The sequence below is a fragment of the Pseudomonas sp. TE21435 genome, assembly GCF_056279265.1.
In genome coordinates this window covers 1,581,532-1,810,677 of the sequence record NZ_JBWBQZ010000001.1, presented here as the reverse complement: position 1 = coordinate 1,810,677, position 229,146 = coordinate 1,581,532, and the positions used below count along the sequence as shown (strand labels likewise).

Sequence of the window (229,146 nt, the reverse complement as noted above, 5' to 3'; positions counted from 1 at the left end):
CAAGCGCTGCGCCCCAGGATGGGGCGTTCAGCGCGGTCCTCCCGGGAGCAAGGCCGGAGTGAGGGGACCCCGGAGCGAAGCGTAGGGGCCGGATGAATGGAGCGAGGATTTTTTGGTTCCTTTTTGATCCTTCAAAAAGGGACCCGCCGTAAGGGCGGAAAGGTGATTATGCGTCACCATCGCAATTGAATGCGCATATAACTTTCGAGACGCACGCTGTGTAAGTCAAAGTCAAAGTCAAAGTCAATCGGCATCGGTTTTTATAGTTGTAAGCGCATTCATTTGCGATGTCGACGCACAGTCACCTTTTCGCCTTTACGGCGAGTTCCTTTTTGTCGTGGCAAAAAGGAACCAAAAACCGTGCGCTCCATTCATCCGGCCCTCCGCTTCGCTCCGGGTTCCCTCACTCCGGCCTTGCTCCCAGGAGGACCGCGCTGAACGCCCCATCCTGGGGCGCAGCGCTTGACGGGCATCCATGCCCGTCACCTCCCTCCGCAAGACCTGCGTTCGGCCTCCTGAAGTCGCGAAGTTACGGGCGGCGTCTGGGCTGACGCAGCTGTCGCTAGCTGGGTATGGCGCTAGACTCCTGATCGGCAACGGCAACGGCAACGGCAACGGCAACGGCAACGGTAACGGCAACTTGCCCAGGTGCTGCTTTGATTGACGTCATCCCGCGCCTGGGTAAGGCTAGCCTTTTTCCCAGGCATGAGGCTGACAATGCTGATCGATCCTCGCAAGGCCACGCTGTTGGTCGTCGATATCCAGGAAAAGCTCATCGGCGCGATGAGCGATCCTGAGGGCACGGCGGCCCGCGCCCGCTGGCTGCTGGCGGCAACCGCCGAACTCGAGCTGCCCACCGTGATCTCCGAGCAGTATCCCAAGGGTCTGGGCCACACCCTGGCCACCCTCAAGGCCGCGGCGCCAGCCGCTGAGATTGTCGAGAAAATGCACTTCTCCTGCGTCGCCGCCGAGTGCCTGCCGCCCAGCCTGCTGGCGCGCGAGCAGGTGATCGTCTGTGGCATGGAGACCCATGTCTGCGTGCTGCAGACCGTGCTCGGCCTGCTGGCCCTGGGCAAGCAGGTGTTCGTGGTCGAGGATGCCTGCGACAGCCGCACCCCGGCCAGCAAGGCGGCGGGCCTGGCGCGCATGCGCGATGCCGGGGCGCAGGTGGTCACCCGCGAGATGGTGCTGTTCGAATTGCTAGGAAGCTCCAGCCATCCGCTGTTCCGCCAGATCAGCAAGACCTACCTGGTGGGGGAGCAACCCTGAACGGGCGTCTGTTGGCCTTCGGGCTGCTGGCACTGGGCCTGCTGCAGGGCTGCGCGGGGCGCCGCGAAGAGGCGCCGGAGGCCGACCCGGCCAAGGTCCGCGCCCAGCTCATGCGCCTGCTGCCGGCCCAGGTCAAGGACCGCCAGGGTTGGGCCGAGGATATCCAGGTGGCCTTTCAGGCCCAGGACATCAGCCCGAGCAAGAGCAACCTGTGCGCCGTGCTGGCGGTGACCGAGCAGGAGTCCACCTTCAATGCCGACCCTCAAGTGCCAAACCTGGGCCGCATCGCCCGGGAAGAGATCGACCGCCGGGCGGCTCGGCTGCATGTGCCCCGGCTGCTGGTCGATGGCGCCCTGAGCACGCCTTCGGCCAACGGCAAGACCTACCAGCAACGCCTGCTCGCCGTGCGCAGTGAAAAGCAGTTGAGCGCCCTGTACGACGAGGTGATCGGTGGCCTGCCGCTGGGGCGTTCGCTGCTGGGCGGGCTGAACCCGGTGCGCACCGGCGGGCCGATGCAGGTCAGCGTGGATTTTGCCGAACAACACGCCAAAGGCTATCCCTACGACCACCCGGGCAGCATTCGCCAGGAAGTGTTCAGCCGCCGTGGCGGGATGTACTTCGGTATCGCCCATCTGCTGGGCTACCCCACCCATTACCCGCGCCAGCTGTACCGCTTCGCCGACTTCAACGCGGGTTGGTACGCCAGCCGCAACGCCGCGTTCCAGGCGGCGCTGAGCCGGGCCAGTGGGGTGCCGCTGGCGCTCGACGGCGACCTGATCGCCCCCGGTGCGATCATGCCCGGCACCACCGAGCAGGCGGCGCGCAAGCTGGGGGCGAAGCTGGGGCTGCGTAATCCGCAGATCAGGGCGCAGTTGGAGAAAGAGAACGACTTGGCGCTGGAGGAGACCGAGCTGTACCGCAAGGTCTTTGCCCTGGCTGAAGCAAAGGCCGGCAAGCCCTTGCCAAGGGCGGTGCTGCCGGGGATCGAGCTGAAAAGTCCGAAGATCACTCGCAAGCTGACCACGGCGTGGTTTGCCGGAAGGGTGGATGAGCGTTATCAGCGTTGCATGAAGCGTTGACGTGGTTCATGCAGGAGCGGCACCGCCGCTCCTGCAAAAGCTTCAACTGTTGCCAAGCGCCTTGACCACCTGCTCGACACTGGCCTTGAGCCCGGCGACGGTATCGTCCGCGTCGCTCTCCACCACCAGCAGCTTCGCCCCGGCGGCGGCGATCACTTCGGCTACCTTGGCATCTGGCTGGCGATGGTGCAGCACCAGCGCGACGTCCTGCGCCTTGAGGTTGTCTTCAAGCGCCTTGAGCGCCGCTTCATCCCACTTGTCGTCGGCCGGCAGCGCCTGCTCGACCACGTCCAGGTTCAGCCCGCTGGCCAGGTAGCCCAGGCGTTCGGACAGGCTGACTACGGTCAGGTTGTCGACCTCGGCCAGGCGCGTCTGGCTGTTGGCGGTCAGCTCCAGCATCTGCCGCTTGATGCCGGCCAGGTTGGCCTGGATCTTCGCTTTGTCCGCTGGCGAGAGGCGCTCCAGGTCATTGGCCACGACATCGGCCATGCGCCCCAGGTTGGTCGGGTTGAGCCACGGGTAGGCGGCGAAGGCTTCGTCGCCCTTGACCGCGATGCCGGGCAGGGCGCCGTCCACCGGGCGCGCGGCGTCGATCTCGACGATCCGGATGTTGCTGCGCCGGGCCATGGGGTAGAGCGGGTCGTCGCGCCAGATCGAGCGCACGCCGATCACCGCGTCGGCCTGTTGCGCCACCTTGTGCAGGCTGGCGCCGCCGCGGCCGCTGAAGTACGAGGGCTGGCGGCTGGCCGGAAGGTTGGCCGGTGCGGCGCGCTTGAGCTGCACCGAGGTGCCGTCGAGCAAGGCGCTGGCCAGGCTGTGGGTCACCGGCAGGGTGGTCAGTACGTCGGTGGCGCCCGCCAGCAGCGGCATGCCGCTCAGGGCCAGGGCCAGGGTGAGTTTCTTCAGGGTCATGCCGGGTTTCCTTGCAGGCGTGGGACGAGGGCGCGGGCCAGGGCGCAGAGGGCGAAGCAGATCCCGGCGACCAGGATGATCGCCGCGCCCGAGGGCACCGGCAGGTCGAAGACGATCGGCAGCAGGATGCCGAGCAACGTGCTCAGGGTGGCGATGATTACCGAGACGAAGAAGAAGCCCTTGAGCGACTGGCTGACCAGCCGCGCCGCCGCCGCCGGAATCACCAGCAGGGCGCCGACCAGGATCGCACCGATCACCTTGACCGAGGCCACCGTGACCAGGGTCACCAGCACCACGAACAGGTAGTCGAGGGTCTTCACCGCCACCCCGCGCACCGCCGCCAACTGCGGGTTGAAACTGGCCAGCATGATGCGGTTGTACAACGGCAGGGCCAGGGCCAGCACTAGCACCGCGACGATGCCCAGCACCAGCAGGTCGTGGGCGCTGACGGTGAGCACCGAGCCGAACAGCACGTTTTCGAGGATGTGCACGTTGATCTTGCCGGCCAGCATCAGCAACAGGCTCGCGCCCAGGGCCAGCGACACCGAGAGGAACACGCCGATCAGGGTGTCCGGCGACAGGCCGGTACGGTTGCGCAGGAAGTTGAGCAGGATGCCGAACAGCAGGCAGTAGCCGAACAGGCTGCCGTACGGGCCGGTGTAGGGCTCGCCGAGCAGGATGCCGATGGCTACTCCGGTGAGCGCCGCGTGGCCGACCGCCTCGGAGAAGAAGGCAAAGCGCTTGACCACCACCAGGGTGCCCAGGCCGCCGAGTACCGGGCCGATCATCAGGCCCGCCAACAGGGCGTTGACCACGAAGCCGTAGGCCAGTGCCTCCGGCAGATAGCCAGCCGTGGCCCAGTCCTGGACCAGCTGGCGCAAGGTTTCGAAACTCATCAGGCAAGGCTCTCGCTGCGCGGGTGAACGGAGAACAGCCCGAGCAGGCGCTCGGGAGTCAAGGCCTGGGCCGGCGGGGCGTCGAACAGCACCTGGCGGCTCAGCCCGGTGACGCGGTCGGCCAGGCGCAGCACCGCTTCGAGGTCGTGCTCGATCCACAGCACGGTGGTGCCGGCCTGGCGCCAGCCGTGCAGCAGTTGCTCGAACACCTGGATACCGGCCTCGTCGAGGGCCGACATCGGCTCGTCCAGCACCAGCAACTGCGGCTCGGGGATCAGCCCCTGGGCCAGCAGCACGCGCTGGCGCTCGCCGCCGGAGAGGGCGCCCATGCGCCGCTTGCGCTTGTCGAGCATGCCCACCCGTTGCAGCGCCGCGTCGATTTCCGGGCGCACGCGCCGCGACAGGCCGAGGAACGCCGGACGGCGCTGGCACATGGCGGCCATGAAGTCGTCCACGGTCATCGGCAGGCCGCGGTCGAACTCCAGGGCCTGGGGCACGTAGCCGATCACCTCGCGCTCGCCGGGCCAGTGCAGGGTCAGCTGGCCCTGGTGCGGCATCTGCCCGAGCAAGGTCTTGATCAGCGAGCTCTTGCCGCCGCCGTTGGGGCCGACAATGGCGTGCACGCTGCCCGGGGCGACACTGAAACGCACGTTTTCGAGGATGCGCGTGCGGCCGAGGGTGAGGTCGATGCCGTCGAACTCGATGCGCGGCCCGCAGGCGCTGGTGAAGTTGGCGGCTGCGGTCACGTGCGGTTCTCCTGGATGGCCTGGACCACGGTGTCGAGGTTGCGCTTCATCTCCACCTCGTACTTTTCCTTGGTGTAGTCGCCGTAGGAAATGTGGGTGAGCGGGTAGATGCGCACGCCGGACTCGCGGTGGATGGTGTCGACATAGGCCGAGGGGAAGTCCATCTCCGAGAAGATCACCTTCACGTCCAGCGCCTTGAGCTGGTCGATGGTCTTCTTCAACTGCGCCGGGCTCGGCTCGATGCCGTGGGCAGGCTCCACCACCGCGGTGACTTCCAGGCCGAAGTCGCGCACCAGGTAGTCGTAGGCGGCGTGAATGGTGGCCACGCGGAAGGTCGCGTCCGGCGCCTGGGTGACCTTGGCCAGGGCCTCGGCACGCAAGCCACGCAGGCGCTTGGCGTAGGCACGGGCGTTCTGCGTATAGAACTTGGCGTTGTCGGGGTCTAGCTTGCCCAGTTCGCGGGCGATGTTGTTGACCTGGGCGATGGTGGCGCTGATCGACAGGAAGGTGTGCGGGTTGACCACCTTGCCGGCGCCGCGGGCGGCGATGCCGGTGGCCGCCAGCAGGGGCACGTTGGCGTTGGACTCGATGGTCCTGATGTCGGGCTTTTCGCTGGCGGCGATCATGCGGTCGGCGAAGTCGTCGTGGCCGACGCCGTTGAGCACGATCACGTCGAGGCTGCCGATGCGCTTGATGTCCTCGGCGCGCGGCTCGTAGGCATGCGGGTTGAAGCCGGCCGGGATCAGCGGCACCACTTCGGCCTTGTCGCCGACAATGTTGCTCACGTAGCTGTAGTAGGGGTGCAGGGTGATGCCGATGCGCAGGGGCTTGCCGTTGTCGGCGAGGGCCAGGGCGGGCAGGGCGCAGGCCAGGAGCAGCGCCAGGGTGTGGCGGGCGAAGCGGAGCATGGGCAGGTCCTTAGTGACGGTGTTGGCGGGTGACCCCGGCGTCGTAGTGGGTGACGATCTGCTGCCAGCCGGCGGCGATCAGCGCATCGCTGTCCAGCGCGTCCGGGGGCAGGGCGGTGCTGTCGCGGCGCAGCCAGACATCCGGCTGGGCATCGCTGGCGGCTGGCAGGATCACCAGGAAGCTGCCGGCCACCTGGGCGTCCTGGCTGCGTCCCAGGTAGGCACCGTTGGCCAGCAACGACCACTGGTGGCTGCCGCGGCTCTGGCTGCTGGCGTCGCTGACGAAGGGTGGCAGCCCCTCGTCGGCCAGGGCTTGGGCATCCGGGGCGACGCCATTGTCCTCGCGCAGTGCGCGGATCTCCTCGACGGCCACCCACAGGTCGGTGTGGATGCCCTGTTCGGCGGCATTGAGGTCGCGGCGGGCGTCAAGCTGGTGGGCGGCGATGGCCTGTTCATCCTCGCGTTCGCCGCGCACGGCCACCACGCTTGCGGCCAGCACCACGATCAGCACGGCGGCCAGCAGCACGTAGAGGGTCTCGTGCCCGGCACCGGCCGGGCGCACCACCTGGGCGCGGCTCATGGCGCACCGATGTCGGCGTGGTCGACTTCCACCACGTGGCCGGGGCCGGCGTCGAACAGCACGTAGAACTCGCCGTCGGGGCGCTTGAAGGTCAGGGTCGAGTCATCGCCGAGCTTGCTCGCCACCAGCACTTGTTCGTCGTAGCCGATCACGTCCAGGGTCACCCCCGGTGCGCCGCTGCCGTCGGAGAAACCGCCCTTGCAGGTGATCTGCTCGCCGTGCTCGGTGCACTCGCACATGGGGTTGTGCGCCAGCGCCGGGGTGGCGGCCAGGGCCAAGAGGGGCAGGGCCAGCCTGCGCATCAGCTGTTTCATTTGTTGCCTCCTTGTTTTTCAAGCCAGGCCGCGGTGGCGGGGGATGCCTTGGCCAGCGGCACCGAGGCCTGGTACATCTTGCCGTCCCAGCCTTCGATGGTGATCCAGATGTCGGCGTCGGGGCGGGTGCGTGGCGGGATCGGCAGCGAGGTGCCCATGCGCGCCGGTGCGCCGAAGAAGATCGTGCCGGCGGCGCGCAGGCTGCGCGGCTTGCCCACCCGCAGGTAGATGGCCTTGGCGCCGTCGTTGCAGTTGCCGCAGGCGGCGTTGAAAGCCTTGAAGTAGCCGGCCGGGCCTTCGGCACGCGGGGCTTCGTCGCGCAGCTCGGCCAGGTCCAGGGTCCAGCGCCCGACCTGGACGTCCTGGATGATGTTGGCGCCCAGGCCGCTGTCGCCGCGGAACAGGCTGGCGTCGGCGAAGTACTTGGGCATGAAGCCCAGCGGCACGAGGATCAGCAGGATGTTCAGGTGAAAGCGCCATTTCAGCCACAGCTGCTTCAGGCCGCTGGGCGGCAGGGTGTCGGTCTGGCTCAAGAGTGGGCCTCCAGGGTGATTGGGCGCGCCGGGCGTTCGCCGCGCTTGAGGGCGGCGCGGGTGGCCTGGGCGGTGCGTTTGGTCCAGATCAGCAGGCCGCTGAACACCATCAGGGTCAGCACCAGGCCGAAGAAGAACCAGATCAGCTTGATCGCCAGGCCACCGAAGTCACCGGTGTGCAGCGGGCGCATGGATTCGGTGACGAACTCCAGGGCCGAGCGGTCGCCGAGCAGGAACTGGGCGTCGACGTTGCGCGTGTAGGGGTTGACCTCGGCGGTCTGGAACATCAGCGGGTACCAGCCGCGGCCGCCCATGCTGTAGTGGCTGTAGGCGGTGGCGGGCAGCGAGATGAAGCTGACATCCAGGCCCGGGACCGCCTGGGTGGCGATGCGCGCCGCCTCGTCCAGGTCGATGCGTGGCGCCGGGCTGCCGTCGGGGGTTTGCGGGACCTGCTGGCGGGCGATCACCGGCGTGACGGGCTCGCTGGAAATCGTCACGTGGTTGTCGCCGAGGATCGCCTGGATCAGGAACCAGGTGCCGGTGATGGAGATCACCGCGATGAACCAGATCGACCACACGCCGGCCAGGCGGTGCAGGTCGCCCCAGAAGATCCGCCGGCCATGGCCGGTGCGCACGGGCTTGAAGAAGCCGCGCCAGAATTTCTTGTACACCACCAGCCCGGTGACCAGCGAGGCGAGCATCGGCAGCCCGAGCAGCGACACCAGGTACCAGCCCCAGCTGTAGCCGTTGGTGAAGGGCACCAGCCACCAGCCGTGCAGGGCGCGGGTGAAGGCCTCGAAGTCGAAGTCCGGGCGCTGGCCCTGGATGGCCCCGCTGTACGGGTTGACGTAGAGCAGCGCGTGGGTGCCGTCGGCGCGGGTCACCGAGGCCTGCAGGGCGAAATGCGAACCGTCCGGCTGGCTGAAGAAACGCACCGCCAGGTCCGGTTCGGCCTTGTGCATCGCGTCGAGCACTTGCTGGTAGCTCAGGCGCTGGCTGTCGTCGTCGGGCTTGCTGGCGCGCACGTCGGCGTTGGCCAGCCAGACGATTTCCTGGCTGACCACCGCGAGCATGCCGGTGAAGCAGACGATCAGGACGAAGAACCAGATCGGCAGGGCAAGCCAGCTGTGCACCAGAAACCACAGCTTGGAATTGGATTTCTTTCTCGATTGTCGGGCCATCGGTCGGTCTTCTGCATAAAAAAATACGGTCGAGTCTGTGCTCAACCTGGAGGGCTGCATAAGTAAGGACGAATGAGAATCAGAAAGCTGCCAAAGCAAATGAAAGAAAATGTTTCAAGAACTGGACGTGACCTCCGTTGCAACCGGCTGCTTGGCCGTGCGCGCCTGCTTTTGGCTGCGCTTGAGCGCGTTGGCGGTGGCCAGGGCGGTACGTTTGCTCCAGATCAGCAGGCCGCTGAGCACCATCATGCTCAGCAGCAGGCCGAAGAAGAACCAGATCAGCTTGGTGGTCAGGCCGGCGAACTCGCCGGTGTGCAACGGGCGCATGGATTCGGTGACGATTTCAACCGCCTTGCGATCGCCCAGCAGGCGGCTGGCTTCCATCTTGCCGGTATAAGGGTTGATTTCGGCTTTCTGGTACACCAGTGGATACCAGCTCATGCCACCGATGCTCAGATGGGCATAGGCGTTGCTGGGGAAGCCGACGTAGTCGACGGTGAAGCCCGGGATTTCGCGCTGGGTGATCCTGACGGCCTCGTCCGGGCTGATCATCGGCGTCGGACTGCCGTCGGCGGTCAGTGGCACCGTCTCCCGTGCCACCACCGGCACGATGGGCTGGCTGGAGATGGCGATATGGTTGTCGGCGAGCAGGGCCTTGATCAGGAACCAGGTGCCGGTGATGGAAATCACCGCGATGAACCAGATCGACCAGATGCCGCTCAGGCGGTGGAAATCGCCCCAGAAGATCCGCGCGCCCTGATTGAACCGCAAGGTTGGCTTGAAGAAACCTTTCCAGAAACGTTTGTAGATCACCAGGCCGGTGACCAGCGAAGCCAGCATCGGCAGCCCGAGCAGTGACACCAGGTACCAGCCCCAGCTGTAGCCATTGGTGTGCGGCACCAGCCACCAGCCGTGCAGGGCGCGGGTGAATTCCTCGAAGTTGAACTGCGGGGGAACGCCCTGGATATGCCCGGTGTAGGGGTTGACGTAGACCCTCAGCGTGCGGCCGTCAGGGTAAGTGACATCCGACAGCATGGCGAAGTGTGACTCGCTCAGGGTCATCAGGCTGGCCACGGCGATGCCGGGCTCGTCGCGCTGCATGGCCACCAGCAGCTCGTCGTAGGACAACCGCCGGGCGTCATCCGAAGGCGGATTGGCGCGGGTTTCCGGATTGGCCAGCCAGACGATCTCCTTGCTGATCACCGCCAGGGTGCCGGTGACGCAGACGATGAGCACGAAGAACCAGATGGGCAGCGCCAGCCAGCTGTGCACGAGGAACCAGATTTTCGAGCGTGACTTTTTCGACATGGGTACACAGTGTCAATGGCGAGTTAAGGGGCGGATTGCCCGGCCGTATCAGAAAGAGACGCATGAGCAGGGCAAAACCTGATGGGTCAATTGCAAGCAAGTGTTTCCAGGTTGCCCTGCCTGTTGCTGCAGGTTCCTGCGCCGGGACTAATTTGCCTGCTTCCCGAAACGTCCCCCTATCACCGGATGCGAGCGTGCCCCTGGGCCGTCGCTCCCTTTTCCTTAGGTGTGTACAGGAGGCCCGTCATGGGTGTTGCTGTGGGATTTACAGTGCGTCCGCTCTTGCCGGAGCAGGGACGTTTGCCATTGCTGGTGGAGGCCGGTGACGACGACACCAGCCTGCTGGACGTGTTCGATGAGCTCAAGGCGCTGGTGGACGAGCACCTGTTGCGCGATGGCGGCATCCTGTTCCGCGGTTTCCGCCTGGAGGGCGCCGAACAGTTCCGTCAGTTCGCCGCCAGTTTCGGTCATCCGCTGCTCAACTACGAGTTCGGCTCCACGCCGCGCACCAACGTCACCCAGGGGGTCTACACCTCCACCGAGTATCCGGCGCACCAGCATATTCCGTTGCACAACGAGCAGGCGTACTCGCGCGATTGGCCGATGAAAATCTGGTTCTACAGCATGATCGCGGCAAAGTCCGGCGGCCAGACGCCGATTGCCGACAGTCGCGAGGTCTATCGCAGGGTGCCGGCGCACATTCGCGAGCGCTTCGTCAGCAAGGGCCTGATGTACGTGCGCAATTTTGGCAACGGGCTGGATGTGTCCTGGGAGGATGTGTTCAATACCGAGGATCCGCAGGAGGTCGAGGCCTACTGCAAGGCCCATGGCATCACCTGTGAATGGAAGGATGACGGTGAGCTGCGCACGCGCCAGGTATGCCAGGCGGTGGCCGAGCACCCGGCCACCGGCGACAAGGTCTGGTTCAACCAGGCGCACCTGTTCCATATTTCCAACCTGCCGCCCGAGGTGCGGGAAAGCCTGCTGGACATCGTCGACGAGGAAGACCTGCCGCGTAACGTCTACTACGGTGACGGTTCGCCCATCGAGGATGAGGTGCTCGACGAGATCCGTGCGGTGCTCGAGGACTGCAAGATCAGCTTCCTCTGGCAGGAAGGCGACGTGATGATGCTCGACAACATGCTCGCCGCCCATGCCCGCGCGCCGTTCGAAGGCCCGCGCAAGGTGATCGTGGCGATGGCCGAGGGGCACTCGCTGGACCAGGGTTGAGGGGGCGGGAGAGTTGCAGCGCCTGTGAGATCGAGCGCCGCCCGCACGGCGCTCGATCTCGCAGGCGCCGCCTCGCTCAAGCTAAATCATCCCCCCGCCCATTCGTTCTTGTTGATGCGCCCGGACCTTCCGGTCGCGCCGCCGATCAGCAAGGACCCCACACATGAATGCCGCAGACGCCCAGAAACTTTCCCGCCGTTTCATCGAGTTGCCCCTGGACAAGCGTCGCTTGTTCCTCGAAGGGATGCGACGCGAGGGTATCGATTTCGCGCAGTTGCCCATGTCGTCCTGTGTCGGCCTGAGCGAGCGCGACGGCCTGTCCTACGCCCAGCAGCGCATGTGGTTCCTCTGGCAGCTGGAACCCCACAGTGCCGCCTACAACCTGCCGATGGCCGTGCGCCTGGAAGGTGAGCTGCAGGTCCAGGCGCTGGAGCGGGCCTTCACCTTGCTGGTCGGCCGCCACGAATGCCTGCGCACCACCTTCGCCCAGGACGGCGAGCGCGCCGTGCAGCGGGTAGCCGAGCCAACGCAGGTAGGCATCCAGCTGTTCGACCTGGCCGATCTGCCCGAAGCCACGCGCTGGGAGCGCGCACACCAGCAGATGGCGGCCCAGGCGACCCAGGCCTTCGACCTTGAGCGCGGGCCGCTGTTCGGCATCGCCCTGCTGCGCCTGGCGCCCCAGGAGCATGTGCTGCTGCTGACCCTGCATCACATCATCGCCGACGGCTGGTCGATGAACGTCCTGATCGACGAGTTCATGCGCAGCTACGACGCCCTGGTGGCGGGGCGCGAGCCTGCACTGGCGGAAATCAAGGTGCACTACCGTGACTACGCACTGTGGCAGCGCAGCTGGCTGGAGGCTGGTGAGCGCGAGCGCCAGCTGGACTACTGGCGCGAGCAGCTGGGCGACGAGCACCCGTTGCTGGAGCTGCCGACCGACCGGCCTTATCCGGCCCAGCCCAGCCACCTGGGCGAGCGCCTGGAGCTGGTGCTCGACGCTGGCCTGCGCGAAGATCTCAAGCAACTGGCTCAGCAGCACGGCGTGACCCTGTCCACGGTGCTGCTGGCGGTGTTCAAGACCCTGCTGTACCGCTACAGCGGGCAGGCCGACATCCGCGTCGGCGGCCTGATCGCCAACCGCAACCGCAGCGAAACCGAGGGGCTGGTCGGCTTCTTCGTCAATACCCAGGTGCTGCGCAGCCAGTTCAGCGCGCAGACGCCGTTCAGCGACCTGCTGCGCAGCCTGCACCAGGCCTCGGTCGGTGCCCAGGCGCACCAGGACCTGCCGTTCGACGCGCTGATCGAAGCCCTGCAGCCCCAGCGCAGCCAAAGCCACACGCCGCTGTTCCAGGTGATGTTCAACCACCAGCCGCTGGTCACCGACCTCAAGGATGTGCGCCTGGACTGCGGCCTGCGCGTGGGCTACCTGAGCGCCGAGCAACTGGCCGGCAGCCGCCGCCAGCATGCGGCCACCAGTGACCTGATGCTCGATACCCGCGAGGAGGGCGAGCAGGTGTTCGCCGCCTTCACCTATGCCACCGATATCTTCGATGAAACCACCATCAGTGCCCTGGCCGGGCACTGGCGCAACCTGCTGCGCGCGGTGTGCAACGATCCGCGCCAGCGCCTGGGCGAGCTGCCGATGCTGGCCGAGGTCGAGCGCCAGGCGTTGCTGTGCCCGGTGGCCGATGTGGCGCCGTGGGAGCCGGTGCAGCGCCTGTTCGAAACCCAGGCCGCGCGCAGCGGCGAGGCCCTGGCGCTGATCCTGGCCAATGGCGCCGAGGCGCCGTCGATGCGCTATGCCGAGCTCAACACCCGGAGCAATCGCCTGGCCCATTTCCTGCGTCGCCAGGGCGTTGGCCCCGACAGCCTGGTCGGCGTGGCCCTGGATCGCTCGCTGGACCTGGCCGTGGCCCTGCTGGCCGTGCTCAAGGCCGGTGGCGCCTATGTGCCGCTGGACCTGCAGGCCCCATCCGAGCGCCTGGACCACGTACTCGAGGACAGCGGCCTGCAGTGGCTGTTGAGCACTTCCGGGCAGTTGCCCGGCTTGCCGGCGCGGGAGGCAGTGCGTTGCCTGTGCCTGGACCAGCTGGCACTGGCGGACGAGCCGGCCGCTGACCTGCCGCTGACCGTCGTGCCCGATAACCTGGCCTATGTGATCTACACCTCCGGCTCCACCGGCCGGCCCAAGGGCGTGGCGATCAGCCACGGCGCCTTGAGCGAGTTCATCGCCCGCGCCATCGACTACAGCGACCTGCGCGAAGGCGACCGGGTGCTGCAGTTCGCCACCAGCAGCTTCGATGGTTTCGTCGAGCAGTTCTTCCCGCCGCTGTGCCATGGCGCCTGCGTGGTGCTGCGCGATACCCGCCTGTGGGACAGCGCCGCCCTGCACGAAGTGCTGATCGAGCACGGCGTGACTCTCGCCGACCTGCCGGCCGCCTACTGGTACTGGCTGGTGCAGGACTTCGCCGCGCGTCCGCCGGCCAGCTACGGCGCGCTGCGCCAGATCCACGTCGGCGGCGAGGCAATGGCGGTGGACGGGTTGCGCCTGTGGCAACTGGCAGGGCTGGGCCATGTGCGGCTGCTCAACACCTATGGTCCGACCGAGGCCACGGTGGTTTCGACCATTCACGACTGCACCGGGCTCGGCCACGAGGCGGTGTCCTGGCGTGGCATCCCCATTGGCCAGGGTCTGGCGCAGCGTCGCCTGTACATCCTCGATGATGACCTCGAACTGCTGCCCCAGGGCGCGGTGGGTGAGTTGTACATCGGCGGCCCGGGCCTGGCCCGTGGCTACCACGGCCAGCCGTCACTGACTGCCCAGCGCTTCGTCGCCGATCCGTTCGCCCAGGGCGAACGCCTGTACCGCACCGGCGACCGCGCGCGCCTGGGCAGCGATGGCGCCATCGAATACATCGGCCGCGTCGATCACCAGGTCAAGGTGCGCGGTTTCCGCATTGAACTCGGCGAGATCGAGGCGCGCCTGCAACAGTGCCCGGGGGTTCGCGAAGCGGTGGTGCTGGCCTTGCCGATGACCGGCGGCCTGCAACTGGTTGCCTATGTGGTGCCTGACGCCGCCGAACAGGATGCCGCCGAACAGGCGCGCTTGCGCCAGCAGGTACGCAGCCTGCTCAAGGCCCGCCTGCCCGAGTACATGGTGCCCGGCCACCTGCTGCTGTTGCCGCGCCTGCCCCTCACGCCCAGCGGCAAGCTGGACCGCAAAGCCCTGCCGGCGCCGGACCCTAGTGCGCTGCAGGCCGAGTACCGGGCGCCGCAGAGCGCCGTCGAGCAACAACTGGCGCAGATCTGGATGCAGGTGCTGAACGTGCCGAAGGTTGGCCTGGACGATCACTTCTTCGAACTCGGCGGGCACTCGTTGCTGGCCGCCCAGGTGCTGGCGCGGATCAAGGATCAGCTGGGCCTGGTGCTGCCGTTGCGCAGCCTGTTCGAACAACCGGCGCTGGGTGACCTGGCCGCCGAGCTGGCGCGGCTGCAGGGCGGCGATACGGATGATGACTGGGCGGATATGGACGCGTTCCTGGGTTCCTTGGAAGGGGTTGAGGCATGAGTGGCAACATGGCGGTACGCATTGCGAAACGGTTCGTCAGCCTGCCCCTGGAGCAGCGCCGGCAGTTCCTCGCCAAGCTGCGTGAGGACGGCAAGGACTTCAGCCTGTTGCCGGTGGTCGAGTCACGGCACGACTTCGCCAGCATCCCCTTGTCCTTCGCCCAGCAGCGCCTGCTGTTCCTCTGGCAGCTGGAGCCGCACAGCGCGGCGTACAACATGGCTGCTGGCCTGCGCCTGAGCGGCCGGCTTGATGTGTCAGCACTGCAGCGCTCATTCGACTACCTGGCGACGCGCCACGAGGCGCTGCGCACGGTGTTCCAGATCGAGGGCGAACAGCCGTGCCAGGTGATCCTCGATCATCTGGCCGTGCCCCTGGAACAGGTCGACCTCACCGCCATCGCCACTGACCAGCGTGAGGCCGAGCTGGCCACGCGGGTGCGCGAGGCCAGTCACCAGCCGTTCGACCTGCTGCACGGCCCGCTGCTGCGTGCCACCCTGTACCGGCTGGCGGCCGAGGACTATGTGCTGCTGGTGTGCATGCACCACATCGTCTCCGACGGCTGGTCGATGGATGTGATGGTCAAGGAGTTCGTGCACAGCTACCAGGCGTTCAGCCAGGGCCAGGCGCCGCAGTTGCCGGCGCTGGCGGTGCAGTACGCCGACTACGCCATCTGGCAGCGCAGCTGGCTGGAGGCCGGGGAGGGCGAGCGCCAGCTCGACTACTGGCGCCAGCAGCTGGGCGAGGAGCAACCGCTGCTGGAGGTCGCCGCGGACTACCCGCGTCCACTGACCCAGAGCTTCGATGGCCAGACCCTGGGCTTCGACTTTGGCGTCGAGCTGTCCCGACGCCTGGGCGGCTATGCCCGCGCGCAGGGCATGACCCTGTTCATGCTGGTGCTGACCGGTTTCTCGCTGTTCCTGTCGCGCCAGGCCGGGCAGCGCGATATCCGCATCGGCGTGCCCAACGCCAACCGCGGCCGTGCCGAGGTCGAGGGGTTGATCGGCTTCTTCGTCAACACCCAGGTGCTGCGCTGCCAGGTGGACGAGCGCCTGAGCTTCGATGACCTGCTGGCCCAGGTGCGCGAAGCGGTGCTCGGCGCCCAGGCGCATCAGGAACTGCCGTTCGAGCAACTGGTGGACGCATTGGTGCCGGAGCGCAACCTCGGCCACAACCCGCTGTTCCAGGTCAAGTTCAACCAGAACGTCGGCATGCAGCGCCAACGCTCGCTGGCCTTGCCGGGCCTGAGTGTCGCCGAGTACCCGCTGGACAAGGTCGGCACCCACTTCGACCTGGCGCTGGACATCACCGACGACGGTCAGTTGATCCATGGCGAAATGACCTTCGCCAGCGACCTCTACCAGCGTTCGACCGTAGAGGCCTTCATTCCGGCCTTCATCGAGTTGCTGGGCCAACTGCTCGACGCCCCGCAGTTGCCGCTGCACCGCCTGGCCGCGCCGCTGCGCAGCGAGCAGGCGCCGCAGCGTGAGGTGCCGGCGCTGGTGCTGGAACACTGGCAGCAGCAGGTGCACCGGCAGCCCGAGGCGCTTGCCGCTTGCAGCCTTGAGCACAGCCTGAGCTTCGCCGCCCTGGACCAGGCCGCCAACCGCCTGGCCCATCACCTGCAACAGCAGGGTGTGGTCAGCGGCCAACCGGTCGTGGTGCTGATGGAACGTTCGCTGGACTGGCTGACCTGCATGCTTGGCATCCTCAAGGCTGGCGCCGTGTACATGCCGCTGGACACCAAGGCGCCTGAAACGCGCCTGCGGCAGATGCTCGACGCCGCGCAAGCCAAGGTGCTGCTGTGCGCCGCCGGCGATGCGCGACTGGCCAGCCTGGCCGCCGCCGATCGCCTGACCTTGGCCTATGTCCCCGAACAATGGCAGGACCTGCCGGCCAACGCGCCGGCGCTCACACTGTGGGCCGAATCGCCGGCCTACGTGATCCACACCTCCGGCTCCACTGGTCAGCCGAAGGGCGTACTGGTCAGCCATGGCGCCCTGGCCAGCTACGTCGCCGGCCTGCTCGAACGCCTGGCGCCTGCGCCGGGGGCGAGCATGGCGCTGGTCTCGACCATCGCCGCCGACCTGGGCCACACCGTGCTGTTCGGTGCCCTGTGTTCCGGACGCCTGCTGCATGTACTGCCCGAGGCGCTGGGCTTCGACCCGGACGCCTTCGCCCGCTACATGGCCGAACACCAGGTCGGTGTGCTGAAGATCGTCCCCGGCCACCTGGCGGCGTTGCTGCAAGCCGGCAACCCCGCCGATGTGCTGCCCGAGCATGCACTGATCGTCGGTGGCGAGGCCTGCACGCCAGCCCTGGTGGAGCAGGTACGCCGGCTCAAGCCGGGCTGCCGCCTGATCAACCACTATGGCCCGAGCGAGACCACGGTCGGCGTGCTGACCCATGAAGTGGCCGCGCTCGCCGAGGGCGCCCGTGCCGTGCCGGTGGGCGAGCCCTTGCCGGGCACCCATGTGCTGCTGCTCGACGATGTGCTCAACCCGGTGGCCGACCAGGTCGCCGGTGAGCTGTACATCGGTGGCGCCAGCGTGGCACAGGGTTACCTGGGCCAGCCGGGCCTGACCGCCGAACGCTTCCTGCCGGACCCGACGCGGCCTGGCCAGCGCCTGTACCGCAGCGGCGACCGGGTACGGCGCAATCGTTCCGGCCAAGTGGAATTCATCGGTCGCGCCGACGACCAGGTCAAGGTGCGCGGTTATCGCGTCGAGCCGGCCGAGGTGGCACGGGTACTGCGAGGGCTGGACGGGGTCGCCGAAGCGGTGGTCCTGGCGCAGCCGGTGGAAGGCGACGAAAGCCGTCTGCAGCTGGTCGGCTGGTGCGTGGGCCAGGGGCTGCAGGGTGAAGCCTTGCGCCAGCAACTGCAGGATCGGCTGCCGGACTACATGGTGCCGGCGCAGGTCCTGGTCCTTGACCGCCTGCCGCTGACCGCCAACGGCAAGCTGGACAAGCGCGCCTTGCCGGCGCCGGGTGTCGCCCGGCGTCAGTACACCGCGCCGGTCGGCGAGATCGAAGAGGCCCTGGCGGCCATCTGGGCCGAGGTGCTCAAGCTCGACCAGGTCGGCAGCACCGACAACTTCTTCGAGCTCGGCGGCGACTCGATCCTCAGCCTGCAGATCATCGCCCGGGCCAAGCGCCAGGGCATCAAGCTCAGCCCCAAGCAGCTGTTCGAGAAGCAGACCATCGGCCAGCTGGCGGCGGTGGCCAAGCGCATTGAGAAAAAGGCCGTGGCGGTGGAGCAGGTCAGTGGTTCGATGCCATTGCTGCCGATCCAGGCACGCTTCTTCGAAACCGCTATCCCCGAGCGCCAGCACTGGAACCAGGCCCTGCTGCTCAAACCGACCCAGGCCCTTGGCGCTGACCACCTGCAAGGCGCATTGCAGGCGCTGGTCGCTCAGCACGACGCCTTGCGCCTGCGCTTCACCCAGGGCGAGGCCTGGCAGGCCGAATTCCAGCCCACCAAGGCCGACGATATCCTCTGGGTTCGTCAACTGAGTGACCTGGCCGAGCTGCCGGCGTTGGCCGATCAGGCCCAGCGCAGCCTCGACCTGGCCCAGGGGCCGCTGCTGCGGGCGCTGCTGGTAGAACTGCCCGAGGGCCAGCAGCGCTTGCTGCTGGTGATCCACCACCTGGTGGTCGACGGTGTGTCCTGGCGGGTACTGCTGGAAGACCTGCAACTGGCCTACACGGCCCTGGCCGCCGGCAAGGCCGTGACGCTGGCAGCCAAGAGCAGCTCGCTCAAGGCCTGGGCCGAGCGCCTTGGCGCCTATGCCCGCAGCCCGGAACTGCTGGCCGAGGCCGAACACTGGCTGCGCGGCCTTGAAGCCGCTGGCGGCGAGTTGCCCCGCGATAACCCGGCGGGCGCCCAGACCAATCGTCACGTCGCCCATGCCTCGTCACGCCTGGACGCCACGCTGACCCGCAAACTACTGCAAGTGGCGCCCGCCGCCTACCGCACCCAGGTCAACGACCTGCTGCTGGCGGCCTTGTCACGGGTACTGTGCGACTGGACCCGAGAGGATTCGGTACTGATCCAGCTCGAAGGCCATGGCCGCGAAGACCTGTTCCCGGAGCTGGACCTCAGCCGCACCCTGGGCTGGTTCAGCAGCCTGTTCCCGGTACGCCTGACGCCGGCCCAAGGGCTTGGCGAGGGGCTGTGCGCAATCAAGGAACAACTGCGTTCGGTGCCGAACAAAGGCATCGGCTATGGTGTGCTGCGCTATCTCGGCGAGCCCGATCTGCGCGAGCGTCTGGCGGCATTGCCGCAGCCACGGGTGACCTTCAACTACCTGGGCCAGTTCGACGGCAGCTTCGCAGAGGTTGAAGGTGCCCTGTTCACCCCGGCCAGCGAGGGCAGTGGCGCCACACAGGGCCTGGACAGCCCACTGGGCAACTGGCTCGGCATCAACGGCCAGGTCTACCAGGGCGAGCTGGAGCTGGACTGGAGTTTCAGCCGCGAGGTCTTCCATCCAGAGACCATCGAGGCCCTGGCGCGCCGCTACGAGCAGGTGCTTGCCGAATTGGTCGAGCATTGCGCCCAGGCGCCGCACCAGGGCGTCACGCCATCGGACTTCCCGCTGGCCGAGCTGACCCAGGCGCAACTGGACAGCCTGCCGCTGGCGGCCGGGGACATCGAAGACCTCTATCCGCTGTCGCCGATGCAGCAGGGCATGCTGTTCCATAGCCTCTACGAGCAGGACGCGGGCAACTACATCAACCAGTTGCGCGTGAACGTGCAGGGGCTGGACGTGTCGCGCTTCCGCGCGGCCTGGCAGGCGGTGCTGGATAATCACGAAGTGCTGCGCAGCTGCTTCCCGCAGGACCTGCCGTTGCCTGTGCAAGTGGTACGGCGCCAGGTGCAGGTGCCGTTCGTCGAGCTCGACCAAGCCCATGATCCGCACGCAGTGGCCCAGGCCGAGCGCCAGGCCGGCTTCGATCTGGCCAGCGGCCCGCTGCTGCGCCTGACATTGATCCGCACGGCTGACGGCGGCCATCACCTGATCTACACCAGCCACCATATCCTGATGGACGGCTGGAGCAGCTCACGCCTGCTCGGCGAGGTGCTGCAGCGTTACAGCGGCGTCGCCCCGAGCGCCAGGACCAGCCGCTACCGCGACTATATCCAGTGGCTGCAAGGCCAGGACCAGCAGGCCAGCGAAACCTTCTGGCGTGCCCAGGTGGCCGAGCTGGACGAGCCAACGCGACTGGTACAGGCGTTCAAGTCCTCGGCCCAGGGACAAGGCCATGGCAGCCTGGCGCTGCGCTTCGAGCCGCAACAGACCCAGCAGTTGGCGGACTTCGCCCGGGAACAGCGGGTTACCCTCAACACCCTGGTCCAGGCCGCGTGGCTGTTGCTGTTGCAGCGCTACACCGGCCAGGCCAGCGTGACCTTCGGCGCCACCGTGGCCGGCCGCCCGGCGGAGCTCGCGGGCGTCGAGGAGCAGCTGGGGTTGTTCATCAACACCTTGCCGGTGGTCGCCAGCCCACGCCCGGAACAGACCGTCGGCGACTGGGTGCAGCAGGTGCAGGCGCTGAACCTGGCTCTGCGCGAGCACGAACACACGCCGTTGTACGAGATCCAGCGCTGGGCCGGCTGGAGCGGCGAAGCACTGTTCGACAACATTCTGGTATTCGAGAACTACCCGGTTGCCGAGGCGCTGCAACAGGGCGCGCCGCAAGGCCTGCAGTTCGGCGAGGTGCAGAACCAGGAACAGACCAACTACCCGTTGACCCTGGTGGTACAGGTGGGTGAGCGCCTGGAGGCGAGCTTCAGTTTTGATCGCCAGTGCTTCAGCGAGCTGGCCATCGACCAGTTGGCGGGGCACTTCCAGCACCTGCTCGCGCAGTTGGCGGCTGATGGTCGGCGTGCCCTGGGTGCGCTTAGCCTGCCGGTGGAAGACCAGCAGGTGGTTGCCAGCTATCCAACTACGGCTTGCACCCAGGAGCTGATCGAAGCGCAGGCGGCACGCACACCTGAAGCGATCGCCGTGACCTTCGCCGGCCAGGCGCTGAGCTACGACCAGCTCAACCGCCGCGCCAACCGCCTGGCGCACAAGCTGCGCGCGCAGGGCGTGGGGCCGGATGTGCTGGTGGGCATCGCGGTGGAGCGCGGTTTCGAGATGATCGTCGGCCTGCTGGCGATCCTCAAGGCCGGTGGCGCCTATGTGCCGCTGGATCCGGAGTATCCGCAGGACCGCCTGGGCTACATGATGGAAGACAGCGGCATTCAGTTGCTGCTGACTCAAGGCCATTTGCTGGCCGGCCTGCCGGTGCCGGCGCACGTACGCAGCCTGTCTCTCGAAGATGATCTGGCTGGCTACAGCGACGAAAACCCCGAGCACCTGACCCAGCCGGACAACCTGGCCTATGTGATCTACACCTCGGGCTCGACCGGCAAACCGAAAGGCACGCTGCTGCCGCACCACAACCTGCTGCGCCTGTTCAAGGCCACCGATGCCTGGTTTGGTTTCGGTGCACAGGATGTGTGGACGCTGTTCCACTCGTACGCCTTCGACTTCTCGGTGTGGGAGATCTTCGGTGCGTTGCTGCACGGCGGTCGCCTGGTGATCGTGCCGCGTGAAGTGACCCGTTCGCCGGAGGACTTCCACCAGTTGCTGGTGGAGCAGGGCGTGACGGTGCTGAACCAGACCCCATCGGCGTTCAAGCCGCTGATGCGCGTGGCTTGCGACAGCACTACCGACCTTTCGCTGCGCTACGTGATTTTCGGCGGCGAAGCCCTGGATGTGGCTGCACTGCAACCGTGGTTCGAGCGTTTCGGCGAGGGTTGCGACAACCTGATCAACATGTACGGCATCACCGAGACCACGGTGCACGTGACCTACCGGCCGATCCGCTTCGCCGACACGCAACAGGCGGGCAGCCCGATCGGTGCGGCAATTCCGGACCTGTCGATGTACGTGCTGGACGCCGATTTCAACCCGGTGGCCAAGGGCTGCACCGGCGAGCTGCATGTCGGCCACGCCGGCCTGGCGCGCGGTTACCACAACCGCGCCTCGCTGACCGCCGAACGTTTCGTGCCGGACCCGTTCTCCAGTGAAGGCGGGCGCCTGTACCGCACCGGCGACCTGGCGCGTTACCGCGAACAGGGCATGATCGAGTACGTGGGCCGGATCGACCATCAGGTGAAGATCCGTGGCTTCCGTATCGAGCTGGGCGAGATCGAAGCACGCCTGCAAGAACATGCAGCAGTGCGGGAAGTGCTGGTGCTGGATATCGACGGGGCAGGAGGCAAGCAACTGGCCGCCTACCTGATCGCCCAGGATGCGAAGGCAGACCACGCAGTCCTGCGCGACACGCTGAAACAGCACCTGAAAGCCAACCTGCCGGACTACATGGTGCCGACGCATTTCCTGGTGCTGGACCAGTGGCCATTGACCGCCAACGGCAAGCTGGACCGCAAGGCCCTGCCCAAGCCGGATGCCAGCCAGCTGCAACAAGGCTACGTGGCCCCACGCACGGCGCTGGAGCAGCAACTGGCGGCGATCTGGGCCGAGGTGCTGAAAGTCGAGCAGGTGGGCTTGCACGACAACTTCTTCGAGCTCGGCGGCCACTCGTTGCTGGCCACCCAGGTCACCTCGCGAATTCGCCAGCGCCTGAATGTGGAAGTGTCGCTGCGCAGCCTGTTCGAATCCGCCGACCTGCAGGCCTTCGCCCAGGCCGCTGGCGAAGGCGCGGCCAGCCAGGCGCCGGCGTTCAGCGTCGTGGACCGCAACCAGCCGCTGGCCTTGTCCTACGCCCAGCAACGCCAGTGGTTCCTCTGGCAGCTGGAACCGGGCAGTGCCGCCTACAACATCCCGTCGGCCCTGCGCTTGAAGGGCGAACTGGATATCGAGGCACTGCGCAGCAGCTTCGCCGCGCTGGTCGCCCGCCACGAAACCCTGCGCACCACCTTCCGCCAGCAGGGCGACAGTGCCGAGCAGGTGGTGCATGCGCGTCTGCAAACGCCGCTGGACATCACCACGGCGGCCCTGGACGAAGCCGGCGTGCAGGCCTGGGTCGAGACCCAGGTGCGCCAGCCGTTCGACCTGCAACACGGCCCGTTGCTGCGCGCCCGCCTGCTGCGCCTGGGCGCCGACGAGCATGTGCTGGTACTGGTGCTGCACCATATCGTTGCTGACGGCTGGTCGATGCCGATCCTGGTCGACGAACTTGTGCGCGGCTATGAAAGCCACCTGCAAGGCCAGGCCCCGCAACTGCCGGCGCTGGCCTTCCAGTACGCCGACTACGCGGCCTGGCAGCGCCAGTGGATGGAAGCCGGCGAACAACAGCGCCAGCTCGACTACTGGCAGGCGCGCCTGGGCAGCACCCAGCCGATCCTCGAACTGGCCACCGATCGCCCGCGCCCTGTGGTGCAGCAATATGAGGGTGCGCGCCTGCCGGTGGACCTTGAGCCAAGCCTGGTTGCCCAGCTCAAGACGCTGGCCGGGCAGCATGACGTGACCCTGTTCATGCTCCTGCTGGCCTCGTTCCAGGCCTTGCTGCATCGCCACAGCGGCCAGTCGGACATCCGTGTCGGCGTGCCGGTGGCCAACCGCACCCGGGCCGAGACCGAAGGCCTGATCGGCTTCTTCGTCAACACCCAGGTGCTGGATGCGCGCTTCCAACCGCAGCTTCGTTTCGACGAATTGCTGCAACAGGTCAAGCACACCGCCCTGGGCGCCCAGGCACATCAGGAGCTGCCCTTCGAGCAATTGGTCGAAGCCCTGCAGCCCGAGCGCAGCCTGAGCCACAGCCCGCTGTTCCAGGTGATGTTCAACCACCAGACCCAGGTGCTGGGTGAATCCCGCGTACTTGCGGGCCTCAGCCTGCAGGGGCTGGTGTCGGACAAGCAGACCGCGCAGTTCGACCTGACCCTGGACACTGCCGAACACGAAGGCGGCCTGAGCGCGACCCTGACCTACGCCACCAGCCTGTTCGAGCCGGCGACCGTGGCGCGCATGGCCGAGCACTGGCGCAACCTGTTGCAGGGCATCTGCCAGGACGCCGGGCAGCGCGTCGCCGAACTGCCGTTGCTGAGCCGCGAGGAGCGCGAGCGCACCCTGTACGCCTGGAACGACAGCGCCGCCGACTACCCGCGCGGACAGACCGTCCAGCAACTGATCGAAGCGCAGGCCGCCCGCACACCGCAGGCCGTCGCCGCAGTGCTGGGCGAGCAGTCGCTGAGCTACGCGCAACTGAACCAGCGCGCCAACGCCCTGGCCCACCACCTGCGCAGCTTGGGCGTCGGCCCCGATGTGCTGGTGGGGATCGCGATGGAGCGCAGCCTGGACATGCTTGTCGGCCTGCTGGCGGTGCTCAAGGCCGGTGGCGCCTACGTGCCGCTGGACCCGCAGTTCCCCGAGGACCGCCTGGCCTACATGATGGAGGACAGCGGCATCGCGCTGCTGCTGACCCAGAGCCCCCTGCTGCAACGCCTGCCGATCCCGCCGCAGGTGCGCAGCCTGTGCCTGGACCAGGCGCTGCCGGGCGAGTACAGCCAGGACAACCCGCGCCCGCTGGCGCACCCGGAAAACCTCGCCTATGTGATCTACACCTCCGGCTCCACCGGCAAGCCCAAGGGCGTGACCATCCGCCACGACGCGCTGGTCAACTTCCTCTGCAGCATGGCGCGCCAGCCGGGTATCGATGCTCATGACAAGGTGCTGTCGCTGACCTCGCTGTCGTTCGACATCGCCGGCCTTGAGCTGTACCTGCCGTTGCTGCGCGGAGCCTGCGTGGTGCTGCTGGGCGAGCAGGTGAACAAGGACCCGCAGGCGTTGCTGGCGGTGATCCAGGCCCGGGCGGTCAGCGTCGTCCAGGCCACCCCGTCGACCTGGCGCATGCTGCTGGACGCCGCGGCGCCCGGCGCCTTTGCCGGCAAGAAGGTGCTGTGCGGCGGCGAGGCACTGAGCGCCGAGCTGGCCCAGCGCTTGATCGCCCAGGCCGGGCATGTGTGGAACGTCTACGGCCCGACCGAGACCACCATCTGGTCGGCCTGCCATTACCTGACCGACAGCGACGACGTGTGGCTGGGACGGCCGCTGGCCAACACCCGCCTGCACGTGCTCAGCGACGAGCTCGACGTGCTGCCGCAAGGGGCGCGTGGCGAGTTGCTGATCGGCGGCGACGGCTTGGCGCGGGGCTACCACAACCGCCCGGGCCTGACCGCCGAGCGTTTCGTGCCGGACCCATTCGCCAGCGAGCCGGGCGCGCGCCTGTATCGCACCGGCGACCTGACCCGCTACCGCGAGGACGGGGTGATCGAGTACGTCGGGCGCCTGGACCACCAGGTGAAGATCCGTGGCTTCCGTATCGAACTGGGCGAAATCGAGGAGCGCCTGCTGTTGCACCCGGCGATCCGCGAGGCCGCGGTGATCGATATCGATGGCCCGGCCGGCAAGCAATTGGCGGCCTACCTGGTGCTGCACGATGCGCAGCAAAGCGTGGAAGCGCTGCGCGGCGAGCTGCGTGCGCACCTGAAAGCCGGCCTGCCGGACTACATGGTGCCGAGCCATCTGGTAGGCCTGGCGCGCATGCCGCAGACCCCCAACGGCAAGCTCGACCGCAAGGCCCTGCCGCTGCCGGATGCCAGCCAGTTGCAGGCAGCCCACGTGGCACCGGTCACGGAGCTGGAGCGCAAGCTGGCGGCGATCTGGGCCGAGGTGCTGCAGGTCGAGCGGGTGGGCCTGCAGGACAACTTCTTCGACCTCGGCGGGCACTCGCTGCTGATCGTCCAGGTGATCGGCCGGGTGCGCGAGCAACTGGGCGTCGACCTGAGCCTCAACGAGCTGTTCGAGCAGGCCACGCTGGCCGACTTCAGCCAGGTGGTGGAGCGCAAGTCGGGGCAGGTCGCCAACGCCCATGACGAGCTGACTAAATCCTTGGAGGCCTTGAAACGTCTTACTGCACAGGAAATAGATAATCTGATCGCTTAGCGGGAGACATTCAAAGTGCAAGAGCTGCTCGACTCCGTAAAGTCGCTGTCCACCAGGGAGCGCAAGGCATTGGCAGCCTTGCTCAAGCGCCAGGGTGTCAACCTCTACGGGGTCACCCCGATCTTCAGAAGGGACTCGGCGGACGGGGCAGCGCTTTCCTATGCACAACAGCGCCAGTGGTTCCTCTGGCAGCTCGACCCGCACAGCGCCGCCTATAACATCCCGGCGGCGCTGCGGCTCAAGGGCGCGCTGGATGTCGAGGCGTTGCAGCGCAGCTTCGACAGCCTGGTGGCGCGCCACGAAACCCTGCGCACCACCTTCCGCCAGGAAGGTGACGGCGCGCTGCAGATCGTCCATCCGCCAATGCCCGTGGCGCTGGCGGTGGAGCCCTTCGTGCCTGCGGATTCGACGGATCTGCAGGCAGCCATCCGCGCGCGCGTGGAGGCCGAGGTGCAGCAGTCGTTCGACCTGGAGCATGGTCCGTTGCTGCGGGTCAGGCTGCTGGTGCTGGGGCCTGAAGAGCATGTGCTGATCCTGACTGTGCACCATATCGTTTCCGATGGCTGGTCCACGCCGATCCTGGTGGACGAGCTGATCCGCCTGTACGAAGGCTTGCGCCTGGGCTCGCCGGTAACCCTGGCCGAGCTGCCGATCCAGTACGCCGACTACGCCCTGTGGCAGCGCGACTGGATGGAGGCGGGCGAGCAGGAGCGTCAGCTCGGTTACTGGCGCGAGCAGCTGGCGGGCGAGCAGCCGCTGCTGGAACTGCCTGTCGACCGCCCGCGGCCGTCGGTGCAGAACTTCCAGGGCGCACGCCTGGCCATCGATATCGATGCCTCCCTGGCGCAGGGGCTCAAGGCCCTGGCGCGCCAGCAGGGGGTAACCCTGTTCATGCTGTTGCTGGCCTCCTTCCAGACCCTGCTGCATCGCTACAGCGGGCAGGCCGACATCCGTGTCGGCGTGCCGGTGGCCAACCGTACCCGTGCCGAAACCCAAGGGCTGATCGGCTTCTTTGTCAACACCCAGGTGCTCAAGGCCGAGTTCGCGCCGCAGACCACCTTCGCCGCGTTGCTGCAGCAGGTGCGTGAAACCTCGCTGCAGGCCCAGGCGCACCAGGACCTGCCGTTCGAGCAACTGGTCGAGGCGCTGCAGCCCGAACGCAGCATGAGCCACAACCCGCTGTTCCAGGTGCTGTTCAACCACCAGGCCGAAAGCCCGGGCATGGTCCGTGAGCTGGGCGGGTTGCAGGTCGAGGGATTGAGCTGGGAAGGGCAGACCACCCAGTTCGACCTGATCCTCAACACGGCCGAGCACGAGGGTGGGCTGATTGCGGCGTTCACCTACGCCACCTCGCTGTTCGATGCGGCCACGGTCGAGCGCATCGGCCGGCATTGGCGCAACCTGCTGCAGGGCATCTGCGCGGATCACGCCCAGCGCGTGGCACAGTTGCCGTTGCTCGATGCGGCTGAGCTGGGGGCATGGACGGCTGATGTGCGGTGCTACCCGAGCACCGAGTGCGCCCATGCGCTGATCGAGCAGCAGGCGGCGCGCACACCCGAGGCGATCGCCGCGACCTTCGCCGGGCAGGCGCTGAGCTACGAGCAGCTCAACCGCCGCGCCAACCGCCTTGCGCACAAGCTGCGCGCGCAGGGCGTGGGGCCGGATGTGCTGGTAGGCATCGCCGTGGAGCGCGGTTTCGAGATGATCGTCGGCCTGCTGGCGATCCTCAAGGCCGGGGGCGCCTATGTGCCGCTGGACCCGGAATACCCGCAGGACCGCCTGAGCTACATGATGGAAGACAGCGGCATTCAGTTGCTGCTGACTCAAGGCCATTTGCTGGCCGATCTGCCCGTGCCGGCGCACGTGTGCAGCCTGAAGCTGGAAGATGATCTCACCGGCTACAGTGACGAAAACCCCGAGCACCTGACCCGGCCAGACAACCTGGCCTATGTGATCTACACCTCGGGCTCGACCGGCAAGCCGAAAGGCACGCTGCTGCCGCACCACAACCTGCTGCGCCTGTTCAAAGCCACCGATGCCTGGTTCGGCTTCGGCCCGCAGGATGTGTGGACGCTGTTCCACTCGTACGCCTTCGATTTCTCGGTGTGGGAGATCTTCGGTGCGCTGCTGCATGGCGGCCGCCTGGTGATCGTCCCGCGTGAAACCACCCGTTCCCCGGAAGACTTCCACCAGTTGCTGGTGGAGCAGGGCGTGACCGTGCTGAACCAGACCCCGTCGGCATTCAAACCGCTGATGCGCGTGGCCTGTGACAGTGCATCCGACCTTTCGCTGCGCTACGTGATCTTCGGCGGCGAAGCCCTGGATGTGGCCGCGTTGCAACCGTGGTTCGAGCGCTTCGGCGAGGGCTGCGACAACCTGATCAACATGTACGGCATTACCGAGACCACGGTGCACGTGACCTACCGGCCGATCCGCTTCGCTGACACGCAACAGGCGGGCAGCCCGATCGGTGCAGCGATTCCGGACCTGTCGATGTACGTGCTGGACGCCGACTTCAACCCGGTGGCCAAGGGCTGCACCGGCGAGCTGCATGTCGGCCACGCCGGCCTGGCACGCGGTTACCACAACCGCGCCTCGCTGACTGCCGAGCGCTTCGTGCCGGACCCGTTCTCCAGCGAAGGCGGGCGCCTGTACCGCACCGGCGACCTGGCGCGTTACCGCGAGCAGGGCGTGATCGAGTACGTGGGCCGGATCGACCATCAGGTGAAGATCCGTGGCTTCCGTATCGAGCTGGGTGAGATCGAAGCACGCCTGCAAGAACATGCAGCAGTGCGGGAAGTGCTGGTGCTGGATATCGACGGGGCAGGGGGCAAGCAACTGGCCGCCTACCTGATCGCTCAAGATCCATCAGCCGACCATGCAACCCTGCGCGACACGCTGAAGCAGCACCTCAAAGCCAACCTGCCGGACTACATGGTGCCGACGCACTTCCTGGTCTTGGACCAGTGGCCACTGACCGCCAACGGCAAGCTGGACCGCAAGGCCCTGCCCAAGCCGGACGCCAGTCAGTTGCAACAAGGCTACGTGGCCCCGCGCACGGCGCTGGAGCAGCAACTGGCGGCGATCTGGGCCGAGGTGCTCAAGGTCGAGCAGGTGGGCCTGCACGACAACTTCTTCGAGCTCGGCGGCCACTCGTTGCTGGCTACCCAGGTCACCTCGCGCATCCGCCAGCGCCTGGACCTGGAAGTCCCGCTGCGCAGCTTGTTCGAATCCGCCGACCTGCAAGCCTTCGCCCAGGCCGCCGGCCAAGGCGCGGCCAGCCAGGCACCAGCTTTCAGTGTCGTTGACCGCAACCAGCCGCTGGCCTTGTCCTACGCCCAGCAACGCCAGTGGTTCCTCTGGCAGCTGGAACCGGCCAGCGCCGCCTACAACATCCCTTCGGCCCTGCGCCTGAAGGGCGAGCTGGACATTGAGGCACTGCGCAGCAGCTTCGCCGCGCTGATCGCCCGCCATGAGACCCTGCGTACTACCTTCCATCAGGAAGGTGAACAGGCCTGGCAACGCATCCATGCCGCAGGTGACTTCGACCTGCCGGTCGAGACGGTGGCAAGCGAGGCGCTGCAGGCGCGAGTTGCGCAGGAGACCGCGCAGCCGTTCGACCTGGAGCACGGCCCGTTGCTGCGCGCCCGCCTGCTGCGCCTGGCCGCCGACGAGCATGTGCTGGTACTGACCCTGCACCATATCGTCGCCGATGGTTGGTCGATGCCGATCATGGTCGATGAAGTGGTGCGTCTGTATGCCGGTTACCGTCAGGGCGCCGAGGCGCAGCTGCCGGCCCTGGCGTTCCAGTACGCCGATTATGCCGCCTGGCAGCGCCAGTGGATGGCGGCGGGCGAGCAGGCGCGCCAGCTCGACTACTGGTGCCAGCAACTGGGCGACGAGCAACCGGTGCTGGAGTTGCCTGCCGACCGCCCACGCCCGTTGCAGCTGAGTCATGCCGGGGCACGCCTGGATATCCACCTGGAGCCGGAGCTTGCCGAGGCGCTGAAAGCCACCGCACGGCAACAGGGCGTGACCCTGTTCATGCTGTTGCTGGCCTCGTTCCAGGTGCTGCTGCACCGCCTCAGTGGTCAATCGCAGGTGCGCGTCGGCGTCCCGGTCGCCAACCGCAACCGTGCCGAGACCGAAGGCCTGATCGGCTTCTTCGTCAACACCCAGGTGCTCAAGGCTGAGTTCGCGCCGCAGACCACCTTCGCCGGATTGCTGCAACAGGTCCGGCACACCGCCGTGCAGGCCCAGGCGCACCAGGACCTGCCGTTCGAGCAACTGGTCGAGGCGCTGCAGCCCGAACGCAGCCTGAGCCACAGCCCACTGTTCCAGGTGCTGTTCAACCACAAGGCGGAAAACTCCGGCATGGCCCAGGAACTGGCCGGGCTGCGGATCGAGGGGCTGGGTTGGGAAGATCGCAGCACCCAGTTCGACCTGGTCCTGAACACGGTCGAGCACGACGCGGGGTTGAACGCCATCCTGACCTACGCCACTGCATTGTTCGATCCGGCCACTGCCGAGCGTCTGGGTAGGTACTGGCGCAATTTGTTGCAGGGCATCTGCCAGGACAGCGCCCAACGCGTGGCGCAGTTGCCATTGCTCGATGCGCTCGAGTTGGAGGAGTGGCAAGCGAATGTACAGCGTTACCCAAGCACCGAGTGCGCTCACGCGCTGATCGAGCAGCAGGCGGCGCGTACGCCTGAAGCGATCGCCGTGACCTTTGCCGGGCAGGCGCTGAGCTACGACCAGCTCAACCGCCGTGCCAGCCGCCTGGCACACAAGCTGCGCGCGCAGGGCGTGGGGCCGGATGTGCTGGTAGGCATCGCCGTGGAGCGCGGTTTCGAGATGATCGTCGGCCTGCTGGCGATCCTCAAGGCCGGGGGCGCCTATGTGCCGCTGGACCCGGAATACCCGCAGGACCGCCTGAGCTACATGATGGAAGACAGCGGCATTCAGTTGCTGCTGACTCAAGGCCATTTGCTGGCCGATCTGCCCGTGCCGGCGCACGTGTGCAGCCTGTCTCTCGAAGATGATCTGGCTGGCTACAGCGACGAAAACCCCGAGCACCTGACCCAGCCGGACAACCTGGCCTATGTGATCTACACCTCGGGCTCGACCGGCAAGCCGAAAGGCACGCTGCTGCCGCACCACAACCTGCTGCGCCTGTTCAAAGCCACCGATGCCTGGTTCGGCTTCGGCCCGCAGGATGTGTGGACGCTGTTCCACTCGTACGCCTTCGATTTCTCGGTGTGGGAGATCTTCGGTGCGCTGCTGCATGGCGGCCGCCTGGTGATCGTCCCGCGTGAAACCACCCGTTCCCCGGAAGACTTCCACCAGTTGCTGGTGGAGCAGGGCGTGACCGTGCTGAACCAGACCCCGTCGGCATTCAAACCGCTGATGCGCGTGGCCTGTGACAGTGCATCCGACCTTTCGCTGCGCTACGTGATCTTCGGCGGCGAAGCCCTGGATGTGGCCGCGTTGCAACCGTGGTTCGAGCGCTTCGGCGAGGGCTGCGACAACCTGATCAACATGTACGGCATTACCGAGACCACGGTGCACGTGACCTACCGGCCGATCCGCTTCGCTGACACGCAACAGGCGGGCAGCCCGATCGGTGCAGCGATTCCGGACCTGTCGATGTACGTGCTGGACGCCGACTTCAACCCGGTGGCCAAGGGCTGCACCGGCGAGCTGCATGTCGGCCACGCCGGCCTGGCACGCGGTTACCACAACCGCGCCTCGCTGACTGCCGAGCGCTTCGTGCCGGACCCGTTCTCCAGCGAAGGCGGGCGCCTGTACCGCACCGGCGACCTGGCGCGTTACCGCGAGCAGGGCGTGATCGAGTACGTGGGCCGGATCGACCATCAGGTGAAGATCCGTGGCTTCCGTATCGAGCTGGGTGAGATCGAAGCACGCCTGCAAGAACATGCAGCAGTGCGGGAAGTGCTGGTGCTGGATATCGACGGGGCAGGGGGCAAGCAACTGGCCGCCTACCTGATCGCTCAAGATCCATCAGCCGACCATGCAACCCTGCGCGACACGCTGAAGCAGCACCTCAAAGCCAACCTGCCGGACTACATGGTGCCGACGCACTTCCTGGTCTTGGACCAGTGGCCACTGACCGCCAACGGCAAGCTGGACCGCAAGGCCCTGCCCAAGCCGGACGCCAGTCAGTTGCAACAAGGCTACGTGGCCCCGCGCACGGCGCTGGAGCAGCAACTGGCGGCGATCTGGGCCGAGGTGCTCAAGGTCGAGCAGGTGGGCCTGCACGACAACTTCTTCGAGCTCGGCGGCCACTCGTTGCTGGCTACCCAGGTCACCTCGCGCATCCGCCAGCGCCTGGACCTGGAAGTCCCGCTGCGCAGCCTGTTCGAATCCGCCGACCTGCAGGCCTTCGCCCAGGCCGCAGGCGAGGGTGCGGCCAGCCAGGCCCCCGCCATTACCGTGGCGAATCGCAACCAGCCGCTGGTGCTGTCGTACGCCCAGCAGCGTCAGTGGTTCCTCTGGCAACTGGAGCCGGATAGCGCCGCCTATCACATCCCTGCAGCCTTGCAACTGAAGGGGCGGCTGAACCCCGAAGCGTTGCGTCAGGCCTTCGAGAGCCTGATCGCTCGCCATGAGAGCCTGCGCACCACCTTCGATCAGCAAGGTGGCGAGGCGCAGCAGCGTATCCACGCGCCCGCGACGTTCACCCTGGTCATGGAATCGCTGCAGGACACCTCCACCGAGGCGGTCCGCGAGCGCGTGGCTCGTGAGATCCAGCGCCCGTTCGACCTGACCCAGGGGCCGCTGCTGCGAGTACGCCTGTTGCGCCTGGCCGAGGACGATCACGTGCTGGTGCTGACCCTGCATCACATCGTCGCCGATGGCTGGTCGATGCCGATCATGGTCGATGAAGTGGTCGACGCCTACCTGGCCTTGAGCCAGGGCCGGCAACCCGAACAGCCGGCCTTGCCGGTGCAGTACGCCGACTATGCCGTCTGGCAGCGCCAGTGGATGGAGGCCGGCGAGCAGGCCCGCCAGCTGGACTACTGGCTGGCGCAGCTGGGCGGCGAGCACTATGTGCTGCAACTGCCCACCGATCATCCACGGCCCACTGTGCAAAGCCACGCCGGTCGCAGCCTCGCCATCGAGGTACCGGCGCCGCTGGTCCAGGCTTTGAAGGCGCAGGCGCGCCAGCAAGGGGTGACGCTGTTCATGCTGCTGCTGGCTTCGTTCCAGAGCTTGCTGCACCGCCAGACCGGGCAGGCCGACATCCGTGTCGGCGTGCCGATCGCCAACCGCACCCGGGCTGAGACCGAAGGCTTGATCGGCTTCTTCGTCAACACCCAGGTGCTCAAGGCGCAGTTCGAGCTGCACACGACCTTCAGCGCGTTGCTGCAACAGGTCAAGCACGCCGCCTTGCAGGCCCAGGCGCACCAGGATCTGCCGTTCGAGCAACTGGTCGAAGCGCTGCAGCCGGAGCGCAGCCTGAGCCACAACCCGCTGTTCCAGGTGATGTTCAACCACCAGGCCCAACGCTCGGACCAGGGGCGCGAACTGCCTGGGCTGAGCATCGAAGGCCTGAGCTGGGGCAACCCCACGGCGCACCTCGACCTTGCCCTGGATACTTTCGAAAGCGAGGACGGCCTCGGCGCGACCCTGACCTACGTCAGCGACCTGTTCGAGCACGCCACCATCGAGCGCATGGCCGCGCACTGGCTCAACCTGTTGCAGGCAGTCAGCACCCAGCCTGCCCAGCGGATCGTCGAGCTGCCGCTGCTCGATGAGGCGCAGCGCCAGGTCATCCTCGGGCAGTGGAGCCGCCACGAGGCGGTCTACCCTGACCAGCGCACCGTGCAGCAGCTGATCGCCGACCAGGCCGCGCGTACCCCGCACGCCACGGCGCTGATCTGCGAAGGGCAGCAGCTCACCTACCAGGCCCTGGACCTGCGCGCCAACCAGCTGGCCCATTGCCTGCGCGAGGCGGGCATCGGCCCGGACGTACGCGTGGGCATCGCCCTGCCGCGCAGCCTGGACATGGTGGTCGGCCTGCTGGGCGTGCTCAAGGCCGGCGGCGCCTATGTGCCGCTGGACCCCGACTACCCGCACGAGCGCCTGGCCTACATGATGGAGGACAGCGGCATTGCCCTGTTGCTTGGCCACAGCGCCCAGTTGCAAGCCCTGGCGGTGGCACCGCAGGTGCGCAGCCTGTGCCTGGACAGCGAGCCGCTCGATGCCTGGCCGAGCCATGCGCTGCCGGCGCTGGGCGACCCCGACAACCTGGCGTACATCATGTACACCTCCGGCTCCACCGGGCGCCCCAAGGGCGTCGGCATCAGCGCTGCGGCGCTGAGCCGACATGCCCATGTCGCCCAGGGTTTCTGCGGCCTGTCGGCGGCCGACCGGGTGCTGCAGTTCTCCACCTTCAACTTCGACGCCTTCGTCGAGCAGCTCTACCCGGCGCTGATCTGCGGCGCCAGCGTGGTGCTGCGCGGCCCGACGCTGTGGGACAGCGAGACCTTCTACCGTGAAGTGGTGACCCAGGGCATCACCTTCGCCGACCTGCCGACCGCCTACTGGTATCTGCTGGCCAAGGACTTCGCGGCCAAGGGGCCGCGCGACTATGGTTCGCTGCGGCGCATCCACATGGGGGGCGAGGCCATGGCCGCCGATGGCGTGCTGGCCTGGCAACAGGCCGGGCTAGGCCATGTGCGGCTGCTCAACACCTACGGGCCGACCGAGGCCACCGTCAGCGTCATGAGCCACGACTGCAGCGCCTATGTCACCGGCGAGCAACCCCTGCCGGTGCAGATCCCGATCGGCAAGGCCCTGGGCGGTCGCTCGATCCACCTGGTGGACGCCGATGCCGACCTGGCCCTGCCGGGCGCCATCGGTGAACTGCTGGTCGGTGGCGAGCTGCTCGCCCGCGGCTATCACAATCGTCCGGGGCTGACCGCCGAACGCTTCATCCCCGACCCGTTCGCGACAACGCCGGGCGGGCGCCTGTACCGCACCGGCGACCTGGCACGCTATCGCGAGCACGGCGTGGTGGAGTACGCCGGGCGTATCGACCATCAGGTGAAGATTCGCGGCTTCCGTATCGAGCTGGGCGAAATCGAGGCGCGCCTGCGCGAGCACCCGGCGGTGCGCGAGGTACTGGTGGTCGATATCGATGGCCCCGGCGGCAAGCAACTGGCGGCCTACCTGGTACCCAACACCATGCCCGAGGCCGAGGACGCCCTGCGCGCCGAGCTGAAGGCGCACCTGGGCGCCAGCCTGCCGGACTACATGGTGCCGATGTACCTGGTGCTGCTCGAACGCATGCCGTTGCTGCCCAACGGCAAGCTCGACCGCAAGGCACTGCCGGCCCCCGATACCCGCCAGTCGCAGCCGGCCTACGTGGCCCCGGTCAGTGAACTGGAACAGCAGTTGGCGGCGCTCTGGGCCGAGGTGCTGCAGGTCGAGCGGGTGGGCCTGGGCGATGACTTCTTCGAGCTGGGCGGGCACTCGCTGCTGGCGGCCCAGCTGATTTCCAAGATCAACTCGGGCCTGGGCATCGACATCCCCCTGCGCCTGCTATTCGAGAAACCGCAATTGAATGATTTTGCCCAGGCCTGTGCCAGCACCGGCTTGTCGTTGAGCGAGGACGGCTTGTCCGATATCGAAAGAATGATGAATGAAATGGCGGGCGTCTGAGATGGACAAGAGCACAGCAGAACGTATCGCCAAGCGCTTTGTCGGCCTTGCCCTGGAGCAGCGTCGGCAGATCCTCGACAAGATGCGCGAGACCGGGCAGAGCTTTCGCTTGCTGCCCATCGCCGTGACCCGTCACGACAGCCCGCGCATCCCGCTGTCCTATGCCCAGCAGCGCATGCTGTTCCTCTGGCAGCTGGAGCCGCACAGCAGCTTCTACAACGTGCCGATGGCAGTGCGCCTGAGCGGTTCACTGAACCAGCAGGCTCTGGCCCAGGCTCTGGACGCGCTAGTGCAGCGTCATGAGAGCCTGCGCACGCGGTTCGTCTCCGAGCAGGGCGAGTTCCACCAGCAGGTCCTCGAACAACCGGGCGTTGGCCTGGAGGTGCGCGAGGTGCAGGCCGGGCCGGGCGAGGATATCGAGCAGTGCCTGCGTACTGCGGTGCGTGAGGCACTGGATGAACCCTTCGACCTGCTCGAAGGCCCGTTGCTGCGGGTCCGGCTGTTGCGCCTGGCACCGACCGAGCACGTGCTGACGGTGTGCATGCACCATATCGTCTCCGACGGCTGGTCGGGCGAGCTGATGGTGCGGGAGTTCGTGCACCTGTACGAAGCGCTGTCGCAAGGGCGTGACGCCAATCTGCCGCCCCTGGAGGTGCAATACGCCGACTACGCGATCTGGCAACGCGCGTGGCTTGAGGCCGGCGAGGGCGAGCGGCAGTTGCAGTACTGGAAGCAGCAGCTGGGCGATGAACACCCGGTGCTGGACCTGCCGCTGGACCACGAGCGCCCGGCGCACCCCAGCTACCGTGGCGCGACCCTGCGCAGCGATGTGCCGGCGGCGTTGTCGGCCAAGCTCAAAGCCCAGGCGCGCAGCCAGGGCCATACCGTGTTCATGCTGACCCTCGCGGCCTTGGCCGTGACCCTGTCGCGCTACAGTGGCCAGGCCGACATCCGCATCGGCGCGCCCAACGCCGGGCGCAACCGCAAGGAAGTCGAAGGCCTGATCGGCTTCTTCATCAACACCCAGGTGCTGCGGGTGCAGGTGGACGAGCGCCAGAGCGGCGCGGCGCTGCTGGAGCAGGTGAAACAGGTGGTCAGTGGCGCACAGTCGCACCAGGAACTGCCGTTCGAACACCTGGTCGACGCCCTGGCGCCGGAGCGCAACCTGGGCCACAACCCGCTGTTCCAGGTGAAGATCAACCAGAACATGGCCGATACCGAGGCCGGCGCCCAGGCCCGGCAGACGCTGGGTGAGCTGAGTGTCAGCGGTTATTCGGTCGAGGGCAGCGATGCGCGCTTCGACCTGGCCTACGACTTCACCGAGACCCCCGACGGCCTGCAAGGCTACTTCACCTACAGCACCGACCTGTTCGAAGCCGCGACCATCGAGCGCATGGCCGCTTCGTTCCAGGCCGTGTTGCGTACGCTTGTCGAGCACCACGACGCGGTGTTGCTCGATCACCCGGACGCCCAGGCTGAGCAGGTTGAAACCGCTGCCCAAGGCTGGCCGCAGCAGGATTTTCTCGCCCTGTGGCGTCAGGGCCTGCAAGCCGGGGCCGGGCAGCCGGCATTGCGCGCGGGGGATCGTACGGTCACCTATGCCGAGCTGGAGCAGCAGGCCAACCGTTTCGCCCATTACCTCAAGGCACAGGGTATCGCCCCGGGCATGACCGTGGCGCTGTGCCAGGAGCGCTCCATCGAGTGGGTGACCAGCCTGCTGGCGGTGCTCAAGCTGGGCGCGGTGTACCTGCCCCTGGACAGCCGCCAGCCGGCCGAGCGCCTGCAGCAGTTGCTGCAGGCCAGCGCCGCGCGGCTTTTGGTGCATGCCCAGGGCGACGTCCAGGCGGCGGGGCTGGGCGTGTGCCGCGCCGTGGCCTATGACGCTTTACTGTATGGCGACTGCGACGACCAGCCACCGGCGGTGCGTATCTTGCCGCAGCAGGCGGCCTATATCATCTACACCTCGGGTTCCACCGGGCAACCCAAGGGCGTGGTGGTCAGCCACGGGGCGCTGGCCAACTATCTGCAGGGCGTGTTGCAACGCCTGGACGTGCAGCCCGGTGCCAGCCTGGCGATGGTATCCACCGTGGCCGCCGACCTTGGCCACACCGTGCTGTTCGGCGCGCTGGCCTCGGGCCGGCTACTGCACCTGCTGGGCCACGACCAGGGCTTCGACCCCGATGCCTTCGCCAGCTACATGGCCGAGCACCGCGTCGATGTGCTGAAGATCGTGCCCAGCCACCTGCAAGGCCTGTTGCAGGCCGCGCAGCCGGAGCGGGTGTTGCCCGAGCAATTGCTGATCCTCGGTGGCGAGGCCAGTTCCTGGGCCTTGATCGAGCAGATCCGCCGCCTGAAGCCCGGCTGCCGGATCATCAACCACTACGGCCCGACCGAGACCACCGTGGGCATCCTTACCCACGAAGTCGGCGCGCGCCTGCCTGGCTGGCGCAGCGTGCCGGTGGGCCGGCCGCTGGACAACGGCCAGGCGCGGGTGCTGGACGCCTACCTCAATCCGCTGCCCGAGCGCGTGGCCGGCGAGCTGTACCTGGGCGGCCAGGGCCTGGCCCAGGGTTATGTCGGCCAGCCGGGCCTGACCGCCGAGCGCTTTGTCCCCGATCCGTTCGGTAACAACGGCCAGCGGCTGTACCGTGCCGGTGACCGCGTGCGCCTGGACCAGGGCGTGCTGGAATACCTGGGCCGTGGCGACGACCAGGTGAAGATCCGCGGTTACCGGGTCGAGCCGGGCGAGGTCGGCCAGGTGCTGCAAGGCCTGCCCGGCGTGGCCGAAGCCGTGGTGCTGGCGCTGCCGCTGGACAGCGACCCCACGCGCCTGCAACTGGTGGCCTGGGCCGTGCCGTCGGCGGGTGTCGAGCTGCAGGCCGAGGCCCTGCGCCAGGCCCTGCTGGCGCGCCTGCCGGAGTACCTGGTGCCGGCGCAGGTGCTGCTGCTCGAGCGCCTGCCGCTGACCGCCAACGGCAAGCTGGACAAGCGTGCCCTGCCCAGACCGGGGGGGGTGGCCAAGCAGCGCTTTGTCGCGCCGGTGGGGGAAATCGAAGAGAAACTCGCCGCGATCTGGTGCGAGGTGCTCAAGCGTGAGCAAGTGGGCAGCACCGACAACTTCTTCGAACTGGGTGGCGACTCGATCCTCAGCCTGCAGATCATTGCCCGCGCCAAGCGCCAGGGCATCAAGCTCAGCCCCAAGCAGCTGTTCGAGAAACAGACCATCGGCCAACTGGCGGCGGTGGCCAAGCTGATCGAGAAGAAGCCAGCGGCCGAGGTGGTCGAGCAGGTCAGCGGCAGCCTGCCGTTGCTGCCGATCCAGGCGCGGTTCTTCGACAGCGCGATTCCCCAGCGCCACCACTGGAACCAGGCGGTGCTGCTGACCCCGCGCCAGCCGTTGACGGTGGCCTTGCTGCAACCTGCGCTCAAGCTGCTGCTGGAACAGCACGACGCCCTGCGCCTGCGTTTCAGCGAGGACGAGGGCCAGTGGCAAGGGCAGTTCGCGCCGCTCGATATGCAGGAACTCCTGTGGGTACATCAGCTGGACGATGCCGCACGCCTGCCGGAGCTGGCCGATGAGGCCCAGCGCAGCCTGGACCTGAAGAATGGCCCGCTGCTGCGCGTGGTACTGATTGACCTGCCCGAGGGGCAACAGCGCCTGCTGCTGGTGATCCACCATCTGGTGGTCGATGGCGTGTCCTGGCGTGTTCTGCTCGAAGACCTGCAGCTGGCCTGCCAGGCACTGCTGGCCGGCAAGGCGCCGGTGCTGCCGGCCAAGAGCAGCTCGCTCAAGGCCTGGGCCGAGCATCTGCGCGCGCATGCCCGCAGCCCCGCGCTGGTGGCCGAGCTGGCCTACTGGCAGGCGCAGTTGCAGGGTGTCAGCGACGTCCTGCCTGGGGCGAACCCGCAGGGTGGCCAGCAGCGCAAGCATGAAATCTCGGTGCGCACCCACCTGAACGCCGAACTGACCCGGCAACTGCTGCAGGAGGCGCCGGCCGCCTACCGCACTCAGGTCAATGATCTGCTACTGACGGCGCTGGCGCGGGTCATCCGCCGCTGGACCGGCGAGGCGCACGCGCTGATCCGCCTGGAAGGCCATGGCCGCGAAGACCTGTTCGATGACCTCGACATCACCCGTACGGTCGGCTGGTTCAGCAGCCTGTACCCGTTGAAGCTGACCCCCGCCGATGACCTGGGCGCGTCGCTCATGGCGGTCAAGGAGCAACTGCGCGCCGTGCCGGCCAAGGGCATTGGCTACGGTGTACTGCGTTACCTGGGTGACGCGCAGGCCCGCGAAACCCTCGGCGCCCTGGCCCAGGGCAGCATCGTGTTCAACTACCTGGGGCAGTTCGACGGCAGCTTCGACAGCGAGCAAGGTTTGTTCACCCCGGCGCCGGAAGGCGCGGGGCAGGGGCAAAGCCCGGAGGCGCCGCTGGGCAGCCTGCTCAGCATCGATGGCCAGGTCTACGCCGGCGAGCTGGCGCTGGACTGGAGCTTCAGCAGCGCCGTGTTCGAACGTGCGCAGATCCAGCGCCTGGCCGACGAGTACGCCGAGGAGCTGCGCCTGTTGATCGCCCACTGCACCAGCCCGGGCGTGGCGGGTGTGACGCCTTCGGACTTCCCGCTGGCCAGCCTCGACCAGCGCCAGCTGGCGGCGCTGCCGGTGGCGGCGGGCAACATCGAAGACATCTACCCGCTGTCGCCGATGCAGCAGGGCATGCTGTTCCACAGCCTGTACCAGCAGGAGGCGGGCAACTACATCAACCAGACTCGCGTCGAAGTGCAGGGTCTGGACGTACCGCGCTTCATCGCGGCCTTGCAGGCTACCGTGGACAACCACGAAGTGCTGCGCAGCAGTTTCTTCAGTGGCTACGACCAGTCCTTGCAAGTGGTGCAGCGCCAGGTGCGGCTGCCGCTGGTCGAGCTCGACTGGCGTGACCAGGCCGATCTGCCGAGGGCGTTGCAGGAATGGGCCAAGGCCGACCTGCGTGCCGGTTTCGACCTGGCCAGCGGTCCGCTGCTGCGCCTGGCGGTGATCCGCAGCGCCGAACAGCAGTACCAGCTGGTGCTGACCAACCACCATATCCTGCTCGATGGCTGGAGCAGCTCGCGCCTGTTCGGTGAGGTGCTGCAGCGTTACGCCGGTTTCACCCCGGCAGGCAAGAACAGCCGTTACCGCGACTATATCCAGTGGCTGCAACGCCAGGACCAGGCCGCCAGCGAGCGCTTCTGGCGCGAGCGCACGGCGGAACTGGACGAGCCCACGCGGCTGGCCCAGGCCTTCAGGTCCGAAGCCCAGGGCCACGGGCAGGCCGAGCATCAGATCAGCCTGGATGCACAGCGTACCCAGCGCCTGGGCGAGTTTGCCCGGGACCAGCGGATCACCCTCAACACCCTGGTCCAGGCCGCGTGGTTGTTGCTGTTGCAGCGCTACACCGGGCAGGCCTGCGTGACCTTCGGCGCCACCGTCGCCGGCCGCCCGGCCGAACTGCCGGGCGTCGAGGAGCAGTTGGGGCTGTTCATCAACACCTTGCCGGTGGTCGCCAGCCCGCGCCCGGAGCAGACCGTGGGCGACTGGGTACAGCACGTGCAAGGGTTGAACCTGGCCCTGCGCGAGCACGAGCACACGCCGCTCTACGAGATCCAGCGCTGGGCCGGCTGGAGCGGCGAGGCGCTGTTCGACAATATCCTGGTGTTCGAGAACTACCCGGTGTCGGAGGCGCTGCAGCAAGGCGCTCCCCAGGGATTGGTGTTCGGCGAGGTAGCCAGCCAGGAGCAGACCAACTATCCGCTGACGCTGGTGGCTCAGGTGGGCGAAAAACTGTCGGCCAGCTTCAAGTTCGACCGCGCCAGCTACGCCGAATCGGCTGTCGGGCAGATTGCGGTACACTTCGTCGAATTGTTAGAAGGGTTGGCGGACTCGTCGCAACGGGCTTTGGGTGAGCTGGTGCTGAGCACAGCGCCGCTACAAGTGATCGACAGCTATCCGAGCTCGGCCTGCGCCCATGCGTTGATTGAGCAGCAGGCGGTGCGTACGCCTGAAGCGATCGCCGTGACCTTCGCTGGGCAGACGCTGAGCTACGACCAGCTCAACCGCCGCGCCAACCGCCTGGCGCACAAGCTGCGCGCGCAGGGCGTGGGGCCGGATGTGCTGGTGGGCATCGCGGTGGAGCGCGGTTTCGAGATGATCGTCGGCCTGCTGGCGATCCTCAAGGCCGGTGGCGCCTATGTGCCGCTGGACCCGGAATACCCGCAGGACCGCCTGAGCTACATGATGGAAGACAGCGGCATTCAGTTGCTGCTGACTCAAGGCCATTTGCTGGCCGGCCTGCCGGTGCCGGCGCACGTACGCAGCCTGTCTCTCGAAGATGATCTGGCTGGCTACAGCGACGAAAACCCCGAGCACCTGACCCAGCCGGACAACCTGGCCTATGTGATCTACACCTCGGGCTCGACCGGCAAACCGAAAGGCACGCTGCTGCCGCACCACAACCTGCTGCGCCTGTTCAAGGCCACCGATGCCTGGTTTGGTTTCGGTGCACAGGATGTGTGGACGCTGTTCCACTCGTACGCCTTCGACTTCTCGGTGTGGGAGATCTTCGGTGCGTTGCTGCACGGCGGTCGCCTGGTGATCGTGCCGCGTGAAGTGACCCGTTCGCCGGAGGACTTCCACCAGTTGCTGGTGGAGCAGGGCGTGACGGTGCTGAACCAGACCCCATCGGCGTTCAAGCCGCTGATGCGCGTGGCTTGCGACAGCACTACCGACCTTTCGCTGCGCTACGTGATTTTCGGCGGCGAAGCCCTGGATGTGGCTGCACTGCAACCGTGGTTCGAGCGTTTCGGCGAGGGTTGCGACAACCTGATCAACATGTACGGCATCACCGAGACCACGGTGCACGTGACCTACCGGCCGATCCGCTTCGCCGACACGCAACAGGCGGGCAGCCCGATCGGTGCGGCAATTCCGGACCTGTCGATGTACGTGCTGGACGCCGATTTCAACCCGGTGGCCAAGGGCTGCACCGGCGAGCTGCATGTCGGCCACGCCGGCCTGGCGCGCGGTTACCACAACCGCGCCTCGCTGACCGCCGAACGTTTCGTGCCGGACCCGTTCTCCAGTGAAGGCGGGCGCCTGTACCGCACCGGCGACCTGGCGCGTTACCGCGAACAGGGCATGATCGAGTACGTGGGCCGGATCGACCATCAGGTGAAGATCCGTGGCTTCCGTATCGAGCTGGGCGAGATCGAAGCACGCCTGCAAGAACATGCAGCAGTGCGGGAAGTGCTGGTGCTGGATATCGACGGGGCAGGGGGCAAGCAACTGGCCGCCTACCTGATCGCCCAGGATGCGAATGCAGACCAGGCAACCCTGCGCGACATGCTGAAACAGCACCTGAAAGCCAACCTGCCGGACTACATGGTGCCGACGCACTTCCTGGTCTTGGATCAGTGGCCGCTGACCGCCAACGGCAAGCTGGACCGCAAGGCCCTGCCCAAGCCGGATGCCAGCCAGCTGCAACAGGGCTACGTGGCCCCACGCACGGCGCTGGAGCAGCAACTGGCGGCGATCTGGGCCGAGGTGCTCAAGGTCGAGCAAGTCGGCCTGCACGACAACTTCTTCGAGCTCGGCGGCCACTCGTTGCTGGTGATCACCCTGGTGAACAAGGTGCGCGAAGCCTTCGCCATCAACATCAGCCTGCATGAGTTCATGCTGATGGCCAGCTTCGAGGAACTGGCCAACTTCATCGGTGGCGGCAAGGATCGCCTGAAATCGCCGGTGATCAACCTCAACGGCTGCCAGCGCCAGCGCCCGGCGCTGTTCTGCCTGCCGCCAGGTGGCGGCGGTGCCTACGCCTACTACCCGCTGGCCAGCCGCCTGGCCGATGAGCGCCCGGTGTATGGCCTGGTCAACCGCTGCTATGCGGAGCCGGGCTGGGTGGACGAATCCTGGGCGGCGATGGTCGGCTATTACGTCGAGCAGATCCGCCGTACCCAGGCCAGCGGCCCGTACCATCTGCTGGGTTGGTCCATGGGTGGCGCGCTGGCGCTGGAGGTGGCTCACGCCCTGGAGCAGGCCGGCCAGCAGGTCGGTTTCGTCGGCCTGGTCGACACCCTGCTGCCGCAGGAGGTATCCGGTCTCGACGCCGAGCCCGTCGAAGTGGTGCAGGTGGCGCGGGCGGACGAGAGCCTGCTGCGTGGCTTGCTGGCCTTTGCGCCGGGCGTCGGCGAGGCGCGGATCGCTGGCTTCATCGAGGAGGCCGAGCGTCTGCCGGCCGAGGTCGACAGGACCGAGTGGGTCATCGAGCAGGTGGCCGCCGCGGGGAATGTCAGCGCCGAACGCCTGCGCAGCATCCACGAGGATGTGCACTTGCAGCGGGAGATCGTCGATGGTTTCGCCGTGCTCGACCGCAACGCCGAACTGAGCCAGGCATTCCGCCTGCGCCCGCTGGCGGTCCAGGTGGACTGCTGGTGGGCGAGTGAAAGCCGCAGCGCCGAGCGGATACGCCTGGGCGAGGCGGGGCTGCTGGCCCAGGCTTCGGTCAATGGCCTGGCCAGTTCGACGGTGATCGCCGATGGGCATGAGGGTGTGATCAACGCCGTCGCGTTCACCGACGGGCTGTTGCAGCGGCTTGCCGACAAGGCGTAAGGGTTACTGTTGCGGCGTGGAGTTATTGACCAGGTGCTAGCCGCGAGCCTTGCAGCGCCTGACAGATCGAGCGCCGCCCGCGCGGCGCATCGCTGGCAAGCCAGCTCCCACATCTGTTTCGGGCCAATCAATCCTTTGAGTTCATCGCTGTCCGCCCTGGTGCCTGCCTTGAGACAGGTGGGGCGCCAGCAGTGCGCGCACTGAAACCGCGTCGAACCAACAAGGCGTAAAGCCGCGGCGGTGCAGGCATAACTGGCCCGAAATAAATGTGGGAGCCGGCTTGCCGGCGATGCGCCGCGCGGGCGGCGCTCGATCTGTCAGGCGCTGCAACGCTTGCGGTGGACACCTGCTCGCCCTGATGCGGTCAACAACCCTCGCGCCCAAAGACCCTGCCCCTTGATGTTCGCAAGTAACCAAACCCGGCAACCGTTTCAAGGCGCATTCATATGCGGATACACTCGCCGACTCACTATCACAAGGATGTGCCTGATGCCCGAACCTTCCAACCTGTTGGCCTTTGCCCTGATCAGCCTGGGCATGGTGCTGACCCCCGGCCCCAACATGATCTACCTGATCTCCCGCTCCATCTGCCAGGGGCGTGGCGCCGGCCTGGTCTCGCTGGCCGGGGTGGCCATGGGCTTTGTCTTCTACATGCTCTGCGCAGCGCTCGGGATCACCGCGCTGGTCATGGCCGTGCCGTTCGCCTACGACGCCCTGCGCATCGGCGGTGCGCTGTACCTGCTGTACCTGGCCTGGCAGGCGCTGCGCCCGAGCGGGCGCTCGCCGTTCCAGGTGCGCGAGCTGCCAGCGGACAGCCCCAGGCGGCTGTTCATGATGGGCTTTGTGACCAACCTGCTGAACCCCAAGATCGCGGTCATGTACCTGTCGCTGATGCCGCAGTTCATCGAGCCGGGCCATGGCAGCGTGTTGCTGCAGTCGCTGGTACTGGGCGGCACACAGATCGCCATCAGCGTCACGGTCAACGCGCTGATCGCGGTCATGGCGGGGTCGATCGCCGTGTTCCTGGCCGGTCGGCCGGTGTGGCAGCAGGTGCAGCGCTGGCTGATGGGCACGGTGCTGGCCGCCCTGGCCGTGCGCATGCTGGCCGAAGGGCGCCGTTGATCACGTCCGGCGATCCGATGGAACGTTTTGCCAACGGGCGGTTTCCTACCCTCATAGGAAAGATAACGTGCCCGGGACTACCGAGACATGAAAGCTCGCCAGGAGAGCAAGAAGGCCAACCTGCAACCATTGCCGGCATTCATGGGCGGCGGTGGCGAGGTCAGCTGCCTGTTGCAGGCGATGGACTGGCGGCACTCGCCGCTGGGTGCGCCGGACCAATGGTCGCCGGCATTGCAGGCGATGGTGGCCATGCTCCTGCCTGCCCAGGCGCAGATCGTGTTGTTCTGGGGCCCGCTATACATCGCGCTGTACAACGATGCGTATTGGCCGACCATCGGTGACAAGCATCCCGGCGCGCTGGGGCAACCCGCCAAGGCGCACTGGAGTGAGCTCTGGGACGACCTCGAGCCTTTGCTGCGCGGGGTGCGTGAAACCGGCGTGACATTCTCTGCCAGGGATCGGCCGTTCTACATTGTGCGCCACGGGCCGGGCGAAACGGCGTACTTCGATGTCTCCTATTCCGCGGTGCGTGAAGTTGACGGTTCCGTGGGGGGCGTGCTGTGCATCGTCACCGAAACCTCGGAGCGGGTGCATTTCCAGCAGCGCCAGGCATTTCTCCAGGAACTGCGCCAGGCCTTGCCCGGCCTGGGCCAGGCCGAGCGCATCGAAGCCCACGCGGTGCGCCGCCTGGCCAAGGAATTGGGCGCGGCACGGGTCTGCTTTGGTGAAGACTTGGGCGATGGGCGCCGTTATCGGGTCGCCCAGGAGTGCGCCGCGCAGGTGCCGCCGATCACCGGCCTCAACCAGTACGCGGCCTTGGACCCGGCACTGCGCGAGGCGCTGCTCGCCGGCCAGGTGGTGCAGCGTAACTATGCGGCGAACAACATGGCGCCAGCGGGCTTCAAGGGTCTGTGCGCCACGCTGCATGCCCCGGTGCTGCGTGCCGAGCGCCTGGAGGCGATGCTCGCGGTGCATTTCCACACGCCCCATGCATGGACCACCAGCGAATGCCTGCTGGTCGAAGAGGCCGCCGGCCAAGTGTGGGCGGCGATCACCCATGCCCGTTCCGAGCGCGCCTTGCATGTGCTCAATGAAAACCTCGAGGAGCGGGTGGCGAACATGATGACCCATCGCGAAGCCTCGTTGGTGCAGCTGCACGAGGCACGCAAGATGGAAATGATCGGCCAGCTGACCGGTGGCATCGCCCATGACCTCAACAATATGCTCACGCCGATCATTGCTTCCCTGGAATTGCTGCGCCGCCACCCCCAGCCGGAACGGGCCGAACGCCTGATCGACGGCGGCCTGCAGGCGGCGGAGCGGGCGCGCAACCTGGTCGGGCGCCTGCTCAGCTTCGCCCGGCGCCAGACTCTCAAGCCGGTTACGGTGTCACTGGCAGTGCTGGTGGAGGACATGCACGAACTGATGGCGCGCTCCTTGGGGCCGACCATCGCGCTGCAGGTCAATATCGACAAGGCTTTGCCAGGGGTTCTGGTGGACCCGCACCAGTTGGAGCTGGCCCTGCTGAACCTGGTGGTCAATGCCCGTGACGCAATGAGCGAAGGCGGCCAGCTGACCATCCGCGCTGGCGCCGAGGAAGCCGGCATGCCCAGGCCGCCTGGGTTGCAGGGCGGGCAGCAGCTATGGCTGCAGGTCAGCGACACTGGTTGTGGCATGAGTGAAGAGGTATTGGCGCATTGCGTCGAGCCATTCTACTCGACCAAAGGGGTGGGCCGGGGCACTGGCCTGGGCCTGCCGATGGTGCAGGGGCTGGCATTGCAGTCCGGTGGTGGCTTCGGTATTCATTCCCGGCCGGGCCAGGGGACCGAGGCGACCTTGTGGCTGCCGGCCAGTGAGAGCAGCGTGGCGGCGCGCATGACCGAGCCTGTCGAGGCGGTCCGGGCGCAACGGCCGACCCGGGTGTTGCTGGTGGATGACGAACCCCTGGTGCGCCAGGCAACGCTGATGCAGCTACAGGCGCTGGGGTATGAAGTAACGGAGGCTAGCGGGCCTGTCCAGGCCCTGGTGCTGCTGGAAAAGGGCCTGGTGCCCGACGTGTTGCTGACCGACCATGTGATGGCCGAGATGACCGGCGTGCGCTTCGCCCAGCAGGTGCGCGAGCAACTGACCCAGCTGCCGGTGCTGATCATCACCGGCTACACCAACCTCACACCGCGTGAACTGCATGGGTTCGGCGTGTTGCGCAAGCCGTTCCGCCAGGATGAGCTGGGGCGCAGCCTGACACGCTTGCTGGCGGCGCGGGGGTGATTCGACTGGGCAGGGCGTTTTGCCAATCGCCTGCCCAACGCGCCGCTCACTGCCTTCCCAGCACGTCCCCCAGCATCCGGCACACCTGCTCGGCCGAATAGGGCTTGGCCAGGAAGGCGAAGCCCTGGTGGCCACCTTCGGCAATCGCCTCGCTGTAGCCGGAGGTCAGGATCACCGGCAGATGGGGTTGGCTGCGCCGCAGCTCCCTGGCCAGGGCCAGGCCGCCCATGCCAGGCATCACCACGTCGGAAAACACCGCGTCGAATCCGCCTTGTGTCGAAGCGATCTGCTTCAGCGCATCCTCTGCCGAGATCGCCCAACTGATTCGGTAGCCATGATCGCGCAGGATCTGCGCGGTAAAACTGCCGACATCGGGGTTGTCCTCGACCACCAGGATATGTCGGCGCTCGCCATTGGGCGCCAGCGTCGGCAAAGCGGTGCTGACTTCGGCATCGGCCTGGGCCACCTGGGGCAGGTACAGGGTGAAGGTGGTGCCCAGGCCTTCGCGGCTGCTGACCTGGACATCGCCCCCCGACTGTTTGACGAAGCCGAACACCTGCGACAAGCCGAGCCCGGTGCCCTGGCCGGCGGCCTTCGTGGTGAAGAACGGGTCGAAGATGCGCTCCAGCAGGTGCGGGGCAATGCCCACGCCGCTGTCGACCACCGAGATGGCAGCGAATGGCCCGGCCTGGGGGGCCTGGCCACGCAGCGCCGGCAGCTGCTGGTTGGCTTCCAGGCGCAGGCGCAAGGTGCCCACGCCGGCCATGGCGTCGCGGCCGTTGATCATCAGGTTGATCACCGCGGTTTCCAGTTGGCCGAGGTCTGCGTGCACGTGGCAGGGCGTGTCGGGCAGTTCCAGGCTCACCTGGATGCGCGCGCCGGTGGCGGTATCGAGCATTTCGGCCATCGCCTCGAGCCTGGGGCCGGCGTCGAATACCTGTGGGCTGAGCGCCTGGCGGCGGGCGAAGGCGAGCAGTTGCCCGGTCAGCTTGGCGCCGCGGTCGACGGTGTCGGACACGGTCTTGAGATAGCGGCTGCGCCGGTTCTCGTCGAGGTCCGGGCGCTGCAGGAAGTGGATGGAGGAGCGGATGATGGTCAGCAGGTTGTTGAAGTCATGGGCCACGCCCCCCGTGAGCTGGCCGATGGCCTCGAGCTTCTGGGTCTGGCGCAGGACAGCCTCGGTATGCAGCAACTGGCTGGTGCGCTCTTCCACGCGTTGTTCGAGGGTGGTATTGAGGGCCTCCAGGGCGGTCAGTGCCTCGCGCACCTCGGCGTTGGCCTGGACCCGCTGGATATGCGCCCAGCAGCGTTCGGTCACTTCGCCGATCAAGGTCTGTTCGTAATCGGTCCAGGCCCTGGGCTGCTTGTCGTGGATGGCCATCAGCGCGGTCAGGCGGCCCTCCTTGATCAACGGCATGCAGATGGTCGCGGTGATGCCGATGGCCTGGAAGGTCGCCGACTCGGGTGCCGGCAACTGGCTGAGATTGTCATCGATCACCAGCGCCAGGCCTGCGCGCAGGCGGCTGACGGCCAGCGCGCCGAAGTCGGCCAGGCGGTACTGGCCGATCAGCCGTGGCGAGCCCGGTGCGACCCAGTCGCCACAAATGGTGAAGCCGTCCTCGTCGGGCGCCATCACCGCATAGGCGCAGCTGGACAACTGCAGGTGCTCGCCAAGCAGGCGAGTGGTGGTGGCCATGATCCGTTCCGGATCGGTGGCATTGGCGGCAGCCCGGCCGAGGCTGTCGAGGAAGTTCAGACGGCGGTTGGCGACCACGCTCGCGGTGGTTTCGGTGACCGTGTCGAGCATGCCCACTACCTTGCCGTCGTTGTCGCGCACCGGGCTGTAACAGAAGGTGAAATAGGCGCGCTCCGGGCTGCCATGGCGCTCGATCGTCAGCGGGAAGTCCTCGATGTACACCGCCTCGCCGGCGAGCGCGCGCTGGGCCAGGTGACGAATATTGCTCCAGGCTTCCTGCCAGACATCGCTGAAGGGCCGGCCCAGGGCGGTCGGCTTGCCGCCCAGGATCTCGCTGAAGGCGTCGTTGTGCAGGGTGATCAACGCATCGCCCCAGAGCACGGCCTGGGGAAAGCGCGAGGCCAGGCACAGGGCGACGCTGGTCTTGAGTACGTCGGGCCAGCTATCCAGCGGGCCGAGGGGCGTGGATGCCCAGTCGTGGTTGCGGATGCGCGCGGCCATCAGCCCGCCGCCGTCTAGCCATTTCGCCATGAACGTTGCTGGTCCTTTTGCGTGAGACCATCAGGGTGCACCGAGACGCGACGCTTGGCGAGGAATTTGTGTGCGCCATCGTCAGCGGATGAAGTGCACCTTGCCGGTATCGTCGTTGCCCATGTAGATGCCGTACACGCCGGCCTGGCGCTCGAGGATGTAGCGCTCGAGGATCTGCCGGATCGCCGGGTAGTAGATTTCGTCCCAGGGGATCTGGTCCGGTTCGAAGAAACGATAGTCCAGGGTCTCGGGCCCGTATTCGCCGGTTTCCTCGGTGACCACGGCGCGGAAGATGATGTACACCTCGCTGATCCGCGGCACGCTGAAGATCGAGTAGGGCGAGACGATGTCGGCGCGCACGCCGCTCTCTTCCCATACCTCGCGCAGCGCCGCCTGTTCGGTGGTCTCGCCAGCTTCCATGAACCCGGCCGGCAGGGTCCAGGTGCCGGGGCGCGGCGGGATGGCGCGCTGGCACAGCAGGTACTTGCCGTCGCGCTCGATGATGCAGCCGGCGATGATCTTCGGGTTGATGTAGTGGATGTAGCCGCAACCGGCGCAGTGAAGACGTTCGTGGGTGTCGCCGTTGGGGACGCCCCGGGCCAGTTCCGTGGTGCAGTGCGGGCAGTAGCGCGGGGCGGTGGGCATGGTCAGCGGCCTATGCGAGGGTCCTTGAGGGGCAGGGGGGCGACGATATCGCGGACCTTGGCGTTGTCGTCCTGCTTCTGGCGCAGGTAGTCGAGGGCGACCTTGGCAGCGGCGCGTACATGGTCGACCGAGGCCTGGTGGGCGGCCTGGGGATCGCCGCCCTTGATCGCATCGACGATCTTTTCCATCTCGAGGTTGCTGGCGCCCCGGCGGTTTTCCTGGGACACCGAGGTGGCGCGCAGGTAGCTGATGCGCGCCTGCAGCTGGCGCAGCTGCTGGGCGGCGACCTGGTTGCCCGAGCCTTCGAGCAGCACGTCGTAGAAGCCTTGCACCGAGTCGAGCACCTGTTGCAGCTCACCGTCCTCCAGGGCCTCGCGGTTGACCTCAAGGGCGCGCTCCAGGGCACGGATGTCCTTGGCCTTGGCGTTGAGGGTAAACAGTTGCACGATAAGGCCTTCGAGCACGCAGCGCAGCTCATAGATGTCGCGGGCGTCCTCCAGTGTGATGATGGCCACCCGTGGCCCCTTGGCGTCGGCGAACTCCACCAGGCCTTCGGACTCCAGGTGACGCAGGGCCTCGCGCACCGAGGTGCGGCTGACGCCAAGGCGCTCGCAAAGGTCGCGTTCGACCAGGCGGTCGCCCGGCAGCAGGTGGAAGTTCATGATCGCGCCGCGCAGTTTGTCGAGCACGATTTCACGCAGGGTGACGGGGTTGCGGTTGACCTTGAAGCTGTCGTCGAGGGGCTGGCGTTTCATCAGGGGCGCTCTTAATGCGGCTGTTGCGCCAACATCGCGGAATGCCTCGAACCCGGGCATTCCTTGCGGTGGTTCACACAGCCCGCTGTTAACGGGTTGCCTGCGCGTCGGCTTCGGCGAACGCCTCGCGGGCCAGGCGGAAACTGTCCACCGCCGCAGGTACGCCGCAGTAAATGCCGACTTGAAGCAGGATCTCGCGAATCTGTTCGCGGCTCAGGCCATTACGCAAGGCGCCGCGGATGTGCAGCTTGAGTTCGTGGGGCCGGTTGAGCGCGGAAATCATTGCCAAGTTTATCATGCTGCGCTCTTTGAGCGACAAGCCTTCGCGGCCCCAGACGTGGCCCCAGCAGTATTCGGTGACCAGCTCCTGGAGTGGCTGGGTGAAGGCGTCGGCGTTCTCGAGCGAGCGCTTGACGTATTCCTCGCCGAGCACCTGGGTGCGGATCTGCAGGCCTTTTTCGTACTTTTCGTTGTTCATGGCCAAGGTCCTGTGTGACTGAATGGAAAATGGGGGCTGGGGCCGCAAAGCGGCCCCAGCGGATCTCAGCCCAGCGGCGGCAGCGCGCCGAGCTTGCCCTTGTGGTACACCATGGGCGTTACCGGCTGCTCGGGCAGCACCAGGTTCTTCACCTGGCCAACGATGATCGCGTGGTCGCCGCCATCGTATTCGCGCCACAGTTCGCACTCGATGATCGCCGTGGCCTTGGTGAGCAGCGGGTTGCCCAGTTCGCTCAACTGCCAGTCGATGCCCTTGGCCTTGTCCTTGCCTTTGCCGGCGAAGGCATAGGCCTCGGCGGTCTGGTCGGCGGACAGCAGGTGGATGGCGAACCGCTTGCTGTCGCGCAGTATCGGGTAGGTGTCGGAGGCGTAGTTGGGGCAGAAAAGCACCAGTGCCGGCTCGATCGACAGCGCGCTGAACGCGCTGGCGGTGATGCCGACGATGCCGCCGTCGGCGTCCAGGGTGGTGACCACGGTGACGCCGGACGGGAACGAGCCCATCACGTCTTTGTAGATGCCGGGTTCGATCATGGTGGCGTTCTCCTAGCGCATCACGAAGGGGTCGGGCATGGGCGCGGTGGACAGGTTGATCCACACCGTCTTCAGCTCGGTATAGGCCAGCACCGAGTCGATGCCGCTCTCGCGGCCATAACCGCTGTTCTTGAAGCCGCCAATGGGGGCCATTGCCGAGACGGCGCGGTAGGTGTTGACCCAGATGATCCCCGAGCGCACGTCACGGGCCAGGCGATGGGCGCGGCCCAGGTCGCGGGTCCAGATACCGGCGGCCAGGCCGAACTGCGAGTCGTTGGCCATCGCCAGGGCCTGCTCCTCGGTCTTGAAGCGGATCACCGCGGCGACCGGGCCGAACACTTCTTCCTGCATGATGGTCATCGAGTTGCTGTCGCATTCGAACAGGGTCGGCTCGTAGAACCAGCCGTCACCTTCGACCTCTGCACGTTTGCCGCCCATGCGCAGGGTGGCGCCCTCGGCCTTGGCCGCGGCCACCAGGCCTTCGATCACCGCCAGTTGCTGGGCGGTGGCGATCGGGCCCATCTCGCTGCTGTCGTCCTGCGGGTTGCCGATGCGGATACTTTTGGCGCGGGCGATCAGGCGTTCGACGAACTCGTCGAAGATCTCGTCCTGCACCAGCAGCCGCGAGCCGGCCACGCAGCTTTGCCCGGAGGCGGCATAGATGCCGGCTACGGCGCCGTTGATGGCGCTGTCCAGGTCGGCGTCGGCGAAGATGATGTTCGGTGACTTGCCGCCCAGCTCCAGCGACAGCTTGGCGAAGTTCTCGGCGCTGCTGCGCACCACGTGGCGGGCGGTGGCAGCGCCGCCGGTGAAGGCGATCTTGCGCACCAGCGGGTGGCGGGTCAGCGCCGCGCCGGTGCTTGGGCCGTAACCTGTGACCACGTTGACCACGCCAGCCGGGAAGCCGGCTTCCAGAGCCAGGCGGGCCAGTTCGAGGAGGGTGGCGGAGGCGTGCTCCGAGGGCTTGAGCACGATGGTGTTGCCGGCGGCCAGGGCCGGGGCCAGCTTGATCGCGGTGAGGTACAGCGGGCTGTTCCACGGGATGATCCCGGCCACCACGCCGATCGGCTCGTGCACGGTGTAGGCAAACAGGTCCGGCTTGTCCAGCGGCAGGGTGCCGCCTTCGAGCTTGTCGGCCAGGCCTGCGGTGTAGTGGAAGAACTCCGGCAGGTAGCCGACCTGGCCGCGGGTTTCGCGGATCAGCTTGCCGTTGTCGCGGCTTTCCAGCTGGGCCAGGTGTTCCTTGTTCTCGGCAATCAGGTCGCCGAGGCGGCGCAGCAGCTTGCCTCGGGCGGTGGCGGTGAGGCCGCGCCAGGCCTTGCCTTCGAAGGCGCGCTGGGCGGCCTGCACGGCAAGCTCGACATCGGCTTCGCCGGCATCGGGCAGTTGCGCCCAGGCCTTGGCGGTGGCCGGGTCGAGGCTGTCGAAGGTCTTGCCGCTCTGGGCATCGCGCCATTGGCCGTCGATGCACATCTGGAAACGAACGAGGGTCATGCGACTATCCCCTTGGCGGATTCGGAGAGGGTGCGGGCCTGCCTGAGGAAGTCCAGCAGCATCTTGTTGACTTCGCGCGGTGCTTCCACCGGCATCATATGCCTTTGCTCGGCGAGGACCACGCTCTGCGCGCCGGGAATCCGTGCGGCGAGTTGGCGGGTCATGGCCGGAGTGGAACCGCTGTCGAGCTCGCCCGTGGCGATCAGCGTCGGCACCTGGATGTTGCCCAGGTCGGCTTCGCGGTACATGTCCTGGGTGGCGAACAGCGAATAGGTGGTGTGGTAGCCCTGCGGGTCGTTGCTCGCCAGGATCTGGCGGATGGCGGCGACCTGGGCCGGGTTGGCGGCCTTGTACTCGCGGCTGAACCAGCGCTCGAGCGCGGCGTCGACGTTGGCGTCGGGGCCCTGTTCAAAGGCTTGCGCGGCGCGTGCGATCACCCCGGCGCTCTGCTCGGGGGTGCGGTTGAACACGCTGTTGAGTATCACCAGCGCGGCCAGGCGTTGCGGGTAGTTGAGCGCGAAGGCGCGGGCCACCAGGCCGCCCATGGAAAAGCCGATCACGCAGGCCTGGGCGACCTGCAGGTGGTCGAGCAGTTCAGCAAGCTGCTCGGCATAGCCCTCCAGCGGCGTATCGGCGCTGGGCACGCGGCTCTGGCCATGGCCGAGCATGTCGTAGGCGATGACGCGGTAGTCGTTGGCCAGGCCGACGATCTGCCCGCCCCACATTTCCTTGTTCAGGCCCACGCCGTGGATCAGTACCACGGGCTGGCCCTGGCCCAGGTCCAGGTAACTGGTCCCGGCCGGTGTACGTTCAGCGACAGGCTGAATCATGGAGGGCGCTCCTTGAAGGTCGGGCGCGGCGGGTATGCACGCCACGCCCAGGCCCGTCTTGGTTGTTGTTATTGAGCGTTGGCCTTTTCGGCAGCCAGTTCTTCCAGGTCGATGTAGCGGTTGCCAATGCGTGGGTGCAGGCGGCCACCGTCGGCGGCGCCCAGCACCACGACGATCTCGTCGGCACGTGGAGCATCTTCGATCTGCATTTCCAGGGTGATGTAGTGCGAGCGCAGGCCTTCGTCGTCCTTCTGCATCATCGGGATCTGGATCGAGGTGCCGGGGCCGCCGCGTTTGTTGGTAAAGCTCAGGTAGCTCTTGGCCTGCACGGCTTCGCGGTAGTGGTTGCCGAAACGCAGGGTGTGGATTACGGCCGAGGCGTGCTCGATCTCGCCGTCGGCGCCGACCACGGCAGCTTTGCCGTAGGCCTCGATCTTGTCGGCTCCGCCGATGGCGGCGGTCAGGCGCTCGACCATCAGCGCGCCCAGCGCGGAGCAGTTGGCGCGGATTTCCGGCTTGAGGTCTTCGACGAAGCCGCGACCGGCCCATGGGTTCTTGATCACCACGGCCAGGCCGACCATGGTCACCGGCTTGTCGGTGGCTTTGCCGCCTTCGATGCGGGTCTCTTCGGAGTAGGTGACGATCTTGCGGATTTCGAAACTCATGGGGGCTCCTGGTTAGGGTTATCAGCTCTTGTTGTCTGATGGTATACCATAATATTTGATGTGCAAGAGGCGGTCGAAAATTTCTCTCAACGGAGGACGAAAGGCTGTGTGCCTGGCTTGGGTTTGGAGGCGATGCATCTATCGCGCGCCGCCCGCGCGGCGCATCGCGGATGAATCCGCTCCTACATTTGTTGCAACGTGCCAAACCTGTGAGGCCATGTTTGCCAGCCCTGGCGCAAGGCATGAAGCATGTGGGGCGGCAGAGACGCTCACCGAGAAACCGCGCCGTGCAAACAAAGCTGGCAACTGTGGCCTGCCAGGCATGGTCACGTTGCAGCAGATGTAGGAGCGGATTCATCCGCGATGCGCCGCGCGGGCGGCGCTCGATCTCACAGGCGCAGAACCTGCCCCGACGAACATTTCAAGGCGCCCCGCAAAAAAAACCGCCCACGTCGGCCACTGGGGCCAACGCGAGCGGGCTGGTTCCCGCAATCAATCAGGCAAAGGGAATTCAGGCGAAGGCCGGCACCACTTCCTTGATGAACAGCTCCAGCGACTTGCGTTTCTCGGCATGGGGCAGGCTGTTGTCGCACCAGAAGCTGAACTCGTCGACGCCGAGCGCCTGGTAGTACTTGATGCGCGCAATGATTTCTTCCGGCGTGCCGATCATGGTGTTCTTGCGAATGTTCTCCAGCGCGAACGCTGGCACCTCGGCGAACTTCGATTCCGGGCTTGGTTCGAGGAAGCCGTTGACCGGCACGGTCTTGTTGCCAAACCAGGCATCGAAGGTGCGGTAGAAGCGTGAGATGGCCTGGGCACCGACCTTCCAGCCGTCCGGCTCGGCCGGGCTGTGCACGTGGGTGTGGCGCAGCACCATCAGTTGTGGGCGCGGCACGTCCGGGTTGTTGTCCAGCGCGGCCTGGAACTTGTTCTTCAGGTCCAGCACTTCCTCGTCGCCCTTCATCAGCGGGGTGACCATGACGTTGCAGCCGTTGGCCACGGCGAAGTTGTGCGAGTCAGGGTCGCGGGCGGCGATCCACATCGGCGGCATGCCCGGCTGTACCGGCTTGGGCACGCTGGTGGAGGTGGGGAAGTTGTAGATCTCGCCTTCATGGGCATAGTCGCCTTGCCACAGCTGGCGCACCGCCGGGACCATCTCGCGCAGGGCCTTGCCGCCATCGGTGGCCGGCATGCCGCCGGCCATGCGGTCGAACTCGAACTGGTAGGCGCCACGGGCCAGGCCCACTTCCATGCGGCCATTGCTGATCACATCGAGCAGGGCGCATTCGCCGGCGACGCGGATCGGGTTCCAGAAGGGCGCGATGATGGTGCCGGCGCCCAGGCGGATTTTCTCGGTGCGTGCGGCCAGGTAGGCCAGCAGCGGCATCGGGCTCGGCGAGATGGTGTACTCCATGGCGTGGTGTTCGCCGATCCACACGGTGCTGAAACCGCCGTCTTCGGCCATCAGGGTCAGTTCGGTGAGGTCTTCGAACAGCTGGCGGTGGCTGACCTGCTCATCCCAACGTTCCATGTGTACGAACAGCGAAAATTTCATGGGGCTTTTCCTCGGAGCTTTGTTGTTTTCGCCCGCCGTGGCAGGCGCTCTAAGTGGAATCAGTCGTCAGAGTCTCAGGCGAAGGCCGGCAGGCTGGCCATCTTGCCGCGGCAATAGACCATCGGGCGGGGCGCCTCCTGCGGGACGATCAGGTTGTGTACCTTGCCGACCATGATGGCGTGGTCGCCGCCTTCGTATTCACGCCACAGTTCGCATTCGATCACGGCGGTGGCGCCAGCCAGGATCGGGTTGCCCAGTTCGCTCAGGGTCCACTCGATGCCGACGGCCTTGTCCTTGCCTTTTTTCGCGAACGCATACGCCTCGGCCTGCTGTTCACCGGAGAGCAGGTGAATGGCGAAGCGCTTGTTCTTCATCAGTACAGGGTAGGAGTCGGAGCTGTAGTTGGGGCAGAACAGCACCAGTGGCGGGTCCATTGACAGGGAGGAGAAGGCGCTGGCGGTGAGGCCGACGATCGAGCCGTCGTCGTCCAGGGTGGTGATGACGGTCACGCCGGAGGGGAAGGAGCCCAGGACGTGCTTGTAGACGGTTGCGTCGATCATCTCGTGTACCTCTGAAAAGGCTGCGGTGGTCCGCGGTTTTTATCGTTGATGTGTCTGATGGTATACCGTAATACCTATATTGCAAGAGGAATTTTCCGTGCGCTGGAGTTCGCGATAAACGGCGCAAGCCCCCGTAATCACGGGTCTTGGTGTAAACCTTCGGGCTGCAAGTCAGTGTATGGAGCGGATCAGTTGTGGTGAAAATGAGCGGCGCAGTGTTGTCAAACTCTTGGAATACCATAATATGGTCTTCAGCTGAGAGGCCGCCCCGAGCGGTTTCCATACAACGATAAAAACGACCTTTCGAGCTGAATCCTATGTCCCAACCGTCGTCGCAACACCATCTCGTCGAGCAACACACGGTCGATTACGTGCCACCGTCCGAGCGCCATGGGAAGGCGCGCGACCTTTTCACCCTGTGGTTCAGCACCAACATCGCGCCGCTGCCGATCGTCACCGGGGCCATGGTGGTCCAGGTGTTCCACCTGAACTTGCTGTGGGGGCTGCTGGCCATCGTGCTGGGGCACCTGCTGGGCGGGGTGGTGATCGCCCTGGCCTCGGCGCAGGGGCCACAACTGGGCATTCCGCAGATGGTGCAGAGCCGCGGCCAGTTCGGGCGCTATGGTGCGCTGCTGATCGTGTTCTTCACCGCATTGATCTACGTCGGTTTCTTCATTTCCAACATCGTCCTGGCCGGCAAGTCGATCCACGGCATCGCCCCTGGCGTGCCGATGCCCGGCGCCATCGTCATCGGCGCCCTGAGCGCCACCGCCATCGGGGTGATCGGCTACCGCTTCATCCATACGCTGAACCGCGTCGGCACCTGGGTGATGGGCTCGGCGTTGCTGGCGGGTTTCATCATGATGTTCGCCCAGGAGCTGCCGGGCGACTTCTTCAGCCGTGGCGCGTTCAACCTGTCCGGCTTCGTCGCCACGGTGTCGCTGGGCATCATCTGGCAAATCAGCTTCTCGCCCTATACCTCGGACTACTCGCGCTACCTGCCCCGTGAAGTCGGCATCGCCAAACCGTTCTGGGCCACCTACCTCGGGGCCACGCTGGGTACCATCCTGTGCTTCAGCTTCGGTGCGGTGGCGGTGCTGTGCGTGCCGGAAGGCACCGATGCCATGGTGGCGGTCAAGCAGGCCACCGGTTGGCTGGGCCCGGTGCTGATGGTGCTGTTCCTGCTCAACATCATCAGCCACAACGCCCTCAACCTCTACGGTGCGGTGTTGTCGATCGTCACTGCGATCCAGACCTTCGCCGCCCACTGGACGCCGAGCATCAAGCTGCGGGTGCTGCTGGCGGGGGTGATCCTGGTGGGCTGCGGTCTGGTGGCGTTGAACGCCTCGGTGGACTTCATCGGCCAGTTCATCGGGCTGATCCTGGCGCTGTTGCTGGTGCTGGTGCCGTGGGCGTCGATCAACCTGGTGGATTTCTACCTAATCAAGCGCGGCGCATACGACATCGCCTCGATCTTCCGCGCCGACGGCGGCATCTACGGGCGTTTCAATCACCACGCGATCATCGCCTATGCCTGCGGCATCCTGGTGCAGCTGCCGTTCGCCAATACGTCGCTGTATGTTGGGCCGTACTCGAACATCGTCGAGGGGGCCGACCTGTCGTGGCTGTTCGGGCTGTTGGTGACAGTGCCGCTGTATTACTGCCTGGCGACGCGGGCTCAGCCGGAAAAGGCGCAGCGGGTGGTCGGCGTCAAATCCTGAGGTCCGCGCCAAACTCATCGCGGGGCATGCCAGATCCTGCGCAACCCTTGCAGGAGCGGGTGTGCCCCGCGATGTTCGTCAGGCCGTTCAGAGCTTGAACTGCGCGACCAGCCCATTGAGCTCCAGCGCCAGCTGCGACAGGTCCTGGGCCGATGCGCTGGTCTGGTTGGCCCCGGTGGTCGTCTGCATTGCCAGCTCGCGGATATTCACCAGGTTGCGGTCCACTTCCCGGGCCACCTGCGCCTGCTCCTCGGTGGCGCTGGCGATCACCAGGTTACGCTGGTTGATCGAGGTGATGGTCCGCGAGATGACCTCCAGAGCCTGACCGGCCGACTGCGCCACCTCCAAGGTGCCGCTGGCGCGGCCCTGACTGCTGTGCATGGCGCTGACCGCTCGTTCGGTGCCGATCTGGATGCCGCCGATCATCTGCTCGATCTCCGCGGTGGACTGCTGGGTACGGTGGGCCAGGGCGCGCACTTCGTCGGCGACCACGGCAAAGCCACGGCCTGCCTCGCCGGCGCGGGCGGCCTCGATGGCGGCATTGAGCGCCAGCAGGTTGGTCTGGCCGGCGATGGCGCCGATCACATCCAGTACGCGGGTAATGTCGTTGGCGCTGTTGGCCAGCTGTTCGATCTCTGCGGCGGTGCCAGTGACGTCATCGACCAGGTGCTGGATCGAGGCGAGGGCCTGGTTGACTTGGTCTCTGCCGTCACGGGTGGTCTGGTCCGCGCCCTGGGAGGCTTCGGCAGTGCTCACGGCGTTGCTGGCCACCTCCTCGACGGCGCTGGTCATCTGGTTGACCGCAGTGGCGGCCTGGTCGATCTCGGTGCTCTGCTGCAGCAAGCCACGGCTGGTGTCCTCGGTGACGCTGTGCAGCTCCTCCGAGGCCGAGGCCAGGCGGTTGGAGGACGCGGCGATCTTGCCAATAGTGTCGCGCAGGCTTTGCTGCATGCGGCGCAGGGCGTGCAGCAGCAACGCCGGTTCGTCCTGGCCAATGACCACGATCTCGTGGGTAAGGTCGCCGGTGGCGACACGTTCGGCCACGATGACGGCCTCGGTCAGCGGCGCCACGATGCTGCGAGTGAACAGAGTGGCGATAGCGATCAATACCAGTACGATCAGAACCATCGAACCGATGATCACGGTGAGCGCTTGATCACTGACCGCGTCGCTACGCTGCGAGGCGGCTTGCGCTCCCTTGTAGTTGTAGGCCACCAAAGTCGCCAAGGTTTCCATCATGCGGTCGGCGCGTTGGATCAATGGGCCATTGATCAGGCGCCGGGCTTCTGTCACGTAGCCGGCGCTGATGTTGCGCAGCACTTCTTGCTGCTGCTGGGTGTATTGTTGGCGCGCAGTGATGAAAGCATTGAACAGGCTGCGGTCCTCGGCGTCGAAAATGGTCTTTTCATAGTCCTTCAGGTCCTGCTGCACCGCGTCCTCGATGCTGTTCAGCAAGTTGCCGCTGGCATTGTCGTCACCGTCCTGCTCCAGGGCGGTACGCAGCGTCGCTGCGCGTTCCTGGGCGAGGGTGCCGGTGATTTCGTTGAGGGCAATCACCGCTGGCAGCCAGTTGCCGCGGATTTCGTCGGTGGCATCGTTCATCTGCCGGGTCTCGTACAGCGCCACCAGCCCCATGGCCATGACCAGGGCCGCCAGCAGGGTGAACAGGCTGGTCGCCCGTTTGCCGATCTTCATGTTTCTCAACAGCATGGGTGTTCCTTGACGTGTGAATGCAAACGTCAAGAGCATGGGCTGGGGGAGGAGCAGGGGGTAGTCGCCAGGTCCTACGCGCTATAGCGTTTTTTCCTGTTCGTCAGGGTTGGAATGCGATCGCGGGGCAAGCCTGTCCCTACAGCAACCTTGCAGTTGATCTGTAGGGGCGCGCGTGCCTCGCGTGCAGTTCTTGCACCTCAGACCTTGAACTGCGCCACCATCCCATTCAGCTCCACCGCCAGGCGTGAAAGGTCCTGGGCCGCCGCGCTGGTCTGGTTGGCGCCAGCCGAAGTCTGCATTGCCAGGTCGCGGATGTTCACCAGGTTGCGGTCCACTTCCCGCGCCACCTGGGCCTGCTGCTCAGAGGCCGTGGCGATCACCAGGTTGCGCTGGTTGATCGTGGCGATTGCCTCTGCGATCAGCTCCAGGGCCTGGCCGGCCGACTGCGCCACTTCAAGGGTGCCGCCGGCGCGGCCCTGGCTGCTGTGCATGGCGCTGACCGCACGCTCGGTGCCGGTCTGGATGCCGTCGATCATCTGCTCGATTTCCGCCGTGGACTGCTGGGTGCGATGGGCCAGGGCGCGCACTTCGTCGGCGACCACGGCGAAGCCGCGGCCCGCCTCGCCGGCACGGGCGGCCTCGATGGCGGCGTTGAGGGCCAGCAGGTTGGTCTGCCCGGCGATCGAGCCGATCACGTCGAGCACCTGGCTGATCTGGTTGGCGTGGCTGGCCAACTGCTCGATTTCTTCGGCGGTGCCGGTCACGTCATCCACCAGGTGCTGGATCGACACGAGCGCCTGGTTGACCTGGTCGCGACCATCGCGGGTGGTGCGGTCGGCGCCCTGGGAGGCATCGGCGGTGCTCACGGCGTTGCTGGCCACTTCTTCGACGGCGGCGGTCATCTGGTTGACCGCGGTGGCGGCCTGGTCGATCTCGGCACTTTGCTGGTGCAGGCCGCGGCTGGTGTCCTCGGTGACCGTGTGCAGTTCCTCGGAGGCCGAGGCCAACTGGTCGGAGGAGGCGGCGATCCGCCGCAAGGTGTCGCGCAGGCTGTGCTGCATGCGGCTCAGGGCGCGCAGCAGCAAGGCCGGCTCGTCGCGGCCGAGCACGGTTATCTCGCGGGTCAGGTCGCCGGTGGCGACGCGCTCGGCCACGGCGACGGCGTCGGCCAGTGGGACGATGATGCTGCGGGTGAGCAGGGTGGCGATGCCGACCAGCGCGAGCAGGATCACGGCGATGGCGGTGATGATCAGGGTAAAGGCTTCGTCGGACGCCGCGCTGCTGCGCTGCGAGGCCTGCTCGGCGCCCTGGGTGTTGTAGGCGATCAGCTCGGCGAGGGCCTTCATCATGCTATCGGCGTATTCGGCCAGCGGGCCGTTGACCAGGCGGCGGGCCTCATCCAGCTGGTCGTTGCCGGCGGCGTTGCGAATGGCTTTCTGCAGGCCGTGGTAACGCTCGCTCAGGCCAATGAAGGTATCGAACAGGGCGCGATCGTCGGCTTCGATGATGGTGTGCTCGTAGGCCTTGAGATCGCTTTCGAGTTGCTGGTTGACCTGGACGATCTTGTCCAGGGTGGCGTGGCGGGCGCTGCTGCTGTCCTCCAGGACACTGCGCAAGGTGAGGGCACGGGCCCGGCCCAGGTTGCTGCTGACCTCGCCCAGGGCGAGTACCGCAGGCATCCAGGTGATGCGGATTTCGTCGGTGGCGCTGTCCATCCTGCGGGTTTCGTAGAGGGCGACCAGGCCCATGGCCAGGACCAGGATCCCGAGCAGGGTGAACATTCCTGCTGCCCGAATGCCGATCTTAACGTTCCGTAACTGCATGCGACGCTCCTTGACGGTGGCTGCAGGCGTCAAGAGCGCGGACGGACCGGGCTCGGCTGGTAGGGCTCTCGATGCACTGCGAAAGGGTTATATCCTCACGGTTCATGTTGTTTTTTCAGAATGATGACACAGTGCCACTATTTTTGACCAGTCGTTCAATCAAAGTTCGGCTCCCCCGGTATGTCGTCACTTGCTGACCATTAGTATTCATTCCGTCGCAAAAAGGGCCGCAGAGCGGCCCTTTTATGATCATGCAACGATCGGGATCAATGGGTCGGCAGCCGCCAGCGCCTGGGCGCGATCCGCTGCCGGGGGGTAGATCCACACCGTGTTGATCTGGCGCTTGAGGTTCTTGCCGTCCTGGCCCTGCAGGTGCAGTTCGCGTTCCCAGCCTTCGCTGTAGGCCGCGCCCCATTCTCCCAGGTCCAGGCAGGTGACGTACTTGGGCTGGCGATAGATCACCGGCTCTACACCGAGCAGGTCGGCCATGGCGTTGTTGCCAGAATGGCGGCCCATGGGAATGGCGTGCTGGCAGGTCATCAGCGCGTGGTTGCCCTTGTCATCGACGGCGGCGCAGGCGACATCGCCGGTGGCGTAGATGTAGTCCTGGCCAACGACTTTCAGGTGACCGTCGACTTTCAGGCGGCCCAGGCTGTCACGCTCGCCTGCGATCTGGACGGTCAGTGGGCTGGCCTTGACCCCCACGGTCCAGATCACGGTCTTGCTGGCGATGTATTCGCCGTTGTCCAGGGTCACGCCTCCCGCATCCACCGCCACCACCGAGGTGCCCGTCAGCCATTGCACCCCGGCCTGCTCGCTGGCGCTGACGATGGCCGGGGTGATCCCGGCGCCGAGTGCGGCGCCGATGCTGGGACCACGGTCGATCAGCACCACGCGGGCCTGGCCTGCGCCGAGGATGGCGCGCAGCCGGGATGGCAGCTCGGTGGCCGTTTCGATACCGGTGAAGCCACCGCCGCACACCACCACGGTGTTGCGCGCCGGGGAGGCGGGCAGGGTGGCCAAACTGTGCAGGTGCTGCTCCAGGCGAGTGGCCGACTCGATCTGGTCGACATCGAAGGTGTGCTCGGCCAGGCCTGGGACGGCAGGGCGGGCCACTTGGCTGCCGGCGGCGAGGATCAGGCGATCGTAGGCGAGCTGGTGCTGGCGGCCGTCGGTGTCGCGATAGCTGACCTGGCGGGCGTCGCTGTCGATGGTATCGGCGATGCCGTGGATGAACTCCACGCCCACCACGTCGAACAGCGCCTCCAATGGCGCCTGCAAGCTGTGCACGTCGGCTTCGTAGAAGCGTGGGCGAATCCGCAATTGCGGCTGCGGGGCCAGCACACTGATGCGCACGTCGCCGCGCTGGGCCTGGTCGAGCAGGCGGGCGGCGCTCAGGGCGCTCCAGACACCGGCAAAGCCGGCACCGATGATCAGGATACGAGAGGTCATGAAGGTGCTCCGCAAGGTAAGAAAGGGCTTCGACGAAGCATGTGCTGCTTGCCGAATAACTACGACTGTATTGGTCGCAGTTTAATCCGGCAAGTGTTTTTTACGCATCGGGTTGTTCGCCAACCGCCATGAAACGCGCAGATACCTTGTGTTTACTGGCGTAAAGCGGGGTCTTGATCGGCCAGTGCGACGACGGGCGGCTACGCCCGGCTTTGCTTGCCAGCGCTGAAGGGCGTACTATTTGCGACAAAGTCAGTCGGAGATTCATATGTCCCTCTACAGTGCAGGCGTCGAGTACGGCATCCACTGCCTGCTGTTTCTGGTGGACGAGCGTGGCGACAGCCGCGAGTCCAGCGTGCGCGACCTGGCCGAGCTGCAGGGGGTGCCCCAGGAGTACCTGGCCAAGGTCTTTACCAAGCTCGCCCGGGCCGGGCTGGTGGCCGCGACCGAAGGCGTGCGCGGCGGGTTTCACCTGGCGCGGCCTTCCGACGAAATCACCGTGCTGGATATCGTCACGGCCATCGATGGGCCGAAGAAGCTCTTCGATTGCCGGGAGATCCGCGAGCGCTGCGCGGTGTTCGAGGGTTCGGCGCCGGGCTGGGCGACCGAGGGCACCTGTGCGATCCACGCGGTGATGCTGGGGGCGCAGAAACGCATGGAGGAGGCGCTGGCCCAGCAGACCATCCTCGACCTGGCGCGGCGGTTCGGGCGCAAGGCGCCGGCCGAGTTCGGGCAGAAGGTCAATGACTGGATGAGCGAGCGACGCGACGGGAAAGTCAGTGGTGGCGATATTCCGCTACAGGCGGTTTGACCCTGCATGGTCCGGGCCGCCACGGAAAATGCTGCTCAACCCCCAGGTAAATCCTTGCCTGGGTGATCCGCCCGCGCGCCTCAAGGCGAGGTAAGCTGACAGGAAAATCCCGCGCGCCGCCCACGGCGCCAGAGAGGTCAGCGTGGCTTCCTACACCTTGCGCCAACTGAAGTACTTCGTCACCACCGTGGAGGCCGGCAGCGTCGCCGAGGCCTCGCGCCAGTTGTACATCGCCCAGCCTTCGATCTCCACGGCGATCAAGAGCCTGGAAGAGAGCTTCGGCGTGCAGTTGTTCATACGCCATCACGCCCAGGGCGTGTCACTGACGCCCAGCGGCAAGCGTTTCTACGCCAAGACCCGGTCCCTGTTGCAGATGGCCCACGAGTTCGAGCAGAACGCCCTGGCCGATAACGACACGGTGGCCGGGCAGATTGACATCGGCTGCTTCGAGACCGTGGCGCCGCTGTATTTGCCGCGGCTGATCGCAGGCTTTCGCGAGCGCTACCCAGGGGTGGACATCCGCCTGCGCGACGGCGAGCAACAGGACCTGATCCAGGGGCTGACGGCCGGTACCTTCGACCTGGCGTTTCTCTATGACCATGACCTGGACGGCACCATCGAGACCGAGCCGCTGATGCCGCCACAGAAACCCTATGTGCTGCTGCCGGAAAAGCACCGCTTCGCCGGCCAGGCCCAGGTGTCGTTGCGTGACCTGTGTCCCGAGCCGATGATCCTGCTTGACGTGGCGCCCAGCCGCACCTACTTCGTCAGCCTGTTCAACGAACTGGGGCTGACGCCGAATATCGTCTTCAGTTCGCCGTCGATCGAGATGGTCCGGGGCATGGTGGGGCAGGGCTTCGGTTTCTCGCTGCTGGTCACCCGGCCGCACTCGGAGTTCACCTACGACGGGCAGCGACTGGTGACACTCGCAATCGCCGAGCCGGTGACGCTGTCGGGGTTGGCGGCGGCGCACCTCAAGCGTGTGCAACTGACCAAGCCGGCGCAACTGTTCGTGGAATTCTGCCGTGAGGAGCTGGCACGGATGTAGGTGCTGACCGCCCGTCGCCTGTAGGACGAAGAAGACCGAACGTTGCCCGGTCAGTGGTTTCTTCCACTAAGGTGCTAGAGGCATTGAGCTGTTGTCATCGTCGGGGCGAATGGACCTGCGTCCCATCATGGGCAATTTCAATTGGCATCCTGCCCGTCGCGGGCGTACCACACCAAACAGGCCATCCAGTACAAGAGAGGGTCGTACCATGTCGTTGATTGGCGTATCGATGCTTGAGATGCGGCAGATGATCGAACAGGCCTGCCTGCCCGACTGCTGCGAGGTGAGCTGCCCGGACGGCCAGCACCTCACCATTCGTCTGGGCCAGGGCTCGAGCCTGGACGAGTGCCTTACCGTGACGGGCGTGCCGATTGCCAGCCTCAATACCTGCCATGACCTGCTGGGCCTTGTTAGTCGGGTCAAGGCACAACGTGATGCCCCGCCGGGGGCCCGCAAGGCGATTGCCTGAGGTCATTGCAGCTCGAGCAGCAGATTGATGCCGCCGTCGCCGCATTTGACGTGTTCACGGACCACGCCCCGATAATTGCGCCCCTCCCAGGCGAAGGCGACGCTGTGCGCCTTCTCCACCTTGCCGGGTAGCGGTGGTTCGATATGCAGGCGCAGCGCGGGGCGGCCCTGCAGGCTGAGGGCGGCCAACTGGACCTGACACATGGCGCGCTGGGCCACTGGGCCGAACAGGGTATCGCGGACGAAATCCAGCTCCAGGCAAGCGCAAGGGGCACGACAGGGCATCTTCATGGTGGCTTTCCGACGAAAGAGGCATACCTCGAAGATTTGAAGCCTAAAGGCGCGAGACGTTCAAATTATTTCAGTTGGCCCTGGCATTGCACGGTTCCCGTGGGCGCCGGCTTGCCGGCGATGGGCCGCAAAGCGGCCACTCTACCCCTGACACAATGGCGTCGGTGCCTGGCGGGCTAGCCTGGCCCCTTCAGCGGATTAACGGTGCGCCGAGAATCTCCAGCACTTTGTCGCGCAACTGGTCGATGCTGAACGGCTTGCCGATCAGGTGCATGCCCGGGGGCACGTTGAAGCTCTCGGCGTAGCCACTGGCAAACAGCACCGGCAATGCCGGCCGGCTTTCCCGGGCCTTGGCCGCCAGTTCCTCGCCGCGCAGGTCGGGCAACCCCACGTCGGTCATCAACAGCGCCAGCGGTTGCGTGGGATCCTCGATGATCTTCAGGGCCGCGGCAGCGCTGTCGGCCTCAATGGCGGCATAGCCCAGTTCGTCGAGCACTTCGACTATCAGCATGCGAACGATGTCGTCGTCTTCGACTACCAGAAGGTGCATTGTGTGGATCCTGTTTCGATGGATTGTCTCTACTCTGTGCGCAGGGCCATGGCAGAAGTTCCCAAGCTTAACGGCATGGACAAATAGATGGAACGATTGCCATAGACAGGCTTCAAATACTGGCTAAATGCCCTGCCAGTTCCGCGAAAGCTGGTTAGACTCGCTGTATTCGCGGTCGGTCTGGCGCAGGGCAACCCTTACACGATGTAGACGCCGGTCTGTTCAATGGATTTATTTCGCTCGGGCACTTTCACATGATTCAAGCAGCCTCGATGGACCAACGCAGTTTTCGCAAACTGCTGAGCCGCAACGTCGGCCTGCCCCTGGGAGTGGGGCTACTGGGCGCCGTGGCCTTTGTCGCGGTGATCTACTACCTGCTTTCGGCCATGCAGTGGGTCGAGCACACCGATCGGGTGATCGGCAATGCCAACGAGACGATCAAGCTGTCGATCGACATGGAAACCGGCATGCGCGGCTATCTGCTGACAGGCGAAGAGCGTTTCCTTGACCCCTATGAAGTGGCAAAGCCACGCATCTTCGGCAGCCTGGACAGCCTGCGGGCAATGGTGGCTGACAACCCTCAGCAAGTCGACCGCATCGACCGCATTGCGGCGCTGCAGCGCGAGTGGAACACCTTCGGCAACGAAGTCATCAGCCAGCGGCGCAGCCAGCAGGGTGATGTGGTGTCGTCGATTGGCCGTGGCCGCGGCAAGCGCCTCACCGACGAGATCCGCAAGGAGTTCGAGACCTTCATCAACACCGAGCAGCAACTGCGCACGACGCGCAACGAGACGGTCAGCACGGTCACCATGACCGCGATCTCGGCGTTCGTGCTGTTCATCGTGGCCCTGAGCGCGTTGCTCGCCTACCTGGGGCGGCGTGACCTGCTGGCCTTGTCATCGAGCTATGTCGAGAACCTGGAAGCCCAGCAACGCGCCGCCGAGCGCCTGGAACAACAGGCCTGGCTGCGCGCCGGGCAGACCCAGCTGGCCGAGCAGGTGCTGGGTCAACTGACGCTGCCAATGCTCGGCGACAATATCCTGCGCTTTTTCGCCGGTTACCTGGGCAGTGTGGTCGGTGCGCTGTATGTGCGCGATGAACATGGCCAACTGGTGCGGGTCGCCGCCTATGGCCTGGATGCCGAACAGCAGGGCAGCGAACCGCGCGTGGGCGATCATGCCGGCCTGCTGGGCGAGGCGGTTGCCCAGGCGCGGCTGTTGCGCCTGGACGAACTGCCGGAGGACTACTATCGCCTGAGCTCGGGTCTGGGCCGTGGCTTGCCGCGCAGCGGCGTGGTGGTGCCGTCGCAGGACGATGGGCGGGTCAACGGCGTGCTGGAGCTGGGATTCCTGCGTCCACTGCAAGAGCGCGACGTGGAATTGCTGCAGCGAGTCGCCGAAAACCTGGGCATCTCCATCGAAAGCGCCCGCTATCGCCAGCGCCTGCAGGAAGTGCTGGCCGAGACCCAGCAGCTCAACGAAGAACTGCAGGTGCAGCAGGAGGAGCTCAAGACCGCCAACGAGGAGCTCGAGGAGCAGTCGCGGGTGCTCAAGGAATCCCAGGCCCACCTGGAGACCCAGCAGGCCGAACTTGAGCAGACCAATGAGCAACTGGCCGAGCGCACCGAGGCCCTGGACCGCAAGAACAGCGAGCTGAACCAGGCCCAGGTCGAGTTGCAGGCCCGCGCCGACGACCTGCAGCGCTCGAGCAAGTACAAGTCCGAGTTCCTTGCCAACATGTCCCATGAACTGCGCACGCCGCTCAACAGCTCGCTGATCCTGGCCAAGCTGCTGGCCGAGAACGCCGAAGGCAATCTCAGCGAGGAGCAGGTGAAATTCGCCGAGTCGATCTATTCGGCTGGCAACGACTTGCTCAACCTGATCAACGATATTCTCGACATCGCCAAGGTCGAGGCCGGCAAGCTGGAAGTGCGCGCCGAAAGCACCCCGCTGGAGCGCCTGGTCGAAGGCCTGCAGGGCATGTTCCGGCCGTTGGCGCAGGACAAGGGCCTGTCCTTCGCCGTGCAGCTGGAGCAGCCGTTGCCGGCGTCCCTGTTCACCGACCGTCAGCGCCTGGAACAGATTCTCAAGAACCTGCTGTCCAACGCCATCAAGTTCACCGAGCGCGGCCAGGTCAGCCTGCGCATCAGCCACCAGACGGGCCTGGGCATCGTCTTCGCGGTGCGCGACACCGGCATCGGCATTGCCGCCGACCAACAGCAGGCGATCTTCGGCGCCTTCCACCAGGTCGATGGCACCAGCAACCGGCGCTATGGCGGCACGGGCCTGGGCTTGTCCATCTCCCGTGACCTGGCCCACCTGCTTGGCGGACAGATCAATGTCGACAGCAGCCCGGGGCAGGGCAGCGTGTTCAGCCTGATCCTGCCCGAGCACTTCGAGCCCTCCGCGCAGCAGGTCGAGGTGCACAGCCTTCGCCCGGCGGTCGACGAACTGCCGCCGCCACCGCCAGTGCCGACACCCGTGCGCAGCGAGCGTCCGACCCCGGCCTTTGCCGATGACCGCGAGCGGGCGCCGTTCGGCAACCGCTGCATCCTGGTGATCGAGGACGAGCCGAATTTCGCCCGCATTCTCTTCGACCTGGCCCACGAGCTGGGTTACAGCTGCCTGGTTGCCCATGCCGCCGACGAGGGCTTCGAGCTGGCCGCCCAATACTTGCCCGACGCTATCCTGCTGGACATGCGCCTGCCTGACCATTCCGGGCTCACCGTGCTGCAGCGCCTGAAGGAGCAGGCCAGTACCCGGCACATTCCGGTGCATATCATTTCGGTCGAGGACCGCGTCGAGGCTGCCATGCACATGGGCGCGGTGGGCTACGCGGTCAAGCCCACCAGCCGCGAGGAACTCAAGGCAGTGTTCGGTCGTCTGGAGGCCAAGCTCACGCAGAAGCTCAAGCATATCCTGCTGGTGGAGGACGACGACCTGCAGCGCGAGAGCATCGCCCGCCTGATCGGCGACGACGATATCCAGATCACTGCCGTAGCCATGGCCCAGGACGCCCTGGCGCTGCTGCGCGAGAACATCTACGACTGCATGATCATCGACCTCAAGCTGCCCGACATGCTCGGCAATGAGCTGCTCAAGCGCATGACTGCCGAGGACATCCGCAGCTTCCCGCCGGTGATCGTCTACACCGGGCGCAACCTCACCCGCGAGGAGGAGGCCGACCTGCTCAAGTATTCGCGCTCGATCATCATCAAGGGCGCGCGTTCGCCCGAGCGCTTGCTCGACGAGGTGACGCTGTTCCTGCACAAGGTCGAGTCGCAGCTGTCCAACGAACGCCAGCGCATGCTCAAGACCGCCCGCAGCCGCGACAAGGTGTTCGAGGGGCGCAAGATCCTGCTGGTGGACGATGACGTGCGCAATATCTTCGCCCTGACCAGCGCCCTGGAACACAAGGGCGCCATCGTCGAGATCGGGCGCAACGGGCGTGAGGCCATAGAATGTCTGGAAGCCAATGACGACATCGACCTGGTGCTGATGGACGTGATGATGCCGGAAATGGACGGCTACGAGGCGACCCGGCTGATCCGCCAGCAACCGCGCTGGCGCAAGCTGCCGATCATCGCCGTGACCGCCAAGGCGATGAAGGACGACCAGCAGCGTTGCCTGCAGGCTGGGGCCAACGACTACCTGGCCAAACCGATCGAGCTGGACCGCCTGTTCTCGCTGATCCGGGTCTGGCTGCCGCAATTGGAGCGAATCTGAAATCTTGACCAGTGAACGCAATACCGATATCGAGATCCGGCTGCTGATCGAGGCGATCTACCTCAAGTACAGCTACGATTTTCGCGATTACTCCGGCGCCTCGATCAAGCGCCGGATCCTCCATGCCGTGCGCCAGTTCGACTGCCGCACGGTATCGTCGTTGCAGGAGCGGGTGCTGCATGACCCGGGCATGTTCCTCGAGCTGCTGCAGTACCTGACGATCCCGGTCAGCGAGATGTTCCGCGACCCCGGGCACTTCCTGGCACTGCGCAACGAAGTGGTGCCGCTGCTGCGCACCTGGCCGTCGCTGAAGATCTGGATCGCCGGTTGCAGCACCGGCGAGGAGGTGTACTCCATGGCCATCCTGCTGCGCGAGGAAGGCCTGCTCGAGCGCACCATCCTCTATGCCACCGACATCAATCCACACTCGTTGGAGCGGGCCAAGCAGGGCATCTACTCGATGCAGAGCATGCGTGAGTACGAAGAGAACTACCGCAAGGCCGGAGGCCGGCGCGACTTTTCCGAGTACTACACCAGCGCCTATGGCAACGCCATCATGGACGCCAGCCTGCGTGACAACGTGACCTTCGCCGATCACAGCCTGGCCACTGACAGCGTGTTCTCCGAGACGCAACTGGTGTCGTGCCGCAATGTGTTGATCTACTTCAACAAGGGCCTGCAGGACCGTGCCCTGGGGCTGTTCCACGAGTCGCTGTGCCACCGCGGTTTCCTGGTGCTGGGCAGCAAGGAGTCGGTGGACTTCTCGGCCTACGGCGAGCGTTTCGAGCCGTTGGTGCGGCCCGAGCGGATCTACCGCAAGACATGAACAGCGTGCGTGCGATTGTCATTGGCGCCTCGGCGGGTGGCGTGTCGGCACTGTTCAGCGTGCTCGGCGTGCTGCCCGACGATTTTGCCATCCCGGTGTTGTGCGTGCTGCACCTGCCCGATGATCGCCACAGCCAGCTGGCCGAGGTGCTGCAACGCCGCCTGCGCCGCCCGGTTCGCGAGGCCTTCGACAAGGCGCGGATAGAGCCGGGGCTGATCTATGTGGCGGGGCCGGGCTATCACCTGTCGGTGGAGCGTGATTGCACCTTGTCGTTGAGCCAGGAGGAACCGGTGCATTTCTCGCGACCGGCCATTGATTTTCTTTTCGAGTCGGCCGCCGACGCCTATGGCTCGGAACTGCTCGGCGTATTGCTCACCGGGGCCAATGAAGACGGTGCCCGAGGGCTTTTGCGCATCAGACAAAGCGGTGGCCGGACGGTCGTCCAGGACCCCCGCGAAGCACAGGTCGCGTTGATGCCGGAGGCCGCCCTGGCCCTGCACGACCCGGACCATATTCTTTCCCTGAGTGGTATCGGGCAGTTGCTCGCTACCCTGGAACCCAGCGCATGCTAAGCCACATCACCGCGAAACTGCTGATCGTCGACGACCTGCCGGAAAACCTGCTGGCTCTGGACGCCCTGATCCACGGCGATGACCGCGAGGTGTACCAGGCCCAGTCCGCCGACGAGGCGTTGTCGCTCCTGCTCGAGCACGAGTTCGCCCTGGCCATTCTCGATGTGCAGATGCCGGGCATGAACGGTTTCGAGCTGGCCGAGCTGATGCGCGGCATGGAGAAGACCCGCAACATCCCCATCGTCTTCGTCAGCGCCGCCGGGCGCGAGATGAACTATGCCTTCAAGGGTTACGAGAGCGGGGCGGTGGATTTCTTGCACAAACCACTGGAAACCCTGGCGGTGAAGAGCAAGGTGTCGGTGTTTGTCGACCTGTTCCGTCAGCGCAAGGCGCTGGACCGCCAACTGCAGGCCCTGGAGCAGGGCCGCCAGGAGCAGGAACTGTTGCTCAACCAGTTGCAGCTGGCCCGTGGCGAGCTGGAGCGGGCGGTGCGCATGCGCGACGACTTCATGTCGATCGTCTCCCATGAGGTGCGTACGCCACTCAACGGGCTGATCCTGGAAACCCAGTTGCGCCGCATGCACCTGTCCCGCGGCAACCTCGCGGCGTTCAGCGAGGACAAGCTCAAGGCCATGGTCGAGCGCGACGAGCGTCAGATCAACAGCCTGATCCGCCTGGTCGAGGATATGCTCGATGTCTCGCGGATTCGCACTGGCAAGCTGTCGATCCGGCCGCGCACCTTCGACCTTGGCCAGCTGGTACGCGGGCTGGTGGAGAACTTCGCCGCCCAGGCCAGCGCGGTGGATACCGTCATCGAGCTGCAGCGTTGCGATGCCTTGCAGGGCGAGTGGGACGAATTCCGGATTGAACAGGTGGTGGCCAACCTGTTGTCCAATGCCTTGCGCTACGGCAATCGCAAGCCTGTGCAGGTGCGGGTGTTCGAAGAGGATGCCATGGCCTGCGTGCAGGTGCAGGACCAGGGTATCGGCATCGATGCGCAGAACCAGCAGCGGATCTTCCAGCAGTTCGAGCGTGTCGCCGCGCAGCAGGCCAGTGGCGGCCTGGGCCTGGGGCTGTACATTTCCGAGCAGATCATCCTCGCCCATGGCGGGCGGATCCAGGTCCACAGCCAGGTTGGAGCAGGGTCGACGTTCACCGTCCAGCTGCCGCTATCGGTGTTGCCGCACGCCTGTGACCAGACCCGGGCAACCTCTGCGTAAAGCTGCGGTCTGATAGCCAACCTATTGAATTCGAAGGCGTTGTCATGAGTGAAGATGCACAAGACGTGGTACTGGTGGTCGAGGACGAGCCGGCGATCCGCATGATCCTGCGCGATTACCTGGCAGGCGAGGGCTACCACGTGCTGGTGGCCGAGGATGGCGAGCAGGCGTTCGCGATCCTGGCCAGCAAGCCGCACCTGGACCTGATGGTCACCGATTTCCGCCTGCCGGGCGGGATTTCCGGGGTGGAGATCGCCGAGCCTGCCGTGAAACTGCGGCCTGACCTGAAGGTGATCTTCATCAGCGGCTACCCGGCGGAGATTCTCGAGTCCGGCAGCCCGATCGCACGCAAGGCGCCGATCCTCGCCAAACCGTTCGACCTGGATACCCTGCACGAGCAGATCCAGGCGTTGCTGCGCTAGCTGCGAGCACGTGGCCGGTTAAAGTGGGAGCGGGCTTGCCCCGCGACGGCGCGCATGCAGGATGGCACCAGCGGGGCCGGTGATCGCGGGGCAAGCCCGCTCCCACGCAGCCCTGTGGAGCCTGTGACGAGGCTTACCCGATCTGCGTACGCAGCAATGCCATGGCCCGGTCAACCTGCTGTTCGTCGTTGAGCAGGCTCGGTGCGAAGCGGATCACCGGTCCTGCGTCGCGATCCACGGCATCGACCATGACCTTGTTGGCGTTCAGGTAGGCGGCGACGGCATCGGGATCGCGATCCTTGATGCGGAAGAAGGTGAAGCCTGCGGAGAACTCGCGGCTGGCCGGAGTTACCAGCTCCACGGCGCGGTGTTCGGCGAGCCGCGCCTTGAGGTAGTCGTTGAGCTGGTAGATACGCGCCTGGACATCGGCCTTGCCCAGCTCCAGGTGCAGCTTGAAGGCCTCGCCCAGCGCCCAGCGGTGCTCAAAGGCGTGGTACCCGCCCGGGGTCATGATGGTGCCAAAGTCCTCGTTGCGCGAAAAGGTGGCGAAGGTCGGTGTCAGGTGCTGCATCTGCTCGGACGCCGCGCAGATGATCCCGGTCCCGCGTGGGCCGAACATCCACTTGTGGGTGCCGGCGATGAAGTAGTCGCAGTTGAAGTCGGCGAAGCGGGCGTTTTCCACGCCGAAGCCATGCACGCCATCGACCACGTAGACAATGCGCTCGGCCTCGTCGCGGTTGCGGTTGTGCTGGCGCACCAGCTCGCCGATGGCGCCCACCGGCAGCTTGACGCCGCTGCCCGAATGCACCCAGGTCATGCCCAGCACCCGGGTTTCAGGGCGAATGCTGCGGTCGATCACGCTCAGCACCCGGTCGGTGGACACGTCGCCCGGCTTGTCGAACAGGCGCAGCTTGCGCACCTGGGTGCCATGCTGGCGCTGACGGAAGGCCAGGCAGTTGTGGGTCGAGTAGTGCTCGTGCTCGGTGGTCAGGATCTCCTGGTGCGACGCCACGTGCAGGCCGCCGTAGATCATGCCCAGGCCTTCGGTGGTGCTGCCGGTGAGGGCGACCTGACGGGGGCGCACGTCCAGATAGCGGCCTGCCCACTCGCGGACCTCATCCTCGCGCTGCCATTCGTACTGGCTCTCCCAGTCCATGCACACCGCAGGGTTGTGGTCGAGGGTGGCGCGGTGGCGGTCGATCGCATCCTGTACCGGCCGCGGGTGGGCGGTGATCAGGAAGTTGGCGAAGTGCGCGACATCCGGCGCCAGGGGGAACAGTTGGCGCAACTGACGCCATTTGTCCGGGCCCTGCAATGACGCCGGGGTGGCGGTGGCGGCCAGGGCGCTTGGCAGCAACGGCAGGCTGGCCGCCAGGGCGGCGGCCTGCTTGAGGAAGGCGCGCCGATCAGTCATGGCGGGTTTCCTGGGCGGTATTGGCGAGCTGGGCCACGGGGTTGGCGGCTTTCTGCACCTGCCCCCAGACGCGCAGGAAGTTGCCTGCCCAGAGCTTGGCAATATCGGTTTCGGAATAGCCACGGGTCAGCAGTTCGGCGGTCACGTTGCGGATCTCGCCGACGTTCATGAAGCCAGTAACGCCGCCGCCATCGTTGAAGTCGGAGCTGATACCGACGTGGTCGATGCCCATCTTCTTCACGGCGTAGTCGATGGCGTCGACATACTCCTTGAGGCCGGCGCGAGGCTCCTCGTCGACGATGGCGTACAGGCTGCTGGCGTATTCGCCGAAGCGCGCCTCCGGCCAGATGGCGATGATCGGGTCGCCCGGCATCAGTGCGTTGGTCAAACCTTGCAACGGCTGCAGGTCGAAGCGTGCGCGCAGGGCTTCGAGTTTTTCCAGGGTCGGCTTGCTCAGGGGCTTGAGGTAAGTGGTGAAGGCCACCACCTGAAGCACGCCGCCGCTGTCCTTGATCAGTTGCATCTCTTTGTCGGACAGGTTGCGCGGAATGTCCACCAGTGCCCGTGGCGCCGAATGCGAGGCCACGAACGGCGCGCGGCTCAGGCGGGCGACGTCTTCCAGGGCCAGGGTGGACATCTGCGACACATCGATGATCACCCCCAGGTCGTTGAGCCGCTTGACCGCCTGCTCGCCCAGTGGCGAGAGGCCGCCGAAGGCGTCGGGGGTGTCGTTGAAGAATGGCAGTGGCCGCGAGGAATCGGCCCAGGCGTTGTTGCCTGTGTAGCTGAAGCCGAACATGCGCATGCCACGCTTGGTCCACAGGTCGAGCTGTGACAGGTCGCTGCCCAGTGGGTAGGCGTTGAGCATGCTGATGAAGATGGCGAATTTGCCTTCGCCGTTCAGGCGCCGGAAGTCGTCCGGTGTGTAAGCGATGCCGACCTGGTTGGGGAAGTCGCGCACAATGCCGCTGATGATCTTGTAGCGCACTTCCTGCTGGTTGCGGGCCTCGTCGATGAAGCCAGGGGTGGGGCGGTGTGGCGCGTTCGGGCCGTTCCACAGCTCCGGCCAGCCGAAGACGGTCAGCGCCGCGCCGGACAGCCGGCCTTTGGCCGCCTTGGCCAGGTCGAACTGGCCACGGCCGTCCTTGTCTGCTTCGTAACCGGTGCTGCCGTAGCCCAACGGCACGGTGACATGGCTGTCGAAGGAGAGCATGTGCTCATGCAGGTCGTTGGCCTGCTGCACGATTGCACGGGGGTAGCCGCCGTCCTGTTTCCAGAAGTAATAGCCGGCGGCTCCACCCAGGGCGGCCACCAGGGCCAGGGGCAGGCCGATGTACAAGGCTTTGCGGGAGCGGGTCTTGGTCATTGCCATCTCGTTGCAGGGCTGATCGGTTCCGGCCTGGCGGCGCGGTGGGCGCTAGGGCAGGGCTCGGGTATCAGGTGGACGAATGGCGGGCGGGTAAATTTATCGGTGGGCGAGCATCAAGTTTGCGCGCGTGGCGCCGATACTCCAGTCATTGAAAGGACCCACCGTGGAGGATTAAGGAATGGTAGGTATCAACAACGTCAGCAGCAGCATCGCCACGCAACTGGTCAAGGGGCAGGCCAAAGAAGACGAGAAGTCGCCGGCTACTGTCGCGGTAGACCTCAAAGGCACCGGCGAATCAGGCAAGCCTGCCGGCGCAAAGAAGGCCGAGGATGACGAGGGTAGCGGCGAGCCGTCGTACATTCAGCAAATGCGCGAGATGATCAGGCAATTGCAGAAGCAGATGGCCGAAGAGCAGCGTCAGCTGGCGAAGATCGCCGCGCAGGAAATGGACGACACCACGAAAGCGACGATGATTCTCGCCAAGCAGTCGAGCATTGCCACCTTGAGCGGGCAAATACAGGCAGCGACCGCGAAGTTGCTTGATGCACTGACTAAGACCGGCGGCAACAGTGCCGGTGGCATGGTATCCACCCAGGCCTGAAAACGCCCGGTTTCAGCCCACAACGCCCCGCTTGCGCGGGGCGTTGTCGTTTCAGTCCTGCGCCAGGCGCGCACGCTGTCTTTCGCTCTTGTATTGCATGGCCACCGCCGGCGCCGGCTTGGCACTGCCGGTTTCCAGCCACTGGCGCATGCGGCTGGCGTCGGCGAAGTGGGTGTACTTGCCGAAGGCGTCGAGGATCACCATGGCCACCGGCCGGTTGTCCATCTTCGTCAGCAGCACCAGGCAGTGCCCCGCCTCGTTGGTGAAGCCGGTCTTGGTCAGCTTGATGTCCCAGTTGCTCTTGTTCACCAGGTGATCGGTGTTACGGAAACCCAGGGTGTAATTGGGCTTGCGGAACGCCACGGTCTTTTCGCGGGTGACCGACAGCTCGCTGAGCATCGGGTACTTGCGCGAGGCCATCAACAGCTTGGCCAGGTCCTGGGCGGTGGAGACGTTCAAGGTCGACAGGCCGGTCGGCTCGACGTAGCGGGTGTGGCTCATGCCCAAGCTGCGGGCCTTGGCGTTCATCGCCTTGATAAACGCGCCGTAGCCACCGGGGTAGTGGTTGGCCAGTGAGTTGGCCGCACGGTTTTCCGACGACATCAGGGTGATCAGCAACGTCTCGCGACGGTTCAGCTCGCTGCCCAGCCGTACCCGGGAATACACGCCTTTCATCTCCGGGTTGTTGGCGATGGTCATGGTGAGCATCTCGTCCATGGGCAGCTTGGCGTCGAGCACGACCATCGCGGTCATCAACTTGGTGACCGAGGCGATGGGGCGCACGCGATCGGCGTGGCTGGAATACAGCTCCTTGTTGGTGTTGAGGTCGATCAACAGGGCGCTGCCGGACGCCAGATGCAGTTTGCTCGGGTCACGCTGGACCTGGGCCGGGGGTTGTGCAGCAGCGGTCGACGGTAGGGTCGCGGTTCCTGTGAGCAACAGCAGCAGGCTGAGGATGGACAGGGAAGTTTTCACGTTGAGGCTCACTAAATGTTGGTATGTCGTTGGCTGTGCAAGGGTTTCCCCCAAAAAACCGTTGCATTCTGGAGTATGGTCGAACGGCTGTCGAATGCCTTATATCCAAAGGGCGTAACGTGAACGAAATTTAATCCTGTACCAATTCTGTACCAATTACCGCCGATTCCAGCTTGGCAAGCTCGGACCAGTCACTCGCTGAATTCGTTGAAGTGGGGAAGACGCTGGCGGGCAGCGCCGATTTGAGCTATTGCTTCGATCTTGATCAACCACTCAAGGCGCGTGAGATGAAGCGATTACTGCTGTTGGCTTTGCTGGTAGCGTCAGGCGCGGCTCAGGCTGGTATTCCACTGCTGAACGCAACATGCCCTGGGAAAATTGAAGTCCACGCGGACGAGGGCGGCCCGATCTACATCAATGGCAAAGAGGGCAAACTGAAGAAGTTCAACGAGAACTACTTCGAAGCCAAAGCCAGCGGAGTGACCATTTCGCTATCGATCAACCCGGACGGCTCCCCGAGCGTCTCATACACCGGAAGGAACCGGGCCAACGGCATTTGCCAGGTGAAGGCGCAGGGCTCTTAGGCTCTGTATGAAAAGCCTTGATACTCGGTGATGCCGCGTTGAAAACAGCCTGGTGCGCCAGCCCGGTCGGAATGCTCATTTACAACCCGTAAAGTCGAGCGCGACTCCGACCGTTCCTCGGCTGTTTTCGCCTTGCCTGACCTTCGTCCAAAGGCTTTTCATACAGCGCCTAGATCGAAGTTACGATCGCAAGAGCCAGCTGCTCATCAGACATATAAGGTTGGCTGTAGGCTGAATGGTAGTACCGGACAGCTTGCTCAAATTGAGCTCCCCGTATCTCGCCACCTGAACCGATAAACGCCAGTGCGTCGGCTTTTGCCGATTTCATATTGGTATTCCAGACCGTCAGCGCCGTGGTCCCCCCAACAATCATAAAGGGGAGTAGTGTCGTGCCATACGTCGCACTTTCGAATGGATCACTCGTTTCGTGCGCCATTGTAGGAGCGCAAGCACAGGCCAATAAAATCATGCCTAGAGTTCTCAAGAGGTCCATCCCCAACTTGCTTCCTGCTGCCCGGTAGAAGGGCGCTACCATAGCAGGGAAACAGGTTTCTGGCGTTACGCTCTGTACGTAAAGCCTTGATGTAACGTCAAGCAAATTTAACCCGGCGCGCTTGGCGCCGCCCCTCCATGGTCAACCGGACGACCTGCCATGACACTCGGTATCGATTTCACCGACCAGGCGACCAGCCTGCATCACGATGCAATTCTAAAACCCTTGCGCGCATTCAACGATGGCGTGATCGGCTCGCCCGGCGCGGCCACTGTCGCCTGGACGCTACGCGATCCTGCCAACGATGAAATCGTCGGTGGCCTTTATGCCAGGCTCGGCGGGGGCTGGATGTTCGTCGAACTGCTGGTGGTGCCCGAGCGGATGCGCGGGCAGGGCTGTGGGCGTGAACTGATGGCCAGGGCCGAGGCTCTGGCGAGGGAGAAGGGCTGTGGCGGGATCTGGCTCGACACCTTCAGCTTCCAGGCGCCGGACTTTTACCGCAAGCTGGGGTTCGAAGTCTTTGGCGAGATTGCCGATTTCCCGCCTGGGCATACCCGCTATTTTTTGCACAAGCGCTTGGCCTGGCTCGCGGGGACTTAACCAACCCGCAACCAGATCGCCGAGGCGTCGTCGCTCATCTTGAAGCGCGGATAGCGCAGGCAGGCCGCATCGTCGTGCTCGATGCCACGCAACGTGCGCGCCAGGTCATCGAGGCCATGAGCCAGCAGGCGCTCGATGAAACCGGCCGGGTCGTAGGCCCGGTAGGTGTCGAACAGCGCCGCGAAACCGTCGCTCATCAACAGGATATCGTCGCCTCGGGCCACTGGAGCGCGGCTGTAGAGCGTCCCTTCCCGGGACAACTGGGCATCGATGCCTAGCACGGCGCGGGGGCGTTCACGGGCTACCCGTCGGTCAGCCAGCACAGCGGGGGTGCGCACGCCATGGGCGCCGGTGCCGGGGCCAAGTGCCGTAGCCTCGGCACGCTCGGCCTCGCGGTCGGGCTCCGGGGTGAGGAAGTGAATGCCGCGCGCGCTGCGGTGCAGCACCACGCAGTCGGCCAGGTGCGCGCAGACCAGCTCTTCGCCTTCCAGCGCCACGGCGGCAAAGGCGGCACGTGGCAACTCCCAGGTGGCCACGGGCTCACGCTGGCGGTCTTGCAGATAGGCCTGGGCGATCGAGTCGAAGACTGACGCGCAGACCTGCCGCAGCGGCCCCGACGCCATGGCGAAGGCACGCTGGGCCGTGGCCGAGAGCCAGGCCGCGCCGCCGCGCTCACCCAGCAGGCCTGGGGCGCCGAGGTCGGTGGCGCCGTCGATCACCCAGGCATGACGGTCGGCACTGCCGAGGCGGTCGTCATTGGGCACATCGGTCTTGCCGGCCAGGCTCAGGGACTGGATCAGGTCGAAATGCATGGAGAACTCCGGATCGATGGGGTGCGACAACCTTGAACGCTGGGCCACCGAGCGTCAAATATCAGGGCGTGGGTGGGCGGTCCCAGCAGTCGCTGTCCAGGGCGCAGACGCCGTACTGCCGGTCCATCTGCGCCATGCGCCGCAGGTGGGCGTCGATGATGTCGCGGTTTACTTCGCTGTCGATGATGTAGCGGCTGTAACGATCGATCAGGCGGAGCTTCCAGTCCTCGCGAGTGGCTGCGTCCAATGTGTCGGGCGCGTTGGCCAGGCGTTGCAGGGTGAGGTCGTCGACGCGCTTGAGCTGATCGGTGAAGGTGGCGATGTAAAGGGCACGCTGCGCTTCCTTGTGGCGCAGGGTGTCGGCATCGAAAGCATCGAGGTTACGTTGCCATTGCGTCCAGTAGGCGTCCGGCAGCTGAAGATCGCGCTTCTGGCGCAGCTTGGCGACGACCTGCGCATTGCTCTGGCGCGGTGCTGGTTGGCGGTTCTGGCTGGCCAGCGGATCCCGGGCGAGCGCCTGGGCGATCCAGGCATTGCGCGCCTCGCTGTCCGGCAGAACCGGGCCCAGTGGCGGGGCGTTGTCGTTGGTGGCGCGAGGCAGGCCATTGCAGCCGGTGAGTGACAGGAACAGCGACAGGATCAGCAGGGCCGGGAGGTTGTAACGCAACTTGAATCTTCCTTGAGTAACCGCACAATCAGGGCGGATGCACGAGAGGTATCGGCGCTTGCGCGGCTGACTTGAGCGCTCAGCCGAGGTGCTTGGCCATTTCCGTGGTAGGCGCCCAGCCCATGCCGGCGTAGACCGGGCGGCCCACCTCGGTGGCATGCAGGACGGCAAAGCCCAGGCCGCGCCGGGTGAACTCTGCCTCGGCCAGACGCATCAGTTTCGACGCCAGTCCCCGGCGGCGATGGGAAGGTTCCACGTAGACATTGAGCACATAGCCGCGCTGGTCGTGACAGGGATGCGCCGGGTGCGGCGGCCAGTCGATCGACATCAGGCCGATGGCCGCCACCGGCTGCTCGTCATCCAGCAGCACGAACCCGTAGTAACGACCATCGGCCAGGCGCGGTTGCAGCCAGGGCCGGAAGTGTTCGGTCATGGTTTGCAGGTTTAGAGGGTCGCCACCGGCCTCCAGGAACATGGCCTCGCGTTGGGCGCAGACCATGGCCTGGTCGCCCGGCAGCAAGCGGCGCAGGACCAGCCCGGGAAAGTCGCTGGTGGTGGGCAGTTCGTTCATGGCAGCTCCCTTGGTTACAGCCTTCGATCCTAGGCGTGGCGGACAATTGCCGTTAGACACAGATGGCGAGCAAACCCGGCATACAGCACCCTTGTTGCTGTCTGCGTTCATTTCAAAGTGTTCGCCACGAAGGCTTCTGCGCCTATGAAATCGAGCGCCGCCCGCGCGGCGCTCGATTTCATAGGCGCTGTAAGGGTTGCGGCGGGCACCTGGAGGCCTGCTCTTCACCGAGCAGGACCTGTGGCGGCAAGCGCCAGGTTGCGCTGGTACCTCCTACCTGGCGTTCAGCCAGCGCGACGCTGACGCCGTGCAAGCCGCACGGGTCGCCTCCTGAGCCAGGGGAGCTGACTGGTCAGCCGTTGATCGCGCTTGCCCAGGGCAGGTGGATCCGGGGACTAGACTCGTGGGCAGTGAGACCCGCCCAGGAGAGCGCCCATGACCGCCAAGAACACCGTTTGCCTGTGGTACGACAACGACGCCGAGGACGCGGCGAACTTCTACGCCAGCACCTTTCCCGACAGCCGCGTGACCGCGGTGCACAAGGCGCCCGCCGACTACCCTTCGGGCAAGGCGGGCGACGTGATCACCGTCGAGTTCACCGTGATGGGCGTGCCCTGCATCGGCCTGAACGGCGGCAAGGCGTTCAGCCACAGCGAGGCGTTCTCGTTCCAGGTGGCGACCGACAGCCAGGAAGAGACCGACCGCTACTGGAACGCCATCGTCGGCAATGGTGGCAGTGAAAGTGTCTGTGGCTGGTGCAAGGACAAATGGGGCCTGTCCTGGCAGATCAGTCCACGGATACTCACCGAGGCCGTTGCCAGCGCCGATCACGGCGTGGCGAAGCGGGCGTTCGAGGCAATGCTACAGATGGGCAGGATCGATATCGCCGCCATCGAGAAAGCCATCAAGGGCTGAACCGAGGGGCGCCTCAGTGCACGCGCTTGCGTTCGCTGACGCATGCCCTCGCTTGCTCGGCCAGCGTATCCAACCGTGCGTCGCGCAGCCGTTCGGCCTCGACCATCGTCGCCTCGCCCTGCTGTTTGAGCAGGTAGGCATGGATCTGCCGCACCTCGACGGTCTGGTAGATCGGCGCGATGTCCAGTCGCCCGATCAGTGCGTCGCTGGCCTTGCCGGTACTGCTCATCAATACCTGCGGCCCGGCGCTGGCGACTACCTGCAGGCCCATGTTCTCGAACCACGGCACTTGCTGGGCAAAGGCGCTCAGCTCGACACAGGGATAGCGGCCACGCACGGCATCCAGCAGGCCACGGGCGATGCCTTGGCGGCGGTGGCTGGCGTCCACGGCTAGGTAGGCGAGGGCGCAGGCTTGCGGGTTGTCCTGGGCCGGCAGTGCCAGGGCAAAGCCGAGCAACCGGTCCGGCGCGTCGGCATCCAGGGCGAGGGTCAGTTCGACCCGCAGGCCGCGGTTGCCGTCCAGGGCCATCAGGTACTGGTGCACCTCCAGGCCGACACCATATTGGTACAGCGGGTACAGCGGGTTGTCCGGGCTGATGGCGACGCTGCTGAGCTGACCGACATGGTCGATCACCAGTTGGCGGATCTGGTTCTGGAAGGATTCGGGCGGCACGCCGTCAAGGCGGCTGAGGATGAACATCGCGGGTGGAGCTCCGGCAAGGTGTGAAACACCCGCCCCGGACGAGGCGGGTGTCCATTCTACCCGCAGATGCTAGCGCAGCCCAGCCAGCATCAGGTCGAGGTTCTGCACGGCGGCGCCCGACGCGCCCTTGCCCAGGTTGTCGAACACCGCGGTCAGCAGCACCTGGCCGTGCTCGGGGTTGGCGTACAGGGCCAGGCGCAGGTCATTGCTATCGTTCAGCGCCTGCGGGTCGAGCGCCGCGGCCGCGCCATGCTGGTGCAGGGGCATGACCTGCACGTGCCGGGCACCCTGGTAGTGTTGTTCCAGGCAGGCTTGCAACTGCTCGGCGCTGACGCCGGGCAGCAGGCGCAACTGCAGGGGGATGCTCAGCACGATGCCCTGGCGGTAGTCGCCGTAGCCAGGGACGAACACCGGCCTTGCGCTGAGCCCGGCGTGTCGCTGGATCTCCGGCACATGCTTGTGGGCCAGTTCCAGGCCGTACAGCTGCAGCGTCGGCAGGTAATCATCGCTGCGCCGTTCATGGCGCTCGACGGCGGCACGGCCACCGCCGGAGTAGCCGGAAATGGCATGGATGCTCAGCGGGTAGTCGGCGGGCAGCAGGCCGGCCTTGACCAGCGGATGCAGCAGGGCGATGGCACCGGTAGGGTAGCAGCCGGGGTTGCTGACCCGGGTGGCCGTGGCGATGCGCTCGGCCTGCTCGGCGTTCAGCTCCGGCAGGCCGTAGACCCAGCCTGGTGCTGTACGGTGCGCCGAGCTTGCGTCGATCACCCGCACCGCCGGGTTGCGCAGGGTGGCCACGGCCTCGCGGGCGGCTTCGTCGGGCAGGCAGAGCAGGGCGATGTCGGCGCTGTTGATAGCCTCGCTGCGACGCGCCGGGTCCTTGCGCTCGGCCTCGGGCAGGGTTAGCAGGCGCAAGTCATCGCGGCCTTGCAGGCGGGCATGGATTTGCAGGCCGGTGGTGCCTTGGTCGCCATCGATGAAGACGAGGGGTTGGTGCATGTCGAATATCCGGTGACGAGGGTGATGGCTAATCCTCGCCGCTTACTGGACGAAAGAAAATTTGAATATCATGATGGTCACGTTCAGTAATCCTGAATTGATAGCCGCTCCTGCGAGATCCCATGCGAGAAATCAGCCTCGACCGCCTGCGCACCCTGGTGGTGATCGCCGACTGCGCGTCCTTCGCGCAGGCCGCACGCCAGCTCAACCTGGCGCCCCCGACCATCAGCCTGCATGTGGCCGAACTGGAGGCGCGCATCGGTGCCCCATTGCTCACCCGCACGCGCGGCCAGGTTCGCCCCACGACCGTCGGCGCGACGCTGCTGGCCCGCGCCCGGCGCCTGCTGGCCGATGCCGACCAGGCGCTGGACGAGGTGCGTCGCCAGGTCGAGGGCCTGACCGGCCGGGTGCGCCTCGGCGCCTCGACCGGCGCCATCGCCCAGCTGTTGCCCCAGGCCCTGGAAACCCTGCGGGTGGACCACCCCGGGATCGACGTGCAGGTCCAGGTGCTGACCTCGCAGGCCTCCCTGGCGCGTCTGCGCGAAGGCACCCTGGACATCGGCCTGGTGGCGCTGCCGCAGGTGGCGGGCAAGGGCTTGAGGATCACGCCGTGGCGGCGCGATCCGATCATGGCCTACGTGCCCGCCGACTGGCAGCCGCCGGCGCGGGTCACCCCGGCTTGGCTGGCCGGTAGGGCGCTGATTCTCAACGACAGCACCACCCAGCTGTCGCGGGTCACCTCGGAGTGGTTCGCCACGGCGGGGCTGTACCCCGAGCCGCGAATCGAGCTGAACTACAACGATGCGATCAAGAGCCTGGTGGCCGCCGGGTACGGCGCCACCTTGCTGCCGCAGGAAGGTGAGGTGCGTCAGCCGCAGGCGCGCATTGCCCAACGGCCGCTGCGGCCAGGTTTGTGGCGCCAGCTGGGCATCGCCTGCCGCGAAGGTGAGGTGGAGCGGGCGACCGGGCATGTACTGGAGGCACTTGGGCGGTTGCGCCAGTGACATTTTCAAGGGTCCTGCGGATCGTGCCCCAACGATTGCAGAAACAATGAGAACAGCTCCGGTTGCGACGAGATGTCCAGCTTGGCGTAGAGGTGCCGGCGGTGCACCTTGATGGTCTCCGGTGAAATGGCCAGCCGCTCGGCCATGGCTTTCGATGAATAACCGCGCAGGATAAGCCGGGCGATCTCCAGCTCGCGCTCCGACAGCACCTTGGCACCGAACAGGCTCATGGCGTCGCGCACCTGGTGGGCCATGCCCGCCGCTGGCGCCGGGCGCAGGCTGTGCTGCTGCCAGTGCTGGGTCATCAGCGCGACCACCCACGGACATACCAGCGCCAGCAGGCCGTGGCTGGCGCTGTCGAACCGTTCGCGCCGGCCCAGCGACAGGGACAGGGCGCCGCTGTCGCCGAGCTGGACGATGAACTGCACCTCGTCCTCCAGGACATGGTCGTGGAAGTACTTGAGGTAGTACTCGCTCTGGCGGAACTGGTCCGGCGCCACTTCTTCCAGGCGATGCAGGCCATCGCCGATGCACTCCTGGCAGGCCTGGTAGAACGGGTCGAGCTGATACAGGCCACTCAGGTACAGGGCCATGGCCTCGGGGTTGCCTTCACCCCGCGCGTCGAAAATTTCCAGTGCCCGGGGCAGCCCGGTACGGGGGTAGAACATCGCCAGGGCATTGTCGAATGCCAGCCATTGCTGCAGCAGCAGGAGCAACTGGCGCCAGAAGCGCGGCTGGCCGATCTGCTCGACGGTGCGGGCAAGGCCAGCGTGGGCGCTGGCTTCGGTGAACAGGTGGTGCATGGGCCCCCGTGGCTTACGCCAGTTGCAGGTCAGGTATATCGCAGATTTCCCGATCGCAATGGGTGCGTGGGAGCGGGCTTGCCCCGCGATGGCGTCGGATCAGGCAACCCTGAGTCATCGCGGGGCAAGCCCGCTCCCACAAGTTTCGACCTGCGATTGCGCAGTCTCGGGAGGTTTCCCGCTCCCCGTCAAGAGGCGTACCCCCTAAGGGTAATTGGCCGAAGGCTTGCCCAGGCCTACAGTCCGGCCCAGGTCCAGCGGCCGCGCGACCGGTTTTCCCCTCACAACCAATAACAATCAGAGGAAAAACGCCATGAGCTCCAGCGAAGAGCCCGCAAGCGCGCTCAAGCAGCGCCTGGGTGTGTTCGACGTGGTCGCCATCACTGTTTCCGCGGTGACCCCGGCCAGTTCCGTGTTCGTCATTGCCCCGTTCGCCATCCAACAGGCCGGCAGTGGTGCGTTTCTGTCCTTCATCATGGCCGGTGCGCTGGCGTTGATGTTCGCCTGGTGCTACGCCGAACTGGGGCGCGCGCACAGCTCTGCCGGCGGCGAGTATGTGTACGCCAAGCGCGTGTTCGGCGGGCTGGCGGGCTATGCCACCTTTCTCACCGTGCTGGCCTCGATGCTGTTCATTCCGCCAGTGCTTGCAGGTGGCGCCGCCACCTACCTGAACAATGCCCTGGGCACGCGTTTCGACACCCAGACCGTGGCGCTGGTGATCGTCGTCTCCAGCTATGCGCTGGGTATTCTCAACATCCGCCTGAATGCCTGGATCACCGGGGTGTTCCTGTTCTGCGAGGTCGCCGCGCTGCTGGTGATCGTGATTCTGGGGTTCGGCAATGCCAGCCAACCGGCGGCGAGCCTGTTGCAGCCGCAGATGCTCGAGCAAGGGGTGCTGACGGCGGCACCCTGGGCACTGGTGCTGGGCGCGGTGGGCATGGCGCTGTTCGCCTTCAATGGCTATGGTGGCGCTGTGCTGCTGGCTGAAGACATGAAGGACCGTGGCCGCACCGTGCACCGGGCGGTGCTGTGGTCACTGGCGGTGGTGGTGGCGATCGAGGTGATCCCGCTGGCCGCGCTGCTGATCGGCGCGCCGTCGCTGCAGGCGATGCTGGCCAGCGGCGATCCGATCGGCTACTTGCTGACCGCCCATGGCAACGAGACCCTGGCACGGCTGGTCAGCGCGGGGATCTTCCTCTCGGTGTTCAACGCCATCGTGGCCATTGTCATCCAGGTCGGCCGGGTGGTGTACAGCAGCGGGCGCGACGCGATCTGGACGCCCACGTTCAACCGCGCCTTCACCCTGATCCATCCGCGCTGGGAGTCGCCGTGGCTGGCCACGCTGTTCCTCGCCGTGCCGTCGGCCTTGCTGAGCCTGTCCGGCAGCCTGGAGGAACTGACCTCGTTCACCGTGCTGCTATTGCTGCTGATCTACCTGGTGGTGGCCGCATGCGCCCTGTGCAGCCGGGTACTGCGCCGCGACCGCGAGCATCCGTACCGTATGCCGCTGTGGCCGTTGCCGGCGCTGCTGGCGGTCAGCGGCGCCGGCTGGCTGCTGGTGACCCTGCTGCGCGAGGCGTCCCTGCGCGACCTGTTGATCATCCTCGGGCTGCTGGCCGTGTCGGTCACGCTGTACAGCACCCACGGCCGGCTCAGCCCGACCTTCCAGAAATTGTGAGCATCCAAGGAGTACACATGCGTGCGCGTCAACTGGGCATCACCCTCGGCCACGGCACCCCGGGCCCGTTCAATGCCATCACCGACGTACCGGGGGTGCGGGTCGGCCACAGCACCCTGATCGACGAACACCGCCCGGCGCCGATCCGCACCGGGGTGACGCTGATCGAGCCCCGCGCAGGCGCGGCTCGTCAGCAGCCCTGTTTCGCCGGCTGCCACGTGCTCAACGGCAACGGCGACGCCACGGGCCTGGAGTGGATCCGCGAGGCCGGTTTGCTGACCACGCCGATCGCCATCACCAATACCCACAGCGTCGGCGTGGTGCGCGATGCGCTGATCGCCGCAGAGCGTGAGCGCCTGCCGGACGAGGCGGTGTACTGGTGCATGCCGGTGGTGATGGAAACCTACGATGGCCTGCTCAATGACATCTGGGGCCAGCACGTGACCCCGGCGCAGGTGCGTCAGGCACAGGAAGCGGCCATCTCGGGGCCGGTGCAGGAAGGGCCGGTGGGCGGTGGCACGGGGATGATCTGCCACGAGTTCAAGGGCGGCATCGGCACCGCCTCGCGGCGCCTGGAGGACGGGCAGGGCGCCTGGACCGTAGGCGCCCTGGTCCAGGCCAACCATGGCCAGCGGCGCGAGTTGCGGGTGGATGGCTACCCGGTGGGGCGTCAGCTGGGGCATTTGCCGTCGCCTTTCGCCGAACCTGTGACCGGCACCCCGGGGATGGGCTCGATCGTGGTGGTGATCGCCACCGACGCGCCACTGCTGCCACATCAGTGCCAGCGCCTGGCCCAGCGCGCGTCGATCGGCATCGCCCGTACTGGTGGCGGCACCGAGGACTCCAGCGGCGATATCTTCCTGGCGTTCTCCACCGGCAACCAGAATCTGCCGCCGGCGGACTATGCACGCAAGGGGCTGGAACAATGCACCGAGTTGCGCATGCTCAACAACGACCATATTTCGGCGTTGTTCATGGCGGCGGCGGAAGCGGTGGAGGAGGCGATCGTCAATGCCTTGCTGGCGGGACGCACGATGCAGGGCAAGGGAGGCGTGGTGGTGCCGGCGCTGGACGGGGATACCTTGCTGACGGCATTGCATGAAGCCGGTTGGAAACCTCGCGACTAGCGTGGTGGCCATCGCGGGGCAAGCCCGCGATGGCCTCGTCGGCACCTACTGGCGAACGCCTGCCAGGGCGCTGCTGGTGCTGCGCGAAACGCGCAAGGCCACCAGGCTACCGACCACGATCAACCCGGCCAGCGCATACAGCGCCGCATCGGTCGAGCCGGTCTGGTCCTTGATGAAGCCCACCAGGTAGGGGCTGAGGAAGCCGGCCATCTGTCCCACCGAGTTGATGATCGCCAGGCCCGCCACGGCGGTGCCGGCGGTGAGAAGCGCGGTCGGCATCGGCCAGAACATCGGCAGTCCGGTCAGCGCGCCCATGGTGGCGATGGACAGGCCGAGGATGGCGATGGTCGGGTGGGCGGCGAAGTTCACCGCGATCAACAGACCCAGCGCCCCCATCAGCATCGGTACCACGAGGTGCCAGCGGCGTTCGTTGCGCAGGTCCGCCGAGCGGCCGACGACAATCATGAACACACCGGCCAGCAGGTATGGGATGGCGCTGAGCCAGCCGATCAGCAGGGGGCTGTCGAAGCCCATGTTCTTGATGATCGACGGTAGCCAGAAGTTGATGGCATAGACACCGCTCTGGATGCAGAAGTAGACGAAACCGAAGGTCCAGATCAGCGGGTTGCCCAGCACCGACATCACGCTGTCGCCGCGGGTGGCCGGCTTGCCGGCGGCGTCGGCTTTCAGGTCCGCCTCGATCAGCTGGCGTTCGGCCGGGCTCAGCCAGCGGGCGCTCTGGTAGCCGTCGCTGAGCAGCACGATGGCCAGCGCGCCCAGCACGACGGTGGGCAAGCCCTGGATCAGGAACATCCACTGCCAGCCGGCCAGGCCGTGCTGGCCCGCGGCGAAGTGGTCGAGGATCCATCCGGAGAACGGCCCGCCCAGCAGCCCGGACACCGGGATCGCCGACATGAACAGGGCCATGATGCGGCCGCGCCGGTCCGCCGGGAACCAGCGCGAGAGGTACAGCACCACGCCCGGGAAGAAGCCTGCCTCGGCGGCGCCGGTCAACAGGCGCAGGGTGTAGAACTCGGTGGGGGTGGTGACGAACAGCAGGCAGGTGGACAGGCTGCCCCAGGCGATCATCATCAGCGCGATCCAGCGCCGCGGCCCGAAGCGGTTGAGCGCCAGGTTGCTGGGCAGGCCGCAGAGCACGTAGCCGATGAAGAAGATGCCGGCGCCGAGGCCGTACACGGTTTCGCTGAATTTCAGTGCGTCGAGCATCTGCAGCTTGGCGAAGCCGACGTTGACGCGGTCGAGGTAGTTGAACAGGTAGCAGATGAAAATGAACGGGATCAGCCGCAGGGTGATGCGCCGGTAGAGCGCGTTGCGGGTGATCTCGTTGCCTTGGTCAGGGGCGGGGCTGTGTGCCATGATCGGGTTCTCTGTTGTTATGGTTGTCACCGCGTCGCCTGTGCCGGCGCTCGCCTGGAAAAGTCTCGGGCAGTGTAGCGCGGCTGTCTTTGTGCTTTTGCACAGCTTCAGGCATGGGCTGCTGTGCCCCCGACCAAAGCCCAGGCCCCGCACGAAAGGTATCTGCACTCGCCCATACTGCGTTGAAACGGGGCTCGGAATGCTCATGTACTCCAGTACACTGCGCTTCCTCCCCCCCGTTTCGCCTTGTCTGGCCTTCGCGCAGACACATTTCGTACAGAGCCTGAGGATTCTTAAATGTTCGAGCTGGACCACGACCTGGCCCAGGACATCGTCGACCGGGCGATGGCCATCCTGCCGTGCAACGTCAACGTGATGGACAGCCAGGGGCTGATCCTGGGCAGTGGCGAGGCCGAGCGCATCAACACCCGCCACGAAGGCGCGCAGCTGGTGCTGGCCAACGGGCGCATCGTCGAGCTGGACGTCGAGGCGGCCAAGTGCCTCAAGGGCGTGCAGCCCGGCGTCAACCTGCCATTGATGCTTGATGGCCGGCTGATCGGCGTGCTCGGCCTGACCGGTGACCCGCAACAGTTGCGCACCTACGGCGAGCTGGTGCGCATGACCGCCGAGATGCTCCTGGCCCAGCGCCATCTGCAGGTGGAGCAGCAGTGGCGTCGCCAGCGCTGCGACGACCTGCTGGCACTGTTGCTGGGCGGCAGCGGCGACTCGCCGCGGCTGGTCGATGAAGCCCGGCAACTGGGGCTCAAACCGAACCTGCCACGCATTGCCTGCCTGTTCGAGTTGCGTGGCGGCCCGCCCGCCGAGGCGCTCTCGGCCTGGCTGATGAGCCGCTACCCGGACAGCTGGTGTGTCAGCCCTGCGCGCCAGTCGCTGCTATGGTGCCGGCCGGCCGGCGTGCCGCTGGACGAACCGCGCCTGCTCGAACGCCTGCAGCGCCACGGCTGGGACGTCGAGCGCCTGGCCCTGGGCAGCCCGGCGCAGAGCCTGGAGCAACTGCGCCGCAGTTACCGGCGGGTGCGCGACCTGCTGGCTTACGGCCGTGAGGTGCTGCCCGACGAGCGCCTGCTGAGCCTGGCCCGCTATCGCCTGCCGGCGCTGCTGTGGCGGCATCGCAACGACGATGCGCTGGACGAGCTGCTCGAACCCTTGCAGCGCATTCGCGCCAAGGATGCCAGCGGGCAATTGCTGCTCACCTTGCGCGCCTGGTGCGCCCATGAGGGGCAGAGCCAGGCCTGCGCCGAGGCGCTGGGTATCCACCGCAACAGTTTGCGCTACCGGCTGGAGCGCATTGCCGAGGTGGGGGAGGTGGATCCGTTGCGCATGGAGGGGATGCTGAGCTTGTACCTGGGGTTGCAGCTGTTGCCGGCGGACTGACGGCTGGCAAAGGCATTCGCCCAAACAACCGCCCCTGGGTTTTGTGCATCCGACCGAGGCCAGTGCACCGCGCACCTGTCAGCATGCGCGGAACAGGACAGGAGAATCCCCATGAAAATCGTCATCGCCCCCGATTCGTTCAAGGACAGCCTCGATGCCTCCGGCGTCGCCCGCGCCATCGCCAGCGGGCTGGCCGAAGTGTGGCCGGCTTGCGAGCGCATCGAATGCCCGATGGCCGATGGCGGTGAAGGCACCATGCAGGCGATCGTCGCCGCCAGTCAGGGCGAGCTGCGCCGCCAGGTGGTGCGCGGCCCGCTGGGCGAGCCCGTCGAGGCCGGGTGGGGTTGGCTGGCCGAGAGCCGCACGGCAGTGATCGAGATGGCCCAGGCCAGTGGCATCCAGCTGGTGCCCAACGGGCAGCGCGACGCTTGCCGCAGCAGCACCTGGGGCACCGGCGAGCTGATCGCCGCGGCGCTGGCGGCCGGCGCTTCGCGGATTGTGCTGGCCATCGGCGGCAGCGCCACCAATGACGGCGGCAGCGGCATGCTGCGTGCGTTGGGCCTGCGCCTGCTGGATGCCCGGGGCGAGCCGTTGGCCGAGGGTGGCCTTGCACTGGCGCAGCTGGCGCGCATCGACGCCAGCGGCCTGGACCCACGCTTGGCGCGGGTGCAGGTGGATGTTGCCGCCGATGTCGACAATCCGCTGTGCGGCGCCAATGGCGCCTCGGCGATCTTCGGCCCGCAGAAGGGTGCCAACCCCGAGCAGGTGCAGGCCCTGGACCAGGCCCTGGCGCGGTTCGCCGATCATTGCGCGGACGTGCTCGGCAAGGATGTGCGTGATGAGCCAGGCAGTGGCGCGGCCGGAGGCATGGGCTTCGCAGCCAAGGCGTTCATGGGCGCGCAGTTCCGCCCAGGGGTCGAGGTGGTCGCCGAGCTGGCCGGGCTCGATGCCCTGGTGCAGGGCGCGGATCTGGTAATTACCGGCGAAGGGCGTTTCGATGCCCAGACCCTGCGCGGCAAGACGCCCCTCGGGGTGGCGCGGGTGGCCAAGCGCCACGGCGTGCCGGTGGTGGTGCTGGCGGGCACGCTCGGTGCGGGCTACGAGCAACTGTATGGGCAGGGCATCGATGCGGCCTTCGCCCTGGCCAGCGGGCCGATGAGCCTGGAGCAGGCTTGTGCCGAGGCGGGGGCGTTGCTCAAGGCGCGGGCCGCGGATGTGGCGCGGTTGTGGCAGGTGGCGCGCCAAGGCTGACGGCTTCGGGTGTTCCTCTCAACGCTTGCAACGCCTGTCAGATCGAGCGCCGCCCGCGCGGCGCATCGCGGATGAATCCGCTCCTACATCTTTTGCAACGTGGCCATGCCTGATAGGCCATGGTTGATAGCCTTGTTGCTCGACGCGATTTTTCGGTGGGCATTGCTGCTGCCCCACCTGTCTCAAGCCTTGCGCCAAGGCTGGCAACCATGGCCTGACAGGTTCGGTACGTTGCAACAAGTGTAGGAGCGGATTCATCCGCGATGCGCCGCGCGGGCGGCGCTCGATCTGACAGGCACTGCAACTCTAACGTCGAGCATCCCGCCTCAGGCGGCGCTCCTTTCATGAATACGCAACAGCCCGACTCCACGCAGCAAAGCGCTGACGCTTTCAGCCCCTCCCGATGAATATTTATTTAGCCTCCTAATCAAAGCTTTGACATTCACTGCCTAGGCAGTAATATTTTCACACAATTGCCCGAGCAGACCGCCGATGTCCCATTTCACCCCGGAAAACTTCCAGACCTGCGCCATCGGCATGCTGCTCGGCCGCGCCGCGCTGCTCAAGGACCGCATCCTCGACTGGCACCTCGAAGCCGACGGCGTCACGGCCGCCCAGTTCAAGGTGCTGATCATCGTCACCCAGTACCAGGTCGATACCCCGGCCGAACTGTGCCGCTACCTGGGTCTGGACAGCGGCTCGATGACCCGCATGCTCGACCGCCTCGAGCAGAAGGGCTTGATCCTGCGCAACCGCTGCCCCGACGACCGCCGCCAGGTGCGCCTGGCCCTCACCGCCGACGGTCAGCGCCTGGCCGACCGCCTGCCCCAGGTCGGCGCGGCGGCAATGAACGAACTGGTCGGTGTGCTGCAGCCCGAGGAGCTCAAGACCCTTGAGCAACTGCTCGCCAAAGTCCTGCTCAGCGCCGGCGACCCCCTGACGATCCGCCGTTTCGGCGATCGTTGATCCCAGTCACGCATTTTCCAAGGTATTGTCATGGCCACTCCCGCTGACACCTCCACCCCGGCACCCGCGCCTGACAACTCGGGCAAGCGCAAGGCCTGGCTGCTCGCCCTGTTGCTGATCCTGATCCTCGCCGGGGCCGGCACCTGGGCCTGGTACAGCCTGGTCGGGCGCTGGCACGAAAGCACCGACGATGCCTACGTCAATGGCAACGTCGTGGAAATCACCCCGCTGGTGACCGGCACCGTCACCAGCATCGGCGCCGACGATGGCGACCTGGTGCATGCCGGCCAGGTATTGCTGCGCTTCGACCCGGCCGACAGCGAGGTTGCCCTGCAGGCTGCCGAGGCCAAGCTGGCGCGTACCGTGCGCCAGGTGCGCGGGCTGTACAGCAATGTCGACTCGCTCAAGGCGCAGTTGCAGACCCGCCAGGCCGAGCTGCAGAAGGCCCAGCAGGACTACAACCGGCGCAAGGTGCTGGCCGACAGCGGTGCCATCGCCGCCGAGGAAGTCGCCCACTCCCGTGATGACCTGACCGTGGCCCAGGCCGCCGTCAACAGTGCCCGCCAGCAACTCAACACCAGCACCGCGCTGGTCGACGACACGGTGGTCTCGTCGCACCCGGAAGTGATGGCCGCCGCCGCCGACCTGCGCCAGGCCTACCTGGACCATGCCCGCACCACGCTGGTGGCGCCGGTCACCGGCTATGTCGCCAAGCGCACCGTACAACTGGGCCAGCGCCTGCAGCCGGGCACCGCGACCATGGCGGTGATCCCGCTGGACGAGGTGTGGGTCGACGCCAACTTCAAGGAAACCCAACTGCGCGACATGCGCATCGGCCAGCCGGTGGAAATCACCGCCGACCTGTACGGCAGCGAAGTGACCTACTCCGGCACCGTCGACAGCCTCGGCGCCGGCACCGGCAGCGCCTTTGCCCTGTTGCCGGCGCAAAATGCCACCGGTAACTGGATCAAGATCGTCCAGCGGGTACCGGTACGCATCCATCTGGACCCTGAACAGCTGAAGACCCATCCGCTGCGCATCGGCCTGTCCACCGTCGCCGAAGTCGACCTGCACGACCAGAGTGGCCCGGCACTGGCCCAGCAACCGCCGCAGCAGGCCAGCTACACCACCGAGGTGTACGACCGCCAGCTGGTCGAGGCCGATGACCTGATCGCCCGGCTGATCCACGAAAACAGCGCCACCGGCAAGACGGCCCAGCGATGAGCCAGGCGGCCGCCGCGCAGTTCACCCCGCCGAGCCTGCTGTTGACCACGATCGGGCTGTCCCTGGCGACGTTCATGCAGGTGCTCGACACCACCATCGCCAACGTGGCGTTGCCGACCATTTCCGGCAACCTCGGCGTGAGCTCGGAGCAGGGCACCTGGGTGATCACCTCGTTCGCGGTGAGCAACGCCATCGCGCTGCCGCTGACCGGCTGGCTGAGCCGGCGTTTCGGCGAAGTGAAGCTGTTCATCTGGGCCACGCTGCTGTTCGTGCTGGCGTCGTTCCTGTGCGGTATCGCCCAGTCGATGCCCGAGCTGGTGTTCTTCCGGGTGCTCCAGGGCGTAGTAGCTGGCCCGCTGTACCCGATGACCCAGACTCTGCTGATTGCCGTGTATCCGCCGGCGAAACGGGGGATGGCCCTGGCGTTGCTAGCGATGGTCACGGTGGTCGCGCCGATTGCCGGGCCGATCCTTGGCGGCTGGATCACCGACAGCTATAGCTGGCCGTGGATCTTCTTCATCAACGTGCCGATCGGCCTGTTCGCCGCCGCCGTGGTGCGCCAGCAGATGCGCACGCGCCCGGTGGTCACCAGCCGCCAGCCGATGGACTACATCGGCCTGCTGACCCTGATCGTCGGTGTCGGCGCCTTGCAGGTGGTGCTGGACAAGGGCAACGACCTGGACTGGTTCGAGTCGTCGTTCATTGTCATCGGCACGTTGATCTCGGTGGTGTTCCTGGCGGTGTTCGTCATCTGGGAGCTGACCGACCGCCACCCGGTGGTCAACCTGCGCCTGTTCGTGCACCGCAACTTCCGTATTGGCACCCTGGTGCTGGTGGGCGGGTACGCGGGGTTCTTCGGCATCAACCTGATCCTGCCGCAATGGCTGCAGACCCAGATGGGCTACACCGCCACCTGGGCGGGCCTGGCGGTCGCGCCGATTGGCCTGTTGCCGGTGCTGATGTCGCCGTTCGTGGGCAAGTACGCGCACCGTTTCGACCTGCGCCTGCTGGCCGGCATCGCCTTCCTGGCGATCGGCACCAGCTGCTACATGCGCGCCGGCTTCACCAACGAGGTGGACTTCCTGCACATCGCCCTGGTGCAGCTGTTCATGGGCATCGGCGTGGCGTTGTTCTTCATGCCGACCCTGAGCATCCTGCTGTCGGACCTGCCACCGCACCAGATCGCCGACGGTTCGGGGCTGGCGACGTTCCTGCGCACCCTGGGCGGCAGCTTCGCCGCGTCGCTGACCACCTGGATCTGGATACGCCGGGCCGACCAGCATCATGCCTACCTCAGCGAGCACATCAGCACCTTCGAGCCGGCCACCCGCCAGACCCTGGAACAACTGGGCGGTGCCAGCCCGCAGAACTACGCGAAGCTGGAGCAGATCCTCAACAGCCAGGCGTACATGATGTCGACGGTGGACTACTTCACCTTGCTGACCTGGGTGTTCGCCGGGTTGATCCTGCTGGTGTGGCTGGCCAAGCCACCGTTCACGGCCAAGGCCGCGCCGGCGTCGGCGGGGCATTGAGAGCAACCTGCGGGGGCGGCCCGACAAGCCCCCTTTTGCGGTGGGGCCGCAGGTTTTCAAATGATGGCATTTCCCCTAATCTTGTAGGTCTTTTCCGGACTACTTGGCAGGCTCATGGACAAGGTCATCGTCATCACCGGCGCTAGCCGGGGCATCGGCGCCGCTACCGCGTTGCTGGCGGCGCAACAGGGTTACCGCATCTGCATCAACTACCACGCCGATGACCAGGCCGCCGAGGCGATGCTGGCGCAGGTCCGCGCGCTGGGCGCAGAGGCCATTGCCGTGCGCGCCGACGCCAGCGTCGAGGATGAAGTGGTACGGCTGTTCCACTTCGTCGACCAGGAGCTCGGGCCGGTCACCGCGCTGGTCAACAACGCCGGGACCATCGGCCAGCAGAGCCGGGTCGAGGAGATGTCGGAGTTTCGCCTGCTCAAGGTGATGAAGACCAATGTGGTCGGGCCGATGCTGTGCGCCAAGCATGCCTTGCTGCGCATGGCCCGACGGCATGGCGGGCAGGGCGGGGCGATCGTCAATGTGTCGTCGGTGGCCGCGCGCCTGGGCTCGCCCAACGAATATGTCGACTACGCCGCGTCCAAGGGCGCGCTGGATACCTTCACTCTCGGCCTGGCCAAGGAGGTGGCGGGCGAGGGGGTACGGGTCAACGGCGTGCGCCCGGGGTACATTCACACCGGCTTCCATGCCCTGAGTGGCGATCCGGACCGGGTCGGCAAGCTCGAGCCCGGCCTGCCGATGGGGCGTGGCGGCAAGCCTGAGGAAGTGGCCGAGGCAATCATGTGGCTGCTGTCGGACAAGGCCTCCTATTCGACCGGCAGTTTCATTGACCTGGGCGGCGGGCGCTGACCGGGGTCATCCGGCGCTCAACAAATGGGCCACCGCGTCGGTAATGGCCGTCAGTTCGAACGGTTTGCGCAGTACCTGCGTACGTGGGGGCAGTTGCCCATCGGCGAGCGCCGCGCTTTCGTCATAACCGGTGATGAACAGCACCGGCAACGCCGGATGCAAGGCACGGCTCGCCTCAGCGACCTGGCGACCATTGAGGCTGCCAGGCAAGCCGATATCGCTGATCAACAATTGTGGAACCAGCCCCCCTTCGAGCATAGTCAGCGCCGCGGCACCGTCGCCTGCGCTATGCACTTCATGCCCGAGTTCCTCCAGCAGCTCACCGATCACCAGGCGCAGGGCAGCCTGGTCCTCAACCAGCAGGATGCGTGCCTGCCCGAGGTGCACCAGCGGTGTGGCCTGCGGCAGCGCCTGCGGTAGCGCTGGCGCCTCATGGTGGTGTGGCAGGTAGAGTTCGACCCGCGTACCTTCGCCCACGGTCGAGCGGATCCGCAACTGGCCGCCGGACTGGCGTACGAAGCCGAACGCCATCGACAGCCCCAGCCCGGTTCCCTGGCCGAGCGGCTTGGTGGTGAAGAACGGGTCGATTGCCCGTTCGATCACCTCCGGCGCCATGCCGCGACCATTGTCCTCGACATTCAGTTGCAGGTAGTCGCCTGCCGGGAGGTCGAGCGCTGCGGCACTCGCTTCGTCCAGATGCCGGTTCTCGCAGCGTATCTCGATTCTTCCTCCATTGGGCAGGGCGTCGCGGGCATTGATGCACAGATTGAGCAGGGCGCTTTCCAGTTGCGGGGGATCGATGAAGGTCGGCCAGAGCTGCGGTGCGCAAGCGACACTGAGATCAATGGCCGGTCCCACGCTACGGCGGATCAGATCCTCCATGTCGAGGACCAGCGCGCCAACTGCGGTAGCCCGTGGCAACAAGGTCTGGCGTCGCGAGAACGCCAGCAGGCGATGCACCAGTGCCGCAGCCCGTCGTGCCGAATCGCTGGCGGTATCGAGCAAGGCAGGGATCTCTTCGTGGCGTGCCTGGCCCAGGCGTTGGCGCATCAGCTCCTGGGCGCCGAGTATGCCACCGAGCAAGTTGTTGAAGTCATGGGCGATGCCGCCGGTAAGCTGGCCGACGGCTTCCATCTTCTGCGCCTGACGCAAGGCCTCCTCGGCCTCGAGCAGGCGCTTCTGCTCGTTGGCCTGACGGCTGATGTCGTAGACGAACAGGTAGGCGCCGACAACACCGCCGTCGGCGTTGCGCAGGGGGTTGAAGCGCAGTTCGAAATAGTCGCCGGTAGTTGCCGCGCCCATATTCGATCACTTCGATGAAGCTTTCGCCCGCCAGCGCCCGGTGCCAGAGCGCCACCGAGCGCTGGTACTCATCGGGGAAACCGTCCAGGCAATCGGCCAGGCGATCACCTGCCTTAAGCGTGCGCCCGAAAAGAAACTGGAAATCCTTGACCGCACGGGTATTCACAGCAAGAAAACGTAGCGAGGTGTCCACCACCTGGACGCGCGCCACGCTGTGCTCGACCAGTTCGGCGAACAGGCTGCGTTCGGCCAGGGCGTCAGCCACGCGTTGTTCGAGATGGTCGTTGAGCTGTTGCAGTGCGGTTTCCGCCCGACGTCGCTCGGTAACGTCCTGGAACAGCACCGCCACCTGATTGCGCTCGGCGGGCTCGATACGGAAGGTGGTTACCGCCAGGATCCTGCCGGTGGCCACCAGTTCCTGTTCGAACTGCAATGGTTGGCCAGTGCGCAATACCTGGCCGTAGCGGGCCACCCAGTCGTCGGCCTCGTCGGGCACCATCTCCCGCAGCTTCTGTCCGACTACATTGGGTATGCCGGCATGGCGGGCGTAGGCGGCGTTGGCGACGACATGGATGTAGTCGCTGAGCGGCCCATGGGGACCGTCGAAGAACTCGATGACGCAGAAGCCCTCGTCCATGGTGTCGAACAAGAAGCGATAAAGGCTGTTGTCGATGTCCTTGCGTTGGGCGAGCTGGCTTTCGAGTTCGGCATTGCGCTGGCGCAATGCCTGGATTTCACGTTCGGGCATGCAGGTGTCCGGAGTTCGGCGTTGGGCGTGAACCAACTGTATCCTGCATGCCCATCGGCGGCTAGAACGAACGCACGATCCGCCCGAGGGTCTCCATGGCCTGCTCCGCGCCATCGCCCCAAGGGCTGCCATAGTTCAGGCGGATGCAGTTGCCGAAGCGCCGGGTCGGCGAGAAGATCGGCCCCGGTGCGATGCTGATGCCCTGGGCCAACGCCATGTGGAACAGCTTCAGCGCGTCCATCTGTTCGGGCAGTTCCAGCCACAGGAAGTAGCCGCCGGAAGGCTGGCTGACCCGGGTCTGCGCCGGGAAATGGCGGGCGATGGCGGCGAGCATGTTGGCCTGCTGGCCCTCCAGCGCGTAGCGCAGCTTGCGCAGGTGGCGATCGTAGCCACCGTGCTGCAGGTAGTCGGCGATCGCCGCCTGGGCCGGCATCGAGGCGCACAGCGAGGTCATCAGCTTGAGCCGCTCGATCTTCTGCGCAAAGCGCCCGGCCGCGACCCAGCCGATGCGATAGCCCGGGGCCAGGCTCTTGGCGAACGAGCCGCAATGCATCACCAGCCCTTCGGTGTCGAAGGCCTTGGCCGGCTTCGGCGCCTGCTGCGAGTAGTACAGCTCGGCGTAGACGTCGTCCTCGATCAGCGGCACCTGGTGGCGGCGCAGCAGCTCGACCAGTTCCTGCTTCTTGGCCTCCGGCATGCTCGCGCCCACCGGGTTCTGGAAGTTGGTCATGCACCACACGGCCTTGACCGGGTGCTTGTCCAGGGTCTGGGCCAGCACGCCGAGGTCCATGCCCTCGCGCGGGTGCACCGGGATTTCCACCGCCTTGAGCTTGAGGCGCTCGAGCACCTGCAGGCAGGCATAGAACGCCGGTGCCTCGATGGCCACCAGGTCACCGGGCTGGGTCACGGCCTGCAGGCACAGGTTCAAGGCCTCCAGCGCGCCGTTGGTGATCAGCAGCTCTTCCATCGGCAGCATCAGCCCGCCGACCATGTAGCGCAGGGCGATCTGCCGACGCAGTTGCGGGTTGCCCGGCGACAGGTCGGTGACCACCATGCGTGGGTCCATGGCCCGGCTGGCGCTGGCCAGCGAACGGGACAGGCGCTGCAGCGGGAACAGGCTCGGGCTGGGGAAGGCCGAGCCGAACGGCACGGTGTGCGGGTCCTTGATCGAGTCGAGGATCGAGAACACCAGGCCGCTCACATCCACATCGGTGGACTCGCTGGCCGGCGCCTGGGGTTGCGGCTCGCAGAACGGCCGCGGCGCGTGGGCGTTGACGAAGTAGCCAGAGCGCGGCCGCGCGCGGATCAAGCCGCGGCGTTCCAGCAGGTAGTAGGCCTGGAACACGGTGGACGGGCTGACCCCGTGGGTCTGGCTGGCGTAGCGCACCGAGGGCACCCGCTGGCCGGGGCCGAGCACCCCGGAGCGGATCAGTTCGGCAATGTCGTCGGCGAATCGTTCGTAGCGTTTCATTGTGTTTTTGGCAGGCAAGGTGAGTGTCAGTGTAAGGGATCAGCGATTCATCGGCGCGACGAAACGGCTGTGTGCAGTGCTGCGGATCCCCGGCTGGTCGCTGTCCTGGATCTCGAAGGTCAGTTCCTGGGAGCTGCTGGTCGGGCGATCGGCAAGCATCGCCACCGACACCGGCAGTTCGCTCATCTCGCCGGAGGCCAGGGTGAATTCGGTGCGGCCGTGCAGCTCGAAGCCGTCGGCGTCAACCAGGCGCAGACGATAGTGCTGGGGTTCCTGGGTCTTGTTGATGATCTTGAGCAGGTAGATGTTCTCGATCTGGCCCAAGGCGTTCTCGCGGAACAAGCCACGGTCCTTGATCACGTCCATCGATACCATCGGGCGCATCTGCAGGGCGACCACCAGGGCGCCGATCATCACCGTCAGCGCGGCGGCGTAGCCGAGCAGGCGAGGGCGCAGCCAGTGGGTCTTGCCGCCTTGCAGGTTGTGTTCGGACTTGTAGCCGATCAGGCCGCGCGTATAGCCCATCTTGTCCATCACCCCATCGCAGGCGTCGATGCAGGCGGCGCAGCCGATGCAGGCCATTTGCAGGCCTTCGCGGATATCGATGCCGGTGGGGCACACCTGCACACACAGGGTGCAGTCGATGCAGTCGCCCAGGCCCTGGCTGCGCGCGTCGCTGCCTTTCTTGCGCGGGCCACGGGCTTCACCGCGGCTGGGGTCGTAGGCCACTGCCAGGGTGTCCTTGTCGAACATCACGCTCTGGAACCGTGCATAGGGGCACATGTGCATGCACACCGCTTCGCGCAGCCAGCCGGCATTGAGATAGGTGGCGGCGGTGAAGAACAGCACCCAGAACAAGGCTACCCCACCCAGCTCGAAGGTGAACAGTTCGGCAGCCAGCGGGCGGATCGGCGTGAAGTAGCCGACGAAGGTCAGCCCGGTGAGCACGCCGATGGCCAGCCACAGGCCATGCTTGAGGCCGCGACGGGCGATCTTCTCCGCGCCCCACGGCGCGGCGGCCAGCTTGATGCGCTGGTTGCGGTCGCCCTCGGCGATCTTCTCGCACCACATGAACAGCCAGGTCCAGGTGCTTTGCGGGCAGCTGTAGCCGCACCACACGCGCCCGGCGAACACGGTGATGGCGAACAGGCCGAAGGCGCAGATGATCAGCAGCGCCGACAGCAGGATGAAGTCCTGCGGCCAGAAGGTCGCGCCGAAGATATGGAACTTGCTGTCGGCCAGGTCCCAGAGCACGGCCTGGCGGTCGCCCCATTGCAACCAGGCGGTGCCGAAGAACAGCACGAACAGCAACCCGGCGAAGGCGATCCGCAGGTTGCGGTAGAAGCCGGTGAAACTGCGTGTATGAATGCCACCGGCCACCTGGCTTTTGCTCTTGTGGGTGGTGGGGGCAATCTCGATGACTCGGAAGGGGATTCTGTCGCTCATGGTTCGTCGCTCATCAGGCCTCGATCAGGCCAGTGCACTATGGCCCTCGATCTGTTTTCAGCACAGGCCCAGGTATCGAGATAAAAACCATATCAGATGAGAGGTGAGTTTGTTGAAGCCTTGTATTTCGGTGCTTGGCGTACTGGATTGCAGATGCCTGCGGCTATCCACCGCACCTTTGTTTAGTGGTATTGGCCGCTTTGCGCCCCATCGCCGGGCTGGCTGAAAGAGAATCGCCGGATCGTATCGCGCTTCGACAGGCTCGCGAAAAGCTATGCCGCCACGAGGTCACCACCCAGAACGCAAGCGCCCCCCGCTCTCTTAAAGCTGCATGACGGCGAGCGCCCTGCGCAGAGGCTCGTCGGATATCTGGATAGGGCCGTGAAATGGCACGTCCATGTCCAATACGAGGTACACGGAAGCCGAAATAAGCAATGAAGAAATGATGAACATCGCTATTACCATCGAATTATGGGGCGCGCGGTATCCAAAACTGGCGAAAATGAGCGTCAACCAAGCAGCAAGCATCCCGATAAGCGGGCCGGGAATTGCCCCCTCTGACTGCTCGACGATCCTCCAGCGTTGCTCGATGAGCGAATGATATTGCTGACGAATATCCTGCAGCATCGTTTCATGGTAACGGTCCGGCGGCTTAATAACGGCCAAAGATTTTCCTATGTCATCCAAGTATTTAGCTGCTTCGCTGTTACGATGTTGCAGCGCCTCGTCCCCCCGGTACGGCGTCGCGATAGCGTGCTCAAGATAGATGATCAGTCGGTTGCGAGTCTCTTGGGCCGAATCGCCATAGCCCCGCAGTGTCCGATCAAAAATGATCATGCTGGTTGCATACCCATGGAAGTTTGCATCAATGGACTCGAAGGTATTTTTGGCAGAATTGATCATCAAGCCAAAGACCAGTGATGTCATCACCACAAAAATGTTAGCTACCAGGCGAATTACTGTATTTGTGTCTTCATCCCTGTGGTGGGATGCCAGCTTTGGGTACCACAGCATCATGAGCAGCGAGGCGGCGACCAAGCACCCAAAAATGGCCAGTGCGATCCAGAGAGCGTTCATGCATCAGGGACCTGATCAATCTGAGTCAAGCCTTAAAAGATAGACCGTGACTGACCGCTATGATTGGAAAGCTGCTGGCCGTGGATGGCCGCTTCCGACCCAGGCAGCCATTCTGCATCGGCAGTAATCGGCCAGCAGGCCCGCGAGGGTGCGGGGCCACGCTGAACGGTTGAGCCGGGAACTATTGCGTTGCGGCACGCCCATGTACAGGAAGGTGAGGAATGGTCTGTCCGAGGGCAATGGCACTGGCTTCAAGCTTCACACGCTCTGCTTCCAGAAAAACATACGTGGCTTGCAAGGTGGTTATTTTCGTCTGAATTTCGGCCATCTTGCTGGCGACCAAGGCCGCGCCTTGCGCGCAATTGATCGTATTACCCCGCCTGGCAGCAAGAATGTCGCCAATCTCGGCGAGTGAAAAGCCCACGCCCTGGGCACTCTGAATGAAGGCCAGATCAACAACGGTCTGATCGCTGTAGCTGCGATAGTTGTTGGCCTGTCGATGGGCCACGATAAGCCCGAGTTGTTCGTAATAGCGCAATGCATGGCGGCCAATGCCACTGCGGCGCTCCAACTCTCCAATGTTCACAGTAAAAATTCCTTGACTGTAGAGCAGGCTCTACACCTTAGCCTGGGCCCATCATCCAAACAAGGATTCAGGCATGAGCGTGGAATGTTTCGTCACAGGCGGCAGTGGGTTTGTAGGTCAACATTTACTGGCTCGTCTTACCGCGACAGGGCACAAGACCTGGGTGCTTATGCGCACCCCTGCAAACATCGAGCGCCTCAGGGAGCAGGTAGGCCGACTGGGCGGTAACCCTGCCTGTATCCATGCCGTTGAGGGCGATATCAGCAGAGAGGGGCTTGGGCTCAGCGAGGCAGACGAGCAGCGCGTGTCTTCGGCCTCTGTGGTCTTCCACCTCGCGGCGCAATTTTCCTGGGGGCTGACAATGGAGCGCGCCCGCGAAGTCAATGTGCAAGGGGCGCTGAGAGTCGCCAGGCTTGCGGCGAGCCAGCGCATCCGCTTGCTGATGGTGGGGGGCTTCATGCTGCAAAACCTTAGCCACCTTGCCAGTATCGGGGTTGACAATGAGTGCCCTGAAAACACGAACTGGCCCGTGGTCTACGGCCGTGCAGGTGGCTACGAAGGCAGCAAGCTCGAGTCCCATTTTGCGGTCATCCGTTACATGCAGGAAGCGGGCGCGGATTACACAATCGTTCATCCTGCTACGGTGTGTGGCCACAGCGAGAGTGGGCACATTCTGGAAGGACAACCTTTGGCCGAACTCATTCGAAACCTGGCACAAGGCCGGTTCAAAGCTGTTCCCGGTTCCACCAGGCACTGGTTGCCATTAGTCAGCGTCGATTACCTGGTGACAATGATGACTTGCGCGGCGTTCGACCCCTCGATGGCCAACCAGCAGGTCCTGGCACTCTATGAGCACACACCGAACTTGCAGGGGCTGCTAGGGCAGATAGCGAAAACGCTGAAGATCAAGGCACCCCGCCGCCATGTAGCGATAGGGTTGCTGAGATGGCTTTTGACAATTCCCGGACTGGCGGCCCGATTCGCGATCAGCGCCGAGTCATTGAATTTTATTCAGACGCAACGCTTTGATATGAGCCATAGCAGGCAATTGGAACTGAAGTATCGGTTGACACATCCCGACATGGCGCGAGCTTTGGAAAAGACAGTGCGCTACGTCAAAGATTACTTGCCCCATTGAAGCAACCACCTCAGACAAGGTATGGCATGTATAAGATGGGAGGCTGGACCGTTGGACTTTGACGAGAAAATGTTCATGTCATGCGCGCTTCGTGACGTTCCATGATCTGAATGCCCTGTTCAGTCAGCGCTTGGCGTACCGCCACTTGATAGCTTTCTATTGCTTCACGCAACCAGATTTCAAACTTCTGACTTGCGGGAGAACTTGGTCTTTTGGGTTTGAAGAGGGTGTAGTTCTGAGCGCTGACCAGGCCAAGTGGGTAGGGCACGATAAGCTCGCCTGCGCGGATGGCAGGCATGGCCAGGAAGCTGTCGCCGATCGTCAGGCCACCCCCGGATGCCGCGACAGACAGGCACAGGGTGGTTTCGTTGAACGTTGTCTGCCGGCGCCGTGGGCCGCCGGGGTCGAGCCCGGTCAGGGCGCACCACTCGTCCCAGATGTCGTAATTTGCATCGATCAGGTACGGCGCATTGCAAGGCTTGCGGCCTTCGCACAAGTACGTCTGGGCGAAATCGCGGGTGCAGACCAGCAGGTCGATCCAGCGGCATAGCTCAGAGGCTTCCAGTCCGCCGCCGACCTTGGCGCCGTGCATGCCATAAAAGATACGGAAATCGAAGTCTTCGTCGAGACGGAAGGTCGCGTTCTTCTCCGCAGTGATTTCCACGGAGATGCCGGGGTTGGCGACCAGGAATTTTCCCACCTGGCCGGCCAGCCAGCTCGAGGCGAAATCGCGGCATACCAGCACCCGGAGCTGTTCGCCCTGGCGTGCACGGCGGCTTATGGTATCGGTGGTGAGCTGAATCAGCTCGAAAGCTTGCTGCAGGGCAATGAACAACTCGCGCCCGGCCGCTGTCAGGCGGATGATATTGCCTGTGCGCAGTAGCAGCGGGCAGCCCATGTCGCTCTCCAGCTGAGTGACCTGCTTGGACACAGCGGGGCGCGTGACATTCAGCTCCTGTGCGGCGCAGGAGATGCTGTTTAGCCGGGCAACGGCCTCGAAGGCACGGAGCGCGGTAAGGGACTGGTGCTTTCTCAAAAGGGGAGGCTCCGTAACCTGAGGTGACGCAGGCAGAAATCTTGTCACTTGTCTGTATGGGAGCCCGACCCTAGCCTGAATGTCAATCTCAACGCGCAAATCCGAGGCTTCATCATGCTTCTTCCGATCCGCTTTTCTTCTATTGGTCCCGCTGGCTGGCAGCGGTTGCCGAACCAAGCCCTTGAACATGCCGAACTGATCGAAGGCCGGCCGATGGGCCTTGATCATGCCTACTTCAGCCGCAGCGAGCCGCTAGTGAAATCAGGTATCTGGCGTTGCGAACCGTATACCGAACACTACGAAAGCTATCCGGCCGACGAATTCATGGTGGTGCTGGAGGGCGAGGTCACGCTTGAGGGAGAGGGCTTCTGCGAAACCTATGCTCCAGGCGATTGCTTCCTGGTACCCAAAGGCTTTCGTGGTATCTGGCGTCAGCCAGTGCCGATGCGCAAGTTCTACGTGATCGTCGGCTAGCCCGCCCAGGCAAACCGCCACGTCTTTAACTCGACCCAAACCCTGGACGTTGCGCGGGCATTCCCGCGCACTGCGGGTGGGCCTGTCTCCAGCTTCACGACGGTGGAAACTTGTACCATGTCGACTTCTGAGCAAACCTCGATTTCCAGCGCGCATGACGAAGGGCGCTATGACTACATCATCGTCGGCGCCGGTGCCGCCGGGTGTGTACTGGCTAACCGCCTTGGCGAAAACCCGGGCGTGCAGATACTGGTGATCGAAGCCGGTGGCAGCGACAACTCAGTCATCGTGTCGATGCCGGCGGCGTTGTCGATCCCGATGAACACCAAACGCTTCAATTGGGGCATGAAAACCGAGCCGGAGCCCGGCTTGGATGGCCGGCAGGTGAACCTGCCGCGTGGCAAGGGCCTAGGCGGCTCCTCGTCGATCAACGGCATGTGCTGGGTTCGAGGCAACCCCATGGACTATGAACTATGGGAAGCGTTGGGGGCCGAGGGCTGGCGCTGGTCGAACGTGCTTCCGTATTTCCAGCGCCTGGAAAATGTCGAAGGCGGTGGGCTGTTGCGCGGCACTCAGGGCCCAATGCGAATTACCCGGGGGCTTCAGACCAATCCGCTGTATCAGGCCTTCGTCAGAGCGGGCAACGAAGCGGGCTACGCCGTGACCGACAACATGAACAGCCGCCAGCATGAAGGCTTCGGACCGATGGAGATGAACGTCGGCGACGGGCGTCGGATGAGCGCTGCGGTTGCCTACCTGCGGCCGGCCATCGCCCGCGGCAATGTGCGCGTGATCAAAGGCGGCCTGGTGGACCGGGTGATGTTCATGGGCCAGCGAGCCACCGGGGTGGTGTTTTCGGTGGGCGGCAAGCTCGCCAGGGCCATGGCCTCGCGAGAGGTGATTTTGTCGGCGGGTGCCATTATGTCCCCGGTGATCCTCAAACGCTCAGGCATCGGCCCGGCGCAAGAGCTGGCGCAGCATGGCATCCCCGTGATCCACGACGCCCCCGAAGTAGGCGAGAACCTGATGGACCACATGGAACTCTACCTGCAAATGGAGTGCACCCAGCCGGTCAGTCTGTTCCCCACCCAGAGCCTGCTAGGCAAGGCGAAGATCGGCATCGAGTGGCTCGCCACCCGGCGCGGGCTTGGGGCCACCAACCATTTCGAGAGCGGCGGGCATATTCGCAGCCGGGCGGGCATCGTTTATCCGGACATCCAGTTTCACTTCCTCCCGCTGGCCATCTCCTATGATGGGCAGACGCTCGCCAAAGGACATGGGTTCCAGGTGCACGTGGGCACCAAACGCTCGAAAAGCCGGGGTTGGGTCAGGCTGCGCGACACCCTCCCACAGAGCCTGCCGCGGGTACGCTTCAATTACATGACTCACCCCGACGATTGGGCGGAATTCAGGGCCTGCGTGCGCCTGACCCGGGAGATTTTCGCCCAGCCGGCCTTTGCGCCCTATCGGGGCCGGGAATTGGCGCCGGGCGCGGCCGTGCAGGATGATGCCGCTATCGATGCATTTCTCAAGCAAAAGCTTGAAAGCGCCTACCACCCTTGCGGGACCTGTCGCATGGGCAGCGACGATGCTGCGGTGACCTTCCCGGATGGCAGGGTCCGCGGTGTCGACGGGCTGCGCGTGGTAGACGCCTCCCTTATGCCGGCGGCCACCGCAGGCGACTTGCAGGCCCCCACCCTGGTGCTGGCCGAACGGTTGTCCGACCTGATCCGCGGCCGTCACCTGCCCGAAGCGCAAGGGGCCGCATTGCTGGCCGACCCGCAATGGGCCACCCGGCAGCGTGGCCGGGAGATCTCCCGCGATTACGCCCGCGAACGCGATCGGCTGGCCGCCGCACTGCTGGCCAATGCCAAGGGGCAACCGCTGGCGATGGTCGCCGGTTGAGCCAAGGTGTGAATCCCAGTATTGCCATCGACCCATGAGGGATACCACCGAGCGATCGATAAACGCACTATCAAAGATGCACGCATGATCAATCTCAACCAGGAAAACAAGAACATGAGAATGACATCCAATGGGCAAAGTGCCTCGGTGAGGCCTGCGGTTGCGCAGGCCCGAACCGACGGTGCGGAACGGCGCTCCGTAGATTTCGTACCGGTGTCTGAGCGTCACGGCAGCGTGCGACACCTAGGGGCAGTCTGGATCGTTGCCAACATCAACCTGACCGCAATGGCGACCGGCGTTACCACGCTGGCGCTGGGAGGGCCATTATTCTGGACGTTGGTCGCGACTGTGTGCGGCTCACTGTTCGGCACGCTGTTCATGGCGCTACATTCCTCGCAGGGACCGCAATTAGGACTTCCGCAGTTGGTTCAATCCCGCGCGCAGTTCGGCTTCTTCGGCGCCGCGATCACCGTCTGGGTCTTCGCCCTCGTCAACTACTTCAACTACAACGTCGCCGATGCCATCCTGGCGGGGTCAAGCCTGCATTTTCTGCTGGGAATTCCAACCGCCTGGGGGTTCCCGATCGCGGTACTGTTCGCGGGCACGCTAGCGTTGTATGGCTACCGCTGGATCCACCGGGTCAACCGCTTCCTGGTCGTGCCGCTCGGATTGACCATCGTGGTACTGACCTTCGCCGCGGTGGCCCGAAGCGCGATTCCCGCGGGGGCGTTCGAGCCAGGCCCCATCGAATGGCATGCCTTCGCCACCACTTTTGTCATCGTGGCGGGCTTCCAGCTTGGCTGGGCGCCTTATGTGTCGGATTACTCCCGTTACCTGGCCCCCAGCATTTCCACGCGCTCCTCGTTCCTGTGGACCTACCTGCCGTCGGCGATATCGGCGCTGTGGGTGATCGGCCTGGGCTCGCTGCTCGCGGCGGCCACGCCCGGCGCCACGGTGATCATGGCGATCGCGAATGGTGGCGACAGCTTGTTCGCGGGGGGCGGGCGGCTTGCGGTCGCGCTGCTATTCGTTGGCCTGCTGGTGGTGATGGCGCTCAATGCCTATGGCGGCAGCCTGACCCTGATCTCGATCGTCGACTGCTTCCGCCGAGTGCGGCCGTCGCTGGCAATGCGAGCTGTCACGATTGTTGCGATGACGCTGTCGGTGTGGGGAATAGCGGCAATGGTCGGCGAGGATCGGTTCAACGTGTTTTACGGAAATGTCCTTGTATTCCTTGCCTACCTATTTACTCCCTGGACGGCTATCAATCTGGTGGACTTCTACCTGGTACGCAAAGGCTGCTACTCGATCCGCGAACTGTTTAATCCCGCGGGTATCTACGGGCGATGGGGGTGGCAAGGAAATGTCGCATATATCGGCGCGCTGGCGGTGATGGTGCCGTTCTTTGTCACTGCGCCTTACACCGGATGGGTCGCCCGGCAAATGGGTGAAATCGACCTCTCGATGTTCGTGGGCCTGGTGGCTGCCAGCGCACTTTATCTTCTTACTTCTCGAACCCTTGATCTGGGCAACGAACGTCGCCTGGTGGACAAGGAACAACAAGTCAGCGAGCGATGAATATGAAAACAACCGGCTGGATTTGGGACGAACGCTTTACCACGCACGATACCCGGGCCTGGAGCCTGCCTTGGCAGGAGCCGATCGACCACCCGGAGAAGGGCGATACAAAACGCCGCTTCGCAAGCTTGGTCAAACGCAGCGGCCTTGAGAAAAACCTTGTTGCGTTGCCCTTCAGCCCGGCCTCGGAGGCCGACCTGCTGCGGGTGCATACGCCGGCCTATGTTGATCGAATTCTCAACCCGGTCGGCCCTGCGTGGAGCGATGCGGGCGATGGCGAAACACCTGTGGGACCTAATTCGGCAGACGTCGCTAGGCTCGCGGCAGGGGCAGTTATCGCGGCGTTCAAGGCGGTCGTGGCGGGCACAGTGAGCAACGCCTACGCACTCATCCGGCCACCAGGGCATCACGCGCTTGCGGGCCAGGGCATGGGTTACTGCATCTTCCACAACACGGCGGTCGGCATTCGCCATCTTCAGCACACGGGCGAAGTGGAGCGGGTTGCGGTTATCGACTGGGATGTTCATCACGGCAATGGTACCGAGACCCTGTTCTACGACGACCCGTCGGTAATGACGATCTCCCTGCATCAGGACAATCTGTACCCCATCGGGCGTGGGAAGGTCGATGACATCGGCACCGGCGCAGGCCTGGGCGCTAACCTGAATATTCCGCTTCCAGCAGGGTCCGGGCGAGGTGCCTACGTGGGGGCGTTCGAGCGTGTGGTTCTCCCGGCAATCCGCCGCTTCCGGCCGGACCTCATTGTGATCGCGAGCGGCTTCGACTCGGCGGCGATGGATCCCTTCGGGCGTCAGCTGTTGCACTCCGAAGCCTATCGGGAACTGACCGCACTGGTGATGGGCCTGGCCGATGAGGTGTGTAGATCGCGGGTTGTGGCCGTGCACGAGGGTGGCTATGACCCGTTGATGGGACCGTTCTGCGGTCTAGCCGTCGTCGAAACCCTTGCCGGGCTTCGCACGGCCGTCGAGGACCCTTGGATCGGTACGGTCGTGAATCTGCCGGAGCAAGCCTTATTACCCCATCATGACGCGGCGATATGTGCGTGCGAGCCACTTCTGGCAGGTGTTCCGGTTGGCCGTGAGCTTCCCCGATGACACTGGGAGTCGGCGCTTGAAGTAGGTTCAACGAATGAGCCATTGCCCCTGCACGGCATCATGCAGGGGTGTTTCTCCATGGCGAGGTTCACCGCCCAGCGGCGATGTTGGCTCGAGTAATGGCTAAAATGCGTTTGAACGCCGTGCTGAATGCGCAGGCGCGAATCGCCGAGATCTCGCGCACCGTGTTTTCGCAACCCTGCACCAGGATGATCGTTGGCTGTGCCTGGAAGAAGCCAGCGGGGGGCGCCCAAGAAGGTAAGACACCCACTATGGGGTGACCGAGGGCTTCGGTAATACCCCAGCAGCTTTCGCTAATCTTTGCGGCCGCTGAAAGCACGAGTGCGCTTGCAGTTGACCGAACCAGCCATTGCCGTACAATCGCGCCCCCAAAAATCAGCAGGCATGGCGAGAGGGAGCTTCAATGCAACGGGTGATGATCGTTGGCCAGCCTGGGTCTGGGAAAAGTACCCTGGCGCGCAAGCTTGGCGAGCGCACGGGCTTGCCGGTCGTGCATATCGACACGATTCACTGGCAGCCAGGGTGGGTTGAGCGAAGCCCTGACGAGAAGACGCGTCTTTGCCGTGAGGTCGAGGCCCGTGAGCGCTGGATCTTCGAAGGCGGGCATTCGACCACGTGGAGCAACCGTCTGGCCCGCGCAGATATGTTGATATGGATCGATCGGTCGGCGGCGCTTCGCTTCTGGCGCGTGTTCTGCAGAACGACGCTCAACCGCGGTCGTTCACGGCCTGACTTGCCGGACGACTGCCCGGAACTGCTGGCCAACCTGCCGGAGTTCTTCAGGTTCATGTGGCGGACGAAAAACTCGGCCAGGGAGAAGATGAAGCAACTCGTGACAAGGGCACCGTCGGGTTGTCGCGTGGTCTGCCTGCGGTCCAATCGAGATACCGAAGTTTTTCTCGCGAGCCTGGGAACATTGCCTGATCAGGTGGCGCGAGGTCATTAGAGGCCCGTTCTCGTTTGCTTGGCGGCAGATGCCTTTGAGGCGTATTACAACGTTTTAACCTGCCCAAGGATGGCCCATGCATGGCGCTGACCAGCAAAATCACGATCTACAACCCTGAATGGCCGCAGCGGTACGAGGTGGGCAAAGTGGTTTTGCGGCCGTTGATTCTGGATTGAAACCGATTTGCTTTCAGCGCCGCGCAGAAAGTTGTTGCGGCGCCAGGAATGCGTCGTGGAAGTAATTGTGGAACGCGTGCATCGCCGGGCTGAATTCCCGCTCGCGATGCCAGGCCAGGCCGACGCTCATGGGGGTGACCTTGTCGGTGATGGTAACGGTTTCGATGCGTTTACCCTCCAGCGACCACGGACGGTGTACCAGGTCGGAGAGGATCGCCACGCCGCTGCCGTTGGCCACCATGCTGCGCACCGCTTCCACGGAGCTGGTGCGGATTCGCACGTTGGGCTGCTGTCGGGCATGTTCCCAGTAGCGCATGGCGCTTTGTTCGGCTTCGTCGACGGTAAGCAGGATGAAGGGCTCCTGTGTGACGTCGGCAAGGCTCACGGCCGAGTGTTCGCACAGCGGGTGATGGCTGGGCAGCCACAGCCGGCGCTCGGAATTGAACAGGGTTTTCGAGACGATGTCCGGGTGGGTCAGGTTCGAGGTCAGCACCACCGCCATGTCGAATTCGCCTTCCAGCAGGCCTTGCTCGATGGCCTGGCGCTCCCGTTCGTGCACTTCGATGGCCACGTCCGGGTGCCAGTGTTCCAGGCGTTGCAGATGGTGCGGCAGGAAGTAGCCGATCACCGTGTAACTGGCCGCTACCCGCAACAGGCCGGTGGCGCGAACGTCCGGCAGTGGGCTGTTAAGGGCATCGTCGACGCTGCGCAAGATCACGTAGGCCCGATTGAGAAAGTGCCGTCCGGCATCGGTCAGGCTCATGCCCTGGGCCGAACGCTGGAACAGTAGCGTGCCGAGCATGCCCTCCAGCTCCTTGATCGCTGTGGTCACCGCCGACTGGGAAATATTCAAATGAATCGCAGCCTGGGAGATTTGCCCGATCTCGGCCGTGGCGACGAAATAGCGAACCTGGCGCAGGGTCAGTGACATGAACACTCCGCTTGATGAGGTATCTGATTTTCAGAAGATATCCCCTCTGATAATAGATCTTCCCAAGGGGGTGGCTGGAATTTAACGTGCTCTGCATGAAGTCACAAGCGTCAGGAGCAAGTGTCATGCAGGCAGTAGATTTCAATTCGGACATGGGCGAAGGCTTCGGTCCGTGGACTATCGGCGACGGCGTCGACAACGAACTGATGGGCTTCATCAGCTCGGCCAACATCGCCACCGGTTTCCATGCCGGCGATCCCGGCACCATGCGTCGCACTGTCGAGCAGGCCAAGCGCCTGGGCGTGGCCGTCGGTGCCCATCCGGGCTTTCGCGACCTGGTCGGTTTCGGCCGCCGTCACATCAATGCACCGGCCCAGGAGCTGGTGGACGACATGCTCTATCAGCTGGGCGCCCTGCGTGAACTCGCCCGGGTTCAAGGCGTGGCCCTGCAACACATCAAACCCCACGGCGCGCTGTACATGCACCTGGCCCGGGACGAGGAAACGGCGCGTTTGCTGGTGGAAAACCTGCAGCGCCTGGAGCCCGAGCTGCTGCTGTATTGCATGCCTGACTCGGCGATCTGGCGTATCGCCACGGAGCTAGGCCAACCGGTGATCCGCGAGTTCTACGCCGACCGCGAATACGACCTCAGCGGCTCCATCGTCTTCACCCGCAATGTGCGTGCCTACGACCCCGCGCAAGTAGCTGCGCGGGTACTGCGTGCCTGCCAGGAAGGCGTGGTGCGCACGGTGGAGGGTGAAGACCTGACGATCGAATTCGACTCCATTTGCTTGCACAGCGATACACCCGGAGCCCTGGTACTGGTCGAGGCTACCCGTAATGCGCTCGATGGCGCGGGGATCCAGGTGCGCGCACCGCGATAACGCACCCGAAGACACCTGGCACGCAGACGCCAGGGCTTACTCGACACACAGATTTTTTTGCCTGCCTTTCTACAACTATTCCAAGAGGAACAGACATGGCGCAGCACACAGTCATCACCCCGTTGCCGGGGACCTTCTACCGCAAAGCTACCCCGGACTCGCCGAACTACGTCGAGGCGGGTGCCCAGGTCAGCGCCGACACGGTGATTGGCCTGATCGAGGTCATGAAGCAGTTTTCCGAACTGACCGCGGGTACAGCAGGGCGTCTGGACGCGTTTCTGGTCGAAGACGGTGATCCGGTGGAGCCGGGTCAGGTCATCGCTACACTCGAAGACGCGTGAGGGCACGACCATGACCCAAGGCATTGGTAAACTGCTGATCGCCAACCGCGGCGAGATTGCCGTGCGGATCATCCGCGCCGCGCAAGCGCTGGGGATTCCCACTGTGGCGGCGTGCAGCGAAGCAGACGTCGATTCCCAGGCCGCACGCATGGCCGACGAAGTGCACATCCTCGGCCCGGCCCGCGCCGACAAGAGCTACCTCAATGTCGAAGCGCTGCTCGGTGCCCTGAAGGCCACCGGCGCCAACGCGGTGCACCCAGGCTACGGCTTTCTCTCGGAGAACGCCGAATTTGCCGAAGCGGTGCAAGCCGCCGGGGCGATTTTCGTCGGCCCAAGCCCCGAGACCATCCGGCGCATGGGCGACAAGGCCGAAGCCCGGCGCACTGCGCAAGCCGCGGGTGTGCCGGTGGTGCCCGGCTCCCCGGATGAACTGTTCGATGTGGAGTCGGCGCTCAAAGCCGCCGAATCCGTCGGCTTCCCGCTGCTGATCAAGGCCTCGGCCGGTGGCGGCGGGCGTGGGATTCGCCTGGCGGAAAACCCGCAGCAACTGAGCGAAGAATTCCCCCGTTCCCAGCGCGAAGCCCAGGCCGCCTTTGGCAATGGCGCGGTGTATCTGGAGCGCTTCATCGGCAAGGCCCGGCATATCGAAGTGCAGGTGCTGGGCGATGGCAAGCATGCGGTGCACCTGTTCGAACGGGAATGTTCGCTGCAACGCCGTCGGCAGAAGATCTTCGAAGAAGCGCCGTCGCCGGTCCTCGACGCGCAGCAGCGCGAGGCCCTCTGCGCGAGTGCCGTGCGCCTGACCGAGGCCCTGGGCTATCAGGGCGCGGGCACCCTTGAGTATCTGTACGACGACGCCACCGGAGAGTTTTTCTTCATCGAGATGAACACGCGGATCCAGGTGGAACACCCGGTCAGCGAGCTAATCACCGGCATTGATCTGGTTCAGGCCATGTTGCGCATCGCCGGCGGCGAACCGCTGGGCCTCAAGCAAAGCGATATCCGGCTCAACGGCGCGGCCCTGCAAATGCGCCTGAACGCCGAAGACCCGGCGCGGGATTTCTTCCCAAGCCCGGGTCTTGTGCAAGCGCTGAACTGGCCGGAAGGCGAGGGCGTGCGCGTAGACAGCCATCTGTATGAAGGCTACCGAGTACCGCCATACTATGACTCGCTGCTGGCCAAGCTGATCGTCCATGGCAGCGATCGCGACGAGGCCCTGGCCCGCGCGCGACTGGCCGTGGAGCAGACCACGCTCACGGGCATGGCCAGCACCTTGTCTCTGCATGGCGAGTTGCTGGAGCAACCCTGGCTGCACACTGCCGATTTCCACACCGGCACTTTGGAAACCTGGCTGGCCGAGCGCCGCAGCGGAGGTGCAGCATGAGCAGTCCGATTCGCTACAGCTTTGGCGCCGACGAGCATCTGTTTGCCGAAGTCAGCGACAGCATGTCCCTTGAAGCCTTCTTCAAGGGCATGGCCGTCACCCGTGCGGTGGAGCGCTTGGCCCTCGATGGCGTGCTCGACGTGTGCCTGGCCAACGCCTCGTTCCAGATCCGTTTCGACCCGGACCGCATCGCCCCGGCCGATCTGCTCGAAGCGGTGAAGGGCGCCGAAGCCGAGGCCGTGGCCGAGCGCACCCTGCATACCCGGATCATCGAAATCCCGGTGCTCTACAACGATCCGTGGACCCACGAAACCCTGATGCGCTTTCGCGACCGCCACCAGGACCCGAACGCCACGGATCTGGAGTACGCCGCGCGCATCAACGGCCTGGCCGACGTCGAGGCGTTCATCGCCGCCCACAGTGGCGCGCCGTGGTTCGTTTCGATGGTGGGCTTCGTGGCGGGCCTGCCGTTCATGTTCCAGATGGTCGAGCGCGAACGCCAGTTGCAGGTGCCCAAGTACCTGCGACCGCGTACCGACACGCCGAAATTGACCCTGGGCCATGGCGGCTGCTTCGGTTGCATCTACTCGGTGCGTGGCGCCGGTGGCTACCAGATGTTTGGCGTCACTCCGGCACCGATCTATGACCCGCAGCAGAACCTGGGGTACCTGAAGGAACACATGGTGTTCTTCCGTCCCGGCGACATTGTGCAGTTCAAGTCGATGGACCGCGCTGCCTATGACCACGCCGTGGCCGAGGTCGAAGCCGGACGCTTCGACCTGCGCATCCGTCCAGTGGAGTTCTCGCTTGATGCGTTCCTCGCCGACCCGATCGGCTATCCCAAGTCGCTGCAGGAGGTGCTGGCATGATCAAGGTACTCAAACCCGGTCTGGCCACCTCAGTGCAGGACCTCGGCCGCGAGGGCTACTACCATCTGGGTATCCCGCCTTCCGGGGCACTGGACCAGTACGCCCTGAGCGCGGCCAACCAGTTGGTGGGCAACCCGGCCAATTCGGCGGCGCTGGAGTGCACCTTGCTGGGGCCGGAGCTGGAGTTTCAGCATGACGCCCTGGTGGCGGTATGTGGTGCGCAGATGACGCCGAAAGTCGATGGCGTGGACATGCACTTGGACACCGCCTTCGAAGTGAAGGCCGGACAAGTGCTGCGTTTCGATTTTCCCAAGGCTGGCGCGCGGGCTTATCTGGCGGTGGCCGGCGGTATCGATGTACCGGTGGTGCTCGGCAGTCGTTCCACCTACGCGCTGGGGGCGCTGGGTGGTTTTCAGGGGCGCAGGCTGGTGATTGGCGATGAACTGCCGATAGGCGCCGCCAGCGGCAAGGGGCGTGTCGGGGCGAGTCTGCCCATGGCGTTGCGACAGTCGCTGGGAGGGGAGATCACCCTGCGGGTGGTGCCGGGGCTGTACTACGATCGCTTGACCCTGGCGGCGGCGGACAGCTTTTTCGCCGAAGCCTGGACCGTCGGCTCGGAGGCAGATCGCATCGGCTATCGCTTCAAGGGTGGCAGCCCGCTGAGCTTCCAGCCTCGCGAGCAGCCGTTCGGCGCCGGCTCCGATCCTTCGAACATCGTCGACAGCTGCTACCCGATCGGCTCTATCCAGGTGCCGGCAGGGCTCGAGCCCATCATTCTGCACCGCGATGCAGTGTCCGGTGGCGGCTACGCGATGATCGGCACAGTGATCAGCGCCGACCTCGATCTGGTCGGCCAGATGCAACCCAACCAGAAGGCCCGCTTCGTCGCGGTGACGCTGGAAGAGGCGCTGCAAGCCCGACGCTCCTACAAGAAAAAACTCAGCTGTTTGAGCAAGCTGTTCCCTTGCTGATCTGCCGCCGCACTGCGCGGGTAAAGCCAAAAAGGCAAGCCAACGCCGCCCCTCGGTACGGGGCGGCTGCCTGAGCTTGAGCCGCTGACGTAAAGAACTAGCGACTGGCAGTCGACCTTTCTAACCAGTCAGCACGAGTCATCTCCCATACTTCGACATCCATCCGTCCAGATACGAAATCTCCTGCCCGCACGTCTACCAAGCGCATACCCTCATGTTTCGAGACCCTGCGAGATGCGTCGTTGGCAACCGCTTTGGGAACCTGCATGACCGGACGCGACAGTGTCTCGAACCAATAGGCATTGATGATCTGGCATGCCTCGCGCATGTAACCCTTTCCCCACCACTGTGGGGCGAGCCAGAAGCCTCTGTTGTTTCCAGGCTGATCATACAAACTGATGCTACCCAGGGTGCAGCTGGCATCGTCGCGCATGCGGATCATCCAGTGCCATTCACGACCTGCTGCCATGGCGGGCAGGGCGATATCTCGGACATAGACCAGCGCCCCGTCTTCTGGATACGGCCATGGGACACGACTGTCCAGGTAGCGAACTACCTCCCAGCAGGGGAACAGCTCCTGGATGATGGGCGAATCCTCTAACTGGAGGGGGGTGAGAACCAGCCGATCAGTAATAAGTGTCGGAAGACAGTCCATGACATTCGTTCCTGGGCATCCCTGTGAGATTTTGATTATCTGTACCGGGCTGGTTTGTGTCGACCGCTTCTGGCCGTGATCTGCTCTCCGCCAGGGGCAGCTATAGGGCGAGAGCAGTTATCCGCGTCTGGCTGCTTTCGACCCATAGCTGCCCTCTTCGAGCGACATCTTCACTTATGGAAGAGCAAGCTCTTACCCTAATGCGGCGGCAAATGCTTCTGGCGTGGGGCTCTCCTGCCATTGTGCGATTGCTCCCGGCAGCACCAGCCATGGCTGCTTGCGCCGAGTCCAGATATGCGCAACCGGCTCGAAGCGCTCAGCCCCTTCCAGGATGCCGGCCCGTACCACTCGCATGCCGGGTGCTGCCGTCGTCTCGTTGAACAGCCGGGTATGACATGTACCGCAGGCATGTTGGGTAGACGTTTGACCTTGGTGTTCATGCTCAAAGATCGCCGTTTCGCCAGACACCTGAACAGCCGAAGCCGCGCTCAGCATGTGCAGACCAAACGCACTGCCGCTCCAGCGCTGGCAGTTCAAACAGTGGCAGGCATACAGCGGCGGCAATTGCCGCGCCACGATCTCAAGGGTGACTTGCCCACATCGGCACTGACCGGTGATTCTCATGCGTTAGTTCCTTACAATGACGCCCGGAAAAATGTGGGCGAATGATCGCTTTTCACGGGCTCGGGCAGAAGATCAAATTAGGAGCAACTGTTGGCCAAGAATGTATGAGCGGTATTGAATGGGAAAGCCAGCGTGTATTTCTCGCCGTGTTGCGCTCTGGTAGCCTGAGCGGCGCGGGGAAGCTGCTGGGTATCGCCCAGGCCACTGCGCGCCGGCGCCTCGACTGTCTTGAACACGCTCTCGGTGTGAGTCTGTTCACCCGCACACCTCAAGGACTGACGCCTACTGCCGGAGCGCAGCGCCTGATCGAACATGTGGAGGCCATGGATCTGGCCGCGCAAACCTTCAACCGCATGGCCAGCTCTGAAGCGTCGATGGATCACGGTACAGTCCGGCTGACCTGTGGCGAGTTGCTTGGCGTCGAAGTATTGCCCGACCTGCTGCGCCCTTTCCATTACGAACACGTCGGACTCAAACTTGAGCTGAGCATAAGCGATGCCCTTGAAGACATCGCCAGGCTGCAATCGGATATTGCGGTGCGGCTGATGCGGCCCAATGAAGCGGATATCACGGTGCGGCGTGTCGGCAGTTTGCAGATTGGCATCCATGCCAGTGCCGGGTGCCTGGAGCGCTACGGTAATCCAACCTCCCTGCTGTCGCTGCGCCAGCGACCGCTGATCGGGCCAGACAGACGCTCAGCGGATTTGCGTCGGTTTATCGACTCTGGTCTGTGCGATGCCGACCAGCATTTCGCCATTGCCTCTGATTATCACCTTGCTCAGCTGGCCGCTCTGAGAGCGGGCTTAGGCTTCGGGCTCTGCCCGACGCAAATCGCAAAATCGCACGGACTGGTACATGTGCTACCACACGATTTTGGCTTTGAGGTTGAGGTGTGGATCGCAATGCACAATGACCTGCGCAAAATTAACAGGATCGCTCAGGCGTTCGAGGTTCTTGGAGAGCAGTTACATCAGTATCTATGCTTAGCCGATCAGTGAGCAGCGTAGGTCGTGGCATCCACTGCTTTGTCTAAACGGCTGCAATGGGTCGATAGCTGCCCCTCGGGGCAGGCAGTGAGCCGCCTAAACGGAGCGTATTGTGAAGAACAGCAAAAAAACCGAATACTGCACGATCTGCGGATGCCTACTCGACAATCCGGAAGATCCACTATCCGGCAATACCGGCGGAGATTGCTGGGGATGCATAGGTGCTATCGAGGCGGAAATGGGGTGCGCAGAGTCGCTCGCCTACGTACGCATAGAATTCGAGGCAGGACTTCGGCCCGGCTGGATTGATCCATTCAAGCCCTAATTCGGAAGCTGCATTACGACCGCTTTGGGTCGGAAGCGGCCAGTCACGAAATGCCGCTAACGACTCATAGTTGGCCTCCAGCGCACTGTCAGAAAACGGGCAAAAGCGGGAATTCGGAGTGCCTGGTTCTGGAGCGGCCTTGCTCCTGTTTTCAGCCTCTCACCGGCGCATGCTCGACCATCAATTCGGTTATCCACTCGATAAACACCCGCACCTTGGCGCTGACATGGCGATTCGGCGGGAAGGCCAGGTACATCGGCATCGGCGACATGTGCCAGTCTTCGAACAGTGGCAGCAGTTCGCCGCTGATCAGGTGGGGTTTGGCCATGTACTGCGGCAGCCAGAGCATCCCGAGGCCAGCCAGGCCGGCGGCAAGGTACGCATTGCCGTCATCGACCGTCAGTTGCGGGCGCGCCTGGACCTCCAAGCGTTCATCACCACGGTGCATCGCGTAGGGCAAAGTTTTGCCTGTACGAAACCAGAGAAAGCCAACGGTTTTGTGCTGGCCTTCCTCCAGCTCAAGGGGGTGCGCCGGTGTCCCGAAGCGCTGCAGATAACCGGGCGTGGCATAGATGCCGAGTTTCAGATCGCCCACATGCCTTGCCACCAAGGACTGGTCGGTGATCTCGCCGCCACGCACCACGCAGTCAATGTTTTCACCAATGATGTCGACGATGCGATCGCTCACGCCCACCGTCAGCTGGATTTCCGGATAACGTGCAAAGAACCCCGGCAAGGCAGGTATGAGCAGCATTCGCGCCAGCGGGCTGGGTACATCCACCCGCAGCCGGGCCGCGCGGCGCCATCGACGCGCTGGACAAGCTGGTCTCGGCGTCGTCCATGTCTGCCAGTAACCGGACGACACGTTCGTAGTAGGCCGCGCCGTCGGCGGTGACATTGACCTTGCGCGTGGTGCGGTTGAGCAGGCGCACGCGCAGCCTTGCTTCCAACTGCTGAATGAGCTGCGTCACGGTGGTCTTGCTCATGTGCAGGGTAGCGGCCGCCTTGGTGAAACTGCCGGTTTCCACCACCCGGGCAAACGCCTGCATTGCATCGAATCGGTCCATTCCACGCCTCGTTGGCACCTGGATTGTTTGGAGTATACAAACAGTCCTGGCCAGAACTGCCCGTTTATCCAGGGTAGAGGGCCTTTTTATAGTGGCCTGACCGTAAACACCGGGCCGCGATGGCCCAGAACGAGGTAGGCCATGTCCAGCAAACGTGATGTCGTTTTCCCGCCAGATCGCCATGCTTTGTACGAGTTGCACCGCTACTCACCGGCGATTCGCTCCAATGGTTTTCTGTTCGTATCCGGTCAGGTCGGCAGCCGCAAGGATGGTTCGGCCGAGCCGGACCTCGCGGCGCAGGTTCGCCTGGCCTTTGCCAATCTCAACGCGATCCTGGCCGAGGCCGGTGGTAGTTTCGAGGATGTGGTTGATACGACCATCTTCATGGTCGACCCCGACTCGACATTCGAAACCATCTGGGAGGTTGCAGCCGAATATTGGGGCGAGGCGCCTTATCCCACGGTGACCGCTGTCGGCGTGACCTGGCTGTCCGGCTTCGACTTCGAAATCAAGGTGATCGCGAAACTGCCGCAATAGTAATGGGGTAGGGGGCACGTTCATAACGCGTCCTACAGGCATGAATAAGATTTTCCCTATTTCGAGTAGTCCGTTTCCGAAGCATGCTTTGGCCACTGTTGCGCCCTCGAAGTGGCGGCTAGTCTCGCTGGGTCGTTGCCAAATCAACGACCAGGTCTGCAAGCCTGCGCGGTATTACGATGGTGCTCACCATGAGCCTCGGCGTTGAGTCGTGGGTCTCGCTTTATGGTGGCTACGTGCGGGTGACCTTTTGGTCAGCCGGGTTTTCGCCTCGTAATGCCCCGGTCTTGCAGACCTGCACGTAGCTGCCACCTTTCACCTGCAAGTGAAAAGGTGGCGGTCTGACTAATGCATTGCGAGGTACTTATGCTCAAGATCGTCCCGGATCCACCACCGTCCACCGAATCCCCCCATCTCCTTGAAGACACCCTGGTCCAGGCCACCGAGTACGTCATGTGCGCGCTGGCCGTCGCCCATCAATCGTTCAATCACCTGCCGAAATCACCGGCCACTTTGGTGATGTTGACGATGATGCACGAGCTTGACGCCACCCGCACATTGCTGGAGTCGGCACTTGCCCAGCTCCACATGAGTACGCGACCGCCGTCATACACTCTGCACTGACAGAGCCGCCACGGACTGGTGAGAGTGGGCGCTCGGATCAGTGAAACTGCTGATGCGATTCCCGTCATCACCTGGACTTGCCTCATCGCGGGTGTACGACCGAAGACATCCTTTACATCGGGGCAAGCCCGCTTCCACGCATTTGATGCATAACCAGTCGGCGTGCAACCCGGTCTTCGAACCCGCTACATCAAAGACACCCGAGGATTTCGCAGATGGACAACGAAACCCCTGCAGACCACGGCCAGCTCGGCTGGACCGTCGGCACCTGCACCTGCCTGGAAGGCGCAACCAAAGGTACGCGGCTGTTCCGCGTAGAGCCCGGCAACTGCGCGAACCACGCCATGGAGCAGGCTTCCGTATTGCTCGACAGCGCCCGCCGGGCTTCCTTTATCGGTGTGATGGACAACGAACCGGTGCTGGTCTGGGCCTCGCACTACCTGAGCGATATGGCCAAGGCATTGATGGATGATGCCCATATGGGGATTTTGAAGAAGGTGTGAAACAGAGCCCGATGGTCTGGGGACGGGCAGCGCATCCCCCAGGCCGTGCTCGAATGTCCTTGACACCTCCTATCGTGGCGACAAGCCCGTATAGTGCCTAGCGTGGTGTTTCACAAATACGACCATAACTCACGGCGATTTATTGGTCGTATTTGCAAAACACCACACTAGCTCTCATCAGTCAAAGGAGTGGCCATGAAACAAACAGCACATCGCATAGGGAGGGGAATCCGATGCGTATTGCAATGATCCTCGCGACAATCGGGACCACCTTGTCGTTGATGTCGCCGTCGCTATCGGCGTCACCCAGCCAACCTCCGTCTCCGTCAACAGGGCGCGCTGACCAGCAGCGTATCTCGGTCCAGGTCGAAGGCGCGGGCAGGGATGTGATCCTGATTCCGGGGCTGGCATCGTCCCGCGAGGTATGGGCTGACCTTGCTACTCGGTTACGCGAGAACCACCGCCTTCACCTCGTGCAGCTTGCAGGCTTCGCCGGTTTGCCTGCGGTGTCCGATAGCGAAGGGAAAGTGGTCGCTCCAGTGGCCGAGGCCATTGCTGATTACATCCGCACCCAGCATATCGAGGCACCCGTGATCATCGGTCACTCGCTGGGGGGAGAGGTTGCACTCATGCTGGGGGCTCGCCATCCCGATCAGGTCGGTCGCTTGATGATCGTCGATGCGTTGCCGTTCTATACGTTGCTGATCGATCCTTCCGCCACCAGCGAAACCGCTACCGTGCAGGCTGCAGCGATGCGCAGTTCGCTGTTGGCAGCATCGCCGGAGCAGAACGAAGCGATGCAGAGTGCATCCATCGCCCGACTCGCCAAAACCGAGGCGGTAAGACCAGGGCTGATTTCTGCGGGGATCAGTTCTGATCGCAAGACTGTGGCCGACGCGGTGTATGAGTTAATGGTCACTGACTTGCGTCCTGAACTTGGTCGTATCAGTGCTCCGGTTGAGGTCGTGTATGCATACGATGCTTTTTACGGCGTACCTGCATCCAGCGTCGATGCAACGTTCCGTCGGGCCTATGCTTCGACACCTGATATCCATTTCACCCGGATCGATGACAGTTTTCATTTCGTCATGCTCGACCAACCGGCGCGGTTTGCCAGCGCTGTTTCGGCTTTCCTCAAGCCGGGAGCAGAGCGCGGGCAATGACGTAAGTGGCTATGAGAACGAGCGCCGCGCGGGCGGCGCTCGAGGCACAGAAGCCTTCGCGGCGAACACCTGGAAAGGCCTGGCGCTTACGTCCCTGCACCCATCAGAAACTCCCCTTGAGCGTCAACATGAAGTTGCGCGGCTCGCCGTAGTGGTTGCCCCAGCCTGTCGCACCCACGGTGGCGTAATAGCGCTTGTCCAGCAGGTTGTTGCCGTTCAGCGCCAGGCTCCAGTGTTCGTCCAGGCGGTACTGCACGCGGCCGCTCCACAGCGTGTAGCCCGCTTGCTCGATGCTCAGGTTGCCCTGGCGGCGGAAGTTCTCGCTCTGGCTGGATACCCCGGCCCCCACGGTCCAGCGGTCAAGCGCGCCGGCGAGCTGGTAGTCGCCCCAGACCTTGAGCATGTGTCGCGGGATGAAGCTGGACGTGAAGTTGAGCTCGGTCGGGTCGGTCGGGTTGATGGTGTTCAGGTACTTGGTCTGGGTGTAGGTGTAGCCCGCCAGCAGTTGCAGGCGCTCGATGGGCGAGCCGCTGACCTCGGCCTCGAAGCCTTGGGCGCGCACCTTGCCGCTGTCGGTGTAGCAGTACTGGTCGCCCGAACCCTTGCAGGTGTCGACGAAGTCGGTTTCGGCGCGGTGCTCTTCAATGGTGCGGAACAGGTTGAAGGCGGTGTTGAGCGCACCGCCGAACAGTTCACCCTTGATGCCCAGCTCGTAGTTGGCGCCGGTCTTCGGTTGCAGGGCCTGGCCCTGGGCGTTCACCAGGTTGCTCTGCGGCTGGAAAATGTCCGCGTAGCTGGCGTAGGCAGTCCACTCATCATTGAGGTCATAGAGCACTGCGGCGAAAGGCGTGACCTGGCCGTTTTCCTGGCTGCGGTTGTGCACCCAGTAGTCCCAGGCCTGGGTGTAGGAGTCGCTTTCGTTGCGGTACCAACTCACCCGCGTGCCGAGCACCAGGGTCAGCGGCTCGGCCAGCTTCAGGCGCAGGGTGGCATAGGTGCCGTACTGGGTGGTGGTTGAGTCGGTGGGTTCGCTGCCGCCACGGCTGGGGTTGGCCAGAAACTCGTCCTTGGAGGGGTGTGGAAAGGCCGGTGACGGGTCGAAGGGGTTCTGGGTACCGTTGAGCGGCATCAGCGCGAAGTAATCGTGGGTCTTCTGGCGGCTGGCGTTGGCGCCGACGATCAACTCGTGCTCGAGACCGAATGCCTCGAACTTGCCGTCGACGTAGCTATCGAAGCCGTAGTCGTCCTGGTCGTAGTCGAAACGCCCGACATGGCGGCGGATACCGGCACTGCTGGCGCCGACCGGTACCGCGCCTTCGGAGTAGCCGTACTCGAGGTTCTGGTTGTTGTGGGTGTAGACCGAGGCGAAGTTGAGCGTCCAGTCGTCATTGAAGCGATGCTTGAGATCGGCGAAACCTGTGATGCGCTGGCTTTGCAGGTCGTTCCAGCTGGCACCCAGGCAGGTGGAGCGCGACAGCTTCAGGTCGCTGCCATCGGCATAGCGGGGCAGGCCGGTGTAGCAGGGCGAGGCATCGATGTCTTCATAGGCCAGGCCGACGCCCAGGGTGGTGTCAGGCGTCACGTCCCAGTCCAGGGCACCGTACAGCACCTGGTCCTGGCGCTTGGCATTGTCGTAGAAGTACTGGCGATCCTGCAGGGTGGCCACGGCGCGGCCGCGCACGGTACCCGATTCGTTCAGCGGGCCGCCAACGTCCACCTGGCCGCGATAGTTGTCCCAGGTGCCGGCGGACAGGGTCAGTGTGGTCTGGGCCTTGTCCTGTCCACGTTTGCGCACGAAGTTGACGCCGCCTGCCGATGAGCCGGAACCTTTCATCATGCCGGCCGCGCCCTTGAGGATCTCGACCCGGTCGTAGAAGGCCATGTCGCTGGAGAAGCTGTTGGCCTGCACATAGTTGCCGCCCACGTCCAGCGGTACGCCGTCGTACTGGTACTGGCCGTCGAGGTTGAAACCGCGCGAGTAGAAGTACTTGCCGCCCATGGGCGAGTCGTAGACGGTGATGCCGGGGGTCTTGTCGAGCACCTGTTCCAGGGTGTTGAGGTTCTGGTCGTCGAGCATCTTGCGGGTCATGACCGTGACCGACTGCGGTGTCTCCTTGAGCGTATGCACGCCTTTGCCGATGGTCACCGCCCGCGCTGCATAGGACTGGGTGCCCTCGCTGGTGGCGTCGAGGCGGTTGGCGTCGATGGTCAACGGTCCCAGCTCGATCGCGGGGCCATTGTCAGCCGGGACCAGCACATAGCCGCCATTGCCCTGCCGCTGGGCTTGCAGCCCGCTGCTGCCGAGCAGGCGCAGCAGGCCTTCCTCGACGCTGTAGCTGCCGTCGAGCCCAGGGGTGGAGAGATGGCGGGTCTGCTCGGTGTCGAACGAAATGGTCACCCCCGCCTGCACGCCGAACTGGCTGATGGCGTTGCCCAGGGGGCCGGCTGCGATGTGGTAGGCGGTCTGGCTGACGGCCAGGGCGTCGACCGGCGCGAACATCAGGCCAGGCGCGGTGGCGAGGGACAGGCCGAGGGTGAACCGGTGGATGGCGTGGCGCAGGCGGGTGCTGGGCTGGAGCAGGGGCATTGGGTGATCCTTGCGTGTCATGGCGGAAAGTCGCTGTCGTCGCGGCTTGTGTCATGGACGGACGAGAATCGAAATCAGCAAGATTGCGGAAAATTTTTTTTGCACCGGGCTCAGGCAGGTTCGACGTTGACCCAGTAACGGCTCAGGTAGCGCACCCTCACGGGCAGGGATTTCGGCAGGTTCGCCAAGGCGATATCGGTGTCATCGATGGCGAACGAGCCAGAAATGCGCATGCCTTGGACGGACGGCGCGCAACGCAGCACGCCGGGACGGTAGCGGCCCAGTTCGGCGATGAAATCGCCCAGGCGCCAGTCGTTCACGCTGAGCATGCCCTGCACCCAGGCCGCGGAATCGGCGGGCAGGGCTTGTGCGCGGCCGATCGCGTCGCGGTCAAAGCCGGCCTGTTGGCCGGCGTCCAGGCGCAACACCTGGTCGAGGTGGCGTTGCGGGCGTATCTCGACGGCGGACTGCAATACGCCGACCTGTGTCTGCTGCGCTGTTTGGCGCACGCTGAACTGCGTGCCCAGCGCACGCACGCTGCCGTTGTCGGTGTGCACGATGAACGGGCGGCGGGCGGCGTCGCTGGCGGTGCTGATCAGGATCTCGCCGCGATACAACTGGATCGCCCGCACCTGGGCGTCGAAGCGCACGTCGAGGGCGGTGTCGACGTTCAGCTCCAGCTGCGAACCGTCGTCCAGGCGCAGCGAGCGCCGTTCACTGCTGCCGGTGCGCTGCTGGGCGAGCAGGGCGCGATAGGGCACCTGCTCGCTGGCCAACCAGGTACCGCCACCGACGGCCAGTAGCAGGCCCAGCACCTTGAGCACCTCGCGGCGCTGCGCCTGGGCCGCGCCCAGGCCTGACAGCGCAGCCTGGCGCGGCACCGTTGACCACTGGTGTTGGAGTTTCTCCACCCGCGACCAGGCTTCGGCATGCGCGGGGCTTGCGGCCAGCCAATCCCGCCAGGCCTGGGCCCGTGCTATGTCGGCATCACCGTCATTGAGTTGCACGTACCAGGTCGCGGCCGCCTCGAGGGTTTTCAGGTCCACTGGCCGGCCCTCAATTGTCGACCACCAGCAGGCAGCGGGTCATGGCCCGGATCAGGTGGTTCTTGACTGTGGTGATCGATACATCGAAGCGTTCGGCGACCGCCGCGTAGGTCAGCCCTTCCAGTTGCACCGCGAGGAAGATGTCACGGGTCCTGGGGCCGAGCTCGTCGAGCAGTGCATCGACCGCTACCAGCATTTCGATGATCGACAGGCGCGTCTCCGGCGACACTTCGACCGGCTCCGGGCGCAGGGCCAGGGCCTGCAGGTAGGCCTGCTCGATGGCGCGGCGCCTGACTTTGTCGATCAGCAGCGCGCGGGCAATGGCGCTGAGGTAGCTGCGCGCCTCGCGAATGGGGCCTTGGTTGCGGGCAGTCATCACCCGCAGGAAGGTGTCGTGGGCCAGGTCGGACGCATCGGCGGCATTGCCCAGGCGTGCGCGCAGCCAGCTTTTCAGCCAGCCGTTGTTTTCGCAGTACAGCTGGTGAAGCGCCGAGCGGTCGAGCGTCGACATAGAGCGGGATCCAAGGTGTAAATGGTAATTGCTCGCATTGTCTCGGGGTGGCGGGGGGATTGCAAGGTCCGGCCGGCCTGTCGCATCCAGCTCAACTGATGAAAATTATCCTCGATACCAACTCCGCACTGTTCTTCGCCTGCAACTTCTTCATCAGCCGCGCCCGATGCACTTCCACCGTCCGATGCGATATCCCCAGTTGCCGCGCCACTTCCTTGCAGGTCAGCCCGTTCACGATATGCGACGAAATCTGCCGTTCACGCGGCGTCAGTTGCACCGCGGGTGCCGGCTGCCGGTCGAGCCGTTCGAAATGCCAGATCATCAGCTTGAACGGATCCTCTGCCGTTAGCGTAAAGCCCTGGGCCCGGGCCCAGAACACCTCGCCGTTGCGGTGCTGCATGAAACGCTCGTCCGAATAGAAGGCGCCCAGACCGTTGCGCAGCCAGTGCTCGCTGCGCTCGCCAATGCTCTGGTAGTCGGCGTGGGAAGGGTAGAGCAGCAGGGTCAGGTGCCCGCGCAGCTCCTCGCGGGTGTAGCCGAACAGCCGGGCAAAGGCCTCGTTGCAGTCGAGCATGCGCCGGTGGCCGGTGATCAGTTGCGGCGCGGGTGACACCTGGAACGCCAGGCGCTCGAGGTCCGGGGAGGCGTGGGTGGGTACGGTCATCAGGCTTCCTGCCTCGGTGCTTGGGGTCATGTCCCGTAAGCATCACTACTTACTCGTGTACGTAGTTGCCCCAACTAGCGTGGGATTCGGGTGCTGCCACATTGTATGCAATACCCGCTTCAAGGACAGAAGAAAACACCATGTTCCAAGATTCCATCGCCATCGTCGCCGCCGCGCACAGCCCTTTCGGTCGCCTGGATGGCCTGAACCTCGAGGACCTGATCGTCCAGGTCACCCGCGATGCCTTGCAGGATGCAGGTATCGACGCCGCCGAGATCGACGCGCTGTTTCTCGGCCACTTCAACTCGGGCCTGGTGGCCGACGGCTTCCCCGCCTCGCTGATGCTGCAGGCCGACCCCCAGCTGCGCTTCAAGCCCGCCACCCGCTGTGAGAACGCCTGCGCCTCGGGCTCGGCGGCGATCCAGGCCGGGATCAACGCGATCTGCAGCGGCGCCGCCGAGCTGGTGCTGGTGGTCGGCGCGGAGAAGATGACCGGCAACAGCACGGTCGAGGTCACCCGGGCGTTGGCCGGCGCCGGTTACCAGAACGCCTTGCAGGAGGCCGGCCTGAGTTTTGCCCAGCTGTTCGGCCAGGTTGCCCAGCAATACACCGAGCGTTACCACAGCCCACTGGCATCGATGGCGGCGATCGCGGTGAAGAACCACGCCAATGCCATGGCCAACCCGCTGGCGCAGATGCACCGGGTGATGGACTTCGAGCACTGCAACCAGGTGTCGCCGAGCAACCCGCTGATCGCGGCGCCCCTGCGCCTGACCGACTGCTCGCTGATCAGCGACGGTGCTGCGGCGATCATCCTGGCTTCGCCCGCCCGCGCCCGCTCGATGCGGCGCCAGGTGGCGATCCGCTCTATGGTCCAGGTCAATGACTTCCTGCCGTTGTCGCGCCGCGACATGCTGGCCTTCGAGGGGCCGCAGCGGGCCATCCACGGGGCGCTGCGCGAGGCGGGGGTGACCCTCAACGACCTGAGTTTCGCCGAGGTGCACGACTGCTTCACCATCGCCGAACTGCTGATCTACGAAGCCATGGGCCTGGCGCCGCGTGGCGAGGGGCACCGCGCCCTGGACGACGGCATCGTGCGCCAGGGTGGGCGCTTGCCGGTTAACCTGTCCGGCGGGCTCAAGGCCAAGGGGCATCCGGTGGGGGCCACCGGGGTGTCGATGCATGCCCTGGGTTTCGCCCAGCTGACCGGCAAGCCCATCGGCCTGGGCGTGCCCAACGCCGAGTTCGGCCTGCTGTTCAACATGGGCGGCATGGCGGTAGCCAACTACGCCAGCGTGCTGCAAGCCGTCAGGGTCTGAGGCATGAACATCGCCCATTGGTTGCAGGACGCGGCCCAGCGTTGGCCTGAGCGGCCGGCGTTGTTCGAGGGGACGCGGCAGATCGCCGACTACCGGATGTTTGCCACCCAGGTGCGGACACGGGCTCTGGAGCTGCGTCACGTGCACGGCATCGAACCGGGCGAGCGGGTGGCGCTGTTGATGAAGAACAGCTGCGACTACCTGCAACTGCTCTACGCGATCTGGTGGTGCGGTGCGGTGGCGGTGCCGATCAACCACAAGCTGCACGCCCTGGAAGCCGCGTGGATCGCCGGCAATGCCGGGGCGCGGCTGATCTTCACCGACGAGGGCCAGCTGTTCGCCGACCTGGCATTGCCGAACGGCTGTCGCGAGCTGGCTACGCCTTTCCAGCGCATGCCGGGGTTGCCGGCCAGCGATGAGCTGCAGGCGCCGCACCCACGCCTGGACAGCGACCTGGCCTGGCTGTTCTACACCTCCGGCACCACCGGGCGTTCCAAGGGGGTGATGCTGTCCCATGGCAACCTGATCGCCATGTCGCTGTGCTATCCGCTGGATGTCGACCCGGTAGCCGCCGATGACGCCGTGGTCTATGCCGCGCCGATGTCCCACGGCGCAGGGCTTTACAACTTCATCCACGTGCGTTGCGGCGCCCGGCACGTGGTGCCCCTGTCCCGGGGCTTTCAGGCGACGGAGCTGTTCACCCTGGCGCGATCGCTCGCGCAGGTCAGCCTGTTCGCCGCGCCGACCATGGTCAAGCGCATGGTCGAGCAGGCACGCCAGCAGGGCTACGCCGGCGAAGGCATCAAGACCATCGTCTACGGCGGCGGCCCGATGTACCTGGCGGACCTGGTGGATGCCCTGGATACCTTCGGCCCGCGCCTGGTGCAGATCTACGGCCAGGGCGAATGCCCGATGACCATCAGCGCATTGTCCCGCGAGGCCATCGCCGACCGTGGCAACCCGGGCTGGCCAGCCATCGCCGCTTCCGTTGGTCGGGCCCAGGCCTGCGTGGAGGTGCGCGTGGTCGATGGCGCGGGCCGGGAGACGGCGGCTGGCGAGGCAGGGGAGATCGTCGTGCGCGGCCCGGTGGTGATGCAGGGTTACTGGGACAATCCCCAGGCCACCGCGACGGCCCTGGTGGACGGCTGGCTGCACACCGGCGATATCGGCTTTCTCGACGGCCAGGGCTACCTGTCGCTGACCGACCGCAGCAAGGACGTGATCATTTCCGGGGGCAGCAACATCTATCCCCGCGAGGTCGAGGAAGTGCTGATCCAGCACCCCGAAGTGTTCGAGGCCTGCGTGGTGGGCGAAGCCGACGCCGAGTGGGGCGAGTCGGTGGTGGCCTTCGTTGTGCCGCGCACGGCAGGCAGCCTCGATGCGCGGACCCTCAATGAGTGGTTCCTGGCGCGTATGGCCTCGTTCAAGAAACCGAAGAAGTACCTGTTCTGCGCCGAGCTGCCGAAAAACAGCTATGGCAAGATTCTCAAGACCCAGTTGCGCCAATGGCTGCAGGACCCGGACGGGTCGCTCGGCAGCGCTTGAGCCGCGACATTTCATGGAAAGCGACACGACAGGAGTTACCCGCATGGGCATGTCACCCGCCAACACCCAGCGCCAACGGCGCCGGGCTTTCATCGGCGCCACCACCGGCCACCTGATCGAGTGGTACGACTACGGCGTCTACGGCTTCCTGGCCTTGTATATCGGCAAGGCCTTCTTTGTTTCCGACGACCCTACCAGCAGCTTGCTGGCGAGCTTCGCGGCCTTTGCCCTGAGCTTCTTCATCCGGCCCTTGGGCGGGCTGTTCTTCGGCCCGCTGGCGGACAAGATCGGCCGCCGCCGCACGCTGATCACGGTGCTGGTGATGATGGCCGGCTCCACCTTCCTGCTCGGCCTGCTGCCGACCTACGCCAGCATCGGCATCGCCGCGCCGGTGCTGCTGGTGCTGATCCGCTGTGTACAGGGCTTCTCCGCCGGGGGCGAGATTGGCACCATCACCAGCTTCATCTCCGAATACGCCGGCCCCGGCCGTCGGGGTTTCGCCACCTGCTGGCTGATGGTCACCGCGGTGCTCGGCCTGCTGCTGGGCGGTGCGGTGGCCAATGGCATGACCTGGGCCCTGGGCGCCGAGCTGATGCAGGAATGGGGCTGGCGGATTCCGTTCCTGATTGCCGGGCCCCTGGGTTTCATCTCGCTGTATATCCGCCTGAAGCTCGAGGACAGCCCGGAGTTCCTCGCCCTGGTGGAAGCCGGGCAGACCTCCAAGGCGCCGCTGCGCGAGGTGTGGCAGTGGAAGCGTTCGATTGCCCTGGTGTTCTTCATCATCACCTTGCACAGCTCGATCTTCTACCTGGTGCTGACCTTCGCCTCGACCTACATGTCCAACACGCTGAAGTTCGACAGCGGCACCACCTTGCTCTATGTGTTTGTCGCCAGCCTGTCGGCGGCGCTGGTGATGCCTTTCGGCGGCGCCTTCACCGACCGCTACGGGCGCAAGCCGTTCCTGATGGTGATCGGCACGTTGGCGACCCTGGCCATGTACTGGTTCTTCAAGACCGCGCCGGGCGCCACACCGGCCACTCTGTTCTGGCCGCTGATGGCGGTGGCGATCCTGTTCGGGCTGTATGCGTCGTCGACCTACGCGCTGATGAGCGAGCTGCTGCCGACGCGCATCCGCTCCACCGGCATCGCCATGGCCTACAACATCCCGGTGGCGGTGTTCGGCGGCAGCGCGCCGCTGATCTCCACCTGGCTGATCAAGGTGACCGGGGATATCACCGCGCCGTGGTACTTCTACGTGGGCACCGGCGTGGCGTCGCTGCTGGCGCTGGTGGTGCTGCGCCAGGAGGACTTCGTGGCCTGCAACCGTGCACCGACGCAAGAACGTCCGGTGGGGACGGTGCTGGCGGATTCTCAGGCTTGATGTAGCAGGGGGGGCTATCAGGCGCAGCGCCAATTCCGGAGCGGGGCGGCATTCTGTTACAGTCGCCGCCTCAGGTAATCGGCCCGAGGATGTACAAGGATGTCGCTGCACGATTGGTTCGGATTTGTCGTTGTCTCGATGGTGGTGACCTTGTCGCCAGGCCCGGGTGTCATCATGGCGTTGTCCAACTCGCTATCGCACGGGCCGAGGCGGGCGATGCTCGGTTCGCTGGGCAATGCGCTCGGGCTGCTGGTGGTGTCCACCGCCACCAGTGCGGGCCTCGGGGTACTGCTGCAGACCTCGGCCAGTGCCTTCCTGCTGCTCAAGGTGGTGGGCGCGAGCTACCTGATCTACCTCGGCGTCAAGCAGTGGAAAAGCCGCAGCAGTGCCTTCGACCAGCTCGAGCAACCGGTCAAGGCCCTGGTCAGCAACCGCCGGCTGATGCTCAACGGCGTGACGGTGGCGTTGACCAACCCGAAAGCCATCCTGTTCTTTGCCGCCTTCTTGCCGCAGTTCATGGGAACGGGCAACGGCGCCGATAGTCAGCTCGGGCTGCTGGTCGGCACCTTCGCCCTGTGCTCGATCCTGGCCCATGCTTTCTATGTCCTCCTGGCCCAGGCGTTGAAGCGCAAGCTGGCGGCACCGAACCGCGCCCGCCTGATGAATCGCCTGTTCGGCGTGTCGTTCATGACGCTGGGGGCCAGCCTGTTCACCGTTCAGGCCAAGACCGCCTGAGCCCAACGTTTTCCGATAGGTAGATTTCCATGGCACAAGCCACCGACCAGGCCTTCTACGACCGCGCCGATGCGCATGTGGAACTGGCCAACCAGCAGATCGAAAAGCTCGAGGACCTCGGCAAGGTCAGCGCTTCGATGACCTTCGCCGCCAGCCGCTTCAATGCCTGGATGGCGGCCCGCAGTTTCAAGTCCGCGGCGGAGATGGCTGCGGCGCGCGAGGAGTTGCTGAAGTACTTCAGCGAGCAGTACCGGATGATGCTCGAAGACAACCTTGACGAGCATATCCAGCACTTCGACCGCTATGTGCTGGGCAAGGACAGCTGAGCTCGCACGCAACCAGGACATCGACGAAAAAAACCCCACCGCTTCGGTGGGGTGGCATCAATGCAATGCGCCTTGTTCCTGCGCAGGCACGCCGAACGACACGTAGTAGGCCAGGCCGACAAAGATCGCCCCACCCACGGCGTTGCCCAGGAACACCGCCGCCAGGTTCTCCGCCAACTGCCCCCAGCTCAGGTAGCCGGCGAAGATCGCCGCCGGGATCAGGAACATGTTGGCCACCACATGCTGGAAGCCGATGGCGACGAAGGCCATGATCGGGAACCAGATGCCGAGGATCTTGCCGCTCATCTCGCGGCTGGCGTAGGACAGCCACACCGCCAGGCATACCAGCCAGTTGCAGCCGATACCGGAGACGAACGCGTGCAGGAAGTCGGCGCTGACCTTGCTGGTGGCGCCGGCCAGGGTCTTGCCCAGATACGCGCCCTCGGTCAGCCCCAGCAGATGGCCGAAGCAGTAGGCGACGAACAGCGCACCCAGCAGGTTGGCCAGGGTCACCAGGGTCCAGTTGCGCGCCACCGCCCGCAGGCGGATACGCCCGGCGAACATCGCCAGGGGCAGGCTCATCATGTTGCCGGTGAGCAGTTCGCCACCGGCCAGGATCACCAGGATCAGGCCGATGGGAAACACCGCGGCGCCGAGCAGTGTGCCGAACGAGGCCCACTGCGGGGGAATCATGGTGCTGACGTGGATCGCCAGCAGAAAGCCCAGGGAAATGAACGCGCCGGCCAGGAAGCCGAGAATCAAGGTGGCGCGGGTGGGCAGGTGGGCTTTGCGGGTGCCGGCTTCGATGACCAGCTCGGTGATCCGGGAGGGGGTATTCACAGACATTTCAACAACTCGAACGCAAGGATAACGGCGGTACCATTGGACGGATCTGGTAACGATGGGACGAGGCCAGCGCGGTTCGGCTCGTGGTGGAGGGAACAGGCAACTTCGAAGCGGGCGGCACGTTATCTGAGGCAATTTGACGCGGTCAAATCGATAGGCTGGATGAGTTGATAGAGCGCATCTATGAGGTGCGGTTGTTCAGCCGCGCTGTGCTATACCACAAGCGATCAAACCCTGCGTGAGAGGAAGCCTTGGTGAATACAGTCGAGATCGAGCCGCAGGCTGTCGACAGCCCGATCACCCGTAGTGCGATGTTTCTGGTGGCCACGCTCAATCCGGGAGAGCAACCTGTGGCCGCTGTGCGGGCGCTGTGCGCCGACCTTGGCGGCCTGGTGCGTTCCGTGGGCAAGCGGGTGCCGGCCGGTAACTTGTCTTGCGTCATCGGCTTCGGCGCGGTGGCCTGGGCGGGTTTGTTCGGTGCGCCGCAACCGGCCGGCCTGCATGTCTTTCGGGAATGCGGCAGTGGTTCGCGCAAGGCGCTTGCCACACCGGGCGACATTCTTCTGCATATCCGCGCCGAGCACATGGACCTGTGTTTCGAGCTGGCGGCATTGCTGGTCAAGCGCCTGGCGGGGGCGGTGACGGTGGTCGATGAAGTGCAGGGGTTCCGCTATTTCGACATGCGCAGCATCATCGGCTTCGTCGATGGCACCGAGAACCCCGGTCCGCGGGATGTGGCGCGCTTCACCCTGGTAGGCGACGAGGACCCGGCGTTTGCCGGCGGCAGCTATGTGCTGGTGCAGAAGTACCTGCATGACATGGCCGGCTGGGAGGCGCTGTCGACCCAGGAGCAGGAGCGCATCATCGGGCGCACCAAGCTGGCCGACATCGAGCTGGATGCCGCGAGCAAGCCCAGTTGCTCGCACAGTTCGCTGACCACCCTGGAAGAGGGTGGGCAAGAGGTCAAGATCCTGCGCGACAACATGCCCTTCGGCCGCCCCGGGGCCGGGGAGTTCGGTACCTATTTCATCGGTTACGCCCGCTCGCCCGCGCCGATTGAGCAGATGCTCGAAAACATGTTCGTCGGCAAGCCGCCGGGCAACTACGATCGTTTGCTGGACTACAGTCGTGCTGTTACAGGTGGTTTGTTCTTCGTGCCGCCGGTGGATTTCCTCGAGCAGGCCGCTGAATGACATTTCACCCGCACGCTTGAAACGAGGGGCAGGGCCGTGCAGTATTGCGCCGCATTACATGGTACATGCCATGGTACGCATAGGTGGAATGAGCAATGGCCCGCAATGGCATAGACAAGGCTTCCGTGCAGCAGGCACGGCAGGCGCTGATGGCCCGGGGTGAACACCCCAGTATCGATGCGGTACGTATCGAGTTGGGCAACACCGGCTCGAAGACCACTATCCACCGCTACCTCAAGGAACTCGACCGGCAGCCGCTGGAGTTGCTGGGTAGCCAGGGAGCCTTGAGCGAACCGTTGGCGCGATTGGTCGAACAACTGGCCGCCCAGCTGCAGGAGGAAGGGCAGGCCCGGATCGCCGCCGCCGAGCAGGCGGCGCAGGCGCGTTGTGCGGCGATGCAGGCCGAGCTGCAACTGACCCAGCGCGACCTGGCCGGCGCGCTGCGTCAGGTCGAGGCCCTGACCGCTGCGCTGCACGCCGAGACCCAACGGCTCACGGTTGCCCAGGCCAGCCTGCAGGCCGAGCAGTTGCGCAGCGCCAGCCTCAGCCAGTCACAGGGTGAGTTGCAAGCGCGCCTGGCCGACAAGGACGGGCAACTGCGCGCCAGCCTCGAGCAGCATCAGCAGGATCAACGCCGCAACGAGACCCAGGTGCGCCAGCTGCAAGGCCAGTTGCAGACCTTGCAGCAGGGCGCCTTGGCGCGTCAGGACGAGCTGACGCGCCTGCACCGCGACAATGAGCGCCTGCTCGCCGAACATCGCCAGGCCACGGCACAGGGCACGCTGCTGGATGAGCAACTGCAGCAGCGTGACGCGCAGGTGCAGGGCTTGCGCGCCATCCTGGCCCAGGCTCAGGGCGCCAACGACGAGATGCGTCGACAGCTGGCAGCCCGAGCAGCGGACACATCGACCCTGTAGAACATCGCTGCGACAGATGCGCCGTTTGTTCAAGTGTCTCGCTCAGGCACCAGGCAACACTGGCGGCTCCAACCATGACTGGAGCCCTCCATGCGCATCTTCTATGCCCCGTGTTTCTTCTTCGGTTTCATCGCCACCGCCGTGTGGCTGATCAATCTTGGCGCCGACATTCTCTGGCTGCTGCCCTTGCTCGGCGTGGCGATCCTGCTGTCGTTCACCTGCGAAGCGCTGTGCCCCTACAAATCTGCCTGGAGCGAGGCGGCAGGCGAAGGCGGGCGTGATGGACTGCACGCACTGGTCAACGAAACACTCAATATCGCCAGCATCGCAGCCATCCCGCTGTTCGCCGGCTGGCTGCCCGCCACAAGCCTGTGGCCCAGCCACTGGCCCGTGCTGGGGCAACTGTTGCTGGCGCTGCCCCTGGCCGACCTGGGGATCACCCTGGTGCACTACGCCAGTCATCGCAGCGCATTGCTCTGGCGCCTGCACGCGGTGCATCACAGTGTGACTCGGCTGTACGGTTTCAATGGCTTGATGAAGCACCCGCTGCACCAGATGGCCGAGGGGTTGGGCGGCGTACTTCCGTTGCTGCTGCTGGGTTTGCCGCAGGACGTGGCGGCGTTGCTGGCGTTCTGCATAGCGGTCCAGCTGCTGTTGCAACACAGCAATGTCGACATGCGCATCGGCGTTCTGCGCCACCTTTTCGCCTGGGCCCCCGTGCACCGGCTGCACCACCTGAAGTACGGCACCCTGGGCGACGTCAACTTCGCGCTGTTCTTCCCCGTATGGGATCGCTTGCTCGGCACTGCCCTTCACCTGCCGGAGTATGGGTTGGCCGATGACGACATGGGCATCGGCGACCGTCCGGACTACCCGCAAACGTACCTTGCGCAACTGCGTGAGCCGTTCCGCCCAGTGGCCACGGCGCAACCACCGGCACCCTTGCCGAAAAGGCTGAGCCAGGCGCTACGCCAGCACGTCTGAGCGCAGATGGCGCAGGGCTTCGCTGGCGCGGATGCCGAATTGCTGGCGCAGGCTGCGGCTCAGGTGCGCCGAGTCGGCGAAGCCGGCGGCCATGGCCGCCTCGGTCAAGCTGGCGCCGGCCAGCGCCGCGCCCAGGGCCACGCGCAGGCGTTGCCACAGCACCATGCGCCGTACCGACAGCCCCAGGCGGCCACTGAACAGGCGCTCGAGCTGGCTGACTGACAGCGCCGCTGCCTGTGCCAGCTCGGTGGCCGGCAGGCGCTGCTCGTCCACTGCGCGAATTCGTGCCAGGGCCCGCGCCAGGCGCGGATCCAACGGGCGGCGCGGTGCCTGGCGCAACGCCTGGGCCAGGCTGGTGATATCGCGGGGGGCTTGCTGGCAAACGTCGAGCAGGGTCTCCAGGGAAAACGCCAGGGGCTCGGCGAACAAGGTGATGCAGGCGGTGCCGGGCGCGAGAATGGCGTGGGGCTGCAACGAGGCGATGGCCAGCATGTCGCCGCGATGCTGTTCGCCATTGACCTGCAGGCACGCTTCGCCCTCAAGGGCAAGCAGTACCTGGTGGGCATAGTGGGCATGGACACCGGTGTGGCCCGCCGTGCCGAGCAGCAGGCCGTGGTCATCGGCCAGCCAGAGCCGACCTCGCCAGGCGCTGTGCTGTGGTTCGTTCATTGCGGGTTCCCTATCCGTTTCGGCGCTCGTTCACTCATGCGAGTGGATATCGTTCAAAGGCCGATTATGCTTGAAGTGACTTGCCGCGATTCGGGGCCGATGCCTCGTCGTGCTTCGCGCAGCCTGCAATGCCTTTTGGCCTGGGTGCGTGCTTTGGCTACCTGATGGAGCACTCCGGTCTACCACAACCAGACGGAGGCGACCCATGGCGGTCCTTGACAGCGCATCCACGGGCAGTAGCGCGCCCCAACGTGGCATCACCCGGGAGGAGCGCAAGGTCATCTTCGCCTCTTCGCTGGGCACCGTGTTCGAATGGTACGACTTCTACCTGTACGGCTCGCTGGCGGCAATCATCGCCAAGCACTTTTTCGCCGGGGTCAACGAAACCACTTCGTTCATCTTTGCCTTGCTGGCTTTCGCCGCCGGCTTTGCCGTGCGGCCGTTCGGCGCCATCGTGTTCGGTCGCCTGGGCGACATGATCGGGCGCAAGCACACCTTCCTCATCACCATCGTGATCATGGGCGTGTCCACCGCGGTGGTCGGGTTGCTGCCCAGCTATGCGACGATCGGCGTGGCCGCGCCGGTGATCCTCATCACCCTGCGGCTGTTGCAGGGGCTGGCATTGGGTGGGGAGTACGGCGGCGCTGCCACCTATGTGGCCGAGCATGCGCCCAAGGGCAAGCGCGGGTTCTTCACCGCGTGGATCCAGACCACCGCCACCCTCGGGCTGTTCCTGTCGCTGCTGGTGATCCTGGCCTGTCGTACGGCCATGGGCACCGAGGCGTTCGAGGACTGGGGCTGGCGGATACCATTCCTGCTGTCGATCCTGCTGCTGGCAATCTCGGTGTACATCCGCCTGCAACTCAACGAGTCGCCGGTGTTCATGAAGATGAAGGCCGAGGGCAAGGCGTCGAAGGCGCCGCTGACCGAATCGTTCGCCCGTTGGGACAACCTCAAGGTGGTGATCATGGCGCTACTCGGTGGCACCGCCGGCCAGGCGGTGGTGTGGTACACCGGGCAGTTCTACGCGCTGTTCTTCCTGCTGCAGACACTGAAGATCGACCCGCAGACCGCCAACCTGCTGATCGCAGGTTCCCTGCTGATCGGCACGCCGTTCTTCATCGTCTTCGGCAGCCTGTCCGACCGCATCGGGCGCAAGAAGATCATCATGGCCGGCTGCATCATTGCCGCGTTGACCTATTTCCCGATCTTCAAGGCGCTGACCGAGTACGGCAACCCGGATGTGTTCGTCGCCCAGGAGCAGAACCCGGTCGTGGTGGTGGCCGACCCCGGGCAGTGCGCCTTCCAGTTCGACCCGGTGGGCAAGGCCCGCTTCACCAGTTCCTGCGACATTGCCAAGAGCCTGCTGGCCAAGCGGGCGATCCCGTACGAGAACGAAAAGGCCGAGCCTGGCAGCGTGGCGCAGATCCGTATCGGCGAGCGGGTGATCCCGAGTTTCGAGGGGACCGGTCTGGCCGCGGCTGAACTGAAGACTCAGGCCGACGCTTTCACCGCCACGCTGACCGGCGCCCTGAAAGAGGCCGGTTATCCCGAGAAGGCGGACCCTGCGAAGATCCATTACCCGATGGTGTTGCTGCTGCTGACCATCCTGGTGATATACGTGACCATGGTCTATGGGCCGATCGCCGCCTGGCTGGTGGAGCTGTTCCCGGCGCGGATCCGCTACACCTCGATGTCGCTGCCGTATCACATCGGCAACGGCTGGTTCGGTGGTTTTCTGCCAACGGTGGCCTTCGCCATGGTGGCGGCGACCGGGGACATCTACTACGGGCTGTGGTATCCGATCGTCATTGCGGTGATGACCGCGGTGTTGGGCATCTTCTTCCTGCCTGAGACCAAGGACCGGGATATCCATCACACCTGAAGGATGAAGGTCCGCTCCTGCAGAAGTCGCCCGATTCACGCCCTCGCTGCAGGAGCGGCCCTGGTCAGTCGAAGTAACCGCGCAAGCTATACCGGTAGCCGACATCCACCTCCGAGGCCTGTGGGCGCGCATAGGCCTTTTTCATGACGAATTCGAACGCCGGTTCGTACAATCCGTCGCGCACCACGGCGCCCGCGAGCACTTCCACCGAGTACCAGCCGTTGTCCAGTTCGATGATCGGCCGCCCCGGCTCCTGGTAGCGCGCCAGCAGATCACCCAGGGTCTTGTTGGTGAAGTGCTGCAGGATGCGCCAGGTGAAGAGCATCACCGCGCCGTGTTCGACCCTTAGCACATGGCCCTGGCGACGATGCTTGAGGCGGCTGCCAGGCTCGAGCAGTGCCGGGGTGCGTTCGTCGAGGGTGAACAGGATGCGGTAGGGCAGGTTGTCGACGCCGGCCAGCGGCAGGATCACGCCTTGCTGCACCGCCAGGTCGCCACTGTCGCCGCGGGTGAAGGCGCGCGCCAGGTCGTCGGGCAGGTCTTGGTCTTCCTTGAACTGTTCGAGCAACTGGATATCGCCCAGCAGGAAATAGTCGACCAGGTCGTTGAGCACTTCGCTGAATTCGTAGCGCATGGGGTGTCCTTGGTTCTTGCTGCGCCGGGGGAAGTCAGCAATGTAGCAGCCCCAGCGAGGGGCGCCATCACTCGCGATAGCGACACTTCAGACTGGCTTCAGATTCGCCCTCGATACTGCCTCCACTGAAATGAGCGGGGGCCCGTCATGACCGAGCTGAATTGGAACACCCTGTTTCCCGTGGCCATTGGCTGCCATGCGCAACACCAGGCCCGACTTCTGCTGCATGGGCCGGGTACGCCAGGTCGACTCGAACTGGAGCGGTTCATTCACGCGCGCTTCGCCTGTGTGCATCACGCTGACGTGCATCATTACCTGCCCGAACTGCTGGGGCTGCATGATCGCCATGACCGGCTGATCGCCGCCGCCGGCTTACGCCTGGCCGGCAGTGCGCCGTTGTTCCTGGAGCGCTACCTCGATGTGCCGCTGGAAAGCGCCGTGGCGAACGTGGCGGCGGGGTCGGTCACCCGAGAGCAGCTGGTGGAAGTGGGCAACCTGGCGGCGCTCAGTGCCGGCAGCGCGCGGATCATGATCGTCGCGGTGACCTGGCTGCTGGCGGCACGCGGCCTGCAGTGGGTGGCATTCACTGGCGCGGCGACCTTGCTCAACAGTTTCCGCCGACTGGGGCTGGAGCCCACGGTCGTGGCGCAGGCGGCTGCCCACCGTCTGGGCGAGGAGTCCGGCAGTTGGGGCAGTTACTACGCACAGCAACCCCAGGTATTCGTCGGCAATATCGGGCTAGGCCACGCGGCACTGGCCCGTGCGGGCATGTTCGAACGGCTGGGCCTGCCGGTGGCGAAGCAGGAGAGCGGTCATGCCGCATGACATCGAGGCGTTCTTCGAAACGCTGCAGGTCCATGCCCGCCACCGTGGCGAGCAACCGGCGCTGCTGGGCAGTGATGAACGTTTCAGCTATGCGCAGTTGCTGGGTGAGGTTCGCCAGCGGGTGCACTGGCTGCGCGAACAACCTGCCGGCACCTTCGCCCTGGCAGTGGATAACGGCCCGCAAGCCCTGCTGTGGGACCTTGCCGCGTTACTGGCCGAGCGCCCGATCCTGCTGCTGCCGGGCTTTTTCAGCGCGGCCCAGCGGCGCCACTGCCTGACGCAGGGTGGCGTGTCACTGGTGCTGGCCGACAGCGCGCTGGCCGATGAGCTGCAAGCCTGTGGTTTCACTCGCGGCACGCGGTTCTGGCACCGTGACCCGCTTGCGTCACCGCGACTGCCGCACGGCACCGCCAAGATCACCTACACCTCCGGCAGTACCGGTGCGCCCAAGGGCGTTTGCCTGGGAGCCGCGTCGATGCTGCAGGTCGCCCGCGAGCTGGAAACGGCCAGCCGTGAGGCGGCGCCGGGCAAGTACCTGGCCGTGCTGCCGCTGGCGGTGTTGCTGGAAAACCTGGGGGTGTACGCGGCGCTTCTGGCCGGCGCCGTGGTCATGCTCTATCCGCAGGCGCAACTGGGCATCCGCGGCGCCAGCCAGGTGGACTTCGCGCGTCTGCTCGGGGCGATCGCCCTGAGCGGCGCAGAGAGCCTGATCCTGGTCCCGCAGCTTTTGCTGGGGCTGGTCACGGCCATCGAGCGCGGGGTCATGCGTGTCGGTCCGTTGCGTTTTGTCGCCGTGGGCGGTGCCCGGGTGGCCGCCAGCCTGCTGGCGCGTGCTGCTGCGGTGGGCCTGCCGGTGTACGAAGGCTACGGCTTGTCCGAGTGCGCATCGGTAGTGTGCCTGAACCGCCCCGGGGCGCTGCGTCCGGGCAGTGCCGGCCGGCCGCTGCCCCATGTGCAGGTGCGCATTGCCGAGGACGGCGAGGTGCTGGTGGCCGGCTCGACCTTGCTCGGTTACCTCGGCGAGCCTGTGTTCGACGGCCAGTGGTGGCCGACCGGCGACCTCGGCCAGCTTGATCGCGACGGCTACCTGCACCTGGCCGGGCGCAAGAAGCACCAGTTCATCACCAGCTTCGGGCGTAACGTCAACCCTGAATGGGTCGAGGCCGAGCTGACCCAGGGAGGGGTCATCGCCCAGGCCTTCGTGCACGGCGAGGGCCTGCCGGGCAACCTGGCGTTGCTCTGGCCGCTGGACTCGCAGGCCAGCGACGAACAGATCGAGCGGGCGGTTCGCCAGTGCAACGATGGCCTGCCGGACTATGCCCGGGTACATGCCTGGCGACGCTTGTCTGAGCCGTTGAATGCCGAGGCGGGGACCCTCACGCCCAATGGCCGCCCACGCCGCGAGGCGATCCTGCTGCATTACCAGTCCCTGTTGTCCGTTCTTCAACAAGCATGAGGTTCGCCATGTCCTTTTTCGAAAACCTGCAAGCACAGACCGCCCGCGAGCGCGAAGCGCTGTTCGGTGTCCCGGTGATCCGCGATGCCCTGGGTGGGGTGGTGAGCGTGGAGGGTTATGTGGCCTTCCTGGCCCAGGCCTACCACCATGTGCGCCATACCGTTCCGTTGATGATGGCCTGTGGCGCCCGTCTGCCGTCGCGTCTGGAGTGGCTGCGTGGCGCCGTGTGTGAATACATCGACGAGGAATACGGTCACGAACGCTGGATCCTCAACGACATCGCCGCCTGTGGCGGTGACCCGGACAAGGTCCGCGACGGTCGTCCTGCGTTGTCGATCGAGCTGATGGTCGCGTTCCTCTACGACCTGATCGCCCGGGGCAACCCGGTGGGGCTGTTCGGCATGGTCAATGTACTCGAGGGTACCAGTATCGCCCTGGCCACCCAGGCCGCCGGCAGGATACAGGGTAGCCTGGGGCTCCCGGACGAAGCGTTCAGCTACCTCAATTCCCATGGCGCCCTCGACCAGGACCATATGGTGACCTACCGCAGCCTGATGGATCGCCTGGACGACAGTGGCGATCAGCAGGCGGTGATCCATGCCGCCAAGGTGGTGTACCGCCTGTACAGCGAAATGTTCCAGCACCTGCCACGGGCAGGCCAGAGCGAGGTGCGGCATGCGCTTGCCTGACTGCGTGGTGGTGCTGACCGGGGCCAGTGGCGGGATCGGCCTGGAACTGGCCGAGCAGCTATGTGTCGCTGGCGCACGGGTGCTGGCCGTGAGCCGGCACCTGGGCCAGCTGGCGCAGTTGATGAACCGTTTTCCGCAACAATTGCGTTGGCAAGCGGCCGACCTGCGCTGTGCCCAGAGTCGCCAGGACGTGCTGGCAGCCGCGCGGTCCATGGGGGGCGTCAACGTGCTGATCAACGCCGCCGGGATCAATCGCTTCGCCTTGCTCGACCAGCTTGACGAGGCGGCGCTCGACGAGCTGCTGGATATCAACCTCAAGGCCGCGCTGCAACTGACCCGTGCCTGCCTGCCACTGCTACGCGATCAGCCTAGGGCTCTGGTGGTCAATGTTGGCTCCACCTATGGCTCGATCGGCTACCCCGGCTATGCCGCCTACTGCGCCAGCAAGTTCGCCCTGCGCGGCTTTTCCGAAGCGCTGCGCCGCGAACTGGCCGACACCCCGGTGAATGTGCTGTACGCCGCGCCACGGGCAACGCGCACGGCGATGAACAGCAATGCCGCCACGGCGCTCAACCAGGCGCTGAAGGTGGGCGTGGACCAGCCACGGGATGTGGCCCGCGCGGTGCTCGACGCGGTCCAGGCCGAGCGCAGCGAGCTGTACCTGGGCTGGCCGGAAAAACTCTTCGTGCGCTTGAACGGCATGCTGCCCGGGCTGGTTGATCGTGCCCTGCGCAAGCAACTGCCGCTGATTCGCCGCTTTAGCGCCCATCCGGGCAAGGAGTCAGGCAAATGAAACGTCTGCTATTGGCCAGTGTGCTGGCCTTTTCGCCCTTTGTCTGGGCCCTCGACCAGGCCGGCAACCAACGCCTGAGCGAGGTGCAACAGCGCTGGGCGCAGATTCAGTACCAACTGCCCGAAGGGCAGCGCGCCAAAGCCTTCGAGGCGCTGGCCGTGGACGCGGCGGGGTTTGTCCGTCAGTACCCGGGCTCGGCGGAGCCGTTGATCTGGGAGGGTATCGTCAACAGCAGCTGGGCCGGTGCCACCGGCGGGCTCGGCGCGCTGGGCAAAGTCAAGGCCGCCCGTGCCAGCCTGGAGAAGGCGCTGGCGCTGGACCCCAAGGCCCTGCAAGGGTCGGCCTACACCAGCCTGGGGGCGTTGTACGACCGGGTACCGGGCTGGCCCCTGGGTTTCGGCGACCAGGACAAGGCCGAAGCGATGCTGCGCCAGGCCCTGGCGATCAACCCCGATGGTATCGACAGCAACTACTTCTGGGCCGACCACCTGTACCGGCAGAACCGTTATGGTGAAGCCCGCACTGCCCTGGACAAGGCCCTGCGCGCCGCGCCGCGGCCAGGCCGTGCGCTGGCAGACCAGGGCCGGCGCGGGGAAATCGATGCTTTACTCAAGGCCATCGAAGACAAACAGGACTGAGCATGCGCCTGCTACTGGTTGAGGATGACGCCGCGTTGGGCGAGGGGATCTGCGATGGCCTGCGCCTGGAGGGCTACACCCTGGACTGGCTGCAGGATGGCCAGAGTGCGTTGCACGCGCTGAGCGTCGAGACCTTCGACGTGCTGGTGCTGGACCTGGGGTTGCCGCGCCTGGATGGGCTGGCGCTGTTGCGGTGCCTGCGCGCCGCGGAAAACGCCATGCCGGTGCTGATCCTCACCGCGCGCGATGGGCTGGAGGATCGTATCGCCGGGCTCGATGCCGGTGCCGACGATTACCTGGTAAAACCCTTCGACCTCAACGAACTCAAGGCCCGCCTGCGCGCTCTGCTACGGCGCAGCGCAGGGCGAGCCCGGGTGCTGATCGAGCATGCCGGCGTGAGCCTCGATCCGGCGACCCAGCAGGTGCGCTACAACGGTCAGCCGGTAGTACTCACGCCCAAGGAGTACCTGTTGCTGCACGAGCTGCTTGCCCAGCCGGGCAAGGTCTTCACCCGCGAGCGCCTGACCCAGTTGCTCTACGGCTGGGACGAGGAGCCTGAGAGCAACACCCTTGAAGTCAACATCTACCAGTTGCGCAAGAAGCTGTTCAACGGCTTGATCCGCACGGTCCGCGGTATCGGCTACCTGGTGGAGGGGCGCGCATGAGTTCGTTGCGCCAGCGCACGCTGTGGCGGGTCATGCTGTTGCTGCTGCTCGGCAGCGGTCTGTTGGCGCTGTACAACTACCACGACAGCCGGCATGAAATCACCGAAGTATACGATGCCCATCTGGCGCAGAACGCTCGCCTGCTGCAGGGGGTGATGAGCCTGCCGGTGCAGGAACAGAACCGTCAGGCGCTGTACCAGGCATTCGACGAGGCGCTGAGCCAGGCGGGGCGGCACCGGGTCGGCCACCCTTACGAAAGCAAACTGGCCTTCCAGGTGTGGGACGACCACGCTACCTTGCTGGTGCGTACCCCCAGCGCGCCCGCATTCGCGGTGCCACCGAGCACGCCGGGGTTTTCCGACATGCTGGTGCAGGGCCAGCGATGGCGTGGTTTTGTGCTGCCGGTGGCGGAGAAGCACTGGCTGATCTGGGTGGGGGAACGCAACGATGTGCGCTACGACCTGATTGACAGGATCGTGCGTCACACCTTGATGCCGTTTTTGCTTGGCAGCCTGGCATTGGCGCTGCTGGTCTGGGTGGCCATCGGCTGGGGGCTGCAGCCGTTGCAGAACATGGCCCAGGTGATCCGTGGCCGTCACGCCGAGTCCCTGGACCCCCTGCAGTTGGTGCCGTTGCCCAAAGAGCTCGAACCAATGCAGGCGGCGATCAATCGGCTGCTGGCGCAGATCGAGCAAATGCTGCGCCGAGAACACCGTTTCATTGCCGATGCCGCCCACGAGATGCGCACGCCGCTGGCGATCCTGCGCCTGCACGCGCAGAACGCGCAGGCCGCCACCGGCGAGGCGGAGCGCAACAAGGCCCTGGGGTATCTGATCGGCGGTGTCGACCGCCTGACCCGGGTGGTCAACCAGCTGCTGACCCTGGCCCGCCTGGAACCCCGCCTGGCGCAGCGCAACTGGACTGAAGTCGACCTCGCTGTGTTGGTCACCGAGACCCTGGCGGAGCTGACCCCGTGGATCCTCGAACGTGGTCAGGAACCCTCCCTGGAGATCGCCGAAGGGGTCGACTACCGGTTGTACAGCGATGCCGGCGCACTGGGCATTGCCCTGCAGAACCTGGTGACCAACGCGGTGGACCATTCGCCCTCTGGGGGGCGGGTTCGGGTGGGCCTGCGCCGCGAGGAACAGGCATTGGTGCTGGAAGTGCAGGACGAAGGCCCTGGTATCGATCCGGCCGACCTGGAGCGGGTATTCGAGCGTTTCTACAGCAAGGACGCGCCCAATGGCGCCGGTCTGGGGTTGTCGATCGTGAGCACCGTCATCGAGCGCCTGGACGGTAGCGTGCAATTGCACAATGCCTCGCCGCGGGGGTTGTGCGCCACCCTGCGGTTGCCGGCGGCGCAGGCCTGATCAGTGACGCTGGGCGATCTGGATCAGGTTGCCGCAGGTGTCATCGAAGACCGCCACGGTGACCGGGCCCATGTCGGTGGGTGGCTGGGTGAATTGCACGTTCGCCTTGCACAGGCGCTCGTATTCGGCATGGATATCGCGCACCCCGAACGAGGTGGCAGGGATGCCGTCCTGCTTGAGCGCCGCCTTGTAGGCCTTCGCCGCAGGATGGGCATCGGGCTCGAGCAGCAACTCGACGCCATTGGGATCATTGGGGGAGGTGAGGGTGAGCCAGCGGTACTTGCCCATGGGGATGTCGTGCCTGGGCTCGAAGCCCAGGACATGATGGTAGAAGGCATGGGCCTTGGCCTGGTCGTCGACGAGGATGCTGGTGACTACGATCTTCATCAGACTAGCTCCGTTGATTCCTCTCTCTAGCAAAGCACATCCCTGACCATCTGTTGTTCAGGATGTATTCAAACAGTGCGTTCGAAGATGGGCGGTGAAATCGAGAGTTCCTGTTCGTTTTAGACGCAGTGCAATTGTCATTAGGTGTTTGTATCGATGCGTATCCGCAAAACCGAATGACCAGCGGACAGACGGCGCAAATGCCTAATGCGAAAGTGATATCAGATCGCTTGCATGCCTTCAGCGCCGATCTATGCTCAGGACATTCCGTGAGCACAGGAGGCCCGGTCCATGTTCGAGTACCATCGCAAGTCCGACTTGATCGAGATTCAGCGCAGCCGGCAGGCCTTGGCGGGCATGGAGGCGAAGCTGGCAGCGATCAGCCGTTCCATGGCGATGATCGAGTTCGCGCCGGATGGCACGATCCTCGAGGCGAACGAGAACTTCTGCAAGACCATGGGCTACAGCGCCGACGAGATCCGCGGCAAGCACCATCGGCTGTTCTGCGACCCGGCCTACGCCAAGAGCGCCGAGTACCAGCAGCTCTGGCGCGAACTTGGCGAGGGCAAGGCCATCAGCGGTACGTTCGAGCGCCTGGACAAGGCGGGCCGCGAGGTGTGGCTGGAGGCCAGCTACATGCCGGTGATCGATGAACGCCAACAGGTGACCAGCGTGATCAAGGTGGCCTCCGACATCACCCGCCACGTGATCGAGGAGCACGAGAGCGAAAGCCTGCTCAAGGCAATCGGCCGTTCAATGGCAGTGATCGAGTTCACCCCGGCCGGGCGCGTGATCAAGGCCAACCAGAATTTCCTCGATACCATGGGCTATCGCCTTGAGGAGGTGGTGGGGCGCCATCACGGGCTGTTCTGCCTGCCGCACGAGCGCGAGTCAGCCCAGTACCGCGACTTCTGGGCCTCGCTCAACCGTGGCGAGTACCACTCCCATCGCTTTGAACGGGTCAACAAGCAAGGCCAGACCGTGTACCTCGAGGCGTCCTACAACCCCATCTTCGACAACAAGGGCCGCCTGTACAAAGTGGTGAAGTTCGCCAGCGACATTACCCGCCAGGTCAGCACCCAGCAGACTGCCGCCGACGCTGCCCATGCCAGCTCGGTGCAGACCGACGCCTGCGCGCGCAAGGGGACACAGGTGGTGCAGCAGGCGGTCGAGGTGATCGAGCAGATCTCTTGCGAACTCAACGACGCCGCCCGCACCATCGACGCGGTGAGCAAACAGTCCGAGGTGATCGGGCAGATCGTCCTGACCATCCGCGGCATCGCCGACCAGACCAACCTGCTGGCGCTCAATGCCGCCATCGAGGCGGCCCGGGCCGGCGAGCATGGCCGTGGCTTCGCCGTGGTCGCCGATGAGGTGCGCAACCTGGCGGCGCGCACCAGCAAGGCGACCCTGGAGATCGTCGAAGTGGTGCGGCAGAACCATGACCTGTCGTTGACCGCCGTGGCCAGCATGCAGTCAAGTCTGACCCGTACTGGCCTGGGTGTGGAACTGGCCAACGAGGCCGGTACGGTGATCATGGAGATCCAGCAGGGTTCGCGGCACGTGGTGGACGCCATCAGCCAGATCAATTCGACCCTTCAATTGCACTGAGGCTCTGGCGCAGTTCGAGCTCCAGGGTATGCAGGCTCGACCGTAACTGGGCGAGCCGTTGCTCAACCGGCTGCCCCAGGGCTATGGCCTGCTCCAGCGCTTCGCAATCCTGCCTCACGCCCCTGACCTTGAGCATCCGCGCACCGCCCTTGACTCGATGGACTACCGGGGCGAGGGCTTCGGCTGGCGGGTTGGCGCCCAGTGCATGCAATGCCTGGAGGTCTTCGGCACTGCTTTGTGCCAGTTGCTCCAGCAGGCGCTTGACCAGCCGATCGTCGTCCTGGGTGAGGTGACGCAGTTGCGCCAGGTCGAAGCCGCTGGCGCGGGGCGCCTCTGCGGCCCGCGGCAGGCAGGCCTTGAGTGCCTGCAGGCCGATCGGCTTGAACAGGCATTCATCCATGCCGTTGTCCAGGCAGCGCTGGCGTTCCTCGGCCTGGGCATTGGCCGTCACGCCGATGATTCGAACCGCGGGCAGGTTTTCTTCGCGCTCCCGTGCACGAATCTGGCGGGCCAACTCATGGCCGTCCATCACCGGCATGCTGCAATCGGTGATGACCACATCGAAATGGCCGTCCAGCCAGAGCGACAGCGCGGCCATGCCCTGGTCGGCGAGGGTCACCTGGTGACCCAGCGAGCGCAGTTGCTTGTCGAGCAGCAACAGGTTGGCGGGGTAGTCATCCACGACCAGGACTTGCAGCGGGCCAGCACCGGCTTCGATCAAGGCCTTGCCGGCAGGCTCGGTGGCAGGAGGCTCGGCGCCTGGCAGGCGCAGATGCACTTCGACCTGGGTGCCCAGGCCCTCGATGCTGTTCAGGTGCAGCTCGCCCCCCATCAGCTCGCACAGCTCGCGGCTGATCACCAGGCCCAGGCCCGCCCCCTGGCGTGCCTGCCGGCCATCGACCTGGGAAAAACTGGTGAACAGACGTGCCTGATCGCTACTGCTGATCCCCACGCCGCTGTCCTTGATTTGCAGCCTGACCTCAAGCAGGCCGGCATCAATCGGGGCGACAGCCAGCGACACGTCGATCCGGCCCTGGTCAGTGAACTTGATCGCGTTGCTCAGCAGGTTTGACAGCACCTGCTTGAAACGCAGCGGATCGACCAGCAGCCAAGTGGGCGAGGCGGGCAGCAGCGCACCCAGCGCAAGCCCTTTGAGGCGTGCGTTGCCTTCGAAAACCCGCAGGGTCGCACTGATCAGCTCTACCAGATCGCAAGCTACCGGTTGCAGCGTCATGTGGCCGGACTCGATGCGAGAGATGTCGAGCACATCGCCAATCAGGTCGAGCAGGCCAATCGCCGAGCCGTGGGCCGCCTCCAGCGCCTGGCTGTCGCTATGGCCGTGCTGGCTGTCCTCCAGTGCCATCTCGAGCAGGCCGATGACTGCGTTCATCGGTGTGCGGATTTCGTGGCTCATGACTGCCAGGAAGGTGCTTTTCGCCCGGCTGGCCTGCTCGGCATCGTCCTTGGCCTGGCGCAACTGTTCGAGCAATCCGCGGCTGAGTGCCAGTTGTTCCTGCAGGGCGCGTTGGGCCTCGCTACGCTGGTGGATCAGCTTGCGCAGGTAGGTGTTCCAGAACGCCACGCCGGCCAGCAGCAGGGCGGCCAGCACCAGTACTTGCAGCGCCAGGGTGCGGTAGTTGCGCCAGGGGCTGTCGCTGACTGCGGTGTTGGTTCGCCATCGATTGACCCGTTGCTCCAGCTCGTCGGGTGGGATGCTTAGCAAGGCCTTGTCGAGGATTGCCTGCAATTGCGGCTGCGCGGGGCCTGCGGCGAAGGTCGCCAGGGCCGGCTCGTCACCGTGCAGGCCGGCAATGCGCAGGCGGTGCTTGAACACCTGGTTGATGAAATAGCTGGCATTGATGTGCGAGCCAAGGGCGACATCGGCATCGCCGTTGGCCACGGCCTCCATCAGCTGCAGGGGGTTCTCCACCTCGACGGTCCGCAGGTCGCCGTACTGCCGTTCGAGGCCTTCGCGCAAGGGCGATCCCCTCAGCAAGGCCACCCGTAGTCCTCGCAGCGGTTGCTGCGGATCGAGGGGCGCTGCATCCTGGCGGACCACCAGAACCCGCGGGCTGATCATGTAGGGGCGGGTGTAGCGCAGGCGTTGGGCGCGGTGCTCGCCGTAACCGATGGCGCCGATCATGTCCGCCTTGCCCTGGGCGACCTGCTCGATCATGTCCTCGAACGACTCCGACTCGACCACCTTGAAACGCAGGCCGGTGCTCAGGCCGATACGCTCCAGCAGGTTCAGGGCGATACCCCGTGGTTGCTGCTGGGCGTCGGTGAAGCTCAGGGGCGCCAGGGTGGTGTTGATCATCACCGTGATCTGCCGGTGTTTCGCGATCCAGTCGCGCTCCTCCTGGGTCAGGGCATCGAGGCGACGGTCAAGCAGCAGGCTGGTGCCGCCGCCAGCCCAGCGGCGCAGGATGTTCAGTCGTTCGCTGTCGGCGATGCGCCCCAGGGCCAGGTCGACCAGTTGCAGCAGGCGCTGGTTGTCCTGGGTCAGGGCAAAGGCGAAGCTGCTGGCCGGGGCCTTGACGAAATGATCGACCTTGACCGTTTCCTGGAAACCTTTGGCAATGGCATAGTCGGTACTGATGGCGTCACCCAGGTAGGCGTCGGCCTGACCCAGGGCCACGGCGGCGACCCCTGCGAGGGTCGAGCGATAGAGGTTCAGCTGGACGCCGGGATAGAGGCGTCGCACCGCCTGCATGGGCAGGTAATGATCCACCATGGCCAGGCGCAGGCCGGCCAGGTCGTCACCGTCGCGCAGGGGCTGGTCCTTGCGCGATACGATAACTGGCAGGTCATCGGCATAGGGCAGGCTGAGAGCCAGTTGTGCATCGTTGGCCTCGAAAGCGTTGGAACTGCCCAGCAGATCGATTTCGCCAGCGCGCAGCGCATCCAGGGCCTGCTCGCGGCTTGGATAGCGACGCACTTTGACCGGCACGCCCAACTGCTCGCTGATCAGGCCGGCGTAGTCCGCGCTCAGGCCCTCGTAGTCGGACTGGCTGTTGTTGATGTCGAAGGGGGGATAGTCGGGGCGCGAGCTGCCCAGTACCAGGCCTCCGCGCTCAGCAAGCCACTGTCGGTCGGTTGCCGCCAGCGTCAAGGGAGGCGCCGCGCTCAGGGCGCGGGCCAGCAGATGGCGAGTTTCGCTGTGCGGCTCACCCTGTACGGGCAAAGACGTCAGCGTGGCCAGCAGCAGGCACAGCAGGGCGCCCTTGATCATGATTCAGGCCACGTTGTTGCGTTTGGCCAGGTCGACCATTTCCACCAGTGACTCGACCTTGAGCTTTTCCATGATCCGGCCGCGGTAGGTGCTGATGGTCTTGGCGCTGAGGTTCATCTGCTCGCCGATCAGTTTGTTGCTCTGGCCGGCGCTGAGCCGGCGCAGTACTTCCATTTCACGGTTGGAAAGCAGTGCCAGGCGCTCGGTCTCGCTTTCCAGGGTATTGCTGTTGACCGCCATCTGCGGAAAGGTCGAGTAACCCTTGACCAGGGCTTTGAGGGCGAAGACCAGGGCATCGAGGTCCTCGTCCTTGTTGACGAAGGCCGAGATGCCGGCGTCCATGCAGCGGCGCACGTAGAGGTCGGCGGGCTGGCCGGTCAGGGCCATGATCCGTGGGGGCGGGTCGATCAGCTTGAGGCGCTTGATCACTTCCATGCCGTCGAGGTCGGGCAGGCCGATGTCGAGGATAACCACATCGGCCCTGGTCTGCTCGGCCAGGCGGGCGGCCTCTTTGCCTTTGCCGGTTTCACCCACGACGGTGAAGCGTTCGCGTTCAAGCAGCATGCGTACGGCGAGTCGCACAATGTGGTGGTCATCGACCAACAGCACGGATGTCATTCAGGTCACTCCTGTCAAAGTGCAGCCCGCTTCCTGCGTTGCATTTCAGGCGCGGGCCGCGGACTTGCTGGGCAGCGCGCACCTTACGGACATTCAGGACCCTTGGTAATAGGCGAGTATAGGTGTGTTGAAAATCCCGCAACAAGCTGTAGAAAATTCCTACAAACAAGGTTTGGGTCCAAGCGCTCAGCCGCAGGGGGCGTGCGGCTTGAGCACTCGCTGGGTGGAGGCGGGGTTGTTGCCCAGTACCTTGCCCACACGAGTGGGGCGCATCACCAGTTGGCCGCCGCAGTTCGGGCAGCGGTCATGGAAATGCCGCTCGTTACAGGCACGACAGAAGGTGCACTCGAACGAACAGATCAGCGCATCCGGACTTTCGGGAGGGAGGTCGGTGTCACAGCATTCGCAGTTGGGGCGCAGGTCGAGCATGGGCAGGGTTTCCATCCAGTTGGAAGGCCCAGTGTGCGCCGCCCACGCTCACTCGGCAATCGCTTCACGGGCCGGGGCGGTAGAGATGGGCGTGACCGGCGCGGTACAGGGCCGAGTCGGCGAACGGGGCATCGCCCAGGACATGACCGACGAGGATCAGCGCGGTACGCCGGAAGCCCTTGGCTGCCAGGCGCTCGACGATGTCCGCCAGGGTGCCCTTGACCCAATCCTGGTCTGGCCAGGTGGCACGATGGACCACGGCAATGGGGCAGTCGGCGCCATAGTGGGGCAGCAGTTGCTCGACGATACGCGGCAGGTGGCGTACACCCAGGTGGATGGCCAGGGTGCTGCCATGGCGGGCCAGATCGGCCAGCTGTTCACCGGCGGGCATCGGCGAGTTGTCGCCGTAGCGGGTGAGGATCACCGTCTGCGCCACGTCCGGCAGTGTCAGCTCGCAACCCAGCAGCGCGGCGCTGGCGGCAGTGGCGGTGACTCCGGGGATGATCTGGTAATCGATGCCCGACTCACGCAGGTGGCGGATCTGTTCGCCGATGGCGCCGTACAGGCTAGGGTCGCCGCTGTGCACGCGGGCCACGTCCTGGCCGTTGGCATGGGCCTGGCGCATGGCCTCGATGATCTGCTCCAGGTGCAGCTCGGCGCTGTTGATGACGGTGTGCGCCTGATGCCCCTCGAGCACTGCAGCAGGTACCAGCGAGCCTGCGTAGATGATTACCGGGCACTGTCGGACAAGGCGCTGGCCCTTGACCGTGATCAGCTCGGGATCGCCGGGGCCGGCACCGATGAAATAGACCGTCATGGAGGTTCCTTGCAGGTAAAGAGGCGGATTATCCGCCGATGGCCAGGGCCAGGGTAGCGCCGCCGAGCCTTTGCCTTGGCACATGCAGGCGCGGCGCAACGCCGGTACGGCCGGCCAGGGCCAGGGCTGCGCTTTCGGCGACGCCCCAGCAGCCGGTCTGGGCGTACACCGTTGTCGAGCGCTGACTGAGCAGCGCTTCGAAGGTCGACAAGTGGCTGCTGTCGAAGCAGATGAACGGCAACCCGAGCCGCTCGGCCAGTGCCAGCAGGCCGGGCTCGCGCGCCTTGGGTTCGATGCTGGCGATTGCCTTCAGCGCCGACAGGGGCAGGGCGTGGTTGGTCAGGGTCTGGCGCAGCAGCACCGCGAGCGTCTCGACCGGACAGCCACGGCGGCAACCAAAGCCGGCATACAACGCCGGCTGGGGAGCAAGGTCGCGCATCAGTGCTGGCTGGAGCGGCGGAACAACCAGGCGCTGAGCAGGCCCAGGGCCAACCAGAACGCGGCGTTGGTCAGCCACGAAGCGATCTTGAACTGGGTCTCCAGCGCCTCGGGGGCCAGGCTTTCATGAACCGCTGGCTGTGGCGCGCCGATCAGGTGCGGGATCACCAGCAGGGCGACGCCGAGCACCTTGAACAGCCAGTGCTGGGCGAACACCAGCAACGCCAGGCCGGCGGCGGTGGCGGCGGCGGTGCCGATCCACCAGGTCTGGCGCTGGCCGAGGTCGGCGGCCGCTGTTCCTGGCAGTTCCGGTGGCAGGCCCAGGGTCGGCGCCAGGCAGAACACGGCGAAGCCCGCCAGGCCCCACAGTGCGCCGGTGGCCACGCGGCCCGGGGCGCGGAGGCTGTACAGCGCGGCGAGGATCAGGGCGAAGCCGACGGCGACCACCAGGTTGCCGCCGGTGGTGGACAGGATACGCTGCCAGCCATCTTCGGGTGCCCAGGCCTCGGCGCTGTGCTCATGAGGCGCGGCGGCCTCGCCATGTTCATGATGTTCAGCGGCGGGGGCGGCGGTTTCATAGGTTTCCGCCTGGAGAATCAACGGGGCGACCCAGAAGCTTTGCAGGAGGGTCAGCAGCAGGGCGGCGAGCAGGCCGCTGAAACCCGCGGTACGGGCGATGCGCGTGATCATGCGGGTGTACTCAGTGGCAAGGGAAGGCGGCGCTGTGGCGGGTGTCGTGGGCGGCGTTGTGCACCGCCTCGATGTGCGAGAAACCGGCGAAGTACACCAGGCACAGGCCCAGCAGGCTGGCGCCGACCGCGACGATCAGGCGCTGGCTGAGACTGACGGGGGTGGCGATACTGGGTTTGGCGTGGGTGATGGGCATGACGCGTTCCTCTGCTGCTTTTGTTGTGGCAACGGGCAGGCGCGACGCCCCCGGGCACGGCTGGCCCAGGTGATACGACAGCGCCCGCCCACCGCGGGGTGTTCTGCAAGCATGTCAGGCCGGTCTCCGGGCTGGCGAGGTGGAGCGGGGCTCCATCGATCAAGCGCCACCTTCCCATGCCGCACGATGGGCACAGTGGTCTGGACGCTTCTCTCGCTTACCGTTGCGGGGGCAGCACCGGCCTTGTCGCCCTCTTCAAGGAGGCGCGACGCACCGGTTTCCCGTTTCACCCCCGTTGGGGGCACCTGAACGCAATGCGCTAGCAAATCACGGGGCCGGGCCTGCGTCAATCGCCGCGGCGGTTGACCGCCAGGCAGGCACTGCGTAGCCTTGCCGGTTCGAGGTTCCCGGGCGCTGGCCCGGGCTAAGACGGGAACGCGGTACAAGCCGCGGCTGCCCCCGCAACTGTAGGCACTGAAGGGTTCGGCACAGCCACTGCGCACGCGCGGGAAGGCGCCATCCCACCGGCTTTGATGGCCGGCGGTGCAAGCCAGGAGACCTGCCTCGCAACGTTTTCGACTTTCAACCGGGCGGGGTGATCCGGTGGCGAAACAGCCAGGCCGACACGGGCCGTGGCTGTCGTCCTGCATGCCCGCGCCATTGCTGCCAAGGGCATCGCGACATGAAAACACTGGCCAAGCTCCCCGTCACCATCGTTACCGGCTTCCTCGGCTCGGGCAAGACCACCTTGCTGCGCCATATGCTCGACAACGCCCAGGGCCGCCGCATCGCGGTGATCGTCAACGAGTTCGGCGAGCTGGGCATCGATGGCGAGATCCTCAAGCAATGCAGCATCGGCTGCTCCGAGGAAGAGGCCAATGGCCGCGTCTACGAGTTGGCCAATGGCTGCCTGTGCTGCACCGTGCAGGAGGAGTTCTTCCCGGTGATGCGCGAGCTGGTGGCGCGCCGCGGCGACCTCGACCATATCCTTATCGAAACCAGCGGCCTGGCCTTGCCCAAGCCGCTGGTACAGGCCTTCCAGTGGCCGGAAATCCGCAACGCCTGCACGGTCGACGCGGTGATCACCGTGGTCGACAGCCCGGCCGTGGCCGCCGGTACCTTTGCCGCCTACCCGGACCAGGTCGATGCCCAGCGCAAGCTCGACCCTAATCTCGACCATGAGTCGCCGCTGCACGAACTGTTCGCCGACCAACTGGCCAGCGCCGACCTGGTGGTACTGAACAAGGCCGACCTGATCGATGCCGAGGGCCTGGCCAAGGTCCGTGCCGAAGTGGCCGAGGAACTGCCGCCGGCGGTCAAGGTGATCGAGGCCAGCAGCGGCCGCCTGCCACTGGAGGTGCTGCTGGGCGTGGGCGCCGAGTCCGAGGCGCATATCGACGGCCGCCGCACCCACCACGACAGCCATCACGACGGCGATGACCATGACGACCATGACCACGACGCCTTCGACTCGATCTCCATCGACCTGCCCGAGGCTGACGAAAGCCTGCTGCTCGATGCCTTGACGCAACTGGTTACCGAGTTCGGCATCCTGCGCGCCAAGGGCTTCGCCGCCATTCCCGGCAAGCCGATGCGCCTGCTGATCCAGGGCGTGGGCACCCGCTTCGACAAGCATTTCGACCGTGCATGGCGCAGCGAGGAGCCACGGATCACCCGCCTGGTGCTGATCGGCCAGGACCTGGACGCGACCCAGCTGGAAGCGCGCCTGCGCCAGGCCCTGGGCGCCTGACCCATGCACCTGCTGCGGACCCAGCCCGGCGGCTTTGTGCCGGACGACAGCATCGCCGACCTCGGCCAGACCCCCGCCGAACTGGTGATCCTCTGCAGCGGTGATTCACACCTGGCGCTGCTTGCCGAAACCGCCGAGCAGTTGCCGGCGGATTTCCCCAGCGTGCGCCTGGCCAACCCGATGCAGGTGCAGAACCATGCCTCGGTCGACCTGTATGTCGACCAGGTGCTGCGCCATGCCAAGGTGATCCTGGTGTCGCTGCATGGCGGTGTCGGTTACTGGCGCTATGGTGTCGAACAACTGGTCGAGTTGGCGGCCCGTGGCGTACAGCTGATCCTGGTACCCGGCGACGACCGTCCCGACCCGGAGCTGACCGGACTGGGCACGGTGGGCGGTGAACAGGCCGAGCGCCTCTGGCATTTCCTGCGCCAGGGTGGCAAGGCCAATGCACTGAACCTGTTCAACTGCCTGGCCAGCCAGTGGCTGGGGCGCGCCTACCCCTGGGACGAGCCGCAGCCTTTGCCGCGCACGGTGGTCTACCACCCGGCCAAGGCCAGCGCACGGCTCGAGGACTGGTACGCCGAATGGCATCCGGAGTATCCAGTGGCGCCGCTGCTGTTTTATCGCTCCCACCTGCAGGCAGCCAACACCGCCTTCATCGATGTGTTCTGCCAGCGCCTGCAGGCTTGCGGCTTGAATCCCTTACCGATCGCCGTGGCCAGCCTCAAGGAACGCGCGTGCCTGGACCAGGTCGAGGCCTGGCTCGACGAAGTGCAGGCCGAGGTGGTGATCAACACCACAGGTTTTGCCCTGTCCAGCCCCGAACAGCCCAATCTGCGCCCGCTGCGTCGCGACGTGCCGGTGTTGCAGGCGATCTGCGCCCAGGACAACCAGCCCGGCTGGGAGCAAAGCGAGCAGGGCCTCGGCGCCCGCGACCTGGCGATGCACATCGCCTTGCCCGAGCTGGACGGGCGCATCATCACCCGGCCGGTGAGCTTCAAGGACCTGGCCTGGCGCAGTGAGCGCAGCCAGTCCGACGTGGTCTGCTACCGCGCCCACCCCGAACGCATGGATTTCGTCGCTGAACTGGCGCGGCGCTGGGTGACACTGGCGCGCCTGGACAACCAGGAGAAGCGCGTGGCCCTGGTGCTGGCCAACTACCCGACTCGCGACGGGCGCATCGGCAATGGTGTCGGCCTCGACACCCCAGGCGCGGCGTTGAATATCCTCAAGGCCCTGCAGGCGCAGGGTTACCCGGTAGCCGGCCTGCCCGACAGCGGCACCGAGTTGATCCATCAGTTGCTTGGCGGTGTCACCAACGACCTCGATCACCTTGACCAGCGCCCTTGCGCCCAGAGCCTGGCCCTGGCCGACTACCACAGCGCCTTCGCCGCGTTGCCCGAGGCCAACCAGCGCGCCGTGCTGGAGCGCTGGGGGCCGCCCGAGCAGGACCCGATGTTCCGCAGCGGGCGCATGATGGTCGCCGGCTTGCGCTACGGCCTGACCTTCGTCGGCATCCAGCCGGCGCGGGGCTACCAGGTGGACCACAGCGCCGTGTACCACGACCCGGACCTGGTGCCGCCGCACGGCTACCTGGCGTTCCACTTCTGGTTGCGCAACGGCTACGCCGCCGATGCGCTGATCCATGTCGGCAAGCACGGCAATCTGGAATGGCTGCCAGGCAAGGGCGTGGGGCTGTCCGCCGAATGCTGGCCAGACGCGTTGCTCGGGCCGCTGCCCAACATCTATCCGTTCATTGTCAATGACCCAGGCGAGGGCGCCCAGGCCAAGCGCCGTACCCAGGCGGTGATCATCGACCACCTGATGCCGCCATTGACCCGCGCCGAGACCTACGGCCCGCTGCGCCACCTGGAACAGCTGGCCGACGAGTACTACGAAGCGCAGTTGCTCGATCCACGTCGCGCCAACGAGTTGCAGCGCGACATCCTCGCACTGGTCAAGGCCAACCACATCGACCGCGAACTGCAGCTTGAAGGGCAGTTGGAGGATGCTGCGGTGTGGTTGCCGCGCCTGGATACCTACCTGTGCGACCTCAAGGAGTCGCAGATCCGCGATGGCCTGCATGTGTTCGGCCAGTCGCCCCAGGGGCGCCTGCGCAGCGACACGCTGCTGGCCCTGGTGCGGGTGGCGCGGGGGGATGGCAAGGGCGGCAATGCCAGCCTGATTCGCGTGCTGGCCAAGGCCTTGGCGTTGGGCTTCGATCCGTTGGACTGCGACCTGGGGCAGGCCTGGGACGGGCCGCGCCCGGGCCTGCTGCTGCAACTCGACAACAGCGCATGGCGCACCTGTGGTGATACCCGTGAGCGTCTGGAGTGCCTCGCGCTGACATTGATCGAGCAGGCATTGCAAGGGGCTGCGGCGTTGCCGGATGAAGACGGCTGGGCACCGGTACGCGAGGTGTTGCAGGCGCTGGTCGAACAGATCGCGCCGGACCTGGACGCCTGTGGCGCCGCCGAGATCGACGGCCTGCTGGCCGCGCTGGCCGGGCGTTTCGTCCCGGCCGGGCCCAGTGGCGCGCCCAGCCGTGGCCGCCTGGACGTGTTGCCCACCGGGCGCAACTTCTACACCGTCGATGTGCGCAACCTGCCGACCACCACGGCCTGGCGCCTGGGGTTCGCCTCGGCCAACCTGATCCTCGAGCGCCACCTGCAGGACCACGGCGACCACTTGCGTCAGCTGGGGCTGTCGGTGTGGGGCACGGCGACCATGCGCACCGGTGGCGACGACATCGCCCAGGCCTTGGCGCTGATGGGCGTGCGTCCGGTGTGGGCCACCGGCAGCCAGCGGGTTGACGACTTCGAGATCCTGCCATTGAGCCTGCTAGACCGGCCGCGGGTGGATGTGACGCTGCGGGTGTCGGGTTTCTTCCGTGACGCCTTCGGCAACCTGATCCGCCTGTTCGACGCCGCGGTGCAGGCAGTGGCCGCGCTGGACGAGCCGGACGAGCTGAACCCCCTGGCCGCCCGGGTGCGCGCCGAGCGTGAAGCGTTGCTCGGCGCCGGCATGGCGCTGGAGCAGGCGGCGCGGCAGGCCGGCTGGCGGGTGTTCGGAGCCAAGCCGGGGGCATACGGAGCGGGCGTGCAGAACGCCATCGACGGGCGCCTGTGGCACAGCCGCGACGACCTGGCCGAGGTCTACCTCAACCATGGTGGCTACGCCTACGGCGCCAGCGACGAGGGCACGCCGGCCCGCGCCGCATTCGCCCAGCGCCTGGCGCAGGTACAGGCGGTGCTGCAGAACCAGGACAACCACGAGCATGACCTGCTCGACTCCAACGACTACTACCAGTTCCAGGGCGGCATGCTGGCGGCCGCCGAAACCCTGGCCGGCACCTCGCGGGCCAGTTACCACGGCGATCACAGCCAGGCCGACCGGCCGCGGGTGCGGACCCTGAAGGAAGAACTCAACCGAGTGATCCGTGCCCGCGCGCTCAATCCGAAATGGATCGACGGCGCCAAGCGTCATGGCTATAAAGGTGCATTCGAGCTGGCGGCGACGGTCGACAACCTGTTTGCCTTCGACGCCACCACCCACCTGATCGACGACCATCATTACCAGGGCCTGGCCGACGCCTATGTGCTCGACCCGGCCACCCGTGATTTCATGCGCGAGCACAACCCCGAAGCCCTGCGCGACCTTACCGAGCGCTTGCTGGAAGCCCAGCAGCGCGGGTTGTGGCAGGAGCCGGGCGACTATCGCGAGAGCCTCGAGCAGCAGTTGCTCGCCGGCGAGGAAGACAGCTGAACATGAGCGAACCCGTACAATTTCCCCTGGCCGCCGTGGTCGGCGCCGACGACCTCAAGCTGGCCCTGTGCCTGACCGCGATCGACCCGAAAATCGGTGGCGTACTGATCGAAGGCCCTCGGGGCATGGCCAAGAGCACCCTGGCACGGGGCCTGGCCGACCTGCTGGGCGGCGGGCCGTTCGTGACCCTGCCACTGGGGGCGACCGAAGAGCGTCTGGTCGGCACCCTCGACCTCGATGCCGCTTTGAGCCAGGGCCAGGCGCGGTTCTCGCCGGGTGTGCTGGCCCATGCCGACGGTGGCGTACTGTACGTCGATGAAGTGAATCTGCTGCCCGATCCCTTGGTGGACCTGCTGCTGGATGTAGCTGCCAGCGGGACCAATCGCATCGAGCGCGATGGCATCTCCCATCGGCACGCCGCCCGGTTCGTGCTGATCGGTACCATGAACCCGGAGGAGGGCGAGCTGCGGCCACAACTGCTCGACCGGTTTGGCCTGAACGTGGCCTTGGAGGGCCTGCCCGCGCCCGAAGCACGGCAGCAGATCATTCGCCGTCGGCTGGCCTTCGACAGCGACCCACAGGCGTTCTGTGCCCAGTGGGCACCCCAGCAGGCCGAGCTGCGCCAGCGTTGCCAGGCCGCGCGCGAGCAATTGGCGTCGATCGCCCTGGACGACCAGGCCCTGGCCTGGATCACCGAGCGCTGCTTTGCCGCCGGGGTGGACGGCATGCGCGCCGACCTGGTCTGGCTGCGCGCGGCACGGGCCCACGCCGCCTGGCGTGGCAATACAGTGATCGAGGAAGCGGATGTGGAGGCGGTGGCCGAGTTTGCCTTGCGCCATCGCCGTCGCGCCCACGCACCGCAAGCGCAGGCCGCCACGGCGGGCGAGCCACCTCGGCCGCAGCAAGCGCAAGGCGGGCAGGGCGACTGGGGCGCGTTGCCGCCCCAGCCGGTGGCGACGGGCGCACGCCGCGAGGTGCCGAACTGGGCAAAAAAGCCCTGAGCATCCGCTCGCGCCACGCCCAGGCGGCGGATGCCAGACCCCGTGCCGGCAATTTGACAGGTAGCGCCCGGGGCCGCCCGCGTGCGGCCGAGGCAGGCCGCATCGCCTGGCTGCCGACCTTGCTCAAGGGGCGGCCGCGCCTGCGCCGCGAACTGTGCTGGCAAAAACGCCAGGCACAGGCGCCGGAACTCTGGCTGGTGATCGTCGATGCCTCGGCTTCCACCCGCCGCAACCAGGCGCTGACCCAGGCCAAGGGCCTGCTGGCCGGACTGTTCGATGAGGCCTATCGGCAGCGGGCACGCCTGGCCCTGCTCACGGCCAGTGGCGACAAGCCGCAATGGCAACGGCATGGCCTGAAAGCCTCGGCGGCGTTGCAGCCCTGGCTGCAGGCGCTGGGGGCGGGCGGTGGCACGCCGTTGCCGGCGGCGCTGGAAGAGGCGCGTCGTTGGTTGTTGGCGCGGGGCAAGCGCCTGCCCCTGGAGACCCAGCGTTGCCTGGTGCTGACCGATGGTCGCCTGCAATCGGCGGCGCAGTTGCAGCCGTTACCGTGCGGCACGTTGCTGGTGGATATGGAAATGGCGGCGGTGCGTGTGGGCCGCGCACGACAACTGGCCGAACAACTGCATGCCGAATATCGGCATATCGAGCAGTTCAGCGTGATCAATTAAGCAGGCAGCTGCGACAGGATGTCGCAATTGAAAAAGTTATCCCCGTATTTGGGGAAAGTTGCCAAAGTGCGTGGCAGCCACGCACTTTGTAACAGGCAGCCTTGTTACTTTGGCATCGACCAGGGTTGCAGGTCGTAACCTTTGCCGGAAAGTTCGGCGCGCACTTCCTCGATCAGACTGGCCCATTGCGCAGGGTCGGAATAGACGCGCGAGGACACTTGTTTGCTGCCGATACGGGTGCTGGTCCGGTCGATCACTGCCAGGCTCAGCTCACCAGTACCGTTGGGTGCATCCCAGGCTACGCACTGGAAGGGTTCGAAGGCGTGGTCGGCGATCAGCAGTGCTTCGTTGACACGGAGCGGGGCATTCATGGTTCGGTCTCTCTCATGGTCCCAAACAGCGAAATATTGTTCCGCGGTGTTATTCCTGAACACTCTACAGCGCGGGGTTATTTGTACTGATGCTCCAGGTCAGGGTTCAAGTCACAAGGTTTTGAAATTTTTTATTGACGATTCATTCGCCCGTGCGTGTCGCTCCCGCCTCAGACGCGCAAGGGTTGAGATAATTCCCGAGTGTGCCGGGCACACGGCTGGCGGGCTGACCAACGGTAGTGGGGAGCGTCAAGTTCATTGCTACTGTTAATTCGGGCGTCGCAACTGTCTGTTTATAGGTAAAAAACCAATAACTGGCGCCAAGGAAAGGTCATGCTTGAACCTGCATCCCACCGCCGCCTGCTGATCGTCGACCCCTGCGACGATTGCCACCGCCTGTTGCCGGGCTTGCGCAGTGTCGGCTGGGACGTCCGAAGTTGCACGCTCGAGGCGGCGCTGGAGCAACCCTGCGATGTAGGCCTGGTGCGCTTGCAAGCCTCGCACCTGCTGCACCCCGAAGCGCTCAAGGACCTGATCAAACGCAGCAATACCGAGTGGATCGCCGTGCTCAGCGCCGAGGAACTGCGTCTGCAGAATGTCGGCGATTTCGTCTGCGAGTGGTTTTTTGACTTCCATACGTTGCCGTTCGATGTCTCCCGGGTGCAGGTCACCCTGGGCCGTGCCTTTGGCATGGCACGCCTGCGCGGCAAGGGCGCGGTGCGGGTCGATGAGCCCGAACACGAACTGCTGGGCGAAAGCCGGCCGATCCGCGAGTTGCGCAAGTTGCTCGGCAAGCTGGCGCCGACCGAGTCGCCAGTGCTGATCCGTGGCGAAAGCGGAACCGGCAAGGAACTGGTGGCGCGCACCCTGCACCGGCAATCACAACGCTGGGACAAACCGTTCATTGCCATCAATTGCGGGGCCATACCGGAACACCTGATCCAGTCCGAGCTGTTTGGCCATGAAAAGGGTGCCTTCACCGGGGCCCACCAGCGCAAGGTGGGGCGCATCGAAGCGGCCAATGGTGGCACCCTGTTTCTCGACGAGATCGGTGACCTGCCTTTGGAGCTACAGGCCAACCTGCTGCGCTTTCTTCAGGAAAAACACATCGAACGGGTGGGCAGCAATCAACCCATCGCCGTCGACGTCAGGGTTCTGGCGGCGACCCATGTGGACCTGGAAAAGGCCATCGCCTTGGCGCGGTTTCGCGAAGACCTGTACTACCGCCTGAATGTGCTGCAAGTGGTGACCGCGCCACTGCGTGACCGGCATGGCGACCTGTCGATGCTGGCCAGCCATTTCTCGCAGTTCTACAGCGCCGAGACGGGCAGGCGGCCACGTTCGTTCAGCGACGGTGCCTTGGCGGCCATGGGCCGGCACGAGTGGCCGGGCAATGTGCGCGAGTTGGCCAACCGGGTGCGGCGTGGCCTGGTGCTGGCCGAAGGGCGGCAGATCGAGGCCCAGGACCTGGGGCTGCAGGACCTGCAGGAACAGGACCAGCCGCTGGGCACGCTCGAGGATTACAAGCACCGCGCCGAGCGGCAGGCGTTGTGTGATGTGCTGAACCGGCACAGTGACAACCTGAGCATCGCGGCCAAGGTGCTGGGTGTGTCGCGGCCGACGTTTTACCGGTTGTTGCACAAGCACCAGATTCGTTGAGCAACCACGCTCCCGATTGCGGGGCCTCAGCTCGACTGGGCAAGATGCCCGTCCGCCAGTTCCTCCATCGTCTCCGGCTCGTCGGGCAGCTCGGTGATCACGCTGAAGTCGCTGACCTCCACCTCGCCGCCACCATACCCCAACAGGTGGAAGGAAAACGCCTTGCGCACGGTGGGGTTGTCGAAGTCGAACTGCATTTCCAGCGGCTCATCGGCCGTTACCCGAATCTCTTCGGGCAAGCCAAGCTGCACATCCTGCTCAAGCTCCTTGGCCTTGAGCCGGATGTAGGCGGCATGGCGTGGGTCCAGCGCCCGCACCTTGAGACGTACCCGGGTGCGGGTGCCTTCGGGCATCTCCAGGTATTGCGCGCCGATCAGGTTGTCGGCCCAGTCATCCTTGATGCGCTCAGCCAGGGCAATGGGTGAGGGACCGCCGAACTGGTAGCGCAGGTTGAGCGGAGTCTGCAGCAACGACTGGTCGAGGCTGGCGGCCAGCAGGCCTATCTGCCGCCCGAGGCTGCCGTCCCCACGGCCGACGAATTTGGCCTGGTCGGCAATGAAACCGGGGCTGGCATAGCGCCGGCAGCGTTGCTGGAAATCGCACTCGCTGAGGGTGCCCTGGCCGTCGTGGTAGCGCAGCATGCCATTGGTATAGGAGATCATCTCGCGGCCACTGTCGTAGTCGCGGTACAGCGAGCGCCCGGCCAGGGCAGCAGGGATCGGCAGGGCAAAATAGTCGAGCAGCGAGGTGCTCAGGTCGACGTGGCCGTAGGTGCCTTGCTTGAGCCTGGGCAGTTGGGCCTGCTCCGGTGCGAGCGTGAGGTTGAAGCCCCAGGCCGAGGCCAGGCGCACGCCATCGATGCCGTGGGATTCGTCGGAGGTGACGATCACCAGGGTGTCTTCCAGTACGCCCTGGCGCGCGAGACCGTCGAGGAAGCTGCCCAGGGCATCGTCGAGGTAGGCCACCGCAGCCTGCTTGGGTGTATCGAAGCGTTGCAGATAGGCCTCCGGCGCCGAATAGGGCTGGTGGGTGCCGACCGTGAGCAGGGTGAGCATCCAGGGTTTTGGTTGCTTGCGCAGCTCGCCGACGTAGTCGAGCGCACCTTCGAAGAACGCGCGATCATCCTTGCCCCAGGGGAATTCCAGGTAGTTGTCGTTGGCGAACCACTCCAGCCCATGCACCGTGTCGAAGCCGATGTGGGGCATGATCCGGTCCTTGGCCATGAAACGCAGCCCGGCGCCTTGCAGGTAATGGGTGGCGAAGCCGGCCTCGCGCAGCTGGGCCGGCAGGCAGGCCTGGTTGCGTTGCTGCTGGGTCAGCAGCTCGACCCCCTTGGGCGTGCCGTTGGCCAGCTTGTCGTAGTCACCGCAGAGCATCGCGTACAGGCCGCGAATGGTCTGGTGTGTGTGCAATACATAGTCGGGGGTGTTCATGCCGCGCTCGGCCCACTGGCTGAGACGGGGCATCAGGTCCTGCTGGTAGTGGCTGCCCAGTGCCTCGCGGTTGGGGCGCAGGTAAGCGCCGGGGATGCCCTCGACGGTGATGATCAGCAGGTTGCGTGCCTTGCCCGGTGCGTCGAGCAGCTTGACGCCATTGAGGTCGGACTGGGTAAGGCCGGCGCTGGACAGCGCCGTGACTGCCGGCACCCGGCCCATACGGCTCAAGGCCTGATGCTGCACCTTGCCCACTGCCGTCGACAGCGCCTGGTGGGTGAGGCCGTACTGGCGCCATTGGTCGGCGTCCGAGGGGGCCAGTTGCTGGCCGCCCCAGTGCAGGCCGAACAGCGCCAGGGGCACGGCCCAGAGTCGTCGTGGCAATGACGCGCTGGGGGGCGATCGCCATACGCTCGCCAGCCAGGCGCCAAGGCCGGTGACCAGCACGGCGGGGAGCCAGGCATGGGCCAGCCCGCCGCCGGTGGAGTTCTCCATGAACTGCGGGTCGATCAGGTAGCTCAGGTCGTCGACCGTGGGCAGCCTGCCGACGGCGCTGACCAGCTCGGCGGATGCCACCCACAGGCCGCCCCAGGCCAACAGCAGCGGCAGGGCCAGCCACCAGGGACGTCGCAGCAGGAGCAGGACCAACAGGCTGCCGATGGCGAGGTCGGACAGATAGCCAAAGGGGTTGGACCAGCCCAGCAGGGCGCGCGCGGTCAGGGGTATCACCAGCACCAGGATTGCCAGGGCGGCAAGGCGGGCGCGAGGGTGACCGAGCAGGTTGTTCACGAAACTTTCCTTAATGCCATTAAACCGTCACAAAATTGTGCCGGATGATAACAGGCTGGTGCCGGGAAAGTCGGATGCTACAAAACCGGTAACCAAATGCCGGGCCCGTGCGCGGGCCCGGTGCGGTCAGAAGTAGTAGGGGAATTTCAGGCTGAACGAGAAGTCCGGCGCGTCTTCGGTGAGACCGATGGACAGGTTGGGCACGATGGTCAGGTTGTCGGTGGCGGCGAAGGTCAGGCCGACGTTGAAGTTGGCGGCGTTGTAGTCGCTGTTGGTGATCGACTGCCAGTCGCCGCCGTCGGGCTTGATCTTGCTTTTGCTGGCGAACTGGTCGGTGACCGAGAACGACATGCTCATCCGCTCGTTCAGGGCGAAGGCAATGCCGCCGCCGATCTGCCAGGAGTCGCCCAGCTTGACGTCCCCCTTCACCTTGGAGTTGACCTGTGGGCTGATGTCGCTGAACGAGTCCTGCATGTTGTAGGTGTAGGACAGGCTGGCGAACAGTACGGCAGGGTCGAATGTCTTGACCAGCGAGATGCCCGGCGTGATCGCCCAGACACCGTTGCCGGTGGGGAGGCTCTCGGGTACCGAAAGGTTGTTGTTCGTCGGGTCCTCGACCAGCTTGATGCCGTACGGATCCTTGCCGGTGGGTGCTTTCACCCGCAGGGTGAGCACGGCGTCGGGAAGGTTTTCCGATTCGTCGAGGAATTTGTAGGCGATCCCGACGTTGACATCGCCGATGGCAGGGTCACGTGTAACGGTGGCGTCGGAGGTGACCGGCCCGGCACCGCCCGCACCACCGGAAGAATAGGTTGATTCGCGATAAACGATTGGCACGTTTATATCGAACTGCCAACGTTGGTCCATGTTGTAACGGGCGGTCAGGTCCAAGGTCCAGTTGTCCGCCTTGATACGGTCCAGGTTGATATTGCCGAGGAAGATCGAATCGAGCGCGAGGAAGCCGTTTAGGGTCAGCGCACGGGTATCGTAGTGCGTATACGTGAGGCCGGTTTCGACACTGAACTTGCCGCCACCAAAGAAGCCGCTGGCTTCGTCATACAGGTTGGAAACGCTTTGCGCCGGCTCCGAATCGTCCTTGAGCGACTGGCCGTAGGAGCTGCCGCTGCTGCCCGGGGCGCCGGAAGCCACGGTCTGGGCGCCCTTGGCCGGTGTCGAAGGTGACTTGGTCAGCCGTTTGGGGGGCGGCGCGGCAGGGGTTTCCTCGACTTGACGCACACGCTGCTCGAGCACCATCAAGGCGTTCTGCTGGGCTTCATAGCGTTGTTTCAGCTCCCGCAGCTCCTGCTTCAGCGCCTCGACCTGAGGGTCTGGAGCTGCATACAGCATTGTGGCCGGGGTCAAGGTACTCAGACAGACTATAGCTTTGAACGTCAACGATCGTTGCATGAGTTAGCCGTCCCTTCAGACTACATACGATGAGAGTCAGCGTAGATCAGTATCCGAGCGCGCGAAGACCTTTGAGCTGGTCAAGATTGCCGTTAAGGGCCGCAGCAGGCACGTTGTCGCGCAGCACGACGTTGAGGGAGGTCAGGTTGCTGACCTGGTTGCCGTTGCCCAGCAAGGTGGCGTTCTGCATCAGCCCGCCCTGGGCGATCTGCTGCAGGGTACTGCCCTGGTTGTTGTTGGCCATGACATTGAGTTGCACGCCCGTACCATTCGCGGAAACGCTCATGGACCCCGCGGCGTTGCTGCCGACCAGTGTCGAGCCTGTGGCGAGCGCCTGACCCTGCTGCGGTACGTCGGGCGCCTGGTTGGCCTTGGTGACGTTGATGTCGACGTTGTTGTAGGCCGTGTTGTTGTCGCCAGCGGCGCGCACGACCTGAGTTACGCCGACAGTGCTGTCCAGGCCACCACCACCGGTGACGGTGCCCGTCCCACCTTTGGCGCCGCTCGAGCCCGTGCCTTTCTCGTCGATCATGGAGACATAGAACTGCGGCTTGATGGTCGACTGCTGGACCTGCATCGACGTCTTGGCCCCGATCACATCGCCGTTGGCGTTTTGCCAGGTGCTGGTCATGACCACGCCGAAACTGATGATCCGCCCCGGCAGCACATAGCGGCCGCGCAAGTTCGCCAACTCCTGGTCCTTCAGTTCAATGGGTTTGAACGTCTCTGCCTGGGCCGGCAGTGCGGCGGCGAGGCAGATCAGGGTGAGCCAAGCTGGGGTCTTCATGGGATGCTCCCGGAGCGTCTTGCTCAATTGTCATTAGAAGAAGTCGCTGCGGATGAAACCGAAGTCCATCAGTTCGGCGTCTTTGACCGGGGTGAAATTGTTGATGCGGCCCTTGGCGCTCAGCGGCAGAGGTGGGTCGAGCAAGGCATTGTTCTTGTCGTAACCCTGGCCGATCACGGCGAAGATGATGCCGTTCCAGCCTTTGAGAAAATCTTCGACCTTGTAGCGTTTGTGGCCGAGCACTGGATCGCCGATGTACACCCAGCCCTTGTCGACGCGCTGCATGACCACGAAGTGCTTGTAGCCACGGATGTCCATCAGTACCACCACGGGAATGCGCACGCTGGTGAGGGTGTCGGCCGCGACCCGGTAGCCGCGGGCACGCATGCCCAGGCTTTCCACGTAGCGTTTCATGTCGAGCATGGAGAAGCCCTGCACCCGCACCAGGTCCTGGTCGGCGTGAGCCAGCATGCCTTCGATGATGTGTTGTTCGTCCACATCCAGCCAGTAGGCCTGGCGCAGGATGGTTGCCAGCGCCGCGGCGCCGCAACTGAAATCGGTCTTCTGTTGCACCAGGTCGGCGAACTTGCGCTCACGGATGCTCTGGATGGGCTTGTAGATCACCGCACCCCCCGGCAAAACCGAAAGCGGCATCTGCGCCGCTTCGCTGTAACTGGCCATGCACAGCAAAAACGCCAAGGCGATCATCCGCATGGTCTTGCCCCCTGGTCCTGTTGAAGAAAGGCCCCCCGAAGGGGGCCTTACGGTTACAGCGCTCAGAACGAGGTGTTGGAGATGGCCAGCGAGTTGCTCTGCTGGTTGCCCACACCGGCGGCGACGTTGACGCCGAGGTTGCCGCTGCCACCGTTCACCGAGCCACTGAGGGTTGCGGTGTTGGTCACAGGGTTAGCCCAACCGGTAGGGGTCAGCACCTGGAACGACACGGTGTTGCTCAGGTCGTACGAGCTGGACTCGCTGTAGCTCTTCGAGCCGGACTTCGACGATTCGTTGGAGGCGCTGCCCGACTTCTCATAGGAGGAGTCGTAGGCTTTCTCGAACGCAGAGTCACGTGCTTTCTCGTACGAGGAGCTGGAAGACTTCTCGTGCGATTTGTCATACGACGCGTCGATCGAGGCGGTCAGCGATGCATCGAACGAGTCGGTGCGGCTGCGCTCGTGGCGGCCGAAGTCCTGGGTGTGGGTCACGCTGCCGCTTGCCGAGGCATCCAGCGAAGCGTTCAGAGAACCGCTTGCCGAGGAGCTCGAATCATGGCTACGCGAACCACTGGCGCTGGAGCTGTTGGAGCCACTGGCGTTCCAGCTGTTGGAGCCGGCGGCGTCCCAGCTCGACGAGGCGCTGCTGTCCTTGCTGTAGCTGGAGTCCTTGTCGTACGAAGCACTGCCACTTTTCGTGGTAGTGAAGGTCAGCGTATCGACACGGAAGGTGCGGTCGGCGTTGTTGTTCACTACCAGGCCTGGGCCATTCTGGTCGGCAGAGGCGGTGGCGGTTGCATTACCCAGTGGCGCATTGGAGTTGGCAATGGCCATGGTGTTTTTCTGCTGGTTCAGGTCGCCACCGGCAATGTTGATGCCCATGTTGCCGCTGCCGTTGTTGCCCGAGCCGCTCATGATGCCGGAGTTGGTGGTGCCGTAGTTGTTGACCTTGTTGTTGTTGCTGTACTGACGTACGTCGGCGGTGGCCGAGGCGGAGCCGAACACGAAGCTGTTGTCCAGGCTCGAATCGGCGCCGGCGTTGGCGATGGCGGCGGCGTTGTCCTGTTGGTTGCCGGCGCCGGCCGCGACGTTGACACCGACGTTGCCGCTGGTGCCGGAAGCCGAGCTGCTCATTTCGGCTTCGTTCACGGTGCCTTCATTGCTGATGCGGTTGCCGGTGCTGCTTTGTTTGTCCCAGGCATTGGCGGTTGCATATACCGGGATCTTGGTAGGAGGAGGGGTGTGATGACCGTTGTTGTGGCCGTTGTTATGGCCATTGTTGTGGCCGCCACGTGGATCATTCTGCCCAGCTTGTACAGCCACAGCCATGATCGCAGCAATTGCGAAAACCAGAGGCTTGAGTGCCATCGAGGGTTTCATGGTGGTTCTCCGTACTTTGTTTTAGGTTAAGTGTTGTTGTTACCTGTTTGGGTCAGTTCGCGACCCGGATGCTCAGGGTGTTGGCCGTGCGGTTTCCCACCCCTGCACTCTGATTCAACTGAACCACGCCACGGCTACCGGTGAATGCCTGGTCGCTGGTGCTGACCTGGCGATGGCCGGGTGTCTGGGCAGTTGAATCCGAGTTGTTGACCAGCGCCACGTTCTGTTGCAGAAGGACGCTGTCGTCGATGCTTTGCGGTTGCGCACTGACACTGATGCGCAGTGCGTTGGCTTGCTGGTTGCTGGCGCCGGCGCTCTGGTTGACCCCCAGGATGCCGTTGCCGTGGCTGAAGGCTGTGCCCTGGATGTTGGCCTGGGCATCGATCGCCGGGTCGGACCCGGTGCGCAGCCGCTGGTGGATCTGGGTGCTGGCGTTGGCGTCATGGCCGATGGCGATGGCGCGGGCATTGACCTGTTGCTGTTGATCGCCGGCCGCCTGGTTGACGCCCAGGTTGCCCTGGTATTGCGCACCCGAGCTGTCAATGGTGGCGTTGTTGAACACGGGGGATTGGGCGAAGGTCGGCGCACTGCACAACGTGGCCAGGAGCAGCAGCGTATGCCTCATGTCACTGACCTCCACTGAGGATCTTCAGCGCGCCCAGACCTTGCTGGACGTTTGAGTTGACCATGTTGGCGATGCCGTTGCCGCCCGAACCCGAGCCACGGCCACCTGCGATATTGGGCAACTGTGTCTGGTTGCCGATATTGCTGCCGATGGTGTTGGTCTGCTGGGTAATCAGCGAGTTGATACCGGCGCCGCTGGTGATGTTGGCGAAGTCACCATCGCTAAGCTCACTGGTCTGCCTGAGGATGTGGGCGGACGGGTTGGTATTGACGGTGACCGGACTAGGATCAGGGATGATCGGCGCTCGTATGGCGTTGCGGGTCTGCACGTCGCGGGTGATGACGACGATGCCGTTGTCAGCCCAGGTGGGCAGGCTGAAGCTGGAACCCAGTGCGCATCCGATCAGCAGGAGACGACAGACGTTGCCTTTATCAAGTTTCCCCACGATGGCAATTCCTTCTTCGGCGTGTTGGGCCTGGGCCGCGTTGCCAGAAGGAGAGCAGAAGCTGTGCCGGTTTTTGTTATTGCTTTCGAATCAGTCAGTTGTGGGGCCGGAGCTGGTGCGTCAATGGATTGGTGTATCAGTGCTGAGACAGAGAGTCGTCCCATGAGCCGTCGGGCCCATTGAAGTCGGGCACTGACGGGTTTTCGTCGAGGGTGTTTCACGGGCGTGACACTACCCCCGGATCTGGCGCAATGCGCGCAAATCCGGGGGCCATGGCCCCACAGGGTGTATCAGCGGCTTAACATTCGGTGGGACAGGTGGGGGACTTGCCGTCCAGCAGGCGCTGTACAGCGCTCAACACCGTGGCGCTGCGTTGCGACCAGTCGCCGTCAATCACCTGCACGTTCTGCCGGTGACGTTGCAACCAGGCCAGGCTGTCGTCGAAGAACACCTGGCGCTCTTCCAGCCGTGGCTGACAGCGCAGCCCGTCCCCGACCCATTCGACGCCCTCGGGGCGCAGCAGCAGGTGCAGGTCGTAATGGCGCGCCTGAATGGCCTGTTCCAGCCACTCGGGGCAATCACCGAACAGTGCCCGGCTCCACAGGATATTGCTCAGCAGGTGGGTGTCGAGGATCAGCAATTCCGGTGCCTGCGCCCGGCCCTGGTCTTCCCAGGCGAGTTGGCCACGGGCGATGGTGGGGATATCGGCGTAGCAGGTATCGCGCAGCTCGCGCTCCATGAAATGGCGGACATACTCTCCGACCAGCACGCCACCGAAATGCGCCTGGATCTCGCCGCTCAGCCAGCTCTTGCCACTGGACTCCGGGCCGCACAGCACCAGGACCTTCATGCGCTGGCCAGCGCCGGGTCGCGGCGCCACTCCAGCCAGCCGCGCACGGCGATCAGGGTGAACAGGGCATACAGCGCGGCGGTGAGGTAGAGGCCCTTGTAGAGGAACAGGCCGACGAAGACCACATCCACCACCACCCATAGCGCCCAGCACTGCAGGCGCTTCTGTGCCATCCACAGCTGGGCCACCAGGCTGAAACCGGTGAGTGCTGCGTCCAGCCAGGGCTGGGCAGCGTCCGTCCAGTGAGCCATGGCGGCGCCCAGCAGCAGGCTGGCCAGCAGGCCGATCGCCAGGCCCTTGAACATCGTCATCGGTGCCAGGCTGGTTACCTGGCGGGCGTCCTCGACCCGGTCCGGCCGGGTCCATTGCCACCAGCCGTACAGTTGCAGCACGGCGTAGACCAGTTGCAGGAGCATGTCCGAGTACAGCTTGACCTCGTAGAAGATCCAGCTGTACAGCACCACCATCACCAGCCCGATCGGCCAGCACCAGGGGTTCTGCTTGACGGTGAGCCAGACGGCGATGACGCCGAGCGCGGCGGCGAAGAGTTCGAGGCCGGACATCGGCGATCCTTGGGCGGAGAGAGGCCGCGATGCTAACCGCTTCGTGCGCCACGCTTCAAGCGGTGGGCAGCATCCGTGCTGCCCGTTGCCAGGCCCTGCTAGACCTTGAACTGGCGCAGCAACTGCTCCAGCTCCTCGCTCAAGCGGCCAAGCGCCGCGCCAGCGTCGCTGGACTGGCGGGCGGCCTCGGCGGTCTGTTGCGACAAGTCGGCGGTTTCGGTGACGTTGCGGTTGATTTCCTCGACCACATGCGACTGCTGCAGGGTGGCGCTGGCGATCGAGGCATTCAGCGCCCCCAGGTTGCCCAGCGCATGGTTGATGGCGTCCAGGCTGCTGCCAGCCTCGCGGGCCTGCTCGACGGTCTGGCGCGAGGCTTCGCTGCTGGTATCGATGGCCCGCACCGCGGCTTCGGACTGCCCCTGCAGGTGCTCGATCATGGTCTGGATCTCGGCGGTCGACTGGGCGGAGCGCTGGGCCAGCAGGCGCACCTCGTCGGCGACCACGGCGAAGCCGCGCCCCTGCTCACCGGCGCGGGCGGCCTCGATGGCGGCGTTGAGGGCAAGCAGGTTGGTCTGCTCGGCGATCGAGCGGATGACCTCGAGCACGCCGCCGATCTTCGTGCTGTGGCTGGCCAGTTCGCGGATCACCTGTACCGCCTGGTCGATGGTCGCCGAAAGCCGGTCGATCTGCTGCAGGCTACCGTGGATCGCCTGCTGGCCGTGGCCGACCTGGGCCTGGGCATTGCGCATTTCGCTGGAGGCCTGCTCGGCGTGCTTGGCCACGTCGTGCACCGCGTAGGTGACTTCGTTGACGGCGGTGGCGACCTGGTCCATCTGCAATGATTGCTGGGCGCTACGGGCCTGGGCGGAGCCTGCGTTGTCACCCACATGGCCGGCCGACTCGGCCAGGGCATGGGCCGCCCCCTGCAATTGACCGATCACGCCCTGCAACTTGCCATTGAAGCGGTTGAAGTGCTCACCCAGCTGGGTGATCTCGTCGTGGCCATGGGTGTCCAGGCGCCGGGTCAGGTCGCTTTCGCCGCTGGCGATGTTGCCCATGGCCTGCACGGCCTCCTGCAGTGGCCGGGCGATGCTGCGGGCGATCAGCATCACCAGCAGGGCCATCAGCAGGGCGATGCCCAGGCCCAGCAGCGAGGCGTCGCGCAACTGCCTGGCGAACTCGGCCTGCACGTCGTCGATGTAGACCCCCGAACCGATGATCCAGCCCCAGGGCTTGAACAGCTGTATATACGAGGTTTTCGCCACCGGCTCACTGGCGCCGGGCTTGGGCCAGCGATAGTCGACTGGCCCCGCGCCCTGGCTGCGGGCCAGGGCGACCATCTCGTTGAAGACGGCGAAACCGTCGGGGTCACGGATGGCGGAGAGGTCCTGGCCATCGAGCTTTGGGTTGGCCGGGTGCATGACCATCTTCGGTTGCAGGTCGTTGATCCAGAAATAGTCGTTCTGGTCATAGCGCAGCCCGCGCACCACTTGCAGGGCCTGCTGCTGTGCGGCCTCGCGGGTCAGTGTACCGGCAGCCTCCAGGCCTTGGTAATGGGCCAGCACGCCGGCGGCGGTCTGTACCACGTGGCGGGTCTTCTCGGCCTTGGCCTGGTACAGGTCGCCGTGGAGCTGGCGCAGCATCAGCAGGCCCAGCACCAGCAGCATGGCCACGGCCACCAGCAGGATCAGCCACAGGCGGCGGCTGATCGACATCGACCTCAGGGTCTTCATGATGCGTTACTCCAGTCTTTTTCTTTTTATCCAGGGCATCCAAGCATGCTTTGTCGCGGGCCCCCACTCGACCAACGGCTAATGCGTCGTTCTTGACATCCTCAGTTGCAGGTAACGCAAGCCTTGAAACATAGGCTCTGCTAGGATTTCGGCCGCGCCAGATGAAACCTTTAGGCGGCTGGGCATTTCAGCTGGCTTTGGGGGCCCTGTCGCTGTAAAAAGCACGCGCCGCGTGCGGTCTCAATTGTGTCAATCAAAACAAGCGGCCTGCCACGCGCAGCGTCGCATTTGGGGGAAAGATGGATTTGTGGAGTGCCTTGCAGGCGATCATCCTGGGCGTGGTCGAGGGGCTGACGGAGTTCCTGCCCATTTCGAGCACCGGGCACCAGATCATCGTCGCCGACCTGATCAACTTCGGTGGCGAACGCGCCATGGCGTTCAACATCATCATCCAGCTGGGTGCCATCCTGGCGGTGGTGTGGGAGTTCCGGCGCAAGATCTTCGACGTGGTACTGGGCTTGCCCACGCAGGTGCCGGCGCGACGCTTCACCGCCAACCTGCTGATCGCGTTCATTCCCGCGGTGATCCTGGGCGTGTTGTTCGCCGACCTGATCCATGAGTACCTGTTCAACCCTATTACCGTTGCCGCTGCGCTGGTGGTGGGTGGGGTGATCATGCTGTGGGCCGAGCGTCGCCAGCACCGGGTGGAGGTCGACCATGTCGACGACATGCGCTGGACTCACGCGCTGAAGATCGGCCTGGTGCAGTGCCTGGCGATGATTCCGGGCACCTCGCGCTCGGGATCGACCATTATCGGTGGCTTGCTGTTCGGCCTCTCGCGCAAGGCGGCGACCGAGTTTTCGTTCTTCCTGGCCATGCCCACCATGGTCGGCGCGGCGGTGTATTCGGGGTACAAGTACCGTGATCTGTTCCAGCCGGGCGATTTTCCGGTGTTCGCCATCGGTTTCGTGGTGTCGTTCATCTTTGCCATGATCGCCGTGCGCGGGCTGCTCAAGTTCATCGCCAACCACAGCTATGCGGTGTTTGCCTGGTATCGCATCGCCTTTGGCCTGCTGATCCTGGCGACCTGGGAGTTTGGCTGGGTCGATTGGTCGACGGCGCATGGTTGAGAGGGCTCGTACGCAGCGTGCGCCCCGACACGAGGAAGGCGTGCGCAATGCGCGCCTGAAGGGGCTGGTACTTGCGGTGCTGTGCCTGTTGCCGGTGCTCGGCGGCCTGCGGATGGGGTTGAGTGGCGGGAGTTGGTTGCCGTTGGCGATGTATCCGGTGGTGAGTCTGGTCAGCCTGTTGTTGTACTGGCAGGACAAGCAGCAGGCGCGGACTCAGGCCTGGCGTACGCCGGAAAAGGTGCTGCATGCCAGCGAGCTGCTGGGGGGCTGGCCGGGGGCTTTGCTGGCGCAGCAGGTGTTTCGGCACAAGACTCGGAAGGTTTCCTATCAGGTTGTGTGCTGGGGGATTGTTCTGGTACATCAGGTGTTCTGGGTTGATTATTTGTTTTTGGCGGGGCGGTGGGGGGCTTTGATCCAGGGGTTGTAGTTTTGGTTTTGGTTTTGAAAGTTGTATGCGCATTCATTTTTGATGTCGACGCTTATTCACCTTTCCGCCCTTACGGCGGCTTACTTTGGTCGTGGCCAAAGTAAGCAAAGCCGTGGCGCTCCATTCATCCGGCCCTCCGCTTCGCTCCGGGTTCCCTCACTCCGGCCTTGCTCCCGGGAGGACCGCGCTGAACGCCCCATCCTGGGGCGCAGCGCTTGACGGGCATCCATGCCCGTCACCTCCCTCCGCAAGGCCTGCGTTCGGCCTCCTGAAGTCGCGAAGTTACGGGCGGCGCCTGCACTAACGCAGCTAGTCGCTAGTTGCCAGCGTGGGAACTCTAGATCAACATCGCGGGGCAAGCCCGCTCCCACCATAGTTTGACTACGTGATTCAGTGTGGGAGCGGGCCTGTCCCGCGATGGCGTAATGAAGAACAACATAACAGCCACTAACAAAACCAACATATCTGCTCTTGATCTGCTCTTGATCTTGCTTCTAAGCGCGCGGTAGTTCAGGCGACACAAATTGCGACTTCAGGAGGCCGAGTGGAGTTCTTGCGTAGTGGGGCGACGGCCATGGATGGCCGTCGAGCGCTGCGCCCCAGGATGGGGCGTACAGCGCGGTACCCACGGGAGCAAGAACGGAGCGAGGGAACCCCGTAGCGAAGCGTAGGGGCCGTATGAATGGAGCCGAACGGTTTTGCCTACTTTTGTCAAGACAAAAGTAGGTCGCCGTAAAGGCGAAAGGGTGACTAAATGTCGACATCTTCTACGAACGCGCCAACAAAAAACAAAACAATCGCCCCGAACCCGAACCCGAACCCGAACCCAACCCAAAGAAAAAAAGGAACCGCAGCGCCAGGGGAGATCCAACGCCACGGTCCAAGGGGAAACCCCGTCACTGCTGGGTAACAGTCGCCATATTGGCATTCCCGAACTGCGTAACAGTGGCCGTCTGACTAGCCCCACTCTGGTCGACAAACGCCTGGTTCCCATTACCCCCCTGGGTCACGTAGGCGAGGTTGACCCCATCGGTCTGCTTGATGGTCGCCTCGTTGCCATTGCCATACAGCTGATAGGTGTAGCTCTGGTTGCCACTGCCCGACTGCTCGAGGGTAATGCTGCCGCCATTGCCCGCAGCCAGGCCCTCGGCGTAGTTGGCGGTGCCGCGCTGGTCGGCGATGAGCAGGTTGTCGCTGCCGTTCTGCTCGAAGTACAGCTCGTTGTTGCTGTCGGCCTGGCGGGTCTCCATCTGGTTGCGGTTGCCATCCTGATTCAGCCGGGCGATCTGGCTGTTGCCTTCCTGGGTGAGGTTGACCCCGTTGCCATTGCCCGCCTGGTTGATCTGCGCCTGCTGACCGACACCGAATTGCCCGCCAGACTTCTCGCCCTTCCAGTTGCTGGCCATGATCTTGTTGGCGTTGCCCACCGTGCTGATGGTCAGGCTGTGGTTGTCGCCGGTCTGGTAGGTGAAGTGCAGGTTGTTGTTGCCCGTCTGGGAAATGCTGGTCATCGCCTGGTTGGTCTCGAACTGGTCCGACCAGCTGGCGTTGCCACGGCCGGTCTGGCTGAGACCTGCGCTGTTGGCCTGGCCGAAACTCTGATCGATGTAGCCTTCGTTGCTCTGGCCGTTCTGGTAGACATTGGCTTGGCTGGCGGCCTGGTTGTCCTGCCACACCTCCACCGAGTTGCCCGTGCCGTACTGGTTGATGCCGATGGTGCCGCCCAGGCCGTCGCGCTGGTCACCGTAGGCCCAGTTCTGCCGGCCTTCCTGGTAGATGGCGATATCGCCGTCCTGGTGGGTCATGTGCTCGGCGGCGGCCTGGTTGTCGCTGCCACCCTGCATGATCACGCTTTTGTTGTTGCTGCCGCCGAACAGTTGCTCGACCGTGGCGTCGTTGCCATGGCCGGACTGCAAGGTGGTGGCCTGGCTGGCGTACTGGGTGTCCTGCCAGATGACCGAACGGTTGCCGCTGCCTTGCTGGACCTGCAGGGCCTCGTTGTTCTCGCCCACCGACTGGCTGGCGAAGGCGTCGTTGAGGCTGCCGCCGGACTGCTGGGTGATCTGGCTGCCGTTCTCGAACAATTGCTCGGCGTAGCCGGCGTTGAACGAGCCGGTGGCGTTTTGCTGGATATAGCTGGTGCTGCTGTCCTGCAGCGCCATGTGATTGTGGTCGTGGCCAGCCTGGTTCTGCGTGGCCGAGGCGAACGGCGCCTGGGTCTGCTTGACCTCGGCGATGTTCTGGTTGCCCTGTTGGGACTGGGTCGAAGTGCTGTCGTCGGCCATGGCCTGGCCGGCAAGGGCCAGGACGATGGCAGCGCTCAGAGGGGCGAGCTTGTGCATGGTATTGCCTCCAGATCTGTCGATGAGGGCCTAGCGGTACTGGGTGATGTGGACCTGCTGGCCGTTGCCGGCCTGGGTCACGGCGCTGTTGAGCCCCGTGCCGCGCTGGTCGATGGTGGCGCTGTTGTGGTTGCCGATCTGCTCGATGGCGGCGCTGTTGCCGCTGCCACTCTGGCGGATCGTGGCCTCGTTGCCCTGGCCCTGCTGGCTGATCGCGGCCGTCAGGTCGCTGCCTTCCTGCAGGATGTAAGCCTCCTGCGCGCCCCCGGCCTGGACGATCCGGCCGAGCAGGGCCTGGCCGTTCTGGTCGAGGGCAGCGCGGTTGCCCGTGCCCAGTTGCTCGATCACCGCGACCTGGCCGGCGCCGGTTGGCAGCAGGCGCAGCACCAGTGGCTCGCCCAGGTCGCTGCCGGCGGCGAGGTCGGCGTTGTCCATCAGGTCGTCGGCTAGAGCCTGGCCGGCAAGGGCCAGGCACAGCAGCAGCGGGTACAGGGCGTTCATGGCATCCTCCCGGGGGTTACTGCACCACCACGTTGACCGTGCGCGTGCTGCCCTGGCTGCTGGTCACCGTGGCGGTCGGCGCGGCGGTGGGCACCAGCGTCGTGCTGTTGCTCACCGACAGGCGCCAGCGGCCGGTGACCGGCACGGTGGTGGTGCCCAGGGTCTGCACGCCGTTGGTGGTGGTCACCCGCACCGTGATGGTGTTACCGGTGGTCACCGAGGACGTTCCGCTGATGTCCCAGTTGAAGCGGTTGTTGGAGCGCGCCGTGACTGTCGCCGCGGTGACCGCAAAGGTCTCCTGGGCCGGTCGTGGCGATACTTGTACCGTGACCGTGCCGGGCGTCGAGGTGGCGCCGATCGCGTCACGGGCGACGTAGGTGAAGCTGGTGGTGAACGCCGCTGTGACCGTGGCCGGTGGCGTGTAGGTGATCACGTTGCCGTCGGTGCTCACCGTGCCGCGCCCGGCCGGGGTCGGCTGGGTGACGCTGGCGATGGTCAGTGGCAGGTTGCCTTCCGGGTCAGTGTCGTTGGCCAAGGCGTTGATGGTCAGTGGTACGCCAAGGGTAGCGGCGCTGTCGGCCACTGCGGTTGGTGGACGGTTCGGCGCGACGTTGACGGTCACGGTGGTGACCGGCGACTTCAGGCCCTTGGCGTCTTGCGCGCGGTAGCTGAAGGTCGCCACCAGCGGCGAGGTGGCCCCGGCCGGTGGGGTGTAGGTCACTGCCGTGGTGCCGTTCATCACCACGCCGCCCAGGCCGGTGCCCGGCTGGGTGAGGTCGGTGATGCTCAGCGGCACGTTGCCGTCCGGGTCGCTGTCGTTGGCCAGCAGGTTGAGGGTGATCGGTATGCCGATACTGGTGCTACCGCTGTCGGCCTGGGCCACGGGGGCTTGGTTCTCGGCCTGCACCGGGGCGCTGCCGACCACTACCACCGGTTCCACGTCGACACCGCCATGTGCCGACTTGACCGTGATGCTGGCAGGCGGCTGGGCCAGGTCGTTGACCGTGAGGCTTTGCTGGACACCGGACTTGGACATCCGTCCGAAGCCCTGGACCAGCAAATCCGGCACCACGACTTCGTCGCTGGAGCGGGCCTCGATAAGCAACCGCTTGGCACTCCAGTCATAGCGTGCCGTACCCACCTTGACCACATCGCTGAGCTTGCTCGACAGCGATGTCGGGCGCGTGGTGCCGGCCGGGCTGCTGGCGGTGACCACCACCACCGACGGTGGCACTGCCTGGCTCAGTTGCTGGTTGAAGAACAACCCGTTGTTGTCGGCGAGCATGCTGAACTGGCATGGCGAAGGCGGCGAGCCGACCAGAGCCAGGCCGTTGCGCAGGCACAGGCTGGCGCTGTTCGGCGCCTTGGCGAAGACTTCGACGCGGGTGCCCGCGGCGTTGCGCTGGTAGGTGGCGCGTTCCAGCGTCGCCGGGGTTTGCTGGCGTTGGTCGAGGACCTTGCCGGAAACGGTGAAGACGTTGGTCTGGATGGTGCCCGCCGGGCCCTGGATGCGCACGAAGTTGGTGTTGTTCGGGCTGCCGGTCACCGCCTCGGTGATGTTAGGGTCGCCGACGAAGGTCTCGGTGGCGCCGGTGTCCGGGTTGACCTCGGTGTAGGGGCCGCCGACACCGCGCAGGAACGGGCCGAGGTTGCCGTTCAGCGCACCGCTGAAGTTGCCGGGAGCACCGATGCCGATGTCGCGGGTGATGTTGATCGCCCGGCGGCCCGCCGTGGTCACGTTGACCGTCTCGACCCCATAGGGGTGGGTGATGGTGTAGGTGCCGGTGCTCGGCACCGAGGCGCGGATGCGGATGCGGGCGAAGCTCTGCTGGTCGCCATTGACCGGATTCTCGGCGGCGAAGGCTGCCTCAAGGCCGGCAACGTAGACCTCCAGCTCGTAGCCACTGTTGCCTACCTGGGGTATCTCGGTCTCGGCCAGGAACCAGAACATCTCCGGTGGCCAGTTGTCCGGGAACACCAGCGGCAGGGCATCGTCATAGACCCCGGGCTCGGGCAGCAGGGTGCACATGTAGGCCGGAGCGCCCGGGCCGCCCGGTGACCGGGTGCTGGTGGCGCGCGACTGGCACAGCTCCAGGGCGAGGTTGTTGGCGTCCTTGTACCACATGGGGTAACCCCCGGTGGCGAAGGTGTAGGGGCCGGGATCGACCTCCGACAGCGCGGCCCAGGCCGCGCTGCTGAGGGTGAGGGTGAAACCGGCGGCGCAGAGTGCGCGACGCGACCAAGTATTCATGCTGCCTCCTTGAAGGCGTGTCCTGTTCATGGCACCAGCACCACGTCTTCGCTGTCGCTGCCGCCATGGGCGCTGGTGACCTGCACCGTCGCTGGCGGGATCGGCGAGAGCCCGGTGGTCAGGGTCTTGACCGCGCCGTTGCCGCTCAGGCTGCCGATCAACGCACCGTTGCCGGTGCGGGCGGTGAGGGCCGGCGGGCTGGTCTCGTCGCTGCTGCTGGCCACCAGGGTCAGCTGGCCACTGCCCAGGCTGTATTCGGCGCGGCTGATGGTCACCAGGTCGGTCAGCGGCATCGGTGCGCTGGTCGGGGTGCTGGTGGCGATGGCCAGGCTGTTGTCGGCGGTCACCTGCAAGGTCAGCGGCAGGGTCGGGTTGAGTGGCGACTGGGCGTACCAGGCACCGGTGCCATTGGCCTCGCCGAGGGCCAGGGTGGGGGTCTGGCTGGTCAGGGTGACCGTGGCGGGCGCCGGCGGGGCCATGACGAATACATCCTGCTGGGCGCGCAGGTCGCCATTCACGGTGTGTCGCGAATAGGTGCTGCGCAGCGGGATCAGCGGCGTTGGGCGGTTGACCGTGGACAGCTTGCCGGAGATGGCGAACAGCTCGGTACGCAGGTCGATACCGTTGGGCCCTTCGATGCGCACGTAGTTGGTGTTGAACGGGCTGCCGGTGACCGGCTCCTCCAGGTTCGGGTCGCCGATGAAGCGTTCGCTGGCACCGGTGCCTGGGTTGGTTTCGGTATAGGGGCCGTTGACGCTGCGCAGGAACGGCCCGATGTCGCCCCTGAGCGCGCCGCTGTAGTCGCCTGGCGAGCCGATGCCGATGTCGCGGGTCATGTTGATCGCCCGGCGCCCGCCGGCCGCCACCTCGAACACATCGACACCGTAAGGGTGAGTGATGGTGTAGGTACCGGCCACCGGCACATCGACGCGGATGCGCACCCGGGCGAAGCTGACCTGGTCGCCATCCACCGGCTCCTCGGCGCTGAAGGCGGCCTCGATCGCCGATACATAGGTCAGATCGATGCCGCGGGCGGCATCGACGATGGCGGCGTCGGCGGTGAACCAGAACGCTTCGTCGGGGAAGTTGCTGGGGAAGACGATCGGCTGGGTGTCGTCGAACACGCCGGGTGTGGGCAGCAGCGTGCACATGTACGAGGGCGCGCCGGGAGCACCGGCGACCCTGGAGCTCACTGCCTTGGTCAGGCACAGGTCGAGCACCCGGCCATGGCTGTCCTGGTACCAGGCGGGGAACTTACCGGTGGGCAGGGTATACGGGCCGGTATCGACCGCATACAGCGCAGCCTGGGCCGGAAGCTGGAGCAGGCCGGCGAAGATCGCCACGGCCAGCGGGTGGGGTGTCGGTCGGTGCATGAGTTGCTTCCTCCTGCAAACGGGCCCATGGGTTGGGGCGTCTGGGGAGGGATCGGCAACTGTTGTGCCAGGTTTTGCAGAGGGGCGTCCAGGGCTTTTGCGACGAGGGTTTCAGCGTCCCGACAACGGTCTGGCGAGGTATCCATGGTGGGCGGGTGGCCCCAGCATTGGGGAATGGGGTGAGGCTCGGTCTCTGTCGTAGCTGATGACTGCCAACCAATTCTGACGCACACTGCCGAAAAATCCGATGCCCGTTGCCCCGCCTGAGCGGGGCACACCAGGAGCACGCAATGGCGCGACAACTTCCAACAACAACCGCCAACGACCCCTTGCAGCAGTCTCGCCTGGTCCGCCTGAAGCTTGCCAGCGAAGGCGAACTGCCCTGCGGCATGCTGCGCGACGAGATCGACGCCTCCTGGCGGCGCAGCCTCGGCCATGGCCTGGACTGTCTGCAGGGCGAGCAGGTCGGCCTGGGTATTCGCCACGGCCTGGACCTGGATACGCTGCTGGAACACAACCGCCTGCTGATCGACGCGGCCACCCCTGAGCTGGACTACCTGATCAAACGCCAGGGCAAGAGCGGCATCGTCATCCTCGGTGATTCCCAGGCCAACGTGCTGACGATTGACGGCCAGAAGCATGTGCTCGAGCGCGAGGGCCTGCGCGACCTGCACCCTGGCAGTTGCTGGAGCGAGGCCCTGCGCGGCACCAATGCCATCGGCACGGCGGTGGTCGAGGGCCAGCCGACCCTGATCAACTGCGGCGAGCATTACCTGGATCGGCTCAGCCCGTTCTCCTGCACCTCGGTGCCGCTGCGTGATCCGCGTGGCGACGTGATAGGCGTGCTCGACCTGACCCGTGAAGGCGTCATGGCCCAGCCCCAGGACAGCCTTTCCACGTTGCTGCTCGCCGCCGGCAATATCGAGAGCCGGCTGTTCGGGCTCTACCATCCCGAGCATCTGGTTCTGGCCTTCCATAGCCGCCCGCAATACCTGGCCAGCGCCTGGCAGGGCCTGCTGGCGCTGAGCCTGGAAGGCGAGGTGATGGCGGCCAACGACAATGCCTGCCAGTTGTTGCAGATGCCACGCCAGGCGCTGCTCGGGCGACGCTGCGGTGACCTGCTCGGCGAGCGTTCGCCGGCGTTTATCGCGCGCCTGTGGCAGGGCGGCGTCAGCAGCGTGCAGACGGCAGCGGGCGAGTTCTTTTTCCGGGCGCTGCAACTGCCGCGGCATGCTCGCGTCAGTGGCCCGTCCGCGATCGCCAAACCAGCACCGCCGAAGACCCAGGCACTGGAAGCGCTGGCCGGTGGCGATGCCCGTCTGGCGCGTGCCTTGCGCATGGCCCGCCAGGGCTTGGCAAACGGGTTGCCGGTCCTGCTGCTGGGTGAAACCGGCACTGGCAAGGAGGTGGTTGCCCGTGCCCTGCACCAGGCCGGTCCGCGTGCCGACAAGCCATTCGTGGCGGTCAACTGCGCGGCGATTCCCGAGGGGCTGATCGAGTCCGAGCTGTTCGGCTACCGCGACGGCGCCTTCACCGGCTCGCGCCGGGGCGGCATGGTCGGGCGGCTGATGCAGGCCCATGGCGGCACGCTGTTCCTCGACGAGATCGGCGACATGCCGCTGGCCCTGCAGGCGCGCCTGCTGCGTGTGCTGCAGGAGCGCCGCGTGGCGCCCCTTGGCGCCGGCGACGAGCAGGACATCGACGTGGCGCTGATCTGCGCCACCCATCGCGACCTCAAGCGCCGGGTTGCCGACCAGCACTTCCGCGAAGACCTCTACTACCGGGTCAACGGCGTGTCCCTGCGTCTGCCGGCACTGCGCGAGCGCGACGACCTGGCAACGATCATCCAAGGTTTGCTGGACAAGTCCGGAGCCGGCAGTGTGAGCTTCGACCCAGCGCTGACGGCGCTGCTGGAGAACTTCGACTGGCCGGGCAACATCCGCCAGCTGGAAATGGTGGTGCGCACCGCCCTGGCAATGCGCGAGGAGGGCGAGCAGGTGCTGACCCTCGATCACCTCACCGACTGCCTGCTCGATGAACTGGCCAGCGGCGCCACGCCGTCCGGCAGCCTGCGCGACAACGAACTGGAACTGATCCGCGCCGCGCTGGCCCGGCACCAGGGCAATGTCTCGGCCGCGGCCGAGGCCCTGGGTATCAGCCGGGCGACGCTGTATCGCAAGCTCAAGCAGTTGCGTGGTTGAGCCATGGGCGGACTGTTTTCCCGATTGATCGAATCCAGCGACCCGCAGTTGATGCGCCAGGCCCTGGCCTGGCTCTACGGCTTCGTGCGCCCGCAGCGTGGCGCCATCGGCGTGCTCCTGGGGCTGTCCCTGGGCGCCTCGCTGCTGGCCCTGGCGCAACCCTGGCTGGTCAAGACCTTGATCGACGAAGGCCTGCTGGCCAAGGATTACCAGACCCTCTGGCACATGGCGGCGATCATGATCGTCGCCGGCCTGCTCGGCACGCTGCTGGCAGGGGTCAACCGCTACCTGCACACGCGCCTGTCCGGGCGCATCCTGTTCGCCCTGCGCGACGACTTGTACCGACACCTGCAACAACTTTCGCCGACCTTCTACGGGCGCCGGCGCACCGGTGACATCCTGTCGCGGCTCGATGGCGATGTCGCCGAGATCCAGCGTTTTGCCGTGGACTCGTTGTTCTCGGCGGTATCGGCACTGATCGGTCTGGTCGGTGCGGTGGCCTTGATGCTGATGCTGTCCTGGCAGCTGTCGCTGCTGCTGGTGTTGCTGATCCCGCTCGAAGTGCTGTGGCTGCGCTGGATGCGACGCAAGGTCGAGCGCGAAGTGCGCAGCCTGCGCGAACGCTCGGCGGACGTGTCGTCGTTCCTGGTCGAGACACTGCCGGCGATGAAGTTCATCCAGGCCGCCGGCCAGCAGCGGCGTGAGGCCGAGCGCCTCGATCAGTTGGGGCAGGGCTACATGGGGCAGCTGCTCAGGGTGCAGGTCACCGAGTTCTTTACCCAGGCGGTGCCCGGCACGCTGACTTCCTGGTGCCGGGCCTGCGCATTCCTGGTCGGCGGCTGGTGGGTGATCCAGGGCACCTGGCAACTGGGTGCGCTGATCGCCTTTTCCACCTACATGGGCATGGCCGTCGGTCCGGTGCAGAGCCTGCTGGGCCTGTACGTGGCGGTGCAGCGGATGGCCGTGAGCCTGGGGCGGGTGATGGAGCTCAAGCGGGAGGCGCTCGCGGTGCGCGAGGCGGACGATCCCCGGCCCATGCCACAAGGGGCCGGGGAACTGCGACTGGACGGGGTATCTTTCGCCCACGACGGGCGCCAGGGTGGGGTGCTGGACCAGGTGCAAGCCTGTCTGCCCGGCGGCGCCAAGATCGCCATCAGCGGCGCTTCCGGCGTCGGCAAGTCGACCCTGATCGACCTGCTGCAGCGCTTCTACGACCCGGATGACGGGCGCATCCTGCTCGACGGCGTCGACCTGCGCGAGCTCGACCTGCAGGCCCTGCGGCGGCGCATCGCCGTGGTCAGCCAGGACATCGTGCTGTTTCGCGGCACCCTGGCGCAGAACCTGGCCTACAGCACGCCCCAGGCCAGCCGTGAGGAGCTCGAGCAGGTGGTGCGGCTGACCCGCCTGGACAGCCTGGTACAGAGCCTGCCGCTGGGGCTCGATGGTCTGCTGGGCGAACGCGGCCAGCAGCTGTCCGGTGGCCAGAAGCAACGTATCGCCATCGCCCGGGCGCTGCTGCAGCAACCGGCGATCCTGGTGCTTGACGAGGCCACCTCGGCGGTCGACGAAGCCACCGAGCGTGAAGTGATTGCCGCCATCGACCAGCTGTTCGCCGGGCGTACGCGGATCCTGATCAGCCATCGTGCCTCGACCCTCGCCGATGCCGACTTGCATCTGGAACTGCGTGACGGGCAATTGCGCAGCAAGGAGCCCGCCGACCATGGCCGTTGACCTGTGCATTGGCGTGATCGACAGTGGCTGCTCGGCGCAGCAGGCGGATAGCCTGCTCGGCGCGCGGCGCTTCTGGCTTGAGGATGGCGTGCTGTGCGAGGGCGAGCCGCTGCCGGATGCCCTGGGCCACGGCAGCGCGGTGCTGGCGCGGCTGCGGGCCGAGTCCGGCGGCCAGCCGGTGCTGCTGGCCCAGGTGTTCGCCGGGCAGGGCAGCACCAGCGCCTTGCAGGTGGCCGCTGGCCTGTTGTGGCTGGTGGAGGCGGGCGCGACCGTGGTCAACCTGAGCCTGGGCCTGCGCCAGGATCGCCCGGTGCTGCGCCTGGCCTGCGCCGAGGCCGTGGCCGCTGGCGTGCTGCTGTGCGCCTCCAGTCCGGCGCGGGGCGAGCCGGTGTATCCGGCCAGTTATCCCGGGGTCATTCGCGTCACTGGCGATGCCCGCTGCGCCGCTGGGCAATGGTCGTGGCTGGGCACTCCCCAGGCCGACTTCGGCGCGGCGGTTGGCGCCGCTGGGGTGGCCGGGGCCAGTCTGGCCTGTGCCGCGTTCACTGGGCGGGTGGCGGCCCTGCTGGGCGAGGAGCCCGGCATGACCCGGCAGGCACTGTTGCACTGGCTGGAGCGGCACGCGGCGTTCGTCGGCCCTGAGCGCAAGGAGTCGACCGATGCCTGAACCGAGCATCCTGATACTCGGTGCCGGACCTGCGGGGGCGACTACTGCCCTGGGGCTGCGGCGGATGGGCTACCCCGTCACCGTGGTGTCCGACTGGCGCCGTTTCGCTGCGGTGGAAGGTGTTTCGCAACGTGTGCTGGAGGGCTTGCGCCATGCGGGCCTGGGCGCTGCCCTGGCCGAGGCGACTACGCCGGCCACGCGGCAGGTGCACTGGAACGGTGAGCGGCTGCAACCGAACCAGGAGTGGCTGCTGGATCGCCAGCGCTTCGACCAGGCACTGCGTGATGACTTGAATCGTGCCGGTGTCGAGCTCGTCGAAGGGCGTGTGCACGAGGTGGTGCAAGGGGTGGGGCATCGGGTGTCTCTGGACGACGGGCGTACCTTGCACGGCGATTTCCTGGTCGAGGCCCGTGGTCGTCAGGCCCCGTTGAGCGAAGGTCGCCTGCGCGGGCCGGAGACGGTCAGCCTGCTCAACCTCTGGCAGGCCGAGCCCGGCACGCCGGCCTCGGCAGTAGAGAGCCTGGACGACGGCTGGGCCTGGATGGCGCGGCTGGCCGATGGCCGCTGCTACTGGCAGGTGACGCTGGACGTGACGGCGGCGCGGCTGCCGGGCAAGACGGCGTTGCCCGAGTACTGTGCCGGGCGCCGCCGTGGCTCGGCGCTGGTGGCGCAACTGTTCGGCGAGCAGGCCTTCGCCCCTGCCCAGGTGCATGCACGCAGCAGCACAGCGATTCTTGTCGGCAACTGCGCGGGCCGTGATTGGCTACGGGTTGGCGATGCGGCGATGGCGGTTGATCCGTTGTCGGGCAATGGCATCTTCCAGTCCTTGTCCTCGGCGCTGCAGGCGCCCGTGGTGATCAATACCCTGCTGCAACGGCCCGGGCAGGCAGCCTTGGCGCAGCGCTTCCATCAAACGCGGATCGAACAGCTGTTCCTGCGTTTCGCCCGGATCGGGCGCGACTTCTACGCCCAGGAAGCGCAGCGTGGCGAACAGCCGTTCTGGGCCCGGCGCCGGTGCTGGCCAGATGCGCAGCCGCTGCACGCGGCGGCAAACTGGCAGGCGGTGCGGGTGGAGCGCCGCCCGGTGCTGCGCGAGGGTTGGGTGGAGGAGGCCGAAGTAGTGGTGACGGCTGATCAGCCGCTGGGGGTGTGGCACCTGCAAGGTATCGAGCTGGCGCCGGTGGTACGCGGGGTGCAGGCTGGCATCGGCCTGGAGCGCCTGGTGACACAGACGCACCAGCCGATGATTGCGCGTTGGTTGCGCGAACAGGGTTTTTGCTGAGGACTCATCGCTGGGCAAGCCCGCTCCCACCGCTGCTGCATCAGCCAGCAAACCCTGCGTGGGAGCGGGCTTGCCCCGCGATAGGGCCGCTGGCTTAGAAGAATGTCCCCACCACCAGTTGCAGGTAGGCCCCGCTATCCCGGCCACCCAACTGCACGCCGCCATCCTGCGCGCTGCGCTGCGGGGTGTAGAACCCCACAAGCGGGCTGATCAGCCAATGCTCGTTGACCATCCACTCCACATACAGGTCCACCTCGCGCCCACCCAGGTTGCCCTGGTCGGTGCTGAGCGGGTCGAAGTCGAAGTACAGCGCGCCCACGGTCAGCCCCTCCCGTGGCGTGGCCTTGAGCGCCACATGGTGCACTTGGGTATTGCTGTTGAATGGCCCGGCGTAGTTGGCCGCCACCTCGCCCTGGAACCAGGTGCCATAGCCCCGGCTCAGGCCATAGAACAGCGGGTCGAAGTGCTCCGAGAAGCGGCTGTAGCGGTAGGTGGCGGTGGGCGACCAGGGCAGTCCGGAGAAGGTCCAGTTGCCCTCCAGGTACCAGGCGTTCTCGCGTCCGTCGGTGCGGTCCTGGGTGACATACTCGGCGGCCAGTTCGAGGTCTTTCACTCCCAGGTTGCCACGCCCGCGCAGGCTCACCGTGTCCATGCCGTCGCGGTGTTCCAGGCCAAGGATCTCGGCGTAGCGGCGGTCGACATCCAGGCCACGGATCCAGCTCAGGCCCACGGTGCCCGCGTCGGCGACATGCTCGAGGTTGGCCACCGCCATGGAGTTGTCGGCCTGGAACGGGTTGTCGGACTTGAGCCACATCAGGTCGCCACGCCAGCCCTGCTTGCCGCCCAGACGTAACACGGCGGTGCGGTCGAACGCCTTGCGCGCCGCCAGGTAGTAGGCGCCGCCTCGGTCGAAATCGGCGCCCAGGTCGACGTTGCCGGCATTGACCGGGTCGCCCTGGATCAGGAAACCGTCGCCGAGGGTGATGACCTGGCGCCCGCCGGAGAGATCGATGCCGTCTTCGCCAAGCGCCGGAAACAGGGTGCCCGAGCGCCATCCAAGGTAAGCGTCCTCGACGCCGGTGCGACGTTCGTCACCGAGGGTGAAACCCGCGGCGTCACCATCGCCCCAGGTGGCCGAACTGAGCAGGCTGAAGGCGCCGTAAAGCGTGCCGTTGCTGGCCAGCGCCTGGCTGGCGCTCAGGCCGTACTTGACGTAGCCCTCGCGCCAGTTGCTGCTGCCGGCCTGGCGGTTGCCGAACTGGTCGAAGCTTTCGTCGCTGTGGAATACGCCGAACAGCGCTTCGAGGTTGGCGTCCAGGGTGGTGCCGGCGTGGTTGTAGAGTTCGTGGGCCTGGGTGAGGGGAGAGGCCAGCAGCAGGGCCAACGTGCAGGCGAGCTTGTGCGTCATGGTGTGCTCCATGTTTTTGTTGTTTTCTGGCTTTTTGATTGCCTGGCCGGGCCTCATCGCCGGCCAGGCGATGAGGCCGGCACAGGTGAAATCAGAGCTTGATCAACACCGACTTCAGCTCGGTGTAGTGCTCGATTGCCGCCGCGCCCATCTCGCGGCCGACGCCGGAGAGCTTGTAGCCGCCGAACGGCAGCGCCGGGTCCAGCGCGCTGTGACAGTTCACCCACACCGACCCGGACTTGATCCGCGGGATCATCCGGTGCACCGCGGCCAGGTCGTTGGACCAGATGCTCGCGCCCAGCCCGTAGGGGTTGTCGTTGGCCAGGCCCACCACCTCGTCAAGGTCGTCGAACGGCATGGCCACCAGCACCGGGCCGAAGATTTCCTCCTGTACCAGGCGGTGGCGCTGGTCGACATCGACGATCACCGTCGGCTTGACGAAGTAGCCCGGGCCGAAGCCTTCGCCACCGCAGGCGATGGTCGCGCCCAACTCGCGACCCAGGTCGATGTAGCCGGTGACCCGCTCCTGCTGCCGGGCCGAGATCAGCGGGCCCATCTGTACGCTAGGGTCCAGGCCGTTGCCCAGTTTCATGGCATTGGCGATGCCGGCGATATCGGCCACCACGTTGTCGAAGTGCTTGCGGTGCACATACAGCCGGGAGCCGGCGCAGCACACCTGGCCCTGGTTGAAGAAGATCGCCGTGGCGGCTCCGACGGCGGCTTCCTGCAGGTTGGCGTCGGGCAGGACGATGGTCGGCGACTTGCCGCCCAGTTCGAGGGTGACGCGGGTCATGTTGTCCATGGCGGCCTTGCCGATCAGCTTGCCGACTTCGGTGGAGCCGGTGAAGGTCAGCTTGTCCACGCCCGGGTGGCGGCTCAGCGCGGCACCGGCGTTCAGCCCGGTGCCGGTGATCACGTTGAACACGCCGTCCGGGTAGCCGGCCTCGCTTACCAGTTCGGCGAGCTTGAGCGCGGTCAGCGGGGTTTCATCGGCAGGCTTGAGCACCACCGTGCAGCCAGTGGCCAGGGCCGGGCCGAGCTTCCAGCAGGCCAGCAGCAGCGGGAAATTCCAGGCGACGATGGCGCCGACTACGCCCACCGCCTCGCGGCGCACGAACGCGTGGAAGTCGTCATTGGGCATCAGCGGCAGCGACGGCTCGACCGTGCTGCCTTCGAGCTTGGTCGCCCAACCCGCCATGTAGCGCAGGAAGTCGATGGCCAGTTGCACGTCCATCACTTGGGCCACGGCGGCACTCTTGCCGTTGTTCAGGCATTCCAGCTCGGCCAGCTCCTGGGCATCGCGCTGCATCAGGTCGGCCAGGCGCCACAGCAGGTTCTGCCGCTCACGCGGACGCATCCGGCTCCAGGCCGAGTGTTCGAACGCCTGGCGGGCGGCCTGCACGGCGCGGTCCACATCCTGTGCCTCGGCCGCGGGCACCTCGGCGAGGACCTCGCCACTGGCCGGGTTGCGCAAGGTCATGGTGCGGCCGCTGGCGGCGTCCTGCCAGTCGGCGCCAATGCGCATCTTCAGCTGGCGTGCGAGGAAGGCACGGGTGGCGGGCAGGATCGGCAGTTCGGAATGCATGGGGCGGTGCCTCTTGTCATGGTTGTGACCAGGGCAGGGCAATGGGCGTGCCAAGCCGGGCAACGCGTTCACAGCCCTTGATACATGTGGTTTTCGCGTTACACGGCATGCAGTCAGGGAGGCTTGAGCTGTTGCACATTGAGACTGAGTGAGACGGAGATGAAACGGACCGCTGTGCGGGCCAATCGCCGGCAAGCCGGCTCCCACAGGTACGGCGTTGGACTCGAAGGTGGCTAGATCCCTGTGGGAGCGGGCCTGCGCAGCAGGCCCCGTGTCTCAAGGTGAAACACCCTGTCGCGAAATGGCACGTTCGGTCACAGCCTGCGCTGCTGGGGTTTGCCCCTGCTCTGCGCTCAAATCGTTGATGCAAAACATATTTGCCGCAATTGGCACACTTCCTGTATCGCCACTGTCAGATGCACAGCGCAGCGTGCGAATAACGATAAGAACGATACCGTGGAGGTCTGACCTTGAAGACGACTCGACTCCGGCGGCAGGCGGGCACACTGGCGCTGGTCGCCACCGCACTGCTGTCCGCCCAGGCCATGGCGGCCGAGCAGGGCCCGAGCCTGTTGCAGAACAAGTGCATGGGGTGCCATATCCCCGAAGGCAACGACAGCTACAGCCGCATCAGCCACCAGCGCAAGACCCCCGAGGGCTGGCTGATGAGCATCGCCCGCATGCAGGTGATGCATGGTTTGCAGATCAGCGACGACGACCGCCGCACCCTGGTCAAGTACCTGGCCGACAAGCAGGGCCTGGCGCCCAGCGAGACCGACGGTGTGCGCTACGCCATGGAACGCCGGCTCAATACTGTCGAACACTTCGACGACCCGCTCAGCCAGATGTGCGGCCGCTGCCACTCCGGCGCCCGGGTCGCCCTGCAACGGCGCCCGGCCAAGGAGTGGGAGCACTTGGTCAACTTCCACCTCGGCCAATGGCCGTCCCTCGAATACCAGGCCCAGGCCCGCGACCGCGACTGGCTGGACATCGCCCTCAAGCAGATGGTGCCCGACCTGGCCAAGCGCTTCCCCCTCGACAACCCGGCCTGGGCCGAGTGGCTCAAGGCCCGGCCCGAGTCCAAGGTCCTGGCCGGGCAATGGGCGTTCAGCGGCCATATGCTGGCCAAGGGTGACGTGCGTGGGGTGATGACGGTCAGCGCCGAGCAGGGCGATACCTTCAAGGTCGAGGTCAAGGGCGCCTACGCCGACGGCACGCCGTTCAACGGCAGCGGTTCGGCGATCCTCTACAACGGCTATGAATGGCGCGGTAACGTCAAGGTGGGCGAGGCCAACCTGCGCCAGGTGTTCGCCGCCATCGACGGGCAGATGAAGGGCCGCATGTTCGAGGCCGAGCACGACGAGCGCGGCCTGGACTTCAGTGCGGCGAAGGCCGGGCAGGGGCGCCTGCTGGCGGTGCAGCCGGCGTTCATCAAGGCTGGCAGCGACAGCGAGATCACCCTGGTGGGCAGCGACCTGTCCGGCAAGCCCGAGCTGGGCGCGGGCGTCGAAGTGATCGAAGTGCTGGAGTCGACGCCGACGCTGATCCGGGTCAAGGCCCGCGCCGCCAAGGATGCCGCCGCCGGCCCCCGCGAGGTGGCGGTGGGCGCGCTCAAGGGCGTGCAACTGGCGGTGTACGACAAGGTCGATGAGGTCAAGGTGGTGCCGGCATTCTCCATTGCCCGCATCGGCGAGAACGGCGCCTCGGTGCCCAAGGTGCAGGGCCGTTTCGAGGCTGAAGCCTGGGGCAAGGACGCCAGTGGCCAGTCGCTGCGCATCGGCTACCTGCCGGCGACCTGGAAAGTCGAGCCGTTCAACGAACGGGCGGTCGAGGACGAGGACGTCAGGTTCGCCGGGCAGATGCAGGCCGACGGCGTGTTCGTGCCGGGCGGGGCAGGGCCCAACCCCGAGCGCAAGATGATGACCAACAACGCCGGCAACCTGAAGGTGATCGCCACCCTCGCCGACGGTGGCCAGCAGGGCGAGGGCCACATGATCGTCACCGTGCAGCGCTGGAACAATCCGCCGCTGCCATAGGCATCAACCTGACCAATTGCTTATCGGGAGGTCGCCATGGGCGCACTACTGAACCTGGTCGAACGCAACCTGCACGAAGTGCAGGTCGATGCCGACCGCATGCTGTTCCATATCCCCAGCAGTTCGCTGTTCGCCACCGACGCGGTGACCGGCGGCATCATCGACACCCTGCGCCGCCAGGGCTGTTCCGCCGAGGAGCTGCTGCAGCAGCTCGGCCAGCAGTTCGACGGGCAGGACATCGAGGAAACCCTGCGCGAGCTGATCGCCCTGGAAGTGGTCAGCGACGGCTCGCCGCTGACCCCGGAAATCGCCCTGAAACAGGTCGAGCGCACCGCGCTGAACACCGTGGTGCTCAACGTCAACACCGGCTGCAACCTCAGCTGCACCTACTGCTACAAGGAGGACCTCGACAAGCCCTCCGCCGGCAAGAAGATGAACAGCGCCACCGCCGAAGCCTCGGTGGAGATGCTGCTCAAGGAGTCGCCGAACGAGGAGCGCTACAGCGTGGTGTTCTTCGGTGGCGAGCCGCTGTCCAACCGGGCGTTGATCGAGCACATGGTGGCGTACTGCGAGCGACGCTTCGCCGAGGCGGGCAAGCAGGTCGAGTTCATCATGACCACCAATGCCACGCTGCTCACCGAAGAGATCGTCGACTGGCTCGATGCCCACCGCTTCGGCCTGTCGATCAGCATCGACGGGCCCAAGACTGTGCACGACCGCAACCGCATCACCGTGGGCGGGCAGGGCACCTACGACGTGGTGCGGCGCAAGGCCGACATGCTGCTGTCGCGCTACCGCAGCCGGCCGGTGGGGGCGCGGGTTACGCTGACCCGTGGCATCACCGATATCGAGACCATCTGGAACCACCTGTTCAACGAGATGGGCTTCGCCGAGGTGGGGTTCGCCCCGGTGACCTCCGGTGACATGGCCGACTTCAACCTCACCGGCGACGAGCTGGTGCAGGTGTTCGCCAACATGAAGGCCCTGGGCCGGCGTTACCTGGAGGCGGCGCTGGCGCACCGCAACATCGGCTTCTCCAACCTGCACCAGCTGATCACCGACATTCACGAAGGCCACAAGAAGGCCCTGCCATGCGGTGCCGGGCTGAAGATGCTGGCGGTGGACCACGAGGGCGAGCTGAACCTGTGCCACCGCTTCACCGGCTCCAGCCTGCCGACCTTCGGCAATGTGCACCAGGGCGTGAAGCAGGCGCAGCTCAACGATTTTCTCTCGCAGCGCCTGGACCGCAGCGGCACCGGCTGCGACAGCTGCCGCATCCGCAACCTGTGTTCCGGCGGTTGCTACCACGAAAGCTACGCCCGCTACGGCGACCCGCAGCATCCGACCTACCACTATTGCGAGCTGATGCGCGACTGGGTCGACTTCGGCATTGAGGTCTACAGCCGCATCATGGCCGCCAACCCGGCTTTCATCGATCGCTACATCACACCCCGGAAGGCGCACTGACATGAAGCACCTCAAACCGCTGAACAACAAGGCGCGCATTCTCGAGCAGGCGGCCGCCGAAGACCGCGTCGAGGACGTGCTGGCGATGAGCGCCGTGGCCGGCTGCACCGCCACCACCGACCCGGGCTGGGAAGTGGACGCCTTCGGTGGCGTCAGCTCGCTGTGCCAGCCGATGGAGGCCGACCTGTACGGCTGCTCCGACCCTTGCTGGTGGCCAGCCCAGGTGCCGGACATGATGAGCACCTACCAGGACTGGAACGCTCAGGCAACCAACTCCGCCGAAGACTGGCGCAACCTCGGCACCGTATTCCCGAAAGACAAATAGAACGACAAGGGGAAACCGCATGAAACCTGGACTCTGCGCGCAACTCGCGCTCACCGTCGCCGCCACGGCCTGCGCCTGGGCGGCCCAGGCCGACGACGCAGGCAAGGCCCTGAAGGCCGGCCATGAATACCTGATCGCCACCAACTACCCGAACAACCTGCACGTGGTCGAGGTGGCCAGCGACACGCTGTACAAGACCTGCCGCATGCCCGACTCGTTCGGCCCCGGCACGGCGATGATGGCGCCGGACAACCGCACCGCCTACGTGCTCAACAATCACTTCGCCGATATCTATGGCATCGACCTGGACAGCTGCAAGACCACCTTCCACGCCAACCTGTCCAGCGTGCCGGGCGAGGTCGGCAAGGCCATGTACTCCTTCGCCATCAGCCCCGACGGCAAGGAGGTGTACGCCACGGTCAACCCCAGCCAACGCCTGAACGACCACTATGTGGTCAAGCCGCCGCGCCTGGAAGTGTTCCGCACCGGCGACGGCCTGGATGCCAAGCCTGTGCGCACCTTCCCGATGCCGCGCCAGGTGTACCTGATGCGCGCCGCCGACGACGGCAGTCTCTATGTGGCCGGGCCGGACATCTACAAGCTGGACGTCAACACCGGCAAATACACCGTCGCACTGCCACTGCGCAGCTGGAACCGCCCGGGCTACAGCGCGCCGGACGTGCTGTACTTCTGGCCGCACCAGAGTTCTTTGCACGAGTTCTCGATGCTCTACACCATCGCCAGGTTCAAGGACGCCAAGCAGGACCCGGCCAGCGCCGAGCCGCTTTACGGCTACCTGAGCATCGACCTGAAGACCGGCAAGGCCCATACCCAGGAGTTCGCCGAGCTGACCGAGCTGTACTTCACCGGCCTGCGCTCGCCGAAGGACCCGAACCAGATGTACGGCGTGCTCAATCGCCTGGCCCGCTACGACATCGCGCAGAAGAAGCTGGTCAAGGCCGCCAACCTGGACCATACCTACTACTGCGTGACCTTCGACAAGGCCGGCGACAAGCTCTACCTGGGCGGGACGTTCAACGACCTGGCGGTGTTCGACCCCAATACGCTGGAGAAGGTGGGAAACATCAAACTGCCCGGTGGCGACATGTCGACCACCACGCCGCAGGTGTTCATTCGGTAGAGCGGTGTTGGCCCTATCGCCGGCAAGCCGGCTCCCACAGGTAAGGTGCTGACCTCGGGTCTGCTGCGGTCTCTGTGGGAGCCGGCTTGCCGGCGATAGGGCCGGATCAATCCCTACAAGAACAACAAGAGACACCCCATGACCCAGCCCAGCCACACCGTAGGCAGCAACGCCATTCCCTTGCTCAACTTGTGCATCGGTGACGCCTTCGACGCCACCGTCGCCCGCTTCCCCGACCGCGAGGCCCTGATCGTCAGCCACCAGCAGTTGCGCTACACCTGGCGGCAACTGGCCGATGCGGTCAACCAGCACGCCCGCGCTCTGATGGCCCTGGGCGTGCGGGTCGGCGACCGCTTAGGGATCTGGGCGCCCAACTGCGCCGAATGGTGCATCACCCAGTTCGCCAGCGCCAAGATCGGCGCGATCCTGGTCAACATCAACCCGGCCTACCGCACCAGCGAACTGGAATACGCCCTGGGCCAGTCGGCCTGCCAGTGGGTGATCTGCGCCGACGCCTTCAAGACCTCCGACTACCACGCCATGCTGCTGGACCTGGTGCCCGAGCTCGGCGCCTGCCGAGCGGGCGAACTACAAAGCGCGCGCCTGCCCGCGTTGCGCGGGGTCATCAGCCTGGCGGCCACGCCACCTGGTGGCTTGCTGGCCTGGTCGGCGTTGCAGGCCCGTGCCGGTGAAACCGCCCCCGGGCAACTGGCCGCGCGCCAGGCCAGCCTGCACCGGCACGCGCCGATCAACATCCAGTACACCTCCGGCACTACCGGGTTTCCCAAGGGCGCGACCCTCAGCCACCACAACATCCTCAACAACGGCTACATGGTCGGCGAAAGCCTCGGATTGACCGAGCACGACCGGCTGGTGGTACCGGTGCCGCTGTACCACTGCTTTGGCATGGTCATGGCCAACCTCGGCTGCATGACCCACGGCAGCACCCTGATCTACCCCAATGACGCCTTCGATCCGCTGCTCACCCTGCAGGCCGTGGCCGAAGAACGCGCCACCGCCCTGTACGGCGTGCCGACCATGTTCATCGCCGAGCTCGATCACCCGCGTCGCCATGAGTTCGACCTGTCCAGCCTGCGCACCGGGATCATGGCTGGCGCCACCTGCCCGATCGAGGTGATGCGCCGGGTAATCGACGAGATGCACATGGGCGAGGTGCAGATCGCCTACGGCATGACCGAGACCAGCCCGGTGTCGTTGCAGACCGGCGCCGCCGACGACCTGGAGCGCCGGGTGACCAGCGTCGGCCGCACCCAGCCGTGGCTGCAGAGCAAGGTGATCGATAGCGCAGGCACTACCCTGGCACGCGGCGAGATCGGCGAGCTGTGCACCCGCGGCTACAGCGTGATGCTCGGCTACTGGGACAACCCCAAGGCCACCGCCGAGAGCATCGACGCCGAGGGCTGGATGCACACCGGCGACCTGGCGGTGATGGACGAACAGGGCTACGTGCGCATCGTCGGGCGCAGCAAGGACATGATCATCCGCGGTGGCGAGAACATCTATCCGCGGGAGTTGGAGGAGTTCTTCTTCACCCACCCGGCGGTGGCCGACGTGCAGGTGATCGGCATCCCCTGCAGCCGCTATGGCGAGGAGATCGTCGCCTGGATTCGCCTGCATCCGGGGCAGGCCCTGGGCGAGGAAGAACTGCGTGAATGGGCGCGGGCGCGCATCGCGCATTTCAAGGTGCCGCGCCATTTCCGCTTCGTCGATGAATTCCCGATGACGGTGACCGGCAAGGTGCAGAAGTTCAGGATGCGCGAGATCAGCATCGAGGCGCTGACGGGCGGGCAAGGGCGGTAGCCGCCCTCAGCTTCAGGCCTGGGCCCGCGCGCCGTTGAGGAACAACTGTTCCACGGTCTGCGCGGTGTTGGCGCTGGCGGCGCGGCCACGGCGTTCGGCATCGACCATGCCGTAGATCATGGTCATGAACATTTCGGTGAACACCGCCGCGCTGATGTCGATGCGCAGCACGCCCAGTTGCTGGGCGCGCAGGAAGAACGCGTCCATTGCCTGGGTGTAGGCCTGCCAGCGCATATCCTCGGCGTTGTTGAGCAGAGTGTCGGGGCGGTACTGGAACATCAGGAACACCAGCATTTCGCGGTGCTTGAGGTGTTCGGCGATCAGGTGGCGAATGCCGACCAAGGGTTCGGTGCGTTCCAGGTCGGCTTCCTGGATGACCTGGTTGAGCACGTGCTCGCCGTGGTCCTCGAGCAGGTTAACCAGATTTTCGCGGGTACCGCAGAAGCGGTGCAGGGTGGCCTTGCTGACCCCGGCGGTTTCCGCCAGCTCTTTCAGGGTGGCGCGGGGATGAACGACAATGGCATGGGCCAGCGCCTTGAGCAGGCGTTCTTCTTGGAGGGATCTGCGCATAAGGACCTCAGTCGGGGTTCGGCTGTCGGGCAGGCGAAAAGAGACGAAAGATCCAATATTGTATCATATGAGACGAATAAATCTCATGGTTTGAACAATTCATAGCGGGTCAAGGCTGCTCCACCGTGGGAGCAGCCTTGACCCGCGATGGGAACGTCAGATCGGATAATGCTTCAGCTCACGGGCGATCAGCATCCGCTGGATCTCGCTGGAGCCCTCGTAGATCTGGGTGATCCGAGCATCCCGATAGTACTTCTCCACCGGATAGTCTTCCAGGTAGCCGTAGCCGCCATGCACCTGGATCGCCATCGAGCAGACCCGCTCGGCCATCTCGGAGGCAAACAGCTTGGCCTGGGAGGCCTCCGACAGGCAAGGCTTGCCCGCGCTGCGCAGACGCGCGGCGTGCAGGATCAGCAGGCGGCTGGCGTTGATCTGCACCTGCATGTCGGCCAGCAGGTTGGCGATGCTCTGGTGCTCGTTGATCGGCTTGCCGAACTGGATGCGCTCGCGGGAGTAGGTCAGTGCCGCCTCGAAGGCCGCGCGGGCGATGCCCAGGGCCTGGGCGGCGATACCGATGCGCCCGCCTTCGAGGTTGGACAGGGCAATGGCCAGGCCCTTGCCGCGCTCGCCGAGCAGGTTGGCGGCCGGGATGCGGCAGTTGTCCAGGGTCACCGCGCAGGTGTCGGAGGCGCGGATGCCCATCTTGTGTTCGCTGCGGTCGACCTTGAACCCAGGGTTGTCGGTGGGCACCAGGAACGCCGAGAGGCCTTTCTTGCCCAGCTCCGGGTCGGTCACGGCGAAGACGATGGCCAGCTTGGCGCGGCGGGCATTGCTGACGAACTGCTTGGCGCCATTGATCACCCACTGGCCATCGACCAGTTCGGCGCGGGTGCGCAGGTTGTGGGCCTCGGAGCCGGCCTGGGGCTCGGTCAGGCAGAAGCAGCCGATCACCTCGCCGCTGGCAAGTGGCGGCAGCCAGGCCTGCTGTTGTTCAGGCGTGCCGTAGGCCAGCAACGGGCCACAGCCCACCGAGTTGTGGATGCTCATCAGCGCCCCGATGGCGCCGTCGCCGGCGGCGATCTCCTCGACCGCCAGGGCATAGGCGACGTAGTCGGTGTAGCTGCCGCCGAAGTCTTCCGGCACCACCATGCCGAGCAGGCCCAGCTCGCCCATCTTGCGTACCACGTCGTCATCGATCCAGGCGGCCTTCTCCCAGGCCTGGGCATGGGGGGCGATCTCGCCGCGGGCGAAGTCGCGCGCCATGTCGCGGATCATGATCTGTTCTTCGCTCAGTTCCAGGTCTTGCATCTGTGTACTCCCGGGCTCACAGGCCTTCGAAGAATTGGTCGACGCGCTGCGCGGTGAGTTCGCCCAGGGTCGGCGGGTTCCAGTGCGGCTGCTTGTCCTTGTCGATGATCAGGGCGCGCACGCCCTCGATGATGTCGCCGTACTCGAACCACTGGCGGTCGATGTGCAGTTCCATGGCGAAACAGTCTTCCAGGCTCAGGTGGCGGCCACGGCGCAGCAGCTCCAGGGTCACGGCCATGGCCAGCGGCGAGCGGGTTTCCAGCAGGGCGGCAGTCTCCAGCGCCCACGGGTGGCTGTCGCCGATGGTCACGGCGCGCAGCTGTTCGATGATGCTGGGCAGGTCGGGCAGGGCGAAGAAGTGGTCGATCACCGGGCGCAGGCGCGCCAGCGGGGCGTCCTCGAGCACCTGGGTGCCGAGCTTGGCCAGCAGGCCCTGCAGGTCCTTGAGCGGGTGCTCGCCGAACACCAGGCGGTCCAGGCCTTCATCCAGCGCGGCCAGCCTGGTGCTGTCCAGATGCCAGTCGGCGAGGCCGCAGTACAGGGCGTCGGCGGCCTTGACCTGGGTACCGCTGACGCCCAGGTAGATGCCCAGCTCGCCGGGCACGCGGGACAGGAAGTAGCTGCCGCCGACGTCCGGGAAGTAGCCGATACCCACCTCGGGCATCCCCAGGCGGCTGCGCTCGGTGACGATGCGCAGGTCGCAGCCCTGGGCCAGGCCCATGCCGCCGCCGAGGGTGAAGCCATCCATCAATACCAGCACCGGCTTGCGGTAGCGGTGCAGGCACAGGTCCAGGGCATATTCCTCGACGAAGAAATCCTCGTGCAGCTTTTCGCCGGCCTTGAAGCTGTCGTGCAGCGAGCGGATGTCGCCGCCGGCGCAGAAACCCTTGGGCCCCTCGCCACGCAGCATCACGGCCTGCACCTGCGGGTCCTGCGCCCATTGGTCGAGGTGCTGCTGCAGGCTGCGCACCATGTCCAGGGTCAGGGCGTTGAGGCCGGCTGGGCGGTTGAGGGTGAGGTGGCCAATGTGGTTGCGGACCTCGGCCAGTACCTGATCCGTTGCCGAGGGTTGAGCATGCGCGGTCATCGCGGTCTCCCTGCTTTGTTATTGATTTTCCAAGTGAAGTCCTGGAGTGCGCGAGCGGATCGGTCGATCCTGTCATGCAAAATTACCTTGCACAATTGGCAAATCTGCAGGGCTAGCCTGCATTTTTGCCCTGGCACGCTTGCGGACGTGACCTCACTTTAGCGCTATGGCGCCGAGGCGCCTGATATTTCTACCAGCTGTGAGGCAGTGAAGGGTCTGGCATATTGAATTTCGTGTCTTGCCCGGAGGGTTGGTACGTGTTGCTTAAAATCAGGCGTTTCATTTCTCTATTAGCATCCGATCGGCAGCGATCCATTTTGTTCACGTCTTCGGCCTCGTGCAGCTATGCGCCCTTTGGCAGCCGGGGACAGCAAGCCGGAGCTCACCGCCTGGGGTACACCGGAACTCTCAGTGAGGCGTTTACCGAGCATTATCTGTTGGGTAATGGCTACCGGGGATTCAACCCTTTGCTGATGCGTTTCAATTCGCCTGATAGCTGGAGTCCTTTCGGCAAAGCCGGGGTCAATGCATACGCGTATTGTTTGAATGATCCGATGAACGCCAGTGATCCATCGGGGCATATCAAGCACAGCACAGGTTGGGAGCGCGTGCGCCAGACGCTCAAGTTCTCCCTAGGGGGCCGGCAACTTCAACAGCGTCCTGACACATTGGCATCGCGAGCTGTGCGAGTACTTGAAAGGCAAGGCAGAATCTTGCCAACTGAAAGTGCGCAGATGGTCGCGGGTGACATCTCGGGTGCCGGGCCACTCTATGACCGTATCGGTAGTCGTCCTCCGAGCCCTTCTGCATCTAGTTATCAGCCGGTATTGAGACGGGGCGTATTCGATCCTCTTGATGTGAGAAACATGGTTCACTTGTACCCTGCCGAGCTTGGGCGGTATGTCAAAGCTGTCCCTGGCGCTCGTGAACGGATTTCCATCTACTCCAAGGGGCAGGCAGAGTTGTACCTGCGCACCGTTCATGCAAATCCTGATGATTTTGAGCCTGGCCTGTTGCAAGGGATGCTGCCCGAACACCTCGCGGCTGCGGATAACGCACTACTGATGGACGGTATGGCGGTTGACCTCAGTCGGGTGCTTAGCGTTTTTCGAGGAACACCCGGTTAATTCAACTTGTTGTCTTGGTGAGTCTCTTGCTCCGTCGCATAGCTTTAGCCTCAATCAATGCATGCTGGTAATCCACCGAGTTCCTCACCCCGAAGGGTGATAGCCGCCCCGTCCCCCCCATGAAACAATCCCGGCCAGCACTCACCCTGGCGGGGAAGACAATAATGAGCAATGCCCAGCTGAATTCGCCCGACTGGTATGAGCAGATGGCCCGCGTGGTCGACGCCATCGGCACCCCAGGCTTCGTCGAGGCACTGTTCGCCGCGCTCAATCAACTGGCAGCGTGCCAGGCCATCACCGTGTTCCTGTATCCGCGCAAGGGCCTGCCGTCGGCGCTGTTCGCCAAGGACGACGAGGGGCCCTGGCTGCCCGAGGGCAACGTGCAGAAGTACCTCGAAGGCTACTACCTGCTGTGCCCGTTCTACCGCGCCTGTATGGACGGCGTGCCCGCCGGTTGCTATCGCCTGAGCGATGTCGCCCCCGACCACTTCAAGCGCAGCGAGTACTACACCTCGTTCTACCAGCACGCGCACCTGGAGGACGAACTCAACTACCTGGTGCCGCTGGACGCCCAGCTGACCATCGCCGTGGCCCTGGGCAGCACCCGGCGCCTGGGCAGTCGCCAGGTGGCCGAGCTCAAGTGCGTCGCCGCCTGGGTGGCGGCGGTGGTGCGCCGGCACTGGGGGCAGCTGGATGCCGAGGCCCTGGGCGGGCGCTTCGAAAGCGCGCTGGGGCGGCAGATCAACGCCGCGCTGAACAACTTCGGCTCGTCCTTGCTCACCGAGCGTGAGTGCCATGTCGCCCAGTACCTGCTGCGCGGCCATTCCACGCGTTCGCTGGCCGAGCGCCTGGGCATCAGCGAAGACACGGTCAAGACCCACCGCAAGAACCTCTACGCCAAGCTCGATATCGCCACCCAGGCCGAGCTGTTCTCGCTGTTCATCGCCTCGCTGGCCCAGGCCCAGGAAGGCTTGAGCAAGGACCCGCTGGAAAGCTACCTGCGACGGCGCTGACCCACCGCTTCACCTCATCCAGACAACGACAATCACCGGCCCGGGTGTGGCCGGAGGGGAGACCTGCGTGCATACGAAAAGCGATTGGCTGCAGCGCGCCGCGCGGCAAAGCTTCATCACCACCGCATTGATTGACGGGCGCCCGGTGGCGGCCCGCGACGGCGCCACCTTCGCCGCCATCAACCCGGCGACCGAGCAGTGCCTGGCCCAGGTCGCCGCCTGTGCCGACAGCGAGATCGACCAGGCGGTGAGCGCCGCCCGCCGCGCCTTCGAGCACGGTCCCTGGGCACGCATGGCGCCGGCCGAGCGCAAGCGCGTACTGCTGCGCCTGGCCGAGCTGATGTTGGCCCACCGCGAGGAACTGGCGCTGCTCGACTCGCTGAACATGGGCAAGCCGGTGATGGATGCCTACAGCATCGATGTGCCCGGCGCGGCCCAGGTGTTCGCCTGGTATGGCGAAGCGCTGGACAAGCTCTATGACCAGGTCGCCCCGACCGCCGCCAGCGCCGTGGCGATGATCAGCCGCGAGGCGTTGGGCGTGGTCGGCGCGGTGGTGCCGTGGAATTTCCCGCTGGACATGGCCGCCTGGAAGGTCGCCCCGGCACTCGCCGCAGGCAACAGCGTGGTGCTCAAGCCCGCCGAGCAGTCGCCATTCTCGGCCCTGCGCCTGGCCGAGCTGGCCCTGGAGGCCGGGTTGCCGGAGGGCGTGCTCAACGTGGTACCGGGCCTGGGCGAAACCGCTGGCCGTGCCCTGGGCCTGCACCCGGACGTGGATTGCCTGGTGTTCACCGGTTCCACCCAGGTGGGCAAGTACTTCATGCAGTATTCGGCGCAGTCGAACCTCAAGCAGGTGTGGCTCGAATGCGGCGGCAAGAGCCCGAACCTGGTGTTCGACGATTGCCGCGACCTCGACCTGGCGGCGCAAAAGGCCGCGTTCGGCATCTTCTTCAACCAGGGCGAGGTGTGCTCGGCCAATTCGCGGCTGTACGTGCAGCGCTCGATCCACGACGAGTTCGTTGAGCGTCTGCTGCGCCAGGCCCGCGAATGGCTGCCCGGCGACCCGCTGGACCCGGCCAGCCGTGCCGGCGCCATCGTCGATGCCACGCAGACCGTGCGTATCGAAGCCGCCATCGGCCAGGCCCGGGAGCAGGGCGCACGACTGCGCTGCGGCGGTGAGCGCCTGAGCGTGAACGGCTCGCGCAACTTCATCACGCCAACGATCTTCACCGACGTGCGCCAGGACATGGCCCTGGCCCGTGACGAGATCTTCGGCCCGGTGCTGGCGGTCAGCACCTTCGACGACGAGGAGCAGGCCATCGCCCTGGCCAACGACAGCGTTTATGGGCTGGCCGCGTCGGTGTGGAGCGACGATCTCAACCGTGCCCACCGCGTGGCCCGACGGCTCAGGGCCGGCACGGTGTCGGTCAACACCGTCGACGCCCTGGATGTGACCGTGCCGTTCGGTGGTGGGCGCCAGTCCGGTTTCGGCCGCGACCTCTCGCTGCATTCGTTCGACAAGTACACCCAGCTCAAGACCACCTGGATCCAGCTGCGCTGATATTCACCCGAGGAGAACAACAATGAACGCACCCATCACCCCGGCGACCGGCAAACGCGATACCCGCGACTACCAGGCTGGCGACGCCGCCCACCACATTCACGCCTTCCTCGACCAGAAGGCGCTCAACGCCGAGGGACCGCGGGTCATCACCCGCGGCGAGGGCCTGTACCTGTGGGACAACGACGGCCGCCGCTACCTGGACGGCATGTCCGGCCTGTGGTGCACCCAGCTCGGCTATGGCCGCAAGGACCTGACCGCCGCTGCGGCCGCACAGATGGACCAGCTGCCGTACTACAACATGTTCTTCCACACCACCCACCCGGCGGTGATCGAGCTGTCCGAGCTGCTGTTCAGCCTGCTGCCCGGCCACTACAGCCACGCTATCTACACCAACTCCGGCTCCGAGGCCAACGAGGTGCTGATCCGCACCGTGCGCCGTTACTGGCAGGTGGTCGGCCAGCCGCGCAAGAAGATCATGATCGGCCGCTGGAACGGCTACCACGGCTCGACCCTGGCGGCCACGGCGTTGGGTGGCATGAAGTTCATGCACGAAATGGGCGGGTTGATCCCGGACGTGGCGCATATCGACGAACCGTACTGGTTCGCCGCGGGTGGCGAGCTGACCCCGGCGGAATTCGGCCGCCGTTGCGCCCAGCAACTGGAGGAGAAGATCCTCGAACTGGGCGCCGAGAATGTCGCAGGCTTCATCGCCGAGCCGTTCCAGGGCGCCGGCGGCATGATCTTCCCGCCCGAGAGCTACTGGCCCGAGATCCAGCGCATCTGCCGCCAGTACGACGTGCTGCTGTGCGCCGACGAGGTGATCGGTGGTTTCGGCCGCACCGGCGAATGGTTTGCCCACCAGCACTTCGGCTTCGAGCCGGATACGCTGTCCATCGCCAAGGGCCTGACCAGCGGCTACGTGCCCATGGGCGGCCTGGTGTTGAGCAAGCGTATTGCCGAGGCGTTGGTGGAGCGGGGCGGGGTATTCGCCCACGGCCTGACCTATTCCGGCCACCCGGTGACGGCGGCGGTAGCTATCGCCAACCTCAAGGCCTTGCGCGACGAGGGTATCGTGCGCCGGGTCAAGGACGACACCGGCCCGTACCTGCAGCGCATCCTGCGCGAGGTGTTCGCCGACCACCCGTTGATCGGTGAAGTACAGGGCACCGGCCTGGTGGCAGCCTTGCAGTTCACCGAGGACAAGGCCACGCGCAAGCGCTTCGCCAACGAGAACGACCTGGCCTGGCAGTGCCGCACCTTCGGTTTCGAGGAAGGCGTGATCATCCGCTCGACCCTGGGGCGGATGATCATGGCGCCGGCCCTGGTGGCCAGCCGTGGCGAGCTGGACGAACTGGTGGAGAAGACGCGTATCGCGGTGGACCGTGTGGCGCAATCGGTGGGTCGAGGCTGAAACCTGGGGCGCGCAGGCGCCCCTTCGACGGTGAAGCGTCAACGACCTTCGCGCTGGCGCAGCGCCGTCACCGTCTCGCCAGCGACCCCCCAGTTGTCGGTGGGCACCTCCTCGATGACCACGAAAGTACTCGCCGGTGGCTTGTTCAGCACCTGTTCCAGCAAACGCGTGGTGCCTTCGATCAGCTGGCGTTTGTGTTCGGCCGTGACGCCTTCTTCGGTGACGCGGATATGGACATAAGGCATGTGCGTGGCTCCCGTTTCAGTGCCAGGTGCCGGCGGTGCTGCCACCGTCGACGGGCAGCACGGCGCCGCTGACGAAGCGCGCGTCGGTCAGGTACAGCACGGCGTTCACCACGTCCTCGGGCTGGCCGGTGCGTCCACTCGGCGACAGTGCGCCGAGGCCTTCGGTGCTGCCGTTGTGCAGCGGGGTGTCGATGATCCCCGGGGCCACGGCGTTGACCTGCACGCCGCTGGCAGCCAGTTCCAGCGCCAGGCCCTTGACCGCCTGGTTCAGCCCGCCCTTGACCAGCACCGGCAACAGTGCCGGCACGCGGGTGTCCGGTTGCAGCGCCACCGAAGCGGTGATCGCGACGATATGCCCGTGCCCTTGCGCCTTCATCACCCGGGCGGCGGCCTGGGCGGGGTAGAAGAAGCCCTTGAGGTTGGTGCCGACCAGCGCGTCGACATCGGCCTCGGTGTAGTCGGTCACTGGTTTCGGGATGAAGATGCCGGCGTTGTTGACCAGGATATCGACCCGGCCAAAAGCTTCCTGGGCGGTGGCGAACAACCGCTCTGCGGTGGCTTTCTCGGCGATGTCGCCGGCCACGCCGATAAAGCCACGCGGGTTGCCCAGGCGGGCGGCGGCCTCGTCCAGGCGAACCTGGGTGCGGGCGTTGCCGACCACGTTGTCGCCACGCTCGAGGAAGGCCTGGGCCAGGGCGAAGCCCAGGCCGCTGGAGGCGCCGGTGATGATGACGGTTCTTGCGGTGCTCATGGGGGAAATCTCCGGTGGGTCGAGCCAGTGCTCGGGTGTGCAGCCACTCTAGGCTGTAACGCCGACTTGAAAAATGAGGCGTTTGGCATTTCAATCGATACATCATGTAATCAATCGAGCCACCCATGACCCGCCACTTCGATGATCTGCAACTGGGCAGCCTGGAGCTGTTCTGCCTTGCCGCCGATGCCGGCAGCTTTACCGAGGCCGCGACCCTCGCCAGTGTCACCCCCGCGGCGGTGAGCCGTTCGGTGGCGCGACTGGAGGAACGCCTGGGCGTGCGCCTGTTCGTGCGTACAACCCGGCAGATGCGCTTGAGCGAGGCCGGCCAGGCCTACTACCAGCATTGCCGCCAGGCGCTGGGCCAACTGGTCGAGGCCGAGCGCCAGGTCACCGGCGGCCAGCTCGAGCCCGCAGGCTGCCTGCGCATCAGTGCGCCGACGCCTTACGCTCACCACCGCCTGTTGCCACTGCTGCCGCGTTTTCGCCAACGCTATCCGCGGGTGCAGGTGGATGTGCACGTGAGCAACCGCAACGTCGATTTCGCCGAAGAGCATTTCGACCTGGCGATTCGCGGACGCGCACCGGCCGACTCGCGGCTGGTGGCCCGGCGCCTGGAGGATGCCGAGCTGGTGGTGGTCGCCACCCCGGGCTACCTGGCCCAGGCCGGTGTGCCACAGACCCTTGAGGACCTGGCCGGGCACCAGTGCATCCAGTTCGAACTGCCCAGCAATGGCCGGCGTCCTCCCTGGAGTTTTCGTCGCGAGGGGCAATGGGTCGAACTGGAAACCCAGGGCGCCTTGACCTGCCTGGGCGATTTTCTCGCCACCACCACCCTGGTGCGTCATGGCGGCGGGCTGATGCAGGCCTACCGCTTCACCGTGCAGGACGCCCTGGACAGCGGCGAGCTGGTGGAGGTGCTGGCCGGGCATGGCGGCACATCGCGGCCGTTCATGCTGGTCTATCCCCAGGCCCGCCACATGCCGCTGAAGGTCCGCGTGTTCATCGACTTCCTGGTGGCCGAGGTGGGTCTGCCGTTGGGCTGAAGCCCTGTGGCGCCGACCTTGGCGGACTATGCTCTGAGCAGCTCCGGCAATCGGCCGGTTGGGCCTCTCGCGGGCTCTGGTGTAAGCTCTCCCGGACTTCAACACGAGACCGCCGCATGACCTCGCCCAGCCCGCGCCTGGACTGCCTGCTCACCGGCAGCGCCCGGCCATTCACCCGCCCAGGTTCCCTCAGCGCCATCGACAAGCAACCCCGCCAAGGCCCCTTGCGGGTGACCTTGCTCGGTATCGCCGGTGACGAACAGGGCGATCTGCGCGTGCACGGCGGCGTCGAGAAGGCCATCCACCACTATCCCCGCGACCACTACCCCGACTGGGTCGCGGAACTCGGCGAACACCCCTTGCTGACCCGGCCCGGTGCCTTCGGCGAGAACTTCAGCAGCAGCGGCTGGCGCGAGGCCAATGTGTGCCTGGGCGACCGTATCCGCGTCGGCACGGCATTGCTGGAGATCTCCCAGGGGCGCATGCCGTGCTGGAAGCTCAACGACCGTTTCGACGTGGCGCAGATGGCGCTGCGGGTGCAGCAGAGCGGACGCACCGGCTGGTACTACCGGGTGCTGGAGGAGGGCGAGGTACAGGCGGGCGATGCCCTGCAACTGGTCGAGCGGCCCTATGGCCAGTGGTCGGTGGCGCGGCTTTCGGCGGTGCTGTTCGACAAGCAACTGGAGCCCGGCCTGTTGCGTGAATGCCTGGAACTGCCACTGGTGCCGAACTGGCGCCGGACCCTGGAAAAACGCCTGGAGCAACGCCAGGTCGAGGACTGGACTTCGCGCCTGCACGGCCGCAGCGACAGCTGAACGGCATCGCGCACAACATCTACCCACACAAGGAATGCCCCATGGCCTTCGAACTGGATGATCGCCTGGTCATCGGTGTCGCTTCCAGCGCCGTGTTCGACCTGAGCGAGTCGGACGCCGTGTTCCGCCGCGACGGCGAGGCGCAATACCGCAAGTACCAGGAGCAGCACCTGGATGAGCCGCTGGGCAAGGGCATTGCCTATCCCTTCATCAAGCGCCTGCTGGCGCTCAATGACCTGCGCGGCGACCCCGAGGACCCGTTGGTGGAGGTGGTATTGCTGTCGCAGAACGACCCGGACACCGGCATGCGGGTGATGAAGACCATTGGTCACTACGGCTTGAACATGACCCGGGCGATTTTCACCCAAGGCCGCTCGCCGTATGAGTACATCCCGGCGTTGAACATCGCGCTGTTCCTGTCCGCCGACAAGCAGCACGTGGACGCCGCGATCAAGGCTGGTTACCCGGCGGGGCAGGTGCTGGATTCGAAGTTCGACGACGATGAAAGCGACGATAACCTGCGCATCGCCTTCGACTTCGACGGTGTGCTGGCCGGCGATGAGTCGGAAGCGGTGATGCAGTCGGGCGGCCTGGGCAGCTTCCACGCCCATGAAGTGATCAATGTCACCCAGCCGCACAACCCCGGCCCGCTCAAGGAGTTCTTCGTGCGCATTGCCCGCATCCAGGCGGCCGAGGAGCAGCACAAGCTGGCCAATCCCACTTACGAGAACCGCCTGCGGGTGTCGATCGTCACGGCGCGCAACGCACCTTCACACGAGCGGGCGCTCAATACCCTGAAAAGCTGGGGGGTAATGGCCAATGATGCGTTCTTCCTGGGTGGTATCGAGAAGCGCAGGGTATTGCAGGTGCTAAAGCCGCACATCTTCTTCGATGACCAGTCCGGGCACCTTAAGAGCACCAGCACGGTGGTGCCGTCGGTGCATATCCCGTTCGGTGTGACCAACCGCCCGGGCTGACCGGCGCCGCGCAAGCGGCGCCAGGTCGCCCTGGTCCGTCAGTGATCCGCCAGCCTGTCATCCTGTGACAGCAGCGCCTGGGCCAGCTCTTCGTCACTGGCCTGCAGCCCCGGATTGGCCTGGCGCACCTCGGCCAGCGCCGCTTCCAGATAGGCCCCGCGAATGGCACCTCCACTGGCGACGAAGGCCGACAGCTCGTCGCGGGCCGGGATGATCCGTTTGTCATCCTTGAAGGTCGAGTACAGCGAGGCGGAGACCCCCGCCGAGGTGGCGACGTCCCCAGCATCGACGCGGGCCAGGGCGGCACCGGCAGGGAGCAGGAGCAGCAGCGAGGGAACGAGCAGTAAGTGGCGCATGGCGAGTCCTCCGGAAAGGTGATGCCCAAGGGTGTTACTGCATGCAGTTAAGAGCACTTGAGGTATCAGGGAGTTCCGCTATGTTTGCGAACGTAATGCGTCAGGGGCTACTCATGCGTGGCTCTGACAGTCTCCGTCGAGGTTGAAGGCTCATGCATCGTGGGAGGCCTTGGTTGCTCCTGAAAACCGGATGAGCTCAAGTCACCCCTAGGATTCATGTTGTTGCGGGCGCTGTAGTTACGGTTAGTGAGTGTGTTTGCGACTTGTTCAATGTAGCTTTGTTGAACCGGGTGGATGTTTTGTTTTTGAGTGGGGTTGTCGGGTGTTGGTGAACTGTAAAACGGCTGTGGTTCAAATTTTTTGCTGGCGAAACCGCTTTTACTCGCTTCTACGCTGGCGTTCACATGATGAGGCAGTGGCGTGGGCCGCCGGCTTGGTGCAGGAGAGTTCGGCGGCGTCGAGTCGGTGGAGGTCGTTGAAGATGATCGCCTCATCATATGCCCGGATGGATCAACATTGTTGACTGGATCATTCTGGCAGTAGGCATAGGCATTGGCGTCACCCTCACCAAATGGACTCAAGTCATCGGTCGAGAGAAACCGCATCAGCACAGGGCTGTAGGCACGGTATCCGTTGCCGAGCAGGTAACACCCAGTAAACTCTCGCAACTGTGCCGTGAAGCGCAGTAGCGATGACTTGGGATCCGAGCCGGGGTCGTGGCCGAATATGCTGTAGCTGATTGTCTCGGGGTGCTGACTGAACGGGTGCCACAGGGTCGAGCCTTGGGTGTCAGCGGCCAGTATCGCGATCCACTGCTTACCTGTTTTGAGCCGGGCCATGGTGTTTTCCTTGTCAGGGGACCATGTGACTTTGGCGTTTCCCGTGATGCTCGGCAACTGACAGATTTGCCAGGTACGCGCCAGCAATTGCCAGCCATGGCGACATTGACCCATAACCCTTGCTCATGATCTGCTCGCTGTCCTGCAGCCTGCCAATCAAAGGAACCGGATGCCATGGCCGAATACACGCTCCACTGCTTTGCCGAGTCGGGAAATGCCTACAAGGCCGCGCTGATGCTGGAACTCACCGGCCAGGACTGGGCGCCGGTGTTCGTCGACTTCTTCCATGGCCAGACCCGTGGGCAGGACTGGCGTGACGCGGTCAACGAGCAAGGGGAGGTGCCGGTGCTGGAGCATGCCGGCGAGAAGCTTACCCAATCGGCGCTGATCCTCGACTACCTGGCCGAGCGCAGCGGCCAGTTCGGCCCGCGGGACGATCACGAGAAGCGCGAGATCTGGCGCTGGATGCTGTTCGACAACCACAAGTTCACCAGCTACTACGCGGCGTTGCGCTTCATCTACTGCCTGAAGCAGATGGGCGAGTCGGATGTCACCCGCTTCCTGCGCGAGCGGGCCAGGGCGGCCTACCAGATCGTCGATGCGCACCTGGCGAAGACGCCGTTCATGGTGGGTGGACGGCTGACCATCGCCGATCTTTCGCTGGCGGGCTATGTGTACATGCCCGAGGATACCGGCCTGGCGGTTGCCGAGTTCGGGCATATCGAAGCCTGGAAGCAGCGAATCCAGGACATGCCAGGGTGGAAACACCCCTATGACCTGATGCCGAAAGCCGCTGGTTGAGGCAACGCCAGACCAGCAGATACAGGCTTGCCTTGCGATAGGGCACACGGCATGCAGGTTGGCAGGCCTGGCATTTTTGTCAGTTGCGGGCTAATGAAAGTTGCCTGCACAGTCATGCAGACAGGAACCTTGTTCAGGAGTCTGCATGTCAGTATCAACCTTTAGCTCGAAAATGGCCCTGCTGGCCACCGACCGGCACGGTTCGGTGCTGCACCTGCATGCATTGCCGGTTATTCCCCAAATGCCCTATACCGCTTTTGGTTATCGGCTGCCTGCCATTGGGCTGTCCTCGGTAATGGGTTTCAATGGTCAGTTGCAGGAGCAGACGCTACTGGGGTATTTACTCGGAAATGGCTATCGGCTGTACAGCCCAGTGTTAATGAGGTTTATGTCGCCCGATAGTTTAAGTCCTTTTCGCGCAGGTGGTTGCAATGCATATGCTTACTGTGGCAATGATCCCGTGAATACTATTGATCCGTCAGGTCACAGGCGGCTACAGGCAAAAAAGGCAATGTTGATAGATACTCGGAAATCCACCTCGCGATCTATTGAGGGCGAAGATTTTTCCCCACGTAATCAGGAAGCTTGGGATAAGCCCGGAAATACGGCGAATTTTTCTCTTGGGCCAAAACGGGATACTACCGCTATCGAAAGAAGTAAGCTGTTGGTGTATGTAGTTTCTGGCGAAGAATTTTATGTAAGAGGAGTTGATCTCAAAGAATTTGACACGATTGTACGGGAAGTCTCGGCGCGCGGTAAGGCTACATACCGGCCCGCTAGCGAAGCTGAGGTGAAGAATTATAATGAGCCGTTCGATAGGCTTGGCGATATCTTTGAGGCTGGTGAGAATCAATATCGTGATGCCTTTGATGTTGATAATGAGTTGGTCAGTCTTGTTCCGGGTAGTGCAAGAATTCGAACAGGTAAAAATTATCGTCCCCGAAAGTGAATCAAAAAGTAATGAGAATTACGCTCGTGAGAAGTGGCCTGTTTCAATAAGCCTATATTTGCAGCTTTGGTGTCGTACAATTGAGGGTGCACTTTCTGAACGCGGCGGCCTGGGCTTTACAGTCACAAGGTATGCGCAACCGTCTTGGCCAACCTCACATATTGCGCCTTCAAATGCCCCTGCTCATCCAGCAGGTAGGCATCCATCACCTCGCGCACCACCGGTCCCGCCACGCGGCCACCGGCCTCGCCGTTCTCGATCATCACCGCCACCACCAGCGCGGGGTGATCGGCCGGGGCAAAGCCGACGAACAGGGCATTGTCGCGGTGGCGCTCGAGGGTCTTGTCGCGGTTATAGCGCTCACCCTGCTTGATCGCCACCACCTGCGCGGTGCCGCTCTTGCCGGCGATGCGGTACTGGGCGCCGGCGGCGGATGCGCGGGCGATGCCGCGCGGGTCGTGCATGACCATCTGCATGCCCTGGCTGACCTGGTCCCAGGCATGCTTGTCGTGCAGCACGATATCCGCCATCGGATGCGGGTCGACCGGCGCCTGGCCACCGATGGTCAGGGCCAGGTGCGGGCGGTGCCACACGCCCTTGCTGGCCAGCAGGCTGGTGGCCTGGGCCAGTTGCAGCGGGGTCACCTGCATGTAGCCCTGGCCAATGCCGAGAATCAGCGTTTCGCCGGGGAACCAGGCCTGGCGCCGGGTGGCGCGCTTCCACGCCTGGGACGGCATCAGCCCCGGCGCTTCCTCGAACATGTCAAGCGAGACCTTCTGGCCGAGGCCGAACTCGGCCATGTAGTCGTGCAGGCGGTCGATGCCCAGCTTGTGCGCCAGGTCGTAGAAGTAGGTGTCGTTGGAGCGCATGATCGCGCTGTACAGGTCCACCCAGCCATCGCCCGTGCGGTTCCAGTTGCGGTACTTGTGCTCGTAGTTGGGCAACTCGTAGTAGCCAGGGTCGAACACCCGGCTGCCGGGGGTGATCACGCCGCTGTCGAGGCCGGCGATGGCCACCTCGGGCTTGACCGTCGAACCTGGGGCGTACAGCCCGCGCAGCACGCGGTTGAACAGCGGCCGGTCGATGGAATCGCGCAGGGCAGCGTATTGCTTGAAGCTGATGCCCTTGACGAACAGGTTGGGGTCGAACGCCGGGTTGCTGACCATCGCCAGCACGTCGCCGTTGGCCGGGTCGAGCACCACCACCGCGCCGCGCCGATCGCCCAGGGCCTTCTCGGCGGCTTGCTGCAGGTGGGCGTCGAGGCTCAGCACGATGTCCTTGCCCGGCACCGGGTCGTGATGATTGAGCACGCGCATCACCCGGCCCTGGGCGTTGGTCTCGACTTCCTCGTAGCCCACCTGGCCGTGCAACTGGTCCTCGTAGAAACGCTCGATACCGGTCTTGCCGATCGACTGGGTGCCGCGGTAGGCAGTGCTGTCGAGGCTCTTGGCTTCCTTCTCGTTGATGCGTCCGACGTAGCCGACCGAATGGGCGAAGTGTTCGGCCAAGGGGTACTCGCGAATGAATTGCGGCTCTACCTCCAGCCCCGGCAGGCGGAACTGGTTGACCGCGATCAGGGCGATCTGCTCCTCGCTCAGGCCGACCAGCAGGGTCACCGGCTCGAACGGCTTGCGGCCGCGGCGCAGGTCCTTGTCGAACTGCTGGCGGTCGTCATCGGACAGTCCCAGGACTTGCGCCAGGTTGTCGAGCACCTTCTTCGAATCGCCGGCCCGCTCGCGGGTCATGGTCAGGTTGAAGCTGGGCTTGTTGTCGGCCAGCACCACGCCGTTGCGATCATAGATCAGGCCGCGTTCGGGCGGGATCGGCAGCACGTGCACGCGGTTGTTTTCCGACACCGCCGACTGCTGGTCATGCTGCAACACCTGCAGCACGTAGAGCCGACCTACCAGCACCGCCACCAGGCCGAGCACCAGCAGGGCGCAGGCCAGCAGCCGGCGGTTGACCAGGTGCTTTTCCTTTTCGTGGTCCTTGAGGGGAATGGGTTGCGGCATGAGCACAGGAGAGCGGCGGGTGGGGCGGCGATGCTACGCGGGCAGGCGGTGGGGCTCAAGACGGGAGCGCCGCCCTGCGCAGCCCAGGCATGGGCCTGGCCCGCAGGCAAGGGTGCTGCGGCGATCATGAAGTTTCCTTCATGTGAGCTGCGGGAAACACCTGACGCCACAACTAGGCAATGAATTCAGTTTCTCCGGTGACCTCAGCACCTTCACCTTCATCCTGGCGAACGCTGAGCACCACGGCACCTGCGCACAAGCCCAGCAGCCCGACGCTGGCCACCACGATATCCCCCATTCCCATGCCGGCGAGCATTAGCACCAGGCTGATACGAAACAGAGCGGTCATGGCGATCTCCAGGGCAGGGCGAGCGAAGTCCGAAGTATCACCATACCGCTCTGAAGGCCGAGGTACAGGGCAGGAGGGAGGGTTTGGCAGTGTATGCGCCTGCTTTGGCACAAAGCCCGCCACTTGACGGCATGGGCCATCCCTGATTTCATTGAAACCGGTTTCATCAACCCTGCACAAACACCTACAAGAAGGGCTCAGGGGTGGATAAAGATGCAGTTCCCGTCCGCGGGCGGGTCACTATCAGCGAGGTCGCGAAGGCGGCCGGCGTCTCCAAGGCAACCGTCTCGCGCTATATGGGCGAGGATCGGCAACTGCTCGCCGAGGCGACCGCGCAGCGGATCGAAGCCGTCGTCGAGCGCCTGGGCTATCGCCCCAACCGCATGGCCAGTGCCCTCAAGCGCGGCCGCACCGGGCTGATCGGCATGCTCCTGGCGGATATCCGCAACCCCTATTCCGTGGCAGTGATGCACGCTGTCGAGACGGCCTGTCGGCAGCACGGCTACAGCCTGGTGGTGTGCAACACCGACTGTGACGACGCCCAGGAGCGCAGCCAGCTGCAGGCCCTGCAGTCGTATAACGTCGACGGCCTGATCGTGAACACCCTGGGCCACCGCGCCGGGGAACTGGCCAGCCTGGCCCGCGACCTGCCCATGGTGCTGGTCGACCGGCAACTGGCGGGCCTGCCGGTCGATCTGGTGGGCCTGGACAACAGCGACGCCGTCGAGCAGGCGCTCGATCACCTTGAACACAACGGTTATCGCGACATCCTCGCCGTCACCGAGCCACTCGATGGTACCAGCTCGCGACAGGAGCGCGTGGATGCCTTCCAGGCCTCCATCGCCCGGCGTCGTGGGTTGCGCGGGCAGGTGCTGGAGGTGGGGGCGGGCCTCGCCGAGCAGCTGGGCGCGTTCATCGCCGGGGCAGGGCACGGCCCGCAGGCGCTGTTCAGTTGCAACGGTGTCGCCACCCTGGAGCTGGTGCAGGTGCTGCACGCCAGGGGCGGGCCGCTGTTCCAGGACCTGGGCCTGCTGGCGCTGGACGACCTGGACTGGTACCCGCTGGTGGGCGACGGCATCAGCGCATTGGCGCAACCCACCGGGCGCATCGGCGCTGCGGCGTTCCAGTGCCTGCTGGAGCGCTTGCAAGGCAGCCCTCTGCCGGCCCGGCGCCTGGATTTGCGCGCGCAGCTCATTGCGCGGGGCTCTACCCGATCACACCACTGACGGCGTCCCGGACGCCGTTGTTGCCGGGAAAAAATGAAACCGGTTTCATCTACAAGAACAAGGACTACCACGATGCGCACGCACACTGTCTCCATCAGCTTGTCGAGTTTCGGTGCCGATGCCGTAAGGCGGTTCGGTCAGGCCAGTTACCTGCCGTTGCTCGCCGCGGCCGGGGCGCGGCGGGTGGAGTGGCGCGAGGAGCTGTTCGACGCCGCGCCTGATGCCGCTACCTTGGCCAACCTGGCCGCCGAGCATGGCCTGCAGAGTCTCTACTCCACGCCACTGGAACTGTGGCGCGAGGACGGCAGCCTGGAGCCCGCGATTGCCCAGCGCCTGCAGTTGGCGGGTGAGATCGGTGCGGTGGCGCTCAAGGTGTCGCTGGGTCATTTCCAGGCTGGCTGCGATTTGCAGGCGCTGGCGCCACTGTTGCAGCACAAGACGGCGCTGTACGTGGAAAACGACCAGACGCCCTACGGCGGGCGGCTGCAGACCTTGGTGAAGTTTTTTCGCGAGGCCCAGGTCCAGGGCGTGGCGCCGGGCATGACCTTCGACATCGGCAACTGGTACTGGCACGACGAGTCGCCGCTGCTGGCCGCGCAATTGCTGGGGCATTGGGTGCGCTACGTGCACTGCAAGGCGGTGGCGCGCCGCGCCGACGGGCGCCTGGTGGCCGTGGTGCCCGAGGACCTCGACCTGGCCCAGTGGCGCGAATTGATGACGCATTTCGCCCCGGGCCTGCCGCGTGCCATCGAGTACCCCCTGGCCGGCGAGGACCTGCTGGCACTGACGGCGCGCCAGGTCGCGCAACTGGCCGAGCTGGAAGGGCAGGTGTGCCATGGCTGAGCATGACGTGCTGTGCTTCGGTGAAACCATGGCCATGTTCGTGGCGGCGCAGCCGGGCAACCTGGCCCAGGTCGAGGGCTTCGGCAAACGCATCGCCGGTGCCGACAGCAACGTGGCCATCGGCCTGTCACGCCTGGGCCTGCGGGTGCAATGGCTGAGCCGGGTCGGCGACGACTCGCTCGGTGCCTTCGTGCTCGACAGCCTGCGCCGCGAAGGCCTGGACTGTTCCAGTGTCGAGATCGATGCCGGGCACCCCACGGGGTTCCAGCTCAAGGAACGCTGCGACGATGGCAGCGATCCGAAAGTCGAGTACTTCCGCCGTGGCTCGGCAGCCAGCCGGCTGTCGCCCGCGCTGCTGCGGCCGGCGTTGTTGCAGGCCAGGCACCTGCATGCCACGGGCATTCCGGCGGCGCTTTCAGGCAGTTGCCGCGAACTGTGCCACCAGTTGCTGGACGGCATGCGAGCCAATGGCCGCAGCATCTCCTTCGACCCCAACCTGCGTCCCTCGCTGTGGCCCGACCGCCAGACCATGGTGCGCGAGGTCAACGCCCTGGCGGCCAAGGCCGACTGGGTGCTGCCAGGGCTGGAGGAGGGGCGCCTGCTCACCGGTCGGCAGTCGCCGCAGGCCATCGCCGAGTTCTACCTAGAGCAGGGCGCGCAATACGTGGCCATCAAGCTGGGGGCCGAAGGCGCCTACTGGCGCGATGCCCAGGGTGCCCATGGCGTGGTGCCCGGCCAGCCTGTCGCCCGGGTAGTGGACACCGTGGGTGCGGGCGATGCCTTCGCCGTCGGGGTGATCAGCGCCTTGCTCGAAGGCTTGCCGCTGCGCCGCGCCGTGGCCCGCGGCAACTGGTGCGGCAGCCGCGCGGTGCAGAGCCGCGGCGACATGGAAGGCCTGCCGCAACGTCATGAACTGGACCACCACGAAAACCCTGCGCGCGAAGCACGCTGAAGCGCCGGCCTGTGCGCAACCTGATGTGACAAGAACAACAAGACCAGGAGAACACCCATGCAGATCGATCGACTCGCACCCAGACGCTGGTGGTACATCATGCCCATCGTCTTCATTACCTACAGCCTGGCCTACCTCGACCGGGCCAACTACGGCTTCGCCGCGGCCTCGGGCATGGCCGACGACCTGAAGATCACCCCGGCGCTGTCGTCGCTGCTCGGCGCGCTGTTCTTCCTCGGCTACTTCTTCTTCCAGGTGCCGGGCGCCCTGTACGCGCAGAAGCGCAGCGTGAAGAAGCTGATCTTCGCCAGCCTGATCCTCTGGGGCGGGCTGGCCACGCTGACCGGGATCGTCCACGACGTCTATTGGCTGATCGCCATCCGCTTTCTCCTGGGCGTGGTCGAGGCGGCGGTGATGCCGGCCATGCTCATCTACCTCTGCCACTGGTTCACCCGCGCCGAGCGCTCGCGGGCCAACACCTTCCTGATCCTCGGCAACCCGGTGACCATCCTGTGGATGTCGGTGGTCTCGGGCTACCTGGTGCAGCAGTTCGACTGGCGCTGGATGTTCATCATCGAGGGCGCGCCGGCCATTCTCTGGGCGTTCATCTGGTGGCGCCTGGTCGATGACCGACCGGAGCAGGCCAAGTGGCTCGATGCCCGGGAGAAGGCCGCGCTGCGCGAGGCGCTGGATGCCGAGCAGCAGGGCATCAAGCCGGTGAAGAACTATGCCGAGGCGTTTCGCTCGCCCACGGTGATCATCCTGTCGCTGCAGTATTTCTGCTGGAGCATCGGCGTGTATGGCTTCGTCCTCTGGCTACCGTCGATCCTCAAGCAGGCCGCCGCGCTGGACATCGTCACCGCCGGCTGGCTGTCGGCGGTGCCCTACCTGGGGGCGGTGCTGGCCATGCTCGGGGTGTCGTGGGCCTCGGACCGCCTGCAGAAGCGCAAGCGCTTCGTCTGGCCGCCGCTGCTGATCGCCGCGCTGGCGTTCTACGGCTCCTATGCCCTGGGCACCGAGCACTTCTGGTGGTCATACGCCTTGCTGGTGATCGCCGGGGCCTGCATGTACGCGCCCTACGGGCCGTTTTTCGCGATCGTTCCCGAACTGTTGCCGGCCAACGTCGCCGGGGGCGCCATGGCGCTGATCAACAGCATGGGCGCGCTGGGCTCGTTCTCAGGCTCGTACCTGGTCGGCTACCTCAATGGTGTCACCGGCGGCCCCGGCGTCTCGTACCTGTTCATGTGCGGTGCATTGCTGCTGGCCGTGGCCCTGACCGCCGTCCTCAACCCCTTGCAACAGGCGCGCCGGCACAGCCTGGCGCCGAGCCGATAGGAGCCTCAGCATGAAAAAGCGCATCGTCGCCTACAAACGCCTGTCCGATGAACTGATGGCGCGCCTGCACGCGCAGGCCGAGGTGACCCTGGTGGAAGCGCCGGCCGCCGATGGCCTGGCGCGCTTGCGCGCGGCGCTGCCGGGCGCCCATGGCCTGCTGGGCGCCAGCCTGCGCCTGGACCGCCCGCTGCTCGACCTGGCGCCGCAGCTGGAGGTGATCTCCAGCGTGTCGGTGGGCGTGGACAACTACGATATCGAGGCGCTGGATCAGCGCGGGGTGCTGCTGACCAACACCCCCGACGTGCTCACCGAAACCACCGCCGACACCGGTTTCGCGCTGATCCTGGCCTGTGCCCGGCGCGTGGTCGAGCTCGATGGCTGGATTCGCGCCGGCCACTGGCGGGCCGGGATCGGGCCGGCGCAGTTCGGCTGCGACGTGCAGGGCAAGACCTTGGGCATCGTCGGCATGGGCCGTATCGGCGAGGCCCTGGCCCGGCGCGCGCATGCCGGTTTCGGCATGCGCGTGCTGTACCACACCCGCAGCCCGCGGCCCGAGGTGGAGGCGCGGTACGGCGCTGGCTATCGCAGCCTTGACGCGTTGCTGGCCGAGTCCGATTTCGTCTGCCTGTGCCTGCCGCTGACCGGCGCTACGCAAAACCTGATCGGCGCGCGCGAGCTGGCCCTGATGAAACCCTCGGCGATCCTGGTGAACATTTCCCGCGGCCGCGTGCTCGACGAGGCGGCACTGTTGCAGGCGCTGGCCGAGCGGCGCATTCGTGGCGCCGGGCTGGACGTGTTCGTGCAGGAGCCGCTGGCGGCCGATTCGCCGCTGCTGCAACTGGACAACCTGGTGGTCACCCCGCATATCGGCTCGGCCACGCTGGAGACCCGCGAAGCCATGGCCCGCTGCGCGGTGGACAACCTGCTGGCCGCGCTGGCCGGCGAGCGGCCGGCGAACCTGGTCAACCCTGTGGCCTGGGAGCGGCGAAACAACTGAACCTGGTGAGCGTCGCGCTTGCCTCATGCCTACCAAAACAACAGCCTTTGTCTGGTTCGAGATCCCGGGGGCGCTCTGCGACCCCTTGGCAATTCAAGGCCGGCCGCGCAAGACAGCGCTGTCTTGCACGGCCGGCGCCGGGATCTTCATTGGCGAAAAGGGCGACGATTCCCGTATGACCTGATCAACAGAGAGACATCCTCATGTCCAAGGACCAACCCGCCTCCGTGCAACCGGCGCGCCGGGCGTTCCTGCGCCAATCCCTGACCCTGATCCCGGTGGCGACCCTCGCCAGCACGGGACTGGGCGGTGCAGTGCTCGCCGCCAGCGCCACCCCGGCAGCCGCCGAACCGGCCCGGCCGGTTACCGCGCGCGCCTACCAGCCGACCTTCTTCACCCAGGAGGAGTGGGCCTTCGTCAGCGCCGCCGTGGCCGTGCTCATCCCCACTGATGCCCTGGGCGCGGGCGCGGCCGATGCCGGCGTACCCGAGTTCATCGACCGCCAGCTCAACACCCGCTACGGCAGTGGCGGGCTGTGGTACATGCAGGGGCCATTCCACCCCGACGCCCCCAGCGAGCTGGGCTACCAGCTCAAGCTCAACCCCCAGGAGATCTACCGGCTGGGCATCGCCGAGACCGACGCCTGGTGCAAGGCGCAGTTCGGCAAGGCGTTCGCCCAGCTCGGTCTTGCGCACCAGCAGCAGGTACTGGAAGCCCTGGACGGCGGCACGGCGACGTTTGCCTCGTTGCCGGCGGCCACCTTCTTCAACATGCTCTGGCTCAACACCCGCGAAGGCTTTTTCAGCGACCCGCTGCACGGCGGCAACCAGGGGTTGGTCGGTTGGAAGCTGGTGGGCTTCCCCGGCGCCCGCGCCGATTTCATGGACTGGGTGGAGCGCGACGAGCGTTATCCGTTCCCGCCGGTCTCCATCAGCGGCGAGCGGGGTTGAAGCATGAGCCAGATGAAAAAAGTCGATGTAGTCATCGTCGGGTTCGGCTGGGCCGGGGCGATCATGGCCAAGGAGCTGACAGAGGCCGGCCTGCAGGTGCTCGCCCTGGAGCGAGGTCCGGCCCGGGACACCTACCCGGATGGCGTCTACCCGCAGACCATGGACGAGCTGACCTACAACTCGCGCAAGAAGCTGTTCATGGACATCTCCCGCGAGACCGTGACCCTGCGCCACAGCGTCAACGACGTGGCCGTGCCGTATCGCCAGTTCGGCGCCTTCCTGCCCGGCACCGGTACGGGTGGGGCGGGGCTGCACTGGTCTGGCGTGCATTTTCGCGTCGACCCGGTTGAGCTGCGCCTGCGCAGCCACTATGAGGAGCGCTACGGCAAGGCCTTCATCCCCGAAGGCATGACCATCCAGGACTTCGGCGTGAGCTACGAAGAGCTGGAGCCATACTTCGATTTCGCCGAGAAAGTGTTCGGCACCTCCGGCACGGCCTGGTCGATCAAGGGCCAGGTGGTGGGCCGCGACAAGGGCGGCAACCCGTTCGCCGCCGACCGCTCCAGCGACTTCCCGCTGGTGGCGCAGAAGAACACCGTGTCGGCACAACTGTTCGAGAAGGCCGCCCGTGAAGTCGGTTATCACCCCTACAACCTGCCGTCGGCCAACACCTCCGGGCCGTACACCAACCCCTACGGCGCGCAGATGGGGCCGTGCAACTTCTGCGGTTATTGCAGCGGCTATGCCTGCTACATGTACTCCAAGGCCTCGCCCAACGTGAACATCCTGCCGGCCCTGCGCCAGGTGCCCAACTTCGAGTTGCGCAACAACGCCCATGTGCTGCGGGTCAACCTGACCGAGGACAAACGCCTGGCCACCGGCGTGACCTATGTCGACAGCCAGGGGCGCGAGGTCGAGCAAGCGGCCGACCTGGTGATCCTCGGTGCCTTCCAGTACAACAATGTGCGCCTGATGCTGCTCTCGGGCATCGGCAAGCCTTACGATCCGGTCAGCAACCAGGGGGTGGTGGGGCGCAATTTTGCCTACCAGAACATCTCCACCGTGACCGCGTTCTTCGACCGCGACAGCCACCACACCAACCCCTTCATCGGTGCCGGCGGCAACGGTGTGGCGGTGGACGATTTCAACGCCGACAACTTCGACCATAGCCCCCACGGTTTCGTCGGCGGCTCGCCGTTCTGGGTCAACCAGGCGGGCGCCAAGCCTATCTCTGGCACCAAGGTGCCGCCGGGCACGCCGAAATGGGGCAGCGCCTGGAAGGCCGCGGTGGCCGACAGCTACCGGCACATGCTGTCGATGGACGCCCACGGCGCGCACCAGTCCTACCGCGACAACTACCTCGACCTGGACCCGGTGTACAAGGACGCCTACGGCCAGCCGTTGCTGCGCATGACCTTCGACTGGAAGGACAACGACGTGAAGATGAACCGCTTCATGGTCGAGCGCATGGGCAAGATCGCCGAGGCCATGGGGCCCAAGGCGATCAGCGCGGGGAAAAAGGCCTTCGGCCAGCACTTCGATGCCTCCACCTACCAGACCACCCACCTCAATGGCGGCGCAATCATGGGCACCGACCCGAAGACCAGCGCGCTCAATCGCTACCTGCAATGCTGGGACGTGCACAACGTGTTCGTGCCTGGCGCCTCGGCCTTCCCCCAGGGCCTGGGCTACAACCCCACCGGGCTGGTGGCGGCGTTGACCTACTGGTCGGCGCGGGCGATCCGCGAACGCTACCTGAAGAACCCCGGCCCACTGGTGCAGGCATGAGGAGGCCGGTCATGAAACTGAAGACACTGTTCATCGCCATGCTCGGCCTGGGGGCGAGCACCTTGCTGCATGCCGCCGACGGCGTCGATCCCGCCTTGGTCAAGCAGGGCGAGTACCTGGCCCGTGCCGGCGACTGCGTGGCCTGCCACACCGCCAAGGGCGGCAAGCCCTTCGCCGGCGGGCTGCCGATGGAGACGCCAATCGGCACCCTCTATTCGACCAACATCACCCCGCACGTCAGCGGCATCGGCCAGTACCGCTACGAAGACTTCGAGCGCGCCGTGCGCCAGGGCATCGGCAAGGATGGCAGTACGCTGTATCCGGCCATGCCATACCCGTCCTATGCCCGGGTCAGCGATCAGGACATGCAGGCGCTGTATGCCTACTTCATGCATGGCGTGCAGCCGGTGGCGCAGCAGAACAAGGCCAGCGACATCCCTTGGCCATTGAGCATGCGCTGGCCGCTGGCGTTCTGGCGTGGGTTGTTCGCGCCCGAGGTCAAGCCGGTCGAAGCCGCAGGGCGTGATCCGGTGGTGGCGCGGGGTGCCTACCTGGTCGAAGGGCTGGGCCATTGCGGCGCCTGTCATACGCCACGGGCGATCACCCTGCAGGAAAAGGCATTGGATACCACCGATGGCGACGCTTTCCTGGCCGGCAGCGCACCGCTCGAGGGCTGGATCGCCAAGAGCCTGCGCGGCGACCACAAGGACGGCCTGGGCAGTTGGAACGAGGCGCAGATCGTCGCCTTCCTCAAGACCGGCCGCAACGAGCGCACGGCGGTGTTCGGCGGCATGAGCGACGTGGTCGAGCACAGCATGCAGTACATGAGCGATGCCGACCTGACGGCCATTGCCCGCTACCTGAAGACCTTGCCGCCGACCAACCCGGACGACCAGCCGTTCCAGGCGGACCCCAGCGTGGCCCGGGCGCTGTGGCAAGGCAATGACGGCAAGACGGGCGCGGCGTTGTACGTGGACAACTGCGGGGCTTGCCACCGTACCGACGGCCAGGGCTATGCCCGGGTGTTCCCGGCGCTGGCGGGCAATCCGGTGGTGCAGGGGCAGGACGCCACCTCGCTGATCCACATCGTGCTGGAAGGCGCGACCCTGCCGGCCACGGCGAGCGCGCCGTCGACGTTCAGCATGCCCGGCTTCGGCTGGCGGCTGTCGGACCAGCAGGTGGCCGATGTGGTCAACTTCATTCGCAGCAGCTGGGGCAACCAGGCCGTGGCGGTGACCGCGGGGCAGGTGGCGGCGCTGCGCAAGGCGGCACCGGTGCCGCTCAAGGCGCAGACGCTGATCGGCGATACCACGGGGATTGCGGAGCCTTGATCGACAGGCTCGATTGACAGGGAGGTGTTGTGGGAGGGGGCTTGTCCCGCGATGGCCGCTTGGCCAGATCGCGGGGCGAGCCCGCTCCCACCGGTTGCCGATTACGCCGCTGAATACCTCGAAATTACTTCAACATGTGCTAATAAATTACATTTCATATAACTCATAACCATTTGAATTATATAAATTATTTTTTAGCAACTGCGTGCTGAGCACATTGCTCGTAATACGTCTGCTTGATCGCCGCCGGCTTCAGCCGCGAGCGGCTGTTGTACGTCTGCTCGGTGATCCCGAACGCCGTCATGCGCATCCATGGCTTGGCGAACTTGCGTACCTGCAGCTTCTTGCGCGTGGCATACAGGGTCACCCCGGAAAGCTTGGCCTGTTGCGCCTCGGCGGCGATCTGTGCGCCCCAGCCGCATACCTGGCGATCGTTCTGGCTCAGGGCCCGGGCCTGGGCGCCGAAGGCGGTTGTGGCCAGCAGGCAGCCAGCCACGGTTGCTAGAATTACGCGCATGTTGCTGTCCTAAGCATCTGAAGGAAAACAAAGTTTGCCCGCGCTTTCGACGCCTGGGGGCCAGCAGTTTGCCGTCAGGCGATGGCCATTTGCAGTCCATCGCGGGAACGCCAGCGCAACGATTGCAGGGCCAGGGCGGCAACCCACAACACGCTGATGCCGTAGTTAAGGCGCTGATACAGGCCGAACAGTTCACCGCCTTGCGCGGCCTTGGCCATCAGCACCACGGTGATTATCGCCAGCACCGAGCACAGCAGTGACCACCTTCCCAGCCACGGGGAGCCTGCCACGCGTTTGCCCAGCCAGATCCACAACACGCTGGCCAGGGTCAGCGAGAGGAACATCAGCAGGCCGCTGAGATTGTGCATCTGTTGCGAGAACGACGGCTCCAGCGGCGCGCAGCCCTGGTCGCAGGGGAACCAGCCGGTACCCAGGCTGCCGACAGCGTGCAACAGCACCAGCCCCGCGCTCAACCGAGCCAGCCCCGAGTACCGCCAGCGCCGCGCCAGGCCCCAGGCGAACAGGCCGAAGAGCAACGCCAGGGGGAAGTTGTTGACCCAGGGCGAGAAGCCATGGGTCGGCGCGCCGACCGCGCCGAGCTGGCTCATGGCCTGCTGCAGATGGTCGTAGCCGGGATAGGCCAGGGCGGTCAGGCCAACGCCCGACAGCAGCCAGAGCGGGATGAGCAGGCCAGTGGCGAGCAGCAGGCGATCGAACGTCTTCATGCGGTTTCCTTCCTTGGAGAGAGCAGGTCGCAGCCTACAGCGCGGGCATGACCGATGGCCAGGCTCAATCGCCAACGAGCAGCATCACCAACAGTACGCAGGCCAGCAGCGCCAGGTAGGCCCGGGCATGCACGTGGTCGGGGATGCGCCCCAGCAACGGCGCGGCCAGGTGCATGCCCAGCCAGGCACCGACCGTCATCACCAGGGCGGCGCGCAGGTCTACCAGTCCTAGCAGGCCGGCGCCCAGGTCAGTCTGGGTGCTCGGTACCAGGGCATAGACCAGCGTCGCCGCCAGGGCCATGGGCAGCGACAGCGGATTGGCCATGGCGGTGGCGGTGCGCATGCTGGCGCCGCGGCGGCGCATCAGCGGCACGGTCATCACGCTGCCACCCACGCCGAGCAGCGCCGCCAGCGCGCCGATGGGCAGGCCGGCCAGGGTCGCGCTGGCATGGCTCATCGCAGCCCGGGCCTGCCCGCCTGTGCGGACAAAGCCCGGGCGCAGCCAGGCATCGAGCAGGCTGAGCAGCAGGTAGGCGATGAACAGCCCGCGCAGCCAGGCGCTGGTCACGTACAGGGCGGCCCAGGCGCCGAGCAGGGCCCCGACGGCAATGGCCGGCGCGAGGGGGCGCACCAGGTCCCAACGCAGGCTGCCGGCGCGGTGGTGGCGCCAGGTGGCCAGGGCGCTGCTGAAGATCATCACCGTGGCCGAGGTGGCCACGGCGATCTGCATGGCATGCTCCGCCACGGCCGTGCCGGCGCCGTGGCTGGTGAGCAGCAGGGCATAGAGCAGCGGCACGGCGAAGAACCCGCCGCCGAAGCCGAACAGCAAGGTGGTGACGCCGGCACACAAGCCGAAGAAGCCAAGCAGGGGGTAGAGCATGGGAACAGCCTCAGGGCCAGGACAGGGGCTCCCAGCGTAGGCACCTGCCTCTTGGCCGGCTTGCGCCAGTTGGCCAATAATCATCGCATTACGGCCAGAGCCTGCTGTCATGCGCAATGTTCCCCTGTCCCAGATCGATGCCACCCCCCGTGCGGTACTGGCCATCGCCACTGATTATCCGCCCGACACCCTGTTGCCCAGGCATGTCCATCGCCGGGCGCAATTTCTGTATGGGATGAGCGGGCTGATGGAGGTGCTG

185 protein-coding genes, 4 pseudogenes and 2 riboswitches (1 of these 191 only partly in view) are annotated in these 229,146 nt (G+C 65.2%); of the genes and pseudogenes, 99 read left to right on the top strand and 90 right to left on the bottom strand.

The window, feature by feature from the left end; translation table 11 throughout:
• The first annotated feature begins 717 nt into the window (after window positions 1–717).
• Together ACZ9C1_RS08045 and ACZ9C1_RS08040 are read left to right on the top strand one after the other, a co-directional pair.
• On the top strand, window positions 718–1,269 hold the full coding sequence (locus ACZ9C1_RS08045) for a hydrolase (protein WP_457377856.1): 552 nt from the start codon (window positions 718–720) through the stop codon (window positions 1,267–1,269).
• Between the two features lie 8 nt (window positions 1,270–1,277).
• The gene (locus tag ACZ9C1_RS08040; protein WP_476254566.1) at window positions 1,278–2,348 is read left to right on the top strand and encodes a DUF1615 domain-containing protein; all 1,071 of its coding nucleotides are present in this window, start codon (window positions 1,278–1,280) and stop codon (window positions 2,346–2,348) included.
• Window positions 2,349–2,390: 42 nt separating this feature from the next.
• Here the strand turns inward: ACZ9C1_RS08040 and ACZ9C1_RS08035 are convergent, their stop codons facing one another.
• From ACZ9C1_RS08035 to ACZ9C1_RS07995, 9 genes are all read right to left on the bottom strand, one after another.
• The gene (locus ACZ9C1_RS08035; protein WP_476253848.1) at window positions 2,391–3,260 is read right to left on the bottom strand and encodes a metal ABC transporter substrate-binding protein; all 870 of its coding nucleotides are present in this window, start codon (window positions 3,258–3,260) and stop codon (window positions 2,391–2,393) included.
• On the bottom strand, window positions 3,257–4,156 hold the full coding sequence (locus ACZ9C1_RS08030; RefSeq protein WP_023633107.1) for a metal ABC transporter permease: 900 nt from the start codon (window positions 4,154–4,156) through the stop codon (window positions 3,257–3,259). Before ACZ9C1_RS08030 ends, ACZ9C1_RS08035 begins: the two co-directional genes overlap by 4 nt.
• Entirely contained in the window at window positions 4,156–4,902 is a 747-nt protein-coding gene (locus ACZ9C1_RS08025) for a metal ABC transporter ATP-binding protein (protein ID WP_110703810.1), read from the bottom strand. The genes ACZ9C1_RS08030 and ACZ9C1_RS08025 overlap by 1 nt, the downstream gene beginning before the upstream one ends.
• Entirely contained in the window at window positions 4,899–5,810 is a 912-nt protein-coding gene (locus tag ACZ9C1_RS08020) for a metal ABC transporter substrate-binding protein (protein ID WP_198755755.1), read from the bottom strand. The genes ACZ9C1_RS08025 and ACZ9C1_RS08020 overlap by 4 nt, the downstream gene beginning before the upstream one ends.
• A gap of 10 nt (window positions 5,811–5,820) precedes the next feature.
• A complete protein-coding gene (locus tag ACZ9C1_RS08015; RefSeq protein ID WP_111533129.1) occupies window positions 5,821–6,390 on the bottom strand; it encodes a DUF6162 family protein in 570 nt (189 codons plus the stop codon).
• Entirely contained in the window at window positions 6,387–6,704 is a 318-nt protein-coding gene (locus tag ACZ9C1_RS08010; protein WP_028692195.1) for a hypothetical protein, read from the bottom strand. Before ACZ9C1_RS08010 ends, ACZ9C1_RS08015 begins: the two co-directional genes overlap by 4 nt.
• Complete coding sequence (locus ACZ9C1_RS08005; protein WP_094012606.1) at window positions 6,701–7,237, bottom strand: thiamine pyrophosphate-binding protein; 537 nt, start codon at window positions 7,235–7,237, stop codon at window positions 6,701–6,703. Before ACZ9C1_RS08005 ends, ACZ9C1_RS08010 begins: the two co-directional genes overlap by 4 nt.
• Complete coding sequence (locus ACZ9C1_RS08000; protein WP_277504697.1) at window positions 7,234–8,418, bottom strand: PepSY-associated TM helix domain-containing protein; 1,185 nt, start codon at window positions 8,416–8,418, stop codon at window positions 7,234–7,236. The genes ACZ9C1_RS08005 and ACZ9C1_RS08000 overlap by 4 nt, the downstream gene beginning before the upstream one ends.
• A gap of 114 nt (window positions 8,419–8,532) precedes the next feature.
• Complete coding sequence (locus tag ACZ9C1_RS07995) at window positions 8,533–9,726, bottom strand: PepSY-associated TM helix domain-containing protein (RefSeq protein WP_139670404.1); 1,194 nt, start codon at window positions 9,724–9,726, stop codon at window positions 8,533–8,535.
• Window positions 9,727–9,972: 246 nt separating this feature from the next.
• Between ACZ9C1_RS07995 and ACZ9C1_RS07990 the strand changes: the two genes are divergently transcribed.
• The 7 genes from ACZ9C1_RS07990 (at window position 9,973) to ACZ9C1_RS07960 (ending at window position 47,197) form a co-directional block, all read left to right on the top strand.
• Complete coding sequence (locus ACZ9C1_RS07990; RefSeq protein WP_457377858.1) at window positions 9,973–10,956, top strand: TauD/TfdA family dioxygenase; 984 nt, start codon at window positions 9,973–9,975, stop codon at window positions 10,954–10,956.
• Between the two features lie 163 nt (window positions 10,957–11,119).
• Window positions 11,120–14,524 (top strand): amino acid adenylation domain-containing protein, encoded by a 3,405-nt coding sequence (locus ACZ9C1_RS07985; RefSeq protein ID WP_476253847.1) that lies wholly within the window; start codon window positions 11,120–11,122, stop codon window positions 14,522–14,524.
• On the top strand, window positions 14,521–25,473 hold the full coding sequence (locus ACZ9C1_RS07980; RefSeq protein WP_476253846.1) for an amino acid adenylation domain-containing protein: 10,953 nt from the start codon (window positions 14,521–14,523) through the stop codon (window positions 25,471–25,473). The genes ACZ9C1_RS07985 and ACZ9C1_RS07980 overlap by 4 nt, the downstream gene beginning before the upstream one ends.
• Window positions 25,474–25,497: 24 nt before the next feature.
• Window positions 25,498–35,160: an amino acid adenylation domain-containing protein gene (locus ACZ9C1_RS07975; protein WP_476254565.1), complete on the top strand. Its 9,663-nt coding sequence runs from the start codon at window positions 25,498–25,500 to the stop codon at window positions 35,158–35,160.
• Window position 35,161: 1 nt separating this feature from the next.
• Window positions 35,162–43,807: an amino acid adenylation domain-containing protein gene (locus ACZ9C1_RS07970; protein ID WP_476253845.1), complete on the top strand. Its 8,646-nt coding sequence runs from the start codon at window positions 35,162–35,164 to the stop codon at window positions 43,805–43,807.
• Window positions 43,808–44,296: 489 nt separating this feature from the next.
• On the top strand, window positions 44,297–44,929 hold the full coding sequence (locus ACZ9C1_RS07965; RefSeq protein WP_476253844.1) for a LysE family translocator: 633 nt from the start codon (window positions 44,297–44,299) through the stop codon (window positions 44,927–44,929).
• 87 nt (window positions 44,930–45,016) lie between these two features.
• Entirely contained in the window at window positions 45,017–47,197 is a 2,181-nt protein-coding gene (locus ACZ9C1_RS07960; RefSeq protein ID WP_457378900.1) for an ATP-binding protein, read from the top strand.
• A 46-nt stretch (window positions 47,198–47,243) separates the two neighbouring features.
• Here ACZ9C1_RS07960 and ACZ9C1_RS07955 read toward each other — a convergent pair whose 3' ends face one another.
• The 10 genes from ACZ9C1_RS07955 to ACZ9C1_RS07910 all read right to left on the bottom strand — a co-directional run bounded on the left by ACZ9C1_RS07955 (window position 47,244) and on the right by ACZ9C1_RS07910 (window position 56,957).
• Window positions 47,244–49,424 carry an ATP-binding protein gene (locus ACZ9C1_RS07955; RefSeq protein WP_457378901.1) on the bottom strand — a complete coding sequence of 727 codons (2,181 nt, stop codon included), beginning with the start codon at window positions 49,422–49,424 and terminating at the stop codon, window positions 47,244–47,246.
• 81 nt (window positions 49,425–49,505) lie between these two features.
• Entirely contained in the window at window positions 49,506–50,069 is a 564-nt protein-coding gene (locus ACZ9C1_RS07950; RefSeq protein ID WP_198754273.1) for an NUDIX hydrolase, read from the bottom strand.
• Window positions 50,070–50,071: 2 nt separating this feature from the next.
• A complete protein-coding gene (locus ACZ9C1_RS07945) occupies window positions 50,072–50,824 on the bottom strand; it encodes a GntR family transcriptional regulator (RefSeq protein WP_139671419.1) in 753 nt (250 codons plus the stop codon).
• An 88-nt stretch (window positions 50,825–50,912) separates the two neighbouring features.
• Window positions 50,913–51,302, bottom strand: a complete 390-nt coding sequence (locus ACZ9C1_RS07940) for a carboxymuconolactone decarboxylase family protein (RefSeq protein WP_277504681.1) — start codon at window positions 51,300–51,302, stop codon at window positions 50,913–50,915.
• Window positions 51,303–51,367: 65 nt separating this feature from the next.
• Window positions 51,368–51,853, bottom strand: a complete 486-nt coding sequence (locus ACZ9C1_RS07935) for a flavin reductase family protein (RefSeq protein ID WP_102682370.1) — start codon at window positions 51,851–51,853, stop codon at window positions 51,368–51,370.
• A 12-nt stretch (window positions 51,854–51,865) separates the two neighbouring features.
• Window positions 51,866–53,347, bottom strand: coding sequence for an aldehyde dehydrogenase (locus ACZ9C1_RS07930; RefSeq protein ID WP_046855237.1), 1,482 nt, complete (start codon window positions 53,345–53,347; stop codon window positions 51,866–51,868).
• Window positions 53,344–54,177, bottom strand: a complete 834-nt coding sequence (locus ACZ9C1_RS07925) for an alpha/beta fold hydrolase (protein ID WP_457378902.1) — start codon at window positions 54,175–54,177, stop codon at window positions 53,344–53,346. The genes ACZ9C1_RS07930 and ACZ9C1_RS07925 overlap by 4 nt, the downstream gene beginning before the upstream one ends.
• Window positions 54,178–54,245: 68 nt before the next feature.
• On the bottom strand, window positions 54,246–54,842 hold the full coding sequence (locus tag ACZ9C1_RS07920) for an amino acid synthesis family protein (protein WP_023632164.1): 597 nt from the start codon (window positions 54,840–54,842) through the stop codon (window positions 54,246–54,248).
• 511 nt (window positions 54,843–55,353) lie between these two features.
• Complete coding sequence (locus ACZ9C1_RS07915) at window positions 55,354–56,397, bottom strand: LLM class flavin-dependent oxidoreductase (protein WP_198754272.1); 1,044 nt, start codon at window positions 56,395–56,397, stop codon at window positions 55,354–55,356.
• A gap of 74 nt (window positions 56,398–56,471) precedes the next feature.
• A complete protein-coding gene (locus ACZ9C1_RS07910) occupies window positions 56,472–56,957 on the bottom strand; it encodes a flavin reductase family protein (protein WP_023630914.1) in 486 nt (161 codons plus the stop codon).
• 317 nt (window positions 56,958–57,274) lie between these two features.
• Between ACZ9C1_RS07910 and ACZ9C1_RS07905 the strand changes: the two genes are divergently transcribed.
• Window positions 57,275–58,678, top strand: a complete 1,404-nt coding sequence (locus tag ACZ9C1_RS07905; protein ID WP_277504662.1) for a purine-cytosine permease family protein — start codon at window positions 57,275–57,277, stop codon at window positions 58,676–58,678.
• Between the two features lie 87 nt (window positions 58,679–58,765).
• Here ACZ9C1_RS07905 and ACZ9C1_RS07900 read toward each other — a convergent pair whose 3' ends face one another.
• The 3 genes from ACZ9C1_RS07900 to ACZ9C1_RS07890 form a co-directional block, all read right to left on the bottom strand.
• On the bottom strand, window positions 58,766–60,373 hold the full coding sequence (locus tag ACZ9C1_RS07900) for a methyl-accepting chemotaxis protein (protein WP_431197031.1): 1,608 nt from the start codon (window positions 60,371–60,373) through the stop codon (window positions 58,766–58,768).
• A gap of 215 nt (window positions 60,374–60,588) precedes the next feature.
• Window positions 60,589–62,172: a methyl-accepting chemotaxis protein gene (locus ACZ9C1_RS07895; protein WP_431197030.1), complete on the bottom strand. Its 1,584-nt coding sequence runs from the start codon at window positions 62,170–62,172 to the stop codon at window positions 60,589–60,591.
• A gap of 291 nt (window positions 62,173–62,463) precedes the next feature.
• Window positions 62,464–63,666, bottom strand: a complete 1,203-nt coding sequence (locus ACZ9C1_RS07890) for an NAD(P)/FAD-dependent oxidoreductase (protein ID WP_277504656.1) — start codon at window positions 63,664–63,666, stop codon at window positions 62,464–62,466.
• Window positions 63,667–63,934: 268 nt separating this feature from the next.
• Here ACZ9C1_RS07890 and ACZ9C1_RS07885 point away from each other — a divergent pair, with 268 nt between their 5' ends.
• The 3 genes from ACZ9C1_RS07885 (at window position 63,935) to ACZ9C1_RS07875 (ending at window position 65,994) form a co-directional block, all read left to right on the top strand.
• Window positions 63,935–64,477: an RrF2 family transcriptional regulator gene (locus ACZ9C1_RS07885; RefSeq protein WP_476253843.1), complete on the top strand. Its 543-nt coding sequence runs from the start codon at window positions 63,935–63,937 to the stop codon at window positions 64,475–64,477.
• 142 nt (window positions 64,478–64,619) lie between these two features.
• Window positions 64,620–65,525, top strand: coding sequence for a LysR family transcriptional regulator (locus ACZ9C1_RS07880; protein WP_046855246.1), 906 nt, complete (start codon window positions 64,620–64,622; stop codon window positions 65,523–65,525).
• Between the two features lie 208 nt (window positions 65,526–65,733).
• Window positions 65,734–65,994: a DUF1652 domain-containing protein gene (locus tag ACZ9C1_RS07875; RefSeq protein ID WP_277504652.1), complete on the top strand. Its 261-nt coding sequence runs from the start codon at window positions 65,734–65,736 to the stop codon at window positions 65,992–65,994.
• Between the two features lie 2 nt (window positions 65,995–65,996).
• Here the strand turns inward: ACZ9C1_RS07875 and ACZ9C1_RS07870 are convergent, their stop codons facing one another.
• Both ACZ9C1_RS07870 and ACZ9C1_RS07865 read right to left on the bottom strand, forming a co-directional pair.
• The gene (locus ACZ9C1_RS07870; RefSeq protein WP_102682381.1) at window positions 65,997–66,284 is read right to left on the bottom strand and encodes a hypothetical protein; all 288 of its coding nucleotides are present in this window, start codon (window positions 66,282–66,284) and stop codon (window positions 65,997–65,999) included.
• 190 nt (window positions 66,285–66,474) lie between these two features.
• On the bottom strand, window positions 66,475–66,834 hold the full coding sequence (locus tag ACZ9C1_RS07865; RefSeq protein WP_102682382.1) for a response regulator: 360 nt from the start codon (window positions 66,832–66,834) through the stop codon (window positions 66,475–66,477).
• A 254-nt stretch (window positions 66,835–67,088) separates the two neighbouring features.
• Here ACZ9C1_RS07865 and ACZ9C1_RS07860 point away from each other — a divergent pair, with 254 nt between their 5' ends.
• Genes ACZ9C1_RS07860 through ACZ9C1_RS07840 form a run of 5 tightly spaced genes read left to right on the top strand, consistent with a single transcriptional unit; the run spans window position 67,089 to window position 73,599 of the window.
• Window positions 67,089–70,559 (top strand): response regulator, encoded by a 3,471-nt coding sequence (locus ACZ9C1_RS07860; RefSeq protein WP_476253842.1) that lies wholly within the window; start codon window positions 67,089–67,091, stop codon window positions 70,557–70,559.
• Window positions 70,560–70,563: 4 nt separating this feature from the next.
• Complete coding sequence (locus ACZ9C1_RS07855) at window positions 70,564–71,385, top strand: CheR family methyltransferase (RefSeq protein ID WP_111532454.1); 822 nt, start codon at window positions 70,564–70,566, stop codon at window positions 71,383–71,385.
• Window positions 71,382–71,957, top strand: a complete 576-nt coding sequence (locus tag ACZ9C1_RS07850) for a chemotaxis protein CheB (protein ID WP_102682385.1) — start codon at window positions 71,382–71,384, stop codon at window positions 71,955–71,957. The genes ACZ9C1_RS07855 and ACZ9C1_RS07850 overlap by 4 nt, the downstream gene beginning before the upstream one ends.
• The gene (locus ACZ9C1_RS07845) at window positions 71,951–73,177 is read left to right on the top strand and encodes a hybrid sensor histidine kinase/response regulator (RefSeq protein WP_102682386.1); all 1,227 of its coding nucleotides are present in this window, start codon (window positions 71,951–71,953) and stop codon (window positions 73,175–73,177) included. The genes ACZ9C1_RS07850 and ACZ9C1_RS07845 overlap by 7 nt, the downstream gene beginning before the upstream one ends.
• 44 nt (window positions 73,178–73,221) lie before the next feature.
• Entirely contained in the window at window positions 73,222–73,599 is a 378-nt protein-coding gene (locus ACZ9C1_RS07840) for a response regulator (protein ID WP_023629509.1), read from the top strand.
• A gap of 133 nt (window positions 73,600–73,732) precedes the next feature.
• On the opposite strand, the gene pvdN is transcribed toward ACZ9C1_RS07840, so the two are convergent.
• Together pvdN and pvdM are read right to left on the bottom strand one after the other, a co-directional pair.
• Window positions 73,733–75,013 carry a pyoverdine-tailoring periplasmic protein PvdN gene (gene pvdN, locus ACZ9C1_RS07835; RefSeq protein WP_476253841.1) on the bottom strand — a complete coding sequence of 427 codons (1,281 nt, stop codon included), beginning with the start codon at window positions 75,011–75,013 and terminating at the stop codon, window positions 73,733–73,735.
• Window positions 75,006–76,379, bottom strand: coding sequence for a pyoverdine-tailoring dipeptidase-like protein PvdM (gene pvdM, locus ACZ9C1_RS07830; protein WP_046855255.1), 1,374 nt, complete (start codon window positions 76,377–76,379; stop codon window positions 75,006–75,008). Before pvdM ends, pvdN begins: the two co-directional genes overlap by 8 nt.
• 181 nt (window positions 76,380–76,560) lie before the next feature.
• On the opposite strand from pvdM, the gene ACZ9C1_RS07825 reads away from it, so the two are divergent.
• The gene (locus ACZ9C1_RS07825) at window positions 76,561–76,983 is read left to right on the top strand and encodes a hypothetical protein (RefSeq protein WP_102682388.1); all 423 of its coding nucleotides are present in this window, start codon (window positions 76,561–76,563) and stop codon (window positions 76,981–76,983) included.
• Between the two features lie 51 nt (window positions 76,984–77,034).
• On the opposite strand, the gene pbpG is transcribed toward ACZ9C1_RS07825, so the two are convergent.
• Window positions 77,035–77,958 (bottom strand): D-alanyl-D-alanine endopeptidase, encoded by a 924-nt coding sequence (gene pbpG, locus ACZ9C1_RS07820; RefSeq protein ID WP_046857753.1) that lies wholly within the window; start codon window positions 77,956–77,958, stop codon window positions 77,035–77,037.
• Between the two features lie 287 nt (window positions 77,959–78,245).
• On the opposite strand from pbpG, the gene ACZ9C1_RS07815 reads away from it, so the two are divergent.
• Window positions 78,246–78,542, top strand: coding sequence for a hypothetical protein (locus ACZ9C1_RS07815; protein ID WP_198754278.1), 297 nt, complete (start codon window positions 78,246–78,248; stop codon window positions 78,540–78,542).
• Between the two features lie 169 nt (window positions 78,543–78,711).
• Here the strand turns inward: ACZ9C1_RS07815 and ACZ9C1_RS07810 are convergent, their stop codons facing one another.
• The gene (locus ACZ9C1_RS07810; RefSeq protein WP_476253840.1) at window positions 78,712–79,035 is read right to left on the bottom strand and encodes a DUF2388 domain-containing protein; all 324 of its coding nucleotides are present in this window, start codon (window positions 79,033–79,035) and stop codon (window positions 78,712–78,714) included.
• A gap of 159 nt (window positions 79,036–79,194) precedes the next feature.
• On the opposite strand from ACZ9C1_RS07810, the gene ACZ9C1_RS07805 reads away from it, so the two are divergent.
• A complete protein-coding gene (locus tag ACZ9C1_RS07805; protein WP_110699658.1) occupies window positions 79,195–79,635 on the top strand; it encodes a GNAT family N-acetyltransferase in 441 nt (146 codons plus the stop codon).
• Here the strand turns inward: ACZ9C1_RS07805 and ACZ9C1_RS07800 are convergent.
• The 3 genes from ACZ9C1_RS07800 to ACZ9C1_RS07790 all read right to left on the bottom strand — a co-directional run bounded on the left by ACZ9C1_RS07800 (window position 79,632) and on the right by ACZ9C1_RS07790 (window position 81,685).
• Complete coding sequence (locus tag ACZ9C1_RS07800; RefSeq protein WP_102682391.1) at window positions 79,632–80,447, bottom strand: protein phosphatase 2C domain-containing protein; 816 nt, start codon at window positions 80,445–80,447, stop codon at window positions 79,632–79,634. The genes ACZ9C1_RS07805 and ACZ9C1_RS07800 overlap by 4 nt on opposite strands.
• A gap of 61 nt (window positions 80,448–80,508) precedes the next feature.
• On the bottom strand, window positions 80,509–81,114 hold the full coding sequence (locus ACZ9C1_RS07795) for a hypothetical protein (RefSeq protein ID WP_277504624.1): 606 nt from the start codon (window positions 81,112–81,114) through the stop codon (window positions 80,509–80,511).
• A 79-nt stretch (window positions 81,115–81,193) separates the two neighbouring features.
• On the bottom strand, window positions 81,194–81,685 hold the full coding sequence (locus ACZ9C1_RS07790; protein ID WP_139670444.1) for a GNAT family N-acetyltransferase: 492 nt from the start codon (window positions 81,683–81,685) through the stop codon (window positions 81,194–81,196).
• Between the two features lie 435 nt (window positions 81,686–82,120).
• Here ACZ9C1_RS07790 and ACZ9C1_RS07785 point away from each other — a divergent pair, with 435 nt between their 5' ends.
• Window positions 82,121–82,600 carry a VOC family protein gene (locus tag ACZ9C1_RS07785; protein WP_198754263.1) on the top strand — a complete coding sequence of 160 codons (480 nt, stop codon included), beginning with the start codon at window positions 82,121–82,123 and terminating at the stop codon, window positions 82,598–82,600.
• 13 nt (window positions 82,601–82,613) lie between these two features.
• Here ACZ9C1_RS07785 and ACZ9C1_RS07780 read toward each other — a convergent pair whose 3' ends face one another.
• Together ACZ9C1_RS07780 and argC are read right to left on the bottom strand one after the other, a co-directional pair.
• Entirely contained in the window at window positions 82,614–83,300 is a 687-nt protein-coding gene (locus ACZ9C1_RS07780) for a GNAT family N-acetyltransferase (protein ID WP_476253839.1), read from the bottom strand.
• 72 nt (window positions 83,301–83,372) lie between these two features.
• The gene (argC, locus tag ACZ9C1_RS07775; protein WP_277504618.1) at window positions 83,373–84,302 is read right to left on the bottom strand and encodes an N-acetyl-gamma-glutamyl-phosphate reductase; all 930 of its coding nucleotides are present in this window, start codon (window positions 84,300–84,302) and stop codon (window positions 83,373–83,375) included.
• Window positions 84,303–84,424: 122 nt separating this feature from the next.
• Here argC and ACZ9C1_RS07770 point away from each other — a divergent pair, with 122 nt between their 5' ends.
• Window positions 84,425–85,306: a LysR family transcriptional regulator gene (locus ACZ9C1_RS07770; protein WP_476253838.1), complete on the top strand. Its 882-nt coding sequence runs from the start codon at window positions 84,425–84,427 to the stop codon at window positions 85,304–85,306.
• 5 nt (window positions 85,307–85,311) lie between these two features.
• Here the strand turns inward: ACZ9C1_RS07770 and ACZ9C1_RS07765 are convergent, their stop codons facing one another.
• A complete protein-coding gene (locus tag ACZ9C1_RS07765; protein ID WP_277504616.1) occupies window positions 85,312–86,109 on the bottom strand; it encodes a helix-turn-helix transcriptional regulator in 798 nt (265 codons plus the stop codon).
• A gap of 313 nt (window positions 86,110–86,422) precedes the next feature.
• On the opposite strand from ACZ9C1_RS07765, the gene ACZ9C1_RS07760 reads away from it, so the two are divergent.
• Both ACZ9C1_RS07760 and ACZ9C1_RS07755 read left to right on the top strand, forming a co-directional pair.
• Complete coding sequence (locus ACZ9C1_RS07760) at window positions 86,423–87,787, top strand: APC family permease (RefSeq protein WP_277504614.1); 1,365 nt, start codon at window positions 86,423–86,425, stop codon at window positions 87,785–87,787.
• Window positions 87,788–87,804: 17 nt separating this feature from the next.
• A complete protein-coding gene (locus ACZ9C1_RS07755; protein ID WP_277504612.1) occupies window positions 87,805–88,914 on the top strand; it encodes a DmpA family aminopeptidase in 1,110 nt (369 codons plus the stop codon).
• Between the two features lie 45 nt (window positions 88,915–88,959).
• Here the strand turns inward: ACZ9C1_RS07755 and ACZ9C1_RS07750 are convergent, their stop codons facing one another.
• On the bottom strand, window positions 88,960–90,291 hold the full coding sequence (locus ACZ9C1_RS07750) for an MFS transporter (protein ID WP_198754259.1): 1,332 nt from the start codon (window positions 90,289–90,291) through the stop codon (window positions 88,960–88,962).
• A gap of 297 nt (window positions 90,292–90,588) precedes the next feature.
• Between ACZ9C1_RS07750 and ACZ9C1_RS07745 the strand changes: the two genes are divergently transcribed.
• The 6 genes from ACZ9C1_RS07745 (at window position 90,589) to ACZ9C1_RS07720 (ending at window position 97,520) form a co-directional block, all read left to right on the top strand.
• The gene (locus ACZ9C1_RS07745) at window positions 90,589–91,686 is read left to right on the top strand and encodes a sugar diacid recognition domain-containing protein (protein WP_139670461.1); all 1,098 of its coding nucleotides are present in this window, start codon (window positions 90,589–90,591) and stop codon (window positions 91,684–91,686) included.
• 111 nt (window positions 91,687–91,797) lie between these two features.
• On the top strand, window positions 91,798–92,937 hold the full coding sequence (locus ACZ9C1_RS07740; RefSeq protein WP_457378611.1) for a glycerate kinase: 1,140 nt from the start codon (window positions 91,798–91,800) through the stop codon (window positions 92,935–92,937).
• Window positions 92,938–93,429: 492 nt separating this feature from the next.
• Window positions 93,430–93,903: a MarR family winged helix-turn-helix transcriptional regulator gene (locus tag ACZ9C1_RS07735; RefSeq protein WP_038706300.1), complete on the top strand. Its 474-nt coding sequence runs from the start codon at window positions 93,430–93,432 to the stop codon at window positions 93,901–93,903.
• A gap of 30 nt (window positions 93,904–93,933) precedes the next feature.
• On the top strand, window positions 93,934–95,127 hold the full coding sequence (locus ACZ9C1_RS07730) for an HlyD/EmrA/EmrK family protein (protein WP_102682404.1): 1,194 nt from the start codon (window positions 93,934–93,936) through the stop codon (window positions 95,125–95,127).
• Window positions 95,124–96,659, top strand: a complete 1,536-nt coding sequence (locus ACZ9C1_RS07725; protein ID WP_476253837.1) for a DHA2 family efflux MFS transporter permease subunit — start codon at window positions 95,124–95,126, stop codon at window positions 96,657–96,659. The genes ACZ9C1_RS07730 and ACZ9C1_RS07725 overlap by 4 nt, the downstream gene beginning before the upstream one ends.
• Window positions 96,660–96,773: 114 nt before the next feature.
• Entirely contained in the window at window positions 96,774–97,520 is a 747-nt protein-coding gene (locus tag ACZ9C1_RS07720; RefSeq protein ID WP_476253836.1) for an SDR family oxidoreductase, read from the top strand.
• Window positions 97,521–97,526: 6 nt separating this feature from the next.
• Here ACZ9C1_RS07720 and ACZ9C1_RS07715 read toward each other — a convergent pair.
• The 5 genes and pseudogenes from ACZ9C1_RS07715 to ACZ9C1_RS07695 form a co-directional block, all read right to left on the bottom strand.
• Window positions 97,527–99,570: pseudogene (locus ACZ9C1_RS07715) on the bottom strand (PAS domain-containing protein).
• A gap of 61 nt (window positions 99,571–99,631) precedes the next feature.
• Window positions 99,632–101,041 (bottom strand): GntR family transcriptional regulator MpaR, encoded by a 1,410-nt coding sequence (gene mapR, locus ACZ9C1_RS07710; protein WP_110699617.1) that lies wholly within the window; start codon window positions 101,039–101,041, stop codon window positions 99,632–99,634.
• Window positions 101,042–101,080: 39 nt separating this feature from the next.
• Window positions 101,081–102,487, bottom strand: a complete 1,407-nt coding sequence (gene ccoG, locus ACZ9C1_RS07705) for a cytochrome c oxidase accessory protein CcoG (RefSeq protein ID WP_476253835.1) — start codon at window positions 102,485–102,487, stop codon at window positions 101,081–101,083.
• A gap of 321 nt (window positions 102,488–102,808) precedes the next feature.
• Complete coding sequence (locus ACZ9C1_RS07700) at window positions 102,809–103,564, bottom strand: bestrophin-like domain (RefSeq protein WP_430943971.1); 756 nt, start codon at window positions 103,562–103,564, stop codon at window positions 102,809–102,811.
• 181 nt (window positions 103,565–103,745) lie between these two features.
• Entirely contained in the window at window positions 103,746–104,150 is a 405-nt protein-coding gene (locus ACZ9C1_RS07695; RefSeq protein ID WP_198754256.1) for a MerR family transcriptional regulator, read from the bottom strand.
• Window positions 104,151–104,223: 73 nt separating this feature from the next.
• Here ACZ9C1_RS07695 and ACZ9C1_RS07690 point away from each other — a divergent pair, with 73 nt between their 5' ends.
• A complete protein-coding gene (locus ACZ9C1_RS07690; protein ID WP_476253834.1) occupies window positions 104,224–105,288 on the top strand; it encodes an SDR family oxidoreductase in 1,065 nt (354 codons plus the stop codon).
• Window positions 105,289–105,361: 73 nt separating this feature from the next.
• Here ACZ9C1_RS07690 and ACZ9C1_RS07685 read toward each other — a convergent pair whose 3' ends face one another.
• Window positions 105,362–106,324: a LysR family transcriptional regulator gene (locus tag ACZ9C1_RS07685; RefSeq protein ID WP_198754254.1), complete on the bottom strand. Its 963-nt coding sequence runs from the start codon at window positions 106,322–106,324 to the stop codon at window positions 105,362–105,364.
• A 114-nt stretch (window positions 106,325–106,438) separates the two neighbouring features.
• Here ACZ9C1_RS07685 and ACZ9C1_RS07680 point away from each other — a divergent pair, with 114 nt between their 5' ends.
• The 5 genes from ACZ9C1_RS07680 (at window position 106,439) to ACZ9C1_RS07660 (ending at window position 112,363) form a co-directional block, all read left to right on the top strand.
• Entirely contained in the window at window positions 106,439–106,798 is a 360-nt protein-coding gene (locus ACZ9C1_RS07680; protein ID WP_102682414.1) for a cupin domain-containing protein, read from the top strand.
• 117 nt (window positions 106,799–106,915) lie between these two features.
• Entirely contained in the window at window positions 106,916–108,703 is a 1,788-nt protein-coding gene (locus ACZ9C1_RS07675; protein ID WP_198754253.1) for a choline dehydrogenase, read from the top strand.
• 84 nt (window positions 108,704–108,787) lie between these two features.
• A complete protein-coding gene (locus ACZ9C1_RS07670) occupies window positions 108,788–110,281 on the top strand; it encodes a purine-cytosine permease family protein (RefSeq protein ID WP_232967937.1) in 1,494 nt (497 codons plus the stop codon).
• Window positions 110,278–111,396 carry a class II histone deacetylase gene (locus ACZ9C1_RS07665; RefSeq protein WP_102682416.1) on the top strand — a complete coding sequence of 373 codons (1,119 nt, stop codon included), beginning with the start codon at window positions 110,278–110,280 and terminating at the stop codon, window positions 111,394–111,396. Before ACZ9C1_RS07670 ends, ACZ9C1_RS07665 begins: the two co-directional genes overlap by 4 nt.
• Window positions 111,397–111,820: 424 nt before the next feature.
• The gene (locus ACZ9C1_RS07660; RefSeq protein ID WP_110702280.1) at window positions 111,821–112,363 is read left to right on the top strand and encodes a P-loop NTPase family protein; all 543 of its coding nucleotides are present in this window, start codon (window positions 111,821–111,823) and stop codon (window positions 112,361–112,363) included.
• A 189-nt stretch (window positions 112,364–112,552) separates the two neighbouring features.
• Here the strand turns inward: ACZ9C1_RS07660 and ACZ9C1_RS07655 are convergent, their stop codons facing one another.
• On the bottom strand, window positions 112,553–113,470 hold the full coding sequence (locus ACZ9C1_RS07655; RefSeq protein ID WP_102682418.1) for a LysR family transcriptional regulator: 918 nt from the start codon (window positions 113,468–113,470) through the stop codon (window positions 112,553–112,555).
• A gap of 125 nt (window positions 113,471–113,595) precedes the next feature.
• Here ACZ9C1_RS07655 and ACZ9C1_RS07650 point away from each other — a divergent pair, with 125 nt between their 5' ends.
• The 5 genes from ACZ9C1_RS07650 (at window position 113,596) to ACZ9C1_RS07630 (ending at window position 117,919) form a co-directional block, all read left to right on the top strand.
• Window positions 113,596–114,354 carry a 5-oxoprolinase subunit PxpA gene (locus ACZ9C1_RS07650; protein ID WP_277504586.1) on the top strand — a complete coding sequence of 253 codons (759 nt, stop codon included), beginning with the start codon at window positions 113,596–113,598 and terminating at the stop codon, window positions 114,352–114,354.
• 95 nt (window positions 114,355–114,449) lie between these two features.
• Window positions 114,450–114,695 (top strand): acetyl-CoA carboxylase, encoded by a 246-nt coding sequence (locus ACZ9C1_RS07645; protein ID WP_046855294.1) that lies wholly within the window; start codon window positions 114,450–114,452, stop codon window positions 114,693–114,695.
• A gap of 10 nt (window positions 114,696–114,705) precedes the next feature.
• On the top strand, window positions 114,706–116,079 hold the full coding sequence (locus ACZ9C1_RS07640) for an acetyl-CoA carboxylase biotin carboxylase subunit (RefSeq protein ID WP_457378618.1): 1,374 nt from the start codon (window positions 114,706–114,708) through the stop codon (window positions 116,077–116,079).
• Window positions 116,076–116,948: a 5-oxoprolinase subunit B family protein gene (locus ACZ9C1_RS07635; RefSeq protein ID WP_277504577.1), complete on the top strand. Its 873-nt coding sequence runs from the start codon at window positions 116,076–116,078 to the stop codon at window positions 116,946–116,948. The genes ACZ9C1_RS07640 and ACZ9C1_RS07635 overlap by 4 nt, the downstream gene beginning before the upstream one ends.
• Window positions 116,945–117,919 carry a 5-oxoprolinase subunit C family protein gene (locus tag ACZ9C1_RS07630; RefSeq protein WP_102682421.1) on the top strand — a complete coding sequence of 325 codons (975 nt, stop codon included), beginning with the start codon at window positions 116,945–116,947 and terminating at the stop codon, window positions 117,917–117,919. Before ACZ9C1_RS07635 ends, ACZ9C1_RS07630 begins: the two co-directional genes overlap by 4 nt.
• A gap of 97 nt (window positions 117,920–118,016) precedes the next feature.
• On the opposite strand, the gene ACZ9C1_RS07625 is transcribed toward ACZ9C1_RS07630, so the two are convergent.
• Both ACZ9C1_RS07625 and ACZ9C1_RS07620 read right to left on the bottom strand, forming a co-directional pair.
• Window positions 118,017–118,574 carry a GNAT family N-acetyltransferase gene (locus ACZ9C1_RS07625; protein WP_476253833.1) on the bottom strand — a complete coding sequence of 186 codons (558 nt, stop codon included), beginning with the start codon at window positions 118,572–118,574 and terminating at the stop codon, window positions 118,017–118,019.
• A gap of 192 nt (window positions 118,575–118,766) precedes the next feature.
• Window positions 118,767–119,198 (bottom strand): GFA family protein, encoded by a 432-nt coding sequence (locus ACZ9C1_RS07620; RefSeq protein ID WP_012051932.1) that lies wholly within the window; start codon window positions 119,196–119,198, stop codon window positions 118,767–118,769.
• 41 nt (window positions 119,199–119,239) lie between these two features.
• Between ACZ9C1_RS07620 and ACZ9C1_RS07615 the strand changes: the two genes are divergently transcribed.
• Entirely contained in the window at window positions 119,240–120,196 is a 957-nt protein-coding gene (locus ACZ9C1_RS07615; RefSeq protein WP_476253832.1) for a LysR family transcriptional regulator, read from the top strand.
• A 464-nt stretch (window positions 120,197–120,660) separates the two neighbouring features.
• On the opposite strand, the pseudogene ACZ9C1_RS07610 reads toward ACZ9C1_RS07615, so the two are convergent.
• Window positions 120,661–121,576 (bottom strand): annotated as a pseudogene (locus ACZ9C1_RS07610) (LysR family transcriptional regulator).
• A 141-nt stretch (window positions 121,577–121,717) separates the two neighbouring features.
• Here ACZ9C1_RS07610 and ACZ9C1_RS07605 point away from each other — a divergent pair.
• From ACZ9C1_RS07605 to ACZ9C1_RS07590, 4 genes are all read left to right on the top strand, one after another.
• A complete protein-coding gene (locus ACZ9C1_RS07605; protein ID WP_476253831.1) occupies window positions 121,718–122,113 on the top strand; it encodes a RidA family protein in 396 nt (131 codons plus the stop codon).
• 366 nt (window positions 122,114–122,479) lie between these two features.
• Entirely contained in the window at window positions 122,480–122,737 is a 258-nt protein-coding gene (locus ACZ9C1_RS07600) for a hypothetical protein (protein WP_110702331.1), read from the top strand.
• 215 nt (window positions 122,738–122,952) lie between these two features.
• On the top strand, window positions 122,953–123,240 hold the full coding sequence (locus ACZ9C1_RS07595; RefSeq protein ID WP_198754240.1) for a DUF3077 domain-containing protein: 288 nt from the start codon (window positions 122,953–122,955) through the stop codon (window positions 123,238–123,240).
• A gap of 233 nt (window positions 123,241–123,473) precedes the next feature.
• Window positions 123,474–124,403 (top strand): alpha/beta fold hydrolase, encoded by a 930-nt coding sequence (locus ACZ9C1_RS07590; RefSeq protein ID WP_476253830.1) that lies wholly within the window; start codon window positions 123,474–123,476, stop codon window positions 124,401–124,403.
• Between the two features lie 103 nt (window positions 124,404–124,506).
• Here the strand turns inward: ACZ9C1_RS07590 and ACZ9C1_RS07585 are convergent, their stop codons facing one another.
• The 4 genes from ACZ9C1_RS07585 to ACZ9C1_RS07570 form a co-directional block, all read right to left on the bottom strand.
• Entirely contained in the window at window positions 124,507–126,990 is a 2,484-nt protein-coding gene (locus ACZ9C1_RS07585) for a TonB-dependent siderophore receptor (RefSeq protein WP_476253829.1), read from the bottom strand.
• A 110-nt stretch (window positions 126,991–127,100) separates the two neighbouring features.
• On the bottom strand, window positions 127,101–128,036 hold the full coding sequence (locus ACZ9C1_RS07580; protein ID WP_214501795.1) for a FecR domain-containing protein: 936 nt from the start codon (window positions 128,034–128,036) through the stop codon (window positions 127,101–127,103).
• Window positions 128,037–128,046: 10 nt separating this feature from the next.
• Window positions 128,047–128,547, bottom strand: a complete 501-nt coding sequence (locus tag ACZ9C1_RS07575; protein ID WP_046855312.1) for a sigma-70 family RNA polymerase sigma factor — start codon at window positions 128,545–128,547, stop codon at window positions 128,047–128,049.
• Window positions 128,548–128,638: 91 nt separating this feature from the next.
• On the bottom strand, window positions 128,639–129,211 hold the full coding sequence (locus ACZ9C1_RS07570; RefSeq protein WP_102682432.1) for a LuxR C-terminal-related transcriptional regulator: 573 nt from the start codon (window positions 129,209–129,211) through the stop codon (window positions 128,639–128,641).
• A gap of 140 nt (window positions 129,212–129,351) precedes the next feature.
• Between ACZ9C1_RS07570 and ACZ9C1_RS07565 the strand changes: the two genes are divergently transcribed.
• The 5 genes from ACZ9C1_RS07565 to ACZ9C1_RS07545 all read left to right on the top strand — a co-directional run bounded on the left by ACZ9C1_RS07565 (window position 129,352) and on the right by ACZ9C1_RS07545 (window position 134,517).
• On the top strand, window positions 129,352–130,530 hold the full coding sequence (locus ACZ9C1_RS07565) for an acetyl-CoA acetyltransferase (protein WP_277504558.1): 1,179 nt from the start codon (window positions 129,352–129,354) through the stop codon (window positions 130,528–130,530).
• A gap of 3 nt (window positions 130,531–130,533) precedes the next feature.
• Window positions 130,534–132,075, top strand: a complete 1,542-nt coding sequence (locus ACZ9C1_RS07560; RefSeq protein ID WP_277504554.1) for a class I adenylate-forming enzyme family protein — start codon at window positions 130,534–130,536, stop codon at window positions 132,073–132,075.
• A 43-nt stretch (window positions 132,076–132,118) separates the two neighbouring features.
• Entirely contained in the window at window positions 132,119–133,456 is a 1,338-nt protein-coding gene (locus tag ACZ9C1_RS07555) for an MFS transporter (protein ID WP_102682435.1), read from the top strand.
• Window positions 133,457–133,555: 99 nt separating this feature from the next.
• Window positions 133,556–134,191 carry a LysE family translocator gene (locus ACZ9C1_RS07550; protein ID WP_139670502.1) on the top strand — a complete coding sequence of 212 codons (636 nt, stop codon included), beginning with the start codon at window positions 133,556–133,558 and terminating at the stop codon, window positions 134,189–134,191.
• A gap of 29 nt (window positions 134,192–134,220) precedes the next feature.
• Complete coding sequence (locus ACZ9C1_RS07545) at window positions 134,221–134,517, top strand: DUF3144 domain-containing protein (RefSeq protein ID WP_102682437.1); 297 nt, start codon at window positions 134,221–134,223, stop codon at window positions 134,515–134,517.
• Between the two features lie 57 nt (window positions 134,518–134,574).
• Here the strand turns inward: ACZ9C1_RS07545 and ACZ9C1_RS07540 are convergent, their stop codons facing one another.
• Window positions 134,575–135,363: a formate/nitrite transporter family protein gene (locus ACZ9C1_RS07540; RefSeq protein WP_111532299.1), complete on the bottom strand. Its 789-nt coding sequence runs from the start codon at window positions 135,361–135,363 to the stop codon at window positions 134,575–134,577.
• A 254-nt stretch (window positions 135,364–135,617) separates the two neighbouring features.
• On the opposite strand from ACZ9C1_RS07540, the gene ACZ9C1_RS07535 reads away from it, so the two are divergent.
• The 3 genes from ACZ9C1_RS07535 to ACZ9C1_RS07525 all read left to right on the top strand — a co-directional run bounded on the left by ACZ9C1_RS07535 (window position 135,618) and on the right by ACZ9C1_RS07525 (window position 138,457).
• Entirely contained in the window at window positions 135,618–136,556 is a 939-nt protein-coding gene (locus ACZ9C1_RS07535) for a Dyp-type peroxidase (protein WP_457378623.1), read from the top strand.
• Between the two features lie 95 nt (window positions 136,557–136,651).
• Window positions 136,652–137,473, top strand: a complete 822-nt coding sequence (locus tag ACZ9C1_RS07530; protein ID WP_139670508.1) for a DNA-binding protein — start codon at window positions 136,652–136,654, stop codon at window positions 137,471–137,473.
• Between the two features lie 90 nt (window positions 137,474–137,563).
• The gene (locus ACZ9C1_RS07525; RefSeq protein WP_258600627.1) at window positions 137,564–138,457 is read left to right on the top strand and encodes a sterol desaturase family protein; all 894 of its coding nucleotides are present in this window, start codon (window positions 137,564–137,566) and stop codon (window positions 138,455–138,457) included.
• Here ACZ9C1_RS07525 and ACZ9C1_RS07520 read toward each other — a convergent pair.
• Window positions 138,440–139,126 carry a helix-turn-helix domain-containing protein gene (locus ACZ9C1_RS07520; RefSeq protein ID WP_430943956.1) on the bottom strand — a complete coding sequence of 229 codons (687 nt, stop codon included), beginning with the start codon at window positions 139,124–139,126 and terminating at the stop codon, window positions 138,440–138,442. The two genes, ACZ9C1_RS07525 and ACZ9C1_RS07520, sit on opposite strands and share 18 nt — an antisense overlap.
• Before the next feature lie 205 nt (window positions 139,127–139,331).
• Between ACZ9C1_RS07520 and ACZ9C1_RS07515 the strand changes: the two genes are divergently transcribed.
• Window positions 139,332–141,011 carry an MFS transporter gene (locus ACZ9C1_RS07515; RefSeq protein ID WP_102682442.1) on the top strand — a complete coding sequence of 560 codons (1,680 nt, stop codon included), beginning with the start codon at window positions 139,332–139,334 and terminating at the stop codon, window positions 141,009–141,011.
• Between the two features lie 64 nt (window positions 141,012–141,075).
• Here the strand turns inward: ACZ9C1_RS07515 and ACZ9C1_RS07510 are convergent, their stop codons facing one another.
• On the bottom strand, window positions 141,076–141,645 hold the full coding sequence (locus tag ACZ9C1_RS07510; protein WP_139670514.1) for a hypothetical protein: 570 nt from the start codon (window positions 141,643–141,645) through the stop codon (window positions 141,076–141,078).
• Window positions 141,646–141,792: 147 nt separating this feature from the next.
• On the opposite strand from ACZ9C1_RS07510, the gene ACZ9C1_RS07505 reads away from it, so the two are divergent.
• Genes ACZ9C1_RS07505 through ACZ9C1_RS07475 form a run of 7 tightly spaced genes read left to right on the top strand, consistent with a single transcriptional unit; the run spans window position 141,793 to window position 148,081 of the window.
• Window positions 141,793–142,470, top strand: a complete 678-nt coding sequence (locus tag ACZ9C1_RS07505; protein WP_277504541.1) for a thermostable hemolysin — start codon at window positions 141,793–141,795, stop codon at window positions 142,468–142,470.
• On the top strand, window positions 142,460–143,926 hold the full coding sequence (locus ACZ9C1_RS07500) for an AMP-binding protein (RefSeq protein ID WP_277504540.1): 1,467 nt from the start codon (window positions 142,460–142,462) through the stop codon (window positions 143,924–143,926). Before ACZ9C1_RS07505 ends, ACZ9C1_RS07500 begins: the two co-directional genes overlap by 11 nt.
• An 8-nt stretch (window positions 143,927–143,934) precedes the next feature.
• Complete coding sequence (locus ACZ9C1_RS07495; RefSeq protein WP_139670518.1) at window positions 143,935–144,615, top strand: TenA family transcriptional regulator; 681 nt, start codon at window positions 143,935–143,937, stop codon at window positions 144,613–144,615.
• Window positions 144,602–145,408 carry an SDR family oxidoreductase gene (locus ACZ9C1_RS07490; RefSeq protein ID WP_110702196.1) on the top strand — a complete coding sequence of 269 codons (807 nt, stop codon included), beginning with the start codon at window positions 144,602–144,604 and terminating at the stop codon, window positions 145,406–145,408. The genes ACZ9C1_RS07495 and ACZ9C1_RS07490 overlap by 14 nt, the downstream gene beginning before the upstream one ends.
• Window positions 145,405–146,046, top strand: coding sequence for a tetratricopeptide repeat protein (locus tag ACZ9C1_RS07485; RefSeq protein ID WP_110702194.1), 642 nt, complete (start codon window positions 145,405–145,407; stop codon window positions 146,044–146,046). Before ACZ9C1_RS07490 ends, ACZ9C1_RS07485 begins: the two co-directional genes overlap by 4 nt.
• Before the next feature lie 2 nt (window positions 146,047–146,048).
• The gene (locus tag ACZ9C1_RS07480) at window positions 146,049–146,711 is read left to right on the top strand and encodes a response regulator (RefSeq protein ID WP_110702192.1); all 663 of its coding nucleotides are present in this window, start codon (window positions 146,049–146,051) and stop codon (window positions 146,709–146,711) included.
• Window positions 146,708–148,081, top strand: a complete 1,374-nt coding sequence (locus tag ACZ9C1_RS07475; RefSeq protein ID WP_277504534.1) for a sensor histidine kinase — start codon at window positions 146,708–146,710, stop codon at window positions 148,079–148,081. The genes ACZ9C1_RS07480 and ACZ9C1_RS07475 overlap by 4 nt, the downstream gene beginning before the upstream one ends.
• On the opposite strand, the gene ACZ9C1_RS07470 is transcribed toward ACZ9C1_RS07475, so the two are convergent.
• Entirely contained in the window at window positions 148,082–148,468 is a 387-nt protein-coding gene (locus ACZ9C1_RS07470) for a VOC family protein (protein ID WP_110702188.1), read from the bottom strand.
• A 291-nt stretch (window positions 148,469–148,759) separates the two neighbouring features.
• On the opposite strand from ACZ9C1_RS07470, the pseudogene ACZ9C1_RS07465 reads away from it, so the two are divergent.
• Both ACZ9C1_RS07465 and ACZ9C1_RS07460 read left to right on the top strand, forming a co-directional pair.
• Window positions 148,760–149,542: pseudogene (locus tag ACZ9C1_RS07465) on the top strand (PAS domain-containing protein); the annotation flags it as partial.
• Between the two features lie 42 nt (window positions 149,543–149,584).
• Entirely contained in the window at window positions 149,585–150,079 is a 495-nt protein-coding gene (locus ACZ9C1_RS07460; RefSeq protein WP_231867507.1) for a methyl-accepting chemotaxis protein, read from the top strand.
• Here ACZ9C1_RS07460 and ACZ9C1_RS07455 read toward each other — a convergent pair.
• The 7 genes from ACZ9C1_RS07455 to ACZ9C1_RS07425 all read right to left on the bottom strand — a co-directional run bounded on the left by ACZ9C1_RS07455 (window position 150,054) and on the right by ACZ9C1_RS07425 (window position 156,499).
• The gene (locus tag ACZ9C1_RS07455) at window positions 150,054–153,311 is read right to left on the bottom strand and encodes a transporter substrate-binding domain-containing protein (protein ID WP_277504531.1); all 3,258 of its coding nucleotides are present in this window, start codon (window positions 153,309–153,311) and stop codon (window positions 150,054–150,056) included. The two genes, ACZ9C1_RS07460 and ACZ9C1_RS07455, sit on opposite strands and share 26 nt — an antisense overlap.
• A 3-nt stretch (window positions 153,312–153,314) precedes the next feature.
• Complete coding sequence (locus tag ACZ9C1_RS07450; RefSeq protein WP_102682447.1) at window positions 153,315–153,929, bottom strand: response regulator transcription factor; 615 nt, start codon at window positions 153,927–153,929, stop codon at window positions 153,315–153,317.
• 186 nt (window positions 153,930–154,115) lie between these two features.
• A complete protein-coding gene (locus tag ACZ9C1_RS07445; RefSeq protein WP_102682448.1) occupies window positions 154,116–154,358 on the bottom strand; it encodes a DUF1272 domain-containing protein in 243 nt (80 codons plus the stop codon).
• 64 nt (window positions 154,359–154,422) lie between these two features.
• Window positions 154,423–155,175, bottom strand: coding sequence for a precorrin-4 C(11)-methyltransferase (gene cobM / locus ACZ9C1_RS07440; protein WP_110702179.1), 753 nt, complete (start codon window positions 155,173–155,175; stop codon window positions 154,423–154,425).
• A 28-nt stretch (window positions 155,176–155,203) separates the two neighbouring features.
• Complete coding sequence (locus tag ACZ9C1_RS07435; protein WP_277504527.1) at window positions 155,204–155,614, bottom strand: cobalamin biosynthesis protein; 411 nt, start codon at window positions 155,612–155,614, stop codon at window positions 155,204–155,206.
• The gene (locus tag ACZ9C1_RS07430) at window positions 155,614–156,303 is read right to left on the bottom strand and encodes a CbtA family protein (RefSeq protein WP_476253828.1); all 690 of its coding nucleotides are present in this window, start codon (window positions 156,301–156,303) and stop codon (window positions 155,614–155,616) included. The genes ACZ9C1_RS07435 and ACZ9C1_RS07430 overlap by 1 nt, the downstream gene beginning before the upstream one ends.
• A gap of 10 nt (window positions 156,304–156,313) precedes the next feature.
• Window positions 156,314–156,499, bottom strand: a complete 186-nt coding sequence (locus ACZ9C1_RS07425) for a CbtB domain-containing protein (RefSeq protein WP_046855330.1) — start codon at window positions 156,497–156,499, stop codon at window positions 156,314–156,316.
• A gap of 100 nt (window positions 156,500–156,599) precedes the next feature.
• Window positions 156,600–156,822, bottom strand: a riboswitch (cobalamin riboswitch).
• Between the two features lie 61 nt (window positions 156,823–156,883).
• Window positions 156,884–157,080, top strand: a riboswitch (cobalamin riboswitch).
• Window positions 157,081–157,181: 101 nt separating this feature from the next.
• On the opposite strand from ACZ9C1_RS07425, the gene cobW reads away from it, so the two are divergent.
• Genes cobW through ACZ9C1_RS07405 form a run of 4 tightly spaced genes read left to right on the top strand, consistent with a single transcriptional unit; the run spans window position 157,182 to window position 163,683 of the window.
• A complete protein-coding gene (gene cobW / locus ACZ9C1_RS07420) occupies window positions 157,182–158,249 on the top strand; it encodes a cobalamin biosynthesis protein CobW (RefSeq protein ID WP_046855331.1) in 1,068 nt (355 codons plus the stop codon).
• 3 nt (window positions 158,250–158,252) lie between these two features.
• Entirely contained in the window at window positions 158,253–162,014 is a 3,762-nt protein-coding gene (cobN, locus tag ACZ9C1_RS07415; protein ID WP_457378633.1) for a cobaltochelatase subunit CobN, read from the top strand.
• Between the two features lie 2 nt (window positions 162,015–162,016).
• Window positions 162,017–163,015 carry a magnesium chelatase ATPase subunit I gene (locus tag ACZ9C1_RS07410; RefSeq protein ID WP_277504517.1) on the top strand — a complete coding sequence of 333 codons (999 nt, stop codon included), beginning with the start codon at window positions 162,017–162,019 and terminating at the stop codon, window positions 163,013–163,015.
• Window positions 163,016–163,068: 53 nt separating this feature from the next.
• On the top strand, window positions 163,069–163,683 hold the full coding sequence (locus tag ACZ9C1_RS07405; protein WP_277504516.1) for a vWA domain-containing protein: 615 nt from the start codon (window positions 163,069–163,071) through the stop codon (window positions 163,681–163,683).
• A gap of 104 nt (window positions 163,684–163,787) precedes the next feature.
• On the opposite strand, the gene ACZ9C1_RS07400 is transcribed toward ACZ9C1_RS07405, so the two are convergent.
• Entirely contained in the window at window positions 163,788–164,054 is a 267-nt protein-coding gene (locus ACZ9C1_RS07400; protein ID WP_028690802.1) for a hypothetical protein, read from the bottom strand.
• 333 nt (window positions 164,055–164,387) lie between these two features.
• Here ACZ9C1_RS07400 and ACZ9C1_RS07395 point away from each other — a divergent pair, with 333 nt between their 5' ends.
• Window positions 164,388–165,713: a sigma-54 dependent transcriptional regulator gene (locus tag ACZ9C1_RS07395; protein ID WP_277504510.1), complete on the top strand. Its 1,326-nt coding sequence runs from the start codon at window positions 164,388–164,390 to the stop codon at window positions 165,711–165,713.
• A 26-nt stretch (window positions 165,714–165,739) separates the two neighbouring features.
• Here ACZ9C1_RS07395 and ACZ9C1_RS07390 read toward each other — a convergent pair whose 3' ends face one another.
• From ACZ9C1_RS07390 to ACZ9C1_RS07340, 11 genes and pseudogenes are all read right to left on the bottom strand, one after another.
• Window positions 165,740–167,935 carry an LTA synthase family protein gene (locus ACZ9C1_RS07390; RefSeq protein ID WP_277504508.1) on the bottom strand — a complete coding sequence of 732 codons (2,196 nt, stop codon included), beginning with the start codon at window positions 167,933–167,935 and terminating at the stop codon, window positions 165,740–165,742.
• Window positions 167,936–168,061: 126 nt separating this feature from the next.
• Window positions 168,062–169,342 (bottom strand): hypothetical protein, encoded by a 1,281-nt coding sequence (locus ACZ9C1_RS07385; protein WP_023630126.1) that lies wholly within the window; start codon window positions 169,340–169,342, stop codon window positions 168,062–168,064.
• Window positions 169,343–169,388: 46 nt separating this feature from the next.
• Window positions 169,389–170,129, bottom strand: a complete 741-nt coding sequence (locus tag ACZ9C1_RS07380) for a hypothetical protein (RefSeq protein ID WP_023630127.1) — start codon at window positions 170,127–170,129, stop codon at window positions 169,389–169,391.
• A 33-nt stretch (window positions 170,130–170,162) separates the two neighbouring features.
• On the bottom strand, window positions 170,163–170,843 hold the full coding sequence (locus ACZ9C1_RS07375; protein WP_023630128.1) for a C39 family peptidase: 681 nt from the start codon (window positions 170,841–170,843) through the stop codon (window positions 170,163–170,165).
• A 62-nt stretch (window positions 170,844–170,905) separates the two neighbouring features.
• The gene (locus ACZ9C1_RS07370) at window positions 170,906–172,222 is read right to left on the bottom strand and encodes a heme utilization protein (protein ID WP_476253827.1); all 1,317 of its coding nucleotides are present in this window, start codon (window positions 172,220–172,222) and stop codon (window positions 170,906–170,908) included.
• Between the two features lie 52 nt (window positions 172,223–172,274).
• Entirely contained in the window at window positions 172,275–172,847 is a 573-nt protein-coding gene (locus tag ACZ9C1_RS07365) for an adhesin (protein ID WP_476253826.1), read from the bottom strand.
• 1 nt (window position 172,848) lies between these two features.
• Window positions 172,849–173,292 carry a hypothetical protein gene (locus ACZ9C1_RS07360; protein ID WP_476253825.1) on the bottom strand — a complete coding sequence of 148 codons (444 nt, stop codon included), beginning with the start codon at window positions 173,290–173,292 and terminating at the stop codon, window positions 172,849–172,851.
• A gap of 298 nt (window positions 173,293–173,590) precedes the next feature.
• Entirely contained in the window at window positions 173,591–174,142 is a 552-nt protein-coding gene (locus ACZ9C1_RS07355; RefSeq protein WP_102682456.1) for an AAA family ATPase, read from the bottom strand.
• A complete protein-coding gene (gene pnuC, locus ACZ9C1_RS07350) occupies window positions 174,139–174,705 on the bottom strand; it encodes a nicotinamide riboside transporter PnuC (protein WP_102682457.1) in 567 nt (188 codons plus the stop codon). Before pnuC ends, ACZ9C1_RS07355 begins: the two co-directional genes overlap by 4 nt.
• A gap of 98 nt (window positions 174,706–174,803) precedes the next feature.
• Window positions 174,804–175,538: a methyl-accepting chemotaxis protein gene (locus tag ACZ9C1_RS07345; protein WP_371918114.1), complete on the bottom strand. Its 735-nt coding sequence runs from the start codon at window positions 175,536–175,538 to the stop codon at window positions 174,804–174,806.
• A 138-nt stretch (window positions 175,539–175,676) separates the two neighbouring features.
• Window positions 175,677–176,348: pseudogene (locus tag ACZ9C1_RS07340) on the bottom strand (cache domain-containing protein); the annotation flags it as partial.
• A gap of 389 nt (window positions 176,349–176,737) precedes the next feature.
• Here ACZ9C1_RS07340 and ACZ9C1_RS07335 point away from each other — a divergent pair.
• Entirely contained in the window at window positions 176,738–177,568 is an 831-nt protein-coding gene (locus tag ACZ9C1_RS07335) for an undecaprenyl-diphosphate phosphatase (protein WP_102682459.1), read from the top strand.
• Window positions 177,561–177,995, top strand: coding sequence for a DUF1294 domain-containing protein (locus ACZ9C1_RS07330; protein WP_476253824.1), 435 nt, complete (start codon window positions 177,561–177,563; stop codon window positions 177,993–177,995). The genes ACZ9C1_RS07335 and ACZ9C1_RS07330 overlap by 8 nt, the downstream gene beginning before the upstream one ends.
• An 896-nt stretch (window positions 177,996–178,891) precedes the next feature.
• On the opposite strand, the gene ACZ9C1_RS07325 is transcribed toward ACZ9C1_RS07330, so the two are convergent.
• The 4 genes from ACZ9C1_RS07325 to ACZ9C1_RS07310 are packed head-to-tail and all read right to left on the bottom strand — an operon-like array spanning window position 178,892 to window position 184,462.
• Window positions 178,892–180,337, bottom strand: coding sequence for a curlin (locus ACZ9C1_RS07325; protein ID WP_476253823.1), 1,446 nt, complete (start codon window positions 180,335–180,337; stop codon window positions 178,892–178,894).
• 30 nt (window positions 180,338–180,367) lie between these two features.
• Window positions 180,368–180,838: a curlin gene (locus ACZ9C1_RS07320; protein ID WP_476253822.1), complete on the bottom strand. Its 471-nt coding sequence runs from the start codon at window positions 180,836–180,838 to the stop codon at window positions 180,368–180,370.
• Between the two features lie 16 nt (window positions 180,839–180,854).
• On the bottom strand, window positions 180,855–183,089 hold the full coding sequence (locus ACZ9C1_RS07315; RefSeq protein ID WP_476253821.1) for an Ig-like domain-containing protein: 2,235 nt from the start codon (window positions 183,087–183,089) through the stop codon (window positions 180,855–180,857).
• Window positions 183,090–183,115: 26 nt separating this feature from the next.
• Window positions 183,116–184,462 (bottom strand): hypothetical protein, encoded by a 1,347-nt coding sequence (locus tag ACZ9C1_RS07310; RefSeq protein WP_111533229.1) that lies wholly within the window; start codon window positions 184,460–184,462, stop codon window positions 183,116–183,118.
• A 290-nt stretch (window positions 184,463–184,752) separates the two neighbouring features.
• Between ACZ9C1_RS07310 and ACZ9C1_RS07305 the strand changes: the two genes are divergently transcribed.
• Genes ACZ9C1_RS07305 through qhpG form a run of 4 tightly spaced genes read left to right on the top strand, consistent with a single transcriptional unit; the run spans window position 184,753 to window position 190,343 of the window.
• Entirely contained in the window at window positions 184,753–186,663 is a 1,911-nt protein-coding gene (locus ACZ9C1_RS07305; RefSeq protein ID WP_476253820.1) for a sigma-54-dependent Fis family transcriptional regulator, read from the top strand.
• 3 nt (window positions 186,664–186,666) lie between these two features.
• Complete coding sequence (locus tag ACZ9C1_RS07300) at window positions 186,667–188,394, top strand: ABC transporter ATP-binding protein (RefSeq protein WP_102684858.1); 1,728 nt, start codon at window positions 186,667–186,669, stop codon at window positions 188,392–188,394.
• On the top strand, window positions 188,384–189,061 hold the full coding sequence (gene qhpE / locus ACZ9C1_RS07295; RefSeq protein WP_139670681.1) for a subtilisin-like serine protease QhpE: 678 nt from the start codon (window positions 188,384–188,386) through the stop codon (window positions 189,059–189,061). Before ACZ9C1_RS07300 ends, qhpE begins: the two co-directional genes overlap by 11 nt.
• The gene (gene qhpG / locus ACZ9C1_RS07290) at window positions 189,054–190,343 is read left to right on the top strand and encodes a flavin-dependent monooxygenase QhpG (RefSeq protein ID WP_476253819.1); all 1,290 of its coding nucleotides are present in this window, start codon (window positions 189,054–189,056) and stop codon (window positions 190,341–190,343) included. The genes qhpE and qhpG overlap by 8 nt, the downstream gene beginning before the upstream one ends.
• A gap of 94 nt (window positions 190,344–190,437) precedes the next feature.
• Here the strand turns inward: qhpG and ACZ9C1_RS07285 are convergent, their stop codons facing one another.
• The gene (locus ACZ9C1_RS07285; protein ID WP_476253818.1) at window positions 190,438–191,751 is read right to left on the bottom strand and encodes an alginate export family protein; all 1,314 of its coding nucleotides are present in this window, start codon (window positions 191,749–191,751) and stop codon (window positions 190,438–190,440) included.
• 91 nt (window positions 191,752–191,842) lie between these two features.
• Window positions 191,843–193,336 carry an aldehyde dehydrogenase family protein gene (locus ACZ9C1_RS07280; RefSeq protein ID WP_110703983.1) on the bottom strand — a complete coding sequence of 498 codons (1,494 nt, stop codon included), beginning with the start codon at window positions 193,334–193,336 and terminating at the stop codon, window positions 191,843–191,845.
• A gap of 470 nt (window positions 193,337–193,806) precedes the next feature.
• Here ACZ9C1_RS07280 and peaA point away from each other — a divergent pair, with 470 nt between their 5' ends.
• The 5 genes from peaA to ACZ9C1_RS07255 all read left to right on the top strand — a co-directional run bounded on the left by peaA (window position 193,807) and on the right by ACZ9C1_RS07255 (window position 200,126).
• Complete coding sequence (gene peaA, locus ACZ9C1_RS07275; protein ID WP_476253817.1) at window positions 193,807–195,372, top strand: quinohemoprotein amine dehydrogenase subunit alpha; 1,566 nt, start codon at window positions 193,807–193,809, stop codon at window positions 195,370–195,372.
• 36 nt (window positions 195,373–195,408) lie between these two features.
• Window positions 195,409–196,839 (top strand): quinohemoprotein amine dehydrogenase maturation protein, encoded by a 1,431-nt coding sequence (gene peaB, locus ACZ9C1_RS07270; protein WP_457378640.1) that lies wholly within the window; start codon window positions 195,409–195,411, stop codon window positions 196,837–196,839.
• Between the two features lies 1 nt (window position 196,840).
• Entirely contained in the window at window positions 196,841–197,164 is a 324-nt protein-coding gene (qhpC, locus tag ACZ9C1_RS07265) for a quinohemoprotein amine dehydrogenase subunit gamma (protein WP_094012540.1), read from the top strand.
• Between the two features lie 19 nt (window positions 197,165–197,183).
• Window positions 197,184–198,305 (top strand): quinohemoprotein amine dehydrogenase subunit beta, encoded by a 1,122-nt coding sequence (gene peaD, locus ACZ9C1_RS07260; RefSeq protein ID WP_139670668.1) that lies wholly within the window; start codon window positions 197,184–197,186, stop codon window positions 198,303–198,305.
• Window positions 198,306–198,443: 138 nt separating this feature from the next.
• Window positions 198,444–200,126 carry an AMP-binding protein gene (locus tag ACZ9C1_RS07255; RefSeq protein ID WP_476253816.1) on the top strand — a complete coding sequence of 561 codons (1,683 nt, stop codon included), beginning with the start codon at window positions 198,444–198,446 and terminating at the stop codon, window positions 200,124–200,126.
• A gap of 12 nt (window positions 200,127–200,138) precedes the next feature.
• Here the strand turns inward: ACZ9C1_RS07255 and ACZ9C1_RS07250 are convergent, their stop codons facing one another.
• The 3 genes from ACZ9C1_RS07250 to ACZ9C1_RS07240 all read right to left on the bottom strand — a co-directional run bounded on the left by ACZ9C1_RS07250 (window position 200,139) and on the right by ACZ9C1_RS07240 (window position 203,091).
• Complete coding sequence (locus ACZ9C1_RS07250) at window positions 200,139–200,696, bottom strand: TetR/AcrR family transcriptional regulator (protein ID WP_476253815.1); 558 nt, start codon at window positions 200,694–200,696, stop codon at window positions 200,139–200,141.
• A gap of 156 nt (window positions 200,697–200,852) precedes the next feature.
• The gene (locus tag ACZ9C1_RS07245) at window positions 200,853–202,004 is read right to left on the bottom strand and encodes an acyl-CoA dehydrogenase family protein (RefSeq protein WP_038706259.1); all 1,152 of its coding nucleotides are present in this window, start codon (window positions 202,002–202,004) and stop codon (window positions 200,853–200,855) included.
• A 16-nt stretch (window positions 202,005–202,020) separates the two neighbouring features.
• On the bottom strand, window positions 202,021–203,091 hold the full coding sequence (locus ACZ9C1_RS07240; protein ID WP_476253814.1) for an enoyl-CoA hydratase/isomerase family protein: 1,071 nt from the start codon (window positions 203,089–203,091) through the stop codon (window positions 202,021–202,023).
• 257 nt (window positions 203,092–203,348) lie between these two features.
• Here ACZ9C1_RS07240 and ACZ9C1_RS07235 point away from each other — a divergent pair, with 257 nt between their 5' ends.
• The 4 genes from ACZ9C1_RS07235 (at window position 203,349) to ACZ9C1_RS07220 (ending at window position 208,203) form a co-directional block, all read left to right on the top strand.
• On the top strand, window positions 203,349–204,218 hold the full coding sequence (locus tag ACZ9C1_RS07235) for an RHS repeat-associated core domain-containing protein (protein WP_476253813.1): 870 nt from the start codon (window positions 203,349–203,351) through the stop codon (window positions 204,216–204,218).
• Between the two features lie 164 nt (window positions 204,219–204,382).
• Window positions 204,383–205,231 (top strand): helix-turn-helix transcriptional regulator, encoded by an 849-nt coding sequence (locus ACZ9C1_RS07230; RefSeq protein ID WP_476253812.1) that lies wholly within the window; start codon window positions 204,383–204,385, stop codon window positions 205,229–205,231.
• A gap of 67 nt (window positions 205,232–205,298) precedes the next feature.
• The gene (locus ACZ9C1_RS07225) at window positions 205,299–206,789 is read left to right on the top strand and encodes an aldehyde dehydrogenase (RefSeq protein WP_110704002.1); all 1,491 of its coding nucleotides are present in this window, start codon (window positions 205,299–205,301) and stop codon (window positions 206,787–206,789) included.
• 22 nt (window positions 206,790–206,811) lie between these two features.
• Window positions 206,812–208,203: an aspartate aminotransferase family protein gene (locus ACZ9C1_RS07220; RefSeq protein ID WP_476253811.1), complete on the top strand. Its 1,392-nt coding sequence runs from the start codon at window positions 206,812–206,814 to the stop codon at window positions 208,201–208,203.
• Window positions 208,204–208,241: 38 nt separating this feature from the next.
• On the opposite strand, the gene ACZ9C1_RS07215 is transcribed toward ACZ9C1_RS07220, so the two are convergent.
• The gene (locus ACZ9C1_RS07215; protein ID WP_277504477.1) at window positions 208,242–208,448 is read right to left on the bottom strand and encodes a tautomerase family protein; all 207 of its coding nucleotides are present in this window, start codon (window positions 208,446–208,448) and stop codon (window positions 208,242–208,244) included.
• A gap of 16 nt (window positions 208,449–208,464) precedes the next feature.
• On the bottom strand, window positions 208,465–209,199 hold the full coding sequence (locus tag ACZ9C1_RS07210) for an SDR family NAD(P)-dependent oxidoreductase (protein ID WP_476253810.1): 735 nt from the start codon (window positions 209,197–209,199) through the stop codon (window positions 208,465–208,467).
• 125 nt (window positions 209,200–209,324) lie between these two features.
• On the opposite strand from ACZ9C1_RS07210, the gene ACZ9C1_RS07205 reads away from it, so the two are divergent.
• From ACZ9C1_RS07205 to ACZ9C1_RS07195, 3 genes are all read left to right on the top strand, one after another.
• Window positions 209,325–210,245, top strand: a complete 921-nt coding sequence (locus ACZ9C1_RS07205) for a LysR family transcriptional regulator (protein ID WP_110704008.1) — start codon at window positions 209,325–209,327, stop codon at window positions 210,243–210,245.
• 116 nt (window positions 210,246–210,361) lie between these two features.
• Window positions 210,362–211,060, top strand: a complete 699-nt coding sequence (locus ACZ9C1_RS07200; RefSeq protein WP_110704010.1) for an MOSC domain-containing protein — start codon at window positions 210,362–210,364, stop codon at window positions 211,058–211,060.
• 41 nt (window positions 211,061–211,101) lie between these two features.
• Entirely contained in the window at window positions 211,102–212,037 is a 936-nt protein-coding gene (locus ACZ9C1_RS07195; protein ID WP_102684840.1) for a 5'-nucleotidase, read from the top strand.
• Window positions 212,038–212,075: 38 nt separating this feature from the next.
• On the opposite strand, the gene ACZ9C1_RS07190 is transcribed toward ACZ9C1_RS07195, so the two are convergent.
• Both ACZ9C1_RS07190 and ACZ9C1_RS07185 read right to left on the bottom strand, forming a co-directional pair.
• Window positions 212,076–212,393, bottom strand: coding sequence for a DUF2388 domain-containing protein (locus ACZ9C1_RS07190; protein ID WP_102684839.1), 318 nt, complete (start codon window positions 212,391–212,393; stop codon window positions 212,076–212,078).
• A 107-nt stretch (window positions 212,394–212,500) separates the two neighbouring features.
• Window positions 212,501–213,232 (bottom strand): RHS repeat-associated core domain-containing protein, encoded by a 732-nt coding sequence (locus ACZ9C1_RS07185; RefSeq protein ID WP_431197004.1) that lies wholly within the window; start codon window positions 213,230–213,232, stop codon window positions 212,501–212,503.
• A 174-nt stretch (window positions 213,233–213,406) separates the two neighbouring features.
• Here ACZ9C1_RS07185 and ACZ9C1_RS07180 point away from each other — a divergent pair, with 174 nt between their 5' ends.
• Both ACZ9C1_RS07180 and ACZ9C1_RS07175 read left to right on the top strand, forming a co-directional pair.
• Window positions 213,407–214,033, top strand: a complete 627-nt coding sequence (locus tag ACZ9C1_RS07180) for a glutathione S-transferase family protein (RefSeq protein ID WP_277504473.1) — start codon at window positions 213,407–213,409, stop codon at window positions 214,031–214,033.
• A 145-nt stretch (window positions 214,034–214,178) separates the two neighbouring features.
• Complete coding sequence (locus ACZ9C1_RS07175) at window positions 214,179–214,982, top strand: RHS repeat-associated core domain-containing protein (RefSeq protein WP_277504472.1); 804 nt, start codon at window positions 214,179–214,181, stop codon at window positions 214,980–214,982.
• Between the two features lie 122 nt (window positions 214,983–215,104).
• Here ACZ9C1_RS07175 and mrdA read toward each other — a convergent pair whose 3' ends face one another.
• Complete coding sequence (gene mrdA, locus ACZ9C1_RS07170) at window positions 215,105–216,994, bottom strand: penicillin-binding protein 2 (RefSeq protein ID WP_258701531.1); 1,890 nt, start codon at window positions 216,992–216,994, stop codon at window positions 215,105–215,107.
• Between the two features lie 172 nt (window positions 216,995–217,166).
• Window positions 217,167–217,343: a hypothetical protein gene (locus ACZ9C1_RS07165; RefSeq protein ID WP_214501762.1), complete on the bottom strand. Its 177-nt coding sequence runs from the start codon at window positions 217,341–217,343 to the stop codon at window positions 217,167–217,169.
• A 203-nt stretch (window positions 217,344–217,546) separates the two neighbouring features.
• On the opposite strand from ACZ9C1_RS07165, the gene ACZ9C1_RS07160 reads away from it, so the two are divergent.
• The 8 genes from ACZ9C1_RS07160 to ACZ9C1_RS07125 all read left to right on the top strand — a co-directional run bounded on the left by ACZ9C1_RS07160 (window position 217,547) and on the right by ACZ9C1_RS07125 (window position 226,765).
• The gene (locus tag ACZ9C1_RS07160; RefSeq protein WP_476253809.1) at window positions 217,547–218,569 is read left to right on the top strand and encodes a LacI family DNA-binding transcriptional regulator; all 1,023 of its coding nucleotides are present in this window, start codon (window positions 217,547–217,549) and stop codon (window positions 218,567–218,569) included.
• 72 nt (window positions 218,570–218,641) lie between these two features.
• Window positions 218,642–219,412 (top strand): sugar phosphate isomerase/epimerase family protein, encoded by a 771-nt coding sequence (locus ACZ9C1_RS07155; RefSeq protein WP_139670637.1) that lies wholly within the window; start codon window positions 218,642–218,644, stop codon window positions 219,410–219,412.
• Window positions 219,405–220,364, top strand: coding sequence for a sugar kinase (locus ACZ9C1_RS07150; RefSeq protein WP_277504470.1), 960 nt, complete (start codon window positions 219,405–219,407; stop codon window positions 220,362–220,364). Before ACZ9C1_RS07155 ends, ACZ9C1_RS07150 begins: the two co-directional genes overlap by 8 nt.
• A 57-nt stretch (window positions 220,365–220,421) precedes the next feature.
• Window positions 220,422–221,699, top strand: a complete 1,278-nt coding sequence (locus ACZ9C1_RS07145) for an MFS transporter (RefSeq protein WP_457378650.1) — start codon at window positions 220,422–220,424, stop codon at window positions 221,697–221,699.
• A gap of 10 nt (window positions 221,700–221,709) precedes the next feature.
• Window positions 221,710–222,696, top strand: a complete 987-nt coding sequence (locus ACZ9C1_RS07140) for a 2-hydroxyacid dehydrogenase (RefSeq protein WP_457378651.1) — start codon at window positions 221,710–221,712, stop codon at window positions 222,694–222,696.
• A 203-nt stretch (window positions 222,697–222,899) separates the two neighbouring features.
• Complete coding sequence (locus tag ACZ9C1_RS07135; protein ID WP_476253808.1) at window positions 222,900–223,646, top strand: gluconate 2-dehydrogenase subunit 3 family protein; 747 nt, start codon at window positions 222,900–222,902, stop codon at window positions 223,644–223,646.
• Between the two features lie 12 nt (window positions 223,647–223,658).
• Window positions 223,659–225,434: a GMC family oxidoreductase gene (locus ACZ9C1_RS07130; protein ID WP_476254564.1), complete on the top strand. Its 1,776-nt coding sequence runs from the start codon at window positions 223,659–223,661 to the stop codon at window positions 225,432–225,434.
• 17 nt (window positions 225,435–225,451) lie between these two features.
• On the top strand, window positions 225,452–226,765 hold the full coding sequence (locus tag ACZ9C1_RS07125) for a c-type cytochrome (RefSeq protein ID WP_476254563.1): 1,314 nt from the start codon (window positions 225,452–225,454) through the stop codon (window positions 226,763–226,765).
• A 187-nt stretch (window positions 226,766–226,952) separates the two neighbouring features.
• On the opposite strand, the gene ACZ9C1_RS07120 is transcribed toward ACZ9C1_RS07125, so the two are convergent.
• The 3 genes from ACZ9C1_RS07120 to ACZ9C1_RS07110 all read right to left on the bottom strand — a co-directional run bounded on the left by ACZ9C1_RS07120 (window position 226,953) and on the right by ACZ9C1_RS07110 (window position 228,887).
• The gene (locus ACZ9C1_RS07120) at window positions 226,953–227,282 is read right to left on the bottom strand and encodes a hypothetical protein (RefSeq protein WP_102685238.1); all 330 of its coding nucleotides are present in this window, start codon (window positions 227,280–227,282) and stop codon (window positions 226,953–226,955) included.
• 74 nt (window positions 227,283–227,356) lie between these two features.
• On the bottom strand, window positions 227,357–228,007 hold the full coding sequence (locus ACZ9C1_RS07115) for a DUF998 domain-containing protein (RefSeq protein WP_367858618.1): 651 nt from the start codon (window positions 228,005–228,007) through the stop codon (window positions 227,357–227,359).
• A gap of 64 nt (window positions 228,008–228,071) precedes the next feature.
• Window positions 228,072–228,887, bottom strand: coding sequence for a sulfite exporter TauE/SafE family protein (locus tag ACZ9C1_RS07110; RefSeq protein ID WP_476253807.1), 816 nt, complete (start codon window positions 228,885–228,887; stop codon window positions 228,072–228,074).
• Window positions 228,888–228,996: 109 nt separating this feature from the next.
• Between ACZ9C1_RS07110 and ACZ9C1_RS07105 the strand changes: the two genes are divergently transcribed.
• On the top strand, window positions 228,997–229,146 hold the beginning of the coding sequence (locus ACZ9C1_RS07105; RefSeq protein ID WP_258600696.1) for an AraC family transcriptional regulator. Its footprint extends 618 nt past the window's final position; 150 of the gene's 768 nt are visible here — the first part of the coding sequence; it begins with the start codon at window positions 228,997–228,999; its stop codon lies off the right edge, out of view.

Coding starts and splice junctions, on each gene's coding strand:
- ACZ9C1_RS08045 (WP_457377856.1), top strand. CDS start 718: ATGCTGATCGATCCTCGCAAGGCCACGCTGTTGGTCGTCGATATCCAG.
- ACZ9C1_RS08035 (WP_476253848.1), bottom strand. CDS start 3,260: ATGACCCTGAAGAAACTCACCCTGGCCCTGGCCCTGAGCGGCATGCCG.
- ACZ9C1_RS08030 (WP_023633107.1), bottom strand. CDS start 4,156: ATGAGTTTCGAAACCTTGCGCCAGCTGGTCCAGGACTGGGCCACGGCT.
- ACZ9C1_RS08020 (WP_198755755.1), bottom strand. CDS start 5,810: ATGCTCCGCTTCGCCCGCCACACCCTGGCGCTGCTCCTGGCCTGCGCC.
- ACZ9C1_RS08015 (WP_111533129.1), bottom strand. CDS start 6,390: ATGAGCCGCGCCCAGGTGGTGCGCCCGGCCGGTGCCGGGCACGAGACC.
- ACZ9C1_RS08010 (WP_028692195.1), bottom strand. CDS start 6,704: ATGAAACAGCTGATGCGCAGGCTGGCCCTGCCCCTCTTGGCCCTGGCC.
- ACZ9C1_RS08000 (WP_277504697.1), bottom strand. CDS start 8,418: ATGGCCCGACAATCGAGAAAGAAATCCAATTCCAAGCTGTGGTTTCTG.
- ACZ9C1_RS07995 (WP_139670404.1), bottom strand. CDS start 9,726: ATGTCGAAAAAGTCACGCTCGAAAATCTGGTTCCTCGTGCACAGCTGG.
- ACZ9C1_RS07990 (WP_457377858.1), top strand. CDS start 9,973: ATGGGTGTTGCTGTGGGATTTACAGTGCGTCCGCTCTTGCCGGAGCAG.
- ACZ9C1_RS07985 (WP_476253847.1), top strand. CDS start 11,120: ATGAATGCCGCAGACGCCCAGAAACTTTCCCGCCGTTTCATCGAGTTG.
- ACZ9C1_RS07980 (WP_476253846.1), top strand. CDS start 14,521: ATGAGTGGCAACATGGCGGTACGCATTGCGAAACGGTTCGTCAGCCTG.
- ACZ9C1_RS07970 (WP_476253845.1), top strand. CDS start 35,162: ATGGACAAGAGCACAGCAGAACGTATCGCCAAGCGCTTTGTCGGCCTT.
- ACZ9C1_RS07965 (WP_476253844.1), top strand. CDS start 44,297: ATGCCCGAACCTTCCAACCTGTTGGCCTTTGCCCTGATCAGCCTGGGC.
- ACZ9C1_RS07960 (WP_457378900.1), top strand. CDS start 45,017: ATGAAAGCTCGCCAGGAGAGCAAGAAGGCCAACCTGCAACCATTGCCG.
- ACZ9C1_RS07955 (WP_457378901.1), bottom strand. CDS start 49,424: ATGGCGAAATGGCTAGACGGCGGCGGGCTGATGGCCGCGCGCATCCGC.
- ACZ9C1_RS07950 (WP_198754273.1), bottom strand. CDS start 50,069: ATGCCCACCGCCCCGCGCTACTGCCCGCACTGCACCACGGAACTGGCC.
- ACZ9C1_RS07945 (WP_139671419.1), bottom strand. CDS start 50,824: ATGAAACGCCAGCCCCTCGACGACAGCTTCAAGGTCAACCGCAACCCC.
- ACZ9C1_RS07940 (WP_277504681.1), bottom strand. CDS start 51,302: ATGAACAACGAAAAGTACGAAAAAGGCCTGCAGATCCGCACCCAGGTG.
- ACZ9C1_RS07935 (WP_102682370.1), bottom strand. CDS start 51,853: ATGATCGAACCCGGCATCTACAAAGACGTGATGGGCTCGTTCCCGTCC.
- ACZ9C1_RS07930 (WP_046855237.1), bottom strand. CDS start 53,347: ATGACCCTCGTTCGTTTCCAGATGTGCATCGACGGCCAATGGCGCGAT.
- ACZ9C1_RS07925 (WP_457378902.1), bottom strand. CDS start 54,177: ATGATTCAGCCTGTCGCTGAACGTACACCGGCCGGGACCAGTTACCTG.
- ACZ9C1_RS07920 (WP_023632164.1), bottom strand. CDS start 54,842: ATGAGTTTCGAAATCCGCAAGATCGTCACCTACTCCGAAGAGACCCGC.
- ACZ9C1_RS07915 (WP_198754272.1), bottom strand. CDS start 56,397: ATGAAATTTTCGCTGTTCGTACACATGGAACGTTGGGATGAGCAGGTC.
- ACZ9C1_RS07910 (WP_023630914.1), bottom strand. CDS start 56,957: ATGATCGACGCAACCGTCTACAAGCACGTCCTGGGCTCCTTCCCCTCC.
- ACZ9C1_RS07905 (WP_277504662.1), top strand. CDS start 57,275: ATGTCCCAACCGTCGTCGCAACACCATCTCGTCGAGCAACACACGGTC.
- ACZ9C1_RS07900 (WP_431197031.1), bottom strand. CDS start 60,373: ATGAAGATCGGCAAACGGGCGACCAGCCTGTTCACCCTGCTGGCGGCC.
- ACZ9C1_RS07895 (WP_431197030.1), bottom strand. CDS start 62,172: ATGTTCACCCTGCTCGGGATCCTGGTCCTGGCCATGGGCCTGGTCGCC.
- ACZ9C1_RS07890 (WP_277504656.1), bottom strand. CDS start 63,666: ATGACCTCTCGTATCCTGATCATCGGTGCCGGCTTTGCCGGTGTCTGG.
- ACZ9C1_RS07885 (WP_476253843.1), top strand. CDS start 63,935: ATGTCCCTCTACAGTGCAGGCGTCGAGTACGGCATCCACTGCCTGCTG.
- ACZ9C1_RS07875 (WP_277504652.1), top strand. CDS start 65,734: ATGTCGTTGATTGGCGTATCGATGCTTGAGATGCGGCAGATGATCGAA.
- ACZ9C1_RS07870 (WP_102682381.1), bottom strand. CDS start 66,284: ATGAAGATGCCCTGTCGTGCCCCTTGCGCTTGCCTGGAGCTGGATTTC.
- ACZ9C1_RS07865 (WP_102682382.1), bottom strand. CDS start 66,834: ATGCACCTTCTGGTAGTCGAAGACGACGACATCGTTCGCATGCTGATA.
- ACZ9C1_RS07860 (WP_476253842.1), top strand. CDS start 67,089: ATGATTCAAGCAGCCTCGATGGACCAACGCAGTTTTCGCAAACTGCTG.
- ACZ9C1_RS07850 (WP_102682385.1), top strand. CDS start 71,382: ATGAACAGCGTGCGTGCGATTGTCATTGGCGCCTCGGCGGGTGGCGTG.
- ACZ9C1_RS07845 (WP_102682386.1), top strand. CDS start 71,951: ATGCTAAGCCACATCACCGCGAAACTGCTGATCGTCGACGACCTGCCG.
- ACZ9C1_RS07840 (WP_023629509.1), top strand. CDS start 73,222: ATGAGTGAAGATGCACAAGACGTGGTACTGGTGGTCGAGGACGAGCCG.
- pvdN (WP_476253841.1), bottom strand. CDS start 75,013: ATGACTGATCGGCGCGCCTTCCTCAAGCAGGCCGCCGCCCTGGCGGCC.
- pvdM (WP_046855255.1), bottom strand. CDS start 76,379: ATGACCAAGACCCGCTCCCGCAAAGCCTTGTACATCGGCCTGCCCCTG.
- ACZ9C1_RS07825 (WP_102682388.1), top strand. CDS start 76,561: ATGGTAGGTATCAACAACGTCAGCAGCAGCATCGCCACGCAACTGGTC.
- ACZ9C1_RS07815 (WP_198754278.1), top strand. CDS start 78,246: ATGAAGCGATTACTGCTGTTGGCTTTGCTGGTAGCGTCAGGCGCGGCT.
- ACZ9C1_RS07810 (WP_476253840.1), bottom strand. CDS start 79,035: ATGGACCTCTTGAGAACTCTAGGCATGATTTTATTGGCCTGTGCTTGC.
- ACZ9C1_RS07805 (WP_110699658.1), top strand. CDS start 79,195: ATGACACTCGGTATCGATTTCACCGACCAGGCGACCAGCCTGCATCAC.
- ACZ9C1_RS07800 (WP_102682391.1), bottom strand. CDS start 80,447: ATGCATTTCGACCTGATCCAGTCCCTGAGCCTGGCCGGCAAGACCGAT.
- ACZ9C1_RS07790 (WP_139670444.1), bottom strand. CDS start 81,685: ATGAACGAACTGCCCACCACCAGCGACTTTCCCGGGCTGGTCCTGCGC.
- ACZ9C1_RS07785 (WP_198754263.1), top strand. CDS start 82,121: ATGACCGCCAAGAACACCGTTTGCCTGTGGTACGACAACGACGCCGAG.
- ACZ9C1_RS07780 (WP_476253839.1), bottom strand. CDS start 83,300: ATGTTCATCCTCAGCCGCCTTGACGGCGTGCCGCCCGAATCCTTCCAG.
- argC (WP_277504618.1), bottom strand. CDS start 84,302: ATGCACCAACCCCTCGTCTTCATCGATGGCGACCAAGGCACCACCGGC.
- ACZ9C1_RS07770 (WP_476253838.1), top strand. CDS start 84,425: ATGCGAGAAATCAGCCTCGACCGCCTGCGCACCCTGGTGGTGATCGCC.
- ACZ9C1_RS07765 (WP_277504616.1), bottom strand. CDS start 86,109: ATGCACCACCTGTTCACCGAAGCCAGCGCCCACGCTGGCCTTGCCCGC.
- ACZ9C1_RS07760 (WP_277504614.1), top strand. CDS start 86,423: ATGAGCTCCAGCGAAGAGCCCGCAAGCGCGCTCAAGCAGCGCCTGGGT.
- ACZ9C1_RS07755 (WP_277504612.1), top strand. CDS start 87,805: ATGCGTGCGCGTCAACTGGGCATCACCCTCGGCCACGGCACCCCGGGC.
- ACZ9C1_RS07750 (WP_198754259.1), bottom strand. CDS start 90,291: ATGGCACACAGCCCCGCCCCTGACCAAGGCAACGAGATCACCCGCAAC.
- ACZ9C1_RS07745 (WP_139670461.1), top strand. CDS start 90,589: ATGTTCGAGCTGGACCACGACCTGGCCCAGGACATCGTCGACCGGGCG.
- ACZ9C1_RS07740 (WP_457378611.1), top strand. CDS start 91,798: ATGAAAATCGTCATCGCCCCCGATTCGTTCAAGGACAGCCTCGATGCC.
- ACZ9C1_RS07735 (WP_038706300.1), top strand. CDS start 93,430: ATGTCCCATTTCACCCCGGAAAACTTCCAGACCTGCGCCATCGGCATG.
- ACZ9C1_RS07730 (WP_102682404.1), top strand. CDS start 93,934: ATGGCCACTCCCGCTGACACCTCCACCCCGGCACCCGCGCCTGACAAC.
- ACZ9C1_RS07725 (WP_476253837.1), top strand. CDS start 95,124: ATGAGCCAGGCGGCCGCCGCGCAGTTCACCCCGCCGAGCCTGCTGTTG.
- ACZ9C1_RS07720 (WP_476253836.1), top strand. CDS start 96,774: ATGGACAAGGTCATCGTCATCACCGGCGCTAGCCGGGGCATCGGCGCC.
- mapR (WP_110699617.1), bottom strand. CDS start 101,041: ATGAAACGCTACGAACGATTCGCCGACGACATTGCCGAACTGATCCGC.
- ccoG (WP_476253835.1), bottom strand. CDS start 102,487: ATGAGCGACAGAATCCCCTTCCGAGTCATCGAGATTGCCCCCACCACC.
- ACZ9C1_RS07700 (WP_430943971.1), bottom strand. CDS start 103,564: ATGAACGCTCTCTGGATCGCACTGGCCATTTTTGGGTGCTTGGTCGCC.
- ACZ9C1_RS07690 (WP_476253834.1), top strand. CDS start 104,224: ATGAGCGTGGAATGTTTCGTCACAGGCGGCAGTGGGTTTGTAGGTCAA.
- ACZ9C1_RS07680 (WP_102682414.1), top strand. CDS start 106,439: ATGCTTCTTCCGATCCGCTTTTCTTCTATTGGTCCCGCTGGCTGGCAG.
- ACZ9C1_RS07675 (WP_198754253.1), top strand. CDS start 106,916: ATGTCGACTTCTGAGCAAACCTCGATTTCCAGCGCGCATGACGAAGGG.
- ACZ9C1_RS07670 (WP_232967937.1), top strand. CDS start 108,788: ATGATCAATCTCAACCAGGAAAACAAGAACATGAGAATGACATCCAAT.
- ACZ9C1_RS07665 (WP_102682416.1), top strand. CDS start 110,278: ATGAATATGAAAACAACCGGCTGGATTTGGGACGAACGCTTTACCACG.
- ACZ9C1_RS07660 (WP_110702280.1), top strand. CDS start 111,821: ATGCAACGGGTGATGATCGTTGGCCAGCCTGGGTCTGGGAAAAGTACC.
- ACZ9C1_RS07655 (WP_102682418.1), bottom strand. CDS start 113,470: ATGTCACTGACCCTGCGCCAGGTTCGCTATTTCGTCGCCACGGCCGAG.
- ACZ9C1_RS07650 (WP_277504586.1), top strand. CDS start 113,596: ATGCAGGCAGTAGATTTCAATTCGGACATGGGCGAAGGCTTCGGTCCG.
- ACZ9C1_RS07645 (WP_046855294.1), top strand. CDS start 114,450: ATGGCGCAGCACACAGTCATCACCCCGTTGCCGGGGACCTTCTACCGC.
- ACZ9C1_RS07640 (WP_457378618.1), top strand. CDS start 114,706: ATGACCCAAGGCATTGGTAAACTGCTGATCGCCAACCGCGGCGAGATT.
- ACZ9C1_RS07635 (WP_277504577.1), top strand. CDS start 116,076: ATGAGCAGTCCGATTCGCTACAGCTTTGGCGCCGACGAGCATCTGTTT.
- ACZ9C1_RS07630 (WP_102682421.1), top strand. CDS start 116,945: ATGATCAAGGTACTCAAACCCGGTCTGGCCACCTCAGTGCAGGACCTC.
- ACZ9C1_RS07625 (WP_476253833.1), bottom strand. CDS start 118,574: ATGGACTGTCTTCCGACACTTATTACTGATCGGCTGGTTCTCACCCCC.
- ACZ9C1_RS07620 (WP_012051932.1), bottom strand. CDS start 119,198: ATGAGAATCACCGGTCAGTGCCGATGTGGGCAAGTCACCCTTGAGATC.
- ACZ9C1_RS07615 (WP_476253832.1), top strand. CDS start 119,240: ATGATCGCTTTTCACGGGCTCGGGCAGAAGATCAAATTAGGAGCAACT.
- ACZ9C1_RS07605 (WP_476253831.1), top strand. CDS start 121,718: ATGTCCAGCAAACGTGATGTCGTTTTCCCGCCAGATCGCCATGCTTTG.
- ACZ9C1_RS07600 (WP_110702331.1), top strand. CDS start 122,480: ATGCTCAAGATCGTCCCGGATCCACCACCGTCCACCGAATCCCCCCAT.
- ACZ9C1_RS07595 (WP_198754240.1), top strand. CDS start 122,953: ATGGACAACGAAACCCCTGCAGACCACGGCCAGCTCGGCTGGACCGTC.
- ACZ9C1_RS07590 (WP_476253830.1), top strand. CDS start 123,474: ATGCGTATTGCAATGATCCTCGCGACAATCGGGACCACCTTGTCGTTG.
- ACZ9C1_RS07585 (WP_476253829.1), bottom strand. CDS start 126,990: ATGCCCCTGCTCCAGCCCAGCACCCGCCTGCGCCACGCCATCCACCGG.
- ACZ9C1_RS07575 (WP_046855312.1), bottom strand. CDS start 128,547: ATGTCGACGCTCGACCGCTCGGCGCTTCACCAGCTGTACTGCGAAAAC.
- ACZ9C1_RS07570 (WP_102682432.1), bottom strand. CDS start 129,211: ATGACCGTACCCACCCACGCCTCCCCGGACCTCGAGCGCCTGGCGTTC.
- ACZ9C1_RS07565 (WP_277504558.1), top strand. CDS start 129,352: ATGTTCCAAGATTCCATCGCCATCGTCGCCGCCGCGCACAGCCCTTTC.
- ACZ9C1_RS07560 (WP_277504554.1), top strand. CDS start 130,534: ATGAACATCGCCCATTGGTTGCAGGACGCGGCCCAGCGTTGGCCTGAG.
- ACZ9C1_RS07555 (WP_102682435.1), top strand. CDS start 132,119: ATGGGCATGTCACCCGCCAACACCCAGCGCCAACGGCGCCGGGCTTTC.
- ACZ9C1_RS07550 (WP_139670502.1), top strand. CDS start 133,556: ATGTCGCTGCACGATTGGTTCGGATTTGTCGTTGTCTCGATGGTGGTG.
- ACZ9C1_RS07545 (WP_102682437.1), top strand. CDS start 134,221: ATGGCACAAGCCACCGACCAGGCCTTCTACGACCGCGCCGATGCGCAT.
- ACZ9C1_RS07540 (WP_111532299.1), bottom strand. CDS start 135,363: ATGTCTGTGAATACCCCCTCCCGGATCACCGAGCTGGTCATCGAAGCC.
- ACZ9C1_RS07530 (WP_139670508.1), top strand. CDS start 136,652: ATGGCCCGCAATGGCATAGACAAGGCTTCCGTGCAGCAGGCACGGCAG.
- ACZ9C1_RS07525 (WP_258600627.1), top strand. CDS start 137,564: ATGCGCATCTTCTATGCCCCGTGTTTCTTCTTCGGTTTCATCGCCACC.
- ACZ9C1_RS07520 (WP_430943956.1), bottom strand. CDS start 139,126: ATGAACGAACCACAGCACAGCGCCTGGCGAGGTCGGCTCTGGCTGGCC.
- ACZ9C1_RS07515 (WP_102682442.1), top strand. CDS start 139,332: ATGGCGGTCCTTGACAGCGCATCCACGGGCAGTAGCGCGCCCCAACGT.
- ACZ9C1_RS07510 (WP_139670514.1), bottom strand. CDS start 141,645: ATGCGCTACGAATTCAGCGAAGTGCTCAACGACCTGGTCGACTATTTC.
- ACZ9C1_RS07505 (WP_277504541.1), top strand. CDS start 141,793: ATGACCGAGCTGAATTGGAACACCCTGTTTCCCGTGGCCATTGGCTGC.
- ACZ9C1_RS07500 (WP_277504540.1), top strand. CDS start 142,460: ATGCCGCATGACATCGAGGCGTTCTTCGAAACGCTGCAGGTCCATGCC.
- ACZ9C1_RS07495 (WP_139670518.1), top strand. CDS start 143,935: ATGTCCTTTTTCGAAAACCTGCAAGCACAGACCGCCCGCGAGCGCGAA.
- ACZ9C1_RS07490 (WP_110702196.1), top strand. CDS start 144,602: ATGCGCTTGCCTGACTGCGTGGTGGTGCTGACCGGGGCCAGTGGCGGG.
- ACZ9C1_RS07485 (WP_110702194.1), top strand. CDS start 145,405: ATGAAACGTCTGCTATTGGCCAGTGTGCTGGCCTTTTCGCCCTTTGTC.
- ACZ9C1_RS07480 (WP_110702192.1), top strand. CDS start 146,049: ATGCGCCTGCTACTGGTTGAGGATGACGCCGCGTTGGGCGAGGGGATC.
- ACZ9C1_RS07475 (WP_277504534.1), top strand. CDS start 146,708: ATGAGTTCGTTGCGCCAGCGCACGCTGTGGCGGGTCATGCTGTTGCTG.
- ACZ9C1_RS07470 (WP_110702188.1), bottom strand. CDS start 148,468: ATGAAGATCGTAGTCACCAGCATCCTCGTCGACGACCAGGCCAAGGCC.
- ACZ9C1_RS07455 (WP_277504531.1), bottom strand. CDS start 153,311: ATGATCAAGGGCGCCCTGCTGTGCCTGCTGCTGGCCACGCTGACGTCT.
- ACZ9C1_RS07450 (WP_102682447.1), bottom strand. CDS start 153,929: ATGACATCCGTGCTGTTGGTCGATGACCACCACATTGTGCGACTCGCC.
- ACZ9C1_RS07445 (WP_102682448.1), bottom strand. CDS start 154,358: ATGCTCGACCTGCGCCCCAACTGCGAATGCTGTGACACCGACCTCCCT.
- cobM (WP_110702179.1), bottom strand. CDS start 155,175: ATGACGGTCTATTTCATCGGTGCCGGCCCCGGCGATCCCGAGCTGATC.
- ACZ9C1_RS07435 (WP_277504527.1), bottom strand. CDS start 155,614: ATGCGCGACCTTGCTCCCCAGCCGGCGTTGTATGCCGGCTTTGGTTGC.
- ACZ9C1_RS07430 (WP_476253828.1), bottom strand. CDS start 156,303: ATGATCACGCGCATCGCCCGTACCGCGGGTTTCAGCGGCCTGCTCGCC.
- ACZ9C1_RS07425 (WP_046855330.1), bottom strand. CDS start 156,499: ATGCCCATCACCCACGCCAAACCCAGTATCGCCACCCCCGTCAGTCTC.
- cobW (WP_046855331.1), top strand. CDS start 157,182: ATGAAAACACTGGCCAAGCTCCCCGTCACCATCGTTACCGGCTTCCTC.
- cobN (WP_457378633.1), top strand. CDS start 158,253: ATGCACCTGCTGCGGACCCAGCCCGGCGGCTTTGTGCCGGACGACAGC.
- ACZ9C1_RS07410 (WP_277504517.1), top strand. CDS start 162,017: ATGAGCGAACCCGTACAATTTCCCCTGGCCGCCGTGGTCGGCGCCGAC.
- ACZ9C1_RS07400 (WP_028690802.1), bottom strand. CDS start 164,054: ATGAATGCCCCGCTCCGTGTCAACGAAGCACTGCTGATCGCCGACCAC.
- ACZ9C1_RS07395 (WP_277504510.1), top strand. CDS start 164,388: ATGCTTGAACCTGCATCCCACCGCCGCCTGCTGATCGTCGACCCCTGC.
- ACZ9C1_RS07385 (WP_023630126.1), bottom strand. CDS start 169,342: ATGCAACGATCGTTGACGTTCAAAGCTATAGTCTGTCTGAGTACCTTG.
- ACZ9C1_RS07380 (WP_023630127.1), bottom strand. CDS start 170,129: ATGAAGACCCCAGCTTGGCTCACCCTGATCTGCCTCGCCGCCGCACTG.
- ACZ9C1_RS07375 (WP_023630128.1), bottom strand. CDS start 170,843: ATGCGGATGATCGCCTTGGCGTTTTTGCTGTGCATGGCCAGTTACAGC.
- ACZ9C1_RS07370 (WP_476253827.1), bottom strand. CDS start 172,222: ATGAAACCCTCGATGGCACTCAAGCCTCTGGTTTTCGCAATTGCTGCG.
- ACZ9C1_RS07365 (WP_476253826.1), bottom strand. CDS start 172,847: ATGAGGCATACGCTGCTGCTCCTGGCCACGTTGTGCAGTGCGCCGACC.
- ACZ9C1_RS07355 (WP_102682456.1), bottom strand. CDS start 174,142: ATGAAGGTCCTGGTGCTGTGCGGCCCGGAGTCCAGTGGCAAGAGCTGG.
- pnuC (WP_102682457.1), bottom strand. CDS start 174,705: ATGTCCGGCCTCGAACTCTTCGCCGCCGCGCTCGGCGTCATCGCCGTC.
- ACZ9C1_RS07345 (WP_371918114.1), bottom strand. CDS start 175,538: ATGGACCAGGTCGCCACCGCCGTCAACGAAGTCACCTACGCGGTGCAC.
- ACZ9C1_RS07335 (WP_102682459.1), top strand. CDS start 176,738: ATGGATTTGTGGAGTGCCTTGCAGGCGATCATCCTGGGCGTGGTCGAG.
- ACZ9C1_RS07330 (WP_476253824.1), top strand. CDS start 177,561: ATGGTTGAGAGGGCTCGTACGCAGCGTGCGCCCCGACACGAGGAAGGC.
- ACZ9C1_RS07325 (WP_476253823.1), bottom strand. CDS start 180,337: ATGCACAAGCTCGCCCCTCTGAGCGCTGCCATCGTCCTGGCCCTTGCC.
- ACZ9C1_RS07320 (WP_476253822.1), bottom strand. CDS start 180,838: ATGAACGCCCTGTACCCGCTGCTGCTGTGCCTGGCCCTTGCCGGCCAG.
- ACZ9C1_RS07315 (WP_476253821.1), bottom strand. CDS start 183,089: ATGAATACTTGGTCGCGTCGCGCACTCTGCGCCGCCGGTTTCACCCTC.
- ACZ9C1_RS07310 (WP_111533229.1), bottom strand. CDS start 184,462: ATGCACCGACCGACACCCCACCCGCTGGCCGTGGCGATCTTCGCCGGC.
- ACZ9C1_RS07305 (WP_476253820.1), top strand. CDS start 184,753: ATGGCGCGACAACTTCCAACAACAACCGCCAACGACCCCTTGCAGCAG.
- ACZ9C1_RS07300 (WP_102684858.1), top strand. CDS start 186,667: ATGGGCGGACTGTTTTCCCGATTGATCGAATCCAGCGACCCGCAGTTG.
- qhpE (WP_139670681.1), top strand. CDS start 188,384: ATGGCCGTTGACCTGTGCATTGGCGTGATCGACAGTGGCTGCTCGGCG.
- qhpG (WP_476253819.1), top strand. CDS start 189,054: ATGCCTGAACCGAGCATCCTGATACTCGGTGCCGGACCTGCGGGGGCG.
- ACZ9C1_RS07285 (WP_476253818.1), bottom strand. CDS start 191,751: ATGACGCACAAGCTCGCCTGCACGTTGGCCCTGCTGCTGGCCTCTCCC.
- ACZ9C1_RS07280 (WP_110703983.1), bottom strand. CDS start 193,336: ATGCATTCCGAACTGCCGATCCTGCCCGCCACCCGTGCCTTCCTCGCA.
- peaB (WP_457378640.1), top strand. CDS start 195,409: ATGGGCGCACTACTGAACCTGGTCGAACGCAACCTGCACGAAGTGCAG.
- qhpC (WP_094012540.1), top strand. CDS start 196,841: ATGAAGCACCTCAAACCGCTGAACAACAAGGCGCGCATTCTCGAGCAG.
- peaD (WP_139670668.1), top strand. CDS start 197,184: ATGAAACCTGGACTCTGCGCGCAACTCGCGCTCACCGTCGCCGCCACG.
- ACZ9C1_RS07255 (WP_476253816.1), top strand. CDS start 198,444: ATGACCCAGCCCAGCCACACCGTAGGCAGCAACGCCATTCCCTTGCTC.
- ACZ9C1_RS07250 (WP_476253815.1), bottom strand. CDS start 200,696: ATGCGCAGATCCCTCCAAGAAGAACGCCTGCTCAAGGCGCTGGCCCAT.
- ACZ9C1_RS07245 (WP_038706259.1), bottom strand. CDS start 202,004: ATGCAAGACCTGGAACTGAGCGAAGAACAGATCATGATCCGCGACATG.
- ACZ9C1_RS07240 (WP_476253814.1), bottom strand. CDS start 203,091: ATGACCGCGCATGCTCAACCCTCGGCAACGGATCAGGTACTGGCCGAG.
- ACZ9C1_RS07230 (WP_476253812.1), top strand. CDS start 204,383: ATGAGCAATGCCCAGCTGAATTCGCCCGACTGGTATGAGCAGATGGCC.
- ACZ9C1_RS07220 (WP_476253811.1), top strand. CDS start 206,812: ATGAACGCACCCATCACCCCGGCGACCGGCAAACGCGATACCCGCGAC.
- ACZ9C1_RS07215 (WP_277504477.1), bottom strand. CDS start 208,448: ATGCCTTATGTCCATATCCGCGTCACCGAAGAAGGCGTCACGGCCGAA.
- ACZ9C1_RS07210 (WP_476253810.1), bottom strand. CDS start 209,199: ATGAGCACCGCAAGAACCGTCATCATCACCGGCGCCTCCAGCGGCCTG.
- ACZ9C1_RS07205 (WP_110704008.1), top strand. CDS start 209,325: ATGACCCGCCACTTCGATGATCTGCAACTGGGCAGCCTGGAGCTGTTC.
- ACZ9C1_RS07200 (WP_110704010.1), top strand. CDS start 210,362: ATGACCTCGCCCAGCCCGCGCCTGGACTGCCTGCTCACCGGCAGCGCC.
- ACZ9C1_RS07195 (WP_102684840.1), top strand. CDS start 211,102: ATGGCCTTCGAACTGGATGATCGCCTGGTCATCGGTGTCGCTTCCAGC.
- ACZ9C1_RS07190 (WP_102684839.1), bottom strand. CDS start 212,393: ATGCGCCACTTACTGCTCGTTCCCTCGCTGCTGCTCCTGCTCCCTGCC.
- ACZ9C1_RS07185 (WP_431197004.1), bottom strand. CDS start 213,232: ATGGCCCGGCTCAAAACAGGTAAGCAGTGGATCGCGATACTGGCCGCT.
- ACZ9C1_RS07180 (WP_277504473.1), top strand. CDS start 213,407: ATGGCCGAATACACGCTCCACTGCTTTGCCGAGTCGGGAAATGCCTAC.
- ACZ9C1_RS07175 (WP_277504472.1), top strand. CDS start 214,179: ATGTCAGTATCAACCTTTAGCTCGAAAATGGCCCTGCTGGCCACCGAC.
- mrdA (WP_258701531.1), bottom strand. CDS start 216,994: ATGCCGCAACCCATTCCCCTCAAGGACCACGAAAAGGAAAAGCACCTG.
- ACZ9C1_RS07165 (WP_214501762.1), bottom strand. CDS start 217,343: ATGACCGCTCTGTTTCGTATCAGCCTGGTGCTAATGCTCGCCGGCATG.
- ACZ9C1_RS07155 (WP_139670637.1), top strand. CDS start 218,642: ATGCGCACGCACACTGTCTCCATCAGCTTGTCGAGTTTCGGTGCCGAT.
- ACZ9C1_RS07150 (WP_277504470.1), top strand. CDS start 219,405: ATGGCTGAGCATGACGTGCTGTGCTTCGGTGAAACCATGGCCATGTTC.
- ACZ9C1_RS07145 (WP_457378650.1), top strand. CDS start 220,422: ATGCAGATCGATCGACTCGCACCCAGACGCTGGTGGTACATCATGCCC.
- ACZ9C1_RS07140 (WP_457378651.1), top strand. CDS start 221,710: ATGAAAAAGCGCATCGTCGCCTACAAACGCCTGTCCGATGAACTGATG.
- ACZ9C1_RS07135 (WP_476253808.1), top strand. CDS start 222,900: ATGTCCAAGGACCAACCCGCCTCCGTGCAACCGGCGCGCCGGGCGTTC.
- ACZ9C1_RS07130 (WP_476254564.1), top strand. CDS start 223,659: ATGAAAAAAGTCGATGTAGTCATCGTCGGGTTCGGCTGGGCCGGGGCG.
- ACZ9C1_RS07120 (WP_102685238.1), bottom strand. CDS start 227,282: ATGCGCGTAATTCTAGCAACCGTGGCTGGCTGCCTGCTGGCCACAACC.
- ACZ9C1_RS07115 (WP_367858618.1), bottom strand. CDS start 228,007: ATGAAGACGTTCGATCGCCTGCTGCTCGCCACTGGCCTGCTCATCCCG.
- ACZ9C1_RS07110 (WP_476253807.1), bottom strand. CDS start 228,887: ATGCTCTACCCCCTGCTTGGCTTCTTCGGCTTGTGTGCCGGCGTCACC.